The organism is Gluconobacter albidus, assembly GCF_002005485.1.
In the GTDB taxonomy this organism is placed as follows: domain Bacteria; phylum Pseudomonadota; class Alphaproteobacteria; order Acetobacterales; family Acetobacteraceae; genus Gluconobacter; species Gluconobacter albidus.
On the sequence record NZ_CP014689.1, the window covers coordinates 2,106,058 to 2,300,000 of the forward strand.

The window sequence follows — 193,943 nt, forward strand, 5'->3', positions numbered from 1 at the left end:
CGCCCACCGCCGTCCTGTCCGATCCGAAAACCAGCGAAACCGATCTGGAGCGGGCCGTAAAGGATGAAGGCGAAACCGGGATGAGCGATGGCATAGCCACCGGCCCGGATGGATCGCTCTACATCACGGATAACGAACGTCACGCAATCCTGAGACATCGTCCTGACGGTCAGATCTCGGTCGTTGCCCATGATCCGCGCCTGACTGAACCCGATGGCCTAACCTACGCCAATGGCGCGCTCTACGGCACAGTTGGGCAGTGGGCGCGTCTGCCGGTATTTCATGACGGTAAAGACCTCGAAGTCATGCCATATATTGTCGTGAAGATCGCGCCTCTTGACTGAAACCACACTCCCGCCGGAGGCGCTCCCCAGCCCTCCGGCACTGCCTTTCCATAACTTCTGCAATCCCCCCTTTGATCCAACCAGAGAAATGCATGAAAGAGCAATTTCAGAGAGGCCGAAGTTCTCTTCCAGAATTTTTACTGCTCTATATTCGTAAATCGTATACCTTTATCGACTGAAAATCCAAAACCAACCCGGAATAGAAAACACAGAGACACCTGCTTATACTGACAAAATCATTTTGCCATAGAGTGTTTCCTGAGGCGCTACAAAAGCACAAACTCAAAGCCAGAGAATTATCACAACATGGCATTCCGGTAACAAATATAGATGTTAATCAAACGCCCTTAATTCCAAATATTCTTCTGATTTTACTGCTAAAAGATAAAGAATCATTATTTTTTTGATGTTTTTTATTTAAATTTATAGCCGAAAAAATATTTATTTTATCATTGAAATTCAATTTCCCAAAATAATTTATGAAAAAATCTTCCGAAAAAGGAATTTTTATATAATTTTTTCCAATTTTGTTAACTTCTGCACTAATTATTCCGTAATCAACCTCTATATAATCACAGTCATAAAAACAAAAACATTTTCTTTGTTCAATATTTACAACAACAGGAGAAAATCTACTATCTTCAAATGGTGTCTCTGACCAGAAAAAACCCGAAATCGAATAAAAAAAACTCATCATGTAACCATGCTTATTGAGAATAAGAAATAAATACTTACTTTCTTTATATGGAAGAAAATCATAAACAAAAGAATAATAATTTTTATATACATTTTTATCATTAAAATAGATCTGATTTTTAATACATATTTTTGATTTTTCAGAAATAGTAAATTCAAGATAATAGTTAAGTATATTCTCAAGTATTTTTTTTGTAGATAATGGACTTCCCTCTTCCAATTCAGCACGAATCACAGAACTTATGATTTTTCTTTTTTCAAGATAATATAATGATAAATGACCTATACCCGGAAGAATTACTGTATTTATTTTATTTAAATATTTATCTATTAAATAAAATGTCTTGACGTCATCCTTAATCGATAAATCAAGTATTACTATAAATTTATCTTGTTTCTTTGGCGAAAGATGTGATATTTTAACGTTTTTAAGGCAATAATTTTCTATGTAACTGCTGTTTAATTTATCGAACAGTAGCCTCTCTTCACTATCATTTAAATTCATTTCGCTTTCTGATAAAGACAAATATGGGCTACATACAATACACAAGTCCACTTCTATATATGTTGAAATATAAAATGCAAAAAATCCTCCCATAGAATGACTAATTATTATTATGCGAGAAAAATTGCTTAGAAAGTTTTTTAGAAAATCAAGCGCCGATTCAGTGGAATTATTTATGAAGAAATCTCTTTTCTTATTGGTTATTCCCAAAATATTGAAATCTTCAAAACTATCCTCTAATAGAATATATTTATCAGCTTCATCTTCATGGCCTATACCGCTTATTGATATGATAATTGTATCTTTTATACTTTTTGCCGTTAAATTTCCTCTTGAAGGAGAAAAATTCATTGACATAAAATCATTATGGAAAATCATATTTTCTCCATTTATAAAATAAATATTGATATTATTATTTAAATAATCATTAACCATGATATAATTAAAAATTTTATTTATGCGATTTATGTAAAAATTTATGAATATCCGACGTATTCCACAAAATGCATTATTTCTTTTGATTATATTTATATCTGAATCTTTCTAGATTTAGAAACGATCGTAAGGCAATCGAGTTTCTTAAAACTAGTCCATGAAAATATTTTTATTTAAATCCATGCCGATGGAAAATAGCCTCATTAAAACCCTAAATCACATGCTATCAGTTACGAGTCAAACATGAATGCTCGATTTTTTTGGCTGCATAAGATACTGTGCACTAATTATTATGTTATAAACACTTAAATAATAGAAAATATATTATAATAAATATACTGTAATTTTAACTACTGATACATTTTTCTTCACGCCTACACCGCTATTGGTTTGAGCAATCAGACATCGTATAGGTCTTAAAATCTATTTTTAATCACTTGTTTAAAACTATATATATACTTTTTGACAAGTGATTATATAATGAGTGAAATTCGATATTTATTTAAGTTATTTTTATTTTGTTTGTGATAAAAAAATAACTAATACAGATCTGCTGCAAGGAGCATCCAGGACTTTCCTGCGTGACGCAATTGCCGAAACCGGAGACGCTTCTCGCTCCCAGTAGCTTAAGAGGCGACATCGCAAAAAAGATCGCATATCCCGCGTCTCATTTTCGATTTTTCGCAAGACACGCTCTTGTTTGAAATCGGCCTTTATTGCTGACTATTCTTTTCCAAAGTCGGCCATCTGCCCGGAAATTATTTCGGTGGAGCCGTGCGGAAAAATTATAGAGCCGCCAATGTCATTATGACTAGGCTCAGCCCCCTAAGGGGAAAAATCATTAAATTAGATTGAAGAGACCTGGTGGAGAGAGTTGGATTCGAACCAACGTAGGCGTACGCCAGCGGATTTACAGTCCGCCCCCTTTAGCCACTCGGGCACCTCTCCGGGTCGGCGGTTCAAATATGGCGGATTGACGGCTATGTCAATCGCCTGTTGTCGATTATATGCTTTTTATGGCCAGAAGATCTCTCTCCCGTTCCGCCCCCGACCGTTCCACGGGTCGCTCCTCCCCTCCTTCCGCACACGCTGAGCAGCCGTCTCGCTCATCCAGTGAGCGCTCTGGCGGCCGCGGTGGCCGCTCCGGTCGTGGCCATGCCGGCAATTCCGGTTCCGGCTACTGGATTTATGGGCATCATGCCGTACAGGCGGCTCTCGCCAATCCTGAGCGGGTCATCCATGATTTTCTGGCGACGCGCGAAGCTGCGACATCTTTTGAAGGTGCCTCACACAAGCCGCAGATCGTGGACCGTGAGCGCCTCGACAAGCTTTGTGAGCGCGATGCCGTGCATCAGGGTGTCTGCCTGCGAGTTGAGCCTCTGGAAACGCTTGCCATTCCCGATATCGTTGAACGGACAGGACCGGTTCTGGTGCTGGATCAGGTGACGGATCCGCGCAATATCGGCGCCATTCTCAGATCTGCTGCGGCTTTCGGGGCGGCTGCCCTCCTCGTTCAGGATCGCAATGCCCCCCAGGAAAGTGGCGCCATGGCGAAAGCAGCCTCAGGCGCCCTCGACGTCGTTCCCATCCTGCGTGAGGTCAACCTCTCCCGCGCGCTTCAGGCACTTCAGGCTGAGAATTTCTGGGTTGTCGGTCTGGATGCCGGGGGCACACGGCTCGACGGAAAGGGGTTCGCCGGACGTCGTGTGGCACTGGTTCTCGGAGCTGAAGGGGCCGGACTGCGCCGTCTGACGCGCGAAACCTGTGACGAAATCGCCAGCGTTTACATGCCCGGCGAAATGGAAAGCCTCAACGTCTCCAATGCTGCGGCCGTTGCGCTGTACGAGCTCGTTCGGCCGGTCTGACTGGCAGTCCGGGAGCCACCACGACGGCTCCCGGACTGCTTCAAGGATTCAGTTAGGGCCCGATGTAGCGGACGGATAGTCGATGTATCCTTCCGCCCCCTGACTGTACCAGGTCTTCATATTGTCTGCCTCAAGGGCGATGCCGCGCGCAAAACGCTCCGGCAGGTCGGGATTCGAGATGAACTTCCGACCAAAGGCAATCGCGTCAGCATGGCCTTGTGTCAGAGCTTCCTGCGCCGTCTCGAACGTATAGTCCTGATTGAGGACCAGCGGGCGGGTAAAGACCTTGCGGATCTGTGGAGACAGTTTGGGCTGATCCGTCTTGCCGAAAGTTCCGTCCGGACCCGGTTCGCGCAGTTCGAGCCAGGCGACGCCCAGATCCTGAAGCAGTCTGGCGGCCGGCACAAAAACCGTTTCCGGTGCGCTGTCGATGCAGCCCTGCGTATCGCCATTCGGTGACAGGCGAACACCTGTGCGTTCCGCGCCGATCGCACCAATCACACGTTCGGTCACTTCACGCAGGAGCCGGATGCGGTTTTCCGGCGAACCCCCATAGTCATCGGTGCGAAGATTCGTCCCGTCCCTCAGGAATTCGTCAATGAGGTAGCCATTGGCCGCATGGATCTGCACACCGTCGAAACCCGCACGGATGGCGTTGTGTGCCGCAGTCTCGTAATCGCTCAGGATGCGGCTGATATCGGCGGCATCAATGGCGCGCGCCTGTTCATAGGGCTTTTTGCCTTCATAGGTATGGACTTCACCCGGAGCGGTCGTCGCTGAGGCCGAAACGGGCTGCGTTCCCGTAACGGAGGAATGAACCATCCGCCCCATATGCCAGAGCTGGCAGACGATCTTGCCGCCTTTGGCATGAACCGCAGCTACGATCGGCTTCCAGGCCTCGACCTGCTCATCCGACCAGATACCGGGGGCAAACGGCCAGCCCAGCCCCTCGCGGGAAATACCCGTGGCTTCGGTGATGATCAGTCCGGCACTGCTGCGCTGAGCGTAGTATTCCGCCATGATCGACGTCGGAACGGCGTTCCTGTCGGCGCGCGCACGCGTCAGCGGAGACATCAGAATCCGGTTCTTTGCATGAATGGGACCGAAATCAATCGAATCGAACAGCGTTGGCATCCTGTTTTTCCTTCAATGGACTGATCACCATATTGTTCGATAAAATTCGAACAAAGCAAGTGTTGCGATAAAACTTCAGGAAAGGGATAAGACCTCATGGCTGCCTACGACCATCCTGACCCCGCGACATTCGAACTGATTCTTGTGCTGCGCGCGCTGGCTGATCCTGCGCGTCTGGACATCGTGCGGCATCTGGGCCGGGTGGGAGAGGCCAACTGCGCCACCCTGATCGGGACGCGGCCCAAATCCAGCATGTCGCACCATTTTCAGGTCCTGCGTGAAAGCGGCGTCCTGCGAACGCGCATCGAAGGCGTCCAGCACCGCAATTCCCTGCGGCTTGCCGAGCTTGACGCACGGTTTCCCGGGCTGATGACGGCCATTCTGAACGCGGCCTGAGGACGGCTTCAGTTCGTGCGCCAGACTTCTTCGTGAATGCAGGTGGCGAAAATCAGCCATGCGAAAAACGGTACCTGCATAGAGGCCGCCTTGCAGTCCACCTTATGCGCCGTACAGATCGAAGCCCCGGACGTCATGATCAGGCCGACACAGATGGCCAGACCCGTTCCAAGCTGTCGTTTGCGGAACACGAAGAACGGAAAGCCTGCCACACCGGCAACACACAGGGCCCAGAGGCTCAGCGCTGCCGTCCGGCAACAGGACTTCTCGGCCCGCAGAAGCCGATAGCCCGACCAGGCCAGAAGCCCGTCCAGAATCGTCCAGACGATGCCATAGACCGGACCGGGCGGATTGAAATGCGGCTTGTTCAGCCGGTCGTACCACCGGCGGGTAGACGCATCATCCGCCGGGCTGATTTCACGCGAGGCGTACTGCACCCCAAAAACCGTGCCGACGGCCAAGGCCGCATCAATCAGACGTCCCATTATTCCGGTATCCTTTCTGAATCCTGCCGCCTTAACGCGGAAACACGGCGGCAGGTTCAGACCGGTCAGGGCGAAGATGGCGCAGGCGTTCCGAAATCCAGCTCGGCGGCGATTTTTCCGGCCTCCGGGTTCCACAACAGCACCCGGTCGCTTCCGGTACCGCTGAGCGTTACGGCCATCAGACCGTCAGGGCGCGCTGTAACCGCCGTAATGTGCTCACCCGCCCCGAGCGGAAGAGCCAGACGCGAGAAGCCTCCCTCAACCAGCGGCACAGTTGCCGTGACGCTCGGGCGTGGATGCAGGAAGCGGTAGGCAATCACGCCGATCAGCCCGAAAACGGCCGCGATAATCAGCACGCCCATCAAAATTACAGCGGCCAGAAGCGCTTTTGGTGTGTGCGACTCGCTGTTCGCCATTTCCTCGGCTACACCCTGTGTCATGTCTGATCCTGTTTCCCCATTCCGTCTTGTTGTCGATGCGTCCACGGCTGGCCAGAGGGCCGACCGCGCGCTGGCGGACGCCATCGGCACGGTTTCCCGCTCCCGGGTCAAGGCCCTGATTGAAAGCAGCAATCTTTCCGTCAATGGAAAGACGGTCTGCGAACCGGCGGAAACGCTGCGTGAAGGCATGGAACTGCTGCTGACATTCCCGGCGCCCACCCCCGCCCGCCCTATCGCCGAGCAGATCCCGCTCAACATCCTTTATGAAGACGACGACCTGATCGTGCTCGACAAGCAGGCCGGGCTCGTCACGCATCCGGCGCCCGGAAACGAGACCGGCACACTGGTCAACGCCCTGCTGGGCCATTGCGGCGAAGGATTCGAGGGGATTGGCGGCGAGAAGCGTCCGGGAATCGTGCATCGTCTGGACAAGGACACGTCCGGTCTGATGGTCGTGGCCAAGACGGCCATGGTCCATAATACCCTGTCCGAAGCCTTTGCCGCCCGTGACATCGACCGCGCCTATCTGGCCCTCGCCTGGGGGCTGCTGCCGCTGGAAGGCGAGTTCGACGGCAACATCGGCCGCGACAAGCGGGACCGCAAACGCATGGCGGTCGTGGGCAATGGCGGCAAGGTCGCCCTGACACGTTTTAGGCTGATCGAACCCTATCAGGCGGCCGTGTCCCTGATCGAATGTCGCCTCGCCACTGGACGGACCCATCAGATCCGTGTTCACCTTTCGAACGCAGGCCATCCCCTGCTCGGTGATCCGGTCTATCTGCGCCGGATTCCCGCAGCGGCGCGCGGTCTGTCACAGGATGCGAAGGAAGCGGCGCTCGATTTTCCCCGTCAGGCGCTTCATGCGACCCGACTCGGATTTATCCATCCGCGGACGAAAAAACAGCTTTCGTTCGAAACTGCCCCCCCTGAAGACTTCCAGGCCTTGAAAAAGCGACTGATCGGCTAAACCTTAAAAGGCCATTGACTTTTTTGGCTGAGCCTGTCATAAACCACCCATCCGACGAGCTGACGCGCCGCCGGAACGGATCGTACCACCAGAGGTCGCCCAGTCCGGGGGCTGACGGTCGGGGACGTGAAAGTCCTTCCCAATGCGTCACCTGGGTCAGACGGAACTATCCCGTCGCCGGTCCGTATGAGTCTCCATCTCATCCGGATGCGGGTTAAGCCCCGGGCGAAAGGAGTCGAAGACCATGGCATCCCCAGCCGTCATTTCAGTGGGTCCCGAGAACAATCTCACCCGCTACCTTCAGGAAATCCGCAAGTTCCCCCTGCTGACCCCGCAGGAAGAGCTCGATCTCTCCCGCCAGTGGCGCAAGAACGAGGATACCAGCGCGGCACACCGCCTCGTCACGTCCCATCTGCGCCTCGTAGCCAAGATCGCCATGGGCTATCGTGGCTATGGCCTGCCGGTGAACGAACTCATCAGCGAGGGCAATATCGGCATGATGCAGGCCGTCCGCCGGTTCGATCCGGAGCGCGGCTTCCGCCTTGCCACCTATGCCATGTGGTGGATCCGTGCCGCCATGCAGGAATACATCCTGCACAGCTGGTCTCTGGTGAAAATCGGCACGACCGCCTCGCAGAAGAAGCTGTTCTTCAATCTGCGTCGTTTGAAAGGACAGATGCAGGCAATTGACGATGGCGATCTGAAGCCGGAGCAGGTCAACTCGATTGCGACCACCCTTGGCGTGCCGGAACAGGACGTTATGTCCATGAACCAGCGTCTGGCCGCGCCAGATCACAGCCTGAACGCACCTCTGCGTATTGATGGCGAGGGCGAGTGGCAGGACTGGCTCGTGGACGACCACGAGAACCAGGAACAGACCTACGCTGCATCCGAGGAGTTCACAGGCCGCAAGGCGCTTCTGGATCAGGCCATGATGACGCTGAATGAGCGTGAGCGTCATATCCTGAGCGAACGTCGCCTGAAGGAAGAGCCTTCCACGCTGGAAGACCTTTCCCATCACTATAACGTCTCGCGCGAACGTATCCGTCAGATCGAAGCCCGCGCCATGGAGAAACTTCAGAAGGCCATGGCGGCTGAAGTCGAACATCGCCGCCGCGAAAACGGGCTTCAGGCCTAAGGCACCATACGCCCTGCGAAACCCGCTGAAGTCCTGCTTCAGCGGGTTTTTCATGTCAGGACATCGGGGGCTGACCGTTGGAGGCTGACGTTCCGCCATCGACGGCGACGGTCGCACCCGTGACGAACCCGGCTTCTGCACTTGCCAGAAACACGATCACCGGCGCCACGTCCTCGGGTTCACCCAACCGCCCCAGCGCGGTCCGTTCGGTGAAACGCTTTGCTTTTTCCGGATCGTCGACCAGCGCCTTGCCCATAGCCGTACGGCACAGCCCCGGATTGACCGCGTTGACCCGGATTCCATATGTCCCCAGATCCAGCGCCAGAGACCGCGTCAGATTAACGGCGCCCCCCTTGGCCGCGTTGTAGGCCGGGAAGTTCCAGTCCCCGCCCATTCCGGAAATCGAGGCGACATTGACGATATTGCCCTTCGTTTTCTTCAGATGGGGAATGGCAGCCCGCGAACAATAGAAAATACTGCTCAGATCGGTGTTGATGACATGGCTCCAGGTGGAGTTGTCGATCTCGTCCGGCTGGCCCGGAACAGCGATGCCGGCGTTGTTGACCAGCACATCAAGCTGACCGAAATGCCCGACGGCCCGGCTGACCATCTGTTCCACGGCCTCGGCATCAGACACGTCACAGGTTATGGCAAAAACGTTGTCAGCAAACTGGCCCGCAACCGACTTCAGTGTCTCGGCATCCCTGTCCACCAGAACGACGTTGGCGCCTTTTTCGTGAAACCGTGTTGCCGTTGCCTTGCCAAAGCCCGAAGCGGCACCGGTAACGATCACGGTTTTTCCTGCAAAATCCCTCACGGACATGCTCTCCTGTCTGTTGCGTCCAACAGAAAAACGATGCTGCGTCTTCCTGTTCCGCCCCTACAAAGCGGTTCACGTGGGAAGGGTTCTGTGCTGTCAGGACGGACAGCGCCGGAATATCCAGATATCCATCCATGCTGAACTTCCCGCCCCCGAAACCTGCCAGACCGGAAAAACGCCATGACCCGAGCCCCGCGCATGATCCAGTCCATCGAACGCTCCGCCGCGATTCTGGAAATCATTGCGCAGGCTGGTGGCGGCGCGCGCCTTCAGGAAATCGCGACGATTTCAGGCATAGGCAAAACAACTGCCCACAATATCCTTCAGACCCTTGCCCAGCTTGGCTATGTCCAGCGTCGCTCCGGAGACATGCGCTACCATCTGGGGGGTCGGGTCCTGAACCTCTCCCGCATCGCCGGGGACGATCACGCCCTGCGCACCCGGACGCGCCCTGCCCTCGAATCCATTGCGAAAAACAGCGGAGCCGTGGTTTTCCTCGCCGTGCCCAGCGGAGACAAAGTGGCCTATCTGGATATTCTCAACCCGCATGATCCTGCCATGGCCGCGGCCCTGCTACAGACGCGCGAAACACTGGAAGGCTCGGCCGTCGGGCTGGTCTTTCTTGCCTTCGTCCCCGGATTGGGCAGACGCGTCCTCAGTACGCGCACCCATGCACTGGATGGCGACAGCCTCAATCGTATCGAGGATGTGCGCGTCAAAGGTTATTCCCTTGATCTTGAGACATTCCGCCCGGGCTGGAATGCCGTGGCCATTCCCTGGCGTGAGAACGGCGAAGTGCGCGCGAGTATCTGTGTCAGCGGCCCGGCAGAGACCCTCCCCCGCCATCGCCTGATTCATCTGAGCTGGATGATGATGAAGCAGGTTGAAAAAGCATCTGTCCAATAATGTTGGACAAATCGACTTTTCATAAAATTGAAATTCCATCTCTCTCCGCCAGCGATAGTGTCTTCCGTTTCCTCTGACACGAAGGCTGAAACCCATGAAACTTTCCACCGCAACAGCTATGCTGGATGCCGCTCACGCCGAGGCTAGACGACTGAATGTCGCCGTCTGCATTTCCATCCTTGATGAGGCGACCTGGCCCATGGCCATGATCCGCCTGGATGGAACCCCCCTCGGCGCCATTGAAGTTGCGACCAAAAAGGCCCGGACCTCGGTCCTCTTCCAGACAGACAGCGCTGATTTCGCCGCGATAGGCCATCCGAATGGCGAAGCTTACACGCTTGAAAACACCAATGGCGGCCTCACGAGCTTTGGCGGTGGTGTTGTGCTGCGTGCGACTGACGGCACTGTCCTCGGCGCAATCGGTGTTTCCGGCGCGAGTGTGGATGAAGACATCGCGATTGCCCGTGCGGGCGCCGCAGCACTCAGCGCCTGATCTTTTTGCAGCTTTCACTAATGGTCCCATCCCATGACGACTGACACCCTCCCGGCGCCAGACGCCACGATTCAGGTCCCGCCACCCCACGGACGGACAGCGGCGCTCCTGACCCTCACCTTCTGCACGTTCGTCGTGGGAACAGGGGAATTCGCCATTATGGGCATGCTCCCTGAATTTGCCCGCTCTCTGGGCCTGTCTACAGCCGATGCGGGCTATGCCATCACCGCCTATGCGCTGGGTGTGGTCATCGGTGCACCGCTCATCACCATTCTGGGCGCGCGTCTGTCGCGCCGGGAGCTGCTGCTGCTCCTGCTAATCCTGTTCTGCCTCGGAAACCTGCTCAGCATCGTTATGCCAACACCTAGCCTGGTCGAAGTCGGGCGGTTCATTACCGGACTGCCGCATGGTGCGCTGTTCGGAATTTCGGCCCTGGTCGCAGCCTCCATGGTGGAACGCTCACGGCGGGGCTGGGCGGTAGGGCGCGTTCTGTCGGGTATTGCGATCTCGACCCTGATCGGCGCGCCGTTCTCGACCTTCGCCGCCAATCATTTCGGCTGGCGGATTGCCTATCTCATCATTGCCATCTTCGGATTTCTGACGTTTCTGGGTGTCTGGCGCTATATTCCGGCCGACACGCCCAACCGGAAGAACTCGCCGCTTCGGGAAGTGACCGCCCTTGGCAACACGCAGGTGCTGCTCACTCTTCTGACGGCGGCCATCGGGTTTGGCGGCATGTTCGCGATCTACACCTATCTCACCAGCGTGCTTCAGAACGTCACGCATGTTCCGGAATGGCAGGTCATGCTGTTCATGGTCATCTGGGGTTTTGGAATGCTGGCCGGTGCCAATATCGGCGCATGGATCGTGGACCGGAACCTCGATATCGCTGCCCTTCTTGCACTTGCCGGAAGCGCTGCAGTCATGGTGGTCTTCCCCATGCTGCTCCACAACGGGCCAGCCCTGATGGTGGATGTCTTTCTGGTGCCGACCTTTGTAAACGCGCTCGGTCCCGCACTTCAGACACGTCTGATGGATTTCGCGGGAGACGCACAGACGCTCGCCGCGTCCCTGAACCACTCGGCCTTCAATATCGCCAATGCTTTGGGGGCGTCGCTGGGGAGCGTGCTTCTGGCACGGCAGCTTGGCTATGGTTCACTCGGATTTGGGGGAGCTGTGCTCTCGGGAGCCGGGTTGCTCGTCTATCTTCTGGCGATGCTGGTGCTCAGACGCAGTGGGCAGGTCGAGGTCCGGGGTCAGATCAACTGAAGCCGATACGGAACCTCAGGCTAGAAACCATTATTCTAAGTGCCCCCACCATAATACCGGTTGGAATAGGCAGCTTGCGACTCAATTCTTGAAGGAGACAGCAGCATTCCATCCGGACGACCGCTCGTGACAGGTTCTCCGGTTGAAGGCGGAGCAGGCTGGCTTGGGGGCTGGTTGTAAGCCTGACACCCGGCAAGGCTGCACAACAGACAAAGGCCTGACAGAAGCTTTCTCAATGTCTGCCTCTCCTTATGAAGAAACGCATAAAAAAGCCGGGAAGGTTTCCCCTCCCGGCTTTTTTTCAGGTGAGCCCCAGATCGTGGCCCGCGGAACGAAGAACCTCGATCCCCGGAAGAATCTTGCCTTCCAGCCATTCGAGGAAAGCCCCGCCAGCGGTGGAGACATAGGTCATCTTGTCTACAACGCCTGCATGACGCAGGGCCGAGACCGTATCGCCACCACCGGCGATCGTCTTGAGCTTGCCTTCTTCCGTCAGCTGCGCGGCATACTGCGCAACCTCGACTGTTGCCTTGTCGAAAGGCGCAATCTCGAACGCACCCAGCGGCCCATTCCAGACCAGCGTCTTGAGCGTATCCAGACGCTCGCGGATCAGCGCGACCGTGCGCGGACCGGCATCGAGAATCATGGCATCGTCCGGGACTTCGCCAATCAGGCAGGTCTCGGTCGGGACATTGGCCTTGAACTCGCGCGCCACGACCGCATCGACGGGCAGGATGATCTCGCAGCCTTTTTCCTGCGCAAGATGGGCGATCTTGCGCGCCGTCTCGTGCATGTCGGCTTCCTGCAGGGACTTGCCCACATTCATGCCTTCAGCCGCGAGGAACGTGTTGGCCATCGCCCCTGTGATGAACAGCGTGTCCACCTTCTCGATGACATTCCCGATCAGGTCGAGCTTCGTCGAGATCTTGGAACCGCCAATGATCGCACCGACCGGGCGCTCCGGGTTCTCCAGAGCAGCCGACAGCGCACTCAGTTCCGCCTGCATCAGACGCCCGGCAAAGGACGGCAGATCCCGTGCCACGCCTTCGGTCGAGGCATGGGCACGGTGTGCGGCTGAAAACGCGTCGTTGACGAAGATGTCGCCATTCTGTGCCAGAGCCTTGGCGAACGCCGGGTCATTGGCCTCTTCACCCGCATGAAAGCGCGTGTTTTCGAGAACGATGATGTCCCCGTCCACCATCGCACCCACGGCGGCTTCCACGGTCGGACCAACGCATTCGGCCACGAAACCGACCGGCTGGCCGAGGATCTGACCGAGCTTCAGCGCGATCGGACGCAGCGACAGAGCCGGGACGACCTGCCCCTTAGGGCGGTCGAAATGGCTGAACACCACGACGCGCGCACCTTTGTCGGCCAGTTCGCGGATGGTGGGCGCGACCCGTTGCAGGCGGGTATCATCGGTGATGACGCCGTCATGCATCGGGACGTTGAGGTCGGCGCGGACCAGCACGCGCTTGCCGCGTGCGTCCACACCATCAAGGGTGCGGAAGGCCATCACTCAGAGGCTCCCGAACAGGGCTGCCGTATCGGCCATACGGTTGGAGAAGCCCCACTCGTTGTCGTACCAGGAGCAGACGCGCACCATCTTGCCGCCATCGACGAGGACCGTCTGCGTCGCATCGAAGATCGACGACGCCTTGTCATGGTTGAAGTCGGAGCTGACGAGCGGCGCCGTGTTGTACTCGAGAATACCCTTCAGGGACCCTTCGAGCGAAGCGGCACGGATGGCTTCGTTGACGGCTTCGGCGGAAGCCGGAGCGCGCGTCGGGACGAAATCCAGAGAAACGACCGAGACATTTGGGGTCGGAACGCGGATGGAGGTTCCGTCCAGCTTGCCCTTCAGATGCGGCAGAACCAGACCGACGGCCTTGGCAGCTCCCGTGGACGTCGGGATCATGTTCAGCGCGGCGGCGCGGGCGCGGCGCGGGTCCTTGTGCAGGGTATCCACCGTGCGCTGGTCGCCCGTGTAAGAATGGATCGTGACCATGTAGCCACATTCGATCCCGAAGGCCTTGTCCAGAACGGAGGCCACGGGCGCCAGGCAGTTCGTGGTGCAGGACGCGTTGGAAATGATCTTCATGTTCGGCGTCAGGACATCATTGTTCACACCGAACACGATCGTCGCATCAACGTCTGTCGCGGGAGCGGAAATGACGACGCGCTTGGCACCGGCTTCCAGCAGGGCCGAAGCCTTTTCGCGGGACGTGAAGAGGCCCGTGCATTCCATCGCCACATCGACACCCTGGAACGGGACCTGTGCCGGGTTACGCTCGGCAGATACCGTGATCGGACCATAGGTGCGGCCATTGGCTTCGATGATCAGGCTGTTGCCCTCGGCGCGAACGGTTCCAGGAAGACGGCCATGCGTGCTGTCATAAGCCAGAAGATGCGCGTTGGCCTCGACGGAACCCAGATCGTTGATGGCGACAACCTCGACATCCGTGCGACCGCTCTCGATGATGCCACGCAGCACCAGCCGTCCGATCCGTCCGAAACCGTTGATCGCGATTTTTACAGCCATGACCTGCCCTACTCCGTTTCTTGAAAACTCGGGCATCCTCCATAGCACCGCCACAGCAGAGCGACAGGGGGCATCAACAGTTTTTCATTAAGTTGACTCTATAATCTTGCTCAAACCCTCCGTTCCTGCGACGGTTCCGCGCGATATGGCACCATTCGTCCGACATTTCCGTTCGCAGCGGGGCTTTGTCCCGCACTCAGCACTCCTGATGGGCGGGCTGCTTCTGGCAACCCCCCTGCTGTCAGGGTGCAAGCTGCTGGACCAGCGCACGTTCAATCCGGACGCAGGCAAGCCCCCTCACCCTTTTATCCCGCCCGCGCCTCCGGGACCGCCGCCGCACGCTCCGTTCCTGTCCATTCCGGACGGCACCCCGGAATCCGAGTACGGCCCCATTGTCGAACGCGCCGCGAAAGCCGCCCTGTCGCGCAAGGCAAATGTCCTGTTCATCGTGCAGGCCTTCGCGCCGCCCCAGCCCAGCCCGGATACGCAGGCACAGGCGCTGACGGACGTGACCGACCATCTGGCAGCGGGCGTTGCCGCCCATATCGAAAAGGCGGGCGCCCAGTCCATCCAGATCGAAATGCATGCGATGACTGACCCGTCGGCCACAAAACCCTTCGTCCGCGTGGACGTGCGCTGAGCTTCCGCTGTATGCAAGCACTCCTTTCAATCCGGCGGGCACTGCATCAGGTGATTTTGGTTCCAAATTGACGCACGATTGCTCCGGCTGCTACGGATTTTAAGGTTGCTCAGGAAAAGAGGTCCGAGGCCATGTCAAGAACAGACGCTCTGCTTGCCCTGACAGGAATTTCCGGTGTCATCAGCGGTTACATGGGACATATGACTGCTGCCGAACTGGCGCTGGGCATTCTGTATGCAGGTTTCATACTCCGCCTCGGTCAACGGGGCGTTCGGGGCCAACTGACCCTCTTGACCTATATTCTCGCTCTGAACACCGTGCTGTTAGAGGGCCATGGGTATGGTCGCCTGGGTCTGTGCCTGTTTCTTGGAGCCATGGCCATCGCCGTTTTGCGGATGACCGGAGCACTCCGCGAAACGTCCATCCCCTGAGACTCTCATTCCTTACAGCAGTCGGGTAAGCAGCAGGCCGATGGCTGCGCCAGTCGCAAGCAGGATCAGCCCGTTGCGCAGGCGTGTTCCGACCGGTGCCCGTTCCGGCACGACATCCAGCGCCACACTGTCCCGGAGCGCAGCCATTTCTTCCTGCTGCGCACGGGCTTCTTCCTGTTCCTGCCAGACCCGGCCACTCATACGACGGATGTAGTGTCCGGCATCGGCGGGCGTTGTCGCGGCATGATCTACAACGCGCTCGGCGAGCGTACGGTTGGCCGTATGACCCAGCCCCAGAACGCGGTGCGCCGAACAGACGGCCAGCGCTTCCATCACCTGCGGATTTTCAAACACCACGAAATCTGACGCATCTCCGCCCCCGCGGATCAGGACAATAATCTCCTCCCTGCAGGTGCCAATCGCTTCTGCCAGACGGCCGGGATCGTTCATGGCCGTGGGCAGGCTTCTCACACGTTCCGGGCGCCAGGCTCCCCCGAGCGCCTGAAGGAAGTCTTCCGCCACCAATGCGCTTGAGGCCGCTGAATGGATCAGCAGAAGGCGCGCTTCCGGTCGGGCAGGATAGGGATGCGAGGCGCAGGGCAGCCCCCGCAGAACATCCAGCAGAGATCGCTCGACACGTTCGACCTTCTGTCGCGCCGGATCATGAAGCTCAACAGCCACTGCCTCGAAACGCAGTACAATCTGCCCCCGGTATTGCCGCGCCCGCAGCATGCCGGTCACATGGACATGATCGCCGGGCCCGACACCCGCCCGCGCCAAAACAGATTTCTGCACTTCCAACGACAGGGTGGTGCCGAACTGCGGGTCAGTCAGCGGAAGCTGGTAATATTTGGGATAGGAATTGGGCGCGGCATCGCCAAGCTGCCCGGCCACGATCAGCGGAAAGCCCCAGTCGTCGAAAGCAGCACAAATTTCTTCCAGCCGCGCAGAGAACAGGTCCTGTACCTGTAGTGGAGAAAGAACCGTCAGTGTTGTCGTGTCTCCTGCCCCGGAAGATGAGCGGGAGCGTCTCGGAAAAGCGTCCATCCGTCACCATATGGAGAAAGAACAAATGTTCTTACAGGGGGCTTGCAGGCTCTCACGCGATTTTTTGCCTGTTTTTCAGAAGGTTGTGGATTAGTGAGCCGTTTCAACCCCCAGGATCTCTTCGAACGTCTTGCCCGATCCCGCTTCCGCTCACGCTTTCATCTGGACGATCAGGCCCGACTCTATCTGGAAAACCGGGGCCTCGACGCCGTTATGGATCATGGAGCGGCTTTCGTCGCCGAACGCCTCGCACCGGCACACCCGCAGCGCGATGGCAAACAGACGCCCATGCGCGGTCATCCGGTGTTCATCGCCCAGCATGCCACGGGAGCCTGTTGCAGAAGCTGTCTGTCCAAATGGCACGGCATGGAGCCGGGAAAACCCCTGACGCACGAGCAGCAGGAACAGATCCTGCTGACTCTCCGAAGCTGGATCGAGCGGGACTTCGGACAAGCCGTTCCCGGAAACCCGGCGCAGGGTGTGCTGTTATAGAAGTGTCGTTTCCGGATCCGGAATATAACTTTACTCGGAATTAAGAAATATTCCGATAAATAACAGGCTCTTATTGAAGATAATTATTTCGGATTATCCACAAAAATAATTGCGAAACGTGCTTTTCAGGACAGAATCATGAAAATAATTTCTCTTTCCAATATTATCCTTTCCTCCGCCTTGCTGCTCCCTGCCATCGGGCAGGCCTGCTCAAGTCTGGCGATTACAGATAACAAAGGCCATGTCTTTCATGGACGCACGCTGGAATTGCCCGAAGACCTGCCGTCATGGCTGACTTTTTATCCGGCGCAGACGGCATTTCAGAAAAAATCACCCAACGGCAGTGCCGGAGCACATTACAAGTCTCTCTATCCCATCCTGGCGATTACAACGCCCATCTATGAGGATGGCGACGACCATAACATGCTTGAAGGGATGAACGGGGCGGGCCTGTCTTTCAGCGCCAATATGGTGCCGGACGCCACGCTTACTCCGCTTGCGGAGTCAGACTACCGGGAGTCCATCCCCGTGACATCGCTGGGGGAATGGGCACTGGCCAATTTCGCCACCGTGGATGAGGTCCGAAAGGCCGTTGATCAAGGGCATTTCTGGTCCCCCGTCCTGGCCAGACTGGGAGGTGTGAAATCGCCTTTCCATTTTGCGTTTTACGACAAGAACGGCGGAAGCATCGTCGTAGAGGCGCTCAATGGAAAATTCCATGTTTATGACAACCCCACCAAGGTCATGACAAACGGACCGGATTTCCCGTGGCATCTGCAAAACCTGAACAATTATACACAACTGACCAATCAGGACAGATCATCGGCCATTCTGGGAAGCATCAAGGTCGTCCAGCCGGATAGCGGAATTGCGGCTTCGGATCTGCCCTCCTCCGACACTTCTGTAGGGCGCTTCATTCGTGGCGTTTACTACACCAGCTATGCACCCGTGGCCCAGTCATCGGGGGATGCGATCAATATTCTGGCGCACATCATGAACCGGTTCGACCGCATGAAAAACATTACCACCGATACACTGGGCGGCGAGACACAGAAGGCGTCCGGTAAAACCGTTTCCGAATATACTGTCTGGACGGCACTCTCTGACCTCAGCGACGGGGCGATGTTCGTTCGGGGATACAAGGATATCAGTTACAGGAAATTTTCACTCCAGACGTTTCATGACACACCAAAACCGGTCTTTGAAAAAATCAACGACCGGGATCTGGGGGTGCCTTACTAAGTCATCAATCCGGCTGGCGCCGTGGAACAAAGCGTTCTGCGGCGAAGATCAGCAGCAGCGCGCCGGCGCCGAGAATGATCTGTGAGCGCGTTTCGGGCTGGATCAGCATGGCGATCAACGTACAGGCGATCAGCACAAGCGCCGCATAGGCCTTCCAGGAGGACTCCCGCACCAGTTTCAGACGTCCGGCCACAATCATGGTGTTGTTGAACACCATGAACCCGCCCGTCAGACTGACGAGCAGTCCGAAGATCAGCGTTGGCGACAGTACAGCCACAGCCGCGACGAGAACGGAGGCCAGCGCACTCACCAGAATGGCCCGGCGGGGAAGTTTCGTGGATGTATCCACCGTCAGGAACAGCCCTGGCGCAGACCCGGATTCCGCCAGTTCATACAGAATACGCGACGTCACATAGATCCCGGAATTGAGGCTGGACAGCGCCGCCGTCATGACCACGACCGCAAGGGCTACGTCCGCAAACGGCACGTGCAGGCGGTGCAGCACCAGCAGAAACGGCGAATAGCCCGGTACGACATCACTCCACGGTACCAGACAGAGGACCAGCGCGATCGAAACGATGTAGAACCCACCGATCCGCAGCGCGATGGAGCGCGTCGCGCGGACGATGTTCTGTTCCGTATTGTCGGATTCAACGGCTGCAACGGTGGAAATCTCGCTGCCGCCCATGGAAAACAGAATGGTCGGGATAACCGCCAGCAGTGCCAGCCAGCCATGCGGCAGCAGGCCGCCATGCGCGAACAGGTTTTCATGCACTGGAACAGGGCGGCTCAGCAGCGCCCAGACGCCTATTCCGATAAAGCAGACGATCGCGAGAACCTTGATGGCCGAGAACCAGTATTCGAATTCCCCGTACCCTTTGACGGACATGAGGTTCACCCCCGTCATCAGAGCCATGATAAGCACCTCGATGACGGCATAAGGCAGCGGAATATAGGGGGCGAGCATTGTCGCGACCGCAATGACCTCCACTGCAATCGCAATGATCCATGTCAGCCAGTACGCCCAGCCCGCGACAAAAGCCGCCCGTGCTCCGAGCGCATACTGGATCTGCCCCAGAAATGAGGCCCGTCCCGGCACTTTCAGCGCCAGATCGCGCATCATCAGATTGACCAGAAACACCAGCGTTCCGGCCAGCGCATAAGAGAGCAGGACCGCAGGGCCACCCAGCGAGAGTGCCGCGGACGCCCCGATAAAATATCCTGCCCCGATCACCCCCCCGAGGGCGATCATGACGACATGGCGCGTACGCAGACTGTGGGCAAGCTGGTCGGGCTGGCTCATGGACAAAAAACTTCCTGCTGTGGACGGGATGGGCGTTTCAGACCGGAAGGTCCCTGTTGTCCGCCAGGGTTTCCATGGTCATGTATGACGTGATGGCATCGAGTTCCACCTTGCTGATGATCTGCTGATACACACGATCGAAATCGTTCATGTCGCAGGCCACCACCTTCAGAAGATAATCGTATTCGCCCGCGATCCGATAAAAATCAACTATGTTCGGTATCGAACCGACAACCTTACGGAATGTCTCGAACCATTCCCGCGAATGGTGGCGCGTGCGCATCAGCACGAAGACCGTCAGTGTCAGGCCCAGCGCGGTCGCATTGAGACGGACCGTATCGTGAGCGATCACGCCATCCTCACGCAGGGCATTCAGCCGTCGCCAGCAGGCATTCTGCGACAGCCCGACCTTTTCGGCGAGTTCACGCTGCGAGGGCGTGCCCTGCTTCTGCAGGATTCTCAGGATCGCTCTATCCGTTTGATCGAGTTTTCTGGCCATATCGCATCATATGACCACAAAAAGGATTTTTCATCCTTAAAAAAGAAGCGGTTTTTACTCATTCCATCGGTCTATCGTTCCTTCATCACGCAGGGCCATCACGGACGGGGAAAACATCGCGCCATGGAAACGATCGGCAATCTCGACAACAGCACCGCCATTCTTGAACAGTTCGAGCAGTCCCTGCGCAGTAACGGGCTACCCGCGCTTGCCAAGGGCGTGATCGGCGATGGTGCGAAATTCTCGACGCCGTTCGGTACGCAGTCCCTGCTTTACGCCGATTATGTCGCCTCCGGCCGTGCGCTGAAGCAGATCGAGACGTTCATTATGGACGAAATCCTACCGTTCTATGCCAACAGCCATACCGAAGCATCTTTCTGCGGCGCCTACATGACGCGCCTGCGCAACAGCGCCCGCGCAACCATCGCGCAGCTGTGCCACGCCCCCTCTCCCGATTTCACGACGATCTTCATGGGCAATGGCGCGACGGCAGGACTGAACCGTCTGGTGCACCTGCTAGAAATTCCGGCGCTGTGTGATGCAGGAAAGCGGCCAATCGTTTTCATCGGCCCTTATGAGCATCACTCCAACATCCTGCCCTGGCGCGAGAGCGGTGCGGAGATCGTCGAAATTCCCGAGGCGGCCGAAGGTGGGCCGGACTTGAATGTTCTGGAACAGGCGCTGAAATCCTGCCCGGCAGACCGTCTGAAAATCGGCTCGTTCTCGGCAGCTTCCAACGTCACGGGCATCCTGACGGATGTGAACGCCGTCAGCGCCCTGCTCAAGCGAAATGGTGCCCTGTCGATCTGGGACTATGCCGGAGCCGGACCGTACTGCCCGATCGACATGCAGCCCGGAACGCCGTTCGAGAAAGATGCGATTGTCGTTTCCTGCCACAAATTCATCGGTGGCCCTGCGGCTTCGGGCATTCTGATCGTGCGCAACGCCGCGATCTCGCGCACGCTTCCCGTTCTTCCAGGCGGAGGCACCGTACGGTTCGTCTCCCCATGGAACCACGATTACTCTGCCAATCTCGCGTCTCGCGAGGAAAGCGGGACGCCGAACGTGATCGGGGACATCCGCGCCGCGCTGGCCTTTATCGTCAAGGACGTCATTGGCGACGCTTACATGGCGCAGCGCAATGCAGAACTGCGCGCCCGGGCCGTAAAAGCCTGGAGCGGCAATCCCGCCATCGAAATTCTGGGGCATCCGACCGCTGCCGCGCTTCCGATCTTTTCATTCCGGATCCGCGATGTGAAGAACAACGTGTTCATCCATCAGCAGCTTTTCACACGCATGCTGTCGGACCGTTACGGCATTCAGGTTCGTGGCGGCTGTGCGTGTGCAGGCCCTTACGCGCACCGTCTGCTGGAAATTGACGAAGATGAGTCCGATCAGATCCGCAGCGCCATCCTGTCCGGGCAGGAAATCGAGAAGCCCGGCTGGACGCGCCTGAATTTCAGCGTGCTGATGGATGACGGCAAGGTCGAGCGTATCCTCAACGCGGTCAATGAACTCGCCAGCAACCCCTGCGAAACCGCCGCCCAGTATGACTGCGACATCACCACGGCGCGTTTTCGTCCGAAGGTTGCAGCCTGAAACAGGCTTGAAATCCGTCCCGTCGCAGGTCAACGTCTTCATTGCATAAACGTTATGGGACGCCTGCGATGAGACGGTGGATGGGTGTGTGGGCCGCAGGGCTTTTCCTCGCGTTGGGCGGGTGCGCAGCTGAAGGGCCCCTGCACCCGGCGACCGGGCGCCAGTTTTCGGCTTATACGCTCGAAATCGGCTGGACACCCAGCCTGCACCGGATCGGCAGTACGAACCGCACCGATACTCTCGCTGCCCCGGCCCGGACCCTTTATCTATGGGCTTTCAGGGGCTCTATTCCGCGGGATCTTCAGAACGCTGGCGTTTCGGCCGATAACTGGCGTGACCGAGGGTGCCGGTCCTACGGTCCGGTTCACTTCCCGCCGGTTGTCCTCTCGCCCGCCCTGAGAAAAGACCTCATCGCCCTGACGCCCGGAGAAACGGACACAGGGCTGAGCTGGGACTACCAGGTCCGTGCGGCGTGTCTGGGCTTTGCGCAGGAGGATTTCTTTGAGGAAGCGGCCCGAACCTATACCGCTTTCAGCAACAGTCCGGCTGCAGCCATTCTGAGGGGAAGTGCAGGAAAGACGGTCCGTCGTGACGCGCTGATCAGCGATCTTGCCGCGTCTTTGGGGAGCCGCCGGAAAGAGGCAATCCGTCTGCGCTGTGCGACGGATCAGATATCCCGGGAGGCCGTGTTCGACCGGGTCTATATAGGCATCCGTGCCCGACGGCTGGCGCTTTTTCCTGCGGCATCCTCGCTCGCGGATGAACCGCCCACGAGTGCGCCCTGCCCGGAAAGTTTTCTCATTCCGGCGCCCTGATCTCAGAACAGATAGGCGATCTTCATGTAATAGGCGTTCGTCTCTGGCACGTTCCGTCCCTCGACGGAATGAGAATAACGTGGCGTGAACGACAGGCGTTTGGTGATGTAGAACATCGCACCGACGCCAAGTGCTGTTTCGCGACTGCTCGAATTGGCGACCCAGAGATTGGATGTGTTGTCGTGCATACCGCCGCTGTTCTGCCAATCGAGCGAAAAGAACGGCTCGAAGCGTGATGTGGCTTTCCAACTGAAACGCAGGTTCGTGTAGAACACGTTGCCGGGTGAATAGCTGTGCTCGCCGTTGCGGTGTTTGGTCGAACTCACGACACTGCCCAGATCGCCATCGAAGCTGAAATGCTTCCATTCATAGTCGAAAATGATGCTCGACAGGTTGGCCCAGTAATGCATTGCCATGGAATCCCGCGTGCCTGACGGGGTCTCCATGAAGGTCTGGATGCCCAGTGTGCTGTGTTTATTGGGCTTGAACCAGGCTGCCGGCCCCACAATCGTCGTCCCCAGACCACCCCAGTTCTGCCCGTTGGCCAGAGTATAGGCCTCGGACTGGATCAGCTCGAACGCGAAACTGACATGGGGGATCGCGTCGAAGCTGCGGAAATGCACGTATTTCGTCATGCCGCTCCAGGTGTGACTGCCACCCCGCGCCCGGCGCTGGCCGCCACTGTCATAGACCGATCCGGCGGCGTTTCCATCACCGTACTGTACGACCACGTTGAACGGCTTGAAGTCCACCGGCAGGTCGTATTCGTGCGGGCCGATAATGGCCAGGGGAATATCCGCGGCATGAGCGGCAACGCCCGGGACGAGAGCAACAGCAGGCAACCAGGCTGTCAGGGCACCAAGGCGCACTCCGAGCGTGAATTTGCGACGCATGACGTGAATTTCCATAGAGATTGAGCGGGAGTGTGGAGCGTGTCCTCAGGGGGACACGCTCCGTCCATAAGCGGATGCTCAGTGCGCGGCGGCGCCCTGGTCTCCGTTCAGGCTGTAGGCGATGATATAATCACCGCTGCGGGTGCCAAGGCCCCCATGACCACCGGCGGCGATCACAACATACTGCTTCCCATCAATTTGATAGGACATCGGTGTTGCCTGTCCGCCTGCAGGCAGACGGTCCTGCCAGATGACCTTGCCGTTCGACATGTCGAAACCACGCAGATAATCGTCGGCCGTCGCCCCCATGAAGGACACGCCGCCCTTTGTCAGGACGCTGCCACCGATGTTGTACATCCCGGTCGGAAGCGGGAGGTTGTTATGCGTCCGGAAAGGACCCGTGTCGCGTGTGGTGCCGACGGGGTGCTGCCAGACGATCTTCTTCGTCACCAGATCAATGGCCGTGATCTTGCCCCAGACCGGTCCCTTGCAGGGGATCTGAAGCGGGTTCAGCCACGGGCTGGTATAGGCGATGTAGGGCGTGCCGTAGTCCGGGGAAACGCTCAGCGCATCGCCCTTGGCTTCAGGCTTGTCGCCCTGACCGTTCCACTTCGGCAGAATGCCGGAATTTTCGGCCTTCTGACGCTTCTCCAGACGGATCCGGAACGGCAGGTAGCTCGCATTGGCGATCAGCAGTTTGCGCTGCGGGTCAATGGAAGCACCCTGCCAGTCAACCACCCCATAGAATGCCGGATAGACGATCGTCGTCTTGCCAACATGCGGCGGCGTGAACTGACCTTCGTAAGCGGACTGACGGAACTGGATGCGGCAGATCATCTGATCCAGCAGCGTCGCACCCCACATGTCGCTTTCCTTGAGGTCCGGCGGCGTCAGGGACGGCAGACCGACAGCGAAGGGCTGCGTCGGGGAGACATGGTCATCCGCTGCAACACCCGCGGTCGGAACCGGACGTTCCTCGACCGGGTAACCCGGAACCGGTTTGCCGGTACGACGGTCCAGAACGAAGAACTCACCGCGCTTCGTGCTCTGGATCAGAGCCGGAATGTTCTCGCCATTCGGGCCGGGCAGATCGACCATGGACGGTCCGATGGCCAGATCCATGTCCCACAGATCGTGATGCACGGTCTGGAAGGTCCAGCGGCGCTCACCCGTCTCGACATCGAGAGCAATCGTGGCGCTGGAAGTCGCGTCATCGAACGGACGGCGCGAGCCACCCCAGTTATCCGGCGGCGAATTGCCCATCGGCAGGTACAGAAGACCCAGATCCGGATCAGCCGTGTAAACGCCCCATGCGTTCGGGGTGTCACGTGTCAGCTCGTCGTTCGGGCCGGGCTTCCAGTTTTCCGGATTATGACCGGCATCCCAGGCCCATTCGATCTCGCCGTTGATCGGGTTGAACGCACGGATTGCACCGGAGGGCTCGAAATTCGCCTGGTTGTCAAAAATCCACCCACCCAGAACCACGCGATCCTTCACCACCAGCGGCGGAGACGTCACGAAGTGGAAGCCATGCGGCACATGACCAAGATACTGGCGCAGGGAAATGAAGCCGTGCTCGCCGAAATCTTCGCAGGGCTTGCCGGTTTCAGCATCAACCGCCAGAAGGCGTACGTCGCCGACCGGGGAGAAAATGCGCTTCTGGCAGGCCTTGGAGCCATCCGGAGCCGTGTAGTCGTCCGGCGCCTTGTAGAAAGAGACACCACGGCAGGCCAGATAGACGTTCGCAGCCAGATCCTCGGCAGCAGGCTTGGGATCGAACTTCCACTTCACCTTGCCCGTCTTGGCATCGAGCGCCATGACCCAGTTATGCGGCGTGCAGAGATAGAGCGTGTCATCGACCTTGATCGGGGTGACTTCAAGGTTGAACTCGTGGCCCTGATCGGGACCTGCAACAACGCCTTCATCCGCCTTCTGGACGTCACCCGTACGGGTCACCCAGGCGCGCTTGAGGTTGCTGACATTCGCAGGCGTAATCTGGCCCAGCGGGCTGTAGCGGTCCCCACCCACAGTACGGCCATAAGCCGGCCAGTCGGCGTCGGGCGTGTCCTTGGCCGTCAGGTCGGACTGGTTGGTTGCGGCCATACGGTCTGCGGGAAGCGTGCCGTTGATGGAGTAGGACGTGAAGCAGCTTGCGATAATCGCAACCATCGCGATGACGGCCGAGCCGAGAAGCTCGCGCTTGTCCGAAACCCAGTTCTGACCGGTCCGCCACACCCATGGCAGCAGCATCCAGGCCGCGATGCCGACGAGCGTGAAGAGACGGACTTCCAGTCCCCAGATGTCGAACCCGACTTCAAGAACGGACCAGATGGTCGCCACCAGCAGGAGCGCGGCATAAAGACGCGCGGCCAGCAGGGGATTCCTGAAGCTGACACCCGCAGCCGCAAGCATCACAAGGCCCAGAAGGGCATAGAACCACGAACCACCGAGAACGAGGAGATATCCCCCCCCTCCCAGCAGGAAAAGCCCGACAACTGCGAGCAGGATAGAGGTTAATGGAGACATTACCCTCTGGAGTGAAGCAGACATGACACCTCGTTCTTGCGAAAAACGAAAACCATTCTCTCTGAAATGATTTGTCTTTCCTGATCATCGGCGGAACGCGATACCGTTGGCGCTCCGTCATGGCTGTGACGGACGGGACAGCTCTGTTTGTGCATCAGGAGCGGCAGTGACCGGCGCTTGCAAAAGCCCCGGCTTTCATGCCTGTGTCCCTTCCGACCCACAGCACTGAACCGGAAAAGAAAGGAGTGTTGCGTTACCGATGGCCTGCGAAGAAACACACCCGATACGCAACGCTTCGCCTTTTCCAGAACCCGTCATTCCCGAATGTCTTCGCCGCAGGCTATCCTGTATGGTTGCACCCTCACCCGATTGTGACTGTCTGCGGCGCACCTGTCGCAGATCTGCGACAGGTTTTAGGCACCGGGTGCCTTATCCCGCCGCACGGGGAGCACAATGACCACTGCCACCGCCCGGACATGCCTGTCGGATTCCTGGACGAGATGCTCCACGAACTATAATCTGGACCCGTCCGAACGCTGGGAAACGCAGGTGCTCAGCCAGCCTGAACTGCGCTTTGTCAGCGGCCGCACGCAGCGGCTGATCCAGAGCGCCCTTCCGGAAATGCAGCGCCTGCATACGCTGGTGGACCCGCTGGACTTCACGGTCATGCTGGCCGACCCGACCGGCATCGTCCTCTCGCGTCACACCCAGCGCAGCAATCTGAGCGGGTGTCGGCGGTGGCGTTTTCAGGCGGGTGCGGTCTGGAATGAAGCCAATGCCGGGACCAACGCGATCGGGACCTGCCTGCGCGAAGAACGCCCGGTTATGGTCGTTCACGACCAGCACTGGCGTCTGTGCTTCCGCAAGCTGACCGGCATGGCCGTGCCGGTTTACAATTCCATCGGGGAACTTGCAGGGGCCATCGACATCAGCTCATTCGTGGCCGAGAACGTCCTGCCCGCGGCGGCACTCCTGATGGATGCGCTCCAGACGACAGCCCGGCGCGTGGAGGAAAAACTGTTTCACGACCGCTTCCGGGAGGACATGATCCTGACCCTGGGGCCATCGACATCGTCCTCGGCCATGCTGGTTGCGCTGGATCGGGACGGCCATATCCGGGGCGCCACCCATGCCAGCCGTCGGCACATGAACTGGCCGGAAGGCGAACTGGCCGGCCTGCCCGCACTCCTGCCGCTGCTCGACAGTCAGGAAGAGCCGAATTTCCGGCGGGCAGAAGCTCAGGTCATCCGCTCCGCCCTCGGGACGGTAGGTGGCAATGTGAGCGCGGCCGCACGTCTTTTAGGCGTGAGCCGCGCCACACTGCACCGCAAGATCAGGGCGCTTGGCCTAGATCACTAGGGCCAGACAGGGCTGCCGCGTAATCGTCGGGACGGAACCCGACCAGCAGCACATCCGGCCCTTCCAGCACGGGACGCCGGATCATGGCGGGATGTTCCAGCATAAGGGCCAGAGCCCGTTCCGTATCCAGAGCATCCCGAAGTTCGGGCGGCAGTTTGCGAAACGTCGTTCCCGAACGGTTCAGAAGCTTTTCCCAACCCAGTTTCGCAACCCAGCCCTCCAGCCGCGCCTGCGGAACACCGTCTTTGCGATAGTCATGGAAACTGGCCGCAACACCGTGCCCGGCCAGCCATGACCGGGCCTTGCGCATCGTATCGCAGTTGGAAATTCCATAAATCGTGACGGATATGGGCATGAGGTCTGTCTCCGGTCTCAGGCGACGAGGCCGCCATCCACCAGAATGGATGCGCCCGTGATGTAAGAGGCATCGGGGCTGGCGAGGAAGGATACCGTGCGGGCAATGTCATTGACCTTGCCGTAGGATTCCGTAGCCGTGAAGCTGCGGATAACGGCGGCACCCTCGCCATCTTCGGGGTTGAGATCCGTTGCGATCGGGCCTGGCTCGACGACATTCGCCGTAATCCCCTGCGGTCCGAGATCCCGCGCCACGCCTTTTGCAAACCCGATCAGACCGGCTTTCGTCGCGGCGTAAAGCGAAATCCCCTGAAACGGTGCGCGCTCGCCAAAAGCCGAACCGATATAGATCAGGCGTCCGCCCGCCTTCATGTATTTAAGAGCTTCAACCGTCTCGATCATTGCCGCACGCAGGTTGAGGTTCAGAACATCCTCGATCTGCGACACACTCATCTGGGCAATCGGGCCATAGGGATAGATGCCCGCATTGCACACGAGTGTATCCAGACGCCCGAACGCTTCATGAGTCTTCGTGATCGCTGCGATATTGCCGTCTGTGCTGCCACCATCAGCCTGCACCGCAACCGCACGACGCCCCAGTGCTTCGACCTCGGCGACAACTTTCTGAGCAGCCTTTTCATTGCGGGCATAGGTAAGGGCAATATCGAAGCCATCCTGCGCCAGTTTCAGCGCAATGGCCGCGCCGATACCGCGTGATCCACCTGTAACGAGAGCCACTCTCTGGGTCATGATCCTGTTCCTTCTGAATGCGCTGACGAAAGATCCGTCTCTAGCGGCCGGATCATGCGGCATTTTCGAGCCGGACCCAACCACCTCCCTGACATTGTGAAGACATCCCTTCATCAAGAGCCTAAAACACATGTCATGTCGGAACAGCAGAACCCCACCAGAACCCGTCGCGGTTGGCCGGATATTGTCGCAGGTCTTTCCCTTGCTTCGGTGAATATTCCGCAGGTTCTGGGTTATACGCGCATCGCGGCCATGCCGGCGGTCACAGGCCTTTATACGGTCCTTCTGCCGCTTGTGGCGTTCGCAGCCTTTGGGTCCTCCCGGCATCTGGTTGTGGCGGCCGATTCCGCAACGGCGGCCATTTTCTCAAGCGCCATCGGCAAAATGGCACCGGCGGGAAGCCCACATTACATGGCGCTCGTCAGCATGACAGCGCTGCTCTGCGCGGCTCTCCTGCTTGTGGCGCGGGTCTTTCGGCTGGGATTTCTGGCGGATTTCCTGTCCCGCACCGTTCTCACCGGGTTTCTGGCGGGTGTGGGCGTACAGGTCTGCATCGCCATGCTTCACGACATGCTGGGCGTGTCCGTCAGCGCGCATAACCCGCTGCTTCAGGCGTATGACACGCTTCGTCAGCTTCCGCAGGCAAGCCTTGTGGTCGCCGGGCTTTCCGCTTTTACGGTCGGGGTTCTCATGACCGGACAGCGTCTCGCCCCGCATCTGCCAGCCGGGCTTTGTGTCGTCATCGGGAGCATCGCCCTGAGCATGGGGCTGAACCTGCCGCATCACGGCGTTCCCACACTCGGCCATGTCGCAGGCGGGTTGCCGCATTTCGGCCTGCCTGGCGTCTCATGGAACGAACTTCTCGGCCTCCTGCCCGTGGCCGCGTCGTGCGTGTTCGTCATCATCGCACAGAGTGCCGCCACGTCCCGGGTCTTCGGAGAGCGGTTTCATGAAACCGTCGATGAAAACCGTGACCTTCTGGGGCTGTCCGCCGCAAATATCGCTGCCGGTCTGAGCGGTACCTTCACCGTCAATGGCAGCCCCACCCAAACCGCCATGGCTGTGCGTTCCGGTGCACGCAGTCAGATCGCGCAGGTGACGTTTGCCTGCGTGACGCTCATGGTGCTGCTGTTTCTGACACGCCCGCTGGAGGCCCTGCCCCGCTGCGTTCTGGCCGGGATCGTTTTTACTGTCGCCATTGGTATGATCGACCTGAAAAGCCTGCGCGCGATCGGGCAGGAAAGTCCGGGCGAGTTCTGGCTGGCCATGACGACCGCCGCCGTTGTCGTAGGGATTGGTGTTGAGGAAGGCATTTTCCTCGCCATCGCGCTCTCGCTGTTTCGCCATGTCCGACACAGCTACGAGCCCCATACGGTGGTCCTGCAACAGGCCGCAGGCACAGGAATTCTGGAAGCCCTGCCTGCGAAGAACGGGCTGGAAACGGTTCCGGGCCTCATCGTCTTCCGGTTCTGCGCGGATCTGTTCTACGCTAACTCGACGCGCTTTCGTCAGGACCTTCTGGCTCTGGTGGACCACGCCCCGCACCCGGTCCGCTGTGTCGTCCTTGACGCAAGTCCCGTCACGGACATCGACTATTCCGCCGCCGCCGACCTGCGGGACCTGATCGCGCAGCTCCAGCAGCGCGGGATTACACTGATGTTCGGGCGGGTGAGCGTCTATCTGCGCTCAGACATGGACCGCCATCACATCACTCCCGCCCTCGGAGCCGATAATATCTACCCGGAACTGCATACAGCGCTGAAAGCCGCCCACGATATTCTGGGAGGCCCTGCGCCGTCCGTCAGGCTTTCCTGACGAACTCGGATTTCAGGTTCATCGCCCCGATCCCGGCGATCTTGCACGCGATATCGTGCCCGTCTCCGCCGTCCGACAGGCGGATGTTCTTCACCTTGGTCCCGCCTTTGACGACCATGGACGAGCCCTTGATCTTCAGATCCTTGATGACCGTCACTGTGTCGCCATCCGCCAGAACATTGCCGTTGGCATCACGGATCTCGCCGGAAGCCTCGCCGCTTTCCGCTGCCGTCTCGGCCGGGTTCCACTCATGCGCACATTCCGGGCACATCCACAGCGCGCCGTCAGGATAAACATGTTCGCACCCGCAGACCGGGCATTTCAGATTGCTGTCCATGATGACCTTTTTTCGTTTATGGCCGGACCCTACTGCACGCAGTCCGTATTTCAAAACGGGGATTGGCCGTTTTCATAACCTGTTCGTTTGACAGGACGCGCGCTATCAACAGCCAGACATATATTGCCACGCTGATGGAAAGACTGTTCCGATGTCCGACGCTACGCCCCAGCCCGTTGCCGCCCCCCTGACGCGCGCCGCCATTTTCCTTGTCCTGAACATCAATCCCGGCACGGAAGCGGAAAAGACCATCCGCAGCCTTTGTGCAGATCTTTCCGGCCTGCGCCGCACAGTCGGCTTCCGGGATCTGAACGGGCAGCTTTCCTGCGTTCTGGGGTTCGGATCGACCGCATGGGACCGTCTTTTTCCCGGCCCGCGTCCACAGGAACTGCATCCGTTTCAGGAAATCAAAGGCGTCCATCACGCCGTCTCCACACCTGGCGACATGCTGTTCCATATCCGCGCCACCCGCATGGACATGTGCTTCGAAATGGCCAGGCTGGTCATGGAGCGCCTGCGTGCCGTCTGCACGGTTGTAGATGAAGTCCACGGCTTCAAATATTTCGACGACCGGGACCTGATCGGTTTCGTGGACGGCACGGAAAACCCTGAAAATGCCGCGGCCTGCGAGGCCGCCATCATCGGCGACGAAGATGCGGCATTCAAAGGCGGAAGCTACGTCATCACGCAGAAATATTTCCACGATCTCGACGCCTGGAACACCCTGCCCGTCGAGATGCAGGAAAAGATCATCGGCCGCAAAAAGCTGTCCAATGTTGAACTCGATGACAAAACAAAACCCGCCTATGCCCATAACGCCCTGAATGTCGTGACGCGCAACGGCAAACAGGTCGATATCCTGCGCGACAACATGCCGTTCGGTGAGGCTGGCAAGGGCGAGTTCGGCACCTATTTCATCGGCTATGCCCGCTCCCCGTCCGTCACGGAGGAAATGCTGCACAACATGTTCGTCGGCAAACCCGCAGGAAATTACGACCGTCTGCTGGATTACAGCCGTCCCGTCACGGGCTCGCTGTTCTTTGTTCCGTCGGCCGATTATCTGGACGGTATCGACGCCTGATCGTGCAAAGAAGCGTGGTCACACGCTCGCCCGTAATGATAGACAAACCGGGCCATAAAGCGGAGCGTGGTTGAGCATGTATCACTGGGGCAAGCGGATCGCGCGCTGCGTGATGGGCGTTCTTGGAGTCCTTTTCTGCGGGACGGCCTATTCCGCTGACCTCACCGGCGGCGGGTCCAGCTTTGCCGCTCCGCTTTACCGGGGCTGGGGCGAAGGTTTTCATCGCCAGACCGGCCTGTCCCTCACCTATCAAAGCGTCGGCTCCGGTGCAGGACAAAAGCTCGTTATGGCTGCGGGCGTGGATTTCGGAGCCTCGGATCTCCCTCTCGCGGGCACCTTGCTGGACTCAAACAGCCTCTATCAGTTCCCGACCGCACTGGGCGCGATCGTGGTGATTATCAACGTCCCCGGCGTTGCTTCCAACCAGATGAAACTGGACGGCCCAACGCTCGCCGCGCTGTTTGACGGCACGATCACAACGTGGGCCGATCCACGTCTCCGGGCCCTGAACCCCGGCCTGCGCCTGCCGGATCTGGATGTGCTCCCCATCCACCGCGAGGAAGCCTCGGGCACCAGCCATGTTTTCGTGGATTATCTGCATAATGTCGCGCCCGACTGGAAAGCCGGGATGTGGGCTGACGGACCCGAAGCGCGGGGCAATGACGGGGTCGCGGCCAGCGTGCGCCAGTCCATCGGAGGCATCGGCTTTGTGGAATATGCGTTCGCGCGCCAGAACAGGCTCAATACCGTCCGGCTGAAAAACCATGCAGGGCAGTTCGTCATGCCCGACAGAACGTCATTCACCCGTGCCGCCACCAGCGCGGACTGGTCGCACGCTGACCATTACGCCGTGAATCTTCTCCAGGCCACGGCGCCACAGGCCTGGCCAATCATGACCGCAACCTTTGTTCTCGTACCTGCCCATCCGACAGACAAAACGGCAGCCGCCGCCACAAAAACATTTTTCAGATATGGCCTGAAACAGGGCGACGACGTGGCGCGGGATCTGGATTACGTGCCGCTGCCCCTGAGCGTTAAAGACCGGATCCTGTCCGGCTGGCCCTGAACCCCGCAAAGTCATAATAACTTCACTTCACATCCCCCGCCCCGTCCTGTGAATGGTCCGGACAGTCCATACCCTCAGGGAAGGGAAGCCGTCTTGCCAGACCGTGTTCCGGATCATTGCCGATCGCCGCATGTCTCCAGCCCTGCTGGAGCGCTTCATCCGGTTGTCCCGGCGCTGCGCCTGTCCGCATTCATCTGACGGGATACCGGCATGTCCGAAGGATGTTCTCCTTCGCTCCTGCGGCCGACGGGCCGATGTTTTGCGCTGGTTTTCCTGATCGGAACCGCACGGGCGGCAACAGCGCCGCTTGTCACCGATGTCCTGCCATCAGGCGTCCCCCTGCCCTCCCCGGCACCGGGGTTCGTTTTGCCCCCTGAAGATACGGGCACCGAACTTCTCGGAGATATCGGCGGCGCACGATCCTGGCTGGGCCGGAAAGGGGTCCGGTTCAATCTTCAGGATGTCGAGGAAGTCTGGGGCCTCGCTTCCGGCGGCCTGCACCCCGGTCCGACCTATGACGGCATGACGGCCGCAACACTTCTGCTGGAAACACGCCGGGCCTTCGGATGGCATGACGGGTTGTTCAATATCAGCGCCATTCAGGTCCGGGGACGGTCTCTGGCCGGAGAACGTCTTGGCTCCCTCAACCCGGTCAGTGGTTATGATGCCGGCCGGACGACCCGCCTGTTCGAACTCTGGTACGGGCAGGGGTTTTTCGGAAACCGGCTGGATATCCGCGTCGGGACAATTGATCTGGATACCGAATTTCTAGTCAGCCAGAACGCGTCCCTGTTCCTGAATGCCAGTTTCGGCTGGCCGCTCTCGACATCCAGCAATCTCTATTCGGGCGGTCCTTCCTGGCCGTTTTCCGCCGTCGGAACACGGATCAAATGGTCCCCCGCCTACCCGCTCGTGCTCATGCTTGCCATCACGGACGACAATCCGACCCGAGGTCCCTTCTACAGCACCCTCAGTCCAACACGGATCGACCCGTCGGGAACAACCTTTTCCACCAAAGGCGGCACGCTTTTCATGGGAGAAGCCCAGCTCTGGGTCGATGCGGCACAGAGCCTTTCGGGAAAAGACGCCCCTGCCCTTCCGGGAACATGGAAAATTGGTGGGCTGTACGATACAGGCCGCTTTCCGGACCCGCGTTTCGACAGTCATGGCGGCCTCCTGGGCAGTCCGGACAGTACCGGCACACCTTTATACCACTCCGGCACCTGGCTGGGATATGTCGTGCTCGATCAGGCGCTCTGGCGAACAGTCGGCGATCCGGTCAAGGCCATCAACACTTTCGTACGCGCCACAATGGCCAGCGGCACCCGAAACCGTCTTACCGCCGAGGTGGAAGCCGGTCTGACCTTTCAGGGCTTTGTCCCTTCGCGCCCCAATGATGTAATCGGAATTGGCTGGGGAACAGGATTTTTCAGCCATCGCGCCAAAGAAAACGCACGGGATGTCATCTGTCTTTCAGACAGCTCGGCCAGACTTCTGGTGCCAGAAAACCATATCGAACTGACATGGCAGGTTCCGGTCCGCGATTACCTCACCCTCCAGCCGGATTTCCAGTATTTCTGGAATCTGGGTGGCCAGGAACCTGTAAAAGGCGCCGCATCCGTATCGCGGGGAGCAGTTCTGGGTCTGAACATGACCACGTCCTTCTAAAACCGGTTTTATGATTTCAATTAAGTTTCAAACTTCGGTTCCGCTTTGCCCGGTAAGGTTCTCTTCACGGCCTGTAAAGCCGGTGACAAAGGAACCAATTCATGACGCAGGACAAGGATTTCGGCGGTCTCTCGCCAGACGAACAGGCTCGGGAGCGCATGCGCTACGAAATCATCGATGACCTGGATGAAGAATTCGAGCTTTCTCTTGAAGAAAACGAAGGCAAGAGCCTCGATCCTGCGGAGCGTGCCTTTCGTCGCCTCTATTTCCGCGAACTGATCCGCCTGCAGGGCGAACTCATCAAACTGCAGGACTGGGTCAAAGCCAGTGGCGAGCGGATTGTCGTACTCTTTGAAGGCCGGGACGCTGCTGGCAAGGGCGGCGCGATCAAACGCATCACCCAGCGTCTGAACCCCCGGATCTGCCGCGTCGCCGCCCTGCCAGCCCCAAATGACCGCGAGCGCACGCAGTGGTACTTCCAGCGCTATGTGGCGCATCTTCCGGCCGCTGGTGAAATCGTTCTCTTTGATCGCAGCTGGTACAACCGGGCCGGCGTTGAACGCGTCATGGGGTTCTGCACGGACGAAGAATATGAAGAATTCTTCCGCTCTGTTCCCGAATTCGAACGCATGCTGGTCCGCAGTGGTGTCCGGGTCATCAAGTTCTGGTTCTCAATCACGGACGAAGAGCAGGAATCACGCTTCCGCGCCCGGATCGAAGATCCACTGAAGCAGTGGAAGCTCAGCCCGATGGATCTTGAAAGCCGTCGCCGCTGGGAGAATTATACTCTGGCCAAGGAAATCATGCTGGAGCGTTCCAGCATCCCCGAAGCCCCGTGGTGGGTCGTTCCCGCCGTGGACAAAAAACGCGCGCGACTGAACTGTATCGCCCACTTCCTGTCTCTCGTGCCTTACGAACCCGTCAGCCGCACAGAAATTGTCCTGCCGGAGCGTGTATTCCATCCGGATTACGAACGCGAACCCACGCCTGAAACCATGCTCGTCCCCGAGCGGTACTAAAACACGCCTCCGCTCTTCCCGTGCCGCAACACGGGAAGAGATATCCCCTGCCTTGCTTCATTCATCCGCGCGACAAAGCGGTCCTGACATGGCGCTGGAGCTTTTTTCCAAAGTCATTGAAAGGAATTTCAACAAACCGATAGGAAAAATAAGACGCTCCCAAGGAAATGGCGAGAACCGGAACCAGCATCAGGACCATCTGTACCGGAAGCGCATAAGGCAGCAGGAAAGACGACATCAGCCGCGCAGTCACGACAATAACCAGAAAATGAACGAGATAGATCCCAAAGGAAATATCTCCAATCCAGACCAGCCAGCGCGCTGAAAGCAGTCGGGACATGTGGTTCTGCGTCGCAAGACCATAAATGATGAAGGCAGAAAACACTGCTTCGATCAGGCTGCAAAGCGGATCATGAAATGAAAGGTCTGCCCGGCCGGTCACCACTTCCAGAATTACCCGCGTGCATACAAGCCCGATCACCATGGCATAAAAGAAAAGATCGGAATAACGACTGGCGTAAGACTGCAAAATTCTGAAGGTCAGAATTCCCACAACAAAATCCACCGTATACAAAAGCGGCAGGGTCTTTCCACCACCATCGGCGGCGAGAAACGACAGGACCGCAGCGACGATGAAAGTCAGGAGTGCAGGCCACAGACGCTTTGTGCAGGCTTTGACAAGGAATGGCAGTATCAACGCCACCAGCAATTCGCAGGCGATGGTCCAGTTCTGGGGAACGAGAGCACTGTTCATGCCAACAAAACACTTCGCCAGAATGGATGCGGATAGCGGCACCTCATGCGGCAGCAACCCGTCGAACCAGGGACTGGTGAATGGCACTTTCCAGGTCGAAAGCGTCGATTTCACATAAAGAAGCGACAGGGCCGTCACGACAGCAAGCAGCGGAACAATGCGGAAAAACCGCCGTACATAGAAGCCGAGCAGCTCGCTCAGACTTATGGCTCTGCTGAAAAATGATGGCGACAGCACGAAACCGCTGAGGACGAAAAACACGACAACGGCAGCATGCGAATTGAGAAAAATATCCTCATACGCAAGTCCGATGGATCCGCCTACGGGAAAGCAGATAATGTAATGGCGCAACAATACGATCATGGAAGCGATTCCCCGCAGCGATTGCAGGGAGGGAATATGATCGCCGGAAGGTCTGCTCAAACGGGCGGTTTCGGACGTCCTGTCAGACATTCTTTTTGCTTCTCCTGAAACGATTTTATCTCCGATATTAAGCCATTAGAAACAAAAAAGAAGCACCCATTCCTGGGTGCTTCTTTTTCAGTCCCGAAACATGCCGTTCACCGGAGCGATCAGCAGCCCCAGTGCGACGTGTTATGCGTCACAGACACCTGGGTGTGAGACGAAGACTGTCCCGACGACGAGAAGCAGCCACGCGAACCGCTGCTCTGCTGACCCCAGCTGGAAGAGCAGTTCCAGGCGCTGCCGGACTGGTAGGAGTTGCCACCGAACCAGTTGCTGCTGCCACAGCTGCTCGACTGCCAGCCCTTGCAGGAAGAGAAAGCATTGTTCCAGGCAGAGATGATCTGCTTCAGGGAAGAGGAGTAGTCGCAACCACCCGAACCAGAACCCCAGCCCCAGCTGGATCCGTGATCGCCACAACCGGAGGAGTTATGTCCGTCATGACCGCTCCAACCAGAGTGACCGCTGTTGCCGCTCGAGTTACCATCATGATGACCCCAGTGACCGCCATGACCGCCACAGTTGCTGCCACCCGAGTTGCTGCTGTTCGCGGACGTATCGGAAATCAGGTAGTTGCCGCTCTTGTCCTGTGTGATCGCAAGCGTTCCGGGTGTATAGCCGGAAGCCATCGTGACGTTGCTCAGGGTCAGCGTGTGATTGTCGCTTTCCTGCACGACGAGGCTGTAGCTGCCGTCCGTGTTCTTGACGTACGATGCCGAAAGCGGCGTCTCGCCAGTGTTGGCCGTGATACCGAACTGGGTCTTGGCGGAAACACCAGAGAAGCTGGTATCAACCGTTGTATCCGTACCGTTGAGGAAGAACTGCTCGCTCGACTTGGAGTCAAATGCAACAGACACGCCCGTTGCCAGGAAACCCGTGTAAACGGAGCTGGTGCCGGAAAGCGTAATGTGCATCGAATTGGCAATGTTGACGCCGTCCGTCTGGCTGCCAAACGTCGAATTGACCAGATTGAGCGTACCCTCGCCGTTCAGACGATCCCCTGCCCCCATGAAAACATTGCTGCGGTTGTTTTCGATGGTCAGCGTGCCGTTCATGACGTTGATGTCGCCAAGCTGAACTGCAGAAGCCGTATCAATCACGATGGAACCGTACTGCCCGACCTGGAAGGAACTGGTCGAAAAGACGGGAGAGGTTTCGCTGGACTGGCAGGAAGATGCCGTAATGTCGAGCGTGCCGTAGTCACCGATGGTCAGGCTTGGTACGGCCGTGGAGTTTGCCGTGCTCGCCACGGCTTCAGCCGTCGCGGTGGAACTTGTACCGGAAATATTGACATCATGATATGTGGTCGGAGACGCACCCGTCGACCAGTTCTTGACATTATAAAAATCGCCGCTGGTGCCGCCAGTCCAATAAGTCGAAGCCATGTCAAATTACCCTATACTATTGGGAGTAGTCCCAACACATTCCAAATCAATCCAAGGGCACCGAACTATTGAGTTAGCGCACTTTTGGATCGAATAATGTGCACTCACTCGCACATACGAAAAATCTTTGCTCATTAATAAGACGTTAAAGCATTTTTTTATTTATCAGCCTCGCGATCGAAGCCAGAACAAGCCGCGCACATCCGCACTGCAAACAGCCCCCCCCTCCAGGAAAAGAGGCAGCAAAAAAACATCGCGAAAAAATCCAGCGCAGATTCTTGGATGCAAGACTTCAGTCATTTTTGACGCGCATACTCGAACGTTAAAATGTGGTTAATTTTATTTTGTGTTCGATTATTGTTAAATCTTTAAGCGTCAATGAAAAATTATGTGATAAATGGGTGGAACATTATCATTTATTAGAACCCATATGCGCATCCTTCACCTTTCCAATCACTGCCGTTTTGCCAATGGCAACGTCCATGCCGCCGTTGACCTTGCCTGCGAACAGGCTGCCAAAGGGCATACTGTCGCGTTCGGCAGTTCTGGTGGGTACTTCGAGCCTCTCCTTCAGAAAAACGGAGTTGTTCTGATTGATGTGCCACAGGAAGCAATGACCGTTTCGAAGGGCATCAGGACGTTCTTCTCTTTATGGAAGGTCATCCGCGACTTCCGGCCTGACGTAATTCACGCCCACATGATGACCGGTGCGGTGCTCGCCAAACCCTGGACATGTCTTTTCGGGATTCCGCTTGTCACCACGGTTCACAACTCCTTTGACCGACATGCCATCCTCATGGGGCTTGGAGATCGGGTTATTGGGGTCAGCCGTGCTGTGTCGGAAGAGATGATCCGCCGTCACGTTCCCAGATCGCGTGTCCGGACCGTACTGAACGGCACGCGCAATGCCGTACGCCGTCAGGAATGGCCGAATCAGAACCTTGATCTTCCACGACCCAATCTGATTTCGGTAGGCGGACTACACCCGCGCAAGGGAATCTCCACCCTGCTGGACGCATTTGAGATCATATGGCGCAGTCATCCTGAAACCACATTGAATATTCTAGGCGAAGGCCCTTTCAGGGAACAGTACGAAAAGCAGGCCGCCGCTCTTGAAGGAGGCGCCAACATCATGTTCCGTGGCGCCTTACCGGATACGGGATCGTGGCTGAACGCATCGGATATCTTTGTCCTCCCATCCCTGCGCGAACCTTTTGGACTGGTGATCTGCGAAGCACGCGAGGCAGGCTGCGCCATCGTGGCAACGGATGTGGACGGCGTACCCGAGGTCTGCAGCGTTGGAAACGCTGGCCTGCTTGTGCCTCCGGAAGACGCACCGGCTCTTGCCGCAGCCGTACTGTCACTTCTGGATAATCCCGAACTCCTCGCGCAGCAGAAAGCCGCCTCGCTCCGCGACATAGAATTCTTCGACATCAGCCGCGTCTGTGACCAGACGATGGATGTCTACCGGGAGGTCATGAAAAAACGCAGATAATTCTGCTCAGACAGCCCTGCCCGACACAAAGCCGGGCACTGAGAGTTTTACGCTTCAGGGCATGGAACAAATGCCCTGAAAGAAATAAACCTGAACATGTTCTGGACTTGTGTCACTCATAGCCGGAGTGACTGCACTGAAGGGTTGACGTACTTTCGTGACTAGTAGCCTCGAACCGGAAAATGCCCTGATCCCGGAGCAGGACACCTTTACCAATGTCGGCGCAAAAGCCGCACGCGGAGCGGCGTTTCTGGTCGGCGCCAAGCTGATGGGCCGGTTTCTGGATTTTGTGTCACTTGTTGTTCTGACACATCTCCTGCTGCCAGCCGATTTTGGCGTGGTCTCTCTGGCCATGTCCGTCATTTATCTGACAGAAGCCATTTTCGAACTTCCCCTGTCTCAGGCGCTCGTCGTTCTGGAAACCATAGACAGAGACCATCTGGACACGGCATTTACGCTGAGCTTTCTGCGCGGGTCCATCATCTGCGTTCTTGTCTTCGCCATTTCCCTGCCGTTTTCAATTTTATACCACGATTCCCGCCTGTTCCCGCTGCTGATGGCGCTTAGTCTGGCGCCCGCGCTTCGCGGAATGCAGAGTCCGGGTCTGGCACTCTATGCAAAACGTCTCGATTTTTCGCGTGAATGTATCATCGACTTCCTTGGAAAATTCGGCGCTCTGATCGTTGCCGTCTGTGTAGCGGTCACAACCCGCTCCTACTGGGCCGTTGCCGCCGCAACAATCACAAGCACCGCTTTTGGAATGATCGTTTCGTATGTGATCTCCCCATACAAACCGCATTTTACGCTATCGCGATGGAGCGATTTCAGAAACTTTCTTGGGTGGAGCAGCGGAGCCCAGATCGTCAGTGCCATCAACTGGCAGTATGATCGGCTCATTCTGGGACGTCTCGTCCCTCCGCAGACGCTGGGTGCATTTTCGATCGCGAGTGATCTGGTGGGAATTCCATCGCAGGCCATCATCGCGCCCCTCAGCCGCCCCCTGCTTTCAGCTCTTGTGGCCCGCCGGGACAATCTGGATCATTTCAGAAATCTCTACCAGTTGTCGAACGCTACGGTGTTCATGATCATTCTTCCCATCTTTATTGAGATGTCGGCCCTCTCAACCGAAATCGTCCACACGATTCTGGGACCAAAGTGGGAGAAGTCCATCACCTATATTTCCCTGCTCGCCATTCCACCAATTCTGGCGGGACTGGCAGAGGGCATTTCAGCCCTGGTCATGGCTTTCAAGAAAAACCACCTTTACATGCGTCTGAACTCGCTGGAATTCGCGTTCAAGATCCCGATCGTCACAGGCGCCGCCTATTTCTTCGGAGCGCTTGGTGCGTGCTGGGGACGCATCTGTATCGCGTTCCTCATGATGCTTGTCTATCTCTCAACCACCAAGAGCCTGATCAAGGTCTCCTACGGCCAAGTCTTTTTTCAAAACTGGCGGACCTGTCTGTCCGGTTTCCTGTCGTGGCTCAGTATAGAAAGCATCAAATGGTACCTGCTGCCGCCTTCATGGCCGGGTATTGTAAAGCTCTTTATTCTCGGCAGCGCTGGACTCATGGCTTATGTCCTCGCACTGCTCGCGCTCTGGTCTCTGACCGGCAAAAAACCTGGGTCCGTAGAAGCAAGGGTTGTCGGAATATGCATGTCGAAACTGAGGAGAAGCCGCGTCGCGCTTTAACGGGCGCGCCGTCTGCCCGACAGATATCGGGAACTTTCGGTTTTTCCTACGTGAGACTTTGCAGCAGTTTTTTCGCCGCAGCATTCCCACCCGATGCCGCAAATTCCAGAAGCTTCTTTGCTTCCGCCGGATCAGCGGCACATCCCATTCCATTATAGACCAACTGGGCGAGCGTTACCGCAGCCCCTGTATGTCCGGATTGTGCAGCCCTACGATACCAAGAATGGGCTTCAAGAAAATTGGGCGTAGTCCCGTCGCCCTGAAGGTTGATATCCCCGACCAATGCAGTCGCTTCAACCTCCCCACCCTGCGCGGCCTTGCGCAACCATGTCTCGGCTTTGGAAACATCGCGCTCCACGCCACGCCCCTGATAATAGGCAATCCCAACCTTCATCTGCGCGGCAGGACGACCGTCTTCAGCAGCTTTCATGAAATGCCCGAAAGCCTGCACATCCTTTCCGCCTTCATACTCCAGAACAGTCCCAAGGGTCAGCTCGGCATCCGCGAGGCCACCCTGCGCGGCCTTGCGGATATAGGATAGCCCCCGTTCGCGTTCCGTAGGGTTTTTCGCGGCTCCGAGAAGATCGAGCCCATACCCATACAGCCCCTGCACGCTGCCAGCCTCGGCTGCCCTGCGATAAAGCTCCCGCCCTCTTTCAGGATCACGCAGATTGTCCGGCCCCTGCATCAGAAGATGAGCCATCATCGCCATACCGTCGGCATCTCCGCCATCAACGGACTTTTGCGCCCAGTACAGTGCGCCGTCATAGTCCGGCTCTCCCTGTTCAGGCATGCTATCAAAGACCGTCGTACGGTTTTCCGAGGCTGGCCCCAGTCCCATGTAACACAACTGGGCCAGTCTCTGACACGCTGGTGCATAACCCTGTTCTGCAGACTTCTGAAACCAGCGCAGGGCTTCTCCGGGATTGATGGGAACGTCTTTATCCGCCAGATAAAGCTCTCCCAGAGCGAACTGGCCCTCTGCGTTTCCTGACGTCCCCAAAGTATGGAGTTGCCTGAGCCCCTGCCTGACCTTTCCGTTCTCCAGAAGTTTTTTTGCGCCTTGCAGTCTTGCCTCGGGCCGGAGAAATAACGGAAAGCCGAGTTTACTCATGATACTTTTCCAGATTTCAATAATAACAGGATCAGGTTGCAGAAAGTGTTACAGGACAGTGCCTGAATGGCGCAACAAAGCGGTGCGAAAAATATTCGAGCCATGCTTCTGCCGGAGAACGTAAACCGTGCAGTGACAATGCCACAATCAGAGCCGCCACAAGCATCAATGCAACCGACCAGTCGGGCTGATACTTTTTTGAGAACGTCTGCATTTCCCGATATCGTGCAAGCGTTAGAAGCAGAACCCCCAGCAGTCCCCACGCACCTCCCACACACACCTCGGCAACGGAATGTACATGCAGCCAGACACGTGCAGCGCCGGCAAACAGCCCAATCCCCAGAGCCGCCATAAAGCCCGCGATCGGCAGCCGGCCAAACAGCACAGCCATGCTGCCATACACGAATGTCGTCCCTGCCGTATGACCGCTCGGACTGTAAAGACTCTGGCCCGGAATCCGGCCGCATGCCTCAAACCGCAGTTTAAGCAATAACATTCCGCCAAACACCAGAACCACAAGCGCCAGCCATTGAAGTAACATCTTTCGTCGTGCCTGCACGATCAGCAGAACGCCGCTCAAAGCCATCACAGGCCAGAGGATGTTTTCGTCTCCGAAGTCGCTGAAAAACCCGATGAGACTCATGAGGCCGTCAGGCACGCACCTGTTTTCCCGCTCGGGTCTGGAGACGGATCAATGCCGACACCAGCATGGCCAGCAGCACATAAAAATCCATCGTCCCCAGAACAGGTCCTGAAATGAGGGTTGCTACCGTTCGCCCGAGCAATGCAGTGAATGTCGCTTCGATCATCCAGGCATCGAGTGAGCGTTCCCCCGCCGCCCCCTTGATCGTGCGATATATCTTCAGAAACAGGCTTCCGTTCCAGACCACGAGCATCAGAACGCCCACGACGCCTATTGTCGCCAGAAAGCCCGGAAGAAGACTTGAAGAACGGTCACTTCCCCACCCGGTCCCAAGACCATAAGTGTCAAACGCAAGCTGATACGAGTCAGCGTCTTTCTGGGTACGTTCTTCGTAAGACGCCGACTGTTTCTTGTCCTGCGTCTCCAGCATAACCTCCGCCGCCGCCTTGATGACGTCAGGAGCAAAAGCCGCCAAAGCCAGCGTTGTCACGCCCATGCACAGTACCCCGCCCGCGATGAACATCATCAGACGTCGGAACAATCGCCTCTCACGACTTAAGATGGCGTAAACAATCAGCAATGCCAGCCCGATTATCATGGCGACATAGCCGGTTGTCGAGGTCGTCATCAGCAGACACAGGGTACACAGGAAAATCATTACCCGCGTCGCCCAGTTTCCATATCCCCGAAGGGCGCACCACACCGTTGAATACAGCGTCCCGATCAGAAAAGTCGCGCAGGCCGAAGGCTCGGTAAAGGTTGCATTGATGCGTGGCACCGGGCCGCTCATCTGCGTGTCCAGAACGGCCCATCCAGGATTGGAATACAAAAGCTCTTTGGGAAATGGAATGCTCCCAACCAGACGGTGCGCCATCTCCCAGAAACCGACCACACATGCCAGAGCCGCGCCCACCAGATAGGCATTGTAAAGCCGCCGCGGATCAGCTTCGCGCCGGGTCAGGAAAAAAATGGTCATGATAAACATGACGAGGTCGAGAACGAGATAGCAATCCTGGGTCATGTTTCCGCGCGTTGGCGCAAGCGGAACCCGGGTTGCCACGTCGTCAAGCTTCTGCGGCCAGACCAGCACAACCCCTTCAAACAGGCGGGGCAGGATAATAGAGCCGACCAGCGCCCAGGAAAACGCGATCAGCAGCGGCGTACAAAATTTGAGAACCCGTCCAGCCGCCGGAAACTTGACCCCCAGCATCAGCTGAAGGCCCATGAACGCAATAAACAACATACCGGGAGCCATGGCCGGCTGTAGACCAAGCCCCCCCATTACCAGAACCGCCGCCGCCTGAAGAACGCCCCCTATGAGGGTCAGCTCCAGCAGGCGCTGCGGATCCTTCCTGAAAAAGAAAAGGAAGCTGAGGGGCCAGAAAATCAGCCCCATCGCGGTCAGAGGCATGTCAGACCCTGTCGTTCGACCGGGATGGCATGAATTCCCGCCATTGCTGCGCGACAAAAGACGTAAAGCGCGAACGGAACAGGTCTTCCGAAAAGCGCAGCGCGTTCTGATGGCACAGCTCGGGCGTCATATCCTTTTCATGCTCCTCGAATTCCTGCACAGCCGCAATAATGCTTTCCGCACTCTGAGTGTCAAAAAGAAGACCCGTCACCCCTGGCTGAACAATATCACACGCCCCTCCGCGCCCATAAGCGATGAGCGGCGTTCCCGCGGCCTGGGCCTCAACCAGCGAGATGCCGAAATCCTCCTCACCCGCATAGACAAAAGCTCTGGCCGCACCGAGCGTGGACTGGAGTTCGGCATCAGAGACATGCCCCTTGATCGCAATATTCGGAGCCCCTCCGGCTTTTTCCCGAACAAGGTCCAGATCCGTTCCACCCCCAATGACAATCAGCTTTCTGTCGGGCATTTTCCGGAATGCTTCGACCACCAGATCAATCCGTTTATAGGGCACCAGTCGCGAAACCACGACGTAATGGTCCTTCTTCGCCTGCGTCACGGAAAAGCGCTCCAGATTGACGGGGGGTGCAATAACCGCTGCCTCCCGCCGCCATGTTTTGCGGATCCGGCGGGCAATGTAGTTGGAATTGGCGATGAACGCGTCCACTCCAGCCGCAGCCCGGACGTCCCAGTTCCTCAGACGATGGAAAAGCCAGCGAATGTAGAGCCCACGCAAGCCGCGATGCAGCCCGCTCTGGCGCAGATAGGTGTTCTGGAAATCCCACGCATAGCGCATCGGGGAATGTACATAGGACACGTGCAACTGATCGGGGCCCGTAATGACGCCCTTTGCCACCGCATGATGACTGGAGATGACGATATCGAATCCACTGAGATCCCACTGCTCCACGGCAAGCGGCATCAAACCAAGATAATGCCTGAAAAGTCTGCGTGCGAAGGGCAGTTTCTGAATGAATGACGTCTGGATTTCACGGCCACCGAGCCGCGCACGGTCTTTTGGAGACAAAAAATCCACCACGGCGAAGATTTTTGCATCCGGGTAACACTTAATTAATTGCTCGATGACAAGCTCGGAGCCGGCCCAGTTTTCAAGCCATTCATGTACGATCGCAACTCGGGTGGATTCCATGTCTCTTTTTTCTCATTCTGCTGCCATCGAACGCCAGTCAATGACAGGTGCCTGCACTCATTCAACGAAACCCGCGTCGGTGGAAGATACATCGCCCATCGCTGGCAGCGGAATTGGACTTGCGGCGTTTCTGGGAACATTCATCTGGATCGCTGGCGGTTACTGGCTCTTTTCCTGAGCTGTTGCCACTGAAGACTAACAGCCCAGTAAAAGAATCAGGCCTGCGGCATCAGAAATGCCGTTCATACACCTTGATGACATCCCCCGGCTTGACGAAATTCTGGGGATAAAGCAGCCCAGCGACCGTATATCCACCCTCTTGGCGGATGGTGTACGCGTATCTCTCCCAAGACCTGTATGTGAACCCACCGGCCGCAGCAACCGCTGAAAGCATCGTCATACCCGGCTGATAGGCATACTGTCCCGGATGTTCGACTTCACCAATTATCGAAATCAAACGGTAAGCCGTAACCTGAACCGCGATCTTCGCATCCCGGAGAATGGCTTTTTTCCGCAGATCTTCCGTAACCTGCTGACCAAGCTGCTCTGTCGTCAGGCCGGACGCATGGACACTCCCAAGTAACGGGATGTCAATGTTCCCTGCACTGTCGATTCGGAAATCAGAGGTCAACTGATCCTGCCCATAGGTTATCAGGCGCACCTCGTCATCGGTCCCGAGACGGTACTGCACTGGATCGTAGACAGGAACCGGCGAAAGTCCGCCACCTGGACTACAGGCTGCAAGCGCAAGACCCGATATGGGGAAAAGGATATATTTCCGCAGGTTCTGCAACAGCGGCATCCGGGAGATTTCTGTCATGATGAGAACTTTATCATAATTGATATTTCACGCTTATCATAGCCATATCGATGCTGTATCGGCTGCTTCCCGAAGCATTCGCATTTCGATAGACATTAGACGCCTCAAGAGACAAATGCTGGTTCAATGCCCAGTTCACCCCAACACTGAAATTGGCGTTCAACTGTGATGTCATTGTCTGATCCAGCGGAGTATTCTGGAAAATTGCAGGGGTTTGCCCTGCCCCGCCCTGCTGAATCTGAAATCCGGCATGCAACACGATATTCCGGGAGTAGACCTGACGGATATCAAGGGCGGCAGTTGTATAAATAAAACCAATGACGCTCTCAAACGCACTATCCGCAATTCCGCGCGATACGGTCAGGGAAACCCGTGTCATGCGCGTGGGGGTCCATGTGCCACGAAGCTCTGCATAAAACGTATCAATGGTTTTGTAAGCGGCAACATTATAGGAGCGATTCTGATACCCCCCCAATACACGGATACTGAAAGGGCCCGGCATTTCATAATCATAGCCCACCAGGGCCGAAAAGCCGTTGGAATCCCGCGAAGGAAGATGAAACCGGTTATTGGAATACCGGATCTCAACACCCTGCGTGATCATCAGCAGGTCGCTCCCCTCTGCGAGACTGTAACGCAGCCCAAGACCTTCGGAGAACAGCAGCCGGTTGCGATAGGACTGCTTCAGGTAGATATTATCGCCTCCAAGATCCGTGAAAAGGAAACGCTTCAGATCAAAATTCGGGATGACCGAAAGCCTGCCATGGGTCTCAATCGTGTCATCCAGACTCAGATCTTCCATAAAGTATGGAATGGGCTGATTGACGGCAAATGCCCCCAGGTCAGAGGGCATCTGCGTCATTTTCTCATGGCTGAAACGATATGAGACGCGATGACGGCCAATCTTCTCATACCCACGCAGAAATGCGGTCCAGTTTGTCTGGTTTTGCAGTTCCCGTTCAGGATAATACTGCTGGCTAACCGTAGCCCCTATATTCAGGAGTCTCCGATTTTGGGTCAGTAATCCTTCAAGGTTGGCATTGGTAATACTGGCCGCACTTGGAACTCCGCCCATCATCTGGTCGGCGTTGTTGGTATAACCCCACCCTTCGGACGCTCCCCCATTAATCGCCCAAGGTCCATATCTGAGACCCTGTGCGCCATAACGATGGTCCGTATCGGACTGGAACGCATCAACAGAGAGCCCATCTTCGGCGCTTCCCAGGGCAGAAAGATTCTGTGTCACGACCTGCGCATGCGCTACACCACCCAGAAACAGGGAAAGCGGCGACGCAATCCCTATTTCAAGCGCGAAAAGAAGGCGCAGACGAGTTTTTTCACGACACACGAACATAAGACCTCTTCTAGCAGAAAAAGATCCATCCAGAAACGCTTCCATTGCACCAATAGCGACCGAGGAAGGCCCTATACGCTATGACGATTTATTAACCGTTAATATTGTAGACGCACATGCGGTTTTGTGTCTATAAAAAGCCTTAATTACCGCAAGATCGTTATTTTCGTACCCCGTTCGTCCGGAGACCAATTGGGAACACCGCTGCTATCGCATCCGGTAGCGTTTTTGGAATGCAGAGAGCCGATGAGCCTATTTCCTTCTTCTTTTCCGCAAGACGCTCTCGAAGCCCTCCCGAACGGCGGAGCGCTAACTGCGCCCAATGGCGTTCGTTCCCGGCTGACGTCGGATCGCTCGTCCAGAATTTTTTCCGTCTTTTTTGTGAGTGACGTGATTGCTCTGTGTGTCTCCGTGCTGCTTGGCAGCTGGGTCGCCTCGGTTCTGCACAACATGTCCTCTGGTTTCCCCCTGTTTCTGGATGCCGGCACCAACGCAACGCACACGATGGGTTCTCTCATGCCCATCTGCCTCGGCGTTCTTCTTTACATGTTCGCCAGCGGCGAGTACCGCATCCGGTTTCCGTTCTGGAGTGAATTCGGCCGCCTGATCACAGCCGCTTTCTGCGCCTTGCTGGCTACGGGTTTCTGGGCCTTTGCGTTTCAGATTTCCGGTCCGCGCTCCGCGCTGCTTCTGCCCTGGATCATCTTTCCTTTCCTTGGCGAATTCATGAGGCAGTGTGGGCGACACATCCTCCATGCGCTCCGGCTGTGGCAAATTCCTACAATCCTGATCGGAAACCCGGCGGAAACTGCTCAGGTGCGTCACGTCCTGGCCAGTGAAACACTCTCCAGCTACGAAATCATAGGCTCCATCAGCCCCGAGGCAGCAATCGGATCTCTTCTGGTCACTGAAAACGCGACCGCATCTTCGAGATTCCAGTTCCTGCTTTGCCTCGACCCGACCGATACATGCTCACGCGACATCATCGAATGGCTGACGCGTCGTCGTGTTCCTTTCGCGCTGATCCCGCAAATCTCAGGAATGCCCACGCACGGCCTGACGCAGTCCTCCTATTTCAGCCACGACACCATCATTCTGTCCTATAAAAGCAATCTGGAAAATCCACTCCAGCGCAGGCTTAAATTCACCTTTGATTTCCTGGCAGCCCTGCTCCTGCTCCTTCTTGTCCTGCCAGTCTATGTCATCCTGTATATTATGATTGCCCTTGACGGTGGTCAGCCGATCTATGGTCATCGGCGCATTGGTCAGAACGGACGTGAGTTCAAGTGCCTGAAATTCCGTTCCATGGCGAAAAACTCCGATGAACTGCTGAAACGTCTTCTGGAAACCGATCCCCTGGCAGCGGCCGAATGGCAGGAGACCCAGAAACTCCGCAACGACCCCAGAATTACCCGTGTCGGCCACTTCATCCGCAAAACGAGCCTTGATGAACTGCCGCAGCTCATCAACGTTCTGCGGGGCGACATGAGCTTGGTCGGGCCCCGTCCGATCGTCCAGGCGGAAGTCCGGCATTACGGTGAAAATTTCGATTACTATCAGGCCATCCGCCCCGGAATTACCGGGCTATGGCAGGTCAGCGGCAGAAGTGACACCGGCTATGCAGAACGTGTCCAGCTTGATCGGTGGTACGTGCGCAACTGGACTTTGTGGCACGATATCGCAATTCTTGCGAAAACCCTTCCCGCCGTTTTCCTGAGACGCGGCGCACGGTGAGCAGGACACATCACTCATGAGCCAGATTTCCGGTGCAATGCCCCCACAGCAGTTCTCCCCAATGGACATTGGTCCTGCCCCAGAGCAGGAATTTGCCGGTTTCGGTCGGATTTTCTCCATTCTGCGCCAGCACCGGCTTCTGATGTGTGCTGTTACAGGCGGCACGTTCCTTCTTGGAGCGGCCGCCATTACGACGCTCAAACCCTACTACGAATCCAACGCCGAAATTGCGATCGGTGCACGGGGCATGATTTCTCCCTCGGAACTCAGCCCTTACGCTGACCGTGCTCTGGATCTGGTCGCGCTCAATACCCAGATTGATATTCTCAAAAGCCCTACGATTGCCCTGATGGTGACGCAGCGACTGCACCTCGCGGACAGTCCTGAATACATAAAGGCTCTGAGCCCATCCTTTGTGTCACAACTTAAAAAGAAGTTCGGTCTTCAAAAGGACGGTCCTCCCCTCACGCAGCAGCAGCGTAACGAGCTCGTTTCCAATCTGCTTATGGGAAAAGTCCACATCAGCAATGATGGGCGCTCCGCAATCATTGGAATTACTGCACGTTCCGCAGGTCCTGATCTGGCACCTGCCATCGCCAATGGTTACGTCAAAGCCTATCTGGATTTTGAGCAGCAGGCCAAGATTCAGGCCGCACGAAATGCAAGCGTTCTTCTGGAAGAGCAGATTGCTCCTCTGCGGCAGAGGTCAATCCAGGCCGAACAGGAACTCTCGCGTTACAGGCAGGAGCATAATCTCTATCTGCTGGGCGATGATTCGGGCGGCGATTCCGGGCGGACGGCCCGTATTGCGTTGCCCGCAACGCCCAATGACCTTCACCTGACACAAATGAATCATGAGCTCGGCGAGGCAGAAGCCGATCTGGCAAGCAAGCAGGCCATTTACAATGAGGCTGCGTCCAGCGGCAACGTTGGAACCATTACCGCAATCACAGCCTCTCCGCTCATCCAGAGCCTCAGACTTCAGCAGACCCAGATCAACGCCCGCATTTCGACGCTTGCTTCCACGGCGCTCGAGCAAAATCCGGAGCTGGTCGCAGCCCGCGCGCAGGCTGCGCGCATTGATGCCCAGATTGCAACGGAAAGCCAGAAGCTGCTGCAGAATCTGCGTTACGAAGCGGATGCCGCCCAGCAGCGCGTCAATGCCCTGAAGGAGCGTACCAACGCCCTGCAGATGAATGTCACGGAAGAAGAACACGCCGACATCCGGCTACGGCAGCTCGTTGGGGAAGCAACTGCAGCACAGACCCTGTACCGGGACTACCTCTCGCGTCTTGGACAGGTCTCAGCCGAAACCACCATACAGCAGGCCGAAGCCCGCCTCATCACACCGGCGAACCAGCCTCTGGGTCCGGCCGGGCCGCCCAAGAAACAGTACGGCGTGCTTCTCTTTCTGATTTCGCTGGGTCTGGGCGCAGGCGCGGCCCTGCTGCGCGACCGGTCCCGCAGCAGTCTGCGGACTCTGGCCGAGCTGGAGCAGCAGACACGGCTGTTCGGGCTTGGCGCACTCCCGCGTTTCCGGGGCTCTCTGCGGGAACAGCTGACATCCGGCGACTCTCTGTATGGTCGGATGCTCAATTCCATGCGGGCCATCCTGACCTTCGGTAACCCCTCGATCCGTACAAAAATCACGGTCATCACCTCCGCGGAAAACAACGAGGGCAAAACCACGCTCGCCATTTCACTGGCGGCCAGCATCGGAGCGCTCGGCAAACGCGCGCTCCTGATCGACTGCGATGCTCACCGACCCAGCGTTTTGCTGGCTCTGGACCTCAAGGCGCATGAAGACGGCTTCGTTCACGACGCGCTTCCAGGACTGGATATTTTCGTCGCCAGCCAGACAGGAGAACCCGGCGTCCTGAATTTTGGAGCTCTCGGAGAGTTTCTGGCGAAGCACCGTGACGAATACGATCAGATCATTATCGACACACCTCCCATTCTGAGCTTTCCCGAAGCAGGCGTTCTTGCGTCTTTTGCTGAAGGCGTCATCATCGCCGTAAAATGGCACCATACCTCTGCAAGTGCTGTTATCGAGACACAGAGAATTTTGCGGACACACCACGCAAACTGTCTGGGGGCGGTCCTGACATTCGTTGATATCGAAAATCTGCGCCCGGAAGAAAGCCTTCGTATGGGTGATTACTCCCACTACCGCAAACTCGTATCTTCCTCGTAATGGCTGTTTCTCCAATGAGCAAAATTTTCCTTAACGGACGCTTTTCCGTCCAGTCGCTCAGTGGCGTGCAGCGTTTTGCAACGGAAATTACGCGTGCACTTTCGGAAATCTGGCCCGCGGATCTGCCACGCCCCGAACTCCTGACACCCCGGACAGACCCGGCAGTTTCTATCGACCTGGGTTTTACTGCGCGGTCCTGTGGCCGCTTTCAGGGACAGATCTGGGAACAGATTGATCTCCCCAAAGCGGCAGCGTCAGGGTTGCTCGTCAATCTGGGCAATACCGCTCCTCTTCACCTGTCATCGCGGCATAGCCGGCAGCTGGTTGTCATTCATGATGCTGGCGTCTTCTCCACGCCACAGTCGTACTCACGCCAGTTTCGTGCGTATTACAAGGTTTTGCATCGCCTGCTGGCCTTGGGCAAAACACGCATCGTGACGGTTTCGGACTTCTCCAGAAACGACATTGCCCGTCACTTGAAGATCGACCCTGCACGCATCAGCGTTATCACTGAAGGCGCGGATCATGCCACGCGCATTGCGGCAGACAGGACGATTTTAAAGACGCATGGTCTGGAAAGCGGGAAATACGTTCTGGCTGTCGGCAACAAGGCGCCCCACAAGGATTTTGCAGCGCTCGATCATCTGGCAGCAACACTCGCTCAACGCGGGATCAGGCTCGTGATCAGTGGTGGAATGAACGGACGGGTTTTCAGCGCAGGCGCCCCTGACCTGCAGCATGCGACCTATGTCGGCAGGGTTACGGATGCGGAACTGCACGCGCTCTACAGTGAAGCCGCCTGTTTTGTTTTTCCGTCCATCTATGAAGGTTTCGGCCTCCCGCCTGTAGAAGCGATGGAAGCCGGCTGTCCGGTCGTTGCCCGTGACATTCCCGTACTGCGTGAAATCTGCGGTCAGGCTGCTCTCTTCGGCCGAAACCCTTCCGATCTTACCGCGTGCGTCATCGAACTGCTTGATCATCCGGATCGTGCCGGTGATCTCCGTCGCGCAGGCTATGAACAGGTTCAGAAATACCGCTGGACCATCGCTGCAAAGCAGTTGATGGACATCATGCGGGAGGAATTTGTCAAATGCTGACGCCCTCCCGCCTTGTAGCGATGATGGTTGCCGCAGCCATCGTCATGCCTGCCTGCGCACAGGACGCGACTACAGGTCTTCCTTCCAGAAAACTGGTTTTGTGGTGCACCGTCTCTGATGGTGGGTCGAAGCGTCTTTTTGCTTCCGACCCGGTTCCCACATCTGACCTCAGCCACATGGCGCTATGGAACGCCAACAGCCGTTTCATAACGATCGTCAACAGCCGCTATAATCTGACAATCCGCAACAACGATCATGCATGTGCCATTTACCCCGACATGGCACATGCCACAAAAACCCGCGATGCACTCATTTCCCTCGCACAACAGCGTGGCAGCCATATTGTAACCGTCGGATCGAACTAATTCATGACCCCCGATACAGCCCGGATGCCCTCGGCAGGTGTCTCCCATCCAGAAAATTCATCTGAGCAAAACAGAAATCTGCCGCTGACATTAACGAAAACTGGAGAGTCTGTGCCTTTAACAAAAGACATGCAGGTTGTCGTAGGCATTGCTACCAGTGGCCGTCCTGCCATTCTCGCCGAACTCGTGCGTCAACTGACCCATCAAACGGTCAGACCGACCAGGATCATCATCAGCTACGCCAAACCGGAGGATATTGCAGCTATTCCCCAGACGCTCCGGGAAATGGCTTCGGTCGAATTCGTCACCGGCCATATGGGCCTTCCTGCCCAGCGGAATGTCATTCTCGACCGTCTCGATGACGAAGATATCGTCCTGTTCTTCGATGATGATTTCTTCCCTCACCCCACCTATATCGCCCGGATTATCGAAGCCTTTCACGACAACCCCAATATTCTGGGCGTTACAGGCAACGTCCTGGCCGATGGCGCCAAAGGACCTGGTCTGTCAATTGAAGAGGCGGACCGTCTGAACACGAATGCTGGCACGTCATCGGTTTCGAAAGTCGAGGATGCCCCCAACACCTATGGCTGCAACATGGCGTTCCGCTGTGCCGCCGTAAAACGCCTCGGTGCACGCTTTGACGAAAGGCTGCCTCTCTACGCCTGGTATGAAGACATAGATTTTTCCCGCTCTCTTCTGCCTCACGGCAGAATCGTCAAGGCTCACGGCGCACAGGGCGTGCATCTGGGGAACAAGACGGGCAAAGGATCCGGTCTTCGACTGGGTTATTCGCAGATTATCAATTGTATCTATCTGGCCCGGAAGGGAACCTATCCCTGGTCTCACGCTGTGAAAAGCGCAGGGCGACACCTCGTCATCAACGCTTTGAAATCACTGAGCCCCGAGCCTTATATAGATCGCAAAGGACGTCTGTTCGGAAATCTGATCGGACTTGGCGATCTGTTGAAAAACCGTATTACGCCCGAACGGGCTGCCACACTCCATTCCAAGAAAAAGGCTTCCTGAGATGCGCTTTTCACTCGTCGTTCCGACTGTAGCCCGTCTGGCCGAAGTCGAGGCCTTCATGGAGGGTCTGGAAAAGCAGACATTCAAGGATTTCGAGGTCATTCTTGTCGACCAGAGCGGATCAGACATCTATGACGATCTCGTCGCGCGATACAGCGCCAAATGGCCCTTCAAGCATCTGCGCCCCGAGGTCAACGGACTGCGTTACGCCCGCAACTTTGGTGCGAGCGTCGCGGTAGGCGATATCATATCGTTTCCGGATGATGACTGCATCTATGAGCCCGACACGCTGCAACGGGTGAACGACTATTTCCGCAAAACGGGCGATACCGGCTTCATTACCGGTGCCGTGCTCAATCTGAACGGTGCACCGACAGCCATGGGGCGCTGGCTGACCAGCAGCCAGGTCCTGAACTCGCATAGCGTCTGGACGGGCCTGATCGAATTCAACTTTTTCATGCCGCGCAAGATGTTTGAAAAGATACATGGGTTCGATGAGGATCTGGGGATCGGAGCCCCCTATGGTTCAGCCGAAGGCCCTGACCTTGCCCTACGCCTGATGGCAGCAGGGGCGCAAGGATATCATGATCGTGCGCTGCTGGTGCGTCACATGGACAAGCCAGCCAGTCTCAACACGGCCCGCGCCTTCGACTACGGCAAGGGACTGGGATATGTCCTGCGCAAGAACCACGCTACCCTCAAGACAGTCCTGACATTCTTTATCCGCCCCTTCGGCGGCGTCTGTCTGAGCCTTCTGCGCAGGCAATCCAACAAGGCGGCCTATTATTCCAAGATGCTGCAAGGGCGGCTTTCGGGCTATTTCTGCCGCGAAGCCGCTGAGGTCGCCCGACACAACACGGGAAAAACTCTGTCCTGACAGACAGCTTTTCACAGATGGGAAGACGCACTCCATGACTGGTCATCTCCTGAAAGTTCTCGCGATTGCCGGCATGAGTGCGCTGGCGCTTCCCACAGCCGCGCATGCGAACGATCCCGCTGCAATGCTGGCAGCCTGCCCGTCATGGCCGACCCTGTGCCGGGTCGATCTGAAAGGGAAGGTCTACAAAATTCGGGAAACCCTGCACCTCAATCCGCTCACGACGACACTCACCAACGGCACACTGGATGCTTCCGGTCTTCCCGATGGAAAGCCTGCGATCATCATCTCGTCAGACGGTAAAGGGCAGCCTGAAAGTTACGATACGGCCGCCAACAGCATTGATCATCTTATCCTGACCGGCCAGCCCAAGGCGGACGGGATCGTTTTCGACAATGAAGACGACGACAATATCCGTGCGGCCGCAATTACTCTGGAGAACATCTCCATTTCAAATTTCCGGCGTGGGCTGACGTTCGGAAACCATTCCTATGGCTTTGGCCTCTCCCATGCCCAGATCCATAACAATGGCACAGGGATTTATACCATTCCCAATCCGGTGGATGCTGGAGAGCGCATTGCCCTGATCGACGTCGGCGTTTTCAACAACACGCTTGGCGTGGACGATCAAGGCGGCATGGAACTGGACTGGTTCTCGTCGCATCTGGATTACAATGCAACAACCGCATTCATTTCGGGTCCGTGGACGTTTGACGGGCATATAGAAATCGCCCCTCCGCACACTCCTCCAATCCAACTGCATGCGCTGGTCGGCAAACCGGCGGGCTCTCTTTACATCACAACCGGCTCGATCATTCTCGTCAGCCAGTCCGGCGGCCAGGCCAGCAGCGACTACTGGGTGCAGAGCGACAGTTCCTATAGCGCCATCCAGTTCCCGGCCCAGACTTATGGCGTCCGCGGAAAAATCGGTATCATGAACGGCCCCGCTGCCGTTTACGGCCCTGCCCTTCCGGCCTTCAACCCCCACTGATCAGGCAAAGCTCACCGAGGATCCAAGCCTGATCGCAGACTGGTCGTCTATGCCATCCAGCGACGGACCGCCTCGAGCCCCAGTGTCAGAAGTTCCTCGGCCCGTTCGGGCGTCGCCGATTCAACATACACCCGCAGTTCCGGGGCATTGCCGGATGGCCGCAGGTGGATGATATCGCCACGTTCGAACGTCATGCGGATACCGTCCGTCTCATCGACGGTTGCAACAGGTCCGCAGGCGTCCACAAACCCCAGAGTCCCGCTCACAGCCGAAACGTCCTCACGCAGAATGGTCAGACGGGCCTTGCTCTGCTCTGTCGGAACGTCTTTCAGACGATCGCTCACGGTGAAGCGCGGCGGAAGTGTTTCAAGAAGTTCCGCAAGCCCGTTCTGCCCGCTTCTGGCCGAAACCAGCGCACAGAGCATGGGCAGGACGGCATCGCGCGTCGGTAATGCCACGAGACGTCGGCCGTCATTCTCGATATCGCTGGCAAGCAGAAAGCCCCCATTGGCTTCGTAGCCAACAGACGGAACATTTCCCTTTTCCACAGCATCCGTCATGCCTGACACGACGAATGGCGAGCCAATACGCGTTCTTTGAACGAAGGGCGCAACGCCGGATGCTTCCAGCGCCGTATTGCTGCTGACGGGCGTTGTGACGGAGACGGCGCCAAGCTTGCGGGCCGCGAGAATACCCAGCACATCACCCCGCAGCCAGCGGCCATTCTGATCCGCCAGAAGAGGGCGATCGGAATCACCATCTGTCGTCAGGATCGCATCAAACTGCCCCGTCTGCGCCCAGTCCCGCGCAAGGACGACATCTTCGGGGCGCACGGCCTCCGTATCGACCGAAACGAACACGTCGGAGCGTCCCAGAGGATGGGCTTCACCCCCAAGGGCTTCGACGACGGACACCAGAACGTCACGCCCCACTGCAGAATGCTGATAAATTCCAAGCTTCAGGCCCGAAAGCGCTGTCGGGCCGAAGAAATCGACATATCTGGCTACATATTCCCTCAGGACATCAGTCAGTGGCGGGACTGCGACGTCAATTTTCAGGGCGCCCTGCTCATCAAACCAGCCTTCCGGAAGTGTGACGTCCTCATGCCGCATGGCAGCTTCGTCGCTCTTGAGAAACTCGCCCCGGGCGCGATTGAACTTGATGCCGTTCCGGTCGTCCGGAATATGGCTTCCCGTCACCATGAGGGACGGAATACCCCTGCCAAACGCATAGAGGCTCAGAGCAGGCGTCGGCACAAAGCCGCAGTTTACCGGCTGGCCTTCCATCCAGAGAATGGCAGCCGCACAGGCGCGCAAAATGCGCGGCGTACTCGGCCGAAGGTCTCCGGCGATGGCGACGGATGTTCCAGGAGCAAACTCTCCCAGCGTCTGTAAATGTTTGAGATAGCCGACGGTATACGCAAAACAGACAGCATCCGTCATGGACGTCACAAGCCCACGCGCGCCGCTCGTTCCAAACGCAACGCCTGATTCCACCATCCAGTCAGCTATTTTCATATGTAATCAGTCCCAAACAGTTAGAAAAACAGGCTATGGATGGACATGTCAGTGCCTGATTGCGTGCAGTATGACGCGCGCTTCTTTTTGCATCCACTCAATAAGAAGCATTTCCTGTTTTTATGGCTGACCACTGATGTGATGACAACCATGCAGGTTATCCGCAGCAGATCAGATTTCTGGCCCGACATCGGGGCATCTGCGTGATAAGTCACACTAAATCTTAAAATATCACAGATATATGTGTTCTATATCTCGTAATCGGTGATATGGCTGTCCTTCGAATTTGCGTGTCCCTGACACTGAAGCCGTCTGGAGGGCCAGAAATGCGCCGGGATTTCATCATCGGAATCGATAGCGGTTCCACCACGACCAAAGCCGTTGTGTTTTCGTCCACAGGGGCCATCGTCGGAACAGGGCGACGCCGTGTCGCACCGCACATGGAGCGCCCGCATCATGTCGAGCGCGATATGCACGAAGCGTGGCAGGCCGTTATCGGATCCATCCGCGACGCGCTGAGAGATGCGGAGCTGGACGGAAATGCCATTGCCTCTGTCGGTGTCACGGCGCACGGAGATGGCGTTTTTCTACTTGACCGCTCAAGAAATCCGCTGGGCCGGGGCGTCATGTCGCTCGACAGCCGGGCGACGGCCATTCACGAACGCTGGAAGCGTGACGGCATTTCCGATCTGACTCTCCCGATCGCGGGGCAGCGTCCGTACGTCTATTCGGCCAACACACTTCTTGCCTGGATCCGGGATAATGAGCCGGAACGGTATCAGGCGATCGGGTCCGTGATTTTTGCCAAGGACTGGATCCGTTACTGCTTGACAGGCGAAATCGCGACGGATCTGACCGAGGCCAGCACGTCTTTCACCGATCTGTACACGCAGAATTACAGCGACGACCTGCTCGATGTTCTGGGCCTTGCGGACATCCGGGCTGCGCTGCCGGAAATGCGCCTCTCCTGTGAGCAGGGTGGCGTCGTTACGGCGGAAGCCGCAGCCCTGACGGGGCTTGTTGCCGGCACACCCGTTTCGGTCGGATTGCATGATGTGACGGCCGCAGCCGTCGGTCTGGGCCATACCAGAGCGGGCGATCTGTCGATCACGGCTGGAACCTTTTCGATCAACGAGGTTTTCCGCGACCGACCTGTCGTGGGGGAAGGCTGGGCCTGTCGGGCGGGATATCGTCGCGGACTATGGAACTGCATGGCAATTTCTCCGGCATCCTCCAGCAATCTCGAATGGCTGGCGAAAATCCTCATGCCCGGCGATCAGGACGCGGCCCGGAGCCTTTCTGCGGAAATAGAAGCGCGCCTGTCCCAGCCAGGAGCCCGTCCTGCGGTTCCGCTGTATCACCCGTTCCTGTTCGGCTCGCCCTATGACGCCCCCGCCAGCGCATCCCTGTTCGGCGTGCAGTCCTGGCATGACCGGGCGGACCTGTTTCAGGCAATGGTGGAAGGAACGGTCTTCAATCATCGTGAACATGTCGATGCCCTCAAACAGACCGGGCCCGTTCGCAGGATCGGAATTTCGGGAGGCGGAAGCGGACAGCCTGCCATCGCCCAGATGTTCGCGGATATTCTGGGAATGCCTGTCCGCATCCCCGAAGTCCGCGAAGCCGGAGCTTTGGGCGCGGCCCTGACGGCGAGCGTTTCCGTAGGATTGTACGCCAGCCTTGAAGACGCCGTGGCCGCGCAGGACGTGCCGATGCACACCTACAGACCGCAGCCGGACCGCGAACGTGTCTATGAGGGAATTTATCGCCGCTATGTCGCACTGACGCAGGCCATGAGGCCGTTCTGGTCAGATCTTTATGATGGCGGAACGTCCTCCCTGAAACCTGCCACAACAGAACATTCCCGCGAAAACGATCTCGTGGAGGCCGGACCGGTTCTGAACTACGCGATGGCCAGCACCATGACACAGGGAGCACGGCCATGAGCGGACTGAAAGATATCTGCGAGAATGCGGAGTTCGATGTCGTCATCATGGGCGCCGGCATCAACGGAGCCGGCCTGTTTCGCGAACTGGCCCTACAGGATCTGCGCGTCCTGCTCGTTGATCGGAGCGACATCTGTTCCGGCGCCTCCTGCGCGCCCTCGCGGCTGATCCATGGCGGAATCAAATATCTCGAAACGGGTGAATTCCGCCTGGTCGCGCAGTCCACTCTGGAGCGCAATCTTCTGCTGCGGAATGCGCCGCACGTGGTCAAACCCCTGCCAACGGTTCTGCCAATCCGTTCCTGGTTCGGAGGCATCGTCCCGTCCGTGCGGAAATTCCTGCGTCTGGGCGGCAAAATGACCGACCGGGGGGCTCTGGTGCTGGAAGCCGGGCTTCAGATCTATGATTTTCTGGGACGGCGCGCGCGTGTCATGCCGCGACACAGCCTCTTCCTCAATCGCAGAACGCGGGAAGAATGGCCGCATATGGCGACGGACGTTCTCGCCACTGCACAATATTATGACGCGGCCATCACCCAGCCCGAGCGGCTTGGTTATGAATGTGTGCAGGACGGCCTGAATGTCGGGACCGGCTGCGGGGTTGCGACCTATACCGTTCCGGTTTCTTTTGCCGATGGCATTCTGCGCCTCAGGGACAGCATCACCGGAGAGACACGGAACGTCCGGGCGCGGGCGCTTGTGAATGCGGGAGGCGCGTGGATCGACCGCATCAATGCCGTCCTCGGCGAGACGACGCGTTATATCGGCGGCACGAAAGGCTCGCATCTGCTGTTACGGCATGACGGGCTTCTGCGCGAACTCAAAGGACGCATGATGTATTTCGGAACACCGGACGGACGGATCTGTCTGGCCTATCCGTTTTACGGTCACGTTCTGGTCGGCTCGACGGATATCCGGATCGAAGATCCCGATACCGCCACGTGCACCGACGACGAACAGGATTACATGCTGCGGATGGTCGCGGACCTGTTCCCCGGCTTCAGCTTCAACCCCGATGACGTGGTTTACCGCTACAGTGGCGTCCGTCCCCTCCCCGCAACCGATGCGTCCGATCCCGGAGCCATCAGCCGCGATCACATCGTGCATGAAAACCGGCTTGGAGACACGCCCCTCCTGTCCTTGGTTGGCGGGAAATGGACGACATTCCGCGGACTGGCCGAAGAGGTCGCGGACCGGTTGCTCGAAACTCTGGGCGCCGCACGGCACCTCTCCACGAAGACTTTCCCGATTGGCGGCGGCCGCGATTATCCGGCGCCGGAGCGCTATTCCGCGTATCTGGACGAGTTTTTCGTAACCTATGGCATGCCGCGCCAGAGGGCCGGAATTCTGCTGGAGCGGTACGGATCGCGGGCCCGCGCTTTTGCGGTGTTCTGCCAGAAGGAAGCCGACGCGCCACTGCGGACGCTCCCGACCTACACACGGCGCGAACTGGCCTTCATCGCTTCGGAAGAACTGGTCCGCACCCTCTCCGATGTTCTCTTTCGGCGGACGCCGATTGCCCTGAGCGGGCTCCTCACACCCGACGTCGTTCTCGAAGTGGGCGGTGTCGTGGGCGCAGCTCTGGGATGGAGCGCGCAGGAAACGGACCGGCAGTGCCGCGCCGCCTGGAAAGAAGCGCAGGAGCGCCACAACCTGAAGGGCGACCTCCCCGACACATCCCCCTCACAGACAGCCCTGAGAGCCTGAACCATGAACCGTTACGAAGAAAAAATCGCGCGCATGCTGGCCGGTCAGGACGACCGTACGGATTTCATTCTCGCAGATGCCAAGGATTCCGACATGGCCGCGGGCGTCAGCGCCACAGGCCTGCGTCGCGACCCCAGACAGGGTCACTCCCGTTTCCGGACGCGCCGCGAATATGTCGACGTGATCCACGGCATCCTCCAGCAGGACATCGTGGACATCATGCTGACTTCGGCCTCCATTCTGGAGACCCTGATCGCGGAAGACGGTTTTGCCGGAACCCGGATCCAGTCCGCGATCCGGGCCAATGACACGACGGATCTGTGGCGCGGGCGGGGTGGCTCCTACCAGTCCCAGAAATCCGTTCCTTTCCGCTCGGCATCTTTGAAAAAAGCGCAGACCAGCCTTGGCCTGTATTCCATGACCTTCAACGGCGACGCCGAGCAGGACAGCTTTGCGCTGGAAGAATTCGCCCGCTTTCGGGAAGAAGCCGGAGAAAGCCGCTTTTCGTATTTCCTTGAGGTCTTCAATCCCAATGAAGGCCGGATCGCACAGGCCGACCGCGGCTTTTATCTGAACGACATGATCGTCCGCTGTCTGGCAGGCCTGCGGCGTGAAGAACGCCCCGTTTTTCTGAAGGTGCCCTTCAATGGCGCGGACGCCCTGAGCGAACTCTGTGCGTTCGACCCTTCCGTGATCGTGGGCATCATGGGGGGCAGCAGCGGAACAACGCGCGACTGTCTGGAACTGATCCATCAGGCACAATGCTGTGGGGCGCGCGCGGCGCTTTTCGGCCGCAAGATCGTGGATGCGGATGACCCGCTTTTACTGATCGAGGCCATGCGCAGCGTGACCGACGGAGCCCTGTCGACGAAAGAAGCAACACATCTCTATCATGAAAAACTGGGCGCTCAGGGCGTACCACCCCTCAGAGAGGCGGATCTGGATAGCGTCGTGACCGAAGCGGTCCTGCTGGAGCGTGCAGCGTAACATTTTTATGTGATTATAAAACAGAGCTGATTTCCAGAGAATTCAGAAGAAAAATCACCCTCAAAGAGAATTTTTCCTCTGAACTTCCTGAATTTTGTATCGTTATTTTTGGTATTGGTAACTCTTTTATGTTATGCTTTAACGCTCAAGATAACATATGCCGTTCTGCAATACGGAGAATCGGGATGAACATTCAGCCTTTCGGAAGGTCGGAAATGGCTCAGGTCTGGATCGGAACGAGCTGGAAGATGAACAAGGGACCGGCCGAAGCCATCGCTTCGGCACAGGCCCTTGAAGGATTTGTTCCCCCGCAGGGGATCCAGCCTTTCGTCATCCCGCCTTTCACGTCCCTGAAGGATGTCTGCACCGTGCTGGAAGACAGCGCCCTGATGGTGGGCGCGCAGAACATGCACTGGGAAGACAGCGGGTCTTGGACGGGCGAAGTTTCACCGGAAATGATCCGGGGCTGCGGCGCCTCGATGGTGGAAATCGGCCACTCCGAACGTCGCCAGCATTTCGGCGAGACGGACTGGACCGTGAACCTGAAGGTTCATGCAGCCCTCCGTCACGGGTTACGCCCGCTCATCTGCATCGGCGATACGCTGAACGAGTACGAGTTTGGCGTCTCGCACGAAACGCTCGCCCGGCAGACCAAAATCGCACTGCATGGTGTGGCGCGAAAAGATCTGGCGAACGTCCTGATTGCCTATGAGCCGGTCTGGGCCATCGGAGCTTCCGGCCGCCCGGCGGACGCAGACTTCGTCTCGGATGTTCACACCCGGCTCCGGCGCGTCGTGCAGGACCTCGCAGGTGCGGAGGGCGCGCGTATCCCGCTGCTTTATGGCGGAAGCGTCTCGCGTGAGAACATCCGCGGTTATGTCGGACTTGCGGATGTGGATGGTGTGTTCATTGGGCGGGCGGCCTGGAAGGCGACGGACTTCATGGCCCTTATCGACAGTGTGCGTGATCTGGCTTCGGACAAAATAGCGGCCTGAACGGTCGCCTGAACGCAGGAAGAGGGAAAATGACCATGCGTATTGCCATTGGTGGAGACAGCGCCGGCGAAGGCCTGGCGAGACTTCTGACCCAGCATCTCTCGACGCTTGGTCGACATGTCGTCGTCGACATGTCCCATCCCGAAGATGAACGGGGCGAACTGTATTCCGAACTGAGCGAGCGCGTATCGCTGGCGGTTCTGAGCGGTGAATTCGACCGGGGCATCCTGTGTTGTGGAACCGGAATTGGCGTTTGCATTTCCGCCAACAAAATTCCAGGCATCCGGGCGGCCCTGACCCATGACACCTATTCCGCCGAACGCGCAGCCCTGTCGAACAACGCGCATATCATCACCATGGGCGCGCGTGTGATCGGGCCGGAAGTGGCGAAGTCGATCGTGGAAGCCTGGCTGGCCTGCACCTTCGATCCCACAAGTGCATCGGCGCGCAATATTGCCGGAATTGATGCACTCGGCAGGAAATACCGGCAGCCCGTCTCCGCGGATATGAGCTGCTGAAATAAAAACTTTCAGCCCGGACAGGTTCAGGCTGATTTTCGAAAGAACAGAGTTATGAAAACGGCATTCGCTTTTGCCGCAATGCTGGCGGCTGCGCCAGTTCTGTCCTCCGGCGTCGCCTGTGCGGCGGAGAGTGGCGCGCCCCTGCATTTCGTTCTGATCCCCAAAACGGTCCATCCGTGGTTTGACAAGGCCATGACAGGGGCGAAGGCCGCTGGCGACATGATCACCAAAGCGACGGGCCGCCCGGTCGAAATCGAATATCGCGCGCCGCAGACAGCCGATGTGTCTTCGCAGAACGACATTATCGAACGCGCTGTCGCGACCCATCCCGATGGCCTGATCCTTGATCTGCTGGATGAGAAGGGCAACCGCGCCGCCATGGACGAAGCGGCGGACCAAAAAATCCCGATGACGGTGTTCGACTCCCTGCCCCCCGAAGGCATGGACATCACGGCAGTCGGCGCGGATTTCTGCGAACAGGGCACCACGGCTGCCGAGAGGCTGGCGAACCTCGTTAACAAAAAGGGCGAGGTTGCCATCATGATGGGTGTGCCCACAGCGCCAAACCATACGCTTCGGGCCGAGTGTGAAAAGAAGGTCTTTGCGAAATACCCCGACATGAAAGTCGTCGCGACGGGGATCGACAATGACAGTATCGAAACCGCCCAGAAACAGGCCTCCGCCATCATGCAGGCCCATCCGGACCTGGTGGGCTGGGTCGCCTGCGATGCATCCGGACCGGTGGGCATCGGACAGGCCATCCGCGAGGGGGGCAAGACCGGGAAAGTCAAGGAAGTCGGCCTCGACAACCTCAATGACATGATCCAGCTCATCAAGGACGGCGTAGCGGAATCTTCCGCCTCCAGCCGCCCCGAAATGCAGGGTTACTGGGCCGTCATCTCCGCCTGGCAGAAAGCCATGGGACAGAAGACACCCAAATATATCGACACCGGAATTGATCTCCTGACCAGCAAGACCCTCTGACATCTTGCCGATCAGGACAAGGGAAACACGACCATGACAATTCTTCAGATCGAAGCCGTACGGAAGACCTATCCCGGCGTGGTCGCGCTCGATCATGTGGACCTGACGCTGGAGCCGGGGAAAATCCATATTCTCGCGGGCGAAAACGGTGCCGGAAAATCCACCCTGATCAAGGTCCTGACCGGCCTCGTCGCCCCCGATGAGGGTCGCGTCCTGATCGAAGACGGAGACGCACTGGCGGACCGCACCCTGTTTGCGAAGGTCGCCTATGTACCGCAGGAGCTGAGCCTTTTCGGTTCCATGACGGTGGCCGAAAACATGTTTATGCCGTTCGACCGCTCCGGGTTTGGCCATCTGACGGTCTCGCGGCGTGCCATGGAGAAGGCTGCGGCAGACCTCATCCAGCGCTTCGGAATTCATGCAAAACCAGGCCATCTGGTGAACCGAATCAGCGTGCCGGACCAGCAGCTTCTGCAGATCGCGCGCGCAGCCTGCCGTGAGGAATTCAGGGTTCTGATCCTTGATGAACCGACCTCCTCGCTGACGGCAAACGAAACCGAGCATCTGTTCCGGATCATCCGCAGGTTGCGCGATGACGGCTGCGCGATCGTGTTTGTCTCCCACAAGATGGAAGAGATCTTTGAGCTGGGCGACACGGTAACGGTTCTGCGCAATGGTCGCAGCGTCGGCACCTACCCCATGCAGGGCATGACGGAAGGACACCTGATCCAGCTCATGTCCGGCAGTTCTGTCTCACTGGAAGAGAAGTTCCAGCCGCGTTTCGCCATCAGCGAAAACGACATGATCTTGAGCGCTAAACAAATTTCGGGACCGGGGTTCACGGACGCATCCTTCACCCTGCGCCGGGGCGAGATCCTTGGATTTGCGGGGCTTGTCGGCGCGGGCCGCTCCGAACTGATGCAGACGATTTTCGGCTATCATCGGGCGACATCCGGCCAGTGCTTCCTCGACGGAGAGGAAATCCCCCGTGGCCGCACGGACCGTGCCGTAGCGATGGGGATGGTTTACCTCTCCGAAGAGCGCAAACATCATGGCATTTTCCCGCTGCTCAGCGTGCGGGAAAATATCAGCCTCTCGGTTCTGGACCGCATGAAGCGCGGCGGCGTCATTTCCTCCCGGCGCGAAAATGACGTCGTGGAGGAAACGATCCGGCAGTTCGACGTCCGGACGTCCTCCGCGGCCAAAAAAATCGTTCATCTGTCAGGCGGCAACCAGCAGAAGGCGATCATCGGACGGGCGATGGCCCGCAGGCCGCGCGTCCTGATTTTCGACGAACCCACCAAAGGGATCGATATCGGAACCAAATTCCAGATTTACCGGATCATGCAGCAGCTTGCCGAAGAAGGCGTGGGGATCATCCTCGTCTCGTCCGAAATGACCGAGCTTCAGCGCTGCGCCTCGCGGATCATCACCATGTATTCCGGCCGGATCACGGGTTCGTTCGATCAGGCCACCACCGACGTCAACACGCTTGTCGGCGCGATCATCGGCGCCCCGGAGACCCGTCATGTCGCTTGAAACCACCCTCCCCGCCACGCCGTCGAAGCCGCCGAAACTGCCGCCCATGAAGGCTCTGGTGTCGCGTCTGGTAGGCAATCCGCTGGGCGGCGTCATCGCCGCGCTCGTCATCATTTTCGGGGCGTCCTGTGCGCTGTCGCCGCACTTCCTGACGTCCTTCAACATGATGATCATCGCGCGTGCGCTGGCCTTTGTCGGGCTGGTCACGATCGGACAGTCCGTTCTCATGATCCTGGGCGAGCTTGACCTGTCCGTTGGCGCCATTGGCGGCCTGGCGGGCGTGGTGGGCGGCATTTTAATGGTGCAGCTTGGGCTGAACCCCTGGCTTTCGCTCGGGCTGTGCCTGCTGATGGGAGCCGGGTGCGGATTGCTGAACGGAGCGCTCATTACGCAACTCCGCCTGCACTCGCTGGTGCTGACGATCGGTATGGCCGGCGTTTATGGCGGCGCCAACCTCGTTGCGACCAAAGGCGTGGCCATTACGGGTATTCCCCGTGACATCTCCTTTCTCGGGCGAGGGCTCGTCATGGGCGTTCCCGTGCCGTTCGTCGTGCTTCTGGTGTGTCTGGCGGTTGTGGCGTTCGTCATGTTCCGCACGCCCGTCGGCCGCTACATCTACGCCATCGGCAGCAACCCGGACGCCGCCCGGATGCTGGGCATCCGCGTCAACGCCATCCGCATGGGCGCTTTTGCCCTTGCCGGGTTCCTGTCTGCCCTTGCCGGAATCCTGATGGTCGCCCGTCTGGGAACGGCCCAGCCCTCCATCGGTGACACCTGGGTTCTCGCACCCATCGCCGCAGCCGTCATTGGCGGTGTCGCGACCACCGGCGGCATCGGCAGCCCGGTCGGAGCGGTTCTGGGTGCCGTCATCATCGGCATGATCGAAGACATCATCGTTCTGTTCGGGATTTCACCCTACTGGCAGTCGGTCGTCAGCGGCGGGATCGTTGTTCTCGCCATCTCCTTCGACGCACTGGCCCGTCGTTACCTCAACCGTGATGCAGCCTGACTGTCCCGCTGCGGGACACGACTGGAGGAAAAACACATGACCAAGATCTGCGGCGACGCATCCAATTTCGCAATGTCGGCCCTTCGCGGGTTCAGCCTGATCCATCATGACCTTGTGCGCCTCGTCCGTGGCGGCGTTCTGCGGGCAAAGCCAGGTCCGAAAGGCAAAGTCGCCGTCGTGCTGGGCGGCGGCTCGGGCCATTATCCCGCCTTTGCGGGCTATGTCGGCAAGGGCTTCGGCGATGCTGCCGTGGCAGGCGACATTTTCGCATCCCCCTCCACGCAGGCGATCAAGAGCATCGCCCGACAGGCCGATCTCGGCGGCGGGATCATCCTAGGATACGGCAACTACGCGGGCGATGTGCTCAATTTCGGCATTGCCGCCGACCGTCTGCGCGAAGAAGGCTATGACGTCCGCCTTCTGGCAACTGCCGATGACGTGGCCAGTTCGGACGCTTCCACCCGCGAACGCCGCCGGGGCATTGCGGGAGACCTGCTGATTTTCAAGATCGTAGGGGCCGCTGCCGAAGCCGGACTGACGCTCGATGAGGTCGAGGAAGTCGCGCACCGCGTGAACCGTCAGACCTGCACCTTCGGCGTGGCTTTCGACGGCTGCACCCTGCCCGGCGAGACTGAAAAACTGTTCGAGGTCGCCAAAAACCGCATGGCTCTAGGCCTGGGCGTTCACGGTGAGCCGGGAATTGACGAACAGGACGTCCCCAGCCCGGAAGCACTGGCAAAAATCCTGTTTGACCGCCTGCTGGCCGAAATTCCCCACGAGGCGCCGCGCCGTGTCGCCGTGCTGCTGAACGGTCTGGGCAGCACCAAGCAGGAAGAGCTTTTCGTGCTTTGGAACGCGCTGGCGCCAATGTTCGAAAACGCCGGACTGACCCTCGTGGCCCCGCTGGTGGGCGAGTATGTCACAAGTCTGGACATGGCGGGCTGTTCCCTGACCCTCACTTGGCTCGACGAGGATCTTGAGCAGTACTGGCGCGCGCCGGTGGATTCCGCGGCCCTGCGCCACGGCACACTGGTCGGAGACGGCGTGGCCGACCTTGCCGTCGAAGATGAGGCAACCATCGTCTATATGCGCTCCGCTACCGCAACGGGCCGTCAGGGCGGCGCGTGCGTCGCGGATGTCATGGAAAATCTGGCGAAAATGCTGGCCGCCGAGGAATCCAGCCTCGGCCATATCGACGCACTTGCAGGCGATGGCGACCATGGACAGGGCATGGCGCGCGGGTCCGCGGCGTCTGCCCGCGCCGCCCGTAACGCGGCCAATGCCGGTGCCGGCCCGGCTACGGTTCTGGCCACGGCAGCCGATGCCTGGGCCGATCGTGCCGGGGGCACATCGGGCGCGCTCTGGGGCGAAGGTCTGCGGGCCTTCAGCACGGCACTCGATGACGGCCGTCTGCCAAGTGCCGGGCAGCTTTCGCAGGGTGCCCGCAACAGTATGGAGCGCATCATGCTGCTCGGCAGGGCCAGACCCGGCGACAAGACGCTCGTGGATGCGCTGGTCCCGTTTGTGGAAACACTGGAGCGGGAACTGGCCGCGGGCCATGAACTCGTCAAAGCCTGGATGGAAAGCGCGGAAGCCGCCTATCAGGCCGCGCAGGACACACGCAACCTGTTGCCCCGGATGGGACGTGCGAAAATGCATGGCGAGCGCAGCAAGGGGCATCCCGATGCCGGCGCCCTGTCCCTCGCCCTGTGCGTACGCAGCGTCGGCAGGGACCTGAAAAGCGGCATGGCTGCCCAGCACGGCCACGATCTGCTGCACGACCTCAGGGCCTGACAGCAAAGTCACCGGTCATCGTCTCTTCTGCTTGGGCGGACGATGACCGGTGCCCTCCTTTTCGCCAGTTAAAGGGCGATCGGATACTCACGCGACGGCCTGTGTTCCGATACAAGTCGTCCTGAGAGTTCACGGATAATCTCGGGATGCCTGGCGGCCACATCGTGCTTTTCGCCCGGATCTGCCGTCAGGTCATAAAGCTCCAGCCGGGACGACCCGACGGGCCGCACGATTTTCCATTTCCCCAGACGCGCCGCCTGCCAGAAAGACGGCTCATATGTCTCCCAGTAGAGCAGTCGCTCCGGCAGCTCCCCCTGCCCCAGCAGAACGGGCGTCAGATCGCGACCATCTGTCACCACAGGAACACTGCGCCCTGCCAGCCCGAGAACCGTCGGCAGCAAATCGGGATGATAAACGGGTGTCCCGTTCGTCGTGCCTGCGGCGATCCGTGAAGGCCAGCGCGCAATCAGCGGAACACGGATTCCACCCTCGTAAAGCTCGCGTTTATAGCCTCGCAACGGACCATGAGAGTTGAAGAAGGTCACAACTTCCGTCTGCTCCGCCGTGGGTTCGGATCTCGGCCCATGATCGGACGACACAAACACGATCGTATCATTGTTCAGCCCGGACGCTTCAAGCGTTTGCAGAATACTGCCGACGCCAGCGTCCAGAAATTCGATCATGGCCGCATAGGCCTTTTCCCGGGCGCCCCAGGGCTCTCCTGCATAATCCCCCTCGGCTGGCGTAATATGCGGGCTATGCGGCGCATTATAGGCGACCGTCAGAAAAAAGGGCTTCTGGCGATGACGCCTTATGAAGTCGCAGCTCTGATCCGTCACGATGTCGGTTTCGTAGACAGCCCGCCCCCCGCCGGCATTTCCCGCGACATCCTGCAACGTCGTGCCGTCGTACCATTTCTCCGGAAAATAGCCCTGCGTCTTTTCCGTCTGCGTCAGCCATCCGTGGAATTCATCAAACCCGTGCCGCGTCGGGATGGCGTCAGGATCGTAACCATCGAGATGCCACTTCCCCACCAGCCCCGTCACATATCCCTGCTCTTTCAGAACGGACGCGACCGTCGGTTCCTGATCGAACAGATTGGCCCTGCGGATCTGTTCCTTCCCCTTGTATCCGACCACGCCTCCGGCGAGCGCAAAATTGTCGCGGATGGACGCATGTCCCATATGGCGCCCCGTCATGAGCGCACAGCGGGAAGGCGAGCAGATAGGCGCGCCACCATAAGCCTGCGTGAACTTCATGCCCTGAGCCGCCATCCGGTCGATATGCGGTGTGCGGATTCTGGTCTGGCCGTAACAGCCCAGATCATACACACCCAAGTCATCCGCGATGATGTAAATGATGTTGGGCGCCCGCGAGACTGCCCTGGAAGCCGCATGCGCAGCCCCCTCCGACAGACCCAGAGTAACCGTGCCGAGCGCTGCGGTCCCGGCGAGGAGTGTCCGGCGGTTCATGCGGATTGAACGGATCAAGGCCTGCGCCTCCTTTGATGGAACGGGATTCATTGGCCGGAGGACTGCGCAGTCGTGAGGGTGACCGTGTCGATACGGCCCGTAAATGCTGCGGGCACCGTATAGGCCGGGCTCACGGCAGATCCCAGGTCACGACCGATATCGAGGGTCTCGCGCGATGACAGGGCGATGTTGCTGAAACGCGCCTGCCGGGCCGGGGCTCCGTCCACGGAAAGCCCTACCGTCGCGGGAACCGGTTTCCCGCCCACCCAGCGCCGGATCATCTCCGCCGCCGTATCGCTTTTCCCCTCTGTCCGCTCCTGCTCCGGTGTGACCGTCACGACAATATGCCGCCGTCCTGCCGCCAAAGGAGCAGACGTTACGATCTGTCCTGTCCGCACACCATTTGCATTGGCTTCACAAACAAGGCGCCCCTTCGAAACATAAAGGGTGACACCCCCATATCGCCCGCCCTCGGCGAAAATCACCCCCTGCGCCCCGCCCGCAGGGACATCGACATCAGCACTCAGCGTATACGGATCATGCCCCAGACCCGGTGCAAAACGCGGCCCTACGCGATCCACGCCAGAGCGGTATGTAAAAACCGTCTGGCCTGTCGCCGTACCAAGCGGATAGGCGTCAACTCCGGGCCGGAGCGGATCTGCATGATTACGGCTGGCCTCGTGCTGGAAAAGCGCCTGAAGCTCTTTGAGTTTTTCGGGATATTTCGCAGCCAGATCATGGGCCTGACTGTAGTCATCGCTCAGCCTGTAGAGTTCCCACGGATGCGTCTGCGGCTGTGTCCCACGGGTAAGATACACGCGGTTGTCACCCACCTCCCACGTTTCCTGAGCAAGCTGGCCGGCCCACCATCCATCGGAATAGATGCCCAGATTTCCGCTCGTGGTGAAATACTGCACTTTGTGCCGCGACGGGGCGTCGGGATGATCGAACGTATAAAGCAGGCTCCGGCCTTCAATCGGGAGTTGCTCAACGCCCGCCGTGTGGGACGGCGGTGTAATCCCGGCGGCTTCATAAAGCGTTGGCGCAATATCGTTCAGATGCCCGAATTGCCCCCGTATTCCATGAGTATCGTGGATGCGTGCGGGCCAGGAGATGACCAGCGGGTCCGTCGTCCCGCCCAGATGGGCGGCATCCTGTTTCGTGCCCTGAAACGGAGACGTCAGCGCCCATGCCCATGCGGCGGCATAATGGTTGAGATACAACTCGCTTCCCAGCGCATCACTGTCGGCCAGACGCGTCCTGACATCCGGCGTTCCGCCCTCCGCAGTCTTCGCATCCTTCCCCAGAAACCCCCCTTCGGCACTCCCCCCATTATCCCCGAACACTTCCAGGACAAGCGTGTTGTCCGCAATGCCTTCCTCCCGCAGCGTCTCCAGAAGCCGCCCGACTTCATGATCCGTCTCTTCGGCAAAAGCGGCATAAACCTCGGCCTGATGCGCGAGCAGCTTCTTTTCATCCGGAGACAGACTGTCCCATGCAGGCAGGGTGGAGGGGCGCGGTGTCAGTTCCGCATTCGCCGGGATAACGCCAAGCGCCTTCTGACGCTCAAAGCTCTGCTGCCGGATAACATCCCAGCCCTGATCGAACTTCCCTTTATATTTCGCAATCCATGCCTTGGGCACATGATGTGGCTCGTGCGTCGCACCCGTCGCATAATAAAGGAAGAACGGTTTGTCGTGCGCCACGGCGTCATGCTGATGCAGCCAGCGAACGGCTTCGTTGGTGATGTCGGTCGTGAAGTAATAGCCCTGTTCCGGCGTGGAAGACGGCTCAACAGGGGTCTGGTCACGGTAAAGACGCGGATAATACTGGTTGTCCGCTGCGGCAAGGAAGCCGTAGAAATGTTCGAACCCCCACCGCCCTGTCGGCCACAGATCAAATGGCCCCGCCGCGCTGATCTGCCAGTAAGGCGTATTGTGCCATTTCCCGAATGCCGCCGTATTATACCAGTGTTCCTTGAGAACTTCGGCAACCGGCGTCACGTTCGCAGGCAGAACGGTATTATATCCCGGATGCTTCGAAGCCGCTTCCTCGATATTTCCAAACCCCACCTGCCGGTCATTGTATCCCGTCAGCAATGATGCCCGCGACGGGGAGCACAAAGCATTGACGTGAAAATTGTCATATCGCAGCCCGGCATCCGCCAGACGTGCAAAATCCGGTGTCGAAATCGGACCACCAAAAACATTCGTCGCACCAAATCCGACATCATCAATCAGAATAACGACAATATTCGGCGCCCCCCTGGGCGCCTGTGGCGATTGCGGCCAACCCTGCGTCGCCTGGGACGGTTCTGCTGCATGGACATGCTGTGCAAGGCTGCCCCATAAAAGCGTACTGCCCAGAAGAAGGCCCAGAGACGTCTGTCTTTTCATGACCATTCCTCGCCGGTTCAGTAATTCACGCGGGCAATAAAGCCGAAATTGCGGGGCTGCGTGACATAGGCGTACCAGCTGCCATTCCCCGAAGCGGCGCTTCCTTGGGAAATCTGCGACACACGCCGCTCGTCCGTTGCATTATTGATAAAACCCGCAAGCTCCCAGCGCCCCTGATGGTCGCGAAACCCGAAATTCAGGTTCAGCGTGCCATAGGCCGGCACCCAGCCATAAACGGAGTTGTTGCTGGAGGTGTTCATGCGGGTGTTGTAATTGTAGCTCCCACCTGCATAGGCATCGAGAGGGCGGGAAAAAACCTTTCCGATCCCGTGCGAATACTGCACCGCAGCCGACAGCGCCCATCTCGGCACGAACGGAATCTGCGTATGGGCGAGACTGTAAGCGCCTTTCCATGCCAGTTCCGGCGGCGCACTTGTGGAATACTGGAGGAACTGGGCGTCATTATAAGACGCAGACAGAGACGTTACGAGATTGGCAAGCGGGCTGTAATGAATATCCATCTCCGCACCACGGACCCGCACTTTTGGAGCGCTGCTCAGATAGGAAACCAGCGCGCCCTGATATTCATGAACTGCCGTGACCTGATAGTTGTGGTCGTTCGTCTGATACAGCGCACCGCTGACCAGAAGACGGTTCTGAAGAAACTGCGCCTTCGCCCCAACCTCAAAGGAGTCATCCGTCTCCTTTCCGACATTCGGCGAAACCGCGCCCTGAGAAAGCTGGCTCGCAGAAAAAGAGACCAGATTGAGGCCACCGGATTTTCCGCCACGGCCATAGCGGCCATAAACAATGGCATTATCCGCCACATGGTATTTCGCAACGAACTGTCCAGTTACGAAACCATTATCGACATGCGCGCCATATCCCGTATTGCTACCATACAGGCCCCAGATTTTCTGTGCCGTAGCCACTGAGGTAACGGCTGAATTATAGCTTTCGGGTGTGACCTGCCACTGGGAAAAACTTCCCGTTTTGGTGCTGTAATTATATCGTACACCCGTCACGAAATCCAGTTTGCGGGTGATGTGCCAGGTCCCGTTCGCGTAAAGCCCGTAATAATTGGTGGTGGGCTGTCCATAGCTGCGCACGTCATAATTGTTCAGGACATTCGAGGCCTGTTCGGCAGAGATACCGCTAACGGGTGAGCTTCCGGTTCCATATCCATACCACGTCCCGGCATCCGGTCCGTAGCGGGTGTCACCGTAAACACGGTTTTCCTGCCACATGTAAAACGCTCCAACCCGATAATCGAGCAGACGCCCCAGAGAACTGGAAAAACGGAGTTCCTGCGTGAACTGCCTTTGATCGACCTTGGCATTGCTGTTGAGAATGGCATTGGCTGGCCCCAGATCACCGTCATTATGCGGTGCCCAGTCCCACCACCGGAAAGCCGTGATGGAGGACAGCGTGAAATTGGCATGGTGCCAGTCCACATGCCCCGAAAGCCCCATGTCTTCCTGCTCTGCGTCAGAAAGAGAGCTTCGGTTGATGGTATAGGGCGCATTGGACGGAGCCGTCGCGCCATATCCGGCCCAGCCCAGACGCTGCGGCAGCGTTCCCGCTACGGCGCTGCCATCCGTCTTGGTTGCAACGATCTTGTAGAGTCCCCCAGAGCAGCAGTTCTCACGCAGATGGGCATAATCTCCCGTCAGCCGGACACTCAGCTCATCCGTGGGGTGATACAGAACCTGAGCGCGGAAAGAGCGGCTGGTCTGGCCGTTAATATCGCCACCACCCGCAAGGTTTTTGACCCAGCCGCTGTTGCCATATCCCAAAGCACTCAGCCGGACCGCAAGCTTGTCCTTGATCAGCGGCGTCGTAACGCCAAGGCTCCAGCGGTTATAATCATAATTTCCAACCCCCGCCTCACCATAAACATGTCGGGTATGCAGATCCGGCGCTGCCGTGGTGAGTTCGATGGCGCCTGCCGTGGCCGTCATGCCCCCTTCCGTTCCGGCCGGACCACGCAGGACCGTGATCCCGTTCAGATCGACCAGATCGCTCAGCGCTGTCGCAGGCCGTGAACGATAAACACCATCGACATACACCGCCACGCCCCCTTCGATCCCATCGGTCGCTGCTGTCCCGGCGGCTCCGAGACCACGGATATTGATTGTGGTGTTGCGCGGATTGGAAATATTGAGCTGAACGGTAGGCAGAAGACGCGCGGCCTGGGGCAGGGCCGTGATATGTTCGGCCTTCAGTTCCTGTGCACCGATCCGTGTCGCAGCCTGCGGAACGTTCTGAAGCGCATGCGTTTCCTGGTCAATCGTGTGCGCTGCTGCCTGCACCGGAGATGCGACCACGTGGATCCGTTCCGGATCGGAGACCGGCGCCTTGACCGCTTTGAGAGTGGGCCGGGCTGCCGGAACCGATTTTGCCGTGTGATGCCTGTGCGCGGCATGCGTGGCCGCGGCCCCTTCCGTGGGGGCAGTGTTCTGTGCCTGCGCACTGTCCCATCCCGTCACATCAACCACGGCCGCTATGGCGGTAAGCAGGACGTATTTTTTCTTCATGACCAGAATATTCCCGAAACCGCATTAACATTTTTATATCGTTGTTTTTACATAAGAACGATATATCGTCGTTTTGATTCGGTCCATACACACGTCACGGATTCGGGATGTATTTATTAATACTATTTATTTAAGTTATATATTCCTTCGCCTGTTGTGATCGGTTGCGGTGAAGCCCACGTCAATCTGACTGGGACGCATCATAATGATCCGCAAAATCCTGGGCATCCGCTCCCCAACTGTAACTGCCCTGCGGGAAAGGCAGCATCGTTGCATTCCAGGCTGCCCATTCCTTTTTCAGACGGGCAAAAAGCTCCGGTTTGCGATCTTTCAGATTGGCTCTCTCGCGCGGATCGCTGACAACGTCGAAGAGAAATTCGTTCTCCCCGATTTTCAGATATTTGTAATCGCCATCGAGATGAGCGTGCTGGTCATGGATCTTGTAACGCCAGAACAGTGAGCGCGACTGGCGTTTCTCCGGATCACTCAGGAACGGCAGAAGATTTGTGCCGTCGGACGGGAAAGTTGCGTCCGGCGTCACGCCCGCAGCAGCCAGAAAACTGGGAAGCCAGTCCATCGTGATGAGGGTCTGGTCGCTCTCGGACCCTGCCCTCACCCGTGCGGGCCACCTCAGAACCGCCGGCACCCTGAGCCCACCCTCCAGAAGCTCCCCCTTCATGCCCGTAAAAGGCCAGATCTCGGAGAAACGCTCCCCGCCGTTGTCACTGGTAAACACGACGATCGTATTTTCCGTCAGTTGATGGCGGTCAAGTGTTGCAAGAACCCGGCCGATCTGGTCATCCATGGCTCTGACCATCCGACCATAGGTCTTCTGCGTTCCGCCATCATAGTCGAAGATCCTGCCTTTCAGGCGCTTTGATTCGGCCTCGTCCTCCGGCCCTTCCCAAGGCCAGTGCGGCGCATTGAAATGCAGACTGAGGAAAAATGGCGACGTGTCCTGTGCGAAAGTGTCGACCAGCCGAACAGCTTCGTCCCCCAGAAGCCCCGTCAGATAACCATGATCGTGGATCAGATGGTCGTCCCGATAAAACTGGTCCTCACCGGGTTTTGCCTGATGGGTAAAATAGTCGGCAGCGCCACCGGAAATACCGTAAAAATGGTCATAGCCGCTCTTGAGCGGCCCGAACTCCGGAGGGCTCCCAAGGTGCCACTTCCCCACCAGAGCCGTCCTGTATCCAGCCCTGTGAAGCTGCTCCGGCAGGGTCGGCAATCCCGGCGGAAGCCCGATTTTCCCGCTGGATGAGGCAATCGGTTCTTCCAGACCACAGGCAATCCGGTCCTGATAACGCCCGGTAATCAGGGCCGTCCGCGTCGCGGAACAGACGGCGGAGTTCGCATAGGCACGCGTCAGCTTGATGCCTTCATGCGCGATACGGTCGATGGAAGGCGTCGTAAAACCCGGCGTGCCGAAGCAGCTCACATCCGCGTATCCAAGGTCATCCGCGAGAATGAAAATGATGTTCGGCGCCTTTGTCCCTTCGCCGGAACGGCCCGAAATCCGGGGCTGGGCGATCGCCCGCGCTCCCAGACCCGTAATTCCGCCAAGGCCGATCCCTGCAACTGTGGAAAGGAAGGCGCGACGCCTCTGGACAAATCGGGTCATCTGCGGGCTTTCAGTCTGGATTATTAAACTATCAATTATGGTTAAAAATATTAACAACCAAAAAATAGGATGTAAATTCATAAAAACCAATATTGATGGTTGAAAGAACCCCGAAAAGCGGTTTCAGTTCGGAAGCTCCCCCCGGGAGAACATGATTCCAGATAACAGGGTAAGTGATATGGCTTCGTTCCGACTCAGGCTTTCCACCGTCGCTACGGGTACGATGGCCTTGTGCACTGCCCTCATGACCTTCCCGGACGTGGCAAAAGCCGTCCCCAGCGTAGTGCCGACCGGCGTCACCCGTTACAGCCCCGAAAAGGCTTACAACAGCTTCCTCCTGTTTTCCGGAAGCGACAATCATACCCATCTCATCGACATGAACGGTCACGAGGTCCGGCAATGGGCACAGGCCGGTTTCCCCGCCAAATACATTGATCCCGCTCTGGTCCAGGGGCAGAAAGGCATTATCGGGCTTCAGCTTTCGGAAATCCGCGGGGACGGCACCCACAAGATCCCCGGAGCCACAGCCGGTTTCCGTAACCGGACTTTCGGCTATGTGGACTGGTCCGACAAAACGCTCTGGGAATGGGGACTTCAGTCGCCCGAGGGCAATGCCCGTCAGCATCATGACTGGGCCCGCCTGCCCGATGGCGGCACGCTTCTTCTGGCCAACCAGAACCGCTCCATCCCCGGCGGAGCCAAGCCGGTACTTGATGACGTGATCTATGATATCGCCCCGAATGGCAAAATCCGCTGGACCTGGAAGGCCGGAGACCATCTTCAGGAATTCGGCTTTACCGACAGCCAGCTTCAACTGGTAACGCATGCTGAAAATCCGGATTACCTTCATATCAACAACATGCAGCTTGTAGGCGATAACCACTGGTACCGTGCGGGAGACAAGCGTTTCGCGCCAGACAACATCCTGATCGACTCACGGGAAGCCAACTTCATCGCAATCTTGGACCGCCATTCCGGCAAGGTCGTATGGCGTCTGGGCCCCAACCTCCCGCAGCGGCGCCGCAGCGAACCGGCTGTTCCTTTCGCCGTCGACCAGTTCGTCGGACAGCATGACGCGCATCTTGTTCCCGAAGGCCTACCGGGTGCAGGCAACCTGATCGTTTTCGACAATCAGGGCGAAGCAGGCTATCCCGCCCGTCCGTTGCAGGTCGCTAACGGTTCGCGAATTCTGGAAATCAATCCCGTAACGGCGCAGGTCGTCTGGCAGTACACGGGCGAGAATTCGGGCGGCCCGCCATGGTCCTTCTACAGCAGCTTCATCAGCTCCGTGGATCGGCTGCCCAATGGCAATACCCTGATTGACGAAGGCATGAACGGACGCTTCTTCCAGGTCACGCCCACGGGTGAAATCGTGTGGGAATATGTGTCGCCCTATTCAGGTGAAACGCCCGGCAGCTCTCCAGGAAAAACAACGCGCTCCAACTGGGTCTATCGTATCCAGCCCGTGCCATATGGATGGGTGCCCTCAACCGTCTCCCATACCGAAACAGTCGTGGTTCCGGCTTCAGATCCGGAAAAATAATATAACCGCAGGGCTGGCGGCCGCAGTCATGACGCCAGCCCTCCCTTCTCAGGCAGGTACCGTCGGTTCCGAAGGGGACTGACCATCGGGCGGATTGACAACCGCCCCCACCGGAGCCGCCACAGGCCCTTTGAGAAGCGGGTCCTGCGTCTCTTTCATCCAGCGCCTCAGGCGTTTTCGCATCTCCCGCAGAACGTCTCCGTACTGCGGATCGTGACACAGGTTACCGGTTTCCGCAGGATCGAACGTCAGATCATAAAGAACCTCTTCAGGCAGACGATGATCCGGCCATCCGGCCCCGACCCAGACGGACTTGCTGGGACTGTCATCGCAGTTCGGCAGTACGGGCTGCCTGCGACTTCCAAATCTGCGAATATATTTCCATCGCTGCGTCCGGACGGCCCGCATCGGCTCATAAGACGCGTGATATGTCATCTCGGCATAGACGGCATCCCGGATTTCCACCTGACTGCCCTGCAAGACCGGGAGGAAAGACTGCCCCGCAAGCCAGGAAGGACGCGGGATGCCCAGGTAATCATAAACTGTCGGAAAAACATCAATCTGCGAGACCATCACGTCCGACTGATGCCCCACGGCCAGACCCGGCCCCCGCATGATCAGTGCCGTTCCGATCCCGTCATCCGTCAGGTTGCACTTCATGCCCGGAAAAGCGATGCCATGATCCGTGACGAAAATAACCAGCGTGTTGCGGTCATAACCATTTCTGGACAAAGCCCGCAAAACCCGCCCCACACCCGCATCCAACTGACGGGCGCTTGCTCCGAACCCCGCGAAATCGTGGCGGATTTCCGGCGTATCGGGTAATGGACGCGGAACGCTTCGCACACGCTCCAGATCCGCGGGGGTCGGGTCCGGATACTCCCGATGCGTCTCGAAAAATCCGACATCCAGAAAAAACGGCTGTCTGGGCCGGCTGTCCAGAAACCGCTCGGCTATGGGTGCCACCACAGAAGCTTCCGCACGCCATTTCCCGCTCTCGTCGCGATAGGCAAGGTTCCTGTCATACCCCAGCGTGTCCGGATCAGCGGCAACATGCTGCATCCCTGTCAACACGGCCTGATATCCGAATTTCTGCAGGTCCCGGAAAAGGAGCTGCCGCGGATCGTTCAGCCTGAAACCCCGATGCGCCAGCCCCATCATTCCGGAACGATGGGGAGACTGACCGGTCAGCAGAGCCGCACGACTGGGAGAGCAGACCGGTGCCGCACTGAACGCCTGCCGGAACGTCACGCTCTCACGCGCCAGAGAGGCTATTTCCGGAGTAGAGACCGCGCTGTCATAGGGCTCGAGCGCCCGCCCGCTGTCATGGGAATGAAGATAGAGAATATTCGTCCACCTGCCTTTCGGAAGGGACTGCCCATATCCTTTTGCCACGAAGGCGCCTCCGCCTGAGGCAAGAAGGGTGCGACGTCTGACCTGTACCATGATGTTCCCGCGGATATTCTGGCCCCCCGCAGAGCCAAAAGCTTTGCGAAAGGCATGAGAGAATTGAGATTTTCTTCCCGCAGCCTCTAGATCTGCGGATCGCTGATCCTGCCTCCCATGGCCGCCACCAGCTTCTTTCCTGCCGGGCTCTGCATGGAGGCTGCATCAAAATCGGACGGCTGTTTCAGACGCGGCGTATAGGTTCCGGCGCGTTTTTCGGTGAGATACCGCGCGGCGGCCCGTACCGCGAAAAGCCCCAGAACACCCTGCACATCAGGCGGCGAAACACGCGTCGTCAGGGCCGCCTGAACAGCCGGCGTTACGGCGGGAGAGCGCACGTTCCGCCCATAAGTCGCCGCCAGAACCGCAGCCAGGGCCCCCTCCGGATCACCCGTTTGCGCGATCTTTCCCGCAACCCAGTCGATGGCCTGAGCGGCATCGGGGCCATTCAGCAGAATTTCACCCAGCACGGCCCTGATCACTACAGACGGCTCTTTTCCAAATGCCAATGCCACATCATGAGTGGTCCGGGCATCCAGCGGCGTCTGCACCGCAAGAATACCCGTAGCCGCCCAGTACCGCACGGCTTCGCTGTCATTTCCAAGAGAGGCCCTGAACGCCGGAAGATGTTCCGCGCTACGCTGGGTCACCTTCGCCCCCAGCGCCATCAGCGCAGGCAACGGATAAGCGCCAGGCTCGCGGCTTGCCTGATATCCCTGATGTCGCAGCCCTTCCGCAAGGAACGCATTATCGTTGATCGCAATCATCTGCGCATCCAGCACACCACGCAGATGTTGCAGTGCAGCCTGATGCGCCGGATCGTCGATCAGGTTGCTGATCTGATGCGGGTCATCCGCAAGATCATAAAGCTCCTCACCCGGCTTGGCCTGCCAGAAGGCTGCCTGAACGGGATCAAGGCGCCCCGCCAGCCACTCCTCTTCCCAGGACTGGTAACCGCGGCCCTTCCACTCATACGCATTATGCTGTCCGTAAATGCGATGCGGCATGTAGTTGCGGATATAGCGGTAACGCCCACTCCGGACCGTTCGTATCAGATCCAGCCGTTCATCCATCCGGTTGCGACCGCTGAACACATGTTCGCGTGGCGGGGGAACGTGCTGCCCCAGAAACGGCTGTCCCTGCATATGTCGGGGAATTGCCGCCCCTGCCAGCGACAGTGTCGTCGGCGCCATATCCACCAGACTCACAAGATCCGGACTGACCTGCCCGGCCGCACGTTGCGCAAAATGCTGGAATTTCTTTGGAAACCGCACGATCAGAGGCACGTGCAGCCCCCCTTCATAACAGTAGCGCTTCGTTCTGGGCTGCACCCCGCCATGATCGGCGAAAAACATGACGATCGTGTCCTGAGCCAGACCGTCCTGTTCAAGCTCGTCCAGAATATGAGCCACAGCCCTGTCCTGCCGATTCACCATGTCGATGTTGCGCGCAATAGAATCCCGGATATCGGGCGTGTCCGGCAGATAGGGCGGAATATGAACCCGCGCAGGATCAGTCACGGTCGCGCCCGTCTCAAACAGATGGGATTCATGCGTGATGAGATAATTGTAGACCGCGAAAAAGGGTTTCCCCGCCGGGCGGTTCCGCCAGTGCGCCGTCACCGAACACTCATCCCAGATCGTCGCAGGATCAAGGTCACAGTTGTAGTCGGTAAAGACGTTATTGGTGCAGTAATACCCCGCCCCACGCATCAGTTCCGGAAGGCTCTCGAACTGTCCTGCAATGCGGGCCACAGCGCGCATGTTTTCCGCTGGCCCACAACTTTGCGGATACAGCCCCGTGACCAGCGAGAAACGCGACGGAGAGCAGACCGGGGCGGTGGCATAGGCGCTGTCAAAGCGGTTTCCCTCGCGGGCCAGCGCGTCAATCGTCGGCGTCACCGCCAGAGGGTTGCCGTAACATCCCAGAAGAGGCGCATGGATATCATGGCAGACGATCCAGATAATGTTCGGCTTCCGGTCTGCCGGGGTCTCTGACGCGGCAGAGATGGTCTTCGCCCTGGCACCAGCACCGGCCGAAAACGCCACACCGGCCCCGCCCGTCGTCGCCAGAAGATGACGGCGGCTCACCGCTCTGGAGGGTCGATCCATACTCACAGATCCACCACAGCCGATGACGCACATCTGAAACCGATATGACCGAGAGAGCTGTCAGGCGTCGTATGGGTCCGTGCCGAATTGCGATACCGGTTGCAATAGGAATGATGGCACATATGCGATCCTCCCCGGATCACCCTGTCCGTCCCCTCGGGTGGTCCTGAAGGATTGCATCGCGTCAGGGCATTTTCAGCCTGATGCCAGACCGGGCTCCAGAAGTCGGAGCACCATTCCCACGTATTGCCCACCATGTTGTAAAGGCCGTATCCATTCGGCGGAAATGCGGTAACGGGCACGGTCGTCACATGCCCGTCCTGCCGGGTGTTCTCATCAGGGAAACGTCCCTGCCAGATGTTGCACTGCGCCTCACCATCAGGACGCAGTTCATTTCCCCAGGGGTAACGGAAATTCTGCATCCGGCCCCGCGCGGCAATTTCCCATTCCGCTTCCGTCGGCAAACGCTTGCCCGCCCAGACCGCATAGGCGGCCGCATCATTCCACGACACATGCACGACCGGATGATCCTGACGGGCCGAAATATGCGACCCCGGCCCTTCAGGATGACGCCACTGCGCGCCACGGACCGGCAGCCACCACGGCGTCTGCGGAACAGAACCGCGCAGACGGCGCTTCTTCGCTGTCGCCGTCGCCACTCCTTCGAAAACGAACGACCACCCCTCCGCTTCAGCTTCCGTCACATACCCCGTAGCTGCGACAAAGGCCGCAAACTGCCGGTTGCTGACGGCATATCTGTCGATCCAGAAAGCATCGACCTCCACGAGCCGGACCGGCCCCTCGCCATCCGCGACATGGGTTTCGGAATCATCAGCGCCAATCTGGTGCGTCCCCTCCCCGATCAGCACCATGTCCTCATAGCCCGAGACATGGCAGGGCTGACGGTCCTGAAACACCGGAACGGACAGCGCGCGCGAAGACGCCCGTGCCGCCTGCGGAACGCAGCACGCTTTTTTCGGGTGAGCAGAAGCGGAGCCGAGGGTCATTAAACTGATCCTGATAGTTTTATTATTTAAAAACTCTATTTCATAGTTATTGAAAACACAAACCCTTCGGCGTTTTCAATCCCGCGTTGCAGAATCGTTCTGTTTTCTTATGAAATCTTTGTTTTTCAGCCGATTTTCAAGAATCGATCCGAGACACGCTTGACGGCAATAGGCAGATCTATAATCAAAATGATATCGTTGTTTTAATTAATAACGTTTTGTTTTTGTTATACAGATCGACCCGACATTTCCCTGCTCCCGAAGGCTCATGGCCATGAAAATCCTGTCGTCCCGCCGTTACACCCTCAAAGGAACACTGGCTCTCGCCGCAGCCCTCATCGCAGGTCCGTGCCTGTCCGCCGCACATGCTGCGGATTACCACCTTCTGAATGTGTCCTATGACCCGACGCGCGAGCTTTACAGCGACATCAACCATGCCTTCCCGGCCTTCTGGTCCCGGACCCATAGCGGAGACAGCGTTGTCGTAACGTCATCGCATGGCGGCTCCGGCGCGCAGGCACGCTCGGTTCTGGAGGGCGCACCCGCGGATGTCGTCACGCTGGGCCTCGCATACGATATTGATATTCTCGCCCAGAACGGCCTTCTGGCTACAGACTGGCAGAAACGCCTGCCGCACAATTCAACACCCTATACCAGCACGATCGTGTTCCTCGTGCGTAAAGGCAATCCAAAGAACATCCACGACTGGCCCGATCTGATCCGCGACGGCATTCAGGTTGTCACCCCAAATCCCAAGACATCCGGGGGCGCACGGTGGAACTATTTGGCCGCATGGGGCTGGGCACTCCATCAGCCCGGCGGGACGGAACAGTCCGCAACAGCATACCTTAAAGCGCTCTTTGCGCATGTCCCCGTTCTTGATACGGGCGCGCGTGGCGCCACCAACAGCTTCGTCCAGCGCAGCCTGGGCGATGTTCTGATCGCATGGGAAGACGAAGCCCTGCTGGCCTCGCGCGATCTGGGGCCGGACAAATTCGATATTGTTGTGCCCCCCCTCACCATTCTCGCCGAACCTCCCGTCGCCACCGTGGACCGCAACGTGCAGGAACACGGAACCGAAGCCGTCTCTCGCGCCTATCTGGACTTCCTGTTCTCCCCAGAAGGCCAGCGGATCGGCGCCAGACACTATTTCCGCCCCGTGGACCCTGCGATTCAGGCCGAAACAGCCGCAGTCTTCCCACACACCACAACCTTCGACGTCGCCAGCTTGGGCGGCTGGACCCGCCTGCAGAAAGCCCATTTCTCGGACGGCGGCGTGTTCGACCAGATCTACAGCCACTGAGTGTGAAACCCCTGACCGTGACGGGCCTGCGTTCTTTCCCGCGCCGACGCCAGACATTACCCGGCTTTTCACTGTCGCTGGGCCTGACTCTGCTCTGGACCGGGCTGCTCGTCGTGCTCCCCCTGACGGCGCTACTGCTCCGGCCCTGGCAGCACGGCCTCGGCCCGATGCTCCATGCGCTGCATGACGCACGCATGTATGCCGCCCTGCGGGTCAGTTTTATCTGCGCCTTCCTGGCGGTCCTCATTGACCTGCCGATCGGCCTGCTGCTGGCCTGGACCCTCGTCCGCTACCGCCCGCCCGGTCATCGCGCCGTAGACGCCCTGATCGACCTCCCCTTCGCCATTCCCACAGCCGTGACCGGCATCGCTCTGGCCACCCTTTACGGCCCCGGCGGATGGATCGGCGCCCCTGCAGGAAAACTGGGACTGAAACTCGCCTTTTCTCCCGCCGGAATTGTCATCGCGCTGACCTTCATCGGACTGCCTTTCATCGTCCGTTCCGTCGAACCCGTGCTTCGCAGCTTTCCCAAAGATGTCGAAGAAGCCGCTTTCCTTCTGGGCGCATCGGGATGGCAGCGTTTCTGCCGTATTCTCCTGCCCGCTCTCGCCCCCCCGCTTCTGAGCGGTGCAGGGCTCGCCTTTGCACGGGGCATCGGGGAATACGGCTCCGTCATCTTCATTGCGGGCAACCAGCCTTTCCACAGCGAGGTCGCACCGCTGCTGATTGTCATGCGGCTTCAGGAATTCAACTATGATGGCGCAACCTCAATCGCGCTGATCCTGCTCGTCACGGCCCTGCTCTGCCTCGTTGCCGTCAGCCATCTGCGTCGTTCGGTTTCTTCCGGACTGGTCCGCAAGGACAGCGCATGACCAGTCAGTCTTCCCGGATAATACCCGTTGTCCTGACCCTGCTCAGCTACACCATAATCGGTCTTCTCATCGTCCTGCCTGTGGCCCTGATCCTGCACGAAGCCCTGCGTCAGGGTCTGCATACGGCTCTTGAAACCCTCAAAGACCCGGAAGCCCGATCCGCCATCCGCCTGACAGCCTGCGTCACCGCCATCGTAACGGTCATCAACACGGCAGGCGGCATCGCTGCGGCCTGGACATTGACGAAGTACGACTTCCGAGGTGCCCGCCTTCTGGTGAGCCTGATCGAACTTCCCATCAGCGTTTCTCCCGTGATTGCGGGGCTGGTCTGGCTGTTGCTTTTCGGCCGACAGGGATGGTGGGGAAACTGGCTCGGCCATCACGGCCTGCACATCGCCTTCGCCGTCCCCGGCATCGTTCTTGCGACGCTCTTCGTGACCTTCCCCTACGTCGCGCGCACCCTCATGCCCTATATGGAACAGCAGGGCCGTGCCGCCGAAGAAGCCGCCTTCCTGCTCGGCGCGGGCTTCTGGAAAACCCTGATCCACGTCACACTCCCAGACGCAGGCTGGGCGCTTCTTTCGGGAGTTCTTCTCACGACAGCCCGCGCCATGGGGGAATTCGGCGCAGTCGCCGTCATCTCCGGCCACATCCCCGGCGTCACCGAAACCATGCCGCTCCATATCGAGACCCTCTATAACGGCTACCAGTCCGTAGCAGCCTTCGCGATGGCGGCCCTTCTCGTCCTTGTCGCAATGACAACGGTCCTGATCCGCATGTTTCTCGAGCGTTCTTTCAGAAAACAGCATCCATGAGCATCACTCTCGAAGCCTTCACGCAATACGCCCCCCGCTCTTCGCGCAAACTGCTCGATAACATCGCGCTAACCGTCGAAGACCGCGCGTTCGTCGCGCTTGTCGGGCCATCCGGAGCCGGAAAAACCACCCTGCTCAGAGCCATTGCAGGCCTTTCCTCCCATTCCGAAGGCACGCTGCTGATCGACGGCCTCCCCATCCACGACCGCCCCGTACAGGACCGGGGCATCGGGTTCGTCTTCCAGAACTATGCCCTGTTCCGACACATGACCGTGGCCCGGAACATCGCCTTTGGCCTCGACGTCCTGCCCCGCGCGCGGCGCCCCGATCGCGCCGCCATCCAGCGCCGCGTCACCGAACTTCTGGACCTCATCCAGCTTCCCCATCTCGCAAAAGCCTATCCGGACCAGCTTTCCGGCGGCCAGAGACAGCGCGTGGCCCTTGCCCGCGCACTGGCAACCGGCCCCAGACTTCTCCTGCTCGATGAACCCTTCGGCGCCCTGGACCCTCTGGTCCGCCGTGACATCCGCCGCTGGCTCCGGGACCTGCACGACCGGATGAACCTGACGACCCTTCTCGTCACCCATGACCACGAAGAAGCCATGGACGTCGCAGACACGCTCGTCGTCATGCAGGAGGGCCGCATCGTTCAGGCCGCCGACGCCTCCACCCTGAATGCTGCCCCCCAAACGCCCTTTGTCATGGAGTTTCTGGGCGAAACCCTCAAATTTCCGGGTACCGTCCGGGCTGGTCAGCTCGTTCCGGACAACCCCGATATCGCCCCTTTCCCGTTCGAGGGGCCAGACGGAAACGCGACCGCTTTTATCCGCCCACATGACGTCTTCCTCCTGCCCGGGGCTGGACAGGCTTCCGTGGAAAAACGCCCCCATTTTTCCAACGGGCTTTTCCGCTATCAGATCGTTACCGCCGAGGCCGCATTTGAAATGATTACCCCCACAGACCTCTCCCCACAGGAGATGCAGAATGTCCGCGTCGATATCAGCCGGGGAAAAATTTTCTATCCCGCTGCTGCGTCAGAAGACCCTCCGAAGCCAGCCTAGCGGGCCATTCATATCTGCACGTCAAAGGTCGTCGTCCATTCCGATCGCTCGCCAGCCTGGCTCAGGACCAGCGTCCCGCCATGTCCCCTCACAATCTGGCGTGCCAGAGGCAGTCCGATCCCGTTGCCGCCCGCCTTGAACGAGACGAACGGCTCGAAAACCTGTTCCCGCAGCGCTGCATCAATCCCTGAACCATTATCGCGGATTCTGATCAGAACGGCATGATCGGCTATTTCAACAGCCAGTTGCACTCGGGGCGCAGACTGTCCCAGAGCAGCCTCCGCCCCGTTGTTCAGAAGATTCATGAGCGCCTGCTCCATCTGTGCGGCATCAAGCGGGACCATAAGCCGCCCCGCAGGCACCACCACATCAAGCACCACGCGCGCGCCCCAGCGCGCCATAAAAAGCGTGGCGATTTCACGCACCAGCGCGCCAAGGTCTGCGGGTTTCAGATCCGGTCTGGGCAGACGCGCCAGATCGCGATAGCCGCGCACGAAACGATCCAGCCCCTCTGCACGACGCCGGATCGTCCCAAGCGCCTCCGCAATCAATGGCGCGGTCTCATGGCTGGTGTCTTCCGGCCCCCGCCCTTCGGAAAACAGCTCCTCGGCCGTGGCGGACAGGGAAACGATGGGTGTGAGGGAATTCATGATCTCGTGGCTGAGCACCTGAAGAAGATCACGCAGCGCCTGAGCTTCCGCAGCGTTCAACCCGGCCTCGATGTCCGTGAGCGCCAGATACGCAACAATCCCTCCTGCCCCGGCACCTTTTCCGACCGACAGCGCATAGACCCGCGGCGCACTCCCGGCGGATGGCAGACGGATCAGGCGTTTTTCCGGTCCCGACGCCTCCTTCTCCAAAGCCGCAATGAGAGCTTCGGGTGGCTCACGCAGGACCCCTTCCGTCATGAACAGACGCCGCGCCGCACGATTGGCGGCATGCAGGGTCCCATCCACATACTGGACCAGAAGCGGCACAGGCGCATGATCGAGCAGCGCCCGGTTCCGCAGCTTTTCCCGATCAACTGGACGCACGACGGAAGGCTCGTGCCGTTTCAGACGCCGCGTCACCCGGATCTGCGCCGCGACAACGGACCCCGCACAGATCAGCCCCACGCAGGCAGACAGCAGGGCCGTCGCATAAAACCCCCGCTGCCAGGCCGGAATAGTCAGCAGACAGGCCGCCACGATACCGCAAAGCCGCAGGAACGTCTCAGCCACAGCGCGCATCTAAAGCCCGTACCGTGCCATACGACGATACAGCGCCGGTCTGGTCAGACCCAGTTCCCGCGCAGCCTGCGTCACATTGAATCCATGCTTGCGCAACGCTGTCTCGATCAGGGATCGTTCGGTATCGCGCAGCGTTAGCGCTGTGTTCGGAACCGCTTCGGCCTCTTCGGAAGCCGTTTCCCATCTCCCGGTGAGTACAGCCCGCTCAACCACAGCACGCAGACCGCGCACATTCTGAGACCACTCTTCCTCACACAGCAACCGAAGCCGGCCCTCGTCCATTCCGGGTTCGGCAAGTCCATGCCGGGCTGCGAAATACCGCAGGAAATGCGCGCTCAGAGCAGCGATATCGTCCGCTCGCCCCTGCAAAGGAGAGAGGGTCAGTCCGACCATTCCCAGATGCAGCATCAGCCGCGGATCAAGCATACCCTCCAGAGTCGCATGATCGCGCGAGGACAGAGCAATCACCCGGGGTGCCACGCGTGCGTCCAGCCTGTCCGCCAGACGGCGCTGCATGGGCACAGACAGCGCCTCGATATTGCGAAAGATCCACGTTCCCCGCCCTTCCGGCAAAGCCTCGCAATCCTCCGCACGGAGCATCACCGCAGGATCGTCTTCATAAGAAAGAGCATGAATGCGCCGCGCCAGCAGCATCTTCCCGACACCCGGCGCACCCGTGATGATCAGTGACGCGCGGGTCACAGCCAGACGGTCCGCTTCGGCAACGGTCCTCCTCAGATCATCGGACGCTACAATCAGAGCGGGTTCCGCCTCACTCGCCTGACAGGCCCGGCATTTCTTCAGCGTCCCCTCGACCAGCGCCAGAAGGCGCTCGTTATTCCAGGGCTTCATAACGAAATCGACAGCCCCCGCGCGCATCGCCGCAACAGCAATCGTCACGCCACTATGGCCGGTCACGACAATCACCGGCAGGTCCGGACGCAGGACCAGCATGTCCCTGAGCAGGGCCAGCCCTTCGGCACCAGCAGTCATTCCTTTCGTATAATTGAGATCGAGCAGCACGAGATCGACAGGAAACGACGCCAGCTGCGTCAACGCCTCATCCGCCCCATGCGCGGAAAGAATGTCCAGCCCGCTGCGACGGAACAGCAGACGGGCCGCAACCTGCACATCGCGATCGTCATCAACGAAAAGAAGACACGGTGCCGGAGGGGCGGATTCCCCCGATTCGTTTCGGATTGCGTTCATTATGATCTTGACAGACCTCTCAGGGGTGTCCGGTTCCGGACACCCTGTTCGAAACCGGACATACCCGTAAAATCAGAATCAATTTTATCGTTATTTATCAATAAGTTAAATTCCATTTCCACCATGATACACTGTTTGCCAACAGGAGAAACAGTGCATGGATCAACCCGTTTCCAAAGCCCCGCCGAACGCCGCACTCCGCCCTGCATCCGGTGCCGTCATGGACCGGGCAGTCGCCCCATCGCGGAGCAGGATCCTGTCCCGGCGGGCTCTGCGTTATGGTGCTCCCGTCGCGGTTGCGGGCCTGATCTGGGCCGGGTGGCGCCTCGTCCCGGCATCGGGAACGCTTTCGGTCTCCCAGGACCAGTTAACAGTTGCGACCGTCCGGTCCGCGCCATTTCTCGACTACCTTCCCGTCCGCGCCACCGTGGCCCCGCTCAACGTGACCTTCATTGATGCCATTCAGGGCGGCGAAGTGTCCGAAGTCGTGGCAAAGGACGGCGCGCTCGTGAAAAAGGGAGACGTTCTGGCGCATCTGACCAACCCCCAGCTCCAGCTCGACGTCACCTCCCGCGAAGCCCAGATCGCAAGCCAGCTCGGAGCAGTCAGCGCCCAGCGCCTCGCCCTGCAACAGACCCGCACGACCGAAGAAACACAGCGCGCGGAGGCCCGCTACAATCTGCTTAAGGCCCAGCGCGAACTCTCCATCCGCCAGCAGTTGCACGATCAGGGTTTTGAATCCGACGCCAACGTCCAGTCCTACCGCGACGAGGCAGACTATTACGCCCAGCGCCTGAAACGCCTCGAGAGCGCCCTGACGCAGGACCTGAAAGTCGCGGACCGGCAGGGTGGCGAAATCGACGAGGAAGCCCAGCGCCTGCGCTCCAATCTGGACGTGGTGGAAGCCAGTCTCGGAGCGCTCGACCTCCGTGCCCCGCTGGATGGACGCCTGACCAATTTCGATCTCCAGCCGGGACAGTCTCTCAAGGCCGGAGACAAGATCGGACAGATCGACAGCGAAGGGCAGTACAGGCTCGATGCGGATATTGATGAATTCTATCTGGGCCGCGTCGCCGTCGGCGAGCGTGCCGAAGCCGATCTGGGCGACACGAAACTGCCCATGACCGTCTCACGGGTTCACCCACAGGTTACGAACGGTCAGTTCCGCGCGGAACTGACTTTCGACAGACCGCCACCAGCCGGATTGCGGCGCGGAGAGAGCGTCGATCTGCGCATCACGCTCGGAGAAACCCATCGCGCGCTCGTCCTGCCCAACGGCGCATGGCTGGAGGCCAGCGGCGGCTCCTCCGCCTTCGTCATGGCCTCGGGTGATCATGGCGCAGACCGCGTGTCAATCACGTCGGGTCGCCGCAATCCCGAACAGGTCGAGATCACGGGCGGCGTGCATGACGGCGACCGGGTGATCGTCTCTTCCTACAATTCCTACAAGAATTTCAGTCACCTCGCGATCCACTGACACAACGCATTGCAGGACCACACACCATGCTGATCGACCTCTCCCACATCCAGCGCCTTTATCGCTCCGACGAGGTGGAAACGACCGCCCTGCACGAGATCGACCTCCAGATCGAGAAAGGCGAGTTCGTCGCGATCATGGGCCCTTCAGGCTGCGGAAAATCCACGCTGCTCAACATCCTCGGCACGATCGACCGGCCAACCGGCGGCTCATACCGCTTCGGCGACCATGAACTGACAGCGATGAACGAAGCCGAACTGGCGAAATTCCGCCGCGAACATCTGGGCTATGTGTTCCAGAGCTTCAACCTGATCGACGAACTGACGATCGAGGAGAACATCGAACTCGCCCTGATCTATCGCAACATGCCCAAAGCCGAGCGGCAAAGCCGTGTGTCCCATGCCATGGACCATGTCGGTATTGCCCATCGTGCGCGACATTACCCGTCCCAGCTCTCCGGCGGCCAGCAGCAGCGTGCGGCCATCGCCCGCGCCATCGTGGGCGAACCCAGCCTGATCTTGGCCGACGAACCGACGGGCAACCTCGACACCGAAAACGGCGCACAGGTGATGGACATCCTCCAGCGCCTGAACGACGAGGGCGCCACCATCATCATGGTCACACATTCCCCAAGCCACGCTGACCTCGCCCGCCGCCGCATCGACATGCTGGACGGACAGGTCGTGGTGTCAGTCCGCAACGCGATCTGAAGCGACAGCAAGGGAGGAATGAGGGCCATGAGGACGATGATGTCGGATTTCTGGCGGCTGGCCGTGCGTTACAGGCTCTACACCGCCCTGAACGTGATCGGGCTCGGGCTGGGCGTGGCCACGTTTCTCACACTGGCGCTGGTGGCGCGCTACGAACTGGGCTGGGACGGCTTTTACCGCCAGTCGGCGTCAATCTATGAACTTCAGGCTGATTTCGTGATCGGCAACGGCACATTTCATATGGCCGAGATCCATGACCCCGTGCTTCCGGCAGTCGAGAGCCGTATGCCCGGTCTGCAAGGTACGCGCCTTGAACAGATATCCGCAGATCTCGTGGTACCTTCGGAAACCAGCAGAACGGTGCATTACGACCAGACGATCAGCTTCGTCGATCCGAATTTCTTCGACCTTTTCGATCTGAAATTCACTGCCGGTTCACCAGCCGTTCTCGCATCCCCCGAAAACATCATCCTGTCGGCGACCATGGCGCGCCAGCTCTTTGGTAAAAAGTCTGCGCTCGGCCAGACAATGGAGGTCACGCGTCACGGGAAGACCTCCGTCTACCGTGTCGCAGGACTGCTCCAAGACCATCCGGCCAACACCACGATTACAATCGATCTGATTGCCGCGATCCCGAAAACTGATGAGGATCGCCCGTGTGACGGCTGGAACACGATGTGCGCGCAAACCTACGCGGTGCTGCCAACAGCCGCATTGCGCCAGTCCTTTCTTCACAGCGCCCATGACGTCCTGATGGCCTCCCCGATGTCTCGTGCCATCGAGCAGAAAGATCCGGGGGGTGAAAAAATGACCCTCAAGATTGTTCCTCTCCCGCTCGTTCATTTCGGCTCCGATGGCGTGGCGAATGACGGAGCATCGCGCAGCGTGCTCTTCGCACTCGCCGCAATCGGCACCCTGTCCCTGCTCGCGGGGGCGGTGAATTACGTCAATCTCGCCACCGCGCAATCTCTGGGACGAGCGCGGGAAGTAGCCATCCGCAAGGTTCTCGGCGCCTCCCACACTCGTCTGATGATCCGCTTTCTTGGAGAAACCCTGGTGCTGACGACACTGGCGGCCATGCTGGGACTGGTACTGACGGAAATCGCCGTGCCGACGGTCGCCAGCCTCTCGGGCTGGGCCGTGGCGCTGGATTACGGCTGGACACTCCCCCTCCTCTGCGGCGTCATCGTCGTCCTCACGCTCGGCGCCGGCTTTTATCCCGCCTTCATGCTGTCCTCCTTCTCACCCGCACCGGTCCTCGCCTCCGCCCACCTTCCGACACAGGGACGCTTCGGCGCACGGATCCGGCTCTTTCTGGTGGGACTCCAGTTCGCATTCGCCGTGACACTCGGGATCTGCACCCTCGTCGTCAACGCGCAGGCGCTGCATCTGCGTCATCTGGACCGAGGCATGACCATCCCCGGCCTCGCCATTATCGCCACGGAAAACCTCAATGCGCTGGACAGGCAGCAGAACGCCATCGTGAATGCCCTGCGCGCCATGCCCGAAGTCACCGACCTGTCCGTCTCGGCGGGAGGGACACTCGGGCGCTACGACGTCGGGAGCGTCCACCGCACACCCGGCCAGAAAGCCTTCATGGCGCAGACTGTCGCCCATGACGAAGCGTTCTTCAGGACGTTCCGGCTGCACCTGCTCGCGGGACGCCTGACAACATCCGAGCGCGCGACAGATGTCACACACACGAAAAACGGTGATCCGTCCGTGCTGGCGCAGAACTTCGTCCTCAGCCGCGAAGCGACACGCAAGCTGGGTTTTTCCTCGCCGCAGGCTGCTCTGGGACAGACCTTCATGTTTGGTGACAGCCATATCGCCGAGAAACGCACGATTGTCGGTGTCGTCGAGGACGTCATTCTCAATTCCGGGCAGGACACCTTGCCTCCGCCGATCTACGAACTTGAAACAACACAGATCGAGCAAGGGATCATTGCGTTCCGGACCGCACCGGGTGCGATGCCCCGTGTTCTGAGCACACTGCACAAGGCATGGCCGACACTGGCGCCCGGCGTTCCGTTCGAGCCCCAGACCATGACCGAAATCATCGCGGAATCAACCCGGGGCGATATCGCACGCGGCCATCTGTTCAGCATCGGCGCCTCCGTCGCCATCGCCATCGCCTGTCTCGGCCTGTACGGACTGGCGGCTTTCAATACCGAACGCCGGATGCATGAAGTCGGCATCCGCAAGACACTGGGCGCCACGACCGCACAGATCATGCGCCTGCTGCTGCTCCAGTTCCTGCGCCCCGTCCTTTACGCCAGCCTGATTGCCTGGCCGCTGGCCTGGGTGTTCATGCGCAACTGGCTCACGGGCTTCGACAACCGCATTGCGCTCACGCCCCTGTATTTCGTGCTCACCACACTACTCGCCGCAGCGCTGTGCGCGCTGACAATCTTCGGCCGCACCTTCGGCCTCGCCCGGGCCGAACCCGCCCGTGCCCTTCGTGCGGAGTGACGATCATGCTCTTCCGGAAAATTTCCCCTGTTTTCACGGCCTTCTTTCGCCAGATGCGTCATCATCGGCTCTACACGGCCATCAACGTCGCAGGGCTGGCACTGGGTCTCGCAACCTGCCTCACTTTCGGGCTGATCGTTCGTTACGAATTCACATTCGACCGATGGCTTACGGGCGCAGGCGACATCTACAGGCTGGATGCGGTCAATGCCTCGGACGGCAAACCGGCGGAAATCGCGGATGCCCCGTTCCGGGTTTACGACGCACTCCGGACGGCCTTCCCGGAAATCACACATGCCACGCGCATCCGCCCGGAGGGTATTTCCATCATCACGCCGGACGATATCCACTCGTCCAATGCGCTCTATGTCGATCCCGATTTCTTCGCGACCCTGCCCTACCCCCTCATCCGCGGCGATGCGGGCACCGCGCTGTCGGCACCAAACAGCATCGTTCTTTCAGAGGAACGCGCACAGGCCTATTTCCATACTGTCGACGTAGTCGGACGCAGGCTGAGTGTCGATCACGACGGCCGTAAGGCGGACCTCACCGTAACCGGTGTTCTCGGCCCGGTCCCGGGCAATACGACGCTCAGACCCGACATGCTGATCCCGATCGACAGTGCGATGCTGGCCTCCCCGGCTTTCATGGAATGGGGGATCGAGGGCGGATATCTCTTCTTTCGTCTCCGCAGCTCCTCCGACGCCAGACACATGCAGAATGCGATGGTGCAGTTTTCCAACGACCATGTCCCTACACAGGTCCGGGAGAAAGGGGAATTACGGGACTGGCGGGTCCGCAGACTGCCATCCGTGCATTTCCTTGACGGGATTCTCGGCGCGTCGGATGCCAGCCGGAGTGGGGTCATCATGCTGGGCCTCATTGGCGTTCTGGCGCTCCTTTCCGCCCTCATCAACACGGTCAACCTGTCCACCGCGCGCGGCCTGCTCCGCGCACGCGAAGTGGCGATGCGAAAGACACTTGGCGCCACACGGAGCGATCTGATCGTCCAGTTCATGGGCGAAGCGATGCTGCTTGTCCTGTGCGCAGCTATCCCGGCCCTGGCCCTGATTGAAATCGCCATTCCGACGGTCAACGCGCTGGGAGGCTGGGACATCGTGATTCCTTACAGCCTTCTGCTGCCGGCACTTCTGGGGCTGACGGTCATCGTAGGCCTGATGGCGGGCGCCTATCCGGCGCTCTGGCTTTCATCCTACCAGCCCGCAAAAGTCCTTGCGGCCTCGCGTATGGCAACGATGGGCCGCCTTGGCGCCATCGTCCGTCTCGGGCTGGTGGTCATGCAGTTCGGCTTTGCAATCGGATTGAGCGCCTCAAGCATGGTGATCCTGCGCCAGTCCAATTTTGTGCGGGACATGGATCGCGGTTTCGAAAGCAGCGGGCTGGCATTCATTCCATTCATCGACAATGTCGGCCCAGCGGCCACACAACTGGCACTCATGGACGCTTTCCGCAGCATTCCCGGTGTGACGACGGTGTCCAGTCTTTATACCATGCCAGGCGGTTTCGGGTTCTCCGCTGCGGATTATTTCTTCCCCGTCAACGCTCCTGACCGTCGCCCCCATCTCGAATGGCAGGATGTCGGCCGCGACTATTTCCGGCTGTTCAGACTTCACCTGATCGCGGGACGCCTGTTCGACGACGCACATGGCGAAGATGACCAGCAGAAAGGGGATGGCACGCACTCAGTCATCATTGATGTCAGTTCCGCACGCGCACTGGGCTACGCGACGCCAGAAGCCGCACTGGGCCAGACGATCCGCAAGGACACCGGCCAGACCTCATGGCAGGTGATTGGCGTGGTGAACAACGTGCGCCTCGGCTCGGCCCGGTGGGAAAATGTCCCCTCGGTTTACTTCTACACTTCAAAACCCAAACACTTCGCAAGCGCGGGCATCCGCTTTGAAAACCGTTCGAAACAGGATGTTAAAACCGCTCTTCAGGCGATCTGGCGGCAAAGAGCACCCGGTCTCGCATTCCGGGCCCTTCTGGCCACCGATCTGCTGTCCAATGACTATCGTGACGACGAACAACGCGGCGAGCTTCTGGCCATCGGCGCGGGCGTTGCCATCTTCATCGCGGTGATGGGCATGTACGCTCTTGCCTCCTTCACCGTCGCCCGCCGGATGCTCGAAGTCGGAATCCGCAAGACACTAGGTGCCACGACCGGCCGCGTTCTGGCTCTGCTGATGGGCCAGTTCCTCAGGCCGGTCGTGGGTGCAGGGCTGATCGGCTGTGCCCTGGCATGGATGGCGATGCGGAACTGGCTGTCCGGCTTCGACGCGCGCATCGCCCTCTCCCCCCTTTATTTCGCCTCGGTTTTCGTGGCGGCACTGCTTGTCGCCGCCCTGACCGTCCTGTTCCAGACCTTGCGTGTCGCCCGGGCCGAGCCTGCCCGTGCCCTGCGCGCGGAGTGACCGTCATGCCTCTCGCCATCCTGCGCAGCATCCTCCGTCAGGCCCGTCGTCAGCCGCTGTATCTGGCGCTCAACGTCATCGGGCTGGGGCTCGGCATGGCGGTCTGCCTCGTGCTGACCCTTCAGGTCCGTTACGAATACAGCTTCAACGCGACCATCCCCGACGCGGCGCATGTCCTGCGACTGGACTCCCATCTCATGTTCCCGGGAAGCGCACCGCAGGAATATGGCGATGTCCCGTTCATCGCCTTTCCGTTCCTGCACACCGATTTCCCACAGATCGTTGATGCGACGCGCTACGAGGCGGATGATTACCAGCTCCATAACGGCGACCGAAGCGTGGCGGCCGGGACGTCCATGGTGGACACGTCCTTTTTCGATGTCATCGCCCTCCCGCTTGAGCACGGCGACCCGCGTTCGGCCCTGAGCAGACCTGACTCCATCGTTCTGTCCGCCGCCACGGCACAGGCCCTGTTCGGCACAACGGACGTGATCGGGCGCACGATCACAGCCGATCATGAAGGGCATCACACCCGCCAGACGGTTACAGGCGTGCTGGCACGTGCCGCGGGTCCGGTCACGATCGCCCCGGATGCCATCACGCCCTTCCCGTCCGATGAAATGCAGAAACCACAGTTCACACGCTGGGGCTCAAGCTCGGGCAATATCTTCCTGCGCGTGCGGAACGAAGCCGACCGTACCGCCATCGCACGGAACCTGACCCGCTTCGTGATCGACCATGCCTCTGGCACGGCGAATGACGACGCCAGCGAAGGCGTCCACCCCGAACGTCGTTTTGCCCTGTCCCTCGTCAGCCTGCGCGAGACGCATTTCAATGACCTGCATGTTGTCGCGGGCGATGACGCGACCGATCGCTCGGTGGTGAATATTCTCGCACTGATCGGCGCGCTCGCGCTTCTCCTAGCGGTGCTTAACGCCATCAATCTCGCCACGGCCCGCTCTGGCCTTCGGGCGCGGGAAGTCGCCATCCGCAAGACGCTCGGCGCCACGCGAAAGACGCTGTTTGTCCAGTTCGTCGGCGAAGCGATCGCCAGTACCGCCATTGGCGGAGCACTCGCGCTTGCGCTGTGCGAGATCGCCCTGCCCTTCACGGCCGCCCTGACGGGTACGACCCTGCATATGGATTACGGCTTCACGCTTCCCTTCCTCCTCGCGGTCGTGCTGCTCACCGGTCTCGCCTGCGGAATTTACCCCGCACTCGTCCTGTCTTCCTACCAGCCCGCGCATGTTCTGGCGGCCACGCGCATGCCGTCTGGCGGACGTGGCGCAGCGCGCCTGCGGAACGGTCTCGTCATCGTGCAGTTCGCCTTCGCGGTGGCCTTCGCCATCTGCACGCTGGTGGTGAACCGGCAGGCCCATTTCATGCAGTCACAGGACCTCGGCTTTGCCCGTGACGGCATTCTCATCAGCTCCGACATCATGACGAGCGACATCGGAAAGCAGCGGGCAATTCTCGAAGCCCTGCGCCATACGCCAGGCGTCGTCTCCGCATCGCTGTCAGAGCTGACCCCGAACATCGACAACCGCCACCGCTTCAACGTGACGCCTGTCGGCCCCCATCACGAAGACATTCATGTCCTCGGCGATACGGTCGTCGGAGACTACGCCACGACCTATCGCCCCCGCATGCTTGCAGGCCGGTGGTTCGACAACAGCCATGGCGAAGACGACAGCCCCGGCGACGAAGCATTCCACAAGTCGTCCGGAAAAACATGGAACGTCGTCCTCAACCGCACGGCCGTGTCCCGGCTGGGCTTTGCCTCACCGGAAAGCGCCATAGGCACGCCCCTCAAAAGCGGTCCCGTCACGCTGCGGGTCATCGGCGTCATGGAAGACATGCGCTTCGTCTCCGCCCGCGATGACGTCTCGCCACAGATCACGTTCAATTCAACCGCCGCCCTCGATTACCCCCACGCGTCGGTCCGCTTCTCGGGCGTGCCCGAAAACATCATGAAAACGCGTCTCAAATCGGCCTGGGACCCGGTTTTTCCTAATGATCCGACCGGCTTCGGCACGGTGCAGGACCGCATGTCCACGTTTTACATTACGGAGCAGCGCCGGGGATGGATGTTCTCCATCGCCTCGGGCATCGCAATCTTCATCGCCTGTCTGGGTCTGTACGGTCTGGCGTCCTTCACGGCCCTGCGGCGGACCCATGAGGTCGGAATCCGCAAGGCGCTCGGGGCCACGACCAACAACGTGCTGACCCTCATGCTCGGTGATTTCCTGCGCCCTGTCCTGCTGGCCTGCGCGATGGCAGCCCTTCCGGCCCTGTTCGTGGCGCGCTCCTGGCTGTCCGGTTTCCATCAGCGCATCGCGCTGTCCTGGCTCGATTTCGCAACCGTCGTCCTTGTGACGCTCCTCATCGCCGCCCTCACCGTCCTCGGACAGACCCTGCGCCTCGCCCGTGCCGAACCGGCCCGCGCGCTCAGAGCGGAGTAAACGCCATGCTTTCCCATATCGCCCTCGTTTTCTGGCGCGGCATCCTCCAGCGCCGCCTGTTCACAACGCTGAACGTGCTGGGCATGGCGCTCGGCATGGCGACGTTCCTGACGCTTGCGCTGATCGTACGTTACGAATTCACCTTCGATCGCTGGATCCCCGATGCGGAGCACATCTACCGGCTGGATGCCTTCTCCGACAAAGAAGTCCCGGTCTCCAGCATCCGGCTGATCGACGCACTCCGCGCGGAGCATCCGGACTGGAACGCAACCGCGATCCTGCGTGGCTTCTCCGGAGCAACCGTCCGCATCAACGACAATGCCTGGGACGTTTTCATCGCCCGGACGGATGCTCACCTGTTCGATGTATTCACGCTCCCGCTGGCGGAGGGCGATCCGCGCACGGCCCTTGTTCCTGAAGGCGTGGTGCTGACACGAACGCAGGCGCGGCGTTTCTTCGGCCGGGATCACGATGTTCTGGGGAAGACGTTGGACATCACGCAGAAGGGCCGGACCGAACGGCTCCATGTCACTGGCGTCCTGAAGGACCTGCCGCCGAACACCACACCACAGTTCGATCTTCTCGTCCCGACCTCCGCATCCGAAATGCAGGCCGGGTCCTCGTGGGAAATGAGCGCAGCCGAGACCTGGGTGCGGGTTGCGCCAGCCGTTGCGTCCCAGCTGCCCGATCTTCTCAGTGGTATCGTACAGCGTCATGCCGCCGGATTATCCTCGGAAGACGCCAGAGCGTTCAAAATTCGCGCACGCCCCCTCACGACGCTCCATTTCTTCGACGCGACCCTTGGCTGGGGCGGAACAGACAAACGCCTGCCGATCATTCTCGGTGTCGTCGGGCTGCTCGCACTCGGGGCGGGACTGGTCAATTTCGTCACACTCTCCACAGCCCTTGCCGCAACCCGCGCGCGGGAAGTCGCAATGCGCAAGGTGCTGGGCGCCACGGTCCTGACACTGGGACTGTCTTTCACGGCGGAGGCCATCGGTCTGGCCCTGATCGCGGCCGTCATCGCGCTCGTCCTGACCGAACTGACCCTCCCCTGGATCAGCACGCTGAGCGGCTGGCCGGTCGGCCTCGATTTCGGTTTCGCCCTGCCCCTGCTGCTGGCTTCCGCAATCATCGGCGGGGCCTGCGCGGGCGCCTATCCGTCCTGGATGCTCTCACGCTTCCGCCCGGCGGCCGTGCTCGCCTCGGCCCGGATGCCGGGAAGCGGGCGTCTTGGCAGCCGTCTGCGTGAGGGGCTGACCGTCGTGCAGTTCGCCTTCGCCGTGACGCTGACGATCTGCACACTGGTCATCTCGCGCCAGACGCATCTGCTCCAGACGATGGATCGCGGCTTTCACCAGTCCGGCCTCCTGATGAGCTATCTGCCGAACGAACAGGCCGAGCGCCTGCGCCAGCAACGCCTGAGCGATCTCGTCCGCGGCCTTCCCGGCGTCACCGGCGTCACAATTTCGGACGACGCACCCGGCGGCGGCACCGCAGGCATGACATTCGATACGACCCGTCCGGGACGTTCAACCCCGCCTCCCTTACTGGCCGTAATCGCAATGCAGCCCTCCACGCTGCCTGTCTGGGGCGCACATCTCCTCGCCGGTCGTCTGTTCGACACGAGCCACGACTATGACAGCCGCGCAATGCCGGTCGCACCGTTCGACAGCTTTCTGGCCGGGCAGACCTGGACATTCGGCGCCCATAACGTCGTCCTCAACGAGTCCGCCATCCGTGCGCTCGGCTTTGCAGACGCTGCCAGCGCCATCGGAACGCCGATCACGCTGCACAACAAGGACGTCCAGACGATCATCGGCGTGGTCGCTGACATGCGGTTCAAAAACAGCCGCGCCAGTGTCACGCCCGCACTGTATTACGCCGTGTCCGGCCCGATCGGTTACGGCGTACTCTCCGTCCGCTTTGACGACGCCCCCGAAAACGCTGTCCGGACTGCGATCGCCACGGTGTGGAAGCAGGTCTATCCCGAAAGCGCACTGAACCTGCGCAGTGTCGGCGACATCATCGACGACGACACACGGCCCGAACAGCAGCGCGGAACGCTAATGATCGTCGCGTCCTTCGTGACGCTGTCGATTTCCTGCATCGGTCTGTACGGCATTGCCGTGTTCAACGTGCGACGCCGCCTGTTCGAGATCGGCGTCCGCAAGGTGCTCGGCGCAACGGCACAACAGGTCACACGGCTTCTGGTGCTGCAATTCCTGCGTCCCGTCCTGATCGCAAACCTCATCGCCTGGCCGGTCGCCTGGTGGGTGATGCGGGGCTGGCTGTCCGGGTTCGACCGGCGCATCAGCCTCTCCCCGCTCTATTTCGCCCTGACCGCGCTGATCGTGCTGACGCTCGCCACACTCACCACCCTGCTCCAGATCCGCCGCGGTGCCCGAAGCGCGCCCGCCATCGCTCTCAGCTCCCAGTAACACGCCCAGTAAGCCCCCATACACTCCGCTTCTTCCGGACCCGATACGCCCATGACCCACCATAAAGCCCTCCTTCTCGCCCTGCTGGCCTCGGTCCCCGCTCTTCTGCCCGCTCCCGCAGAGGCCCTGACGCTTCAGGAGGCGCTGGCCCTCGCCTATCGCAGCAATCCGACATTGCGGGGAGAACAGGCCAACCAGCGCGCCGTCACCGAAAACTCCGCGCAGGCCCGGTCCGGATGGCGACCGACCGTTCAGGTCAACATGGACGCCTCCTACCAGCAGGGGCCTTACACCAGCGCCTTCGCGCTGGGGTCCTATACGTCCAACTCCGCCGAAGGGTATGTCTCCGCGAAACAGACGCTCTATTCTTTCGGTCACGTCGCCAATCAGGTCCGGGCGGCGGATGCGCGCTCGCGGGCGGAGCAGCATCAGTTGAGGCTCGTTGAAGCACAGGTCTTCACCGGCGTCGTGACGGCCTACATGAACGTCCTGCGCGACCGGAATATTCTCGATGTGCGCCAGGCCGATCTGGACATGCTGACACGTCAGGTACAGCTCACAACATCCCGCTACAACCTCGGCGGCCAGCCCTCCGAGCAGGTCACACGCACAGATGTCGAACAGGCGGAAACCCGGCGTCGTTCGGCGGAAGTCGCCGTCACGCAGGCCCAGGCCACGCTCGCAGCCTCGGTCGCGCAGTTCCGCGCGGTCATCGGAACGGAACCGGACACGCTGACGATGCCGGAAGGCCTACCCGGCCTGCCCGCAACACTGGATCAGGCGCTGAGAACCGCCCTGGCGCTCAATCCGCAGCTGATCCAGATGCAGGAAACCAGAAAAGCCACCGCCGCCGATATCGACACGGCGCGCTCGCAATGGGGCCCTCAGATTCAGGTGCAGGGAACGTTCGGAACGATCGGCCCGGCCTCCCCCTTCCACGGCGACCAGTATGGTGAACAGGTCACGGGCCTCGTCCAGCTCGTTCAGCCGATTTACAATGGCGACCTGTACAACTCCCAGATCCGTCAGGCCCGCAACAGGGACGAACAGGCCCGCGAAAGCGTCGAACTCGCCCGGCGCACCGCGTTGCAGGATGTGGCGACCAACTGGCACGCGGTCGAAAACGGATTGCAGGCCATCCGCGCCGGAACGGCGGAAGTCCGCTCCGGCGAGACCTCCCTCAAGGGCTATCAGATCGAATATGGCTACGGCCTGCGCAGCACGACCGACGTGCTCTACGCCGATCAGAACCTGCGCTCGGCACAGGTGGAACTCGCCGGCAGCCGCCACGACACCATCGTCGCCGAAGCCACCCTTCTCGCCTCGATGGGCCGTCTGCAGGCCGACGACCTGTTACCAAACCTTCCGCATTACGACGCCGCAGCGAAGCTCCAGCGCGCCCGCACGCGCGGCTGGGAACCCCTTCAGGCTCCGATTTCCGCCATCGACAAGGCCGGCTGGTAAGGAAAAACCCGATGTTCGCAGAGACCTTCAGAGCAACCTGGCGCACCCTTACCGCCCAGAAACGCTATACGCTTCTCAATCTGGCGGGTCTGGCGCTCGGCATCGCCGTGTTCCTCACGATGGCACTGATCGTGCGCTACGAAAACAGCTATGACGCCAGCGTTCCCAACGTCTCGCATCTCTATGCCGTGGACGAAGCCTTCCGCCCGGCCGGACACGCACCGGCCGACAGCGATTTCATCAGCTTCGTGCCTTTCCCGTTCCTGAAGCAGGACTTCCCGGAAATCAGCGCCGTCATCCGGATCATGCAGGAAACGCTCGTGGTGCGGGGCGGGGCACTCCTCGCGCAGGAAAAGGTGACGATGACGGACCCGGAGTTCTTTTCCGTCTTCGCACTGCCCCTTCTTGCCGGAGACCGCGCCACCGCACTGGATGGACCCGGTAGAGTCGTCATTTCAGCCGACATGGCACGAAAATATTTCGGGACCGAACAGGCACTGGGAAAGCGGCTGCGGATTGATAACGGCCAGACGGACGCAATCGTAACCGGTATTCTCGCCCCCCAGCCGCCGAACCAGACAATGGATTTCGACTTCATCGAGATCATTCCAACAGGCTGGCTCTCCAAACCTGCCTTCACGAACTGGGGTTCGCTCTGGGGCACGATCTGGGCCCGTATCGACGACCCGCGCGCCATTCCCCGCATCCGGGCCGGACTTGCGCACTATCCTGACACACACCCCGGAAACTGGACGAAGGACATGCTCCAGGACATGTTCGGGACTGGCGGTCTGGACCTGCTACCACTGAAAGATTTCCATTTCCACGCGGCCGACATCGGAGAAGGCGGAAACAGCCGGGCCCTCATCCGCATTCTCGGCCTGATCGGACTGGCCGCGCTGGCCACGGCCATCATCAACTACGTCAATCTGGCCACGGCACGCTCGGCCCTGCGCGCGCGCGAGGTCGCAGTGCGCAAGGTACTGGGCGCAACACGCCCGCGCCTGATCGCACAGTTCATGACCGAAGCCTATCTGATGGTCATGCTCGCCGCCATCCTCGGAACGGCACTAACGGAACTCGCCCTGCACTGGGTCAATCTGTGGGGCGGCTGGACCCTCTCGATGGACTGGGGATTCGTTCTCTCCATCGACGCACTGGTCGTGCTGGGTGCCGGAACACTGGCGGGCTTCTATCCCGCTCTGGTTATTTCCGGCTTTCGTCCCGCTGCCGTCCTCGCCGCCAGCAAAACCCCCGCAGGCGGCCGGATCGAAAGTGGACTGCGTTCCCTTCTGGTCGTGCTCCAGTTCAGCTTCGCCATGACACTCGCGATCTGCAGCCTCGTCATGGGTCTTCAGGCGCGTCATGTCCGGACACTGGATCGTGGCATGACGCAGGACGGGCTGATCGTTATCCCCGCGCTCGACGACGCCTCTCTCCTCAGCCGCCAGCGCGACATCATGACGCGTCTGGCCCAGGTTCCAGGTGTCCGGATCGCGACACGCTCGGACATCTATCCCTATAACGCCGTCAACAACGAGGACTGGCTGCTCGTCGGCCATCCCGAAAAACACTCGATGAACTGGGGACGCGCAACGGAGGGGTATTTCGACGCGATCGGCGCGCATCTTCTCGCGGGGCGGTTTTTCGATCCCCATCATGGACAGGACTATCCCGCCAACCCGTTCACCGCCGGCAATGGCACCAGCGTCATCCTGACGCGCCTCGCCGCCGAACGCTTCGGCTTTACGTCTCCGCAGACTGCCATCGGAAAAGATATTCAGGAATCAGGCGCGCCTCAGACCTATCGTGTCATCGGCGTCATCGACGATATCCGGATCCATTCGGCAAACGCCCCCATGAAACCGCTGCTGTTCACAGGGGCCTCCGGCTCGTTCCCCTATATCGGGGGCCTGATCCGCTATAACGGTGCCTCCGCGCAGATCGAAATGGAGCGTCTTGCAAAAGCCTGGGCCGAAATCGCACCGGACGTCGCTTTCTCTGCCCGGACAGCGTCCGATCTCTTCGCCGAGGACTATCGTGCAGATGAAAGCCACGGCGCACTGTTCGGTATCGGATCGACGGTCGCCATCGCCATTGCCTGCCTCGGACTTTACGGTCTCTCGGCGTTCAATGTCTCAAGACGGCGTCAGGAAATCGGCATCCGCAAGGTCCTCGGTGCGGGAACGCGGGACGTGCTGTGGCTTCTCCTCACACAGTTTCTCCGCCCGGTCGCTTTCGCCAGCCTGATTGCATGGCCCGCCTCCTGGGGCCTCATGCGGATCTGGCTATCCACATTCGATGACCGGATCAGTCTGACGCCCCTGCCCTTCCTCGCCGTTACGGCCGCCGCCATCTTCATCGCCGTCCTGACGATCATCACCCAGACCCGGCGCATCGCAACCCTGCCCCCCGCCACCGCCCTGCGCCAAAACGGATGACAGGCCGCACAGACAGCTCCCTGACGAAACCTAACCATGAATGAAATTCATAGAACAATGAAATAAAATCATTTTTGCTCACTGACCCTCTCGGGCATAACAGCGTCCAACGCGTCTCAACATAACCGGCCTGAAAACTGCCGATTGGAAGCTGCACACACGTAAAATTCTCTACAGATCCCCGTCATGATCTGGAGAATTTCTGCCCGAGCAAGGTGAAACAGGAATGTCTGCCGAATTTACGTTCTCTATCAAAAAAACCCGGTTTGACGAAGACTACACGCCTTCGGACGACACACGCCTGACAACCAATTTCGCCAATCTGGCCAGAGGTGAACACCGGCGGGAAAACCTGCAGAGAGTCCTGCAGATGATTGATAACCGCTTCAATTCCCTCGCGCACTGGGACAACCCCAGGGCGGATCGCTATTCTGTCGAGCTCGAAATCATTTCCATCGAAATGAACATCAACGCCGATGCAAAGCATGACGTCTTTCCGCTCATTGAAATTCTCAACACGACCATTGTCGACAAGGTTAAAAACGAGCGGATCCCGGGCCTCTCCGGAAACAGTTTTTCTTCCTATGTTCGCGATTATGATTTCAGCGTCCTGCTTCTGAACCACAATCAGGGTCGGTCAGAATTCCAGGTTCCCGAGCATTACGGCGATCTGCATGGCAATCTGTTCAAGGCGGCGATCCATTCGGCTGACTACAAGGCCCTGTTTGGCAAGACGCCCGTCATCTGCCTGAGCGTTTCCAGCAACAGAACCTATCACCGGACCGAAAACCATCATCCGGTTCTGGGGACCGAATACGAACAGCGCGAATTTTCCCTGACCGATCAGTATTTCGGGAAAATGGGCATGAAAGTCCGGTATTTCATGCCTGCTTTTGCTACCGCGCCGCTGGCGTTCTATTTCATCGGCGATCTTCTGTCCGACTATTCCGATCTTGAACTGATCAGCACGATCAGCACGATGGAATCCTTCCAGAAAATCTATCGGCCGGAAATCTACAATACGAATTCCCCTGCATCCGACTGCTATCAACCAACCCTGAAGCATCAGGATTATTCGCTGACCCGCATCGTTTACGATCGTGAGGAGCGCAGCAGGCTGGCCGTTGAGCAGGGCGTGTTCACGGAAGAACGCTTCATCAAGCCGTATCAGGACATTCTGGGGCAGTGGTCTGCCAGCTTTCCTGCCTGATCCATCAAAAACACCAAGGCCGCAATCATCATGAAAACACTTCTCCCGACCTCGACCGCCGGCAGCCTGCCGAAACCTTCATGGCTCGCAAAGCCGGAAACCCTCTGGTCCCCCTGGAAACTGGAGGGGGAGGAACTGGTCGAAGGCAAGCAGGACGCCCTGCGCCTGACGCTGGACAACCAGAACCGTGCCGGCATTGATATCGTCAGCGACGGCGAACAGACGCGCCAGCATTTCGTCACGACGTTCATCGAGCATCTGAGCGGCGTCGATTTCGAAAACCGCCAAACGGTCAAGATTCGCAACCGTTACGACGCAAGCGTGCCGTCCGTCGTGGGCGCCGTGTCGCGCGAAAAGCCCGTCTTTGTCGAGGACGCCAAGTTCCTGCGCAAGCTCACGGACAAGCCGATCAAATGGGCCCTCCCCGGCCCCATGACCATGATTGATACGCTGCATGACGCGCACTACAAGAGCCGTGAAAAGCTGGCCTGGGAGTTCGCCCGCATCCTGAACCAGGAAGCCCGTGAACTTGAAGCGGCTGGCGTGGACATCATCCAGTTCGATGAACCTGCCTTCAACGTTTTCTTCGACGAAGTGAATGACTGGGGCATCGCAACATTGGAAAAGGCCATTGAAGGCCTGAAATGCGAAACCGCTGTCCATATCTGCTACGGCTACGGCATCAAGGCGAATATCGACTGGAAGAACACTCTGGGCTCGGAGTGGAGACAGTACGAAGAGATTTTCCCCAAGCTGCAGCAGTCGAACATTGATCTGATTTCACTGGAATGCCAGAACTCGCGCGTTCCGATGGATCTCATCGAACTCATCCGCGGCAAGAAGGTGATGGTCGGCGCCATCGACGTGGCCACCAGCACCGTTGAAACACCAGAAGAAGTCGCCAGCACGCTGCGAAAGGCCCTTCAGTTTGTCGATGCGGACAAGCTGTATCCGTCAACCAACTGCGGAATGACCCCGCTGTCCCGGCAGGTCGCAACGGGTAAGCTGAACGCCCTGAGCGCAGGTGCCGCAATCGTCCGGAAAGAACTTCTGGGCTGACCGGTCTGACGGAGTGGAGGTTGGCACCTGGCCTTCACTCCGTCGTCCCGTTTTACGGGATCAGAACGTCCTGATCCCCGGGACTGGCCGCAAATTTTATGAAATTGGTGAGATACTGGACATCCTCATCCGTTTCGCGCCGTCCCAGAAAAATCTGCTTTGCAATGCCATGTTTGCCAATCCTGATGGCATGCAGATCAAATCGTGTGGCGTATTCCTCCACCAGCCATCGGGGAAGAACAGCCACGCCCCGGCCATGCGACACCATGACCAGCATGATATCCGTCGTTTCGATCTGCTTCTGCTGACGCGGCGCAATCCCGGCGGGCTGTAGAAACTGTGTGTAAATATCCAGCCGTTCCGTCGGCACCGGGTAAGTGATGAGGGTCTCATCCGCCAGTTGCTCGGGTGTGACACATTGAACATCCCGCAGCCTGTGGCCGCTGCCGACAACTAGCACGAGTTCATAGTCAAAGACGGGGGTAAACTTCAGCTCCGGCTTGTAGAGCGGATCAGGCGTTACGAGAATATCAATCTCGTTGCCCAGCAGCGCCCCAATCCCTCCGAACTGGAATTTCTGCCTGACATCCACATCGACTTTCGGCCAGCGTTCCAGATACGGCGAGACAACGTTGAGCAGCCATTGATAACACGGATGGCACTCCATCCCGATCCTCAGCGTACCGCGCTCTCCATTGGCAAACTGCTCCAGCCGCTCTTCAGCCAGAGAAAACTGTGGCAGAAGCCGGTTCGCAAGCGAAAGCAGCCACTGCCCCGCCTGCGTCAGAACCAGCGACCGCCCCTCCCGACGCCAGATCTTCACACCAAGCTGGATTTCGATCTTGCGGACCGCATGGCTCAGAGCAGGCTGCGTCAGGTTCAGTCGCGCCGCAGCAGCCGTCAGCGACCCCTCCCGGGCGACTTCCTGAATGATCATCAGATGATTGCGTTCGAGAATGGCCATACCCTGTCAGTCATATGCACAAAACTCATATGCCGACAGGGAAATATTATTCCAGAAGTCCTGCGCTTAATAGAATTTGAGCGTGTCGGCCTGAAGCCACGCGGTCGTTCCCGGAGCACAGGAAAGACCGATCTCCAGATCGGTGATGTCCCGGCCTGTCCAGGCCCTATGATGCGGATTGTCCACGCTTGCCAGACTGGTGAACGGAACCCGGATCGTCTGCCAATGCGCAGACAGCGGCAGGGATGCGCTCCAGGATGCCCCGACCGTCCCATTGGCCGTCATGCGCGCATCGCAGGACGATCCCCGCACCTCAACGGAAATCCCATGATAGGCCGAGACATCCACGGGCAGGATCGCGCCGGTCGAAAGCGGCACGGAGACACCCGCATAAGGCGTCTTCTGCTGCGCCATGGTCGCCGTCATGAACAGCACATGCCCTTTGCCCGCCTCGCGCGGCATGACTCCGGAGACTTCGACCGTGCGGTCCGGTCCGCGATCCATCGTGTCGGTCCGCAGCGTATCCAGCGAGGAACGCCCATCCGTCCGCTCAAAATCATCCACAAGTTTCGCGGCAGGCAGCGGCGCAGGCCATCCGGGCCGCCCGTCGGCAGGCGGAGCTTCAAGCCCGTAGAGCGGCTTTCCATCCACCATGGTCATTGCCACATGATGAATGTCGGAAATCGTCTCCCAGGGCCGTCCATCAAAAACCGTAATATCTGCCCGCAGACCCGGCGCGATGACACCGCGGTCCTTGTCCTGCCCGATCAGGACCGCGCTGGAATGCGTCGCAGCCGTCAGGGCCTGCGCCGGCGTCAGACCGGCACGGACCAGAAGTTCCAGTTCATGAAGCGTTGAAAGACCATGCGGCGTCGCAGGCATCCCCGCATCCGTTCCCACACCGATAACGACGCCCGCGCGGAAGAGCTTGCGGACATTGCGCAGTGCATTATCGAACAGGACGCTGTTCGCAACGACCTTGTGATCGGAGGAGTGAACCCATTTGTCCGGATCGAAAACCGAAAGTGTCGGGATTTCACCCATCCCGCTCTCCCGGATGACGCCGACTTCGCCATCGGTCAGCACCCGGTCCTGAAGACCATGCGCCAGCGAATCAACCTTTGCCCGCGCCGCAATCAGCCCCCGTTCGACGGTCAGGGTATGGGTCATGACCTTGAGACCCTTGACGTGGGCCTCCGCCACGGCCGCCGCCAGCGTCGCTTCATTCATGCTGGTGTTGTCGGGCATGCGGTTGTAGCGCCAGCCATCCGAGAAAATCTTGATCAGGTCCGGATGATACGCCACCACTGCGTCAATCGCCGCTTTCGCGCTGTCCGGAGAACTGATCCAGCGCGTCGTGTTCTGGTCCGCCCAGTCCGCACCATGGCCGCCCGGCGTGCTGATCCGGGCCGCAAAATTGACATGCGGCGCATCGAGCTTCGCCAGCCACGCCCGCAAGGGCGCATAGGCTTCCGGCGCTTCGTTGAAATCGCTGACCGTCGTCACACCCGAACGCAGATAGGCGGCGGCGATGGACGGATAATCAGTGGGGTCCCCCGCCACGGTCCAGTGCGTATGAAGATCGAAAAGCCCGGGTGTGACCGCCATGCCGTGCACATCAATGACATGCGCATCGGAAGGAACCGCGATGTCCTTTCCGACCTCCGCAATCCTGCCATCACGGATCACAATGGTCTTCCGCGCCGCCGGAGCGCCCGTGCCGTCAAAAACGACGCCTCCCACAATTGCAGTCGTCTCCGCCATCGCCAGAGGCACGCTTGCGAGCATGAATGCGGCACCAAGGCTCGCGGTCATCAGGGTTCGTTTCATCATCTGCGTCTTTCAGTCCTTGGCGTTCAGTCTGGCTCGGAAATGGCCGGTTTCAGATCGGGGCATCTTCCGAAAGCCACCCTCCTTCGCCCCCGCCGATGGGCGTTCCCGGCGGAATATTGGCGGCTGGCCGCGTTGTTTTTAACGCCTCGCGCCCCAGACGCGCCTGATCATGCAGCAGGACACTCATTTCCTGACACCAGACCGCTTCATCCCCGTGCCCTTTGAACGCCGCGAAATTCCCGGCCGCCTGCCGGATAGCCCCGGAAAGAGCCAGCGCAACATCCGGCGAGGTATGCGGATCATCGCGCGTCTGGGCCATGCTGAGAATGGTCCGATAGGCAACCCGCCGTTCCAGAGTCGTCTGGTGCCGGGACGCGACATCAGCCGTCAGCCTGTTCAGCAGATCTCCAAGACCGGGCAGCGCAGGATCGCGGGCATGTTGCAGAACCATCCGCTCCAGACGGCCCGGCCCGAGCAGGGAATGCAGCGTGATCTCGGCCGCCGTCTCCGCCGCATTGAGCGGATCAAAAGTGGAAGACCCGGCCATCCGGAAGACTTCGGTATCGTATTGCGGATCAGAATTGCCATTCACGCCAGACGACAGCATGAGCGTCAGCGCTGGCGAAACGCTCAACACCTTCGGAGACAGCGTCTCCAGCATGACATCCATCGCCGCATGCTGCCGCTTCGCATCAACCGAGACCGGCAGCGGACTCTGTCCGTCAACAACGGCATAGCGGTAATCCAGCCCACCGATCAGCTTGCCGACAGCCTCGACGTCATAACGATGCACCAGCCAGAGCGGAACGAATTTGCGACGCAGGTCAGACAGCCGCTCTCCCGGATGCAGGACATGAGGCCCAAAATGCGACAGCGCGATCTCACGCACCTTCAGCATCTGCCGCAGATCGTCCGGCGTGTCCCCGCCATCCGTCCACATATTGTTGCCCGCGAGTGCGGAATCGCTGTCCCGGCCGTCGATATCGGTGCCGAAACGCATGCCCTGCGCCTCGATCGCTTTGGCCTTGAGCGCCGCTGCCTTCTCCGGATCCTCGCCCGGTTTCGGCTGACCATACAACCAGTCGATGGCATAGCGGTCCCAGGAGCCGACACCCTTCGCATAGGCATCGGAAAAATCGAGCTTATCGCCCGTTATCCCAATCCGGGGGCCGGGATAATCCATGACGGAGGCACGGTCCTGCGTGCTGGCATAAAAATTATGCACAAGGCCAAGCGTATGACCCACCTCGTGAACGCCAAGCTGCCGCAGCCGGTCCAGCGAAATCCGGACAGGATCATCGGCACGGCCGGTATTCTCGTCCTCAGTCCCCGCCAGCGCCTCGAAGATGATGAGATCCTGCCGAAGCCGAAGCCCTTCCAGCACCACGTTTCCGCGCAGCACTTCGCCCGTCCGCGGATCAATCACACTGATCCCGTAAGAATAACTGCGGGTCTGACGTTCATTCCAGTTGACGATGTTATAGCGGATATCCTGCGGATCGACGCCCGGCGGCAGGATCTTCACCTGGAACGCGTCAATATACCCGGCAGCATCAAATGCGTTGTTCCACCAGGCGACACCCTCGGCCAGAGCGCTCCGCACAGGCTCGGGCGCGGCATTGTCGATATAATAAACGATCGGCTTCACAACCCGCGAGCGCGCTGCGGACGGATCGGTTTTGAGCAGCCGGAAACGGTTGGCATACTCGACCAGAACATTCTGTCCCAACGGTGCCCCGAAATCATAAACCGCCGTCCCATGACTGCCCGAGCGGATATCCAGCCTGCGCGGCACATATCCCGCCCCCGGAAGACGCACGAGCGAATGATGGACAATGAAGCTGATCTGATGCGGATCTGGGGAAAGCTGGCTGACTTCCTTTCCCGGAGCGTCGGACGCAAAGGTCAGAACGGATTCCGCCTCGATATTGTCCGGAAAAGCCTTGACGCTGGCTGAGTCCACCTGACTGAGGGCGGCAAGCTGATGAAATCCCTTCCCCCCGGCCTCAACCGTATCCGGCAGCTTCATCCCTCCGCCATTGAGCGTTTCGGCAATGGCCATCGTGTCATGGGTATAAAAAGGCGTGAGATCGACCACCGTATGCCCGGCCTGATCGACCGAAACGATATCCAGCATCGCAATCACGCTGAACGGAAAGCTCCGCTTGACCCCTTCCCGAACGTCCGCATCCCCTTGGGACATGAATTTCGGATTTTCAAAAATCACCGCAACCCGCGAGCCGATCCGGCGAAAAGCCAGAATATGCGTCGGACCGAGCATCCCGTGATCCAGCCGGATATTGGCCGACCCGATCCCTGTCCGCAGCGCACTGGCATAAAGATAGCGTCCATACAGCCCGTCACTGTCCGGCGCGGGAAGCGAAACCAGCGTTTTTCCGTTATGGGCATCGACACGAACAGCCAGCAGTGGCGCTTCTTTCGTCTCCTGACCAGACGCCGACGCCCCGATCCCCAGACCCGCAGTCGCAATGGTGCTCACAAGAAGCAGAAAACGGAAATTTCGTGACGGGCGGAAAAATTTCAAAGGCAACATGAAGACTTCCTGCTTTCTCCGGGAAAGAGCGAAGAAGTTCAGGAGACCATTCCCGAACACAATCCGCCCTTTTCCGGAGGCGATAAACGGCCTGTTTTCAGAAATTCGCAGTAACGGCGACGCGGAAAACCCTTCCCAGATAATTGTAGAGGGACTCATTGGTCTGGGCATAGGCAGGCACGTTGTTTCCGTCAGGCCCGCTCCCGATCAGAACCGGTTTCGAATTGAGCATGTTGTTCATAACGAACGTCGCTCTGACAGGATGATTATAGGCCGTGAAATCATAGGCGATGGACGTATCGAAATAGACAGCACCCTTGATGTGGTTGTTGTTGATCGTCCGATGCTGCGGCGTCGAAACCGGGCAGTTCGTGGTGCACTGGACATAGTCGTTGCCATAAACACCCGAGCTGAAACCACGCGCCACAAGATTGAACGTATAGTTGTCCACCTTATAGAAAGAACTGATCCGGTAATTCCATTTCGGTGCGCTGTAATCGCCCGCCAGACTGCCGCCATTCACGCCAGCATAGTTGATCGGATAGACGTTGTTATCAACCGTATTGGAGATGTAGTGCGTGATTTCGCCATGGACCGAGAATGTCCCCGGCAGCTTCTTCCAGATCTTCGCAAGGCGGAACCTGTAGCTCGCCTCGATATCCAGCCCCCGCTCCTTCTGGCTGGCAAAGTTGAACGGCTGTAACAGGATGCTCTGCAATACGCCATTCGAATAATGGATGTTGTTGCACCAGGCCGTTCCGCCGGAATAGCAGAAATCAACGGCATTCTGGCCCGTGACGGTCCCGATCGCATTACTGATATTGATGCTGTAATAATCAACCGACGCCATGAAACCGGGCAGGAAACGCGGACTGAGAACCGTTCCCACGGTCCAGGTGTTCGAGGTTTCCGGTGAAAGACTGGTATTGCCAGTCCGGATCTGCGTGAACGGCTGTGAACCCGGATCAGGGGAATTGGCCGGCAGAACTACGGTATTGTTCAGCGATGTTCCCGCAGCATAAAGCTCGTTCAGATTGGGCGCGCGGATATCATGGCTGTACGTCCCACGGAACTTGATGTCCTGAATGGGCGCATAGGTCGCACCCGTCTTCCAGGTCTCGACACTTCCGGATGTGGAATAATCCGTATAACGCCCGGCACCATTGATATCGACGCCCTTCAGAACCGGCAGATCAAGCTCAACATAGCCTTCCTTGACGTTATAGGAGCCTTTGTTGGCCAGGAAGTTACCGTACTGCCAGCCTGACTGATATGCGGAGTTCACATAACCCGACACCGATTCACGCCGCCAGTCGCCACCCATGGCAATGGCTGCATTTCCGCCCGGCAGATGGAACATGTCTCCCCCGATATCGAAGGAGGCGACATGCTGCTGAAGCACCTGCTCACGCGCCGGCTGCCCGGTCTGCCCGCCATAGATATAATTCAGCGCCGCAGCGGAAGGACCGCTCGTACCAAGACGGTCAATCGGTACACAGCCATTGCCGGGATTGCTGATGGTTGAACGGCACATGATCTGGCCGTTATGCATCACGGCATCCTGAGCCAGAGCCATCCGCGACACATTCCAGGTATTCTTCAGCCGGATATCATCCAGCGTCCGTCCATACTGGTAATACCAGTCCCAATGCCAGTTATTCCCCGCAAACTTGAACTTTCCGTTCATCCCGCCGACATAACGAAACACCTGACGGCTCACATCACTTCCCGGCACCGGAAAGCCTGCATTGCTCGTCCCCATATTGAACGAGTTTAAACCGGCAGCCGCCATCTGGCTGGCGACCTGTGAATAGTCGCGGTTCAGATAGGCATTGTCGCGATTGATCGTAACCCCGGTGCTGGGGGTCTGCTGGTAATAGCTGCTCCCGCTATATTTGTTCCAGGAAAACTGGCCGAAGATCTCGGTATGCTCACTGATGTCGTAGGACGTGCGGTTAAAAACGCTGATGCGCTCCTCGCTCGGGGTCAGCGAGTTGGTCCCCACATGCCCTTTCAGCGTCTCCTCCGTATCCCCACCAATCATGTAAGGGCTCGAAGCCGAGCTTCTCACACCATATTTGAGCTGCCCGGTCTGCCCCGGTGCTCCAAAATACGTTCCCGCAAGCGGCCCCGAACTGATCAGACCACCCGACGTATAGGTCGAGGGACCAAACCCTGACCCCACAAGCCGCTGCGGCTGACCATTGGTTGCGGTATAGGCTGGGTTGTTGATCTGGAAATACCCGCTGTCGTTCCAGGAACGGTCAATCGTATCCACACCGAACTGCTGGTAATACTGCGCATCCAGCAGCACATGGAGCTTCCCGTTCAGGAAAGTCTTTCCCATCGTCGCATTGAGCGTATAGTTCGGATCGTCCGCATAAGTCGTAAAGCCGGTATTAGCCGAGAGCTTCACGCCTGAGAATTTCTTGTTCAGAACGAAATTGACGACACCGCCTACCGCATCGGAACCATACTGTGCGGAAGCGCCCCCCGTCACAACTTCCACACGTTCGACAAGGTTCTGCGGAATGGTGTTGACGTCCACCAGCCCCGTGATGGACGAGGGCACCGACCGCTGACCATCAATCAGGATCAGCGTCCGGTTGGCCCCCAGACCGCGAAGATTGACGGAGTTGATCCCGGCCAGCCCCGAAGACAGAAAGCCCGAACTGGTCGCAGACGTACTCCCCTGCGTCACAGCAGGAAGCTGGTTCACCAGTTCAGAAATATTTGCCGGAACCTGGGCCGCGATATCCTCATGTCCAAGCACCGTCACCGGCGTGGGAGAACTGAAGCCGTTACGGACAATATGACTCCCCGTAACCGTCACCTGCTCCGCCGCGCTGCTTTTGACAGACGTGACTTTCTGCAATTCCTTCTTTTTTGCAGAAGCCTTTACGCTGGTTCCAGAGGATGATCTATGTTCGGTACCGGAACGTTCCGAAGAATTTTTTTTAACATCCACGGAAGATGCGGTAACATCTTTCACATCAGCCGCACACACAGCCGTCATCGGGAAAACACACAGGATCGACGTTGACAGAAGAGAGCGGGAAAAGCGGCCCAGCGGAAACTCTATTTGTGCCATACGAAAGGTTCCTGTGTGATGTGTGTAAAGAAAAATTTACAAAAGTTGCCTGATTGAAACAAGAAATTTTTCAGACATTCGCGTTTTGTATTATTCGGATCCCAGGCATTTCAGGCACCGGCACGGCCCGGAAAAACAATACTCAAAAATCCCGGTCAGAACGCGATTTCCCATACTGCGCAGGATCTCTGAACGTTCTGACGGGCGCCTGAAACACTGCTCAAAGCTGCATGATCAACTCTGTCAGCAGGTTCCATCTCACAGGAATACTGGAAATTTCTATATATTCCTGCAGGGTATGGGCTCCGTCCCCCACAATACCGAGTGCATCAAGGGTCGGAACTCCCATCGCGGCAGAGAAATTGCCGTCCGAACCGCCACCGGTAGACAGATCGAACAGGGTCTGACCGTCCGCAATGGAAATGGCTTCCGCTTTTTCAACCAGCGCGGCAATTCCGTCGTTTTTCACATACCCAGGGCGGTTGATCCCGCCTTCAACAAAGAAACCAACATCCGGATCCACAGCCTCAAGACCCAGAATACGCTCATTCATTTCCGTCCCGGTCGCACCATCCGGAACGCGCAGATCAACGACCGCCGAGGCGTGCTCTGCCACGACATTGGCCCCCGTCCCTCCGGAAATGAGACCGACATTGACCGTGATGCCCCGGCTTTCATCCGTCATGGCTTCAAGCGCCAGAATCTGGTGAGCAAGTTCGCGGATTGCACTGCGCCCTTCGGCATGCGCCCGACCGGAATGAGCCGGACGGCCATGACATGACAGGAAGTACCGCCCAACGCCTTTTCGGCCGCTCACGATACCGTTCCCCGGTCGTCCCGGTTCCGTCACGAGCACATACCGGGCTCTGGAAGCTTCGTCTTCAATCAACGACCGGGATGACGGACTACCGATTTCCTCATCCGACACAACCAGCATCCGTATTGGCAACGGCGACTGCCGGGACAGTCTGGCCAGCGCCCGGAAAGCCAGCAGAACGCCCGCTTTCATGTCAGCAATGCCCGGCCCGTACAGCCTGTCCCCTTCCTGTTTCCACGGCAATCCATGGGCGAGCGTTCCGACGGGATGGACCGTATCAATATGGCAGAGCAACAGGATACCCTTCTCATTCGACATCCGTTCGGGATCGAAAAGAACAAAATGATCCCCCAGCGCCGCCCCGCGCGTGTCCATGTTGCCGCCGTGCACCTCGGCTGCCAGCCCGGCATTCCTGGCGCTGGACATGATCACCCGCCCCAGTTCATCCACCTTGTCGGGACTGGTGGTCGGCGTTTCGATACTGACCCAGTCCTTGAGTTCCGCAAGAAACGACGACAGGTCTTCAGATGACATCTTCATAAAGAAAACTTTCAGAGAACTGGAAAATCAGGGCGTATGAAGGCCGGCGGCCAAAGAAGCAGGGGTATCGCGCAGGCGCTTTCTCATCCACAGGAACGGAACCGTGGACAGCAGGGCCATGACCACCACATAAAAACACCATGAGACAGAACTGCCTGTCCGGTTGATAATCACGGTGAAAATGGGCTGGGCCGAACCGCCAAACACAGTCACGGCCAGAGAATAGGCGCAGCCCACACCCACGGTTCTGACAGGCATCGGAAACAGCCGCGTGAGAATACCGGTACCCGTTCCCGAGGCTGCGCCATGGAAAATGGCCAGAAATCCCAGAAGCGAAAAAACGACCGGAAACCCTGCGCCATGAGAAAACAGCATGAAAACCGGAACAATCGTACAGGCCAGAATGACACGGCAGGTCACGACGATCGCCGTCTGCCCGAAAGCTGAAACCAGATACCCACTGGCAATCGCTCCGAATGCCGTACCAGCACCGATCGCAATATTCACCGACAGGGCCGGAAGCGCATGGAAATGCAGGTTTTTCCCGGCAAACAGGGCACAGTAGAGAAAGAAATACTGAAGCACCGTCCCACCCGCCGTAATCAGCATGCCTGACAGAACCTCCACAGGCATTCCGGTGAAAACGGACAGGATATGGGGCGGCTTCTGCTGCCCCGGTTCGGGAACAAGGGTTTCCTCCAACGCACCCCGCAGCCAGAGCCCGATCGGCCCGATCATGGCCCCGATCGCAAACGGAATGCGCCACCCCCAGCTGGCAAGCTCATGATGAGTCAGCACAAGGCTCAGCAAGGCTCCCAGAAGTCCGGAAGCGATGGTCGCAAAGGACTGGCTCGCAAGCTGCCAGGACGCCGCTCGCCGCGAGGTTTTCGTATCCGGTGCGGACTCCACCAGAAACGCCGTGGCAGGTCCCATCTCCCCTCCGACCGAAAACCCCTGAAGCAGCCGCGCCACAAGAAGCAAAGCCGGCGCTGCAATCCCGATCGTTCTGTAGCCCGGCAGAATGGCAATCAGCAGAGACCCGATGCACATCGAAAGCAGCGTCAGTGTCATGGCGGCTTTCCGCCCGCGCGTATCGGCATAATAGCCGATCAGCAGAGCCCCCAGAGGCCGTGCGACGAAACCAAGACCGAACACGGAAACCGCCTGCAAAACGCGGACGTAATCATCCGTGCTGCCGAAGAAATAATCACCGATATAGGCCGCATACGCCGTAAAGACCGTAAAGTCGAAGAACTCCAGCGCATTGCCGACAGTCGCGGCGGCGATCGTCCGGGCGGTTTTCCTGCCTGTCATGCATGCTGTCCCTTCTGGCCTGTAACGACGTTCGGCATCATCAGAAATTGTAATTCAAACGGCCACCGATAAACCGGGGCGGCCCTGAAATCGCTGTCTGCACGTTCGTGGCCTGAGAGCGCGTCAGATCATATTTCCGGTCGGCCAGATTGGTCGCATAAACCGTGGCAGACCATTTTCTCGAATTGGGCTCAAACGTCAGGAACGAGTTCAGAAGGAAATAGGCCGGGACGGTCCGGTAAGGCGGATTACCGGGAATCAGACCTTCTGCCCCACGGTAGGAATAATCAACATCGAAGAGAACATGATAATGCGGAAGCACATGAATGGTATAAACAGCAGATCCGTTCATTGAAATCTTGGGAATGCCGCTGTCAACACCATGATAGTTGCTGTAAAACGCCTGCCAGATACCGGTCTTGGCGTAATAGGCATTCACCTGTGCCGCATTGATCGAATGAAACTGGTCATAAACGCCCCGCTGATATCCCACGACCTGCGTGAGGGTCAGATCCCGCGTGGGATGCGCCTCCATGGAGCCTTCAACGCCCCAGATGGTCGAGCGCGGCACGCTGACATAAGACCCCACAGACCCATAACTGGGGACAACAATGTTTCCGAGCACCTGCTGGTCGCGATAATCATAATAGAAGGCCGCAGCATTCAGGCGCAGACGGTGAGAGAAGAAATCGTTCTTCGTCCCGATCTCATAGGCCAGGATCGTTTCCGGCTTGATGGGCTGTGCCTGCTGCGGCACGACCGTATTATTGGCCGTAAATCCTCCGGGCTTCATGCCTTTGCGAATATCCGCATAAAACAGACTGGTCGGCGTCGCCTGATATTCAATCCCGACCTTCCCGGTAAACTGGTTGGCGAGCGCACCATGCGTTCCGAAGTTGAGGTCGTTGTGCCCGAAGTGAATTGTCGTGAGATCGACAAGCTGCCGGGAATCCGATTCATGTGAAATACTGCCGACAAAACGCAGGTTTTTCAGAACCTTGTACCCCAGCGTAACATACTGGTTGAATGTCTCCTGCGGCGAACTGAACCTCGTCTCGGACATGTACCCACGCAGGGCATAATCCGAGAAATCATAGTAGTTGTTCTGCTTCTGCATGATCCGGTTGTAATAAAGACCGGCATCCCAGCTGAATCGGCTCGCACTGTCTTTCAGGTTGTGAAAACTGACTTCCTGCGTGAACGAATTCGCAACCTGGGTGCGATAGTCGTCTGCCGTGGCATACGGCATTCCGTCCTGGTCCTGGTATTCATGAAGCTGAACGGCGTCATAGGCGCTCGAAACATCAAGCTCTCCGAACCGGAAGCGATGCGCCATGGCCAGATGAAAGCCCCAGTTCAGATCATTGAACTGGGGTTTGGTGTCATGATAGCCGATCAGCTTCGCAAACGCCGGCTTGATGTCCCAGCCCGTCTGGTAATAGCCAAGATCGCGTCCATATTGTCCCGCATAGGCCGAGAGGTTGTTGTTGATCCTGAAACCCGGAGCTTCCGAGCGGTTCAGGGACCAGTATCCGGTCAGATCCACATCCGTATCTTCATCCGGCTGCCAGGCCAGCTTGCCGCGGATCGCCCCGGTATGCTGATCCCCGAGAGACTGCCCGGTATCACGGTTGGTATAGTACCCGCCCCCTTCAAGAAGCTCCGCCGCCAGACGATACTGAAGATTATGCGTGATGGAGCCGGTGACGAACGCATCGGTCTTGCTCCTGTTGTACGACGCGAAATCTTCGGCAATCCCGGCATGAAACTGCTTTTCCGGCGCCTTGGTCGTAATACGGACCTCACCGCCTGTCGTGGTCTGTCCATGTGTAAAGCCGGACGGTCCGGGATCGACCCCGATACTGTCGATATCGAACAGAGGCCCGGATGTCATGGACGAAATCGGATACGCCACACCATCAATATAGGGCATGACGGAAGGCGTATTGTTCATGGTCAGATCGTTGAAACCAACGCCCCGAAGATGAAAATTCAGCGCGCTCGAGCCGTACTGGCTTTCAATCTGAAGGTTCGGCGCCAGCTTCTGAATATCCGTCGTGGTGATAACCGCGCGTTGCTGCAGCGTTTCCGAGCTAATCATTGTGGTCGATGAGCCTACATGCTGCTCTGTGTTGAACCGCGTCGGAAGTTTGCGCACCGAAACCTTGATGGTCTCCGCATCCGTAGCTGTCCGGGATGTTGCATGGTCCGCATTCCTGTGACGCACCGAAGCACCCCCCAAGGGCGCCGCATGTTTGACAGAATGCGCCGAATGCGTGGGCGCGGCTTCGGCAGAACCAAGCGTTGCGCCCACCGTACCGAATGCCAGTGCCGTTGTCAGTTTACAGCTCCGGGAAAGAACGCGCAGCACCATGAAAAGCTTCCTTATAGAGGCCTGTCTATACGCAAGGGCGGATTGCAGGACGCCCCGGATGACAGCCGGAAAGCCCTACTCGTTTCTTAAATGAAATATTAAAAAAACGATTGAATCCATGCCGTAACATCGACAAGAATGTTGCGTTCAATGCAACGGAGTAACGAAATGTTTGGGGGGCATGAATTAAGCGAACGAACCCTGCAATATCTGGACGCAGTCGCGCGCTTTGGCAGCATTCGCTCCGCCGCAACGGCCATCGGCGTCAATGCGTCCACAATCAGCCGCCAGATTGCAGCCCTTGAAGACCAGCTGGCCCTCAGCCTTCTGATGAAACGCGGGCGCGTCACGGCCCTGACGGAAATGGGAGAAGTCGTCTGTAATTATGGACGCGAACGGGCCCGCCTGACCCGGCGCTTCCAGAACAGTCTCCAGGAATATCGCACGCTGGAACGCGGACATGTTACGATCGGGAGTGGCGAAGGAATTGTCAGCGTTTTGATCAAGGCCGTTCTGCACCGGTTCGTCGCCAGTCATCCCGGCATCACCATTGAAATCCGCACCGCCCCCCTCCCCCAGCTTGTCCAGATGGTGCGTGATGATGAAGTCGATGTCTGTATTTACGCTGGCACAGCGCGTGACCCCATCCTGAACGCGCGTCCGTTCCAGACCGAGCCGTTATGCGCGATTTTGCCGGCCACACACCCGCTGGCTACGAGAGACACCGTGACCATGGAAGACATCGCGAGCAGCCCACTCATCTTCTTTCAGTCCCACTTTGCCGCCCAAACCTATGTCGATGCCATTCTGGAAGACCGGCAGCTCAACTGTTTCCCGGCCTACCGGTGCGACCTGTTCGGAACGGCACTCTCCCTCGTCGCGCACAATCTGGGCGTCGCCTTCATGACCAAAGGCGCGGCACAGGATTATGTCGATCTCAATCGTGTCTGCGCCATTCCTCTGGATCATCCTATTGCGAAATCCTTCGAACGTTACGCCGCAGTTCGCGCCGGTCGGCGCCTGATGCCGGCGGCATTCGATCTATGGCGGGACATTCTCAGTACCAATTCAGGGCTGTTCCAGACGCCTGCCTGACTCGCAGTTGTTACGGTTAAAAAACGCTCCACATCACCATTTTGTCAGAGCGAACAAGAAATAGTCATTTCCATTATTGGCGAAAAATCCGGAAGAAAGCGCATCACACATCACGCTATTCCTCAAGGAGAGCGCCATTGGACACATTATCTGATCCCAATCCGGTTTCGGCCATGCTTTCGCGCAGGCGACTCCTGGCCCTTTCCGGAGCCTGCCTGACAGCCGTCGCCGTAGGGACGGCAAAAAAAGGTTCTGCTCAAGAAATAGTGTCTTCAAATCGTGATGGCATTTCCGATTTCATGCAGCTTTCCGCCTTTGCAACCGGTCATAAAAACCTGGATCTCGGCATTGGATCTGCCCTTTTCCTGGCTTTCGAGGCACAGAAACACGATTTCCCCGCTCAGGTCGCCGCTCTTCGCGAGCGTATCGCCAAAAACGGATATCCGGATGTCGAAACGCTGGAGGCAGCCCTCACCGGTGACCCTCTGCACGCCACGCTCCTCCAGATTATCCGCGGCTGGTATTCGGGCGTCATTGAAAGCGGAACGAATGCCAAGGTTTACGCCTTCGAAAAAGCGCTGATGTACCAGACATCCCGCGATGTCGTCGTCATCCCGACCTATGCCCATAACGGGCCGAATTACTGGGTTGCAGAGCCCGCTTCCGTCGCTGTCATGCCGGAATTCTAAGGGAATTATCTCAGTGATCATGCGATATTTTCGTCCTCTGTCCGGCACGGCCCTGACGACTGTCTTCCTTCTCGCTGGAACGTCCGCCTTGGCACAACCGACAGAGCCGACACCCGCCTCAGCCCATCGTCCTTCCATCAGTCGCGGTCACTATCTCGCGATCGCCGCGGACTGCGCGGCCTGTCATACAAATGGACGCGACGGTCAGTTTCTGGCTGGCGGTTATGCCATTTCCTCTCCTATGGGAAATATTTACTCCACAAACATTACGCCATCGAAAACATATGGTATCGGGAACTATACTCTCGAGCAGTTCTCGCAGGCCCTGAGACACGGCATCCGCGCCGATGGAGCCCAGCTTTATCCAGCCATGCCGTATGACGCCTATAACCGCCTGACGGATGAAGACGTCAAATCGCTCTACGCCTACATCATGAATGAAGTGAAGCCCGTAGACGCCCCGTCGCCCAAAACGCAGCTTCCCTTCCCGTTTTCCATCCGCGCATCTCTGGGGATCTGGAAAATTGCCGCACGGATCGAGGGCAAGCCTTATGTCTTCGACCACACCCACAACGACGACTGGAACCGCGGCCGTTATCTGGTCGATGAACTGGCCCATTGCGGCGAATGCCACACGCCTCGCAATTTCCTCCTCGCGCCCGACCAGTCTGCCTATCTCGCCGGTGCGGACATAGGCTCCTGGCGCGCACCGAATATTACCAATGATCCCCAAAGCGGCATTGGCGGCTGGTCCGATCAGGACCTCTATCAGTATCTGAAAACCGGCCAGACAGCGCATGCCCGTGCTGCAGGACCAATGGCCGAGGCGGTCGAGCACAGCCTGCAATATCTGCCGGATGCGGATATTTCGGCAATCGTGACCTATCTCCGTTCCGTTCCGCCCAAGGCCGAGGCAGGAGAAACCGTCGCCAATTTCGCACATTCCGGCCGTCCGTCCAGCTACAGCGTGGCGGACGCCAATGCGCGCCGAAACAACAGCACCCTGGCCAAAACCACGGACGGCGCAGCCCTCTATGAAGCGGTTTGCGCGAGTTGCCATCAATCCAACGGCAAAGGATCGCCCGATGGATATTATCCCTCTCTCGTAGGAAACACGACGACGGGGCAACGCAATCCGAACGACCTGATCGCCAGCATCCTGTATGGCGTGGACCGTACCACGGATCACCACGAAATCCTGATGCCAGCCTTCGGTCCCGGCTCTCTGGTTCAGCCCCTGACGGATGAACAGATCGCGACAGTCGCGGATTACGTTCTGAGTCATTTTGGTAACGCACAGGCCACGGTTTCCGCAGATGCAGTCAAACAGGTCCGCGTGGGCGGCAAGCAGGTTCCGCTCGCCCAGCTCGCAAATCCGGGCGTGATGCTCCTGCTCGGGGCTGGTGGTGTCCTTGGCGCCATCATCGTGGTGGGTGGCATCTGGTGGCTGGTCAGCCGTCGGAAACAGCGTGTCGCTCAATAGAATTCAAGGATCATATCATGTCTGGTGAAACGCTTTCGGCTGATGTCGTCATCATTGGAGCAGGAATCTGTGGCTCCCTGCTTGCCCATAAACTCGTCCGCAACGGGCTTTCCGTTCTGCTGCTGGATGCCGGTCCGCGCCGCGACCGGTCCCAGATCGTTGAGAACTGGCGGAACATGCCGCCCGACAACAAATCCCAGTACGACTACGCAACGCCTTATCCCAGCGTTCCATGGGCCCCGCATACCAACTATTTTCCTGACAACAATTACCTGATCGTCAAAGGCCCGGACCAGACAGCCTACAAACAGGGCATCATCAAGGGCGTTGGCGGCACGACATGGCACTGGGCCGCGTCAAGCTGGCGCTATCTGCCCAACGATTTCAAACTGCATTCCACCTATGGCGTCGGACGCGACTACGCCGTGAGCTATGACGAACTCGAGCCCTATTATTACGAGGCCGAGTGCGAAATGGGCGTCATGGGGCCGAATGGCGAAGAAATCACGCCCTCCGCACCGCGCAAAAACCCCTGGCCCATGACCTCCATGCCTTATGGCTACGGAGACCGCACCTTTACCGAGGTGGTCAGCAAGCTCGGCTTTTCGAACACGCCCGTTCCGCAGGCCCGCAACAGCCGGCCCTATGATGGCCGCCCCCAGTGCTGCGGCAACAACAACTGCATGCCAATCTGCCCGATTGGCGCGATGTATAATGGCGTCTATGCCGCACTGAAGGCCGAAAAGCTCGGCGCAAAAATCATTCCGAACGCCGTCGTCTATGCGATGGAAACGGACGCGAAAAACAAGATCACCGCCATCCGCTTCTACGATCCCGAAAAACAGTCCCATCGTGTCGTTGCAAAAACATTCGTCGTCGCAGCCAACGGAATCGAAACCCCGAAACTGCTGCTTCTCGCCGCAAACGACCGCAATCCCAACGGCATTGCAAACTCGTCCGACCTCGTCGGCCGGAACATGATGGACCATCCGGGCATCGGCATGAGCTTCCAGTCTGCAGAACCCATCTGGGCTGGTGGCGGATCGGTCCAGATGAGCTCCATCACCAACTTCCGGGACGGCGATTTCCGTTCGGAATACGCCGCCACACAGATTGGTTACAACAATACGGCCCAGAATTCCCGTGCCGGCATGAAGGCCCTGTCCATGGGGCTGGTGGGCAAGAAGCTGGATGAGGAAATCCGCCGCCGCACGGCGCATGGCGTGGACATCTATGCCAATCATGAAGTCCTTCCCGATCCGAACAATCGCCTCGTTCTTTCAAAGGACCACAAGGACGCCCTAGGCATTCCACACCCCGAAGTGACTTATGATGTGGGCGAATATGTGCGTAAATCGGCCGTCATTTCCCGGCAGCGTCTCATGGACATTGCCAAGGCCCTTGGAGGAACGGAAATCGAGATGAGCCCGTACTTCACTCCCAACAATCACATTACCGGGGGCACCATCATGGGCCATGACCCACGCGATTCCGTCGTGGACAAGTGGCTCAGAACCCACGATCACGCCAATCTGTTTCTTGCAACAGGTGCCACAATGGCCGCCTCGGGAACGGTGAATTCGACTTTGACAATGGCCGCGCTCTCACTGCGCGCCGCAGACGCCATTCTCAATGATCTGAAACAGGGATAGGTCTTTTGAAAACAATGTCTAAACGACGGAGCACGGGCGCCGTCCTCAGTCTTCTCATCGCCGCAACAGGCCTTACGGGGTTTGCCTCAGCGAAGGATCTGACAGTGAATCTGACAACTTCCAATACCCTGATCGAACAGGCCAAAAAACTGGCAGCCGCCAGTCATAACCGCGTCGCCATTGCCATTGTCGATGCAGGCGGGAATCTGGTGTCCTTCCAGAAAATGGACGGCACACAGCTCGGCAGCATCGAACTGGCCATCCGCAAGGCCAAGACAGCCCTGTCTTTCGCCCGCCCGACCGCGGACATGGAACATGCCCTCAATAGCGGGAACTACATGATCAGTACGCTGCCCAACGCTCTTCCCGCAGGCGGCGGATATCCGATCATGGTGAACAACGAACTCGTGGGCGCCCTTGGTCTGAGCGGCGGTGAGGGCGATACCGACGCCCATCTCGCCCAGTCCACAGTCACCACCTTCCTGCAGGCTTCAAAGGCAAAGAGCACTGAATGAAAACCCGACGTCTCCTGCACAGGAAAAAACTCGCCGGGTTTTTCCTGTGCGCGGTTCTGGGGATCATTGGCCCCGGCCGTCAGGCACTCGCACAGAGCGAGACCTCCCAGAACCTTGCGACACCTGACTCCTACAAAGCCCGCGCCTTTGCGATGGAAGGCGTGGGCACCTTCGCAGTTGGCCCGCTCGTCCCATCGCTGTACGGCAACCCTCACCTGTTCGGGGACTGGGGGGGCGCCCAGACATGGCTGACAAAGCACGGCATGTATCTCAATGTCGCGCTCAACGAAGAATACATGGCCAACGTCACCGGCGGCCGCACAAAAGACAACGTGCTGGCCGGTCAGGTGGCGGCCGAACTGGATGTGGACTGGCAGCAGCTTGCAGGCGTCAAGGGGCTGTGGACGCATCTCCTCGTGATTAACGGACACGGGCGCAGCTTCAGCCATACACTTGGTGATTCAGTTACGAATCCGGAACAGATTTATGGTGGACGTGGTAACGTCGTCGCACATCTTGTCGCGATGTATGCAGATAAATCCTTCCTGAACGACCGCATCATCCTGTCCCTTGGCGATATTCCGACAGGCAGTTTCTTCGCCTTTGATTACGTCGCCTGCTCCTTCATGAACGTTTCGGTGTGCAGTAACTTCGCTCCCGGAAAATATGTTCCCGGTGGGCGCGACTGGCCATCAGGCAACCTGGGTGGCGTACTGCGTCTGCGCCCAACAGAGCAGACCTACATCATGGCGGGCGTCTTCGCGGTCTCTCCCCACAGCTACAATGGTGGCATTTCAGGCTGGGCCATGGCCCAGAGCGGGCTCGGAAAAGTCTCGTCGCAGATCGAAATCGGCTGGATGCCCTCTTTCGGCAAAGACAAACTGCGCGGCAATTACAAGATCGGCGCCTGGTACGATAATTCGCGCTATCCGAACCTTTATGAAGACATCCACGGCAACTCCTTTCAGGCTACGGGACTGGACCGGCGCTATGAAGCCGGGATGACCTCAGCCTGGTTCATGTTCGACCAGATGCTGGTCCGCAACGGACCGGGCGTGACGGATGGGCTGATCGTGATTGGTGGCGTCGGATATGCGCAGGGCAATCTCGTTGCCATGCGGGACCACGAATGGATCGGCCTCGTCGATAGCGGAACCGCCTGGCACCGGAGCGGCGATCAGGCCGGTATCATGTTCCAGCACATGGACATGAGCCATACCGTGACCCTTCAGCAGGAATCCTCACTCGCGCTCGGACTGCCCTATCTGGCCAATCAGTGGGGGCCTGTTTACGGGGTGCAGCACTGGGAAAATGTCTATGAGGCGTTCTACAGCACCCACATCATGCGGGGCACAACCCTGCAGGCTGATTTCCAGTACCTTCAGCGCCCGGGTGCAACGACGACGTTCAAGGACGCCGCAGTTATCGGCGGGCAGTTGACGGCGAATTTCTGAGATCCTCCACCAAGGGAGGATCCAAAGAGTTCGCTCAGCGGTCCGTCAGGGTTTTGAGAAACGCAATAATGGCCTCGCGATCATGCGGGGTCATGGCGGGCTGCTCGCCGGGCTTGCGGTCAAACGGAGCGTCAGTCGTGTCCAGATTGGCGCGATACCGGGCCGGGATATCGTTATACGCCTCGACATGTCCCGTCTTTGAAACCGGATAGAAGCGCTTGGGCTCGAGGTCGCGGAGGGCGTAGAAATCAAGCACGTCCTCCAGCGCACGAAAAACCCCGTTATGGAAAAAGACCTTGCGTGTGGCCACATTCCGCAGCGTCGGCGTGGTGAACATCCCGCAATAAAGGCTCAGAGCGGTTCGCCCATCCGCCTGACGGTCACAGACCCCCAGATCATAGGAATTCGGGTCATGATTGGCCTTGAGCGCCATGTTACGCGGCGCTCCCAGGGCTTCATACTGGTGATCCGTAAAAAGCGGCGGCAGGCGCGTGCTGGCGACCGTATCGACATGGCACGCCGCACAATTGCCTTTTGCGGGATCGTTAAAGGCCAGATACCCCTCCCGTTCCAGAGGGGAGAATTTTTCATGCCCTTCGAGCCAGCCATCGAATTTACTGTTGTAGCGATGAAAGGCCGGGTCTTCGATCTGATACCGGGCCATGGCAAAAATCGCTTCAGCCAGCAGAAGTGAAGAAGACGCATTGGCGCGAACACCCGCAAGCTGTTTCAGTGTGTCCGAATAAGGCGCATGAATGACGCGCTCCGTCACCTTTTCAGGCGTCGAGGCCATTTCTGCGGGATCGTAAAGCGGGCCGAGCGCCTGCTCCTGCAAGGTGTCGGCACGACCATCCCAGAACAGCCCCCCCTGCGGCACCATATTTGCTGATGCAGCACCCGGATTGGCGGCATTTTTCCCGCCACGCTGCGTAGCCGCCGCATTGGCCACGATGGCTGGCGCGGCTTCGCTGGTCGGATTATCGGGACCGATGCTGAAATTGGGGTTCCGCTCGGCATAGGTCAGGGTCGGAATGGAGCGCCGTCCCTGAAGATCCAGATGCGCACCACCCAGAAAAACAGGTGTTGCAGCCGAGGATGCGTAATGATTTCCGCGTTCATGACACGACGCGCAGGACAGTCGTCCAGACCCGGAAATCAGAGGATCGTGAAAGATCTGTTTCCCGATTTCCGCCATCTGCGAGAGCGGATGAACATCCGGTCGCCGCAACGGCACAGGACAGGGATTACTGCCATCCTCTGCGGGAAGGCAGGAGCCGGTCTGCTGCGCCAGGGCGCTTCCCGTCCAGAGAAGCGCCAGAAGAGTGATGCGACCCAGAACGGGCCGCATCCGATGGTGAAAATCAGGCATAAAGATCAGAGGTAGCGTGAAAACATGGAGAAGATCGAGGACAACAGGGAGGAGAAATAACCCTGCGCGTTGTCGTTGGAAGCCGTGTCACCCGAGTGATGGCCAAACGGTGAGTCATCATGCCCGGAAGACTGATGGCCGCCGCCATGGTGGGGGTGACGGGTTGCAACGATATCACCCGTGTTGTCGTCGAGTTCAAGCGTTTCCGTGTTGGGGTCATGACGGAAATCGAACAGATCGTCGATCTTGCCAGCCGTGGCGTCAAAGGACCCCTGCCCCAGACGCTTGCCGCCGAGCCAGTTGTCTTCGATGAAGCGTGCGATGGAGGCCTGGGTCGTCAGGGTATGGCTGACGAAGTTCTGCTTGGCCCAGGGCGAAATCACGATCAGCGGGATACGCGTGCCGGGTCCGCAACGACCATTGACCGGCTTTCCGCCAACGCCTGTCGGAGCCGTACCGGTACCGCAGATCCCTGCGCCGCCCAGCTGGTCCGCAGCGGCATCGTAAGAGCCATGTGTCGGCGCGACATAGGCATGATCGTACCATCCGTCGGAGTCATCATAAGCGATCAGGATCGCCGTATCCTGCCATTCCGGCAGCTTCTGAACGGCATTGACCACATCAACCACACCAACCTGCTCGTCCAGCGGGTCGGAATAGCCGGCATGACCGTCCTGATAGGCCGGGAGCTTCACGAAAGACACGGCAGGCAGGTTGCCGGCTTTTACGGCGGCGTAGAAATCCTTCAGATCATATTCATGATTTGCCGGTTCCTTTTTCGCCGTCCCCGGAACGTAGCTGTATCCGATGGAACTGACCGAGGCCGGGCGGGCATGGGTCGGGTTGGACGTGCTGAGGTAATACTGGAACCAGTTGTGATGCGGGATGTAGTCCGCAACGTTTTCGGACACGATGCTGGAATATGTCGTGCGCGAGCAGCCCGTGGAACCGTCCGTATTGGAAGCGGTGAGGTCAAAGCCTCCCATGAAGCCGCCCCAGGTAATGCCACGCTCGTTCAGCAGATCGCCGATATTACGACCCGTCATCATACCCTGATTGGTCGTGGAGGAGCAGGCGTCGTAACCGGGGTCGATGTCGTTGACCATCGTCCAGCCACCCTGTCCGTCAGCCACATAGGCGGACGACTTGGCAACGGTGGACGGCTTCTGCGTGGTCGCCAGCAGCTTCAGACCGTTCGTCTGGCCGGAAACGACTTCAAGCGCACCCGGCGTCGAAGGACCATAGGTGTCGGTGTAGGCATTGTCGCTCATCGCAAAGCGCTGTGCATAACGCCAGTACGCTGTGACCGTGTTGCCATCGTAATAGCCGAGAACCTGCCCCTTGGTACCGAAAGCGCCAACGCCGCCGGATGTTCCACGACCGGTATAAAGCGGGAAAAGGTCCGCCTTGCCGTTGTCATAGGCCATCTGTTCGGCCGTATAGGCATGATTCTGGTCAGCTGTGCTGGCCTGCGTACGATCCAGACGAAACGGAAGCGCTGCGTCAGATCCGTTGGCCGTATTGGTGTTGGGGTTCTGCTCCAGCAGTCCCTGCGAAAGCAGGTTGTTGACCGTCGGCGTACCGGGGCGCGCCCTGAAGCCCGGCTCTCCCGTAGGGTTCGCAGCCTTCGGATAGGTGGCGAAGTAATGATCGAAGGAAACGTTCTCCTGATAGATCACCACCAGATGACGAATGGGCGTCCGCGTCTCGGACCCATGCTGGAATGAACCCTGATTCTGGTTCTGTCCCTGATCATTCCAGGGATTCCAGCCACGGGCCTGGCTGAGGGCAGGAGCGGCAACGGACAGGGAGAGAAGAACGGACAGTGCAATTTTGGTGCGCTTCGCAGACACGTCGCGGAATCTTTCATGATGCACGGCATGACCGGAGCAGGGTGCCAGAGGTTCAGGTGAACACCGCCTTGACCGGCTCACGCCAACACAGTGGATGAGACAGTGCGTTAACTAAATGAAAGCCTTTGAAAGAAGTGTTATGGTTTCGTGAAAAACGATATCCTTTGACACATCAGTGTCACGGAGCCTCTCCCGACGCCGGATCGAAATGAAACGTCGGCTTTGACTGGCCCGAAACAGGGGCCGCCGGCGGGGCAGGCACCGGCATCACCGGCGCCGTTGCCCCCTGCGGCTGGGACTGCAGCTGGGGGACAGTCTGAACAGGATGTTTTACAAAAACCGGAGCAAGACGCCGCACGCTTTGCCCGCGCCGGAGAATCACCCCGGTCGCGCTGATCTCCGCAACATTCCAGTCGCCCACACGCTCTCCCACACCCACAACCCTGCCGCGACTGCCAGCGGCGCCGGTCCGGATGATCGCCCGCCATCCTCCCGGACGACCGGAAATCCCCACAACCTGCGGCTCCCCGGCCTGCACAGCGCCCCTGCCCCGGGGCTGCCGGTCAGGCTCAAATAGGGGACGCCCCAGAATGGAGTCGACCTCAACCTTCTGCGGTTCCTTTGACGGTTGGGCACAGGCCTGCCCCATCACACCCATCAGCAGAAGACACGCGAACAGACCGACCTGAGACCGTCGTACCAACATCATTCTGGAACGCCTCTTCCCTGAACCGGCCGCATTTTCCGCCCTCATCTCCTCACTCCCCCGCCGGAGCGGCGAGCAACGGGCGCACAAGAATGGCGGGCCAGAGCGCCCCTCCGTTGACGCGCTCCATCCGGATGCGGACCAGCAGGGGAAGCACCCGGCTTTCCCATGTTTTCTGCCAGACATAATGTCCCTCAACGACGCCGTAATAGGAAAATTCAACGCGCCCCACGTCGCGGGCCAGCGTTTCTTCATGCGAAATTTCAGGTTGCAGGGCGCAGTCCGCCCGGCGGAACCGCCGCCAGCGCAGAACCAGCCGTTTGCCCGCATCCACGCCAAACGCCACCTGCATCTGCTTTCCATAACCACCCTGCTCCGGCAGCCACGACACGAAACCGAGCCGCTCCGCATCACCGGAAAAAAGAGAGGCACCCCGGCCATCGGGCGTCTCCGCACGCTCGATCAGACGACGCAGGGCTTCTTCCGCCCCCTGAAACGTCGCTTCGTCTTCATAGCGTCGCTCCGCCTGCGACCAGCCCCGCGTTCCCACACCCACACCCTGCCAGAGGGCGACGGACAGCAGCCCGAACACGACCGTCACGACCAGAATTTCCAGCAGCGTAAAACCGTCTTCTCCCGAATCAGACCCCAGACCTGGCTTCATTCCTGCACCGCAGCCCCCACTGCCCTCCCCGACAGAGACACAGACCGCGCCGCCCCGTCTTCCCACACCCGCACCTCCACCGAAAACAGCCCCAGTGACGCCCGCTCCCCCCGCGCCGGAGAAACCGCAATCTGGCGGATATCCACACTGGAATGATAATGCGGCGGGATGTCATAGGTCTGCGAACCCGGCCGGAAAGACGGCATGGCCAGCGCACCATCCAGCTGCGACCTGGCCACAGAAAGCAGACGCAGACCATGATCCGCCCGTCCCCCACCCGCCAGCCCCGCTTCGATCGAGCCCAGCATGGCAGCCAGGGCAAAACCCGCGATCATCAGGGCCACGATGACTTCCAGCAGAGTGAAGCCCTGATCCTGGCGCAAAGTGCGGACCGGTCGTTCAGCGCTCATCAATCTGGATCCGTCCCGTCACGTCGCTGAAGCGGACAAGGGCAGCATGATGCCCCAGAACAACCATCAGCGGCTCCCCCGTCACGCGCCCATCCGCCATGAACCGGTAAGACGCCCGCGCCATCATCCCGCCAGAGAGCGTCGGAACAAACACCCGCGCAGGCTTGTGAATGCGCGTCGTCCGGAGTGTGTGCCCCTCAACCGTCAGGAACGTCCCCTCCGCGCTGTCCAGCAGAACCGTCACGGTTTCACCGCGGGTTTCAGACAGATCCTGCGCCTGATGCAGAAGCTCCACGACCTGTCGCCGCGCCACGGAAAAGGACAGTGCCTCACTCCGCAGCGGTCCCCGTTCCAGCGCAACACCCAGCAGGATTCCGGCAATGGCCAGCACCACCATGATTTCCAGAAGGGTAAAACCGGAATCCCTCCGGCTCTGTGCGTCAATGTGCAAGATCATTGAGGCTCAGCATCGCCAGAAGCAGCGCGGAAACAATTCCGGCCACCAGAACGCCCATGATGATGGTAATCGCCGGGACGAGAATGGCCAGAAGACGCTGGATGATAACGCGGCTTGCATCCTCGTGAATATCCGCAGACCGCAGGGCAATGGCCGAAAGCTGTGCCGTTTCTTCACCCACGCGCAGAAAATGGATCATGGCTTCGGGAAAAACCTTCGTCCGCTCCAGAGAATAGGCCAGGCCCCGCCCCTCGCGCATGTCCCGCGTGGCCTCGCTCACACACGCCGCGCCCGCCGTATTGCCAATCACCCCTTCCGTGATCCTCAGAGCCCCCACAATAGGCACACCGTTCTGCATCAGCGTGCCGAGCGTGCGGGTAAACTGGGCGGCCATGATCTCCAGCAACAGCGATCCGAGGATCGGAACCCGCAGCAGAAAACGGTCAAAGACAAGCCGCCGCTCAGGCTTCCGAAGCGCTGCGTGAATACTGACGCCCGCAATTCCGAAAGCGACCAGCAGCACCAGCCCCCAATGCGTCAGGAAACTGCCCGTCGCAATCACGATCCGCGTTGCCAGCGGCAGGGTTGCACCATTTTCCTCAAACAGCGGCACGAACTGCGGCAGCACCTGCGTCAGCAGAAGCACGATCGAGAACACGGACGCCACGACGAGAACCGCCGGATAGATCATCGCGGACTGGATGGTCGCCCGCAGCTTTCTCTCCCGTTCGAGCAACTCCGAAAGATGCAGCAAAGCCTCTCCCAGCGCGCCCCCCGCTTCCCCGGCCCGGACCATGCCCACATAGAGTTTTGGAAAGACGGAGGGCATGGTCTCAAGGGCCTCGGCAAAGGCCTCACCATCCCTGACCCGGTCCCGCAACGCCCCGATGACCCGACCATTGCGCGGCCCCACGGCCGTTTCCCCCAGAAACCTGAGGGCACGGTCCAGATCGAGCCCGGCGGTCAGCATGGTTGCCAGTTTGCGGGTAAAATCCGCAACCTCCGCAGGCCGCAGCCGAAGCGTATGGCGCCGCCCCAGCAGCATCCGCACACCACCCTGCACTGCGCCCCGCCGCGTTGCGGGCGCAACCTGCACGACCATCAGTTTCTGGCGTTGCAGCCGCTGCATCACCTGCTGTTCCGTGCTGGCAAGCATGTCGCCATGCACCAGCCGCCCGTCTGGACCAACCGCGCTGTAGTGCCACGTCTCGGAAGGACCCGATGCCGCACTCATCCGTCATGCCCGATGATGCGCGAAACCTCTTCAAGGGACGTCTCGCCTTCAAGCGCCAGTCTCAGACCCGCCTGAAACAGCGTTTCCATTCCTGCCGCAACGGCTGCCTGTTCGATCTCGGAATGGTCCGCCCCTGCCATGATGAGGCGGGAAATCTCCCGCGATGTCGGAAGGAATTCCGCCACGGCACTGCGGCCGCTATAGCCGGTCTGACGACACTCCGCACAGCCCACCGGATGCCACAGCGTGTGCGATGCCTCCGGATCAAGATTCAGACGATGCGCCAGTGCCGGATCGACAGCTTCAGGACGGCGACAGTGTCCACACAGCCGCCGCACAAGCCTCTGCGCCAGAATACCGCGCAGAACGGCCGTCATGAGATAGTCTTCCAGCCCCATGTCCCGCAGTCGCGTCACCGCCGCGGCAGCCGAATTCGTATGCAGCGTGGACAGCACGAGATGCCCGGTCAAAGCCGCCTGAACGGCAATCTGGACGGTCTCGATATCACGGATCTCACCGACCATGATGACATCAGGGTCCTGACGCAGAATGGCGCGGAGCAGACTGGCAAATGTCAGTCCAATGGCCGGCCTGATCTGAAGCTGGTTGATCCCCGAGAGCTGATACTCCACCGGGTCCTCGACCGTCATGACATTGCGTTCGGTCGCATTGAGCCCGGCCAGCCCCGTATAAAGGGTGGTGGTCTTGCCCGAACCTGTTGGCCCCGTCACCAGAACAATCCCGTTGGGCATCTCCAGCGCAGAGCGGAACGCCGCGATGACGGAGGGCGCAAGGCCCAGACGGCTGTAGTCGAAACTGACGGTCGTCCGGTCCAGAACGCGCAGGACAACCGTCTCCCCATGCAGCGACGGAACAGTCGAGACCCGGAAATCCACCTCATGCCCGCGCACGGCCAGCTTGATGCGCCCGTCCTGCGGCAACCTGCGCTCCGCAATATCGAGCTTTGCCATGATCTTGATGCGCGACACGATCGCCGCGGCCAGACGCGGGCTCTGGCTGTCCACCTCATGCAGAACGCCGTCATAACGATATCGGACCACAAGCCGGCCCTCGAAGGGTTCGATATGAATATCCGACGCCCGCGTTTCCACCGCCTGGAAAATCAGCTGGTTCACCAGCCGGATAATCGGCGCCTCGCTGGCAAGATCCTTCAGCCGGTCCGTATCGTCCTCCGCGGCAGACCCTTCTGCATCGAAAGCACCCTGCCCTCCGGAGCCGTCCGCGCCGTCCTCAGGATAAAGCCGGTTCAAAATCGCCGAAATATCCGACGGCCGCCCCACCTCACGCCGGACCTCACAGCCCGTGGCGAGTTGAACAGCAGCCGACGTATAATCATCCAGCGGATCCGCCATGGCCAGACGCAGCGTGCCGTGTGCGCAGCCCAGCGGAACGGCCCGTGCCTGATGCAGGAACCGCGCCCCCAGATCGTCGGGCAGGACCGGTTCCTGAACGGCGGCCAGATCCTCCGGCGTCAGAACCGTTACGTCCAGCATGGCCGCATAGGTTGCGGCCAGATCGCCCTCGCTGACCAGACCGAGCTGGAGCAGAACAAGCGCCAGAGACTGTCCGGTCTCGGTCGCGACATTGCGGGCCCGCTCCAGCGCGCGACCTTCGCAGACGCCACGCTCACTCAGCGCGGCCTCAAGGCGCGTGTCAGCCGGGAGCATGGCGAACTCCGGTTGCCGGGCCGGGCGGACGCCCGCTTCTCACGTGCTTGTCGTGCGATTGCAAATCCGCCAGTGTCCCATCGCCATGACCGTTTCCCTGCTTGTTGCCGTTTTCCTTATGGCCCCGGTTGCGGGGAGTTTCCTGGGCGTGCTCATACGCCGGATACCGAGGGGGGAAACCGTGGTCTCCGGCCGCTCGCATTGTGAAAGCTGCCACGTTCCGCTGTCTGCCCGCGACCTGATCCCGATCCTGTCCTATGCGGCGCAGAAGGGGCGATGCCGTCACTGCAAGAGCCGGATTACCCCGGACCATCTCTGGATCGAACTTGCAGCGCTCACCGTGCCCGCCATGGCCCTTCTGGCCCGCGTGATAGCCGGTCATTTTCAGGATCTCCCCTTCCGGCTGGCCGACTGGGACGCGTTGTCCTTTGTGGGAGACTGCATCCTCGGCTGGGGGTTGCTGGCCCTCTCCGTGATCGACCTCACCTGCCTGCGGCTTCCCGACATGCTGACGCTGCCGCTGCTTCTGATGGGACTTGTGGAAGGATATGCCACAGCCGGAACGGACAGCGTGCTCGACCGTGCGCTCGGGAGTGCGGCGGGGTGGCTGATCTTCGCGCTCATTGCCGCCGTATACCGGATGATCCGTCACAGGCAGGGTCTCGGGGGTGGGGACGTCAAGCTTCTGGCCATGGGCGGAGCCTGGGTCGGGCTGGGCGCGCTGCCTGTCGTCATCGGTGCGGGTTCGGCCTTGGGTATCGTGCTGGCTCTGGCAACGGCCATGCGCTCGGGGCGCTTCAACATGACGATCCTTGTTCCCTTTGGCCCGTGCCTTGCCGCGGCGATCTGGCTGGCGCGTCTCATGCTATGCCGTTCGTGATCCTGACATGATCCTACGATGACTTACCCGATGCCCTGATGCAGGGGCAGAGAGGTTTTCGAACTGTCATGAATTTATAATATTCCAGCCCTGTCATCGTGCAGGGGTGCAATGATATTGCCTCGCGAAGCTTTTCATTGCCTTTCATGTGGACCGTTTCATCAGGTGGCCCCTCCCCGCTTTTCCCATGTTCTGTCTTAACGCATGATCCTGTCGATACCGGGGCCTGAGGCTGTTTTCCGCTGGTGGATGAGCCGTATGGCGGAGCTCCTGCCTGCCGCCCTGAGGCGGGACCAGCGGCAGGATCTGCGCCTCCCGGTCCGGCGGGACGGAACCCTCGAGCCCGGCAGCCTGTCCCGCCTTCCGCGCCCGGCCTACCGCAAGAAGAGCCTTCTTTCAGCCCGTCCCGCGCCGGTCTGCCTTGTCCTGCCTGCCGGTGCCATCCTTTCGCGTGAACTCACTTTACCCCGCGCAGCCGCCCCCCATGCGGTGCAGACCATCGGCTACGATCTGGACAGGCTGACCCCGTTCCGCCCCGAAGACGTCGTCTGGACTGTCACGCCAACGGGGAAAGCCTTCCCCCTGCGTAACGGTCAGGTGGGCTTCCGCCTTCTCGTGGCACCACGCCGTACCTTTGAAGCGGCAATGCAGGAACTGGCAGAGCATGCCGTTATCCCGACATATCTGCGCTGCGAAGGGATGGAAGGCGTCCTGTCACTTGGCACGCCCTCGAAAGTCAGGAAAATCCGGCCTTCCCTGCTCGTCCTGCTGGGTCTTGCCCTGATCGCAGCCCCCTTCATCCGTCAGGAGATCTCGCGTTTGCGGCTCGATCACGCCCTCTCCGCGCTGTCCGCAGAAAAGCAGCAGGCCGAGGCGCTGCGACGGGACATCGCCGGTTTCACACAGGGGCCGGCCGCCATCCGCCGGGAAGAACACAGGCTGGGATCGTCCCTCCTCGTGTTGCAGACGCTCACGCAGGCCTTGCCGGAAGGTACGTTCCTGACGGAACTGCATCTCCATGAGCGTCATGTCTCACTGGAAGGACAGTCCGCACAGGCCACGCAACTGATCGGTATTCTGGAGCATCGCGCCGCGTTTTCGAACGCAGCTTTCTCGGGGCCGATCACACGCTCCGAAGACCGTCGGCAGGATCTCTTCACCCTTCATGCTGACGCTCCGGGCTGATCCTGATGTCCGCTTCAGCCTCACCCCCCATGTCCGGTCTGCCCGACGGACGAAAAGGACGTCTCCTCGCCCTCGGCATGACGTTCGTCCTGCTCGTGCTGGTCGCATCCGGCGCATCCCTTCTGCTGAAACAGTATGCCGAGGGACAGGCCGATCTGGCCGAACAGCAGGACATCCTCGCCCATACGCAGATCCTTGTGGACACCCTGCCCGATCTTGAAAAACGGGCCCGGACGGCATCGCTTCAGGCGCGTGGCAGCACGCTCCTGATCAGTGAAACCTCGCAGGAAACGGCCCTTGCCCACCTCCAGCAGATCGTGCACGACGCCGCCCTCGAGGGGCAGGCCCTGCCGACGAGCATGGAACCGCTCCCCGTCTCGCGCACCGGAGCGTTCGAGCGGCTCGGCGTGAGGGTTTCCCTCACCACATCCTATGCCGTGCTGGTCCGTCTTCTGGACGCCCTGGACCACAGCACCGCTCCGCGCCTGCTGGTCGATGATCTCCGGATCGACGTGTCCGGCAACCCGCAGGCGATCGACGAAACGGCTGAAGGGCGCGCCCTGGATGCGTCCTTCACCATCCTTGCGCTGCGCGACCCCCGTTCCATCGCGGCGTCCACCGCCCCCCGACCATGATCCCTTTCCGCCGACAGAACAGACTGAGAGACAACGTGCCTGCTTCCCTGTCCCCTGCCATCTCCGGGATGTCCCGCCGTTTCCTCCTCATGGCAGCGCTCCCGCCGCTGGCTCTGCTGGCGGGCTGTTCGTCCACGCCACCACACCTGACACCCCTGCCAGTCTCGAAACATCTGTACGGCCAGACTGCCACGCCCCGCGTTGACGGTCCGGTCGGGAGCATGGAATCCGCCCGGGGCGGCATGCTGAGTTATGGCCGGGCCTCCGGCACCCGCCAGACGGGCGGTGGCGCCTCTGAAAATGGAACCCTGACCCTCAATTTCGTGGATGCCGATATCCAGTCGGTTACGGACGAAATTCTCGGGCGGCTGCTTCAGGCCAACTATCTCGTTGATTCAAACGTCCACGGCACCATCACCCTGCGCACGCCGCATCCGCTGCGTCAGGACCAGCTTCTGCCGGTTTTCCGGACCGCACTCGCGGGCGCAGGCGCGGCGCTTGTCGAGGAGAACGGCATTTACCGCGTGACCACCCTTGCGGGCACGGCGGGAACCGGCGGCGGAACGGCAGGCAACACGATCGTTCCGCTGCGCTACACTTCGGCTGAAAGTCTGGTGAAGGCGCTTCAGCCCATCCTCAAGGGCGGGGACCATATCGTTGCGGCCCCGGCGGGAAATGCCGTCGTGATTTCGGGCGATCCCGCCACGCGGGCCTCTCTGGAAGAACTGGTCCGGACCTTTGATTCCGATGTGCTGGCCGGACAGTCCTATGCCCTGTTCCCCGCAACCAGCGGCAATGCCAGCGAAGTCTCGCAGGCCCTTCAGGCTGCTCTGGGCAGCAAAAAGGAACAGGCGCTGGTAGGCCGGATGCAGGTCGTGCCTATGCCGCATATCGAAGCGGTGATGGTCATTGCCGCAACCCCCGCCCTTCTGGATCAGGCCCGTCGTGCCTTTTCCGTCATCGAGGCGCAGCGTCGCAGAACCATGCGGAAATGGAATGTGTTCTACATCCAGAACAGCCGGGCGAACGACGTGGCCTATGTTCTGCAACAGGCCTTCACCCCCGGCCATGTCACGGCCGTTCCCACGGCAAAAGCCCAGACCTCCTCTTCCGGTTTCCAGAATTCCTCGTCCGGTTCCGGGAGTTCGGGAAGTTTCGGCAGCGGGATGGGCTTCGGGTCTTCAGGCAGCGGAACGTCACAGCAGGGCAACCAGCTCTCCGGTTCCGGTCAGAACAGCCCGTCTTCGGACGGCCAGTCCGGCCAGACGCAGACCGCACAGGACGGAATTTCAAATAATCCCCTGCTCGGGGGGCTGGGTCTGGGGAGTTCGGGCAACAGTTCCGAAACGTCGGAAATCCGCATCATTCCCGACACCCAGAACAATGCCGTTCTGGTCTATGGGACGGCCAACGAGATGGAAACCGTAGCCTCCATGCTCCGCAAGGTGGACATCATGCCCCTTCAGGTCCGCGTGGATGCCACGGTCGCCGAAGTGACGCTGAATGACTCGCTCAATTACGGCACGCAGTTCTTTTTCAAGTCGGGCGGAATAAACGGTATTCTCAGCAATGCGTCCCAGTCCCTTGGAAGTGCCAATCTGGTGTCGTCGCAGCTCTCCAGTTCGTTCCCCGGTTTCGTTCTCGGCGGGTCGGGACAGGGGGGCGCGCCCTTCGTCATCAATGCGCTCCAAGCCGTCACGAAAGTGCGCGTCCTGTCCTCGCCTGAACTGATGGTCGTGGACAACCAGGCGGCCTCCCTGATGGTAGGCGACATGGTGCCGTATCTGACCGGCTCGACCACCGGGGTTCTGACGTCGAATTCCACCATTACGAATTCGATCAACTATCAGCCCACGGGCGTGATCCTTCAGGTCACTCCCCATGTCAGCAATGGCGGGACGGTCACGCTCGACATCTCCCAGCAGGTCAGCTCCGTGGCTTCCAGCACGACGACAACCGGCAGCGGGTCCATCAACAGCCCGACCTTCTCACAGCGTCAGGTCACGTCGCGCGTGGTCATCGCGGACGGTCAGACGGTCGGACTGGCCGGGCTGATCTCCGACACGTCCAACCGCAACAACAGCGGAATGCCCTGGCTGAAGGATATTCCGCTCCTTGGAATGCTGGGCGGAAACCAGACCAACACGCGAAACCGTACGGAACTCCTGATCCTCATTACGCCCCATATCATTCACAGCCAGAGCGAAGCCTACGCCCTGACGGAAGATCTGCGCGAACAGCTTCTTCACGCAGCACTCCTGCCGGCTGAAATGAACGGCATGCCCCCGACCGGCTCGGCAGATCCGCAGCACCGCATTCTCAAAGCGGTCGGACTGCACGACTGACATGCCGGCCGGCACCCCATCGCTCCCCTTGCCTCCACGCGGCCCGCTGCGCGGACGGGAGGCGGGGTTTGCGCTGCTACTGGTGCTCTGGACGCTTGCTTTTCTGGCCCTGATCGGCACGCAGGCCCTGATGCTGGGCCGCGCGTCCCTGAACCTTGAAAGCACGGCACTCTGGAAAGCGCGGCTCCAGACAACGGCAGACGCCGCCATCACGACGGAACTCTACGCCGTCGCCACGGGGCGCACGCGCCCGACGGGCCAATGGTCTTCCAGTCCTGAGGCCACGGAGTTTCAGGTCAGAACGCGCAGTCAGATCCGACGGGACAGGATCAATCCCAACATTGCCAGTCAGCCGCTGATGGCGGCGCTCCTGATGACGCAGGGTTTTCCATCCGATCAGGCCGCCTCTCTGGCAGCCACACTTCTCGGGTGGCGCAGTGAAGGGTTTCATGTGGCGGACAGGGCCTCGGGCTGTGTGTCACAGGGACTGCCGTTTCATGATCTGGATGATCTTTCGGCCGTTCCTGGCATGACGCCCCTGTTGCTTGAGGGGCTGGAGCCGCATCTGTCCTTTGCCCAGCAGGAGTTGCCCGATCTCCACACCGGCGATCCGTCCGTCCGGAAGGCTCTGCTGAAATCCGGGATTTCAAGTGGCGCGGATCAGACTGATCCGAACAGCGAAGGAAACGGCGGCGTCCTTGTTTCCGTGGACGCCTTCGTCTTCCATGGCGCTTTCAGGATGTGGCGTCATGCCGAGGCTGTTATGCTTCCTGATGAACGCCCCATTCCCTGGCGTCTGGTCCGTCTGGAAACCATGACGCCAGACAGCACTCCCTCAGGGATTGCAGATCATTCCTGATCCCGCCTCGCCCCGGCCGTTCGGTCCGTGGGAACAGAGGTCATAGTCATGCCCCTCCCGCTCCGAAGGGGCATGGTAGACATAGGCATGGTTCCAGGGATCGGACGGAACAGCGCCGCCCTTCAGATAAGGACCATTCCAGTTCTCCACCGATGACGGGCGATGGACCAGCGCGTCCAGACCTTCCTCCGTGGAGGGATAATCGCCCGTATCGAGCTTATACATGTCCAGAACCGTACCGATCCGAGCGATCGACTGCTTGACGACGGACTGGCGGGCACCCCCCAGCTGGCGCAGTGCAGCCGGCGCCACAAGCCCGACCAGCAGGCCCAGAATGGCCAGAACCACAAGAATTTCCAGAAGGGTAAAACCGGCATCATCGCGACGCTCGGCACGGGAGACCTGTCTGGGACATGACATTTTGATGACGTACCTTTTTTAACCGTTCGTCAAACGGTACTAAAGCCTCGGACCTTCTCTGCCCAGCGCATGATGGGGGTCACGGTGCTGTCTTCATAATTTCTTCATTCCGGACAGAGTGTCCCGACAGGTCTGCCATGCCCGCTCCCCTTCTGGCCTGCATGCTCGCGGCCGCCATCCGGTACGATCTTCCCCCAAGGGTTCTGCCTGCCATATGGGAAGTCGAACGCGGCGCCATTGGCCTCGTGCATCACAACACGAACGGCTCCGACGATCTGGGGCTGATGCAGATCAACACGCAGTGGGTGGGACTTCTCTCCCAGATCACCCGCATGCCGGCCACCCAGACGGCTGCGCGTCTTGTCTCGGACGGATGCTTCAATATCGCCGCTTCGGCTCTTATCCTGCGAAGTTACCTCAACGAAACGCACGGAGACCTTCTTGAGGCCGTAGGAGATTATCATTCCCACACGCCCCAGCTGAATTCCGCTTATCAGAAGCGGGTTCTCCAGCAGGCCAGGCGCCTGTTTGCGGCTGGAAACAGCCCTCAGGAATGATCTCTGCCTGAACATTCAGGCGCGGGAACCGGGACGCGCCGTTCCTGTCTCTTTGATTGCAATTCAGTGAATATTGACGTGTTTTAACCGGAATTGAGTGTTGGCGGATTTTACGTCAGGTTCCGGTCAGACTGCTCAAATATCTCTTTCTTCAGGCCGAAACGACCATGAGAACTGCAACCGCAGAGGGTGGAAAGTTCGGACAAGAGGGTAAGTAACACCTTGCTCTCTGATCGCAGATTTTCTGATGTGGAGAGCAGCATGTCCACGGTTGACAGTTACAACACAACATTTAGCCCGACGAGCACGGGCGACCTCAACACTTCAGCGACCGGCCAGAACCTGAGCATGGAAACGGCACAGGAAATGGAGCAGGCCCTGATCCAGCTCCTGCAGGAAATGGAAGCCAGCGGCAACGCCTCAGGTACGGGCTCGTCCGACACAGGGTCTTCGACGCCCACACCTGTTGGAAACACGGGCCTGTCCCTGACCGGCAATCTCAGCGACGACATGAAAACGCTGAAGACGCTCGTCGACATGAACGGCACGAACGGCAACACCCTGCAGCAGTACGCTCAGGCTGTTTCGTCGGAAGCCAGCCAGCAGGGTAACGGCCTCGATTCTTCCGTTGCGGGCAATATCGGCCGTAGCCTGTCAGATGGCACCTACGACCAAGGTGGCAGCAGCAATGCCATCAAGCAGGCTCTTCAGGGCAACAGCGTCGATGCGCTGAGCAACAACGTCGACACGATTGCGGACGCCCTGCAGTCCGGCAAGTCCGGATCGGATGAGTTCAACAATCTCAATGCCCTGGCCCGCGAAGCCTCGAACGCCGGCAACAGCAACCTTGCCGATGTCGCGAAGATGCTCGCCAGCGAAATTCAGTCCGGCACGTTCAACAGCAGCTCTGCTGCATCCGAACTGAAGTCCGCACTGGGTTGACGCCCGGCATTCTGCCCGGCGCGCCTTCGGGGCGGCGGGAGAATGCAGAGCGTGTACAGGCGTTCGTTACGAACGTCACGGTTTTCGGGAGTTCATGTGGGCTTCCGGATGGCGCCAGGAGAAAACGGCGCTGTTTTCAGTCACCAACAACGTCATGGAGAATAAAATGAGCGGTTCCATCTCTGCCAGCAGCGACTCAACCATGCAGCAGATCATGCAGGAGTCCGAAGCCATGGAAGACCAGAACCTGCAGAAGCAGGAACAGATGTCTGAAATCTCCAACGCCCAGACATTTGCAAACGACTTTGCCCAGACGATGGAAAGCAACGCGAAGTCCGCCTTCACGAAGGACTGATTTCCGCATCGTCGGACATGGCCTGCATGCCGGGGGCAGACCCCGTCGTGCAGGCCATTTTCCGTTTTTGCCACCAGGAGGATCTGTCCTCCCAAGCCGGGATGCATCATGCTGGTTGTTCAGAACGGATTGCACAGCGATGCCGTCATGACGCTTGGCACGGAGCCTGTCATCATCGGTTCCGGCTCGCAGGCGACCATGGCGCTGCTCGATGAGGGCATCGCAGCGCAGCATGTTTCGATAAAGCCGCAGCCTGAAAGAGCCTTTCTGCTTCAGGCCCTCGCACCGGATGTTGTTGTGAATATGGTGCCTCTCCCGTCTGGCGAGAGCACGATCGTCACAGCCCCTGCGACGCTGCGGCTTGGGACTGTTTCCCTTCATCTGGGTTCTGATGGCACCCTCGCGTCTTCGTCAGAAACGTTTACGCACGCTGCCGAAGATATTCCCGCCACAAAACGGAAAATCAATCCCACCCTCATGGTTGTGGGGGGAATGGCAACAGCCCTGATGCTTGTTGTGATACAGGCGCTGTCGCATTCGGCGACACCCGCACGCAGGGCAGACATGGCCTCCGTGTCCCACACGCCGGATCCGTCAGCAGCCCAGCCCGTCCCACAGTTGGTCAGCGATGCGGAACTGGGCCGTCTCGTCGTGCAAGAGCTGACAAAAAACAATCTTCCCGAACTGAGGGTCAGTGCCTCTTCCGGCGTCATCATCATTGACGGAAGCCTCTCGGCTCAGGAAATGAAGACGTTCCACGAGGTTGAAAAATGGTTCGATGCCTCCTTCGGAACACAGGCCGTATGGGTTTCGAACGTCTCGCCCGCCCCGACCACACCGCCGGTTGATGTGCCCATTCAGGCCGTCTGGACGGGGAAAAATCCCAATATCGTCGTACATTCTCAGCGCTACCGGGTGGGCACTGAAATTGTCACAGGATTGTCGCTTTTCGAGATACGGAAACATACCGTAATAATGCGCAAGGGTTTACGACCTATTAACTTTAATTACTGATCTGCGGCCCCCGCAGATGAGGCGGAGACAGGACAGATGGTTCAGAGAGTCTGGTCCGAAGGGACTGTCCGTCTCGACCGCGCTCTGCAGGACCTGTCGCTCCAGCATGATGACAGTCTGCTGAACGCCGAAGTTGCCGCCCTTCGCCAGACACTGGCGCCTGAGAACGCGCTGTCTGAAACCATCGACCCACCCACCGTTATTGGCGCGGTCTATGCCCATATCATGCCGCATCTCCGTAACCCCGCGGTTCTTCTGCCGTCGCGCAGGCAGGACCTGCTGCGACGGCTGGAAGAACAGGCCTCCTCGCGCTCAAGCTCGGCTCCTGTCGTCCCCGGGGGACTGGAAACGCTCAGACATGAACTCGCGGCTCTGGAGCAGTTGCTCAAGGCGTCCAACAGTCTGATCGGCGGCTGAAATCGTGGAAAGCGATCAACGCGATCTTTTGCTGTCCCTGGCCTATCTCTACATCTGCTGCGGACGGCCCTGGCGGGCTCTGCCCATGTTGCTGCTGGTGCTCGCCCAGCGCACGGGAGACCATGAATGTCTGCGGATGCTGGCGCATGTCTACACCGTCATCCGCCGCAGTGAACTCGCCCTTGTTGTGCTCGACTGTCTCGACAGGCTTGAGACCACTCCCGATGCGGGCAATGCCCTTCTGAGAGCGCGGGCGCTGCATCAGCTTGGTCGGCTCGACGAAGCGCGCACCTGTTTTGCGCACTATACGCGGCACGCTGCGGCATGAAGCATCTCACGCCCTTTTTCCGGGTCATGAGCCAGCGGCAGGATCTGGCCCTCGTTCTGGTGCTGGTCCTGACGATCGGCATGCTCATCATGCCGCTGCCCGCGGCCTTTGCGGATGTGCTGATCGGATGCAATCTCAGCCTGTCGGTCCTGCTTCTGATGGTGGCCGTCTATCTGCGGTCGCCGCTGGATCTGACAGCGCTTCCCGGCATGATCCTCGTCTCGACCGTGTTCCGGCTGGCGCTTGAAGTCACGGTCACGCGGCTGATTCTCACGACGGCGGATGCCGGGGCGATTGTTGAAACGTTCGGCGAATTCGTCATCGGCGGAAACATCGTCGTCGGTCTCGTCGTTTTCGCCATCGTCACCACGGTCCAGTTCATCGTCGTCACAAAAGGCACCGAACGCGTTGCCGAAGTGGGCGCACGCTTTACGCTCGATGCGATGCCTGGCAAGCAGATGAGCATCGACAGCGATCTGCGGTCGGGCGATATCGACGCGATCGAGGCCCGGCGCCGTCGCACGGAACTGGCCAGCGAAAGTGCCCTGCACGGCGCAATGGATGGCGCCCTGAAATTCGTGAAGGGCGATGCGATCGCCGGGCTGATCATCATCGTGGTCAATCTGGTCGGGGGGATCGGCATCGGTGTGGCGCAGCACGGTATGGCGATTGGCCAGGCCATGCAGACCTACACGCTGCTAACGGTTGGCGATGCTCTGATCTCGCAGATTCCGGCCCTTCTGCTGTCCATCACGGCGGCCGTCGTGGTCACACGCGTGGGCGGTCATGGCATGGATCTGGGCCGCGATATGGCGACCCAGCTGACGGCGAACAGCAGCGCCCTGCGCGTGGCGTCGGTCGTTCTTCTGGCGATGGGGCTTATTCCCGGCTTTCCCAAACCCGTCTTCCTCATTCTGGCGGCAATTTTCTTCTGCGGCAGCCGCCCGGACTGGAAGGGCCTGACGAACCGCGTTTTCCGACGCTCCGCCGAACCGCATCCCGGCGCGCAGGACGATGTCTTCTCCGACGCCTCACCGGCGGGACAGGCCAGCACAACCCTTCAGGAAAATTTCACCCCCCTGATGGCGATTACTCTCAGCCAGAAGCTGAACGCCACTCTGGACCAGGGACGTCTGACCCGTCTTCTGGCGCGCGTCAGCATGGAAATCGGCAACGATCTGGGCTTCCAGTTTCCCCCGCCCACCCTCCGTCAGCACGACGGCAGCGGGGAGCTGCGGTTTTCAATTGATCTGGAAGACGTTCCCATCGAGGAGCATGAACTGCGCAGGGATTTTCTACTGCTGCACGACGATCCGGTTCATCTGGACCTTGCCGGGATAGAGGGCGAGGAAGGCGTTGCTCTGCTGACCAATGATCCGTCCCTCTGGGTTCCCTCCGTCAGTGAAGGGCGGCTCCGGGCAGCGGGGATCGGGTTTTACGATCATGCCGGGATCATTGCTTTCCGCTTCCGTGCTGCGTTGCGTCGCCATGCCGGGCGTTTCCTCGGGCTTCAGGAAACGCGGCAGATCGTCCAGCGCGTGGAGGCACAATATGCCGATCTGACGCGCGAGGCCACGAAACTGGTGCCCGTCCAGCGTCTCGCCGAAGTTCTCAGGCGTCTCGTGGAAGAAGACGTGTCGCTGCGCAACATGCGCCTCATTCTGGAAACGCTCGTGGAGTGGGGTGAGACCGAAAACAAGGTGCCGATGCTGGCTGAACATGTCCGCAATGCCCTGTCCCGTCAGATCTGCCACCGTTATGCGACGAACCACAGGGCGATCCCCGCGATCGTTCTGTCGCAGGCAACGGACCAGCTTCTGCGGCAGTCCGTCCGCGAGACGCCTGCCGGCTCGTTTCTGGCGCTGGAAGTGGATGCATCCCAAAAACTTCTGGAGGCCGTCCGCGAGCGTCTGGCCAACGCGCCCGGAAAATCCGGCGCGGAAGCGGAAACCACCAAACCCATCATCGTGTGTTCGGTCGACACGCGACGGTTCGTCAGGGGATTCCTGATCCGGAACGGCTTCGACAACCCCGTTCTTTCGTATCAGGACCTTGCCGACGAATTCCCCGTCCATCCCATCGCGTCCATTGGAACGGACGTGTTCGGGGCCGATGCAGTCATTGCCAGATAGCAATGACGGATCAACGGATTTTGCAGGAGAAACGCACATGAGACTGATGATCATGTCCCCCGATAGCGGGTATGCCGACGGCCTTGCCAAAAACCTTCAGAGCGCCGGTTTCGGCGCGGATGTTTTTACGACACTCGACGATGCAAACGAGGCCCTGACGGCTTCGAATTACAGTCTTGTCCTGCTTGATTCCACAAGTGGCGATGGCGTCTACAGCGTCTGGTGGCAGGCGCGCTGTCGCTGCCGGCGACATGACGGCGACGAATTCCTCGTGCTCATCGCCAATTGTCAGGACGAGCGGATCGCAGCCCTCGAAGCGGGCGCGGATGACAGCGTAACGCGTGATGTGAGCCCGCGCGAACTGGTTGCGCGTGTTCGCACCATCATGCGTCGCCCGCGCATCCGTTCGGCAGAGCAGCACCAGTTCAGCGACCTCACCCTCTGTACCGCCACACGCGAAGTGCGGGTCGGCAATCTCGAGCTCACGCTCCAGCGCCGGGAGACGCTTATCCTGGAATCACTGATGCGCCGCCGTGGTCATGTTGTGCCCCGGGCCGGGCTTGAGCACGACGTCTATGGCGCGCAGGCCGAGTACTGTCCGAATTCCCTTGAGGTGCGTGTCAGCCGGATCCGGCGGCAGCTTGCAAAGGCGCGTTCTCTCGTGACGATCGAATCCGTCCGCGGGGTGGGCTACCGTCTTGCAGCACGGCTCGACAAGGACATGGGGATGGCACAGTCGCAGGAACTCACGGCATGACGAACGGGGACAGTTTTTCAGTATGATTTCAGGCCGTTCAACACATCGCACATGGTTCTGGCGAATTACCCGCACAGGCGCCGCATTGCAGGGATCTTTTCTGCTCATGGGCACGGCCGGCATCGGGCTGGCCACGCAAGACGCAGCCGCGCAGGTACAGGCCGCCCGGCACAGCGGGACCATGACACTGGCTGTCGGAGGAGCGCAGCTGATCCAGCTTCCCCGTGCGGCAGGCAATGTCATGATCGCCGATCCGACGATTATGGACGTGCAGTACACCGATAATGACGGCCTGTTCATCTTCGGCAAAAAGCCCGGCCATACGACGCTCATTGTGCTGGACCAGAGCGGCCAGAAAATGATTTCCGGCGATGTGACGGTAACATTCAACATGGACGCGATGCGCACCATGATTGCAAAGGAAGGCGGCCGGACTGTTCAGGTCCAGATGTCGCCTGAAGGCGTTGTCCTGTCCGGATCCGTTCCGGATGCCAAAGCCGCCGCGCATCTTGAAGCGCTTGCCAGGCAATACGGCGGAAACGGCGCGAAACTCATCAACCGTCTGACAATCAGCGAGCCGGTTCAGGTCAATCTTGTGGTGCGGGTCGCAGAAGTGCAACGGCAGCTCTCGCAGGATCTGGGCTTTAACTGGACAACGGTTTTCAACGGTGTGGGCTCTTTCGCCATCGGTGCCGCAACGGGCGGACTGAGTGGCGTCCCCAGCGCCATCAAGGCCCTGTCGAGCGCAACCAATGCGCTTTCGGGGAGCTATACGAGTGGAGGGTCTTCCGTGACGGGCACACTGGACGCCATGGCGACGGAGGGGCTTGCGACCATGCTGGCGGAGCCCAACCTCACCACCATGTCCGGCGAGACAGCCAAGTTCCTGTCCGGCGGGCAGTTCCCGGTTCCGATCCCGCAGGGTCTGGGTACTGTCGGGATCACCTACAAGAATTATGGTGTCAGCGTCGATTTTACGCCAACGGTCCTGTCTGACGGAACCATCAGCATGCATGTCGCACCGGAAGTCAGCTCCGTTTCCACCGAAGCGTCGGAAGGTGCGTATTCCATTTCCGGCAGCAGCGTTGTTCCCGCCATCCGCACCAACCGGGCCGATACGACCATCCAGCTTGCATCGGGTCAGAGTTTTGCCATTGGCGGCCTGATTTCAAACGACGCCAGTAATACCATCTCCAAGGTGCCGGGGCTGGCGGATATTCCGGTGCTCGGATCGCTGTTTCGCTCCACGTCGTTCCAGCGCAACGAGAGCGAACTGCTGATCGTCGTCACGGCCTATATCGTTCACCCGTCCGATCGTGTCCCGGCGCTGCCGACCGACTATATCCGTCCGACATCCGCCATCGAGGCGCTGCTGCTCCGACGCTCGGCGGCCGCGGCAACGGATGGGCCCGACCCCACACGCATGCCCCATCTTCAGGGTGCGGCCGGGTTTCTTTACGAATGAGACATGCGCTTTCCGCCCTTCTTGCACTGTCGCTGACCGGCTGCACATTCAGCGGCACCCGTTCGTCCGGCTCGCCGCCTCCGCTTCTGCTGGGCGTCAACCAGCATCGCATTCCTCTCGATGCCGCCAACGCAGACAGTGCGCTCGATACCGCGCTCAGCAGGCTGGGCGATCCCAGCGCCGTCCACGCCACGATCAACGGTGCGGACCCGCAGATTACGGCCCTGGTGACGCATGCGCTTGTCCGTGCCGGGGTGGAACCGGCACGGATCCGCGTCGTTCATGATGTGTCGGACACGCTCGTCCTCAGGGCGTATGTCGTAGCCCAACCCGATTGTCGTCAGGCCATCCGACCGTCCTGGACCGGAGACACGTCCGACAGCCTTTATCCCCTTGGACAGTGCCTTCAGGCGGCAGCGCTCGCCGCGGAAATCGCCAATCCGGGAGATCTGCTGGAGCCTGCACATCTGCAACCGGCCAATGGTGCGCGGTTTGGCCGTGTTGTGGAATTGTGGGAGGCGGGGATGGATCGCAATTCGCAGAACAGAACGCCGGCGACGTCGACCTTCCCATCGGCCATGAGCGGTGGCAGCACGGGGGGGAGCACCGGGGGCAGCAGTTCCACACCGACGACCGGAAGCGACAGCCCGGCAGTCCCCTCAGACGCCACGACACAGAGCGATGCGTCTCAGTCCCCCGTTGCGGACGAGGCGGCGTCCACGCCCTGAGCGGCGTGCAGGAGCGTATAGAACCGCATGTTCTGCTGGATCTGTTCGCTGCTGAGGGCGGCAGAACGTGCGGATTGCCGCGCGTCCGACAATTTGCCTTCAAGGGCGTAAACAATCGCCAGATTTCCGTCGATCGTGGAGAGCGAGGCGGCTGACGCCCCGCGCTCGACGGCCTGTGTCCGAAGGGTCAGAAGCTCGGTGCGCGCCTGCTGCGGCTGCCCTCCGAGGGCTTCCGAAAGGGCGAGATCATTGGCGGCGGCGATATTGGCGGGGTCGATCCGCAGCGCATCGCGATAACTCTGGCGCGCGCCCTGTGCATCTCCGGAAATTTCATAGGAAATTCCCAGCGCCACACGCAAAGGAGCGGAATTGGGGTTCTGCTGGATCACGGGGAGGAGAACCCCGATCGCTTCCTGTGAGCGCTGTGCGGTATTGAGCAACTGGGCGAGCAGCAGCGCAAGGCGCACACGCTCGGCAGACGTCGCGTTGGCCTCTGCACCATGAATGGCTTCGATTGCCTCGTTCGTCCGCCCCTGATGCATGAGCGCTTCGGCATAAGGCCCGACATAATCCGGCTGTCCAGGGCGCAGTGCAACGGCCCGGCCGTAAAAGGCTGCGGCGGTGGTCCAGTCTCCGCGTGCGCGTGCGCTGTCGCCGACTTTCATCATGGTCTCGGGGTTTCGCGCCGCCTGCCGCTCCCGCGCGACATCCTGTGCGTTATGCGAAGCGCTTGAAACACAGCCGGCAAGAGGAACCGTCAGCGTGAAAGCAAGGACCACAGCACGTGACGGAAAAGAAACCCGCATGAAAAAACTTTCGTAACGAAGCGCAGACCAGGTTTGGAGGGCGCAATTTACCAAATCTATCAGACACTGACGATTTCAGGACACATCCTGAAATATGGATTTTTTTTGACAGGTGGCAGGAAGCGGGATTTTCGTCAGACTGTTATGGTTACGTGAAAGCGGAACCGCGCTTTGCAAATGTCAAAACCAGATCAGGATAAAGACAGACTGCTCTCTTACAGAATGAAAGCACGCCGATTTGCCCCTCTGTCCCGGTCTTTCAGCATTTCGGTGATGAGCGCAACATTGAGTTATGGAGAGAGCCAGAGATGCCCGGTAGAATCGGATCCAGCGAAATTGAGCCGCATACGCCTGTAACCCACGCGGGCGGCAGCACCTCCACCCCGCAGAGCGAAATTACGGGTTTCAACGAGACCCTTCACAACACGGCGCCCCGACCCACCAGCTCCGTTTATTCGCAGAATTCGGAAATACATCCCACATCGGTCGCGTCCGAGCATGCGCCTGCTGCGCACACCCCTCATACTGAAGCCGACACCGTTACCGCAGAACCAAAAGCAAAGCCTGCCAAATCCAAAAGCGACACGGCGAAGGATTTTGGCGATAAATTCGACAAGATCCTGAAGCCTCTCACGGTCACGCTGGGGTCTACCGCACAGATTGCCAGCCTGATTTCTTTCGGTCAGGCTCAGGAAGCCAGGAACAAGGACTCTTCCAGCAGCTCCAGCGCAACCAGCGCGAAGGACACGGGAACGAGCGGCGACGCTTCGGGAACCGATGCCTCCGGTACGACCGGACAACTGCCGGATCTGGCCCCCATTCCCTCGCAGCAGACGTCCTGAAACCTGCCCGCACTTCTCTTCCCGGTCACAATTTCTGACCGGGAAGAGATTTCATATCCGTTCGTCAAAAATGTCCCGATCTATTTCGAGACTTCCTGAACGGCACTCCCCCGGAAAATCCTGATTGTCCGATGGCCTGCGCCCGGTCCGCTGAGGGACTGGATCGTCTGGCTGATGCGATCGCGCAGATCGGGTGGCCCGAAGACGCTGACGGAACGCCCGCGATCATCGGTGTGGACCGAATAATGGGGCTCGAGCATTTTCTTCGCGTCCACAACCCGCATCAATGCTGCATAAGACACACCACCCAGCGGAAAAGACTGTGTCGTCGTCGCGGATGATGGCGTGACGTGCAGGGTGTTGCCGTCATAGTACCAGTCCAGCCTGTATTCGGCGGACAGCGCATTCAGGAATGCCAGCGGCGTCTCGGCGGTAAAGCCGGAGCGTACATTCCCCTGAATGGACGGGTCCACGACGACGCGCAGGTTCACGTCTTCACAGAACTGGGTCAGGACATCGGGCAAAGTCTGATGGATGACAGTATAGCGTCCCTGATCGGGCAGCGGGAGCGGCTCTGCCCGGACGCTGTGCGGCAGTGCCAGCACCACAGAGCCCAGCACCGCAGAGGCCAGCAGAACGCCGGAAAGAAATCGCCGGTGCGGCATCGCCGTCTTTTCCGAACTGCAATTGGAGTTCTGCTTCATCTTTTCTTCTATAGACCGCGCGCAGAGGCCCGACAATTCTTGCCGGACGCCTGAAGACACTTTCGGACAGCCCGTTTGAAGGTCAGGTTCAGATCAGCTTTCGCCCCTAGGCTTGATCCCGATAGGTCCGGGCCTGTTGCAGGAAATTGTTCGGGGTCGCAGGTATGACAGGCATTACGGGATTGGATGCGACAGCGCTGGCCCAGCGCTCCCTCACCGACCAGACAGGCGGCATGGCCGCAGGAGCGCCTGCGCCCGGCGACGATCAGGTTGCCTTCCTGCAAAGTACACCTGTCCGCCAGACATACGAGACGCAGTCCCTCTCCACGACAGACACACTGGGGGATCAGATCCTGTCCGGGCTGGGGCGGATCAGCAGCGCTTTTTCCACGCTCAATACGCTGGCGCCGACTGTTATTCCCACGACGGGAACGGAACACCTGGCTCTCCCGCAGGGCAGCGTCGGAACAGCGGGACTTTCAGGCGCTTCCAGTGTCGCTTCCGCAGGCAAGACGGATGGAAAAACCGCCCCTTTGAACAGTCTGTTCGAGAAAGTCGAGCAGGAGGGGATTGCGATGTACAACGAGGCCCTGACGCGACAGATGGCATTCACCAACTCCGAATTCGAAACCCATATCATCACCGTGTCGTCACAGAACATGACCTCCACGCTGAAGAGCCTCCTCACACAGGGGGGCTGAGATCATGTTCCGTATCCGGCGTCTGTTTCTCACCCTTCCCGCCCTGCTCCTTCTCCTCTCCCTCACTGCGTGTCAGACCGTGCTCTATACCGAGCTTTCGGAACGCGATGCGATGGAGATGATCGCCATCCTTCTGCAGCATGGGATTTCCGCCACCCGTCTGATCGCCAAGGACGGCAGTTCCACTGTGGAAGTGTCGGAACGGCATGTGGCGGATGCCGTCTCCATCCTGCGCAGCAGTCATTATCCCCGCAACGGATATGACAGCATGGACAAGATCTTCCAGCAGCAGGGCATGATCAGCACTCCCACGGCCGAGCGCGCCAAGCTGTATTACGGCATCAGTCAGGAGCTTGGGCACACGCTCAATGACATTGATGGCGTGATTGATGCGCGTGTTCATATCGCGCCTGCCGCGAGCGATCCGGTGACGGGTGTGGACAAACCGGCGACGGCATCGGTTGTCATCCGGTACGATTCCGGAACGGCTGTGTCGGGACTGCTGCCCAAGATCAAGCTGATGGTCGCCAATGCCGTTCAGGATCTGGCCTATGACCGGGTGTCCGTCATTCTTCTGCCGGTCGCGGTTCCCCATCTTGCGCCGGTTCAGACGGAATGGATGAGTCCGCTCGGCTGGACCGGATGGTTTTTCGCTTTCGCCTTCCCTGCCGGATATGGCGCCAGCCTCCTGTGGCGAAGCTTTCGCAGGAAAGCGGTTCCGACCACGACGGAACTGGCCATCGTGCCGCGTGAGGCTGCGTGAGTACACCACACGGCATGGGCGCGTCTTCTGGGCCAGACTACAGTCAGATGCTGGCGAGTATTCATCCGTCCCATCTGCAACTGCGCCTGCCGATGCTGCAACGTGATACGGTCCAGAAACTCCAGACCTGTTCAAGGCTTTCGAACCGCCTGATTGAGATGCTGGACTGTCAGGACCTGCCGCCGGCTCATCCGCCCCAGGACGCGCTGGAAGCCCTGGCGCTTCAACCCGATGCCGTCCTGCAGAAGGCGGGACGACGTATGGGGGCTGTCGTTCACTGGCGCAGTCTGTCCAAACAGGTGGACCGGCAGGCGATTACGGTCCTTGATGCCGCGTTGGGCGAAGACGTCAGGCTGTTTGGTATCCGTAACGGGGCTCACTGGGCGCAGGCCGGTCTGTCAATCCCGTCCGCAGGAACACCGACCGAACCCGACACGGACCTTCCCGGCCTTGCAAGAGCCGTCACCGACTGCGGCTGGTCCTGCCTGATCCGCTGGCGCGACAGTCTGGCCGGCGATTACGGGCGCTTCGCCACGCTGAAACTGCCCGCGAGGACCCTTCTGCCCGCGGCATCCGGCACGTACGACCCAATCATCCTGAAGGTCGCAGAAGGGATTGCCACGCATGTCTGAGCGGATGTTTTCGCGGATGCGACCCTCCACGACGGTCTTGCGCCCCGAGGAAATGAGCGCCTGGTGCGACGCGTCCCTGGCCTATGACACTGCCATCCGAAACGCCACGATGCTGCTCTGCGCCACGCGGAACGCCTATGATGCGGAATGTCGGCGTGGCTATCAGACCGGGCATGACAAAGCTTCCGCAGAAATGGCGCGTCGTCTTCTCGTGACCGATGAGGCAGTCGCAAAAGTACTCCGGGATCTGGAAACGAGCCTCCCGGCCATTGTGACGGATGTCGTGACGGATCTGTTCGGGCGGCTTGATATCGGGAGCGCTCTTCCAGCCGCCATCAGGCATACGCTGGGGAAAATCCGGCATGGCACGCTCGCCACGCTGCGGGTGGGGTCCGACTGCGCCGACATCCTGCGCCCGGTCGTGGAAGACCTGACGGTCCATAATCCCGGCCTGCGTCTTGAGATCGACCCGATGCTATCGCCCGGACGGTGTGTGCTGGAGAGCGAACTGGGCGTGGCGGAACTGGGCGTGGACGCCCAGCTTGCCGTGCTACGGGAGCATCTCAGCGCACAGTGGATGCAGCATGACTGACATCCCGCTCATGCCGTCCTCGCAGGCTCCGGACGACACGGTTTCCGCGGACGGCCTCATGGATGTCGCGCGTCCGGCTGTGTCTCTCGCCAGTGCGCTGGAAGCGGATTTCGTCCGCCTGCATATGTTTCAGCGGACGGACAACCCGCAACCCGAGCAGGACCTGCCCCCGGAAGACGCGGAACAGGCCCTTTCCCGTCCCGGTCCCGACACACAAGACGCCCGGACCGATCAGTCCGGAGCGTCTCTCATCAAACGCGATACGGTTTCTGAAAACCCGGCCCCGAAAGACATGTCCCGTCTTTCCGGCGCGCCCGTGACGCAGAACCGGCAGGCTGACCCTTTGTCCCGGATGCAGGTGAGCCGCGATCCGTCGCAGACAGCCGATCATGTCATCGCGCGGATGAAAACCCTTCTGCCCATGCTTCGCTCACGGGCGGCGGGGATCGACACACATCCGATGCAGGGACGCGTCGTGAGCGCCACCGGAACCATCATCCGTGCCATTCTGCCGAATGTGGCCGTGGGCGATCTGTGCCGGTTGCAGAACCGCGATCGGGACTGGTCCCTGGATGCCGAGGTAGTGGGGCTGGACGGAAACGAAGTCCTCATGACGCCTATGGGCGGTCTCGAAGGGGTTTCGGCGGACACGGAAGTCGTCACGACCGGAGGGCGACGCAGCTTCCCGGTCGGCGAACGGCTGCTGGGCCGGGTGCTCGATGCACTCGGCACGCCGATTGATGGTCTGGGACCATTGCCAGCCGGACCATCACGCTCCGTCCAGGCTGCACCGCCCCCCGCGATGGAACGTCAGCCGATCGCCCGGCCGCTGCCCGTCGGGCTGCGTGCTCTGGACGGGTTGCTGACCTGTGGCGAAGGGCAGAGGCTCGGGGTGTATGGCGAGGCCGGGGCGGGCAAATCCACGCTGATGTCCGCCATCGTCAAGGGCAGTTCCGCCGATGTCGCAGTCGTGGCGCTGGTGGGCGAACGTGGCCGCGAAGTGCGCGAGTTCGTCGAGCATAATCTGGGGGCGGACGGGCTGAAAAATGCTGTCCTGATCGTCGCCACCTCCGACCGGCCCGCTGCCGAGCGCGTCGTCTGTGCACAGGCTGCCACGACAGTTGCGGAATATTTCCGCGACCAGGGGCTTAAGGTTCTGCTCTTCGTGGACAATGTCACCCGATATGCCCGCGCCCTGCGCGAGATCGGGCTGGCTGCCGGGGAACCGCCCACGCGCCGCGGCTTTCCCCCTTCGGTTTTCGCGGCCCTGCCCCAGCTCATGGAGCGCGCGGGCATGGGCGTAAGGGGGTCGATCACAGCGTTTTATACCGTGCTGGTCGAGGACGGAATGGATGATCCGATTGCTGAAGAAACACGCGGCATTCTGGACGGCCATGTCATTCTGTCGCGCGCACTGGCGGCGGCGGGGCACTATCCGGCGATTGACGTCCTGACCAGCCGGTCGCGCGTGATGTCTCTCGTGACCGATCCCCGTCATCAGGCGGCAGCCACGAAAATCCGGAGCCTGTGGGCGAAATATCAGGAGGTCGAATTTCTGTTACAGGTCGGCGAATACAAGCCCGGCGGTGACGCACTGGCGGATGAGGCGATTGCCAAAATCGGCGCGCTGCGGGGTTTCCTGCGTCAGGGCAACGACGAGCGGACGTCCTTTGCGGAGATGCTGGAATGGCTGAACCGTCTTTGCACCTGAGCCCGCAGGCAGCGAAACAGCTTGTGACGCTGCGCCAGCGCCGTGCCGCAGAGGCGCGGCAGCTTCTGTCGGCGGCAACGTCGCAGGCCGATCAGCGTCTGGCGCGTCTCAACCACGCCAGCCAGATCCTGTCCGACCATCAAACACATCAGCTTCGGGTTCAGACGGAGATCGTCGCACGCGCACAGAATGCGCCGGTCAGCGCCGTGCTCCTGCGTCGGGATCATGATCATATCGAAGAGCTCGCCCGTCACGAAAAGCGCCTGAAAGACGGGATCGCCCAGGCCGAACGGGACGTCGAAAAAGCCCGGCAGCTCGCCGCCGCCACACGTCGCCTCCTGATGCAGTACGAACAGCGCGAAAAACAGGCGCGCGACCTGCTGGAGCGCGTTCTGACCGAACGACGCACGGCGCAGGAGCAGCGCGAGGAGCAGGACATTGCAGAGATCGCCATGATGCGCCAGAGCAGCGCGCGACTCACACGCCTGCGCCAGCGCGGCACGACATCGCGGTTCAGCGTTCCATGACGCTGTCTCTACCGCGCGCGATACATCGCCTTACACCGAGACCGCTGGGCTATGACGCTGCGACGGCAGGTCTGCTCGGGCGGCACGACTTCGTCTTGCCCATGGGCGAAGAGCGGCTTTCGGTGCGCTTTACGCCGCCGGTCGTCGTCACAGGACAGCGGGCCTCAGGGCAGTGGAGTGCGATCAGTTTTCGGATCGGTGACAGGGAGGGGCAATGTGTTCTCCCTCACGAGATCCTTCAAAGGCTGGTTTCGCTGGCGGAGCCGAAGCCTCGCGCCCCGATGGAAGCGCCGGCGGCCCTGCTGCTGCTTGAGATGTTGCTGGATCAGGGCCTGACCGCACTGGAAGCTGCGACAGGCGCGCCGATCCGGTTTACGCGGATCGAACCCGCGCAGCAGGCCCTGCCCCACATACCCGCGCTTGGCGAGATCGGGTTTGAGGCCCGTTTTGGAAATTTGGACAGTTTCTGCGGCCTCGTGCGCCTGCCTTTGGCGCTGATGCCTGTGCTGCACCGTCTGGCACCGCCGCTTGTGCGCCGGTTTCCCGATCCGCCGGTGATGCTGTCGCTGAGGGTTGGCAGCGTTCTGGTCTCGCCCGCAGAACTCATGGCGCTCGGCCCCGGTTTCGGACTGGTCCTGGGAACAGCGGCACAGGTCCGGCACGTCATCGTTGCGGGCGAGGTGCTGGGCGCAGTGGTCCGCCATGACGGCAGCAGGATTGTCTTTGAGGGCGGGTTTGTGCCTCTCGCCCGGATTTGGCCAGCAGATTGGAACAGCATGACTGAAACACACCCCTCCTCCGCGACCAGCCCGCGCCCGGCCACCCCAGTTGAGGCCGAAGCCTCCGCCATCGAACAGCTTCAGATCCCCCTGACTTTTGAACTGGCGCGGATGCCGGTCTCGCTGGCCGAACTGAGGACGATCGGAGAAGGACATGTGATTGATATTGGCGCGCTCACCGAGCGTTCCGTGTCGATCATGGCCAATGGGCGCCGCATTGGTGAAGGTGAACTCGTGGATCTCGGGTCCTCCGTCGCCATCCGGGTGACGCGGATCATCACCGCATGATCGGCTCGACCAATCTCGTCACGGCCCTTGTCCTGACCCTTGGGTTCGGCGTCCTGATCCTCGCGGTCATCACCACCACGTCGTTCGTGAAAATCTCGGTCGTCCTGTTCCTGCTGCGCACCGCGCTCGGCATCCAGCAGTCTCCGCCGAATATCGTGCTCTATGCCATCTCGCTGATCCTCACGCTTTTCATTTCCGCGCCTCTTGGCCACGACATCTACAAGGCGGCCATGGAGAGCGACCAGAAATACGAGACGCTGACGGATTATGTGGATGCCTATGAACGCGTGCAGGCCCCCGTCGCCCAGCATCTGCTCCGCTTCACACAGGCTCCCGAGCGCAATTTCTTCATGAACGCCACCCAGCGCCTGTGGCCCGAGGACATGCGCGACAGCCTGACGCCGGAATCGCTCCCGATCCTTCTCCCCTCCTTCCTGACGGGAGAGCTCAAACGCGCGTTTGAAATCGGCTTCCTGATCTATCTGCCGTTCATTACCATTGACCTCGTCGTCACCACGATTCTGATCGCGATGGGCCTGTCCCAGGTGCAGCCCAACACGATTTCGGTTCCGCTCAAGCTGCTTCTGTTCGTTCTGGCCAGCGGCTGGACACGCCTGCTGCACGGGCTGGTGATGAGCTATGCATAGGCCCTCGAGACGCACACATCTGCGGGAGAACTCTGTCTGTGGATGATGCGGCCCTTACGCAGGAACTCTCTTCCGCGCTTTTCCTGTTCGCCTCGATCGCGGGACCGCCGCTGGCGATTGCGCTGGTGGTCGGGCTTCTGATCGGGCTTCTGCAGGCCGTAACGCAGCTTCAGGACCAGACGATGCCGCTGACCTTCAAGGTCGTCGCAGTCTGCGCGACGCTGGTGCTTATGGCCTCGACACTCTTTCCGCCCCTGCTGGCCTTTACCGAACACGTTCTGACCGATTTTCCGGCCATGACGCGCTTCTGAGCCGTGCCTGCCACTGACGCCCTTGTCGTCCTGCAACAGATGATGCCCTGGCTGAGCTCCATCGCACTGGCGATGAGCCGCCCTGCGGGGGCGGCCATCGTGTTGCCGGTCTTTACACGCATGCAACTTGGCGGCCCCATCACGGGGGCCATTGCTTTCGCGCTGGGTATTCCGGCAACCCCCATGATCCATGCCGGATTGCTCACCGAACCACGATCCCTGATGGCGCTTGGTATGCTCGGGGCCAAGGAAATGGTGATCGGAGTCATCATCGGTTTGCTCATCGGTCTGCCGATCTGGGGCGTGCAATGCGCGGGCGAACTGCTCGACACCCAGCGCAGCGCAACGCAGGGTCAGGCCGAAGATCCGGGGAGCGGCAATCAGGAGTCCACAACCGCCGGTTTTTTTGCCCTTGCCGTCACGACGCTGTTTGTCCTGTCAGGGGGGCTCAATCTTCTGGCCGATACGCTGCTGTCGTCCGAAACGCTCTGGCCTCCGCTCGCTCTGGCGCTGGCGCCGCAGCCGGGGTTCGGCATGGTCCTGCTGGGTCTGCTTGACCGGCTGGAAACCGTGAGCCTTTCCATCGGCGCTCCCGTCATGCTGGCGATGCTGCTGTGTGAGGCGAGCGTCATTCTGCTGATGCGCGCCATCCCGAAACTGCATCTTTATGATCTTGCCCCGAACCTGCGCAATCTGGTCTTCATCCTGATGATGTTCGGCTACTGCGCCTGGCTCGTGTCGTACATGAAGCATGATCTTGTCGCCTCGCGGGATGTTCTTGGCACCATGCACCGGTTACTGAAGCCATGAGCGGTAGCAGCGAGGAAAAATCGCTCCCGGCTTCTGCCAAGAAACTCGCGGATGAACGTCGCAAAGGCCATATCGCCAAGGCTCCGGATCTTCAGTCCGGAGTGGTGACCATCATCCTGATCGTCTGGCTTCTGCTGCGGCGAAACGCGATTGCCGTTCATCTGCAAACGATGATGGATGCGGTCGGAAACGCTCTTGCGATGGATTTCAGATCCGGGGTCGCGAGCGTGGGTCAGGCCCTTAGAACCATCTGCCTCGAAGATGCCCTGACCCCTCTCGCTCTGGCCGTCGTCACGGGAATTCTCGTCAGGCTGCTGACCAATGGCGGGTTTGTTTTCGCACTCGACCCTGTGATGCCGAAATTCGAGAAGATCAATCCGGTTTCGGGGTTCGCAAACCTCTTCAAGGCCCGGACTTTCGTGGATCTGGGGATGTCACTGGTGAAGGTCCTGTTTTTCGGCGGCGCACTGGCGCTTATCATTCATGGTGCGATCGGCGGTCTCGTCCGTGTGCCCGAGGCCGGGATTACTGAACTGCCCCGCATCCTTTCAGCGCTGCTGATGCCGGTTTTCGGTGCCGCCTGTGTTTTCTACATGGTTGCCGGCGTGATCGACCTGCTGATCCAGCGGCAGATGTTCCTCAAGGAAATGCGGATGACGCCCACCGAGGCGAAGAACGAACGCAAGGAAAGCCAGGGCAATCCGCTCATCAAGCGCCAGCAGCGTCGCCTCCAGAGCCAGGCCCGTCGCAATACCGCACCTCTTGGTCCGAAGCAGGCCAGCGTCATGATCTGCGGAGACGGGATTTGCATCGGTCTGCGCTACAAACCGCCCCAGACGCCTCTTCCGCGTATTGTCTGTCGGGCGCATGGAGAACAGGCCGGGATCTATCGCACAATCGCTCAGGAGAGCCGTATTCCTGTCGTCTGGGATTATGAACTTGCGCGAAACCTTGCGGAGAAATTCAAGCCCGGCACAACGATCACGCCTGAATTCTTCCAGCCTGTTGCGCGCATTCTTCAGAATCTTCCGTCGTGACGTCATCTGGACGCAAATCAGGCTGACGTCAGCTTCCCATCGTAAACAGACCGTGCAGAAAAACGCGGCCATGAATCCGTTTGCCATGCCCGCTTTCAGCCGCACGATGAGGACGACATGAGCACTTCAATCACGCCCGACACCCAGAGCCTGATCCAGGAACTGATGGCCGCAATGCAGTCCGGAAGCCTCTCTTCCGGGACCGGAAGCGCGACCGGCGCAGTCCAGAGCAGCGGGACCCAGAATTCGCAGGAAGAGGCCAAACTTGCGGAAGTCTTTCAGGAACTCATGGCCCTGCTGAAGCAGGGAAACCAGGAAGCTTCGACAAGCCCCGGCTCCGATACGGCAAGCCCGGCCATTTCTCCGGCTGCGTCTCCGGCGGCTGGATCTTCGGCCTCTGCGACACCCGCCACAGGATCCACGTCGTCCGCCACTCCGGCTTCAAGCGACACGTCCAGCCCTGCAGCCACAGCCGTGACGTCCAGCACCTCGGGCGTCAGTGCGGGAGACGGTCCCAACACGACCACCATCACAAACACCAGCAATCACGACGAGAAGATCGGCCAGTTTCTTAACGGTGGGTCCACGACCCAGCCCACAGCCGAGATCGACCTCAAACCCGGCCAGACCGGCACGCTGAAATACGAGAATGGCCAGGGCGGCTATGACGCCGAAGCAGACTCGTCCGGCAATTTCCAGTCCACCGCCAGCCGCCTCGAATTCTATGCGGATGCCAAGGGCGTCAATAACGACGATGTCAGCTATATCGACGGACGAAACGCCTCCATCAAGGTTTCTGACGGCAACGGCAAAACCGCAGGCGATAGCCAGAGCATTGCCAGCGACGCCCCCTCCAATGCGGTCACGAAAGACGCAGCTGGCCGTGCGACCGTGACCGGATGGTATGACGGCTCAACGCAGGACATGAAAGACGGTGGCGCCTATATGGAGTCAAAGCTGGGCACCGGGAACGCCTATATCCATCCGGATGATGATCGCAACGCGACCAACTCCAATCCGATGACCATGGCACAGGATACAAGCCAGCATTACACGGCGGACTTCGGAGACGCCTGATCCGGCATCAGACAAAATAGCCATGAGCCGGGGCAATATTGCCCCGGTTCATGGCTTCTGCTTTCAGAACATCAAACCGGAACGCCACCCGGGTGGCGTAAGCTGGCACCTCTCAGGCTTCGCCTGTATTTTTGTGCTGCTGCACAATCGGGTCACCCTGCCCCATGGTGTAAAGATTATAGCCATAATCCGCTGTATCCAGGCCGGTCAGAAGCCCGTTGCCGACTTTCCCGGCAGCACTCTTGAGAATGTCGCCAATGGAGGAAGCACCCTTTTCCGCACTTTCCGCAACACCTTCGGCCGTGCGGGCCGCTGCTTCCGCTCCATCCACTTCGGGCGCGATTTCGGGAACAAAGAGCAGCGCGGCATCGCTGGCGACGCCTTCAAACATTCCGCCAAGATCTTTCAGACCCTGACTTTTGTTTCCCTTGGCGAACTGGTCGATCATACCGACACCGTCCGTCAGCGGAGAGACGACAGAAGACAGGAAATGACCAACCCCCGTCTCGAATTTGTCCCATCCTTTGGCGCCCTTCGTGCTGCCACGATCAATTGTGCCTTCTCCGAATTCCGCCTCGAAATCCGCGGCGTCCTTCTTTGAGACCTTGCCTGCCCCCATCTGTCCGATCTGGCTTCCGAGCGCTGCTGCGTCCGCATCGGAAAACGCCCCCCCGGAGCTGACGGCTTCCTCGCCCGCAACTTCCAGATCCTGCGCCATGGCGTTGCCATTCTTCTTGCTGGCATCGGTGGAAAACTGCTGGGCCAGAGAAGGATCTGTCTGCTCCAGGTCAGACATGGCCTGCTGTGTCGCGGTCGACAAAGCACCACTTCCCGCCTGAAGAACCGTTTCCTTCCCCGGTCCATCAGACGTCGTGGATTTGATGCCCTTTACGATCTGGGCAATCGGAGACGTATCTTCAAGAAATTTGAGGATCGCATGACCGGCACGGGTCTGGCCGCCCTTGATATAGCTTCCCCCCAGAACCTCTTTCGCCTCGGCCCGCTCCTTCTTGTTGATCCGTCCGCCGCCGTTGTTGTTTGCAAGTGACTGGGCACCGGAAATCGCCGCAATTGCCTGACTTTTGGTCAGGTCGCCGTTCTTGTAGGCCTGAAGCTCGTCCTCGACGAGGCTGTTGCCGTTTCCGGACTCTCCCGCAGTCATGATTTTGGAAAACAGGGCCGGATCGCTCTGCTGAAGCGTATCCATGCCCTGTTCCAGATTCTCGTTATAGGCCGCGTTCTTGTCCGATTTTTTTCCCGTCTTGGTACTGTCCGTGCCAGCCTGCTCCAGTTCAGTACCAGCAACCTGCCCCCCGGATGCCGTGCCTCCCGCCGCAATAGTCCCAGTCAGCATATCCACACTCCATCAAGACAGAGAAAAATCATTCTGTCCCGGACGCTAAAAGCAGATGCTGACGTCAACCTGTCTGTACGGAACGATAGCTGGAGAAGTGCATCAAAATCCTCCGCTACATCCCCCCTTTCCGGCGCTGATATTTCCAGAATAATGCGCGGCTATCCTGGCAAAGAGGGAAGAGAGCCTGGCTCCGGTCATACTCAATCCTGTTTGCCACGATAGCGAAGCCTGTCGATCAGAAGGGACAGGGCCGGCGTATGCTTCCGGCTGGGATAATACAGATGATAGCCGGAAAACATTGGGCACCATTCTTCCAGCACGCGTATCAGCCTCTTGGCCTTGATATGTGATGCCACAGCATCTTCGGGGAGATAGGCTATTCCCAAACCATCAAGGGCAGACTGCACACGAAGCGCCAGAGTGTTGAACACAAGCTGTCCTTCAACGCGTACATTCACTTCCTGCCCGTCTTTTTCCAGATCCCACGGGAAAATGCCTCCATACGTGGGCAGCCGAACATTGATGCAGTTATGCTCCATCAGATCATGAGGGGACTGCGGCAATGAACGGTTTTTGAAATATTTCGGAGACCCAACAACAGCCATTCGCATATCAGGACCGATCCGGACCGCCACCATATCCTTTGCGACCTGTCTGCCCATCCGGACACCTGCATCATATCCCTGAGCCACGATATCCGTCAGGCCGTAATCAACAACCAGTTCGACACTGACATCCGGATGATCCGGCAAGAAGCGCTTCAAAGCCGGCTGAAGGATGGAAAGAGCAGGATGTTCTCCGGCCGTGATTCGCACCTTACCGGCAGGTTTATCCCGCAAAGCACTTAAATCGGCCAGTTGCGCCTCTATTTCTCTGAATCTTGGCCCAATCGTTTGAAACAGGCGCTCACCCGCCTCGGTCGGCGCAACGCTGCGGGTGGTACGCGTGAGCAGGCGCAATCCCAGCCGCTCTTCAAGGCCCCGGATAGTCTGACTGAGCGCTGACTGGGACACCCCCATTTTAGCGGCTGCCCGGGTGAAGCTCCGCTCCTGCGCCACGGCGGCAAAGGCTGCCAGGTCATTGAAGTTCTCATGCGGCATTGATTAGCTCTTCTAATAACTACATCCGCTTTATAGCGCCTAATCGCCAGTCACAAGATCAGATAGCTTCTATCTTATCTTCTATAAGGCATGCCCCTTCAGCACCTGAATGGTCCGTAGTGACAGTCTTCGCGGATGGAGGAATAAAATGACCACATGGCTTATCACCGGATGCTCCAGCGGGTTGGGGAAAGATCTGGCACAGGCCGTGCTCAGACGCGGCCATAATGCCGTCATTACCGCCCGCAACTCCGACAGTCTGAAAGATCTTGTCGAAACCTACCCCGGCAAAGCCCTGGCCCAGACACTCGATGTGACGAACACGGATCAGATTGCGAAGGCCGTACAGAGCGCTGAAACGCAATTCGGCGGAATCGACATACTGGTGAACAACGCAGGTTATGGTTACCGCGCCGCCATAGAGGAAGGTGAGGAAGTCGATGTCGCGGCCCTGTTCGCCACCAATGTCTTCGGGCCGGTTTCTGTCATGAAAGCTGTCCTTCCCGGCATGCGTCAGCGCCGCGCCGGAACAATCGTAAACGTCTCTTCTGTCGCGCCCCGCATCGCGAGCCCGGGATCAGGCTACTACTCGGCCAGCAAACTGGCGCTCGAAGGAATTTCGGCCACACTCCGCAAAGAGGTCGCCCCCCTAGGCATCAGGGTCATGGTCGTACAGCCAGGGGCGTTCCGTACGGATTTTGCGGGTCGTTCCCTTCATGGCTCGAAAACAGTCATCGCAGATTATGATTCAACGGTCGGCCTCCGCCGCAAGACGGCCGATAAAACCAGCGGCAAAGAAACAGGCGATCCCATCAAAGCTGCTCAGGTTCTGATTGATGTCATCAGCGGGGATAAACTGCCGGATAGTCTTCTCCTTGGCAGTGACGCCGTGAGATGGGCCACGGATGCCATCAAGGCCGACCTTCAGGAAATTGAAGAGTGGAAAACCGTCAGTACAAGCACGGATTGCTCCTGACCTCCCCCCAGATTCGTAACCATGAAATCAGGATAAATGACAATGAGATACCGGACATTAGGAAAAGACCTCACAGTCTCCGCACTTGGCCTGGGCTGCATGGGAATGACCGGCGTTTATGGGGAAGCAGCGGATCGTTCCGCCATGATCAAACTGATCCACGATGCTTTTGATCGCGGCGTGACGTTTTTTGATACTGCCGAAGCCTACGGGCCGTTCACCAATGAAGAACTGGTCGGCGAAGCGCTTGAACCGATCCGCGACAAGGTCGTGATCGCCACCAAATTCGGTTTTGATATCAACCAGCAAACCGGCGAACGCTCCGGCGGTGTCAACAGCCGGCCGGAGCATATCCGCGTGGTGGCTGAAGCGGCACTCAAACGCCTGAAAACCGACCGGATTGATCTGTTCTATCAGCACCGCGTTGATCCCGATGTCCCGATTGAAGACGTCGCGGGCACAATCAAGGAGCTTGTCTGGGAAGGAAAAATCAAACATTTCGGCCTGTCCGAAGCCAGCGTACAGACGATCCGCCGTGCCCATGCCGTTCATCCCGTGACAGCGGTGCAAAGCGAATATTCCCTGTTCTGGCGCGAGCCGGAGAAAGAGCTTCTCCCGGCACTTGAGGAACTTGGGATCGGTTTTGTGCCTTTCAGCCCTCTGGGGGCAGGCTTTCTGACCGGTCAGATCACGATGGACACAAAGTTTCCAGAAGGAGACTTCCGCAACTTCGTTCCGCGCTTTTCACCGGAAGCCCGCAAAGCCAATCTGGCTCTCGTGGATGTTGTGAAAGATGTTGCAAGCCGTAAAGAGACAACGCCGGCACAGGTCGCACTTGCCTGGCTGCTGGCGCAAAAGCCATGGATTGCGCCAATACCCGGCACGACCAAACTCTCACGCCTTGAAGAAAATCTCGGCGCGGTCGATCTTGTTCTTACACCTGCCGATATTCAGGAAATTGATGATGCAACCGCTAGGATGATCGTTCAGGGCGACAGACTACCTGAAGCCGTCCTGAAAATGACCGGTCTATGATAGACGCTTTGCGAATGAGGCTCCGGGTCAGTCAAGACCCGGAGCCTCAGGGTGTCAGATGACGAAGTTGTCGCAAACGATCAGCTATGATCGGGAAGCAGGCCCTGTTTTCAGAAATCCGCGCGCACGCTTCCAAAGAACATCCGGGGGGCTCCGATCTGCATGGACTGGTCCGTCAGCGCGCCTGTCGCAATATCCGCCGGATTGCCATTCTGGCCCATCGTGGAAATATAGCGTTTGTTCGTCAGGTTGGAGCCGTTGAACGCAACTGTCAGGTTCTTGATGGCGCCCAGGTAGCGGTTGTACTTCTTCATGTTCCCGAAACTGTATTGCACACCGACATTCGTCAGCCAGTAGCCGGGGCTTTTGACGTCTCCCGTATAGCTGTAATTGCGTGTGCCGGTGTAACTTCCGTCGGCATAGGCCGTCATGCCCCGCCACTCGTATGACACCCGGCCTTTGTACATGAAGCGCGGATAATTCACGACCTGCTGGCCCTTGGTCGCATAGACAGTAGAGCCGCTGACAAGGTTCTGATCGTAGACACCATGGTTGTAGCTGATGGAATTGGTCAGCGCGAAGCCGCGAAATGGCGTCAGGGTCAGCCCCGCATCCACGCCGTTCATCGTAACGCCCCCCACATTCGACACGGCGGAGATCGGGTTGACGACCGGCCCTTCCGTAATCTGCTGCAGACGGTTGTTATAGTTGGTCCGATACGCATAGACCGTCGCAGCGACCAGCCTGCCCGTGTAGCGATAGCCGATCGCATAGGTCCAGGCCGTTTCGGGGCGGATTGAGGACTTCGTATCGTCATAGGCCGTCTGGGAGACGGCAAAAGGCGAGTTCGACAGTTTGTAGCCGGATTCCGCGTAAGTCCGCGCGTTTTCCGAAATATCGAAATACAGCTCGTGATCCTTCAGGAAATGCCAGTCCGCACTGATATGCGGCAGAAAGGGCTTGGCCACTGTCAGACTTTCGCCACTCGTGATCCGGGCTCCTGCGCCGTAATACTCCTGGTTCAGATACCCGTCCCCGACATTGGTCGTGCTCAGCAGGGACTTGAAGCCAAAATGCAGCGCCAGATTTGGCAGGACATTATACGTATCCTGCACGAAGGCCGTGAACGTGTTGGTATTGTAATTCTGGTTGAAAATCTGCGCGAACGGATCACGCCACTGGGTCAGGGGGTCATGCACCGTACCCTGAACAACCCCGTTCACCACCGCCGGCTGTGCATAGGCGTTCATCGGCGACATGTAGCTGTTGTTTTCGTACCAGACACCCGCGCCAAGATGATTGCGCGCAACATCATAATGCAAAGCCGAGACAATGCCGAAACGCCGGATTTCCGGTTCTTTCATCAACTCGCTGACGGGCGATCCTGTCGGCGATGGGAAATACGGCGTTGCCCAGGACGTCTGGTTGCGTTCACCATGCCCGTAAGCCGTTGTATTCCAGGTCAGACGATCCGTCAGGCGCAGATCGGCCTTGATCCCGCCAAACGTATCGACCGTATTCGTGCTGCCATCATAATACGCTGCATCCGCCGGATCATCGAGCGTTCCGACCTTGCCGGGATAGATCCCGTTCGCCGCATTCACAGCCGCGATATAGCCGGAATTGCTGCCATTCTCGTAGCTCGACAGACCATAGCCCACCCGCTTGATGATCTGTGGAGAGATGTCCGGATAGGTATTCTGGTGCAGGTCACTCCAGTCAAAAAATGCCGAAATCGAGCTGTCATGGCCGATCGGCTGCACCAGCTTGGCGTTCACCTGCTGCATGAACTGCTCGCCATAGCCCTTCCACATCCCGCTGTCGTTGCGCATGTAGGACGTGTAGAACTTCGTACCACTGGAATTGAGCTTGCCGCTCTCAAAGCGCAGGAACGTGTGATAGGTGCTGTAGCTGCCGAAACCCGCCGCAGCCGTTCCCCCCATCTTGTCGGACGGCGTCATCGAAACATAGCTCAGGCCGCCACCCAGATTGTTACTCGCCGCCATGCTCTCCGCACCGGCGGACTGCGATACGTCAATGCGCGCCACGTTTTCCGACGAGATCGCCATGATAGGGTTTAGGCCGTTATAGTTCCGGTACGTCATCTCCCCGAGCGGCATCCCGTCCAGCGTCATGCCGATTTCCTGCTGCTGGAAACCATGCATGAAGATCTGCGCACTCCAGGTGTCGAGCCCCTGTGCATCGCCCGACTGGAACGTGATGCCCGGAAGCTGCGCGATCACCTTCATCGGATTGGTTCCGGCAGGCGCCTCCGACAGCATCTTCTGACTGACCGTCTCGACACTCCCCCGAGGCGGATGACGCGCCACAACTGCCATATTTTCCGCAGTTTTACTCACATACGGCCCTGAATGCCGATGCGGCGGGGTCCGTATACGAGACGTGGTTTTATGTGCAGCAGGAACCATCTTGTGCATCAGGGACGAATGTCTGCTGGCTGCCATTGCGGATGCAGAAAAGACGGCCGACAGCATCGTCGTCACCGAGAGTGCAAGAGACAGGGAGCCGGGTCGTTTACACATATACAGTCTACCTCATCTGGCGTCCGTCCTGTAGCGGGACGGGAATTCGATCCTGAAAGTCAGTAGCGGCCGTGAAGCGCTTCGAAGAAACCATCGAAGTTGTCCCAAGGAATCATATGACCCGCATCCGGAACGGTGGCGATGGCAATCGCAGGATTGAGCTGAAGGATTTCTTCAATATCTTCCTGCTGGATCACCCCACCCCGCGTTGCCACGACAAGAGTGGCGGGGGTTTTGAGATGAGGCAGATCCTGATGGATGTCTTCCGTATGGAACTTCTCGAACGTGATCCGGGTCGCCAGTTCGTCACAGGTATGGAGCCACTGCGCCCGCAGCGTGCACTGCTCGTCCGTCCATGTCGGGCAGAAGCGCTTCATCTCCGTACCACTCATGCCTTTGCGCGCCATGCGGATTGATTCCGTGTACCAGTCGAGCTTGGCGGGATAAGCACGGCGGCCCGGCCCACTGACGGGCGGGTCGATCAGCGCCAGATGCGTCAGTCCCGCGTCATTTTGACGGGCCGTACGGATCGCAATCCGCGCGCCCATGGAGTGCCCCATCAGAACCACATCCTTCAGGCCCAGCGCATCAATGAATCCACGAACATCTGCTGCATATGTGTCGAGGTCATAGTCCAGATCCGGCCCCGTCGAAGACAGGCCACGCCCGCGCACATCCAGCACATAGACATCATGCGTCTCGGCCAGACGGTCCGCGACGAACCCCCAGGTGATGGCCGGGCTCGTAATACCAGGCACCAGTACCAGCGCCATGCCCTTGCCACCGTAACGCAGATAATGCTGCCGGATGCCGTTGGCATGGACATTCGCACCGTAAAGCAGGCGTGTTTGCGTCATGAAATGGTCCTTCTGAAAAATTTTGAGGTCAGGCGTTGGGAAGACGGGACAGCAGGGTGTCGAGGTCCATGACGTCACCGCATTTCTGAGCCATGTCGAACAGGTTGGCCTCGTGCGGCCCGATGGCGCGGTCACCCACACAATCAGAGACGATCACCGGACGGAACCCGTACTGCATCGCATCCAGCACGCTTGCCCGCACACAGCCGGACGTTACGCATCCGGCGACAACAACGGTCTGCACACCGTGCGTCACCAGCCAGGAAGCCAGTGGCGTGCCTGCAAACGCAGACGGCACCGTCTTGCGGACCACATATTCGCCCTGCTCCGGCGCCAGTTCGTCCACGATGGCAGACGCGGGGTTACTTTCCGTCAGCCCCAGCATCGTCGGCACTTTCAGCGAAAAGATGTTCGCATCCGCGCCATCATCCGCGAACACGATCCGCGTATGCGCCACTTTCCAGCCCAGACGCCGCGCCGTCGCCAGCAGCGTTTTCGTCCGCTCGATCGCTTCGGGAATATTGCCGCCGCCAAAGGCTTCCGGATCGGCAAACCCGTTGACGAAATCGACAATCAGCAGCGCAATGTGCCCCGTCATACCCATTTCGTTTCCGAAACCCTGCTTCCTGTAGCGGTCTTCGTCGCGATTGCTCTGCACGCTCATCATGCGTTCTCCACAAGCTTGCCGTCTTTCACGACCGGCACATCATCAAGCGTGACCGTGCAGCCCCGCATCGGAATATCGATATGACACGCCGTATCACGCGTGCCGCCAGCTTCGTTGTTCGGCCCCGTGGACCACAGGAAGTTCCCCGAACAGGCGCGGGGGTCCATGCCGATGCTGGCCTCGCGGTCATAGAACCCCATGACCGACCAGTGCGCCCGGTCCTGCATCCCCCAGCCGATATGCGACACCGCATAGACTTCCGGATCGTTGAAACTTTCCATGTAATCCCGCAGATGATCGGCCTCGTAACCACCCTCGATTGCCCGGACGAACCCTTTCTCAAGATGGCAGGTGATGGGTGCCGTCACATAGGATTTCTGCGGCAGGAGAATGTCTCCCGGCGCTAGAACGATCTTACCTTCCGCCGAACCCTCATTGGACCATGTCGCCAGAAAACCGCTCGGCCAGTGATCCCAGCGTCCCGGCGCGTCCACAAAGCCATATTCCTCCAGCATCGGATAATCGCCCAGCGCAAAGGACGCATCCGTCCCCGCCGCCGACGTCACCCGCATGACCTTCGCCGCCTGAAGCTTTTTCGACGCCGCCAGAACGCGCTCGCGGTCTTCCATCGTCGGCGTCATCCGCACCAGAACCTCGGGCGGCTCCACGGCCAGCAGGATGCGGCCACCCGCTGCAAGGACTTCATGCTGCTCGGCCGAGAACAGCAGCGTCATCAGATCCAGAACCAGATCGCTGGCCTTGAGCATCTCGACCGCCGCCCGGTTGTTCGTCAGCGGCGTCGTCCCGACAAACGCCAGCGGATCGCGCGAGAAGGACAGCGCCCCGTTCGTCGGCTGAAGATCCAGCCGGTTCGCAATCGCCCCTTTTTCCCGGACGGCGAGAACCGCGCAGCGGAGGGTCTGTTCATTGCTGCCTAGGGACGTCAGCAACGTCACGGTCTGCCCCGCTTCCAGACGACACAGCGTCAGCACCTGTCGCCAGGCCTGGACCAGTTCAAAATCACTTACGGGCATGAAGGTGGCTCCTTGGATTCCGATCCCGTCCTCAGGATCTGGTTGAGGCCGATGGCGGCGATTGTGGCGGTTGCAATGCCGCCCAGCGTCCCACCGCCGATGGTGAAAGTGAGGTCTCCCGCCCCGGCCACGAGGGCCACGCCAACGGGAAACAGCGTTGAGGCACGGGAGAAATCGACGCGGTTATCCACCCAGACGCGCACCATCGTCGCCGCGATCAGACCGAACAGCCCGACCGAGAGGCCACTGAGCACAGGCTCCGGAATGGCCCGCAGCAGCGCCCCGAAGAAGGGCGAAAAACCCAATAGAATGGCGAACAATCCCGCCACCCCGAAAGTCAGCGTTGAATAGACCCGGGACAGCGCCATGACGCCGATATTCTCGACATAGGTGGTCACACCCGTGCCGCCGAGACTGGCCGCCAGCATCGTCGCCAGCCCGTCCCCGAGGAACGCACGCCCCGTCAGGTGATCCAGGGGGCGCCCCGTCATGGCCCCGATCGCCTTGAGATGCCCAAGATTCTCCGCCACCAGAACCAGCGCGACAGGCGCCAGCAGAATGGCTGCATGGCCGTTAAAACGAGGTGCCGTCAGATGCGGCATCCCGATCAACGGGGCGGACAGAACTTCGGAGAAATCCATCGCCGGCGCCAGATGCAGCCCGTTCGCCACCACGACATACACAAGCGTGGAAACAATCAGGGACAGCAGGATCGACAGCCGCCGCAGATACGGACCGCCATAGACTGCCAGCAGCGCCGTACACAGCAGCGCAAAAATACCGCAGGCCGTCCCGGCCCCGCCATGCCCGAGCCCGCGCGACGCCACAGGCGCCAGGTTGAGCCCGATCGCCGCGCCAATCGCCCCGGTGACGGATGGCGGCATGAGACGCTCGATCCACCCCGAGCCCGTCATCCGGACCAGAACCCCGATCAGCGCATACACCACGCCCGCGACGAAAATCCCGCCGCAGGCCAGTGCGATATCGGGGTTCGGACCATGCCCGGAATATCCGGTCAGCGCCACGACGAGCGCGATGAAGGAAAAACTCGACCCCAGATAGCTCGGAATGCGTCCCCCGGTGATGAGGAAGAACAGGATTGTTCCCAGCCCCGAGCACAGGATCGCCACATTGGGGTCAAACCCCATCAGCAGCGGCCCCACCACGGTCGATCCCGTCATCGCAAGGACATGCTGGCCGCCGAGCAGGACCGTCTGTCCCATCCCCGGATGCTCGTCAGGCGCGATCATGTCCGTCCGTTGCGCCCGACGCCAAACCGGAAGCCAGCGTTCACTCATCCTCAGTGTCCTCCGTTCGCGCGGATCTGAGCACGGAGCCGGGCCACATGGGCCTCCAGATCCGTCCATTCGGACCGACCGGGAGCCATTGTCCGCCTCAGATATGCAACGAGTTCCGCAATCTGGCGGTCAGACAGGATGTTCCCGAATGTCGGCATGGTGGTCGCCTGCGCATAGGCAGGCTGCGAAACACCCTTGAGAATGACATGAACGAGATTATCCGGGCTGTCCGCCTGGATATTACTGTTGAGCGCAAGCTGGGGACGCGCGCCGAACAGATGCGCGCCTTCGCCTTCATGGCAACTCGCACAGCTTCCGTTATAGATCCGCGAGCCCTCGCCCCGGTCCAGCGCCTGCAGCCCGCGCGCCTGTTCCAAAACCGCATCCCGACGCGCCGCCACACCTTCGACGGCATTCCTGCGATCAAAGGACGCGATGTAATGCGCAATCGCCCGCACATCCGCATCCGGCAGGGACGCCATGGAATGAACAACCGGCGCCATCGGCCCTCCCGCCGGACCATGCGCCGGGCTGAACCCGGTCCGCAGATAGGCGTACAGATCGTCCTCACTCCAGGGCAACGGAGACTGCGACAGCGTGCTCAGCGCAGGTGCCGACCATCCCTCGGCCTCGCCTCCGGCCAGATACGCATTCTTCCAGCGTTCGGCCCCCAGCGCATTGCGCGGCGTATGACACGCCGAGCAGTGCCCCAGACCTTCCGCCAGATAGGCCCCACGATTCCACTGTTCAGATTGGGCCGGATCGGGCGTGAACGGCGCGGGATCATGGAACAGCATGTTCCACCCCGCCATCGAGAAGCGCATGTTGTACGGGAACTTCAGCGCCGTCTTCGGCACCGCATTGCGCACCGGTTTCTGCGACATCAGATAGGCATACAGATCCCGCAGATCCGCATCGCTCGTCTTCGCAAACGCCGTGTAGGGAAACGCCGGATAAAGATGCCGCCCGTCCCGACTGATGCCATGACGTATCGCCCGTTCGAACGCTTCGTAGGACCAGGCCCCAAGCCCGGTGTCCACATCGGGCGTCAGATTGGTGGAATAGATGATCCCGAACGGCGTCTCCAGCGGGAATGCCCCCGCATTCGTCACCCCACCCGACGCCGTATGACAGACCGCACAATCCCCCGCGGCCGCAACCTTCTCGCCCCGTGCAATCGCGGCATCGGAAAACAGCCCGGCTTCCGGCAGTGAGGCCGGCGCAATCGCCGACCGCCAGGGCATGACCGTCGCCATCAGACCGCCCACCGTCGCAAAAGCCGCTGCAAACGCCCCGCGACGCAGCTTCGCGCCCAGCGTCGTCCGTGCCATCGCCGGACGCATTTCCGGCCCAGCCACACCCAGTGCTGCCAGTGGTCGCACCGCTTCCGCACTCAGCGGACCCAGTGCCTCATCCAGCCGTGCTTTCACTTTTTCAGGCGTGAATGGCACATCGCGAAAACGCATGCCCGTGGCAGCATAAAGCGCATTGGCAATCGCCGCCGCACTCGGCACGGACGCGGACTCTCCCGCCCCCAGAGGCGGCTGGTCCTGCCGCTCCATCAGAACGGGCTCGATCGCTGGAAGCTCCGGGAAAGTCAGGATCGGATATCCTCCCCAGTCCCTGCTCTCCACGCCCTTTTCGTCGAACTGGACCTCTTCGCGCAGGATCCGGCTCGTGGACTGGATGACATTGCCCTGAAGCTGATGGCGCACCCCGGCCGGGTTCACCATCATGCCCGCATCCTGCCCGACCACCGCCCGCGTGACACTCACCACGCCGGACTGACGATCTACCTCCACATCCGCAACCCAGGCCGACCACGCCGCCGCCGTGCCCGGAAACGTCCCGTGCACATACTGCGCATAAGCAAGCCCACGCCCCTTCAGCACGCGCGCCTGCGGATCAACCTCGACCGGGCCGGCCCGATATGTCCACCCGGCCCGATCCGCCGTCGCCTTCAGAAGTTCGCAGGCCCGCTGGTCCCGCAGATGATCCAGACGGTATTCCAGCGGATCAGCCCCGGCCTCCGCCGCCAACTCGTCGATATAGCTGTCATGCGCAAAACTATTGGGGAGCGCAGAAACGCCCCGAAACCAGGACGCCCGCGCAATCGGCGGCATATCCTGAACCGTCACCCGCGCATTGGGATAATCATAGGGCGGAACAGACGTCCGATCCCCCATCTGCGCCACAGACGGCACGTCTGCCGGAACCACACCCGTCAGAACCAGCGCCAGCAATGGCGAGACATTGGACGGATAACTGGTGTCCAGATCATACGCGACGGGCTGCCCGGACGCATCAATTCCGCCCCGGATCCGCACGAGTTGTGCCGCACCTTTCGGCTCCCAGACATGCTCCTGCTCGCGCGAAAGCTGCACCCGCACCGGACGCCCCACCGCGCGCGACAGCAGGGCCGCGTCGCCGCCCACATCATCTGCGCAGTTACGCCCATAGCACCCGGCGGCCTCATGCCGGATGACCTGGATATCCGCCGTAGACAGGCCCATCAGCAGCGCCAGATCCGCGCGCAGCATGTGCGGGTTCTGCGTCCCGGACCAGACTTTCAGCTTTCCATCCTGCCAGTCCGCCACTGAACAGGACGGACCGATGGAGCCATGCATCTGGTACGGCCAGAAATATTCCCGCTCCAAAACAGTCTTCGCACCTGCCAGACCGTCCTCAAGCATGCCGCGATCCAGCACAACGCGCGGCGTTGCAGGGTTATCCCGCACGGCCTCGACCGGATCGGTCAGATCCGGCAGTGCAACAGGCGCCCACTTGACCCGCAATGCTTCTGCGGCAGCCGCAGCCTGTTCCTCGCGTTCGGCCACTACACCCACGAAATCGCCGACCACGACCACATCCACCACACCTGGAAGATGCGTCACAGACTCCCGATCAACCGAAAGCAGCGCCCGTCCGACATACGGTCCGTGATCGTAACCCTCATAAGGCGGCCGCACGACGCGCCCATGCAGCATCCCGTCCACACGGACGTCATGGACATAGACCGCCCGGCCCGTCACCTTGTCCGGAATATCGACGCGCGGCATATCCCGCCCCACCAGACGATATTCTGACGTACTTTTCACCGCCGCCGCATCATCGAGCAGCACCCGCAGTTCCACGCCCTCGACCAGATCTCCGATCCGATAGACCCGGTTCGGCAAGGGCGGTTCACAGACCAGCTCACCCTCCCGCAGCGTTATGGTCCCAACCGTCCGACCTGTCAGTTCCGCTGCACGTTCCAGCAGGAGATGCCGCGCCTGCGCTGCTGCCCGGCGAAGTGGAATGGCCGTGACCTGAATGGTCTCGCTCGCAATCGTCGCGCCCTGATCGGGCGTGTCTTCGGTATGGCCCAGCACCATCCGCACCTGCGCCGGACGGGCATCAAGCTCTTCCGCCACGATCTGCGCCAGAGACGTCGCAATCCCCGTTCCCAGATCCACATGCCCGCAGAACGCCATGACCTGATCGTCAGCCGTGATGCGCAGGAAAATCTCGTCTTTGGGAATAAAGCCGCCCCGTGCCGCCAGTCCTTTCGGAGGCTGCGCAGGACGGAAAATGCTGAGGGAGCCCGTAGGGAGCGATGCCTGCATTATCAGGGCTCTCCCTTTACAAGACCTGCCGCGATGCAGGCGGCCTTCATGATTTCAACATGCGTGCCACAGCGACACAGATTATATCGCAACGCTTCTTTCAGCGCTGCCTCGTCAGGATCGGGCACGGCATCCAGAAACGCCTTTACCGTCATGACCATTCCGTTCAGGCAATATCCGCATTGTGCGGCCTGTGCCTTGATGAAAGCCTTCTGGACCGGATCGGACCCATCGGGGGAAAGCCCCTCCAGCGTCACGACGGACGCGCACGCAGCGGCGGTTTCAACCCGAACCACGCAGCTTCGCGCGGCTTTGCCATCCAGCAGTACGGTACAGGCCCCGCATTCTCCCAGTCCGCATCCGAATTTCGGGCCATTCAGACCAAGATCATTGCGCAGCACTGTCAGGAGTGGTGTGCCAGGGGCAGCGTGAACCTGGCGCTGTTCCCCATTCACCATCAGAAAGACGCTGTCCGTCATAGCGTCCCTCTCCTTCACGTCAGGATGTCAGTTTCAGGTCGTAGACATTATCGCCGTAGCACCAGTACGGATCTTCAGGCTGACGCAGCCAGGTATTGGCGTTGGAAATGCTCTGGACCTTGGTCGCACGTTCCTTGCGGGCCCCGTAATAGGCCTCGAACGTCGCATCCAGATCGGCAACACCAAGCTCGCTCAGACAGCGTGTCAGAACCGCTGCGTCCTCGACTGCCATGGCTGCACCCTGTGCCATATGGGGCTTCATCGGATGACAGGAATCACCCAGAAGCACCACACGGCCCTCATGCCATTTCGACAGCGGCTCACGCGTCTTGAGCGGCCATTTCGTCACGGTTTCCGCCGCATCGATATAGCCCTGAACCATCGGATGATAATCCGCGAATGCCGCCTTGAACTCTTCACGCGTAGAAGGAAGCTGACCGGCCCGGCTGGTCCATTCCGCCGGCTCTCCCGTTACCAGATAGAATTCCTCTTCCTTGCGATCGAGATAGTAGCAGACAATATGGCGGTCAGCGGTCCACCACTTGGCGTTGACATCCGCTCCCAGAGCCTTCGCGGCGGCACCGGGAATGATCGCCCGGTGCGCGATCCAGCCGGTATAGAGAGCTTCTTCCAGACCGAAGATTTTCTCACGTACACGCGAATTTATTCCGTCTGCTGCAACCAGAATGTCTACGCTATCCGTAGAACCGTTCTCGAATTCCAGCGAAACGGTCTTACCGTTATCTGTAAACTCGACGAGTTTGTGGCCCCATTTGATGCGGTCAGGCTCAATGCAATCAAGCATCGCCTGATGCAGATCACCACGATGAATGGTGATGTAAGGTGCACCGTAGCGCTCACGCTCCGCATTCAGCGGGATTTTTGCAAGAACCGAGCCATCTGTTCCGTTTCGGCTGACCCAGTAGTCAGGAAGGCAGGAAATTTCCTCGAGTTTTTTGTCCAGACCATCAAGATGGGCAAGGATTTTCAGGACGTTAGGGCCAAACTGGATGCCTGCCCCCAGCCGGGAAAAACCAGGCGCCTGATCATAAAGCGTTACGTCAAAGCCCTTACGCTGCAAAAGCCCCGCTGCAGCAACGCCACCAAGACCAGCCCCCACAATACCGACCCGAACACCACCCGACATCTGATTGCCCTTCTGCTGCTGGCCATCGCGGAGCAAGAGAGCCCAACAATAATGGCGTACACACTATATATGAATAATTCACAGTCCTTCCGGGTGCGTCAAGAAAATTATGACGATTCCGTTTCGTTTCCTGTTTGAGATATATTCCGGAGTTTTCAGTCTTCGAAAAACGCCAGTTTTTTCAGGATATGGAGCGCCGCAACCCTCTCGCACGCATCAAGCGGTGCCAGCGTACGGGCTGTCACATCCGCAGCACTTGGAATCGTACTCTCGACAAGGATGAACCCTTCCGGTGTCAGGGACACGATACGCTGCCTGCGATCATTGCGATCCTGAACAATGCTCACCAGTCCTCTCTTGCGAAGACGCATGACGATGTCACGCAAAGTTGCGTGATCAATGCCGGTCGCGGCACTGATTTGTACGAGAGGGGCTTCCTTCAGCCGATAGACTGTCACCATGGCTGCAAACTGGGCAGAGGTCAGCCGATCGTCGGGAATTTCACGCTGAAAGATGATCGTGTGTCGCTGATAGGCGCGCCGGAGAAGATATCCGATCTGATTGCAAAGCTCGTAATCTGCATCACGCGACATCGGATTTTTCTCCATTGAAACCCCAAAAGATTTTTACAGCCTCTGGAGGGATTGTATATCCAAATTTCCCGATCGCCTTCCCTTCACAGCGCGCGACCGATACCCCGGATACCCCCACACATTCAGAAAGAAGACCAGCATTCCATGCCACATTTCGCAATGCCTCAGTCACTTCCCCTGTCCACGCACGTCTCTGCAGACCTGCCCCTGATTAATGACGTATACATTAGTAATAGCTACACAATCTCTGAACGGAGCATCCGGAAAAACGAAAAACAATGGCTGTAAGACAGTGCTTTTCGGGAGATTCTTTTTTGTTGCAGAATCGAATTGTCGTTCATAATATCGTTTATACGTTATAAGATCGAAACGTGACGTTTTCCCGTTATCAGATTGCCATCCCATCCGACCCGTGTGAGAGCAAGGATTGATCTCAATGCGTATCGTCTCTCAGAACAAACTCGCGTTACGCCACATGGCTCTGCTTTCCACAGTGCTGGCCGTCATTCCCTCATACGGGTGGGCGGCAGAAAAATCGCAGCATGCCCGTAAGGGAAAGGCGCATCCACAGCACACGCTCCCTGCGTCCAGACCATCTGCCGCACGGCACGCTTCGGCCCGCGCCATGCAACCCGAACTTATGCAAGTTCAGGGACGGCGTGTTTCTCATGGTGCACAGACCGTCATCTCCCAACACGTCTTCACAAACGCTGTTGCCGGAACTTCCGTCATGAAAGCGTTGCAGAACGTGCCAGGTGTCCTGTTTCAATCGGACGATGCGCAGGGCGTCGATACGGGCGGCGTCAAACTCTATATCCACGGGTTCTCACAGAACCAGATCGGCTTTTCACTGGACGGTATTCCACTCGGTGAGTCCGTCTATCGCAACTATAACGGTTTGAACGCTGTTGCCGCGCTGTCATCCGAGAATGTTGGTCATATGGAGATGTCACAGGGCGCGGGCGCCGTGGACATGCCCAGCACCAATGTGCTCGGCGGTGCAATCATGATTTCGTCGTCTGATCCCAAGGACAAGTTCGGTGGCACGCTGGCCGCGACCGGCGGAAGCAACGCCACCACCCACGCTTTCATCCGTATCGACAGCGGCAAGCTGAACCCCACCGGGACCAAGTTCTACGTGTCCTACATGCGGAACGACACCAAACTGTGGAAAGGCTATGGCACCCAGTTCTTCCAGCAGGCTAACCTGAAGCTGGTGCAGCCGATCCATAATGAAAGCAGCGTCTCGCTCCTGTTCGACTGGGCGGATGTCCAGCAGTTCAATTACCAGTCCGAAACACTGGAGACGGTCCAGAAGCTGGGTTACGGCATCTCCAACTACTATCCGAATTATCGACTGGCCTATAACGCAGCACAGGGGATCTACTCGCACGGCGAAGACAAAACCAGCGACCCGAAGGATGTATCCTACTACGCCGGAACAACGGCTTCCCGCGATCTGCTGGGAGGACTGAATTTTCATCTGAAGCTGGCGGATCATCTGCGGTGGGATTCCGTCGTGTACGGCCATAACCAGAAGGCCAATACGCAGTGGTCTGACCCCTGGATGGCGTCAGCGAACGGCGCCCCCCTTTCCGAAATCGTCAAGCAGCCCGATATCCAGCGCTTCGGCCTGACGTCGAGCATGACGTATGATATTGGGAAACACGAAATTCATGGCGGCATCTGGTACGAGAACAACAAATACGTCTCGAACATGTTCGCCTACAACGACCCGCTTCTTGCCGACGGTCAGACGCTGACGCCAAATCCTTTCCGCAAATGGTCCGACCCTTTCGCCAAGCTCTGGGGGCAGACCTACAATACCAACACGATGCAGACCTATATCGAGGACACCTGGCGTCCAGTTAAAGACCTTTCGCTCCATGCAGGTTTCAAATCCATGCTGAGCACGACCCATGTCGGACAGACAGGAAATTACGAACCCTATACCGGCACCAATGCTCTTGCCGGCGGCGTGGGTCTGACGACATTCGGGGCGTTCCTGCCGCATTTCAGCGGGGACTGGCATTTCCTGACGCATCATGAGCTGTATTTCGATATCGCCAAGAACATGCGCGCCTATCCGGAAAGCGGCTATCACCTGTCGGCATCGCCGTTTGCCGTCTCGCAGGAGGCCTTCGATCTGTCACGCAGCTCCGTCAAACCCGAGACCAGCTGGGCCTACTCGGTTGGCTACCGCTTTACGCAGCGGCGTGTGGATTTCTCGGTCAGTGCCTATCGCGTAAACTTCTCAAACCGTCTGGGCGCGCTGGTCCAGGGCAGCCAGACCAACCCGCAGACAACGGTGCTGAACCTCGGCGGTGTGACGATGAACGGCGTGGATGCCGGTCTGACCCTGCGCCCGCTGCGTGGTCTCTCGATTTTTAACTCGATCAGCTACAACCACTCGACCTACGACAACAACATCAGCCAGCAGGGCACGACCTATGCCACCAAGGGCAAGCACGTCGTGAACTATCCGGACCTGATGTACAAGGCGACGGCGGAGTACACCTACAAGAAGGCCAGCTTTAACATCGACGCTCTCTACACCAGCAGCCGTCCGTTCAGCTACACGAACGACACCTCCCTTCCGTCCTACTGGCTGGTCAATTTCGGAGCACGCTACAATTTCGGCCGCATCGGACGTCTGGAAAATCTGACAGCATCGTTTAACGTCACCAATCTGACAGGGTCACGCTACCTGATCATGACCGGTGATGACGGCGGCAATCCGCTTTCGGGCGATTACCAGTCGCTGGTCGTGGGCGCACCCCGACAATTCTTCGGTGGGGTGAAAGCAGACTTCTGACACTCCCCTGTCCGGACCGGACTTCCCCGGCGCTACCTTTTCAGGATGAAGAAAAGGCAGCGCAGCGCTTACAACCGGATGGCTGCATGAACGGCACAACGAACAACCAGCGCCCCGCATTGTGGGAACGGATGAGCTTCGGTTTCGGCGATCTGGCAGGGAATGCCCTGTTTGGAATTACCGGGGCCTATCTCATCTATTACTATACCAATGTTTACGGTCTCTCCGCATCCTCTGTTGCCCTGCTGATGCTTCTGGCACGGGTGGTCGACAGCGTGGTGGACCCGGTCATCGGATATCTGATCGACCATCGCATCCTGTTCGGGGGGCGCGTCCGGCCTTACCTGAAATGGTTTTCGCTACCACTCGGCCTCCTGACATTCTGCTGTTTTCTGCCACTGCCACTTGGAGCAGGAGGACGCCTCGCCTGGGCCTACGCCACCTATCTCGTGATGGGTATACTCTTTTCGCTCGTCATCGTGCCCTATGGGCTGTTGCCCAACGTCATGACCCGCAACCGGGAGGACCGTCTCTCCCTGTCCACTTTCCGCATGATGGGCGCAACACTCGCGACGTTTCTGGTCGGATCGTCCATCCTGCCAATGGTGCATCTGTTTGGCGCTGGTAACGAGAAGCTGGGATACCCGCTGGCGATGGCCGTTGCAGGGGCCGTAGGCGGAGGACTGGCGCTCATTCCTTTTTTCACCTGCCGCGAGCGTCATGATCTGGAAGCGAATGACAGCCCCATCCGGGTTCTGCTCGGCTCCCTGTTCCGCAACCGGGCATGGGTGATCGTCACGATCGTGCTGAGCCTGTTCTACATCAATCTGACGGCGTTCTATGGCCTGTCGCTGTATTACGCGACAGAAGTCCTGCATCGCCCGCAGTATTTCGGAGGGCTGCTCATCTCGATGATGGGGGCCAGCAAGGTTCTGGGAGTGATGTGCTCGCCCTGGCTTGCCCGCCATGTCGGACAGAAACTGACGATTGTGCTGCCCTATATTCTCTCTGCAATCGGTCTGGCCCTGTTTGCCTATGGCCCGAACAGCGCGGTCTATCTGGTCGCCGTTTTTGGCATGATCTGCTTTTTCCAAGGCATGACCCTGCCTGTTTTCTATGCGATGGTCGCGGATTCCATTGATTACGGTACAGCCGTTACGGGCGTTCGGGCGTCCGGAATGGCCTATTCCGTGAACAGCTTTGCGGGAAAGGTCGCCTGGGCCGTCGGCGGCTCGCTTTCTGCGGCAATTCTGGGCTGGGGCGGCTATGTTCCCCATGCCGTCACACAGACACAGACCGCACGGGCCTTTATCACGTTCGGTTTTCTGGGTGTCCCGGCCTGCGTCGCCCTGCTCTCGGTCCTGGTCATCCTGCTTTACCCTTCCGAAGACGAGATAACGCGCACCCTTCAGCCTGACACCCCCGTTGCGCTAGAGGGGATCTGACATGGCAAACGCATTCCGAAGTGGGGCCAGCGCCATCGTCGCGCAGATGACAATCACGGAGAAGCTCGACCTCGTCTGCGGCAACGGCCTGTGGCGCACGACGGGCGTGCCCCGACTGGGACTGCCGTCATTACTGATGGTCGATGGTTCCAACGGCCTGCGCGTCGTACCGGATCAGATCTCCACAGACCCACAGAATGCCGATCTCGGGGCGTTCCTCGATGCCGTTGATACAACTGACGATCCGGAAAGTCGTGACAGCAATGTCCTGCTCGGCAAGAGCGTGCCGGCAACCTGTTTTCCTGCACTGTCCGTTCTGGCCAACAGCTGGGACATCGAACTGGCCCATGAGATCGGGGAGGCACTGGCAATCGAGTGCCGGGCTGCAGGCGCGCAGATTCTGCTCGGACCGGGCATCAACCTGCGCCGTTCGCCGCTGGCGGGGCGGGGTTTTGAATATTTCAGCGAAGACCCGATCCTGACGGGAGACATGGCAGCCGGCGTCATCCGGGGTCTTCAGGACAAGGGCGTGGGAGCATCTCTCAAGCATTTTGCGTGCAACAATTCCGAAGTTGAACGCATCAGCATGGATTCCGTCGTCGAGCCCCGCGCGCTGCACGAACTGTATTTTCTGGGTTTCGAGCGCGCGATTGCCCGGAGTAACCCGTGGACGGTCATGACATCCTACAACCGGCTCAACGGAATTCAGACGTCACAGAACCCGTGGCTCCTGCGCGGGGTCCTCCGGGGACGGTGGCACTATGACGGTGTGATCATGTCTGACTGGCACGGGATTCAGGATCTCCCAGCCGCCGTAAAGGCCGGAAACGATCTGGATATGCCGTTCAATGCCGCCCGCAGGCGACGGCTTGAAAGCGCAGTCCTGAACAAGAGGGGGCCTGAGGCTGCGCTGGACCAAGCCTGCACCCATATCGCTGCCCTCACCCTGCGGATCATGGATGCCCAGCGCCGACTGCCCGTTTCACGCCCGGATTTCGCGACCCATCATGATCTCGCCCGCAAGGCGGCCTCCCGCGCCTGCGTTCTGCTGAGCAACCAGAATGACGTCCTGCCTCTCACCTCGGAACCCGGTGAACGCCTGCTGGTCATTGGCACAGGCGCGGTCTTGCCTGAAATTCAGGGGGCCGGAAGCGCCGCCGTCCGCCCCATCCGGTGCGATATTCCGCTCGATTGCCTGAGAGAGACTGCACCTGGAGGTGTATCCATCCACTGGGAACCCGGCTGGGGTGAGGATGGCAACCATGACGCACACCGTCAGGGCTCAGCCCTTGCCGCAGCGCGCACGGCCGAAACCGTCATCGTCTTCGCCTCCACGCCGCCCTGCGTCAGTGGCGAAAACGCCGACCGGCCCGATCTGGAGCTATGCCCGGCGCATGATCGCCTGATTGCCGAACTGACGAAGATCCATGACAGGATCGTCGTGGTTCTGACCCATCCGGATGCCGTCGTGCTGCCATGGGCCAACAACGTGCAGGCCATTTTCTCGGCAGGCTATGCAGGGGCCGGTCTGGGACAGGCCGTGGCCGATATCCTGTTCGGGCATACCAACCCGTCCGGCAAAACGTCTGTTACATGGCCTGTGCGACCGGAAGACTGCCCTGCCTTTCTGGGATATCCCGGTGAACAGGGAACACATCTGTATCGGGAAGGCATTTTTGTCGGATACCGATTTTTCGACATCCGCCACATACAGCCGCTTTTCCCATTCGGCCACGGACTGTCCTACACGTCCTTTACCTACGACGCGCTGGAACTGACGACCGGAGCGGATGACGTGACCGTCCGCTTCACACTGTCCAACACCGGCGCCCGGACCGGTTGGGAAGTCTGTCAGCTTTACCTCGGGCGGACTCCAACCGCCCCAAACCGGGCGCTCCCCCACCATCCGCTCCGGGCCCTGAAAGGGTTTGCGACGGTTTGTCTGGAGCCGGGAGAAAGCCGCGTCGTGGACATGACGCTAAGCCGCCGCGATCTCGCCTATTTCGACACCGTACGGGACGACTGGACTGTCCCTGCCGGAGAGGTCGGCATCGAAATCGGGGCATCGTCCCGCGATATCCGCCTCTCGGCTCCCCTTCATGTCACGGGCGATGCCACAGCAGCGCGATGGCTCGATCCGCACACCCCGCCCGGACAGGCGCTGGAAGTTCCGGGCGTACAGGACGATCTGGTCGCGTGGCTTGCCGGTGTGACGGGTCAGGGCATCGCTGGGACCGAAACGCGGCTTGCTTCCTGCCGCCGTTCCTTCCTTGGTATCTACGACACGCTCTGCTGGTCGTTCGGCCTTGAGTTGGACGAAATCCGACTGACACAGATCCTTGACGACGCCAACAGACGTAGTGGCGCAAGAAAACCCGGACATCGCCCTGACCATAGCAGCGAACTGGATCCATCATGATTGTTGAGAGCACCGTGGCCCCGGCCCGCGCATGGAACACCTGGTCCGATCGACCGGCAGCAATGACATTCCTGCCATTGGGCGTTCATGTGACGCCCCTGCTCTATTCCACCAGCCAGCGCAGCGCGACACTGCTTCCGCCGGGAAAGGATCTTCTGTTCGGCCGTCATGACATGGACGGAAGGCTGGTGGAGTTCGAAACCCGGCATGGTGGGACGGAAATCGCATTCCGCTATGAGAAAGATGATCCCTATTGCCTGCTGGGGACTTGGGAGGGGAAAGTCCTCGCGGAATGGGGACTACGATACTGGCTGACACTGTGTCTGTCTTCCGAGTGTGGCACCACAGTGACCTATAACGGGGAAGCCGCCGTCATCCGGCTGGGCTACCGGTATGTAGCCCTGATGGGCGACATGGCCCCCGTGCAGGTTACGGCTCATGAGTCTCTGGAAGCCGTCGCAAAAGATTTCGACGATAACGGCTATTTCCATACAGGCAGCAGAGGCACATCCGCCCCCGTCATCGCATTACGGTTCAATCTGGAAATGATGCGCAAAGGGCGCTTCGCCGCAGCCGTCGCGGATAGTGAAGCACTGGCCGTCGCGAAGGCCCGGGCGGCACTTGAGCGCGCTTTTGAGAAAGAACCTGTACTTCCCGCCCAGATCGGACGTCACGCCGGGGCCCTGGATGCCGTTCGTGATGTTATGGCCTGGAACACCCTGTATGACGGCATCAATCGTCGCCCTTATACCACTTTCAGCCGGATCTGGAATCTGGGGACATTCGCAGTCTGGTACAACGATCAGACTTATTCCGCATTGATGACCGCCCTCATTGATGGACAGACTGCGCGAGAGAACATGGCGGTAGCGACAGCAAGCGCAACGCCTCAAGGCAATTTTTCCTGCCTCGCCACATCGAACGACACATGGGTGGACCGGACACAAGCTCCGAACGGCGCATTCATGACGTGGATGATCTATCTGCGCCAGCGCGAAAGGTCATTCCTCGAGTGTCATTACGAGGCATTATCCCGCAATCACATGTGGTGGCGACGTGAACGTGATCCCGACGGCATGGGGCTTGTCTCGTGCGGAACATCCGATATCGGAGAATCTTTGTACAAAGGCACCCACTTCGGAGCCCGCAACGAAACGGGGATGGACAATTCCCCAACCCATGACGAAGCGCTCTACAGCCCCGAAACACGCACGCTGTCATTGCTTGATGTCGGACTGAACTGCTCTCTGACGCTTGATGCGGAATGTCTGGCGCATATTGCGCGGGAGCTGGGACGCACTGAAGACGCACAGACTTTCAATGCACTGGCAAACGATACCCGTAGCAAAATCCGGGAACATCTGTGGGATCATGAACGCAGCATTTTTGCCAATCGCCAACGACACGGCGGTTTCGTCCACAGTGTCGGCCCAACAAGCTTCTTCCCGCTGATCTGCGGTGCCGCAACACCTGAACAGGCACAGTCCCTGATCGGACATTTCTCTGATCCGGCCCGCTTCAACGGCCCGTTTATGATCCCCAATGTCAGCCGGGATGATCCTGCTTTTGCAGATAACGTCTACTGGCGGGGCCGTATCTGGCCAAATGTGAACTATTTTGTGTGGCATGGTCTGCGGCGCTACGGTTTTGTCGCAGAAGCATCCCTGCTCGCCGAACGCAGCATGGCGCTCTTCAACCAGTCATGGACGGAACGCAGGATTGCCGCAGAAAATTACTCGGCAATAACAGGCGAGGCCAACGACCAACCGGATACGGACCTGTTCTATTCCTGGGGCGCGATGCTGCCCATGCTGGGTGTTGCAGACGTTATGGACATTAACCCCTGGGCAGGCTGGGAACTGCAGAATACAGGGACGGACGTCACACTTGGCCCGATCCACACACCCATCGGACAGGTCATCATGGCTGTCACAAACGGCCGCATGACGCTCTTCCGTGGTCAGGAAGAGATCCTCTCCTGGACGGGAACAGGCCGCCTGACAGAACTCACCATCAGTGAAGCGCTCATGAGCTGTCGCATCCACGCCCATGAAGGCCAGCAGGGGGTTCTGACACTTGGTCCGACCTACGCCGCGCGGATCGTGGAACTTCGTGTGGATGGCAGTCCCCGCTCCGCCACACGGAACCCGAACATAGACCTGTCCGGTATGCGTCGCGGACAACGGCTCGATCTCTACCTCACCCCGCTGATTGCGGCGTGAACACCCCGGCATTGCCCGACTGGTTTCAGACACCCGAAAACCGCTTCCGGACTGCGGCCTTCTGGTTCTGGCACCACCTGCCCACGCCTCAGATGTGCCGCGAGGCCATCGCGGACATGAAACGTGCCGGGCTGGGCTGTATTCTCGTACAGGCACGGCTCGCCATGCCCCTGTCCGACTATCTGTCCCCTGATTATCTGGCCCTGTGCCGTCTCGTCTCGGATCTGGCAGAGGAACACGGACTCAGCATTGAGATCTACGATGAATATGGCTGGATGTCGGGACATGGAGGGGGCCTCACTGTTCAGGGCGCCGATCATCTCCGTGAACGACACCTGTTCTGGACTTCCGGAAGCCTCCAGAACGGGCAGGCCGCGCTTCAGATTTCAGACATCGACGCCACATTTCTGGATTTTCTCGGACCGGCCGCAAGACGCTGGACATATGAGGGCGGCAATGCCCAATGGGGCTTGTGGCAGATCGTCGCCGGTGGCGTCATATCGTCCCGGACACTTCTTCAGCCTTCCCAGATCAGATTTCTTGAAACAGGCGACAGCGGTTGCACCGTACAGATCACTGCCCCGGATCTCCCGGACGGAAGCCCCGTTGCCCTCTTCGTGGCAGCGACATGCCTGACATCCCGGCTGGTCAATTACCTTCTTCCGGAAACAGCCGAACGCTTTTCCAACCGTGTCTACGCGCCCCTGCGCGCGGCTTTTCCCAAAGCAGAGGCATTTTTCTTCGACCATCCTTATGCAGGTTTCTACACATGGAACGGCCAGAATTCAGCGTCCGGACCCGACGCAATCCACAATTCCCTTCTCTGGGACGACAGCCTGACTGAGACTGGTATCGACGGTATTGTCCTTTTGGACGCGGTTTATGGCACGGATCCACAGGCCGCATCGCAGCGCGCATATCTGTTTGAAACCTATGCCCGACAGATGCATCATGCCTTTTTCGGAACCCTCCGGCGATGGTGCGACGCACATGACATTGGTCTTACCGGCCATGAACTGTTGCCGCATGTCGGTGGCTGGAATCTTCTCGGAGGGCTGGGCGGTATTGATGCGCGCGTCGCTCCAGGCGGAGACTATTTTGATATCGACGCATTCAAAACCCAGAGCGTCACGGATGCTGCCGATTACAATCCACAGCTTTCCGCCATATTGGGAGATTCTCTTGCCCGTGCGCACGGGCGTACGCGTTGCACGGTCGAACAATATTCTACTGGGCGGGAAGTAGGCCGACCGTCCCTGCATGGACAATGGGACCTTTCACTTTCCCGGCTACGCGCCCAGATGATCCGTCATATCCTTCAAGGCGCACGCCGCGTTCTGCTCCATGCCCTCTTCCTGCCGGACGCGATCCACCCGAACCCCACGCACCAGTCAGACCCGCATTTCGACTTTGCTCCAGGATTCAATCTTCAGCCCTGGTGGGACGACGCATCGGATGTTCTGGAAGAACTCGCACGTCTATCGGCTTTTCTGGAAGATGGAGTACCAGTGCGATCGGTAGCCTTGTTCTATCCTCTGGAGGATCTCAGGGCAGCCAGCAGTATCCCGGACTGCGCAGCGCATTTCGGCATTTGGGCCAGGGCACTGATGGACGCAGGCATCGGATATACGATTATTGACGAAAGGCAGATCCGTCAGGAAACTGTCAGAAACGGCTGCCTGCATATGGTTTCAGGCCAGTTCGATACCATCATTCTGCCAGACGTCACCGTCGTCCGCGATCCTCAAACTCTCTCAATCCTTGAAGAGTTCTCCCGTACAGGAGGACGCCTGCTCAGATCAGGAAAAATCGTCACAACCTCCCGAAATGACAAAACGCAGCGGATCGAAGGGCCGGTTATCACGACTTCGGAAATTACCCGTCTTATTGCAGAAACCTTCTCGTCACCTCTTCTGACAATCGAAGATCAACCTCAAAGGATCACGTTACAGAGATTGACCCCCTCCCTGTTACGCGTAGCTGTCTTTAATGACTCAGATTGGGAAAGAACAGCCACGCTTGCCCCAGCGTTACAGGAACGGATTCTTCTGGAATGGCGATGTGACACCGCGTCGGCAATATCCCCGGTTTTTATCCCAGCCGATACAACCTGCATTCTTTCCCTTAGGCCCAGGCAGCTTTTAACCTTTGAATTATCTGACATAGCCGCAAAAGCCCAGTGTTTGCCAATACAGAACAAAGACTGCTTTTCTACTCCTTACAAAAAAATGCTCGAAGGAGGATGGCTCTTTCAGTCAGATCCCAATACCCATCCAGTGCCTATCGCTGTTGAATGCGGCTGGGAACAACAGGGATTTGAGCATTTTTCCGGCCCAGGTATCTATACTCTGCACCTATCAAATTTCAACAGATGCCATAAGAAAAATCTCTATCTAGTCTTACCAAAAATTTCAGGCACAGTGAGATGCTTCGTGAATGGGCGGCAGATAGGAAAAAGCATCGAACAAAGCGCGTCATTTCTTCTTCCCGCCGATCAAGACCTCAAAATCAATCTACATATCCGCAATACTGCTGCAAATATTCTATATCCCAAAATGGATTCGTTCTTAAATCCAACAACCTTCCCTTCCGGTTTGCTGGCCATCCCCTACATATGGGACGGGACTTTAAACGCATCCGTTCCAAACCATTGAGGCAACACGACATTTAACAGGCGCGTACTAAGCTTAGTCCACGAAGCGAAACCCCGCCTGGTCATTGACCTGGCGGGGTTTTTGCGATTTCAGATGGTTGCGGGGGCAGGATTTGAACCTGCGGCCTTCAGGTTATGAGCCTGACGAGCTACCGGGCTGCTCCACCCCGCGGTGGTGTTTTTGATGTTGGGGTATTTTTTGTGGTGTGAGTGGGCTGGGGGACCTGGCGGCGACCGACTTTTCCGCACCTTAAGGTGCAGTATCATAGGCGCTGAGGGATTTCACGGCCGAGTTCGGGATGGGATCGGGTGTAGGGCCCTCGCAATGGCCACCAGGTCTTCCAGCCCACCCTGTCTTTTGAGAGAGGGTGGAGGTTGGTGCGTTTTTATGAAGAGAGTGTGGCTGATTTCTGTGCATGTGTTTGATGTGAGAAGTATGAGCGATTAGGACCGGTTAGCTGCATGCATTACTGCACTTTCACACCCGGCCTATCAACGTGATGGTCTCTCACGGCTCTATGAGACCTAGTTTTGAGGTGGGTTTCCCGCTTAGATGCTTTCAGCGGTTATCCCGTCCATACTTAGCTACCCGGCTGTGCCACTGGCGTGACAACCGGTGCACCAGAGGTATGTTCATCCCGGTCCTCTCGTACTAGGGACAAATCCTCTCAAGTCTCTTACACCCACGGCAGATAGGGACCGAACTGTCTCACGACGTTCTAAACCCAGCTCACGTACCACTTTAATCGGCGAACAGCCGAACCCTTGGGACCTGCTCCAGCCCCAGGATGTGATGAGCCGACATCGAGGTGCCAAACCTCCCCGTCGATGTGGACTCTTGGGGGAGATCAGCCTGTTATCCCTAGAGTACCTTTTATCCGTTGAGCGATGGCCCGTCCACGTGGGACCACCGGATCACTATGGCCGACTTTCGTCTCTGATCGAGCTGTCACTCTCACAGTCAGGCGGGCTTATGCCATTGCACTCGACAGCCGGTTTCCGACCGGCCTGAGCCCACCATCGCGCGCCTCCGTTACACTTTGGGAGGCGACCGCCCCAGTCAAACTGCCCACCATGCAGGGTCCCGGACCAGGCTTACTGGTCTCGGTTAGACATCAGAAAAATTCAGGGTCGTATTTCAAGGATGGCTCCACCGGTGCTGGCGCCCCGGCTTCAAAGCCTCCGACCTATCCTACACAGAATGTCTCTGATGCCACTGCAAAGCTGCAGTAAAGGTTCATAGGGTCTTTCCGTCTGACCGCGGGTACCCCGCATCTTCACGGGGAATTCAATTTCGCTGAGTCGATGCTGGAGACAGTGGGGAAGTCGTTACGCCATTCGTGCAGGTCGGAACTTACCCGACAAGGAATTTCGCTACCTTAGGACCGTTATAGTTACGGCCGCCGTTTACCGGGGCTTCAATTCAGTGCTTGCACACCTCCTCTTAACCTTCCGGCACCGGGCAGGCGTCAGGCCCTATACGTCATCTCACGATTTCGCAGAGCCCTGTGTTTTTACTAAACAGTCGCTACCCCCTGGTCTGTGCCACCCAATCATGGTTGCCCACGGTTGGGTCTCGTTTATCCCGAAGTTACACGAGCAATTTGCCTAGTTCCTTCAGCATCGTTCTCTCAAGCGCCTTGGTATTCTCTACCAGTCCACCTGTGTCGGTTTCGGGTACGGTCTATACGCCAGAGCTATTTCCTGGAATGATTGAAAAGCCTGTTCAATCCGTTAAGGACAGACAACATCTCTCATTCGTCACTTCTGGCAGGCCCAGTAATATTAAACTGGTTCCCATCGACTACGGCTCTCGCCCTCGCCTTAGGGGCCGGCTCACCCTGCGTGGATTAACCTTGCGCAGGAACCCTTGGACTTTCGGCGACAGTGTTTCTCGCACTGTTTGTCGCTACTCATGTCAGCATTCGCACTTCCGATATCTCCAGAGAGGGTCACCCCGTCT

Annotated in this window: 159 protein-coding genes, 2 tRNA genes and 2 rRNA genes (2 of these 163 only partly in view); 96 read left to right on the top strand and 67 right to left on the bottom strand. The window is 59.0% G+C overall.

Going from position 1 to position 193,943, the window contains the following annotated elements; genetic code table 11:
• Positions 1-344, top strand: partial view of an SMP-30/gluconolactonase/LRE family protein gene (locus A0U94_RS09680; protein ID WP_077803221.1) — the final stretch only. 781 nt of this gene lie to the left of the window's left edge; 344 of the gene's 1,125 nt are visible here — the last part of the coding sequence; its start codon lies off the left edge, out of view; the stop codon is at positions 342-344.
• A gap of 337 nt (positions 345-681) precedes the next feature.
• On the opposite strand, the gene A0U94_RS15720 is transcribed toward A0U94_RS09680, so the two are convergent.
• Positions 682-1,923: a hypothetical protein gene (locus A0U94_RS15720; protein WP_149026741.1), complete on the bottom strand. Its 1,242-nt coding sequence runs from the start codon at positions 1,921-1,923 to the stop codon at positions 682-684.
• Positions 1,924-2,842: 919 nt separating this feature from the next.
• A tRNA-Tyr gene (locus A0U94_RS09690) sits at positions 2,843-2,928 on the bottom strand.
• A 68-nt stretch (positions 2,929-2,996) separates the two neighbouring features.
• On the opposite strand from A0U94_RS09690, the gene rlmB reads away from it, so the two are divergent.
• Positions 2,997-3,845, top strand: a complete 849-nt coding sequence (rlmB, locus tag A0U94_RS09695; protein WP_208611631.1) for a 23S rRNA (guanosine(2251)-2'-O)-methyltransferase RlmB — start codon at positions 2,997-2,999, stop codon at positions 3,843-3,845.
• Between the two features lie 48 nt (positions 3,846-3,893).
• On the opposite strand, the gene A0U94_RS09700 is transcribed toward rlmB, so the two are convergent.
• Positions 3,894-4,979: an alkene reductase gene (locus A0U94_RS09700; RefSeq protein WP_077803223.1), complete on the bottom strand. Its 1,086-nt coding sequence runs from the start codon at positions 4,977-4,979 to the stop codon at positions 3,894-3,896.
• 96 nt (positions 4,980-5,075) lie between these two features.
• Here A0U94_RS09700 and A0U94_RS09705 point away from each other — a divergent pair, with 96 nt between their 5' ends.
• On the top strand, positions 5,076-5,375 hold the full coding sequence (locus A0U94_RS09705; RefSeq protein WP_062108539.1) for an ArsR/SmtB family transcription factor: 300 nt from the start codon (positions 5,076-5,078) through the stop codon (positions 5,373-5,375).
• A gap of 8 nt (positions 5,376-5,383) precedes the next feature.
• Here A0U94_RS09705 and A0U94_RS09710 read toward each other — a convergent pair whose 3' ends face one another.
• Positions 5,384-5,860: a TspO/MBR family protein gene (locus A0U94_RS09710; RefSeq protein ID WP_077803224.1), complete on the bottom strand. Its 477-nt coding sequence runs from the start codon at positions 5,858-5,860 to the stop codon at positions 5,384-5,386.
• 65 nt (positions 5,861-5,925) lie between these two features.
• On the bottom strand, positions 5,926-6,300 hold the full coding sequence (locus tag A0U94_RS09715) for a hypothetical protein (RefSeq protein ID WP_077803225.1): 375 nt from the start codon (positions 6,298-6,300) through the stop codon (positions 5,926-5,928).
• Between A0U94_RS09715 and A0U94_RS09720 the strand changes: the two genes are divergently transcribed.
• Together A0U94_RS09720 and rpoH are read left to right on the top strand one after the other, a co-directional pair.
• Positions 6,299-7,267: an RluA family pseudouridine synthase gene (locus A0U94_RS09720; protein ID WP_077803226.1), complete on the top strand. Its 969-nt coding sequence runs from the start codon at positions 6,299-6,301 to the stop codon at positions 7,265-7,267. The two genes, A0U94_RS09715 and A0U94_RS09720, sit on opposite strands and share 2 nt — an antisense overlap.
• A gap of 244 nt (positions 7,268-7,511) precedes the next feature.
• On the top strand, positions 7,512-8,405 hold the full coding sequence (rpoH, locus tag A0U94_RS09725; RefSeq protein WP_062029416.1) for an RNA polymerase sigma factor RpoH: 894 nt from the start codon (positions 7,512-7,514) through the stop codon (positions 8,403-8,405).
• Positions 8,406-8,460: 55 nt separating this feature from the next.
• Here the strand turns inward: rpoH and A0U94_RS09730 are convergent, their stop codons facing one another.
• Positions 8,461-9,222, bottom strand: coding sequence for a meso-2,3-butanediol dehydrogenase (locus A0U94_RS09730; RefSeq protein WP_149026743.1), 762 nt, complete (start codon positions 9,220-9,222; stop codon positions 8,461-8,463).
• A 183-nt stretch (positions 9,223-9,405) separates the two neighbouring features.
• Here A0U94_RS09730 and A0U94_RS09735 point away from each other — a divergent pair, with 183 nt between their 5' ends.
• The 3 genes from A0U94_RS09735 to A0U94_RS09745 all read left to right on the top strand — a co-directional run bounded on the left by A0U94_RS09735 (position 9,406) and on the right by A0U94_RS09745 (position 11,893).
• Complete coding sequence (locus A0U94_RS09735) at positions 9,406-10,131, top strand: IclR family transcriptional regulator (protein ID WP_077803228.1); 726 nt, start codon at positions 9,406-9,408, stop codon at positions 10,129-10,131.
• 94 nt (positions 10,132-10,225) lie between these two features.
• Complete coding sequence (locus tag A0U94_RS09740; protein ID WP_077803229.1) at positions 10,226-10,624, top strand: GlcG/HbpS family heme-binding protein; 399 nt, start codon at positions 10,226-10,228, stop codon at positions 10,622-10,624.
• Between the two features lie 33 nt (positions 10,625-10,657).
• Positions 10,658-11,893: an MFS transporter gene (locus A0U94_RS09745; RefSeq protein WP_077803230.1), complete on the top strand. Its 1,236-nt coding sequence runs from the start codon at positions 10,658-10,660 to the stop codon at positions 11,891-11,893.
• Positions 11,894-12,194: 301 nt separating this feature from the next.
• Here the strand turns inward: A0U94_RS09745 and A0U94_RS09750 are convergent, their stop codons facing one another.
• Together A0U94_RS09750 and gap are read right to left on the bottom strand one after the other, a co-directional pair.
• Positions 12,195-13,409: a phosphoglycerate kinase gene (locus A0U94_RS09750; RefSeq protein ID WP_077803231.1), complete on the bottom strand. Its 1,215-nt coding sequence runs from the start codon at positions 13,407-13,409 to the stop codon at positions 12,195-12,197.
• 3 nt (positions 13,410-13,412) lie between these two features.
• Positions 13,413-14,435 (bottom strand): type I glyceraldehyde-3-phosphate dehydrogenase, encoded by a 1,023-nt coding sequence (gene gap, locus A0U94_RS09755; RefSeq protein ID WP_077803232.1) that lies wholly within the window; start codon positions 14,433-14,435, stop codon positions 13,413-13,415.
• A 106-nt stretch (positions 14,436-14,541) separates the two neighbouring features.
• Here gap and A0U94_RS09760 point away from each other — a divergent pair, with 106 nt between their 5' ends.
• Both A0U94_RS09760 and A0U94_RS09765 read left to right on the top strand, forming a co-directional pair.
• Positions 14,542-15,075, top strand: a complete 534-nt coding sequence (locus A0U94_RS09760; protein WP_231878089.1) for a hypothetical protein — start codon at positions 14,542-14,544, stop codon at positions 15,073-15,075.
• Positions 15,076-15,206: 131 nt separating this feature from the next.
• Positions 15,207-15,506, top strand: coding sequence for a hypothetical protein (locus tag A0U94_RS09765; protein ID WP_077803233.1), 300 nt, complete (start codon positions 15,207-15,209; stop codon positions 15,504-15,506).
• A 12-nt stretch (positions 15,507-15,518) separates the two neighbouring features.
• On the opposite strand, the gene A0U94_RS09770 is transcribed toward A0U94_RS09765, so the two are convergent.
• Complete coding sequence (locus A0U94_RS09770) at positions 15,519-16,553, bottom strand: exodeoxyribonuclease VII large subunit (RefSeq protein ID WP_077803234.1); 1,035 nt, start codon at positions 16,551-16,553, stop codon at positions 15,519-15,521.
• Positions 16,554-16,646: 93 nt separating this feature from the next.
• Here A0U94_RS09770 and A0U94_RS09775 point away from each other — a divergent pair, with 93 nt between their 5' ends.
• Together A0U94_RS09775 and A0U94_RS09780 are read left to right on the top strand one after the other, a co-directional pair.
• Positions 16,647-17,045 carry a DUF4186 domain-containing protein gene (locus A0U94_RS09775; protein ID WP_077803235.1) on the top strand — a complete coding sequence of 133 codons (399 nt, stop codon included), beginning with the start codon at positions 16,647-16,649 and terminating at the stop codon, positions 17,043-17,045.
• 138 nt (positions 17,046-17,183) lie between these two features.
• Positions 17,184-18,287: a linear amide C-N hydrolase gene (locus A0U94_RS09780; protein ID WP_077803236.1), complete on the top strand. Its 1,104-nt coding sequence runs from the start codon at positions 17,184-17,186 to the stop codon at positions 18,285-18,287.
• Between the two features lie 4 nt (positions 18,288-18,291).
• Here A0U94_RS09780 and A0U94_RS09785 read toward each other — a convergent pair whose 3' ends face one another.
• Together A0U94_RS09785 and A0U94_RS09790 are read right to left on the bottom strand one after the other, a co-directional pair.
• Complete coding sequence (locus A0U94_RS09785; protein ID WP_077803237.1) at positions 18,292-19,590, bottom strand: amino acid permease; 1,299 nt, start codon at positions 19,588-19,590, stop codon at positions 18,292-18,294.
• A gap of 37 nt (positions 19,591-19,627) precedes the next feature.
• Positions 19,628-20,089 carry an Lrp/AsnC family transcriptional regulator gene (locus tag A0U94_RS09790; protein ID WP_062031049.1) on the bottom strand — a complete coding sequence of 154 codons (462 nt, stop codon included), beginning with the start codon at positions 20,087-20,089 and terminating at the stop codon, positions 19,628-19,630.
• 123 nt (positions 20,090-20,212) lie between these two features.
• Here A0U94_RS09790 and A0U94_RS09795 point away from each other — a divergent pair, with 123 nt between their 5' ends.
• Positions 20,213-21,688 carry an aminotransferase class V-fold PLP-dependent enzyme gene (locus A0U94_RS09795; protein ID WP_077803930.1) on the top strand — a complete coding sequence of 492 codons (1,476 nt, stop codon included), beginning with the start codon at positions 20,213-20,215 and terminating at the stop codon, positions 21,686-21,688.
• 68 nt (positions 21,689-21,756) lie between these two features.
• Positions 21,757-22,503, top strand: a complete 747-nt coding sequence (locus A0U94_RS09800) for a T2 family ribonuclease (RefSeq protein ID WP_149026745.1) — start codon at positions 21,757-21,759, stop codon at positions 22,501-22,503.
• A gap of 2 nt (positions 22,504-22,505) precedes the next feature.
• On the opposite strand, the gene A0U94_RS09805 is transcribed toward A0U94_RS09800, so the two are convergent.
• Positions 22,506-23,396: a transporter gene (locus A0U94_RS09805; protein WP_062031076.1), complete on the bottom strand. Its 891-nt coding sequence runs from the start codon at positions 23,394-23,396 to the stop codon at positions 22,506-22,508.
• 78 nt (positions 23,397-23,474) lie between these two features.
• Complete coding sequence (locus A0U94_RS09810) at positions 23,475-25,946, bottom strand: membrane-bound PQQ-dependent dehydrogenase, glucose/quinate/shikimate family (protein WP_062108561.1); 2,472 nt, start codon at positions 25,944-25,946, stop codon at positions 23,475-23,477.
• A gap of 429 nt (positions 25,947-26,375) precedes the next feature.
• Between A0U94_RS09810 and A0U94_RS09815 the strand changes: the two genes are divergently transcribed.
• Positions 26,376-27,281, top strand: coding sequence for a helix-turn-helix domain-containing protein (locus A0U94_RS09815; protein ID WP_077803239.1), 906 nt, complete (start codon positions 26,376-26,378; stop codon positions 27,279-27,281).
• On the opposite strand, the gene A0U94_RS09820 is transcribed toward A0U94_RS09815, so the two are convergent.
• Both A0U94_RS09820 and A0U94_RS09825 read right to left on the bottom strand, forming a co-directional pair.
• A complete protein-coding gene (locus tag A0U94_RS09820; RefSeq protein WP_077803240.1) occupies positions 27,256-27,636 on the bottom strand; it encodes an ArsC family reductase in 381 nt (126 codons plus the stop codon). The two genes, A0U94_RS09815 and A0U94_RS09820, sit on opposite strands and share 26 nt — an antisense overlap.
• 17 nt (positions 27,637-27,653) lie before the next feature.
• The gene (locus A0U94_RS09825) at positions 27,654-28,385 is read right to left on the bottom strand and encodes an SDR family NAD(P)-dependent oxidoreductase (RefSeq protein WP_077803241.1); all 732 of its coding nucleotides are present in this window, start codon (positions 28,383-28,385) and stop codon (positions 27,654-27,656) included.
• Positions 28,386-28,520: 135 nt separating this feature from the next.
• On the opposite strand from A0U94_RS09825, the gene A0U94_RS09830 reads away from it, so the two are divergent.
• On the top strand, positions 28,521-30,200 hold the full coding sequence (locus tag A0U94_RS09830; RefSeq protein ID WP_077803242.1) for a SulP family inorganic anion transporter: 1,680 nt from the start codon (positions 28,521-28,523) through the stop codon (positions 30,198-30,200).
• Here A0U94_RS09830 and A0U94_RS09835 read toward each other — a convergent pair.
• The gene (locus A0U94_RS09835; RefSeq protein ID WP_062108574.1) at positions 30,187-30,537 is read right to left on the bottom strand and encodes a zinc ribbon domain-containing protein YjdM; all 351 of its coding nucleotides are present in this window, start codon (positions 30,535-30,537) and stop codon (positions 30,187-30,189) included. The genes A0U94_RS09830 and A0U94_RS09835 overlap by 14 nt on opposite strands.
• 151 nt (positions 30,538-30,688) lie before the next feature.
• Here A0U94_RS09835 and A0U94_RS09840 point away from each other — a divergent pair, with 151 nt between their 5' ends.
• The gene (locus tag A0U94_RS09840) at positions 30,689-31,618 is read left to right on the top strand and encodes a Dyp-type peroxidase (protein WP_077803243.1); all 930 of its coding nucleotides are present in this window, start codon (positions 30,689-30,691) and stop codon (positions 31,616-31,618) included.
• Positions 31,619-31,694: 76 nt separating this feature from the next.
• On the top strand, positions 31,695-32,684 hold the full coding sequence (gene pstS, locus A0U94_RS09845) for a phosphate ABC transporter substrate-binding protein PstS (RefSeq protein WP_077803244.1): 990 nt from the start codon (positions 31,695-31,697) through the stop codon (positions 32,682-32,684).
• A gap of 22 nt (positions 32,685-32,706) precedes the next feature.
• Here the strand turns inward: pstS and A0U94_RS15920 are convergent, their stop codons facing one another.
• On the bottom strand, positions 32,707-32,874 hold the full coding sequence (locus tag A0U94_RS15920; protein ID WP_158093527.1) for a hypothetical protein: 168 nt from the start codon (positions 32,872-32,874) through the stop codon (positions 32,707-32,709).
• A 20-nt stretch (positions 32,875-32,894) separates the two neighbouring features.
• On the opposite strand from A0U94_RS15920, the gene A0U94_RS09850 reads away from it, so the two are divergent.
• Together A0U94_RS09850 and ppk2 are read left to right on the top strand one after the other, a co-directional pair.
• Positions 32,895-34,352 (top strand): carbohydrate porin, encoded by a 1,458-nt coding sequence (locus tag A0U94_RS09850; protein ID WP_077803245.1) that lies wholly within the window; start codon positions 32,895-32,897, stop codon positions 34,350-34,352.
• 101 nt (positions 34,353-34,453) lie between these two features.
• Positions 34,454-35,371 carry a polyphosphate kinase 2 gene (gene ppk2, locus A0U94_RS09855; protein WP_062108582.1) on the top strand — a complete coding sequence of 306 codons (918 nt, stop codon included), beginning with the start codon at positions 34,454-34,456 and terminating at the stop codon, positions 35,369-35,371.
• A gap of 61 nt (positions 35,372-35,432) precedes the next feature.
• Here ppk2 and A0U94_RS09860 read toward each other — a convergent pair whose 3' ends face one another.
• Positions 35,433-36,578 carry an acyltransferase family protein gene (locus A0U94_RS09860; protein WP_077803246.1) on the bottom strand — a complete coding sequence of 382 codons (1,146 nt, stop codon included), beginning with the start codon at positions 36,576-36,578 and terminating at the stop codon, positions 35,433-35,435.
• A gap of 119 nt (positions 36,579-36,697) precedes the next feature.
• On the bottom strand, positions 36,698-37,972 hold the full coding sequence (locus A0U94_RS09865) for a hypothetical protein (RefSeq protein ID WP_077803247.1): 1,275 nt from the start codon (positions 37,970-37,972) through the stop codon (positions 36,698-36,700).
• Between the two features lie 430 nt (positions 37,973-38,402).
• Between A0U94_RS09865 and A0U94_RS09870 the strand changes: the two genes are divergently transcribed.
• Entirely contained in the window at positions 38,403-39,467 is a 1,065-nt protein-coding gene (locus A0U94_RS09870; protein WP_077803248.1) for a glycosyltransferase family 4 protein, read from the top strand.
• Positions 39,468-39,624: 157 nt separating this feature from the next.
• The gene (locus A0U94_RS09875; RefSeq protein ID WP_077803249.1) at positions 39,625-41,160 is read left to right on the top strand and encodes a lipopolysaccharide biosynthesis protein; all 1,536 of its coding nucleotides are present in this window, start codon (positions 39,625-39,627) and stop codon (positions 41,158-41,160) included.
• Between the two features lie 46 nt (positions 41,161-41,206).
• Here A0U94_RS09875 and A0U94_RS09880 read toward each other — a convergent pair whose 3' ends face one another.
• From A0U94_RS09880 to A0U94_RS09895, 4 genes are read right to left on the bottom strand one after another with little or no spacing between them, the layout of a single operon-like run.
• Positions 41,207-42,274, bottom strand: coding sequence for a tetratricopeptide repeat protein (locus A0U94_RS09880; protein WP_077803250.1), 1,068 nt, complete (start codon positions 42,272-42,274; stop codon positions 41,207-41,209).
• 31 nt (positions 42,275-42,305) lie between these two features.
• Positions 42,306-42,932 carry a phosphatase PAP2 family protein gene (locus A0U94_RS09885; protein WP_077803251.1) on the bottom strand — a complete coding sequence of 209 codons (627 nt, stop codon included), beginning with the start codon at positions 42,930-42,932 and terminating at the stop codon, positions 42,306-42,308.
• On the bottom strand, positions 42,925-44,328 hold the full coding sequence (locus A0U94_RS09890) for an O-antigen ligase family protein (RefSeq protein ID WP_077803252.1): 1,404 nt from the start codon (positions 44,326-44,328) through the stop codon (positions 42,925-42,927). Before A0U94_RS09890 ends, A0U94_RS09885 begins: the two co-directional genes overlap by 8 nt.
• A gap of 1 nt (position 44,329) precedes the next feature.
• Positions 44,330-45,478, bottom strand: coding sequence for a glycosyltransferase (locus A0U94_RS09895; protein WP_077803253.1), 1,149 nt, complete (start codon positions 45,476-45,478; stop codon positions 44,330-44,332).
• On the opposite strand from A0U94_RS09895, the gene A0U94_RS09900 reads away from it, so the two are divergent.
• A complete protein-coding gene (locus A0U94_RS09900) occupies positions 45,477-45,656 on the top strand; it encodes a hypothetical protein (protein ID WP_062031013.1) in 180 nt (59 codons plus the stop codon). The two genes, A0U94_RS09895 and A0U94_RS09900, sit on opposite strands and share 2 nt — an antisense overlap.
• Before the next feature lie 51 nt (positions 45,657-45,707).
• Here the strand turns inward: A0U94_RS09900 and A0U94_RS09905 are convergent, their stop codons facing one another.
• Positions 45,708-46,298 carry a polysaccharide biosynthesis/export family protein gene (locus A0U94_RS09905; protein ID WP_231865381.1) on the bottom strand — a complete coding sequence of 197 codons (591 nt, stop codon included), beginning with the start codon at positions 46,296-46,298 and terminating at the stop codon, positions 45,708-45,710.
• 13 nt (positions 46,299-46,311) lie between these two features.
• Positions 46,312-47,697, bottom strand: coding sequence for an outer membrane beta-barrel protein (locus A0U94_RS09910; RefSeq protein ID WP_077803254.1), 1,386 nt, complete (start codon positions 47,695-47,697; stop codon positions 46,312-46,314).
• Positions 47,698-47,898: 201 nt separating this feature from the next.
• Between A0U94_RS09910 and wbaP the strand changes: the two genes are divergently transcribed.
• From wbaP to A0U94_RS09945, 7 genes are all read left to right on the top strand, one after another.
• On the top strand, positions 47,899-49,386 hold the full coding sequence (wbaP, locus tag A0U94_RS09915; RefSeq protein ID WP_077803255.1) for an undecaprenyl-phosphate galactose phosphotransferase WbaP: 1,488 nt from the start codon (positions 47,899-47,901) through the stop codon (positions 49,384-49,386).
• A gap of 16 nt (positions 49,387-49,402) precedes the next feature.
• Positions 49,403-51,580 (top strand): GumC family protein, encoded by a 2,178-nt coding sequence (locus tag A0U94_RS09920; RefSeq protein WP_077803256.1) that lies wholly within the window; start codon positions 49,403-49,405, stop codon positions 51,578-51,580.
• Between the two features lie 14 nt (positions 51,581-51,594).
• On the top strand, positions 51,595-52,677 hold the full coding sequence (locus A0U94_RS09925; RefSeq protein WP_077803257.1) for a glycosyltransferase family 4 protein: 1,083 nt from the start codon (positions 51,595-51,597) through the stop codon (positions 52,675-52,677).
• The gene (locus tag A0U94_RS09930; protein WP_062031000.1) at positions 52,671-53,042 is read left to right on the top strand and encodes a hypothetical protein; all 372 of its coding nucleotides are present in this window, start codon (positions 52,671-52,673) and stop codon (positions 53,040-53,042) included. Before A0U94_RS09925 ends, A0U94_RS09930 begins: the two co-directional genes overlap by 7 nt.
• 111 nt (positions 53,043-53,153) lie before the next feature.
• Complete coding sequence (locus A0U94_RS09935; protein WP_231865380.1) at positions 53,154-54,071, top strand: glycosyltransferase family 2 protein; 918 nt, start codon at positions 53,154-53,156, stop codon at positions 54,069-54,071.
• Position 54,072: 1 nt separating this feature from the next.
• Entirely contained in the window at positions 54,073-54,948 is an 876-nt protein-coding gene (locus A0U94_RS09940; protein ID WP_077803258.1) for a glycosyltransferase family 2 protein, read from the top strand.
• Between the two features lie 34 nt (positions 54,949-54,982).
• Positions 54,983-55,939 carry a hypothetical protein gene (locus A0U94_RS09945; RefSeq protein ID WP_077803259.1) on the top strand — a complete coding sequence of 319 codons (957 nt, stop codon included), beginning with the start codon at positions 54,983-54,985 and terminating at the stop codon, positions 55,937-55,939.
• A 47-nt stretch (positions 55,940-55,986) separates the two neighbouring features.
• Here A0U94_RS09945 and A0U94_RS09950 read toward each other — a convergent pair whose 3' ends face one another.
• Complete coding sequence (locus A0U94_RS09950) at positions 55,987-57,438, bottom strand: phosphomannomutase (RefSeq protein ID WP_208611703.1); 1,452 nt, start codon at positions 57,436-57,438, stop codon at positions 55,987-55,989.
• Between the two features lie 63 nt (positions 57,439-57,501).
• Between A0U94_RS09950 and A0U94_RS15925 the strand changes: the two genes are divergently transcribed.
• From A0U94_RS15925 to A0U94_RS09995, 10 genes are all read left to right on the top strand, one after another.
• Entirely contained in the window at positions 57,502-57,663 is a 162-nt protein-coding gene (locus A0U94_RS15925; protein WP_167369375.1) for a hypothetical protein, read from the top strand.
• A 119-nt stretch (positions 57,664-57,782) separates the two neighbouring features.
• Positions 57,783-59,402: an FGGY-family carbohydrate kinase gene (locus A0U94_RS09955; RefSeq protein WP_077803261.1), complete on the top strand. Its 1,620-nt coding sequence runs from the start codon at positions 57,783-57,785 to the stop codon at positions 59,400-59,402.
• Positions 59,399-61,108, top strand: coding sequence for a glycerol-3-phosphate dehydrogenase/oxidase (locus tag A0U94_RS09960; RefSeq protein ID WP_077803262.1), 1,710 nt, complete (start codon positions 59,399-59,401; stop codon positions 61,106-61,108). The genes A0U94_RS09955 and A0U94_RS09960 overlap by 4 nt, the downstream gene beginning before the upstream one ends.
• A 3-nt stretch (positions 61,109-61,111) precedes the next feature.
• Positions 61,112-62,095, top strand: a complete 984-nt coding sequence (locus tag A0U94_RS09965; RefSeq protein WP_077803263.1) for a beta/alpha barrel domain-containing protein — start codon at positions 61,112-61,114, stop codon at positions 62,093-62,095.
• Between the two features lie 185 nt (positions 62,096-62,280).
• The gene (locus tag A0U94_RS09970; RefSeq protein WP_077803264.1) at positions 62,281-63,090 is read left to right on the top strand and encodes a triose-phosphate isomerase; all 810 of its coding nucleotides are present in this window, start codon (positions 62,281-62,283) and stop codon (positions 63,088-63,090) included.
• Positions 63,091-63,125: 35 nt separating this feature from the next.
• Complete coding sequence (locus A0U94_RS09975) at positions 63,126-63,608, top strand: RpiB/LacA/LacB family sugar-phosphate isomerase (protein ID WP_062031069.1); 483 nt, start codon at positions 63,126-63,128, stop codon at positions 63,606-63,608.
• 54 nt (positions 63,609-63,662) lie between these two features.
• On the top strand, positions 63,663-64,595 hold the full coding sequence (locus A0U94_RS09980; protein WP_077803265.1) for a substrate-binding domain-containing protein: 933 nt from the start codon (positions 63,663-63,665) through the stop codon (positions 64,593-64,595).
• A 33-nt stretch (positions 64,596-64,628) separates the two neighbouring features.
• The gene (locus A0U94_RS09985) at positions 64,629-66,134 is read left to right on the top strand and encodes a sugar ABC transporter ATP-binding protein (protein ID WP_077803266.1); all 1,506 of its coding nucleotides are present in this window, start codon (positions 64,629-64,631) and stop codon (positions 66,132-66,134) included.
• Positions 66,124-67,143 carry an ABC transporter permease gene (locus tag A0U94_RS09990; RefSeq protein ID WP_077803267.1) on the top strand — a complete coding sequence of 340 codons (1,020 nt, stop codon included), beginning with the start codon at positions 66,124-66,126 and terminating at the stop codon, positions 67,141-67,143. The genes A0U94_RS09985 and A0U94_RS09990 overlap by 11 nt, the downstream gene beginning before the upstream one ends.
• 36 nt (positions 67,144-67,179) lie before the next feature.
• The gene (locus A0U94_RS09995; protein ID WP_077803268.1) at positions 67,180-68,937 is read left to right on the top strand and encodes a dihydroxyacetone kinase family protein; all 1,758 of its coding nucleotides are present in this window, start codon (positions 67,180-67,182) and stop codon (positions 68,935-68,937) included.
• Between the two features lie 68 nt (positions 68,938-69,005).
• Here A0U94_RS09995 and A0U94_RS10000 read toward each other — a convergent pair whose 3' ends face one another.
• The 4 genes from A0U94_RS10000 to A0U94_RS10015 all read right to left on the bottom strand — a co-directional run bounded on the left by A0U94_RS10000 (position 69,006) and on the right by A0U94_RS10015 (position 76,966).
• Positions 69,006-70,427: an arylsulfatase gene (locus tag A0U94_RS10000; protein ID WP_244177987.1), complete on the bottom strand. Its 1,422-nt coding sequence runs from the start codon at positions 70,425-70,427 to the stop codon at positions 69,006-69,008.
• Between the two features lie 29 nt (positions 70,428-70,456).
• The gene (locus tag A0U94_RS10005) at positions 70,457-72,805 is read right to left on the bottom strand and encodes an arylsulfatase (protein WP_077803931.1); all 2,349 of its coding nucleotides are present in this window, start codon (positions 72,803-72,805) and stop codon (positions 70,457-70,459) included.
• 17 nt (positions 72,806-72,822) lie between these two features.
• Complete coding sequence (locus A0U94_RS10010; protein ID WP_077803270.1) at positions 72,823-75,342, bottom strand: TonB-dependent receptor; 2,520 nt, start codon at positions 75,340-75,342, stop codon at positions 72,823-72,825.
• 181 nt (positions 75,343-75,523) lie between these two features.
• Positions 75,524-76,966 carry a sulfatase family protein gene (locus tag A0U94_RS10015; protein WP_077803271.1) on the bottom strand — a complete coding sequence of 481 codons (1,443 nt, stop codon included), beginning with the start codon at positions 76,964-76,966 and terminating at the stop codon, positions 75,524-75,526.
• Between the two features lie 178 nt (positions 76,967-77,144).
• Between A0U94_RS10015 and A0U94_RS10020 the strand changes: the two genes are divergently transcribed.
• The gene (locus A0U94_RS10020) at positions 77,145-78,509 is read left to right on the top strand and encodes an aryl-sulfate sulfotransferase (protein WP_077803272.1); all 1,365 of its coding nucleotides are present in this window, start codon (positions 77,145-77,147) and stop codon (positions 78,507-78,509) included.
• A 48-nt stretch (positions 78,510-78,557) separates the two neighbouring features.
• On the opposite strand, the gene A0U94_RS10025 is transcribed toward A0U94_RS10020, so the two are convergent.
• From A0U94_RS10025 to A0U94_RS10035, 3 genes are all read right to left on the bottom strand, one after another.
• Positions 78,558-79,955, bottom strand: a complete 1,398-nt coding sequence (locus A0U94_RS10025) for a sulfatase family protein (RefSeq protein WP_077803273.1) — start codon at positions 79,953-79,955, stop codon at positions 78,558-78,560.
• Between the two features lie 86 nt (positions 79,956-80,041).
• Complete coding sequence (locus A0U94_RS10030) at positions 80,042-82,066, bottom strand: sulfatase family protein (RefSeq protein WP_077803274.1); 2,025 nt, start codon at positions 82,064-82,066, stop codon at positions 80,042-80,044.
• 2 nt (positions 82,067-82,068) lie between these two features.
• The gene (locus A0U94_RS10035; RefSeq protein ID WP_077803275.1) at positions 82,069-83,073 is read right to left on the bottom strand and encodes a formylglycine-generating enzyme family protein; all 1,005 of its coding nucleotides are present in this window, start codon (positions 83,071-83,073) and stop codon (positions 82,069-82,071) included.
• Between the two features lie 268 nt (positions 83,074-83,341).
• On the opposite strand from A0U94_RS10035, the gene A0U94_RS10040 reads away from it, so the two are divergent.
• Genes A0U94_RS10040 through A0U94_RS10055 form a run of 4 tightly spaced genes read left to right on the top strand, consistent with a single transcriptional unit; the run spans position 83,342 to position 87,124 of the window.
• Complete coding sequence (locus A0U94_RS10040) at positions 83,342-84,376, top strand: sulfate ABC transporter substrate-binding protein (protein ID WP_077803276.1); 1,035 nt, start codon at positions 83,342-83,344, stop codon at positions 84,374-84,376.
• A 17-nt stretch (positions 84,377-84,393) separates the two neighbouring features.
• The gene (gene cysT / locus A0U94_RS10045) at positions 84,394-85,248 is read left to right on the top strand and encodes a sulfate ABC transporter permease subunit CysT (RefSeq protein WP_244177988.1); all 855 of its coding nucleotides are present in this window, start codon (positions 84,394-84,396) and stop codon (positions 85,246-85,248) included.
• Positions 85,245-86,063 carry a sulfate ABC transporter permease gene (locus A0U94_RS10050; protein ID WP_077803278.1) on the top strand — a complete coding sequence of 273 codons (819 nt, stop codon included), beginning with the start codon at positions 85,245-85,247 and terminating at the stop codon, positions 86,061-86,063. Before cysT ends, A0U94_RS10050 begins: the two co-directional genes overlap by 4 nt.
• Positions 86,060-87,124, top strand: a complete 1,065-nt coding sequence (locus A0U94_RS10055) for a sulfate/molybdate ABC transporter ATP-binding protein (protein ID WP_077803279.1) — start codon at positions 86,060-86,062, stop codon at positions 87,122-87,124. The genes A0U94_RS10050 and A0U94_RS10055 overlap by 4 nt, the downstream gene beginning before the upstream one ends.
• Before the next feature lie 8 nt (positions 87,125-87,132).
• Here the strand turns inward: A0U94_RS10055 and A0U94_RS10060 are convergent, their stop codons facing one another.
• Positions 87,133-88,353: a sensor histidine kinase gene (locus tag A0U94_RS10060; protein WP_077803280.1), complete on the bottom strand. Its 1,221-nt coding sequence runs from the start codon at positions 88,351-88,353 to the stop codon at positions 87,133-87,135.
• On the bottom strand, positions 88,354-89,562 hold the full coding sequence (locus A0U94_RS10065) for a sigma-54-dependent transcriptional regulator (protein ID WP_077803281.1): 1,209 nt from the start codon (positions 89,560-89,562) through the stop codon (positions 88,354-88,356).
• A 157-nt stretch (positions 89,563-89,719) separates the two neighbouring features.
• Between A0U94_RS10065 and A0U94_RS10070 the strand changes: the two genes are divergently transcribed.
• The 10 genes from A0U94_RS10070 to A0U94_RS10115 all read left to right on the top strand — a co-directional run bounded on the left by A0U94_RS10070 (position 89,720) and on the right by A0U94_RS10115 (position 107,733).
• Positions 89,720-91,039, top strand: a complete 1,320-nt coding sequence (locus A0U94_RS10070) for an efflux RND transporter periplasmic adaptor subunit (RefSeq protein ID WP_244177989.1) — start codon at positions 89,720-89,722, stop codon at positions 91,037-91,039.
• A gap of 26 nt (positions 91,040-91,065) precedes the next feature.
• Positions 91,066-91,749 (top strand): ABC transporter ATP-binding protein, encoded by a 684-nt coding sequence (locus A0U94_RS10075; RefSeq protein WP_062108639.1) that lies wholly within the window; start codon positions 91,066-91,068, stop codon positions 91,747-91,749.
• Between the two features lie 27 nt (positions 91,750-91,776).
• On the top strand, positions 91,777-94,221 hold the full coding sequence (locus A0U94_RS10080) for an ABC transporter permease (RefSeq protein WP_167369376.1): 2,445 nt from the start codon (positions 91,777-91,779) through the stop codon (positions 94,219-94,221).
• 5 nt (positions 94,222-94,226) lie between these two features.
• Positions 94,227-96,656 carry an ABC transporter permease gene (locus tag A0U94_RS10085; protein WP_077803283.1) on the top strand — a complete coding sequence of 810 codons (2,430 nt, stop codon included), beginning with the start codon at positions 94,227-94,229 and terminating at the stop codon, positions 96,654-96,656.
• Between the two features lie 5 nt (positions 96,657-96,661).
• Positions 96,662-99,118 (top strand): ABC transporter permease, encoded by a 2,457-nt coding sequence (locus tag A0U94_RS10090; protein ID WP_077803284.1) that lies wholly within the window; start codon positions 96,662-96,664, stop codon positions 99,116-99,118.
• A 5-nt stretch (positions 99,119-99,123) separates the two neighbouring features.
• Positions 99,124-101,559 carry an ABC transporter permease gene (locus A0U94_RS10095; protein WP_077803285.1) on the top strand — a complete coding sequence of 812 codons (2,436 nt, stop codon included), beginning with the start codon at positions 99,124-99,126 and terminating at the stop codon, positions 101,557-101,559.
• A gap of 51 nt (positions 101,560-101,610) precedes the next feature.
• Positions 101,611-103,023 (top strand): TolC family outer membrane protein, encoded by a 1,413-nt coding sequence (locus A0U94_RS10100; protein WP_077803286.1) that lies wholly within the window; start codon positions 101,611-101,613, stop codon positions 103,021-103,023.
• Positions 103,024-103,034: 11 nt separating this feature from the next.
• On the top strand, positions 103,035-105,464 hold the full coding sequence (locus tag A0U94_RS10105) for an ABC transporter permease (protein ID WP_077803287.1): 2,430 nt from the start codon (positions 103,035-103,037) through the stop codon (positions 105,462-105,464).
• A 226-nt stretch (positions 105,465-105,690) separates the two neighbouring features.
• Positions 105,691-106,674, top strand: a complete 984-nt coding sequence (locus A0U94_RS10110) for a DUF1852 domain-containing protein (protein WP_077803288.1) — start codon at positions 105,691-105,693, stop codon at positions 106,672-106,674.
• Positions 106,675-106,704: 30 nt separating this feature from the next.
• Positions 106,705-107,733 (top strand): methionine synthase, encoded by a 1,029-nt coding sequence (locus A0U94_RS10115; RefSeq protein ID WP_062027303.1) that lies wholly within the window; start codon positions 106,705-106,707, stop codon positions 107,731-107,733.
• Between the two features lie 52 nt (positions 107,734-107,785).
• Here A0U94_RS10115 and A0U94_RS10120 read toward each other — a convergent pair whose 3' ends face one another.
• From A0U94_RS10120 to A0U94_RS10150, 7 genes are all read right to left on the bottom strand, one after another.
• Positions 107,786-108,697 carry a LysR family transcriptional regulator gene (locus tag A0U94_RS10120; RefSeq protein ID WP_062027305.1) on the bottom strand — a complete coding sequence of 304 codons (912 nt, stop codon included), beginning with the start codon at positions 108,695-108,697 and terminating at the stop codon, positions 107,786-107,788.
• A 66-nt stretch (positions 108,698-108,763) separates the two neighbouring features.
• Positions 108,764-110,530, bottom strand: coding sequence for an amidohydrolase family protein (locus A0U94_RS10125; protein WP_197460406.1), 1,767 nt, complete (start codon positions 110,528-110,530; stop codon positions 108,764-108,766).
• Between the two features lie 49 nt (positions 110,531-110,579).
• A complete protein-coding gene (locus A0U94_RS10130; protein WP_077803933.1) occupies positions 110,580-113,084 on the bottom strand; it encodes a zinc-dependent metalloprotease in 2,505 nt (834 codons plus the stop codon).
• Positions 113,085-113,181: 97 nt separating this feature from the next.
• The gene (locus A0U94_RS10135) at positions 113,182-115,959 is read right to left on the bottom strand and encodes a TonB-dependent receptor plug domain-containing protein (RefSeq protein ID WP_208611632.1); all 2,778 of its coding nucleotides are present in this window, start codon (positions 115,957-115,959) and stop codon (positions 113,182-113,184) included.
• A 436-nt stretch (positions 115,960-116,395) separates the two neighbouring features.
• Complete coding sequence (locus A0U94_RS10140) at positions 116,396-117,532, bottom strand: M20 family metallopeptidase (RefSeq protein WP_208611633.1); 1,137 nt, start codon at positions 117,530-117,532, stop codon at positions 116,396-116,398.
• A 27-nt stretch (positions 117,533-117,559) separates the two neighbouring features.
• Positions 117,560-118,846 carry an MFS transporter gene (locus A0U94_RS10145; RefSeq protein ID WP_077803289.1) on the bottom strand — a complete coding sequence of 429 codons (1,287 nt, stop codon included), beginning with the start codon at positions 118,844-118,846 and terminating at the stop codon, positions 117,560-117,562.
• 40 nt (positions 118,847-118,886) lie between these two features.
• A complete protein-coding gene (locus A0U94_RS10150; RefSeq protein WP_077803290.1) occupies positions 118,887-121,220 on the bottom strand; it encodes a TonB-dependent receptor in 2,334 nt (777 codons plus the stop codon).
• A 168-nt stretch (positions 121,221-121,388) separates the two neighbouring features.
• Between A0U94_RS10150 and A0U94_RS10155 the strand changes: the two genes are divergently transcribed.
• The 6 genes from A0U94_RS10155 (at position 121,389) to A0U94_RS10180 (ending at position 128,108) form a co-directional block, all read left to right on the top strand.
• Complete coding sequence (locus tag A0U94_RS10155) at positions 121,389-122,315, top strand: LysR family transcriptional regulator (protein WP_149026817.1); 927 nt, start codon at positions 121,389-121,391, stop codon at positions 122,313-122,315.
• A gap of 137 nt (positions 122,316-122,452) precedes the next feature.
• Entirely contained in the window at positions 122,453-123,004 is a 552-nt protein-coding gene (locus A0U94_RS10160; protein ID WP_077803292.1) for a sorbitol dehydrogenase family protein, read from the top strand.
• Positions 123,005-123,023: 19 nt separating this feature from the next.
• The gene (locus tag A0U94_RS10165; protein ID WP_077803293.1) at positions 123,024-124,487 is read left to right on the top strand and encodes a c-type cytochrome; all 1,464 of its coding nucleotides are present in this window, start codon (positions 123,024-123,026) and stop codon (positions 124,485-124,487) included.
• A gap of 17 nt (positions 124,488-124,504) precedes the next feature.
• Entirely contained in the window at positions 124,505-126,139 is a 1,635-nt protein-coding gene (locus tag A0U94_RS10170; protein WP_062029737.1) for a GMC family oxidoreductase, read from the top strand.
• A gap of 14 nt (positions 126,140-126,153) precedes the next feature.
• Positions 126,154-126,654, top strand: coding sequence for a GlcG/HbpS family heme-binding protein (locus A0U94_RS10175; protein ID WP_231878093.1), 501 nt, complete (start codon positions 126,154-126,156; stop codon positions 126,652-126,654).
• Positions 126,651-128,108 carry a carbohydrate porin gene (locus A0U94_RS10180; protein WP_099253073.1) on the top strand — a complete coding sequence of 486 codons (1,458 nt, stop codon included), beginning with the start codon at positions 126,651-126,653 and terminating at the stop codon, positions 128,106-128,108. Before A0U94_RS10175 ends, A0U94_RS10180 begins: the two co-directional genes overlap by 4 nt.
• A gap of 34 nt (positions 128,109-128,142) precedes the next feature.
• Here A0U94_RS10180 and A0U94_RS10185 read toward each other — a convergent pair whose 3' ends face one another.
• The 8 genes from A0U94_RS10185 to A0U94_RS10220 all read right to left on the bottom strand — a co-directional run bounded on the left by A0U94_RS10185 (position 128,143) and on the right by A0U94_RS10220 (position 136,489).
• Positions 128,143-129,477: a cytochrome-c peroxidase gene (locus A0U94_RS10185; RefSeq protein ID WP_244177990.1), complete on the bottom strand. Its 1,335-nt coding sequence runs from the start codon at positions 129,475-129,477 to the stop codon at positions 128,143-128,145.
• A gap of 5 nt (positions 129,478-129,482) precedes the next feature.
• On the bottom strand, positions 129,483-131,159 hold the full coding sequence (locus A0U94_RS10190) for a phospholipase C (RefSeq protein WP_244178121.1): 1,677 nt from the start codon (positions 131,157-131,159) through the stop codon (positions 129,483-129,485).
• Positions 131,160-131,508: 349 nt separating this feature from the next.
• Positions 131,509-132,039, bottom strand: a complete 531-nt coding sequence (locus A0U94_RS10195; protein WP_077803294.1) for a hypothetical protein — start codon at positions 132,037-132,039, stop codon at positions 131,509-131,511.
• Positions 132,040-132,088: 49 nt separating this feature from the next.
• On the bottom strand, positions 132,089-132,700 hold the full coding sequence (locus A0U94_RS10200; protein ID WP_077803295.1) for a prepilin-type N-terminal cleavage/methylation domain-containing protein: 612 nt from the start codon (positions 132,698-132,700) through the stop codon (positions 132,089-132,091).
• Positions 132,697-133,110: a type IV pilus modification PilV family protein gene (locus tag A0U94_RS10205; RefSeq protein WP_077803296.1), complete on the bottom strand. Its 414-nt coding sequence runs from the start codon at positions 133,108-133,110 to the stop codon at positions 132,697-132,699. The genes A0U94_RS10200 and A0U94_RS10205 overlap by 4 nt, the downstream gene beginning before the upstream one ends.
• Complete coding sequence (locus A0U94_RS10210; RefSeq protein WP_077803297.1) at positions 133,100-133,567, bottom strand: pilus assembly FimT family protein; 468 nt, start codon at positions 133,565-133,567, stop codon at positions 133,100-133,102. The genes A0U94_RS10205 and A0U94_RS10210 overlap by 11 nt, the downstream gene beginning before the upstream one ends.
• Positions 133,551-134,801, bottom strand: a complete 1,251-nt coding sequence (locus tag A0U94_RS10215) for a type II secretion system F family protein (RefSeq protein WP_077803298.1) — start codon at positions 134,799-134,801, stop codon at positions 133,551-133,553. The genes A0U94_RS10210 and A0U94_RS10215 overlap by 17 nt, the downstream gene beginning before the upstream one ends.
• Complete coding sequence (locus tag A0U94_RS10220) at positions 134,798-136,489, bottom strand: GspE/PulE family protein (RefSeq protein WP_077803299.1); 1,692 nt, start codon at positions 136,487-136,489, stop codon at positions 134,798-134,800. Before A0U94_RS10220 ends, A0U94_RS10215 begins: the two co-directional genes overlap by 4 nt.
• An 85-nt stretch (positions 136,490-136,574) precedes the next feature.
• Between A0U94_RS10220 and A0U94_RS10225 the strand changes: the two genes are divergently transcribed.
• From A0U94_RS10225 to A0U94_RS10245, 5 genes are all read left to right on the top strand, one after another.
• The gene (locus tag A0U94_RS10225) at positions 136,575-137,369 is read left to right on the top strand and encodes a prepilin peptidase (protein WP_167369377.1); all 795 of its coding nucleotides are present in this window, start codon (positions 136,575-136,577) and stop codon (positions 137,367-137,369) included.
• Between the two features lie 204 nt (positions 137,370-137,573).
• A complete protein-coding gene (locus A0U94_RS10230; protein ID WP_149026748.1) occupies positions 137,574-138,554 on the top strand; it encodes a PilN domain-containing protein in 981 nt (326 codons plus the stop codon).
• 5 nt (positions 138,555-138,559) lie between these two features.
• Positions 138,560-139,189, top strand: a complete 630-nt coding sequence (gspM, locus tag A0U94_RS10235; protein ID WP_077803302.1) for a type II secretion system protein GspM — start codon at positions 138,560-138,562, stop codon at positions 139,187-139,189.
• Between the two features lie 35 nt (positions 139,190-139,224).
• Positions 139,225-141,534: a type II secretion system secretin GspD gene (gene gspD / locus A0U94_RS10240; RefSeq protein ID WP_167369378.1), complete on the top strand. Its 2,310-nt coding sequence runs from the start codon at positions 139,225-139,227 to the stop codon at positions 141,532-141,534.
• A 1-nt stretch (position 141,535) separates the two neighbouring features.
• Positions 141,536-142,393, top strand: a complete 858-nt coding sequence (locus A0U94_RS10245) for a type II secretion system protein GspK (RefSeq protein ID WP_244177991.1) — start codon at positions 141,536-141,538, stop codon at positions 142,391-142,393.
• Here A0U94_RS10245 and gspG read toward each other — a convergent pair.
• Positions 142,370-142,813 (bottom strand): type II secretion system major pseudopilin GspG, encoded by a 444-nt coding sequence (gene gspG / locus A0U94_RS10250; RefSeq protein ID WP_062029762.1) that lies wholly within the window; start codon positions 142,811-142,813, stop codon positions 142,370-142,372. The two genes, A0U94_RS10245 and gspG, sit on opposite strands and share 24 nt — an antisense overlap.
• 137 nt (positions 142,814-142,950) lie before the next feature.
• Here gspG and A0U94_RS10255 point away from each other — a divergent pair, with 137 nt between their 5' ends.
• From A0U94_RS10255 to A0U94_RS10300, 10 genes are all read left to right on the top strand, one after another.
• Entirely contained in the window at positions 142,951-143,370 is a 420-nt protein-coding gene (locus A0U94_RS10255) for a lytic transglycosylase domain-containing protein (protein WP_062029764.1), read from the top strand.
• 261 nt (positions 143,371-143,631) lie between these two features.
• Complete coding sequence (locus tag A0U94_RS10260) at positions 143,632-144,312, top strand: hypothetical protein (RefSeq protein ID WP_077803304.1); 681 nt, start codon at positions 143,632-143,634, stop codon at positions 144,310-144,312.
• 166 nt (positions 144,313-144,478) lie between these two features.
• Positions 144,479-144,667, top strand: a complete 189-nt coding sequence (locus tag A0U94_RS10265; RefSeq protein ID WP_141306867.1) for a hypothetical protein — start codon at positions 144,479-144,481, stop codon at positions 144,665-144,667.
• A 108-nt stretch (positions 144,668-144,775) separates the two neighbouring features.
• Positions 144,776-145,681 carry a SctD/MshK family protein gene (locus A0U94_RS10270; protein WP_077803305.1) on the top strand — a complete coding sequence of 302 codons (906 nt, stop codon included), beginning with the start codon at positions 144,776-144,778 and terminating at the stop codon, positions 145,679-145,681.
• Between the two features lie 36 nt (positions 145,682-145,717).
• A complete protein-coding gene (locus A0U94_RS10275) occupies positions 145,718-146,098 on the top strand; it encodes a hypothetical protein (protein ID WP_062508269.1) in 381 nt (126 codons plus the stop codon).
• 4 nt (positions 146,099-146,102) lie between these two features.
• Positions 146,103-146,426: a hypothetical protein gene (locus A0U94_RS10280; RefSeq protein ID WP_062029774.1), complete on the top strand. Its 324-nt coding sequence runs from the start codon at positions 146,103-146,105 to the stop codon at positions 146,424-146,426.
• Positions 146,423-148,558 carry a type III secretion system export apparatus subunit SctV gene (gene sctV, locus A0U94_RS10285; RefSeq protein ID WP_077803306.1) on the top strand — a complete coding sequence of 712 codons (2,136 nt, stop codon included), beginning with the start codon at positions 146,423-146,425 and terminating at the stop codon, positions 148,556-148,558. Before A0U94_RS10280 ends, sctV begins: the two co-directional genes overlap by 4 nt.
• 37 nt (positions 148,559-148,595) lie before the next feature.
• The gene (locus A0U94_RS10290; RefSeq protein WP_062029778.1) at positions 148,596-149,315 is read left to right on the top strand and encodes a winged helix-turn-helix domain-containing protein; all 720 of its coding nucleotides are present in this window, start codon (positions 148,596-148,598) and stop codon (positions 149,313-149,315) included.
• Between the two features lie 22 nt (positions 149,316-149,337).
• Entirely contained in the window at positions 149,338-150,780 is a 1,443-nt protein-coding gene (locus tag A0U94_RS10295; protein WP_077803308.1) for a type II and III secretion system protein family protein, read from the top strand.
• Positions 150,777-151,508, top strand: coding sequence for a hypothetical protein (locus A0U94_RS10300; RefSeq protein WP_077803309.1), 732 nt, complete (start codon positions 150,777-150,779; stop codon positions 151,506-151,508). Before A0U94_RS10295 ends, A0U94_RS10300 begins: the two co-directional genes overlap by 4 nt.
• Here the strand turns inward: A0U94_RS10300 and A0U94_RS10305 are convergent.
• Positions 151,469-152,314 (bottom strand): tetratricopeptide repeat protein, encoded by an 846-nt coding sequence (locus tag A0U94_RS10305; protein ID WP_077803310.1) that lies wholly within the window; start codon positions 152,312-152,314, stop codon positions 151,469-151,471. The genes A0U94_RS10300 and A0U94_RS10305 overlap by 40 nt on opposite strands.
• 308 nt (positions 152,315-152,622) lie before the next feature.
• Between A0U94_RS10305 and A0U94_RS10310 the strand changes: the two genes are divergently transcribed.
• A complete protein-coding gene (locus A0U94_RS10310) occupies positions 152,623-153,156 on the top strand; it encodes a hypothetical protein (protein WP_062029786.1) in 534 nt (177 codons plus the stop codon).
• Between the two features lie 80 nt (positions 153,157-153,236).
• Here the strand turns inward: A0U94_RS10310 and A0U94_RS10315 are convergent, their stop codons facing one another.
• Positions 153,237-153,860: a hypothetical protein gene (locus A0U94_RS10315; RefSeq protein ID WP_062108708.1), complete on the bottom strand. Its 624-nt coding sequence runs from the start codon at positions 153,858-153,860 to the stop codon at positions 153,237-153,239.
• 164 nt (positions 153,861-154,024) lie between these two features.
• Between A0U94_RS10315 and A0U94_RS10320 the strand changes: the two genes are divergently transcribed.
• From A0U94_RS10320 to A0U94_RS10375, 12 genes are all read left to right on the top strand, one after another.
• The gene (locus A0U94_RS10320) at positions 154,025-154,561 is read left to right on the top strand and encodes a hypothetical protein (RefSeq protein ID WP_062029790.1); all 537 of its coding nucleotides are present in this window, start codon (positions 154,025-154,027) and stop codon (positions 154,559-154,561) included.
• Between the two features lie 4 nt (positions 154,562-154,565).
• Entirely contained in the window at positions 154,566-155,324 is a 759-nt protein-coding gene (gene sctJ / locus A0U94_RS10325) for a type III secretion system inner membrane ring lipoprotein SctJ (RefSeq protein ID WP_077803311.1), read from the top strand.
• Positions 155,321-155,956 (top strand): hypothetical protein, encoded by a 636-nt coding sequence (locus tag A0U94_RS10330; protein WP_149026749.1) that lies wholly within the window; start codon positions 155,321-155,323, stop codon positions 155,954-155,956. Before sctJ ends, A0U94_RS10330 begins: the two co-directional genes overlap by 4 nt.
• Positions 155,949-156,548 (top strand): hypothetical protein, encoded by a 600-nt coding sequence (locus A0U94_RS10335; RefSeq protein ID WP_077803313.1) that lies wholly within the window; start codon positions 155,949-155,951, stop codon positions 156,546-156,548. Before A0U94_RS10330 ends, A0U94_RS10335 begins: the two co-directional genes overlap by 8 nt.
• Positions 156,541-158,259: a FliI/YscN family ATPase gene (locus A0U94_RS10340; protein WP_244177992.1), complete on the top strand. Its 1,719-nt coding sequence runs from the start codon at positions 156,541-156,543 to the stop codon at positions 158,257-158,259. The genes A0U94_RS10335 and A0U94_RS10340 overlap by 8 nt, the downstream gene beginning before the upstream one ends.
• Positions 158,235-158,786, top strand: coding sequence for a hypothetical protein (locus A0U94_RS10345; RefSeq protein WP_149026751.1), 552 nt, complete (start codon positions 158,235-158,237; stop codon positions 158,784-158,786). Before A0U94_RS10340 ends, A0U94_RS10345 begins: the two co-directional genes overlap by 25 nt.
• Positions 158,783-159,853: a FliM/FliN family flagellar motor switch protein gene (locus A0U94_RS10350; protein ID WP_077803315.1), complete on the top strand. Its 1,071-nt coding sequence runs from the start codon at positions 158,783-158,785 to the stop codon at positions 159,851-159,853. The genes A0U94_RS10345 and A0U94_RS10350 overlap by 4 nt, the downstream gene beginning before the upstream one ends.
• Positions 159,850-160,500: a type III secretion system export apparatus subunit SctR gene (sctR, locus tag A0U94_RS10355; protein WP_062029803.1), complete on the top strand. Its 651-nt coding sequence runs from the start codon at positions 159,850-159,852 to the stop codon at positions 160,498-160,500. Before A0U94_RS10350 ends, sctR begins: the two co-directional genes overlap by 4 nt.
• A 38-nt stretch (positions 160,501-160,538) precedes the next feature.
• Complete coding sequence (locus A0U94_RS10360; protein WP_062029805.1) at positions 160,539-160,811, top strand: EscS/YscS/HrcS family type III secretion system export apparatus protein; 273 nt, start codon at positions 160,539-160,541, stop codon at positions 160,809-160,811.
• 3 nt (positions 160,812-160,814) lie between these two features.
• Positions 160,815-161,621, top strand: a complete 807-nt coding sequence (sctT, locus tag A0U94_RS10365) for a type III secretion system export apparatus subunit SctT (protein ID WP_077803316.1) — start codon at positions 160,815-160,817, stop codon at positions 161,619-161,621.
• On the top strand, positions 161,618-162,658 hold the full coding sequence (locus A0U94_RS10370) for an EscU/YscU/HrcU family type III secretion system export apparatus switch protein (RefSeq protein WP_077803317.1): 1,041 nt from the start codon (positions 161,618-161,620) through the stop codon (positions 162,656-162,658). Before sctT ends, A0U94_RS10370 begins: the two co-directional genes overlap by 4 nt.
• Positions 162,659-162,775: 117 nt before the next feature.
• The gene (locus A0U94_RS10375; protein ID WP_077803318.1) at positions 162,776-163,735 is read left to right on the top strand and encodes a hypothetical protein; all 960 of its coding nucleotides are present in this window, start codon (positions 162,776-162,778) and stop codon (positions 163,733-163,735) included.
• Between the two features lie 112 nt (positions 163,736-163,847).
• Here the strand turns inward: A0U94_RS10375 and A0U94_RS10380 are convergent, their stop codons facing one another.
• Positions 163,848-165,089 carry a hypothetical protein gene (locus tag A0U94_RS10380; protein ID WP_077803319.1) on the bottom strand — a complete coding sequence of 414 codons (1,242 nt, stop codon included), beginning with the start codon at positions 165,087-165,089 and terminating at the stop codon, positions 163,848-163,850.
• A gap of 203 nt (positions 165,090-165,292) precedes the next feature.
• Complete coding sequence (locus A0U94_RS10385; protein WP_077803320.1) at positions 165,293-166,192, bottom strand: LysR family transcriptional regulator; 900 nt, start codon at positions 166,190-166,192, stop codon at positions 165,293-165,295.
• A gap of 148 nt (positions 166,193-166,340) precedes the next feature.
• Between A0U94_RS10385 and A0U94_RS10390 the strand changes: the two genes are divergently transcribed.
• Both A0U94_RS10390 and A0U94_RS10395 read left to right on the top strand, forming a co-directional pair.
• The gene (locus A0U94_RS10390) at positions 166,341-167,168 is read left to right on the top strand and encodes an oxidoreductase (protein WP_077803321.1); all 828 of its coding nucleotides are present in this window, start codon (positions 166,341-166,343) and stop codon (positions 167,166-167,168) included.
• A gap of 42 nt (positions 167,169-167,210) precedes the next feature.
• Complete coding sequence (locus A0U94_RS10395; RefSeq protein ID WP_077803322.1) at positions 167,211-168,203, top strand: aldo/keto reductase; 993 nt, start codon at positions 167,211-167,213, stop codon at positions 168,201-168,203.
• A 110-nt stretch (positions 168,204-168,313) separates the two neighbouring features.
• Here the strand turns inward: A0U94_RS10395 and A0U94_RS10400 are convergent, their stop codons facing one another.
• The 9 genes from A0U94_RS10400 to A0U94_RS10440 form a co-directional block, all read right to left on the bottom strand.
• A complete protein-coding gene (locus A0U94_RS10400) occupies positions 168,314-170,542 on the bottom strand; it encodes a TonB-dependent receptor (RefSeq protein WP_244177993.1) in 2,229 nt (742 codons plus the stop codon).
• A 263-nt stretch (positions 170,543-170,805) separates the two neighbouring features.
• Positions 170,806-171,603 (bottom strand): alpha/beta fold hydrolase, encoded by a 798-nt coding sequence (locus tag A0U94_RS10405; protein WP_077803324.1) that lies wholly within the window; start codon positions 171,601-171,603, stop codon positions 170,806-170,808.
• Between the two features lie 28 nt (positions 171,604-171,631).
• Complete coding sequence (locus tag A0U94_RS10410; RefSeq protein ID WP_077803325.1) at positions 171,632-172,267, bottom strand: N-carbamoylsarcosine amidohydrolase; 636 nt, start codon at positions 172,265-172,267, stop codon at positions 171,632-171,634.
• Positions 172,267-173,304: a 2,5-dihydroxypyridine 5,6-dioxygenase NicX family protein gene (locus tag A0U94_RS10415; protein WP_077803326.1), complete on the bottom strand. Its 1,038-nt coding sequence runs from the start codon at positions 173,302-173,304 to the stop codon at positions 172,267-172,269. The genes A0U94_RS10410 and A0U94_RS10415 overlap by 1 nt, the downstream gene beginning before the upstream one ends.
• Complete coding sequence (locus A0U94_RS10420) at positions 173,295-174,602, bottom strand: solute carrier family 23 protein (protein WP_077803327.1); 1,308 nt, start codon at positions 174,600-174,602, stop codon at positions 173,295-173,297. The genes A0U94_RS10415 and A0U94_RS10420 overlap by 10 nt, the downstream gene beginning before the upstream one ends.
• A 2-nt stretch (positions 174,603-174,604) precedes the next feature.
• Entirely contained in the window at positions 174,605-178,207 is a 3,603-nt protein-coding gene (locus A0U94_RS10425) for a molybdopterin cofactor-binding domain-containing protein (protein ID WP_077803328.1), read from the bottom strand.
• Positions 178,208-178,209: 2 nt separating this feature from the next.
• Positions 178,210-178,686: a (2Fe-2S)-binding protein gene (locus A0U94_RS10430; protein WP_077803329.1), complete on the bottom strand. Its 477-nt coding sequence runs from the start codon at positions 178,684-178,686 to the stop codon at positions 178,210-178,212.
• Between the two features lie 19 nt (positions 178,687-178,705).
• On the bottom strand, positions 178,706-179,833 hold the full coding sequence (locus A0U94_RS10435; protein WP_077803330.1) for an FAD-dependent monooxygenase: 1,128 nt from the start codon (positions 179,831-179,833) through the stop codon (positions 178,706-178,708).
• Between the two features lie 155 nt (positions 179,834-179,988).
• Positions 179,989-180,426, bottom strand: a complete 438-nt coding sequence (locus A0U94_RS10440; protein WP_244177994.1) for a MarR family winged helix-turn-helix transcriptional regulator — start codon at positions 180,424-180,426, stop codon at positions 179,989-179,991.
• A 436-nt stretch (positions 180,427-180,862) separates the two neighbouring features.
• On the opposite strand from A0U94_RS10440, the gene A0U94_RS10445 reads away from it, so the two are divergent.
• The 5 genes from A0U94_RS10445 (at position 180,863) to A0U94_RS10465 (ending at position 191,981) form a co-directional block, all read left to right on the top strand.
• Positions 180,863-183,241, top strand: a complete 2,379-nt coding sequence (locus A0U94_RS10445) for a TonB-dependent receptor (protein ID WP_077803332.1) — start codon at positions 180,863-180,865, stop codon at positions 183,239-183,241.
• Positions 183,242-183,327: 86 nt separating this feature from the next.
• Positions 183,328-184,686, top strand: coding sequence for an MFS transporter (locus tag A0U94_RS10450; RefSeq protein WP_077803333.1), 1,359 nt, complete (start codon positions 183,328-183,330; stop codon positions 184,684-184,686).
• Position 184,687: 1 nt separating this feature from the next.
• On the top strand, positions 184,688-187,105 hold the full coding sequence (locus A0U94_RS10455; RefSeq protein WP_077803334.1) for a beta-glucosidase family protein: 2,418 nt from the start codon (positions 184,688-184,690) through the stop codon (positions 187,103-187,105).
• Positions 187,102-189,327: an MGH1-like glycoside hydrolase domain-containing protein gene (locus A0U94_RS10460; protein ID WP_077803335.1), complete on the top strand. Its 2,226-nt coding sequence runs from the start codon at positions 187,102-187,104 to the stop codon at positions 189,325-189,327. The genes A0U94_RS10455 and A0U94_RS10460 overlap by 4 nt, the downstream gene beginning before the upstream one ends.
• Positions 189,324-191,981, top strand: coding sequence for a hypothetical protein (locus A0U94_RS10465; protein ID WP_149026752.1), 2,658 nt, complete (start codon positions 189,324-189,326; stop codon positions 191,979-191,981). The genes A0U94_RS10460 and A0U94_RS10465 overlap by 4 nt, the downstream gene beginning before the upstream one ends.
• A gap of 94 nt (positions 191,982-192,075) precedes the next feature.
• Here the strand turns inward: A0U94_RS10465 and A0U94_RS10470 are convergent.
• The 3 genes from A0U94_RS10470 to A0U94_RS10480 form a co-directional block, all read right to left on the bottom strand.
• Positions 192,076-192,152 (bottom strand) — tRNA-Met (locus tag A0U94_RS10470).
• Between the two features lie 50 nt (positions 192,153-192,202).
• Positions 192,203-192,317: ribosomal RNA gene (gene rrf, locus A0U94_RS10475) — 5S ribosomal RNA — on the bottom strand.
• Between the two features lie 87 nt (positions 192,318-192,404).
• Positions 192,405-193,943: ribosomal RNA gene (locus A0U94_RS10480) — 23S ribosomal RNA — on the bottom strand; it runs 1,197 nt beyond the window's last position.

What these genes read in the sequence shown, in the direction of transcription:
- A0U94_RS10315 (WP_062108708.1), bottom strand. Translation starts at nt 153,860, where the DNA reads ATGAAGCAGAACTCCAATTGCAGTTCGGAAAAGACGGCGATGCCGCAC.
- A0U94_RS10020 (WP_077803272.1), top strand. Translation starts at nt 77,145, where the DNA reads ATGGCTTCGTTCCGACTCAGGCTTTCCACCGTCGCTACGGGTACGATG.
- A0U94_RS09770 (WP_077803234.1), bottom strand. Translation starts at nt 16,553, where the DNA reads ATGGACGCTTTTCCGAGACGCTCCCGCTCATCTTCCGGGGCAGGAGAC.
- A0U94_RS09960 (WP_077803262.1), top strand. Translation starts at nt 59,399, where the DNA reads ATGAGCGGACTGAAAGATATCTGCGAGAATGCGGAGTTCGATGTCGTC.
- A0U94_RS10085 (WP_077803283.1), top strand. Translation starts at nt 94,227, where the DNA reads ATGCTCTTCCGGAAAATTTCCCCTGTTTTCACGGCCTTCTTTCGCCAG.
- A0U94_RS10070 (WP_244177989.1), top strand. Translation starts at nt 89,720, where the DNA reads ATGGATCAACCCGTTTCCAAAGCCCCGCCGAACGCCGCACTCCGCCCT.
- A0U94_RS10030 (WP_077803274.1), bottom strand. Translation starts at nt 82,066, where the DNA reads ATGGATCGACCCTCCAGAGCGGTGAGCCGCCGTCATCTTCTGGCGACG.
- A0U94_RS09815 (WP_077803239.1), top strand. Translation starts at nt 26,376, where the DNA reads ATGACCACTGCCACCGCCCGGACATGCCTGTCGGATTCCTGGACGAGA.
- A0U94_RS10230 (WP_149026748.1), top strand. Translation starts at nt 137,574, where the DNA reads ATGATCCTGTCGATACCGGGGCCTGAGGCTGTTTTCCGCTGGTGGATG.
- A0U94_RS10270 (WP_077803305.1), top strand. Translation starts at nt 144,776, where the DNA reads ATGCTGGTTGTTCAGAACGGATTGCACAGCGATGCCGTCATGACGCTT.
- A0U94_RS10320 (WP_062029790.1), top strand. Translation starts at nt 154,025, where the DNA reads ATGACAGGCATTACGGGATTGGATGCGACAGCGCTGGCCCAGCGCTCC.
- A0U94_RS09785 (WP_077803237.1), bottom strand. Translation starts at nt 19,590, where the DNA reads ATGAGCCAGCCCGACCAGCTTGCCCACAGTCTGCGTACGCGCCATGTC.
- A0U94_RS10390 (WP_077803321.1), top strand. Translation starts at nt 166,341, where the DNA reads ATGACCACATGGCTTATCACCGGATGCTCCAGCGGGTTGGGGAAAGAT.
- A0U94_RS10195 (WP_077803294.1), bottom strand. Translation starts at nt 132,039, where the DNA reads ATGATGTTGGTACGACGGTCTCAGGTCGGTCTGTTCGCGTGTCTTCTG.
- A0U94_RS09740 (WP_077803229.1), top strand. Translation starts at nt 10,226, where the DNA reads ATGAAACTTTCCACCGCAACAGCTATGCTGGATGCCGCTCACGCCGAG.
- A0U94_RS09745 (WP_077803230.1), top strand. Translation starts at nt 10,658, where the DNA reads ATGACGACTGACACCCTCCCGGCGCCAGACGCCACGATTCAGGTCCCG.
- A0U94_RS10170 (WP_062029737.1), top strand. Translation starts at nt 124,505, where the DNA reads ATGTCTGGTGAAACGCTTTCGGCTGATGTCGTCATCATTGGAGCAGGA.
- A0U94_RS10245 (WP_244177991.1), top strand. Translation starts at nt 141,536, where the DNA reads ATGCCGGCCGGCACCCCATCGCTCCCCTTGCCTCCACGCGGCCCGCTG.
- A0U94_RS09995 (WP_077803268.1), top strand. Translation starts at nt 67,180, where the DNA reads ATGACCAAGATCTGCGGCGACGCATCCAATTTCGCAATGTCGGCCCTT.
- A0U94_RS09820 (WP_077803240.1), bottom strand. Translation starts at nt 27,636, where the DNA reads ATGCCCATATCCGTCACGATTTATGGAATTTCCAACTGCGATACGATG.
- A0U94_RS10025 (WP_077803273.1), bottom strand. Translation starts at nt 79,955, where the DNA reads ATGGTACAGGTCAGACGTCGCACCCTTCTTGCCTCAGGCGGAGGCGCC.
- A0U94_RS09800 (WP_149026745.1), top strand. Translation starts at nt 21,757, where the DNA reads ATGAGACGGTGGATGGGTGTGTGGGCCGCAGGGCTTTTCCTCGCGTTG.
- A0U94_RS09805 (WP_062031076.1), bottom strand. Translation starts at nt 23,396, where the DNA reads ATGCGTCGCAAATTCACGCTCGGAGTGCGCCTTGGTGCCCTGACAGCC.
- A0U94_RS09720 (WP_077803226.1), top strand. Translation starts at nt 6,299, where the DNA reads ATGTCTGATCCTGTTTCCCCATTCCGTCTTGTTGTCGATGCGTCCACG.
- wbaP (WP_077803255.1), top strand. Translation starts at nt 47,899, where the DNA reads ATGAGCCTATTTCCTTCTTCTTTTCCGCAAGACGCTCTCGAAGCCCTC.
- A0U94_RS10435 (WP_077803330.1), bottom strand. Translation starts at nt 179,833, where the DNA reads ATGTCGGGTGGTGTTCGGGTCGGTATTGTGGGGGCTGGTCTTGGTGGC.
- A0U94_RS09955 (WP_077803261.1), top strand. Translation starts at nt 57,783, where the DNA reads ATGCGCCGGGATTTCATCATCGGAATCGATAGCGGTTCCACCACGACC.
- A0U94_RS09860 (WP_077803246.1), bottom strand. Translation starts at nt 36,578, where the DNA reads ATGTCTGACAGGACGTCCGAAACCGCCCGTTTGAGCAGACCTTCCGGC.
- A0U94_RS10410 (WP_077803325.1), bottom strand. Translation starts at nt 172,267, where the DNA reads ATGAGCGTGCAGAGCAATCGCGACGAAGACCGCTACAGGAAGCAGGGT.
- A0U94_RS10010 (WP_077803270.1), bottom strand. Translation starts at nt 75,342, where the DNA reads ATGAAGAAAAAATACGTCCTGCTTACCGCCATAGCGGCCGTGGTTGAT.
- A0U94_RS10065 (WP_077803281.1), bottom strand. Translation starts at nt 89,562, where the DNA reads ATGAACGCAATCCGAAACGAATCGGGGGAATCCGCCCCTCCGGCACCG.
- A0U94_RS10375 (WP_077803318.1), top strand. Translation starts at nt 162,776, where the DNA reads ATGAGCACTTCAATCACGCCCGACACCCAGAGCCTGATCCAGGAACTG.
- A0U94_RS09830 (WP_077803242.1), top strand. Translation starts at nt 28,521, where the DNA reads ATGTCGGAACAGCAGAACCCCACCAGAACCCGTCGCGGTTGGCCGGAT.
- sctV (WP_077803306.1), top strand. Translation starts at nt 146,423, where the DNA reads ATGAAGCATCTCACGCCCTTTTTCCGGGTCATGAGCCAGCGGCAGGAT.
- A0U94_RS09825 (WP_077803241.1), bottom strand. Translation starts at nt 28,385, where the DNA reads ATGACCCAGAGAGTGGCTCTCGTTACAGGTGGATCACGCGGTATCGGC.
- rlmB (WP_208611631.1), top strand. Translation starts at nt 2,997, where the DNA reads ATGGCCAGAAGATCTCTCTCCCGTTCCGCCCCCGACCGTTCCACGGGT.
- A0U94_RS09715 (WP_077803225.1), bottom strand. Translation starts at nt 6,300, where the DNA reads ATGACACAGGGTGTAGCCGAGGAAATGGCGAACAGCGAGTCGCACACA.
- sctJ (WP_077803311.1), top strand. Translation starts at nt 154,566, where the DNA reads ATGTTCCGTATCCGGCGTCTGTTTCTCACCCTTCCCGCCCTGCTCCTT.
- A0U94_RS10220 (WP_077803299.1), bottom strand. Translation starts at nt 136,489, where the DNA reads ATGCTCCCGGCTGACACGCGCCTTGAGGCCGCGCTGAGTGAGCGTGGC.
- A0U94_RS10290 (WP_062029778.1), top strand. Translation starts at nt 148,596, where the DNA reads ATGAGACTGATGATCATGTCCCCCGATAGCGGGTATGCCGACGGCCTT.
- A0U94_RS09850 (WP_077803245.1), top strand. Translation starts at nt 32,895, where the DNA reads ATGTCCGAAGGATGTTCTCCTTCGCTCCTGCGGCCGACGGGCCGATGT.
- A0U94_RS10185 (WP_244177990.1), bottom strand. Translation starts at nt 129,477, where the DNA reads ATGCCTGATTTTCACCATCGGATGCGGCCCGTTCTGGGTCGCATCACT.
- A0U94_RS10075 (WP_062108639.1), top strand. Translation starts at nt 91,066, where the DNA reads ATGCTGATCGACCTCTCCCACATCCAGCGCCTTTATCGCTCCGACGAG.
- A0U94_RS10115 (WP_062027303.1), top strand. Translation starts at nt 106,705, where the DNA reads ATGAAAACACTTCTCCCGACCTCGACCGCCGGCAGCCTGCCGAAACCT.
- A0U94_RS09985 (WP_077803266.1), top strand. Translation starts at nt 64,629, where the DNA reads ATGACAATTCTTCAGATCGAAGCCGTACGGAAGACCTATCCCGGCGTG.
- A0U94_RS09865 (WP_077803247.1), bottom strand. Translation starts at nt 37,972, where the DNA reads ATGGCTTCGACTTATTGGACTGGCGGCACCAGCGGCGATTTTTATAAT.
- A0U94_RS09750 (WP_077803231.1), bottom strand. Translation starts at nt 13,409, where the DNA reads ATGGCCTTCCGCACCCTTGATGGTGTGGACGCACGCGGCAAGCGCGTG.
- A0U94_RS10400 (WP_244177993.1), bottom strand. Translation starts at nt 170,542, where the DNA reads ATGGCAGTTGTGGCGCGTCATCCGCCTCGGGGGAGTGTCGAGACGGTC.
- A0U94_RS10420 (WP_077803327.1), bottom strand. Translation starts at nt 174,602, where the DNA reads ATGAGTGAACGCTGGCTTCCGGTTTGGCGTCGGGCGCAACGGACGGAC.
- A0U94_RS10180 (WP_099253073.1), top strand. Translation starts at nt 126,651, where the DNA reads ATGAAAACCCGACGTCTCCTGCACAGGAAAAAACTCGCCGGGTTTTTC.
- A0U94_RS10225 (WP_167369377.1), top strand. Translation starts at nt 136,575, where the DNA reads ATGACCGTTTCCCTGCTTGTTGCCGTTTTCCTTATGGCCCCGGTTGCG.
- gap (WP_077803232.1), bottom strand. Translation starts at nt 14,435, where the DNA reads ATGGCTGTAAAAATCGCGATCAACGGTTTCGGACGGATCGGACGGCTG.
- A0U94_RS09795 (WP_077803930.1), top strand. Translation starts at nt 20,213, where the DNA reads ATGGAAACGATCGGCAATCTCGACAACAGCACCGCCATTCTTGAACAG.
- A0U94_RS09735 (WP_077803228.1), top strand. Translation starts at nt 9,406, where the DNA reads ATGACCCGAGCCCCGCGCATGATCCAGTCCATCGAACGCTCCGCCGCG.
- A0U94_RS10215 (WP_077803298.1), bottom strand. Translation starts at nt 134,801, where the DNA reads ATGAGTGCGGCATCGGGTCCTTCCGAGACGTGGCACTACAGCGCGGTT.
- A0U94_RS10105 (WP_077803287.1), top strand. Translation starts at nt 103,035, where the DNA reads ATGTTCGCAGAGACCTTCAGAGCAACCTGGCGCACCCTTACCGCCCAG.
- A0U94_RS10395 (WP_077803322.1), top strand. Translation starts at nt 167,211, where the DNA reads ATGAGATACCGGACATTAGGAAAAGACCTCACAGTCTCCGCACTTGGC.
- A0U94_RS09700 (WP_077803223.1), bottom strand. Translation starts at nt 4,979, where the DNA reads ATGCCAACGCTGTTCGATTCGATTGATTTCGGTCCCATTCATGCAAAG.
- A0U94_RS10265 (WP_141306867.1), top strand. Translation starts at nt 144,479, where the DNA reads ATGAGCGGTTCCATCTCTGCCAGCAGCGACTCAACCATGCAGCAGATC.
- A0U94_RS09940 (WP_077803258.1), top strand. Translation starts at nt 54,073, where the DNA reads ATGCGCTTTTCACTCGTCGTTCCGACTGTAGCCCGTCTGGCCGAAGTC.
- A0U94_RS10335 (WP_077803313.1), top strand. Translation starts at nt 155,949, where the DNA reads ATGTCTGAGCGGATGTTTTCGCGGATGCGACCCTCCACGACGGTCTTG.
- A0U94_RS09705 (WP_062108539.1), top strand. Translation starts at nt 5,076, where the DNA reads ATGGCTGCCTACGACCATCCTGACCCCGCGACATTCGAACTGATTCTT.
- A0U94_RS10130 (WP_077803933.1), bottom strand. Translation starts at nt 113,084, where the DNA reads ATGTTGCCTTTGAAATTTTTCCGCCCGTCACGAAATTTCCGTTTTCTG.
- A0U94_RS09965 (WP_077803263.1), top strand. Translation starts at nt 61,112, where the DNA reads ATGAACCGTTACGAAGAAAAAATCGCGCGCATGCTGGCCGGTCAGGAC.
- A0U94_RS09810 (WP_062108561.1), bottom strand. Translation starts at nt 25,946, where the DNA reads ATGTCTGCTTCACTCCAGAGGGTAATGTCTCCATTAACCTCTATCCTG.
- A0U94_RS10040 (WP_077803276.1), top strand. Translation starts at nt 83,342, where the DNA reads ATGGCCATGAAAATCCTGTCGTCCCGCCGTTACACCCTCAAAGGAACA.
- A0U94_RS10125 (WP_197460406.1), bottom strand. Translation starts at nt 110,530, where the DNA reads ATGATGAAACGAACCCTGATGACCGCGAGCCTTGGTGCCGCATTCATG.
- A0U94_RS09925 (WP_077803257.1), top strand. Translation starts at nt 51,595, where the DNA reads ATGAGCAAAATTTTCCTTAACGGACGCTTTTCCGTCCAGTCGCTCAGT.
- A0U94_RS10015 (WP_077803271.1), bottom strand. Translation starts at nt 76,966, where the DNA reads ATGACCCGATTTGTCCAGAGGCGTCGCGCCTTCCTTTCCACAGTTGCA.
- A0U94_RS10035 (WP_077803275.1), bottom strand. Translation starts at nt 83,073, where the DNA reads ATGACCCTCGGCTCCGCTTCTGCTCACCCGAAAAAAGCGTGCTGCGTT.
- gspM (WP_077803302.1), top strand. Translation starts at nt 138,560, where the DNA reads ATGTCCGCTTCAGCCTCACCCCCCATGTCCGGTCTGCCCGACGGACGA.
- A0U94_RS10260 (WP_077803304.1), top strand. Translation starts at nt 143,632, where the DNA reads ATGTCCACGGTTGACAGTTACAACACAACATTTAGCCCGACGAGCACG.
- A0U94_RS10060 (WP_077803280.1), bottom strand. Translation starts at nt 88,353, where the DNA reads ATGCGCGCTGTGGCTGAGACGTTCCTGCGGCTTTGCGGTATCGTGGCG.
- A0U94_RS09880 (WP_077803250.1), bottom strand. Translation starts at nt 42,274, where the DNA reads ATGAGTAAACTCGGCTTTCCGTTATTTCTCCGGCCCGAGGCAAGACTG.
- A0U94_RS10275 (WP_062508269.1), top strand. Translation starts at nt 145,718, where the DNA reads ATGGTTCAGAGAGTCTGGTCCGAAGGGACTGTCCGTCTCGACCGCGCT.
- A0U94_RS10080 (WP_167369376.1), top strand. Translation starts at nt 91,777, where the DNA reads ATGAGGACGATGATGTCGGATTTCTGGCGGCTGGCCGTGCGTTACAGG.
- A0U94_RS09975 (WP_062031069.1), top strand. Translation starts at nt 63,126, where the DNA reads ATGCGTATTGCCATTGGTGGAGACAGCGCCGGCGAAGGCCTGGCGAGA.
- A0U94_RS10455 (WP_077803334.1), top strand. Translation starts at nt 184,688, where the DNA reads ATGGCAAACGCATTCCGAAGTGGGGCCAGCGCCATCGTCGCGCAGATG.
- A0U94_RS10100 (WP_077803286.1), top strand. Translation starts at nt 101,611, where the DNA reads ATGACCCACCATAAAGCCCTCCTTCTCGCCCTGCTGGCCTCGGTCCCC.
- A0U94_RS10345 (WP_149026751.1), top strand. Translation starts at nt 158,235, where the DNA reads ATGGCTGAACCGTCTTTGCACCTGAGCCCGCAGGCAGCGAAACAGCTT.
- A0U94_RS10450 (WP_077803333.1), top strand. Translation starts at nt 183,328, where the DNA reads ATGAACGGCACAACGAACAACCAGCGCCCCGCATTGTGGGAACGGATG.
- A0U94_RS10140 (WP_208611633.1), bottom strand. Translation starts at nt 117,532, where the DNA reads ATGAAGATGTCATCTGAAGACCTGTCGTCGTTTCTTGCGGAACTCAAG.
- A0U94_RS10145 (WP_077803289.1), bottom strand. Translation starts at nt 118,846, where the DNA reads ATGACAGGCAGGAAAACCGCCCGGACGATCGCCGCCGCGACTGTCGGC.
- A0U94_RS10205 (WP_077803296.1), bottom strand. Translation starts at nt 133,110, where the DNA reads ATGAGCGCTGAACGACCGGTCCGCACTTTGCGCCAGGATCAGGGCTTC.
- A0U94_RS10210 (WP_077803297.1), bottom strand. Translation starts at nt 133,567, where the DNA reads ATGATCTTGCACATTGACGCACAGAGCCGGAGGGATTCCGGTTTTACC.
- A0U94_RS09930 (WP_062031000.1), top strand. Translation starts at nt 52,671, where the DNA reads ATGCTGACGCCCTCCCGCCTTGTAGCGATGATGGTTGCCGCAGCCATC.
- A0U94_RS10155 (WP_149026817.1), top strand. Translation starts at nt 121,389, where the DNA reads ATGTTTGGGGGGCATGAATTAAGCGAACGAACCCTGCAATATCTGGAC.
- A0U94_RS09870 (WP_077803248.1), top strand. Translation starts at nt 38,403, where the DNA reads ATGCGCATCCTTCACCTTTCCAATCACTGCCGTTTTGCCAATGGCAAC.
- A0U94_RS10110 (WP_077803288.1), top strand. Translation starts at nt 105,691, where the DNA reads ATGTCTGCCGAATTTACGTTCTCTATCAAAAAAACCCGGTTTGACGAA.
- A0U94_RS10380 (WP_077803319.1), bottom strand. Translation starts at nt 165,089, where the DNA reads ATGCTGACTGGGACTATTGCGGCGGGAGGCACGGCATCCGGGGGGCAG.
- A0U94_RS09910 (WP_077803254.1), bottom strand. Translation starts at nt 47,697, where the DNA reads ATGGAAGCGTTTCTGGATGGATCTTTTTCTGCTAGAAGAGGTCTTATG.
- A0U94_RS10005 (WP_077803931.1), bottom strand. Translation starts at nt 72,805, where the DNA reads ATGAAAAGACAGACGTCTCTGGGCCTTCTTCTGGGCAGTACGCTTTTA.
- A0U94_RS09990 (WP_077803267.1), top strand. Translation starts at nt 66,124, where the DNA reads ATGTCGCTTGAAACCACCCTCCCCGCCACGCCGTCGAAGCCGCCGAAA.
- A0U94_RS10440 (WP_244177994.1), bottom strand. Translation starts at nt 180,426, where the DNA reads ATGTCGCGTGATGCAGATTACGAGCTTTGCAATCAGATCGGATATCTT.
- A0U94_RS10055 (WP_077803279.1), top strand. Translation starts at nt 86,060, where the DNA reads ATGAGCATCACTCTCGAAGCCTTCACGCAATACGCCCCCCGCTCTTCG.
- A0U94_RS09945 (WP_077803259.1), top strand. Translation starts at nt 54,983, where the DNA reads ATGACTGGTCATCTCCTGAAAGTTCTCGCGATTGCCGGCATGAGTGCG.
- A0U94_RS09970 (WP_077803264.1), top strand. Translation starts at nt 62,281, where the DNA reads ATGAACATTCAGCCTTTCGGAAGGTCGGAAATGGCTCAGGTCTGGATC.
- A0U94_RS10200 (WP_077803295.1), bottom strand. Translation starts at nt 132,700, where the DNA reads ATGAAGCCAGGTCTGGGGTCTGATTCGGGAGAAGACGGTTTTACGCTG.
- A0U94_RS10305 (WP_077803310.1), bottom strand. Translation starts at nt 152,314, where the DNA reads ATGCGGGTTTCTTTTCCGTCACGTGCTGTGGTCCTTGCTTTCACGCTG.
- A0U94_RS15925 (WP_167369375.1), top strand. Translation starts at nt 57,502, where the DNA reads ATGTCAGTGCCTGATTGCGTGCAGTATGACGCGCGCTTCTTTTTGCAT.
- A0U94_RS10255 (WP_062029764.1), top strand. Translation starts at nt 142,951, where the DNA reads ATGCCCGCTCCCCTTCTGGCCTGCATGCTCGCGGCCGCCATCCGGTAC.
- A0U94_RS09790 (WP_062031049.1), bottom strand. Translation starts at nt 20,089, where the DNA reads ATGGCCAGAAAACTCGATCAAACGGATAGAGCGATCCTGAGAATCCTG.
- A0U94_RS09895 (WP_077803253.1), bottom strand. Translation starts at nt 45,478, where the DNA reads ATGGAATCCACCCGAGTTGCGATCGTACATGAATGGCTTGAAAACTGG.
- A0U94_RS10350 (WP_077803315.1), top strand. Translation starts at nt 158,783, where the DNA reads ATGACGCTGTCTCTACCGCGCGCGATACATCGCCTTACACCGAGACCG.
- A0U94_RS09890 (WP_077803252.1), bottom strand. Translation starts at nt 44,328, where the DNA reads ATGCCTCTGACCGCGATGGGGCTGATTTTCTGGCCCCTCAGCTTCCTT.
- A0U94_RS10370 (WP_077803317.1), top strand. Translation starts at nt 161,618, where the DNA reads ATGAGCGGTAGCAGCGAGGAAAAATCGCTCCCGGCTTCTGCCAAGAAA.
- A0U94_RS10415 (WP_077803326.1), bottom strand. Translation starts at nt 173,304, where the DNA reads ATGCCCGTAAGTGATTTTGAACTGGTCCAGGCCTGGCGACAGGTGCTG.
- A0U94_RS10165 (WP_077803293.1), top strand. Translation starts at nt 123,024, where the DNA reads ATGCGATATTTTCGTCCTCTGTCCGGCACGGCCCTGACGACTGTCTTC.
- A0U94_RS10310 (WP_062029786.1), top strand. Translation starts at nt 152,623, where the DNA reads ATGCCCGGTAGAATCGGATCCAGCGAAATTGAGCCGCATACGCCTGTA.
- A0U94_RS10150 (WP_077803290.1), bottom strand. Translation starts at nt 121,220, where the DNA reads ATGGTGCTGCGCGTTCTTTCCCGGAGCTGTAAACTGACAACGGCACTG.
- A0U94_RS10460 (WP_077803335.1), top strand. Translation starts at nt 187,102, where the DNA reads ATGATTGTTGAGAGCACCGTGGCCCCGGCCCGCGCATGGAACACCTGG.
- rpoH (WP_062029416.1), top strand. Translation starts at nt 7,512, where the DNA reads ATGGCATCCCCAGCCGTCATTTCAGTGGGTCCCGAGAACAATCTCACC.
- A0U94_RS10050 (WP_077803278.1), top strand. Translation starts at nt 85,245, where the DNA reads ATGACCAGTCAGTCTTCCCGGATAATACCCGTTGTCCTGACCCTGCTC.
- A0U94_RS09710 (WP_077803224.1), bottom strand. Translation starts at nt 5,860, where the DNA reads ATGGGACGTCTGATTGATGCGGCCTTGGCCGTCGGCACGGTTTTTGGG.
- A0U94_RS10445 (WP_077803332.1), top strand. Translation starts at nt 180,863, where the DNA reads ATGCGTATCGTCTCTCAGAACAAACTCGCGTTACGCCACATGGCTCTG.
- A0U94_RS10300 (WP_077803309.1), top strand. Translation starts at nt 150,777, where the DNA reads ATGAGACATGCGCTTTCCGCCCTTCTTGCACTGTCGCTGACCGGCTGC.
- A0U94_RS10295 (WP_077803308.1), top strand. Translation starts at nt 149,338, where the DNA reads ATGATTTCAGGCCGTTCAACACATCGCACATGGTTCTGGCGAATTACC.
- A0U94_RS10385 (WP_077803320.1), bottom strand. Translation starts at nt 166,192, where the DNA reads ATGCCGCATGAGAACTTCAATGACCTGGCAGCCTTTGCCGCCGTGGCG.
- A0U94_RS10095 (WP_077803285.1), top strand. Translation starts at nt 99,124, where the DNA reads ATGCTTTCCCATATCGCCCTCGTTTTCTGGCGCGGCATCCTCCAGCGC.
- A0U94_RS15720 (WP_149026741.1), bottom strand. Translation starts at nt 1,923, where the DNA reads ATGATTTTCCATAATGATTTTATGTCAATGAATTTTTCTCCTTCAAGA.
- A0U94_RS09980 (WP_077803265.1), top strand. Translation starts at nt 63,663, where the DNA reads ATGAAAACGGCATTCGCTTTTGCCGCAATGCTGGCGGCTGCGCCAGTT.
- A0U94_RS10175 (WP_231878093.1), top strand. Translation starts at nt 126,154, where the DNA reads ATGTCTAAACGACGGAGCACGGGCGCCGTCCTCAGTCTTCTCATCGCC.
- A0U94_RS09950 (WP_208611703.1), bottom strand. Translation starts at nt 57,438, where the DNA reads ATGGTGGAATCAGGCGTTGCGTTTGGAACGAGCGGCGCGCGTGGGCTT.
- A0U94_RS09920 (WP_077803256.1), top strand. Translation starts at nt 49,403, where the DNA reads ATGAGCCAGATTTCCGGTGCAATGCCCCCACAGCAGTTCTCCCCAATG.
- gspG (WP_062029762.1), bottom strand. Translation starts at nt 142,813, where the DNA reads ATGTCATGTCCCAGACAGGTCTCCCGTGCCGAGCGTCGCGATGATGCC.
- A0U94_RS09900 (WP_062031013.1), top strand. Translation starts at nt 45,477, where the DNA reads ATGTCTCTTTTTTCTCATTCTGCTGCCATCGAACGCCAGTCAATGACA.
- ppk2 (WP_062108582.1), top strand. Translation starts at nt 34,454, where the DNA reads ATGACGCAGGACAAGGATTTCGGCGGTCTCTCGCCAGACGAACAGGCT.
- A0U94_RS09765 (WP_077803233.1), top strand. Translation starts at nt 15,207, where the DNA reads ATGTCAAGAACAGACGCTCTGCTTGCCCTGACAGGAATTTCCGGTGTC.
- A0U94_RS10120 (WP_062027305.1), bottom strand. Translation starts at nt 108,697, where the DNA reads ATGGCCATTCTCGAACGCAATCATCTGATGATCATTCAGGAAGTCGCC.
- A0U94_RS09905 (WP_231865381.1), bottom strand. Translation starts at nt 46,298, where the DNA reads ATGACAGAAATCTCCCGGATGCCGCTGTTGCAGAACCTGCGGAAATAT.
- A0U94_RS10430 (WP_077803329.1), bottom strand. Translation starts at nt 178,686, where the DNA reads ATGACGGACAGCGTCTTTCTGATGGTGAATGGGGAACAGCGCCAGGTT.
- pstS (WP_077803244.1), top strand. Translation starts at nt 31,695, where the DNA reads ATGTATCACTGGGGCAAGCGGATCGCGCGCTGCGTGATGGGCGTTCTT.
- A0U94_RS10340 (WP_244177992.1), top strand. Translation starts at nt 156,541, where the DNA reads ATGACTGACATCCCGCTCATGCCGTCCTCGCAGGCTCCGGACGACACG.
- A0U94_RS10425 (WP_077803328.1), bottom strand. Translation starts at nt 178,207, where the DNA reads ATGCAGGCATCGCTCCCTACGGGCTCCCTCAGCATTTTCCGTCCTGCG.
- A0U94_RS10090 (WP_077803284.1), top strand. Translation starts at nt 96,662, where the DNA reads ATGCCTCTCGCCATCCTGCGCAGCATCCTCCGTCAGGCCCGTCGTCAG.
- A0U94_RS15920 (WP_158093527.1), bottom strand. Translation starts at nt 32,874, where the DNA reads ATGCGGACAGGCGCAGCGCCGGGACAACCGGATGAAGCGCTCCAGCAG.
- A0U94_RS10405 (WP_077803324.1), bottom strand. Translation starts at nt 171,603, where the DNA reads ATGACGCAAACACGCCTGCTTTACGGTGCGAATGTCCATGCCAACGGC.
- A0U94_RS09780 (WP_077803236.1), top strand. Translation starts at nt 17,184, where the DNA reads ATGAAAATAATTTCTCTTTCCAATATTATCCTTTCCTCCGCCTTGCTG.
- sctR (WP_062029803.1), top strand. Translation starts at nt 159,850, where the DNA reads ATGATCGGCTCGACCAATCTCGTCACGGCCCTTGTCCTGACCCTTGGG.
- A0U94_RS09835 (WP_062108574.1), bottom strand. Translation starts at nt 30,537, where the DNA reads ATGGACAGCAATCTGAAATGCCCGGTCTGCGGGTGCGAACATGTTTAT.
- A0U94_RS09840 (WP_077803243.1), top strand. Translation starts at nt 30,689, where the DNA reads ATGTCCGACGCTACGCCCCAGCCCGTTGCCGCCCCCCTGACGCGCGCC.